The following is a 230,686-nucleotide window of genomic DNA, read 5'->3' on the forward strand; positions in this document are numbered from 1 at the left end:
GAGACACTGATTGTCTCGAGTCTTTTTTGCGATCGTTGATTCGAATGAGGATTATTAATTTAAAAAAACGGACAGTCGATACATAGCGTTTTATTTGTAATGCATGTTCATCGATTTGAATACGTGAAGTGTGCATTGAATGTGAATTGATTTTTATTTAATCCCATGATGAACAAGCTAGTATCGTAAATTATTTAACAATTATATGATTTATGGCTCAGTCTCTTTTATTTCTAGTAAAAGCGAGTATAATGCTAACAGTGTAAGTTTTAATCGGATAGTTAAAACATATGAAAATGTATTTAAGTGCGTATATTCAATCTAATTTAGTTATAAAATGTATTAATGTTAAATCATTAAAATCAATAGGTGGAGCGCATGCATATATTCTGTTAAGTGAAATGTTTATATGTAGCATATTCCGATTAAGATATAAAATTTTAAAACCCGACGCTTTTCGGAGCTCAAATAAACTACAAGAAAAAATTGGAGTGAAAACATTGATATACCTTGATAACGCTGCAACAACGAAGCCTAATCAAGATGTGTTAGATACTTTTATTAAAGTGAATCAATCACTATATTTTAATCCTAATAGTCCACATCAAGCAGGTTTACAAGCAGAACAATTATTACAACAATCAAAACGACAAATTAAAGACTTATTTAATTTAGATAATACATTTGATATTATTTATACAAGTGGTGCTACTGAATCAAATAATATAGCACTTAAAGGTATTGCTTATAAGAAAAAGAATTTCGCCAATGAAATTATCACTTCATTATTAGAACACCCCTCCGTTTTAGAAGTGGTTCGTTCACTAGAGGACGAAGGATTTATTGTGAAGTATGTCGATGTAACAGATGAAGGTCGAATAGATTTGAATCACCTTCAAACATTAATGTCAGATAATGTAGGACTTGTTACATGTATGCATGTCAACAATATAATGGGTCAAATACAACCGATTGCCGATATAGCAGAAATTGTTCATCAATATCCTAAAGCACATTTACATGTTGATGCAGTACAAGCTATTGGGAAAACACCACTCATATTTGAAGGTGTAGATACACTTAGTCTAAGCGGACATAAATTTAATGGTTTGAAAGGCCAAGGCATTTTATTTGTTCGAAATATACATCAGTTAGAACCAATTGTTCATGGTGGTGGACAAGAATTTGGTGTGAGAAGTGGGACGGTTAACTTACCGATGGATATTGCTATCGTTAAAGCGATGAAATCAGCAGTTAATCATACACAGGATTTAAATAGTCGGTTAAGCGAATTTAATAATGAATTACGCCAATATTTGGTTGCATTTCGTGGTGTTGAGGTTAATTCACCTAAGGGTGCTGCTGCTCATATTTTAAATGTTGGGTTGGCAGGTGTTAAAGGTGAAGTATTGGTGAATGCATTCTCTAAAAATGACATCATGTTATCAACGACGAGTGCTTGTTCTTCGAAAAAAGCAAGTCTTAATGAAGTTTTGTTAGCAATGGGTATTCCAACGAAGCAAATTGAAGGTAGTATCCGTATTTCTATGGATAGCTATACTACTGAAGCAGATATTGAAACATTCAAGGAAAAATTCAAATTAGTATATGAAGAAGTGAAGGAGTTGTTAGTATGATTTATGATCACATATTAGTGAGGTACGGTGAGCTTACTTTAAAAGGCGCCAACCGTAAATTATTTGTGAACAAATTACGTTCTAATGTAAAGCGTGCATTAATGCCGTTACAAGGTTATACAGTAAAGGCAAATAGAGACAGAATGTATATTGAATTAGACGAAGGCGCAGATATTGAAGAAATGTGTAATCGACTAAAAAAAGTCTTCGGTATTTATTCTATCAGTCCCGTATTAAAAATTGAAAAAACAGTAGAAGCGGCTAATGAATTAGCGGTGCGCTTTGCTAAGGAATATGCAGATGGTGATACATTTAAAATTGATGTAAAACGTTCAGATAAAAACTTTCCATATGATACGTATGCATTGCAACGCACGGTCGGTGGCGCTGTTTTAGATGCTATGAACCATTTATCAGTCGATGTGCATAACCCAGATCACAACATTAAAGTTGAAGTACGTTTAGATGCAATCTATATGTACGATCAAGTGATTGAAGGTTCAGGTGGATTACCAGTAGGTACGGGTGGTAAGACATTGCTTATGCTATCCGGCGGTATTGATTCACCTGTTGCAGGTATAGAAGTTATGCGCAGAGGTGTTACAGTAGAAGCGATTCATTTTCATAGTCCGCCATTTACAAGTGAAAAAGCGAAAGAAAAGGTTATTGAATTAACACGCATTTTATCTGGACATGTAGGACCCATAAAATTGCATATTGTTCCTTTTACAGATTTACAAAAACAAGTTAATAAAGTTGTACATGAACGCTATACAATGACTTCAACAAGACGCATGATGATGCGCGTTGCGGATAAAGTTGTTCATGATATTGATGCCCATGCGATAGTAAATGGTGAAAATTTAGGTCAAGTGGCAAGTCAAACGCTAAAAAGTATGTATGCTATAAACCATGTCACTTCTACGCCAGTACTTCGCCCGTTATTAACGTTAGATAAAGAAGATATTGTAAAAAAAGCGAAAGAAATTGGAACGTTTGATGTGTCTATTCAACCTTATGAAGATTGTTGCACAATCTTCACGCCAAAAAATCCTATAACTGAACCAGATATTGAAAAAGTAGAAAAATATGAAATTGGTTATGATTTTGAACCATTAGTACAACAAGCTGTAGATGGTATTGAAACATTGCTTATTACTAGTGATTACCAAAGTGAAAAAGATACAGCAACACAAGCACTAGCTGACGATTTATTTTAATATATTAAAGTATCATGGAATATATATTTTTTAATAAATAAAGGGGTTGGTTAAATGTTAGAGTGGGATGTTTCAATTGTAATCATCATTATTCTTCTTGGATTTTTGGCTGCATTTATTGATGCAGTTGTAGGCGGTGGTGGTTTAATATCAATACCTGCATTGCTTGCAGTTGGTATGCCGCCATCCACAGCATTAGGAACAAATAAATTAGCAAGTGCATTCGGTTCTTTGACAAGTGCATTTCGCTTTTTGCGTTCTGGCAATGTGGATTTGAAAATTGTTGGTAAATTATTTCCATTTGTATTTGTATTCGCTATTGGTGGCGCCAGTATCGCCACATTCTTACCTTCAGAGCTCTTAAAACCAGTTGTTATTGTCATATTAACCATTGTGATGATTTACACGATTATGAAAAAAGATTGGGGTAACGTCCGTACTTTTACCAAATTAACTTTTGGGAAAGCAATACTATTTGCTTTACTCATGTGTTTAATAGGCTTTTATGATGGCTTTTTAGGTGGCGGAACGGGTTCTTTTATGCTCTTTATTTTACTAATGTTTGGTTTTGATTTTTTAGGCGCGGCAGGTAATGCGAAAGTGTTAAACTTTGCCTCCAATTTAGGTGCACTCCTCTTATTTATATGCTTAGGCCAAGTGGATTATTTTTATGGCTTGATTATGGCTGTAAGTATGATATGTGGTTCTTATGTAGGTGCTATGTTTGCTATAAAAAAAGGTGTGGGCTACGTCAAAGTATTATTTATAGTCGTGACTGCAATATTAATCTTGAAAAATGCTTATGATTATTTAATTCAAATCATATAGCTATCAATTAGTACAGTATATAAAATCTGTTATAAATACATAAGTCTCATTTTTGTAGTAGTTTTGAGTCAAACTCGTGATTGGATTTTAACAGAAAGTGTTTATCAATAAGAAACAGTATGGTCTAAAGTAAATGATGAATTGTTGAGAGCATAGTAAGAAATCAAAATGGATTGATTTCTTACTATGCTCTCATTATTAATCTTATTTAAGGTATACATTTAGGATTTAATTGTGTTTAAATGAAGAAGGAATCAATAGAAAATATATGGGAGTGACGATGAATGTCGAAAAAGCGTATTATCGCCTTAATACTTGCAGTTGTGATCGTTCTAGGTGGTATAATAATGAGTTCTATTTCAGCTGTTGTTTCATCTTTATTTAGTGAATCAACTACATCTGATACGAATCCTTTTACAGAGAAAGTAGAAAAAGAAGGTAATTCCAGCAAACGTATCGCTCATCTAACATTAAATGGTGAAATTACTGAAGGTACTGGTGGTGGCCTGTTCGGTGGTGAAGGATATAACCATGAAGCATTTTTAAAACAGTTGGATAATGTGAAAAAAGATGATTCTATAAAAGGTGTGCTGTTAACGGTCAATACACCCGGTGGTGGTACATATCCAAGTGATGAAATTTATGAAAAGATAAAAGAAATTAAACAAAAACATAAAAAGATTTATGTCCATATGGATAGCATGGCTGCGTCAGGTGGATATTATATTTCAGCACCTGCAGATAAGATTTATGCAGGTCCACAAACAATGACTGGTTCAATCGGAGTGATTATGTCTAGTATCGATTACTCAGGATTACAAAAGAATTTAGGTATCAAACAAAACGTAATCAAATCAGGTGAACATAAAGATATTTTAAGCAGTTCAAGAGAAATGACAAGCGAAGAAAGAGATATCTTACAATCTGTTTTAGATGATAGCTTCAATAGATTTGTTAATATTGTAAAAGACGGTCGAGATATGCCAGAAAGTAAAGTTAGAAAGCTGGCAGATGGTCGAATTTATAGCGCGCAACAAGCGAAAAGTAATGGTCTGATTGACGAAATTGGTTACGAAGATCAAACTGTCAAAGCATTGAAAAAAGATATTAATGCTAAGGACGCAGAAGTGTTTGAATATAGCACAGACGGTGGTTGGTTCTCATCAATGTATAATGTGAAATCAAGCATTTCTCAGTTTACAAATGAAATCAAAGATGTGAAATCAATCATTACAAATGATACTAAAACTGAACCTATGTATCTTTACGAAGGTTAGGTGAAATTATGGAAAACATACAAGACAGTGTTTCAGAATATACAAAAGATAGTGCACAAAAAATAGATACAGATACACTGTATCATGAACAAATGTTAAAAGCTTTATATGCTGGTTTTGGTATTAGATTTTGTGCTTTCATAATAGATTTGTTAATCATTTTCGGAGTACATAGTTTGATCTTAAAACCGATTTATCATTTCACAAATTTAGATTCAGTAAAACTATGGATTGATTATTTTAGTGTGGGTCATCTGTTGGATGCATTAGTATTTTATTTGTATTTTGTATTAATGACAAAATATTTTAAACAAACACTTGGTAAAATGATTTGCAATATCAGAGTAGAGCGCATGGACAGACAACAGCTAACGTGGACAGATGTACTGTTTAGAGAATGGATTGGACGTATTATTAGCGGTGTATTTGCAAACTTGCCTTATTTAGTGACAATTTTTACTAAAAAGCATAGAGGTATACATGATTATTTCGCAGATACGGTGGTCATAAAAAATAAATTTGAAAAATTGTTTTATTTAAAGTAGATTAACACTTATTACAGGTAGAATAGTATCATTCATAATTCTAAAGCGTTATAATAATTGAAGTACACATTTATAATTTAGGAGGCGTTCTAATGGCGCAAATTACATTCAAACAAGAACCAATTACTTTATTAGGTTCGCAAGTGAAAACAGGTGAAACAGCTCCAGAATTCACTTTGCTAGATAATGATTTAAATGAAGTAAACTTATCAACTTATGATGGTCAAAAGAAATTAATTAGTGTTGTACCATCTATAGATACAGGTGTTTGCGATCAACAAACGCGTAAATTTAACGAAGAAGCTTCACAAGAAGATGGCGTTGTATTAACTGTTTCAGTTGATTTACCATTCGCACAAAAAAGATGGTGTGCATCGAACGGATTAGATAACGTGATTACATTAAGTGACCATAAAGACTTATCTTTTGGTAAAAACTATGGTGTCGTAATGGAAGAATTACGTTTACTTGCACGTTCCGTTTTTGTATTAGATAAAAATAATAAAGTCGTATATTCAGAGATTGTTTCTGAAGGTACAGATTTCCCAGACTTTGAATCAGCATTAGAAGCATATCGTAATATTTAATTACGTTTTGCAATATATATAATAAGTTAAATATATTGTTGCACAAGCAAACAGTATCATTGACATTATAAAAATTACTGTCCATAATTATTTGGTAAAATAAGTTAGTATAAACTGGCTTGATTTCAATTAAATTATGGGCAGTTTTTTTAGAAAGGACTATTAAATGACACAAGAAGAAACAGTAATGGAGCAGTTATTCAAAACATTAGATGAAAAAGCAAAGGATTTAAATGATGGAAACGGACAAAGTTTTATCGAAAATTTAGGTCTTGCTATGGAGCATATTTATACAAATAAGAGAGAGTTATTAGAACAAGCTACATTGCAAGATAGAAGGAAAGCATTCCAGTTTGCATATCTAAGTCTAATGCAAAAAGAAGATATACAAGCAAATCATCAAATTACACCAGATTCTATTGGCTTAATTTTAGGCTTTTTAGCTGAACGATTCTTAAAAAATAACGAGTCAATGCACATTGCAGATATTGCTAGTGGTGCTGGACATTTAAGTGCTTCGGTACACGAGGTGCTTTCAGATCACACTTTAATGCATCACTTAGTAGAAGTAGATCCAGTACTTTCTAGAGTAAGTGTCCATTTGGCTAACTTTTTAGAAATACCGTTTGATGTTTATCCTCAAGATGCAATTATGCCTTTACCTTTCGAAGACGCAGACGTTGTAATCGGGGATTTACCAATTGGATACTATCCTGTTGATGATAGAAGTAAAGAAATGGCACTTGGTTTCGATGAAGGGCACAGTTATTCTCATTTCTTATTGATAGAGCAAGCTATTACAGCTATGAAAGCATCTGGTTATGCATTTTTAGTTGTTCCAAGCAATATTTTTGAAGGTGAAAATGTGAAACAGTTGCAAAATTTCATTGCTACAGAGACAGAAATGCAAGCATTCTTAAATTTACCATCAACCTTATTTAAAAATGAAAAAGCACGTAAATCTATCCTTGTATTACAGAAAAAAGAAACGAATGTGACGAAACCAGTCGAAGTTTTATTAGCAAATATACCAGATTTCAAGAGCCCACAACAGTTCCAAGCATTTTTACAAGATTTAAATGCATGGATGCAAGAAAATCATCCTGAAAATTAAACTGTAATATTCTTGAATTCATACTGTATTAATGATTAAATGGTAATGGATATAAAACTTATTTGAAAATGGAGGCATTATGCTTATGTCAAAATTGATTTTGGCTATAAATGCTGGTAGTTCATCTTTGAAATTTCAACTTATTGAAATGCCGGAAGAAAAAATTGTAACTAAGGGACTTGTTGAACGTATTGGATTAAAAGATTCAGTATTCACTATTGAAGTAAATGGGGATAAAATTAAAGAAACAAATGATATTGCTGATCACGAAGAAGCAGTTAATATCATGTTAGATAGTTTCAAAAAACATGGTGTCATTGATAGTATTTATGACATTAATGGTACTGGACACCGAGTTGTACATGGTGGCGAATTATTCCCAGAGTCAGTTTACATAACTGATGAAGTAGAAAAGCAAATTGAAAGTTTAAGTGAATTAGCACCTTTACACAACCCAGCTAACTTAATGGGTATCCGCGCTTTCCGTAAATTATTACCGGAAATTCCACATGTCGCATTGTTTGATACATCATTCCATCAAACAATGCCTGAAAAATCGTTCTTGTATAGTTTACCTTATCAATATTATAAAGATTATGGTATTCGTAAATATGGTTTCCACGGTACGAGCCATAAATATGTCTCTCAACGTGCAGCAGATATTTTAGGTAAACCAATTGAAGAATTACGTCTTATTTCTTGTCATATTGGTAATGGTGCCTCTATAGCTGCTATCGATGGTGGAAAATCTGTAGATACATCCATGGGCTTCACACCTTTAGCTGGTGTGACAATGGGAACACGTTCAGGTAACATTGACCCTGCATTAATTCCGTTTATCATGGAAAAAACAGGTAAGAATGCTGAAGAAGTCTTAAATACGTTGAATAAGGAATCAGGATTACTTGGTATTTCTGGTACATCTAGTGATTTAAGAGATATTCAAGGAGAAGCTGAAGAGGGCAAAGATAGAGCTCAATTAGCACTCGATGTCTTCGCTTCACGTATTCACAAATATATCGGTTCTTATGCGACACGTATGCATGGTGTAGATGTTATCGTATTTACAGCAGGCGTTGGTGAAAATTCTGATGTTGTAAGAGCTAAAGTGTTAGAAGGATTAGAATTTATGGGAGTATATTGGGATGCTAAGAAAAATGAAAGCATTCATGGTGAAGAAGCATTTATTAACTACCCACACTCACCAGTTAAAGTTATCGTTATTCCAACAAATGAAGAAGTTATGATTGCGCGTGACGTTATCAATTTTGGTGATTTTAAATAAATTATATTTAAATAAGTAAAGGCATTTTCCAAAATCGGAAAATGCCTTTTTTGTTATTTTGGAATAACTTCAAACGCCATAAATTGTTGCTTTTGAGCCTTATTAAAATTATTGTCAGCAACTATAACAATACTGTCGTGTTCATTTGGTAATTGTTTACCAAATGTAATACCTTCGATATTATCTATGTGACCAATATCTTCTTTATTTAAATCAGCGATGAGTTCTTTTTTTACAGGGTGAATCTTAGTTTGCTTTAATGACTCTTGATTTTTAATATCTGTAGCTTGGTCGGTATTTATTTTATAAATGCGTACATAATTGTGATATGAATTATCAGAAGATTGCACACTTGCGCGTTCCAAAGTTAAAAATTCATGATTGTTAATTGCTAATAATTCAGAAACGCCATTTTCAGCTTCCTTACCCTTACCAGGTGATTTCGGTATAGCATCTAAACGATATGCATATTCGTTTAATAAGCGTCCTTGTCTATCATATTGTGTGATGCGAGATAATCCCTCTGTTGTAGGTGTAGGGGATTTACCATCTTGTATTAAAGGCGCTTCTGTTGCTGTCCAAATAGAATGCCCATCTGCTGAAAATGTACTTCCTTCTAATGCGAGATTATTACGGAAACCATGTTTTGCATGTTGATCCATTTTTTGTGTGTGGCTTATAGGTATTTCTGTAATAAAGTCGCCCTGTAACGAAGCTAAACGGATAAAAGGATTTAGGCCTAAACTACGATCACCTTCACTTGTATACATGATTTGTTTGTATAAAGGGTCGAAGCGAATAGATTCTGGATCAGCAACGATATCTTGTGGATTGTCTTTGTAATGGTTCTTGTTAGTATAGTTTGAACCATTCGGCTGTTTTAGTAAGTGCATAGATTGTAGCTTAATTTTATTAAAATGATTTTGGTTATAGTTTAGTTTTGCTTCGTAGCATCTAGAAGGATTTTGTTCTGAACGATCATCACTTATTAATAACCAACGATGAGTTGTTGGTTGATAGGTAATTCCAGAAATACCGCCAACTTTTGTATGATCGAATTGAGTGTTATATGGCACAGTTTGACTACCTATAAATCTAAGGTCATCTACGGATTGTGTTGCGTGTTCGGATACTTTAGCCTTTGCACTAACTTGATTATTATATGTGTGACTCAAAGTAGTTAATGCTAATAAACTTATTGCGAATGATTTATAAATCATTTTCATATTTACATGCTCCTTAATTTAAAAGTATTAAATTAAGTATAAAGGAAGGGTGTGAAATGAAATTAAAATTTCAATGACTATATTGTAAAGTAGTGAGTGAAATGAAGTTTTTTGAAATTTAAAATGAGGAGAGGGGCTTTACAGCTACTGTTTAATTGAAAAAAGCCTGAGACATCTATTAATGTCTCAAGCTCTTTTCGTAATTATCTTGTTCAATCAGCCCTATAAATTAAAAACTATTTAGTGAGCTTGATATTGAGATCTAAACTCATCAGTGGCAACTTGAGGTTGGAAATCTTCAGGAAGTTCTTCTGTACGAACCACTAACACATCACATGGAGAATGGCGAACAATTGCTTCAGATACTGAACCAACGATAAATCTTTCGACGGCATTTAACCCTGAAGTACCGCACATAATTAAGTCAGCATCTACATCTGTTGCTAGCTTTTTAGGTATAATAGCTTTTGGTGAACCAAATTCTAAACGTGTTTCAACGTTTTTCACACCAGCATTTGTAGCAACTTCTTTATAACCTTTTAATAAATCGTCTGAGAAATTTTTTGACTTCTCAGTAAATTGAGCATCATACACTTCATATGAAGAATATGTTCTTGAATCAATGACATTCACCACTGTTAATTTTGCATCATTACGTTTTGCCACATCCACTGCTTTGTTAAAGGCCCATTCAGCTTCATGTGATCCATCGACGGCTATTAAAATATTTTTATAAGTTAGCATCGTAATTACCTCCTTATTTTTCTTACTTATATTATACCACCGTTTACAGAATATTAACATAATTTAGATGTTGTAAAAGTACTCTAAACTTTGATTGCGCTTTCATAAAATACGCGTTACTATAAATTTGGAGGTGGATGAAATGATTATAGGTATTCCGAAAGAGATTAAAAACAATGAAAATAGAGTGAGTTTGTCACCAAGTGGTGTACATGCATTGGTAGAACAAGGTCATACTGTCATTGTTGAAAAATCTGCAGGCTTAGGTTCGTATTTTGAAGATGTAGACTATACTGAAGCTGGTGCAAGCATCGTTAACGAACAAGCTGAAGTATGGAACGTAGATATGGTTATGAAAGTGAAAGAACCATTAGAAGAAGAGTTTCAATATTTCAAAGAAGGTCTAATTCTATTTACTTATTTACATCTAGCGAATGAAGAAAAATTAACTCGAGCTTTACTAGAAAATAAAGTAGTTGGTATTGCTTACGAAACGGTCCAATTGCCTGATCGTACATTACCATTATTAACACCAATGAGTGAGGTTGCAGGTCGTATGTCTGCACAAATTGGTGCTGAATTTTTACAAAAATATAAAGGTGGCATGGGCATTTTACTTGGTGGTGTACCTGGCGTATCAAAAGGTCGCGTGTCTATCATTGGCGGTGGTCAAGCTGGAACAAATGCTGCTAAAATTGCACTTGGTTTAGGTGCTGATGTTACAATTTTAGATGTTAATCCTAAACGTTTACAAGAATTAGAAGATTTGTTTGATGGACGTGTTCACACAATCATGTCTAACCCTTTAAATATAGAACAAAGTGTGAAAGATAGCGATTTAGTTATTGGTGCTGTATTAATTCCAGGCGCTAAGGCACCAAATCTTGTAACTGAAGATATGGTCAAAGAAATGAGAGATGGAGCCGTTATCGTTGATATTGCAATTGACCAAGGTGGTATTTTTGAAACAACGGATCGAATTTCCACACATGATGACCCAACATATAAAAAACATGGCGTCGTACACTATGCTGTTGCGAATATGCCTGGTGCAGTGCCACGCACATCTACAATTGCTCTAAATAATGCAACGTTACCATATGCCCAACAACTAGCAAGTAAAGGCTATTTAAAGGCTGTACAAGATAACCATGCATTGTCATTAGGACTTAATACAATTAATGGCGAGTTGACGAACAAAGGCGTAGCGGAAGCATTGAACCTATCTTATACAGATATCGAAAGTGCACTTAAATAATATAAGTAATGAATTATTAAATAAAAAACTGGCAAGTCTTGGAGTATTTAACTCAAAAAGACTTGCCAGTTTTTTATTTTGCTATGTCAAAATGATAATGTCATTAAGAAAATATGGGAAGTATTTAAACGATTTTAGTACCGTGGACTTCTTGGAACGGAAAGGCTTCAAGAAGTTCAGGAAGATTGTCTTTATTCAGACCGCCGCCAGGCATGATTTCGATGTGACCGTCTGAATTTACTACAAGTTTACCTAATTGATTTAAGTTATCGAACAGATTTGTATCGCTCGGTCCGCCATGTGTTAATAAACGTGTAAACCCTATATCAATTAATTGGTGTAAAGCCTTAATTTGTCCTTCTAGGTAAATTTCATCAAATGCCATATGACATACAACTGGAGTAGGTGAGGCCAAATTTTTCAAGGTCTTCATTTGCCATTCGTTTAAAGTTGAGTCCTCAGTTAAACAACCAAAGACAAAATAATCTACATTTAATTGTTTCAGTGATTTTATGTCACGTTGCATGATTTCGAAATCATACAAGTTATAAACAAAATGACCACCACGTGGACGAATCATAACAGCAATCTCAACGTGGTTAGCTTTGCATATTTCTGTTGCAATTTCTACCATGCCGAAACTAGGTGTAGTACCAGCCACACTTAAATTATCGCAAAGTTCAATTCGATTAGCACCATTGGCAACAGCTTGCTCAACTTGCTGAATTGTTTCTACTACGGCCTCTTTTATCATTTTTTGTAACCAGTTAAACTTTCATTACCATTTTCAGTAACTAAGATGTCATCCTCAATTCTTACACCAGCTACACCTGGTACATAAATACCGGGTTCAACAGTTATAACCATGCCTGCTTTAAATTCATTTGTATTTGTACTTGAAACGTCTTGATATTCATGTTCTTCTAAGCCTAAGCCATGTCCTAGGCGATGAGGAAAGTATTCGCCATAACCCGCTTCAGTAATGATGTTACGTGCAATATCATCTACATCTTTAATCGTTACACCAGGTTTAATAGCTGCTATAGCTTCTTTTTCTGCTTTTAATACAACATCGTAAATTTCTTGTGCTTTAGCATCAGGTGTACCAAATTTAACCGTTCTAGTCATATCACTGCAGTAATTTTCATAAATAACCCCTAAATCAAATAAGACAAACTCGTCTTTTTTCAATTGGCGGTCTCCTGGTGTGCCATGAGGGGAAGCAGCATGGTCTCCAAATAATACCATAGTGTCGAAACTCATTTCATTTACACCATATGCTTTAATTTCATATTCAATATGATTGACAACTTGACGTTCAGTGACACCTTCTTTTAAGAAACTCACACCAATTTCGATACATTTATCGGCAAGTTCACAAGCTTTTTTAATTTTTTCGATTTCCGAGTCACTTTTAATATTACGTAATGTTTTGATTGTTTGATCAATATCCCCAAAGCTTTGTACACCAAAAGCGTCAATAAGTTCACGTTGACGTTGTAATGTTAAATGTGCTGATTCAACAAGTAATTTATTGAATTTAATATCGTATTTATCTAAAGCATTTTCTGTGTCTAAATAACCGATAACTTCACCATTAAATGGAGAGGCGCAAACTTCTTCAACTTCTAATTGCGGGCAAAACAATACTTGTTCACCATTTGATTTAATTAGTAATGCAAGTAAACGTTCATGAGGATCACTTAAATAACCAGTGAAATAAAAAATATTTAAAGGTGTTGTTATCCAAGCAGCATCTGCCTGTTGGGATTTTAATTCTTCGGTAATCTGTTCTAATTTCATTTTAATTCATCCTCCTAAATAGTTAATCATATTTAATTTTATGTTACTTGATGAAGGAATTCAAAAGTTAAATATGATAATAAAACAATATCATAGGAAAATTTTTAAATTTAAGAAGAAAAACACTCAGTAAATTAAATTACCGTGTTATAGCGTGAGGGATTTGTGGTATATAAAGACTAAACATATTTACGGGAGGAATTAATTAATGAAACTTTCATTTCATGGTCAATCAACAATTTATTTTGAAGCAAATGGTAAAAAGGTTATTGTAGATCCGTTTATTACAGGCAATGGACAATCTGATTTAGATGCATCTACACTTAAAGTTGATTATATTATACTAACACATGGTCACGGAGATCATTTTGGAGATACAATAGAATTAGCTAATAGAAATCATGCTACTGTGATTGGTTCAGCAGAATTAGGTGATTATCTCACTACTTATCATAATGTGGAAAATGTTAGACCAATGAATATTGGAGGGAAAGCAGAATTTGATTTTGGTAATGTGAAATTTGTACAAGCATTCCATAGTTCAAGTTTAACTGATGAAAATGGTGTCCCAGTATACCTAGGTATGCCAATGGGTCTTATTTTAGAAATTGAAGGTAAGACGATTTATCACACTGGTGACACAGGATTATTCAGCGATATGAAATTAATTGCAGATCGTCATCCAGTGGATGTATGCTTTATTCCGATTGGTGACAATTTCACTATGGGAATCGATGATGCAAGCTATGCAATTAATTCGTTTATTAAACCGAAAATTTCAGTTCCAATACACTACGATACTTTTGAACTTATTGAACAAGATCCAAATAAGTTTAAAAAAGCAGTATCTGTAGGGGAAGTACAAATATTAAAACCGGGTGAAGACGTTTCATTCTAATCCCTTTATAAACTGTGTATTTAAATATATAATAAAACGCCTGAAGCACTTTAAAGTCCTTCAGGCGTTTTATTATTTTACGATTAATACTGGGATGTGAGCTCTTTTAGCAACTTTATGACTGACACTACCTAAGACAAATTTTTTCTTATCTTCAGCCTTTCGGTTACTGAGGACAACAATTTCATATTTTCCACTATTAGCCTCTTTAACCAATTGTTCTTTCGCATTCCCGCGCACAATAATTTCATCGTATTTAATACCATACTCGTCTAAGCTATTGCGTGTACTTTCTAAACCTTCACTACGTTTTTGTACGAGCTTATCTAAATGAACACCAGATTTGATGGATGCTTGTGCATCTTGCTCGCTAATTGCATTTAATATTGTAACTGTAGTACCTTCACCTGAAAGTTTAGAAACCTCTTCAAGTGCTTTCTCATTTTTAAGTGTTGTATCAACACCAAGTAAAATATTTTTGAACATTGTTCATCCCTCCTTATCTTCATTTTAATAAAATTTTATTCATAAAGCCAATTAAATTTGTCTATTTAACATATTAATTTACTAAAAAGAAAATTTTATATTATTTAATGGAACAAAAACTGTGATTTTAGGAATCGTAAGATAATTTGTTTTGTTACATCGCAATTTTAGTTATAAAAAGTTATAATGTCATAGAAACTGTCAAAACAAACGAGGTTATTGAAATGACAAAGCATGAACAAATTTTATCATATATAGAATCTCTAGCAGTTGGACAAAAGATATCTGTTAGAAAGATTGCAAAAGATTTAAGTGTATCTGAAGGAACGGCATACAGGGCTATTAAGGATGCCGGGCAAATTGGATTGGTAGCTACAATAGATAGAGTAGGCACAGTACGAATAGAAAAGAAATCACGTGAACAGATTGAACAACTAACTTTTGCAGAAATTGTGAAAATTATAGATGGTCAAGTCTTAGGTGGTAGAAATGGTCTGATAAAAACACTTACAAAATTTGCGATTGGTGCAATGGAAATTGAAGATGTCGTAAAATATGTTAGTCCACATACATTATTAATAGTGGGAAATCGTAAGGATGTACAACTAGCAGCGCTTAAAAGAGGAAGTGCGGTATTAATTACTGGAGGATTTAATACATCAGAAGAAATCATTCAATATGCTGATGAGCATGAATTACCAATTCTATCTTCCAATTATGATACATATTTAGTTGCCAATATTATAAACAGGGCGATGTATAACCAAATGATTCGTAAAGAAATTTTGGTTGTAGAAGATATCGTTAAAACCGTGACTGAAGACATGGTTGTATTTGATAATATGAGTCTTAGTGATTATAAAACGAAAGCCCGTGAGACAGGACATTCAAGATTTCCTGTCATAGATGAAAATTGGAGATTAGTAGGTATTGTAACAAGTAAAGAGATTATTAAAATGGAAAACCAAGACACACTTGCACAATTTATGACGAAATCACCTATCAATGTTCAATTGTCAACGACTGTGGCAAACTGTGCGCATATGATGATTTGGGAAGGCATTGAATTGTTACCGGTGACTACTCCGAGTAAAAAGCTCATAGGGGTAATCACTAGAAAAGATGTGTTAACAGCGATGCAATTGTTAAGTAGACAACCACAAGTTGGTGAAACCATAAATGATCAAATTGCAAAACATATTACAATTTCAAATGATGGGATACATGTACAAATCACGCCATTATTAACTAATCAATATGGAACATTAAGTAAATCAGTATTTGTAGCAATTATTGAAGAAACAGTACGTTATGAAATGAGAAAATTAAAGAAATTAGAAGTTATGATAGAAATCTTAAATATTATGTATATTAAAACAGTGCAAATAGAATCCGAAATACATGTACAATATGATATGTTAGATGTAGGACGCAATTTTTCAAAACTAGAAGTAACAATGACAAGTGACGGCCATCGCGTAGCAAAAGCAATGATTATTTGTCAAATGATAGACTAATAAATATATAACGAAAAAGGAAGATAAAGATGACAACAGAATTTAATGAAATCATGAAAGAAATTAATGACTCAGAAACAATTATTATACATCGACATGTAAGACCAGACCCTGATGCATATGGCTCACAATTAGGGTTAAAGAACTATTTGAAACTCAAATTCCCGGATAAAAAGATATTTGCAGTTGGCGAAACAGAACCGTCATTAGATTTTATTGGTACTTTTGATGAAATCTCGGATGATACTTACAATGAAGCGTTAGTTATCGTTTGTGACACAGCTAATTCACCACGTATTAGTGATGAAAGATTTAATCAAGGACGATTATTGGTTAAAATTGATCATCATCCAGCAGTTGATCAATATGGCGATATTAATTATGTAAACGATCAAGCTTCTTCAACAAGTGAAATTATTTTTGATTTCATCAGTCATTTTAATGATATTCCCATCATTGATGCATCTGTGGCGAGGGTACTTTATCTTGGCATTGTGGGAGATACAGGAAGATTCCTATTTAATAACACTACATCACATACAATGGGTGTTGCGGGTCAATTATTGACATTTCCTTTTAATCATAATGAAGAACTTAATAAAATGGGTGAAAAGGATCCAAAATTGTTACCATTCCAAGGTTATGTGCTTCAACATTTTGATTTAAATGAAAAAGGTTTCTGTAAAGTTACCATTACTAAAGAAATTTTAGAACAATTTGACATTGCTGCGAACCAAGCTTCATTATTTGTAAATGCAATTGCTGATATACAAGGGTTGAAGATTTGGGTGTTTGCTGTTGATGAGGGCACAGAAATTAGATGTCGCATTCGTTCTAAAGGTATTGTTATCAACGACATTGCAAGTGATTTTGGTGGCGGCGGTCATCCAAATGCTTCAGGTGTATCGGTAAGAGATTGGGCTCAATTTGAAACGCTCGCTGAAGCATTAAATAATAAACTGTAATAAGATGGGAGGTATTTGCAAATGGTTGCGCATTTAAACATTCATACGACATATGATTTATTAAATTCAAGTATTAGAATTAAGGATGTTGTTGCGAAGGCTGCACAAGAAGGCTATACAGCGCTCGCAATTACTGATACGAATGTTTTGTATGGACTTCCGCAATTCTATGACGCATGTATTGCTGCAAATATTCATCCAATCTTTGGTATGACAATTAATCTTACAGATGGTTTGTCAGAGCTTGAAACAATCGTATTGGCGCAAAATAACTTAGGATTAAAAGATTTATTTAAACTATCATCGGCAATTAAAATGAAAGAGAAAGTGGAAACACCGATAGAATGGTTAAAAAAATATGAAAGTCATTTCGTTATTATTTTTAAAAATGTAACTGAATCTCATGAAGCAATTATTTCAAACTTTTCGGAACATGCGCACGTCTTTGTAAATCATACGAGTAAAGTCACTTTTGACTTACCAATAGTTTGGGCACAAAGCACGCGTTATTTAAATTCCCAAGATTCAGATACGCTTTCTGCCATGGCCGCAATAAAGGAGAATAGTAAATTAGATTTAGTGAGTGAACAAACGGATTACAATGAACATCTATATTCAAATGTTGAATTACAAGGTTTGTCAATCGATGATGCGGTTTGGGAACAAACAAATCAACTCGAAACACTTTGTCAGGCGGAAATGATTTATCATCAATCTTTGTTACCAAAATATAAAACACCAAATCAACAGCAATCGGATGCTTTTTTATGGCAATTACTAGCAGATAATCTTCAGCAATTAAATTTACCACTAAACAAAAAGGAACTTTATCAAACACGTTTAGAGCATGAATATCAAATTATCACTAAAATGGGTTTTGAAGACTACTTTTTAATCGTAAGTGATTTAATTCAGTACGCTAAGAACAATGATGTATTAGTCGGTCCAGGACGTGGATCAGCTGCAGGTTCACTTGTAAGTTATTTATTAAATATAACAACAATCGATCCTATTGAATATAATCTGTTATTTGAACGTTTTTTAAACCCTGAACGTGTAACAATGCCAGATATAGATATTGATTTTGAAGATACACATAGAGATAAAGTCATCCAATATGTTCAAGAGAAATACGGTGAAACCCATGTCGCTGGTATTGTGACTTTTGGTCATTTGCTTGCAAGGGCAGTGGCTAGGGATGTGGGGAGAATTATGGGGTTCGAAGAAATCACACTAAATGAAATTTCTAAATTAATTCCACATAAACTTGGCATAACATTAGACGACGCATATTCACAGGAGCCATTTAAACAGTTTGTTCATCGTAATCATAGGCATGAACGATGGTTTGATATTTGTAAGAAATTAGAAGGGTTACCTAGACATACTTCGACTCATGCAGCAGGTATTATTATTAATGATCATCCATTATATGAATATGCACCATTAACGCTCGGTGATACAGGTCTATTGACTCAATGGACAATGACTGAGTCAGAAAGAATAGGTTTATTAAAAATAGACTTTTTAGGTTTGCGTAATCTCTCAATCATTCATCAAATAGTAAAACAAGTGAAACATGATTTGAATATAGATGTGGATATAGAACAAATTCCATTCGATGACGAAAACGTATTTCACTTGTTGTCACAAGGGGATACAACAGGTATCTTCCAATTAGAATCTGATGGTATTAGAAATGTATTAAAAAAATTACAACCTGAACACTTTGAAGATATAGTCGCTGTCACATCACTTTATAGACCAGGGCCAATGGAAGAAATTCCGACCTATATATCAAGACGACATCATCCAGAGAAGGTGCAATATTTACATCCAGATTTAGAACCTATATTAAAAACGACCTATGGCGTTATTATTTATCAGGAACAAATAATGCAAATTGCGAGTAAATTTGCCAATTTTAGTTATGGTGAAGCGGATATCTTAAGACGTGCAATGAGTAAAAAGAACAGAGCGGTATTAGAAAGTGAAAGGCAACATTTCGTGAATGGTGCTTTGAAAAATGGGTATGACGAGAATTTAAGTAAACAGATTTTTGATTTGATTTTAAAATTTGCGGATTATGGTTTTGCTCGTGCGCATGCCGTGAGTTATTCAAAAATTGCATACATTATGAGTTATTTAAAGGTACATTATGCTAATTATTTTTATGCCAATATTTTAAGTAATGCTATTGGAAGCGAAAAGAAAACAGCGCAAATGATTGATGAGGCTAAACATCAAAAAATTAATATATTACCACCTAATATTAATTACAGTCATTGGTTCTACAAGGCCACAAAAAAAGGTATCTACCTATCTATTGGTGCAATTAAAGGTGTAGGTTATCAAAGTGTTAAATTAATTGTAGAAGAAAGAAAAGCAAATGGTTTCTATAAAGACTTTTTTGATTTCACGCGACGGATACCTAAACGAATTAAAACTAGAAAATTACTTGAATCTCTTATCTTAGTGGGGGCATTTGATACTTTTGGCAAGAATAGAGCGACGCTGTTAAATGCTATAGATCAAGTGCTGGATGATATCTCTGATATTGAACAAGATGGTTTTATTTTTGATGTACTCACACCTAAAGCTTCTTATGAAGAAAAAGAAGAGCTACCAGATCATATGTTAAGTGAATATGAGAAAGAATATTTAGGGTTTTATGTATCTACACATCCAGTAGAAAAAGCATTTGAACAAAAGCAATATTTGGGTATTTATAAGCTTGCTAACGCACAAGATAATAAACCCATTTTTGTTCAAATAGATCAATTTAAGCGTATTAGAACGAAAAATGGGCAAAATATGGCATTTGTAACTTTAAATGATGGTATCAATAATTTGGATGGTGTCGTATTCCCGGATACCTTTAAAAAATATGAAATCGATTTAAATACTTCTAAAATGTTAGTCGTAAGAGGTAAGTTTGAGAATAGAAATAATAAACAACAACTGATATTAAATCAAGTGGATACCATGGATCATTTTGAGCAAACTAAATTTGACGAAGCGCAACAAGTTGTTGTTCGAAAATGGGATAGTGAATCTAAATTGGATCAATTATTAACAAACGATAAAGGGCAAAATCAAATTCCGGTTAACTATTTTGATGAAAGCCAAAACAATATAGAAACAATTGGTTTCATAACACGAGATAATGAAATATTAAGTAAATTAATCCAACGTTTATCACCCCGAGATATTAGAATTATTTAACTTTAACCGCACTATAAACTATGGTATAGTTAACTGATGGTAAAGCATAAACTTGCCATCAGTTTTAATTTTTATAAAAATTAAGAGTGAAAAAATATATAATAGTTTATATATCTATATGTTTTTATTACAAACATTAACGTGCGAATGAAAATAACAATTTGTTAACGATATCATTTGTAATTTGGGTTAGATTGTAATAAAAATGTATATGAATGTTATTTTAAACTAATTGGATGTAAGGGGTGGATTACATGACATTAAGAGACGAAGCATTAGAAATGCATAGAAAAAATCAAGGGAAATTAGAGGTTTCACCTAAAGTAAAGGTGACTAATAAAGAAGAATTGAGCTTGGCATACTCGCCAGGTGTAGCTGAACCTTGTAAAGAAATACATGAGGACCCTCGTAAAGTATTTGAATATACAATGAAAAGCAATACCGTCGCTGTTGTTACTGATGGTACTGCGGTATTAGGACTTGGAAACATAGGGGCTGAGGCAAGTATACCGGTTATGGAAGGTAAAGCAGTGTTGTTTAAAAGTTTTTCCGGTATAGATGGTGTGCCAATTGCACTGAATACGACGGATACCGAAGAAATCATTAATACTGTAAAATTACTTGAACCCAATTATGGTGGTATTAATCTTGAAGATATTTCAGCACCTCGTTGCTTTGAAATTGAAGAAAGATTAAAAAAGGAAACTAAAATCCCTGTGTTTCATGATGATCAACATGGTACTGCCATTGTAACAGTTGCAGGTATGATCAATGCATTGAGAATCGTAGATAAAGACTTATCGGACATTAAAGTCGTATTGAATGGCGCTGGTGCCGCTGGTATTGCGATTATTAAATTACTTTATTCTTATGGTGTAAGAAATATGATTATGTGTGATTCAAAAGGCGCAATTTATGAGGGACGTTCGTTTGGTATGAATGACACGAAAGCTTATGTAGCTAAATGGACGAATAGAGACAAAATAGAGGGCAGTTTGAATGATGTGATTGAAGATGCCGATGTATTTATTGGGGTTTCTGTGGCAGATTTATTGTCTAAAGAAATGGTTGAATCAATGGCTGACGATCCAATTATTTTTGCAATGGCTAATCCAAATCCTGAAATAAAACCGGATGTAGCGAAAGCTGCAGGTGCTAAAGTCATCGGTACAGGACGTTCAGATTTTCCAAACCAAATTAATAATGTCTTAGCATTCCCAGGCATATTTAGAGGGGCATTAGACGTTGAAGCAACACATATCAATGAAGAAATGAAGCAAGCAGCTGTTGAGGCTATTGCTGATTTAATCAAACCAGAAGAGTTAAATCCGGACTATTGTATTCCAGGTCCGTTTGATAAACGTGTTGCACCATCTGTTGCTCGAGAAGTAGCTAAAGCAGCGATGGAATCTGGTGTAGCAAGAGTAGATGTAGATCCAGAAGAGATATATAATAAAACAATGAAATTAACAGACTTAGATAAATAATATTCATTAACGCTGATTACAAAAACCGAATTGGTAGTGAGTAACTAAGCGATGGTTAAGTGGAGGTTTACCAATGTTTAAAGATTTTTTCAATAGAAGCAGTAAAAAGAAAAAGTATGTAACAGTATCTGATTCAAAACAAAGTGATGTACCAGCAGGTATTATGACTAAATGTCCTAAGTGTAAAAAAATTATGTATACAAAAGAACTAGCAGAAAATTTGAATGTTTGCTTTAATTGTGATCATCATATTGCGTTAACTGCACACAATCGTATAGAAGCTATATCAGATGAAGGGACATTTACGGAATTTGATAAAGGAATGACCTCTGCTAATCCATTGGACTTCCCAAGCTATGAAGAAAAAATTCAAAAAGACCAACAAAAAACTGGTTTGAATGAAGCTGTAGTGACTGGCACAGCACAATTAGATGGTATGACATTTGGTGTGGCAGTTATGGATGCGCGATTTAGAATGGGAAGCATGGGCTCTGTATTAGGTGAAAAAATTTGTAGAATCATTGAACACTGTACTGAAAATAGATTGCCATTCATATTGTTTTCAGCAAGTGGTGGTGCAAGAATGCAGGAAGGTATTATCTCTTTAATGCAAATGGGTAAAACAAGTGTGTCTTTAAAAAGACATGCAGATGCTGGATTATTATATATCTCGTATATAACAAATCCTACAACTGGAGGCGTTTCTGCTAGTTTTGCTTCGGTTGGTGATATCAACATAAGTGAACCAAAAGCATTAATTGGTTTTGCAGGTAGACGTGTCATTGAACAAACTATAAATGAAAAATTACCAGATGATTTCCAAACTGCAGAGTTTTTATTAGAACACGGACAATTAGATAAAGTCGTACATAGAAAAGAAATGAAAGCGACATTATCTAATATTCTAAAAATGCACCAAGAGGTGAAAACAAATGCTTGATTTTGAAAAGCCGCTTTTTGAAATAAAAAATAAAATTGAATCTTTGAAAGAATCTCAAGAAAAAAATGATGTAGATTTACAAGAAGAAATTGACATGTTGGAAGCTTCATTAGCAAGAGAAACCGAAAAAGTATATACCAATATGAAACCATGGGATCGTGTGCAATTAGCGCGTTTACAAGAAAGACCAACATCTTTAGACTATATCCCGCACATATTTGATTCATTCATCGAATTACATGGGGATAGAAATTATAGAGATGATCCAGCTATGATTGGTGGTATCGGCTATCTTAATGGACAAGCAGTTACAATAGTGGGTCAACAACGTGGTAAAGATACAAAAGATAACATATATCGCAATTTTGGAATGGCGCATCCAGAAGGTTATAGAAAAGCACTTAGATTGATGAAACAAGCTGAAAAATTCAATAGACCGATTTTTTCATTTATTGATACAAAAGGTGCATATCCGGGTAAAGCGGCAGAAGAACGAGGTCAAAGTGAATCAATAGCCAGAAACTTAGTTGAAATGGCTTCGCTAACTGTACCAGTCATCTCTATTGTTATCGGCGAAGGAGGAAGTGGTGGTGCACTAGGTTTAGGCATTACCAATCGCATCCTAATGTTAGAAAACAGTACATATTCTGTTATTTCTCCAGAAGGTGCATCCGCTTTACTTTGGAAAGATAGTAATCTAGCTAAAATCGCGGCAGAAACAATGAAGATTACTGCCGAAGATTTATATGAATTAAATATAGCGGATGAAGTTATCAAAGAACCTTTAGGTGGCGCACATCATGATGTCGAAACACAAGCACAAAGTATCAAACGCACATTTGAATCGCATTTATCAGAATTGAACCAATTAACGCAAGAAGAATTAGTTGAAGATAGATATCAAAAATTTAGAACAATAGGTTCGTATACAGAATAAAGTGTCTGATGTTTTTGATATTCGTGTTAAATATGTTGAAAGCTAAGATAATAATTTCTATTGTCTAAGCTTTTTTGTTATTTTTACAAAATGAAGCAATTGCTATAGATTTATGATTTGTTTACGATAATTCGAATTAAGGTAAATAGTACATAAGTATTCAAGTAATTTTAGGAACTTATAAGGAAACGCTTACTATATGTACAATTATCGAATACTTATATTTAAAACGTTTACATTTGTCACGAAGCCCTATTTTAATGGCAACAGCTTAGATTTTATGGTATTTTTAGAGTAAGAAATACATGTTAGAAAGGTATGTCGTCATGAAAAAAATTGCAGTGTTGACAAGTGGTGGAGATTCTCCAGGCATGAATGCAGCGGTAAGAGCTGTGGTTAGAAAAGCGATTTACAATAATATTGAAGTCTATGGTGTTTATCAAGGCTATCAAGGATTATTAAACGATGATATCGAGAAACTTGAACTCGGTTCAGTAGGTGACACAATTCAACGAGGTGGAACATTTTTATATTCTGCAAGATGTCCAGAATTTAAAGAAGCAGAAGTCCGTAAAAAAGGTATAGAAAATCTACGTAAGAGAGGCATTGAGGGGCTTGTAGTTATTGGTGGAGATGGTAGCTACAGAGGTGCACAGCGTATAAGTGAAGAATGTCCTGAAATACAGACGATTGGAATACCAGGTACGATTGATAATGATATCAATGGTTCGGACTTTACAATTGGATTTGATACGGCATTAAATACTATAATTGAATGTGTAGATAAAATTCGTGATACAGCATCTAGTCATGCAAGAACTTTCATCATTGAAGTTATGGGACGCGATTGTGGTGATTTAGCGCTTTGGGCTGGTTTGTCCGTTGGTGCTGAAACTATTATTGTTCCAGAGGTTGAGACAGACATCAAAGATATAGCAGAAAAGATTGATAATGGAATCAAACGTGGCAAAAAACACTCGATCGTGATGGTCGCAGAAGGTTGCATGTCAGGTGAAGTATGTGCAGAAGAATTGACTAAATATATCAATGTTGATGCACGTGTGTCAGTGCTAGGCCACATTCAACGTGGTGGTAGCCCAAGTGGTGCAGATAGAGTGCTTGCATCACGATTAGGCGGACATGCAGTTGATTTACTGTTAGATGGAAAATCTGCTATTGGTGTTGGAATTCGTAATAATGAATTAACTGATACACCTTTTGAAGAGATATTTAGATCACATGAACATGAGTTTGATTTTGAAACTTATGCGCTAACGAACGAATTATCTATTTAAAATACTGGGAGGAAATAATAATGAGAAAAACTAAAATTGTTTGTACTATTGGACCTGCGTCCGAATCTGAAGAAATGCTTGAAAAATTAATTAAGGCTGGAATGAATGTCGCGCGCTTAAACTTCTCGCATGGTGACCATGCTGAACATAAAACTAGAATTGACTCAATTCGTAAAGTTTCTAAAAGATTAGGCAAAACAGTTGCAATTTTACTTGATACAAAAGGACCAGAAATACGTACACACAACATGAAAGATGGGCTTATTGAACTTGAAAAAGGTTCTGAAGTTACCGTAAGCATGACTGAAGTTGAAGGTACTCCTGAAAAATTCTCAGTAACGTATGAAAACTTAATCAATGATGTTGAAGAAGGTTCATATATTTTATTAGATGATGGTTTAATTGAATTACAAGTTAAATCAATCGATAAAGCAAACGGTGAAGTATTATGTGATGTACTTAATACTGGAGAATTAAAAAACAAAAAAGGCGTAAACTTACCTGGTGTCAAAGTAAGCTTACCTGGTATTACAGATAAAGATGCTGACGACATTAACTTTGGAATTAGTGAAGGCGTTGATTTCATTGCAGCGAGCTTTGTACGTCGTCCAAGTGATGTATTAGATATTCGTAAATTATTAGAAGCGAAGCAAAATAAAAATATCAGCATTATACCTAAGATTGAAAACCAAGAGGGTATTGATAATATTAAAGAAATATTAGAAGTTTCTGATGGTTTAATGGTTGCTCGTGGTGATATGGGTGTTGAAATTCCACCTGAATCAGTACCAATGGTGCAAAAAGATTTAATTAGACAATGTAATAAATTAGGTAAACCAGTTATAACTGCTACACAAATGTTAGACTCTATGCAACGTAATCCACGTGCGACACGTGCAGAAGCAAGTGACGTAGCGAACGCAATTTATGATGGTACAGATGCGGTTATGCTTTCTGGTGAAACAGCTGCAGGTCAATACCCTGAAGAAGCAGTTAAAACAATGCGTAATATAGCTGTATCAGCAGAAGCAGCACAAGATTATAAAAAATTATTATCTGACCGTACAAAATTAGTTGAAACTTCATTAGTCAATGCTATTGGTGTTTCAGTTGCTCATACTGCTTTAAACTTAAATGTCAAAGCAATCGTAGCTGCTACTGAAAGTGGTTCAACTGCCCGTACAATTTCTAAATATCGTCCACAATCTGACATTATTGCAGTTACACCTAATGCAGAAACTGCGCGTCAGTGTGCTTTAGTATGGGGTATTTTCCCAGTCGTTAAAGAAGGACGTAAAACAACTGATGCATTATTAAATAATGCAGTAGCAACAGCCGTTGAAACTGAAAGAGTTCAAAATGGTGACCTAATTATTATTACTGCTGGTGTACCAACTGGTGAAAAAGGTACAACGAATATGATGAAATTACATTTAGTTGGTGATGAACTAGCTAAAGGACAAGGTATTGGTAGAAGTTCTGTAGTAGGTAAAACACTAGTAGTTAAAGATGCTAGTGAACTAGAAGGCAAAGACTTATCAGAATCTATAATTGTAACAAGTTCTGTAGATGAGACGCTTGTACCATATATTGAAAATGCAATCGGACTCATTACTGAAGAAAATGGCATTACATCTCCAAGTGCAATTATAGGATTAGAAAAAGGTATTCCTACCGTAGTAGGCGTTGAGAACGCTACATCTGAAATTCAAAGTGATGTACTCATTACAGTAGATGCAAACCAAGGAAAAATCTTTGAAGGTTATGCAAACGTACTTTAAAAATATAATTTAATTCATAATATAATATGTAGAAAGCCTCGACGTCATGTCGAGGCTTTCTTTTTGATAACAAACTACTATGAATATAGTTTGAATCTATTACTCATTTAAATATCAACGACAGATCAATATGTGCAATAAAAATAAAGAGTCTGAGACATTTATTTTTGTCCCAGACTCTTATTCATTTAGTCATTCTAACCTAAGACAGGTTACGAATGCTATATTAGAAAATTGGATTTCTGTCCAACTCTCTTAAAATATTTTAATAAAGTTTAAATTTGCTCAGTCATAATCGGTTTTTATTGTTGTGATTTTGATACTTGTTTATAGCGCATATACATTAAACCTAAAATAATAAACCAAATCGGTGTAAGAAATACTGCAATTCTTGTATCCGTATTTACGAATAGTAAGCTAAACACTAATATAAAGAATACTAATATAGCATATCCCATGTATTTACCACCTGGTAATTTAAATGACGCATTTTTGTGTAATTCTGGATTTTTACGGTGATAGTTTATATAAGCCACTGTAATTAACGCCCAAACTACAATGAATAGTACCGTAGAAACAGTGGTAATATATGTGAATACAAGTGTTGCGTTCGGTATAATATAGTTCAATAAAGCAGCAATCATTAGTAATCCACATGAAACGAATATCGCTATATGTGGCACTCCGTTTTTATTTGTTTTATTGAAAAACGGTGGCGCTTGTTTTTGTGACGATAATCCAAAGAGCATTCGGCTGTTTGAAAAAATACCACTATTACAAGATGATGCGGCTGCTGTTAATACTACAAAGTTTATAATACCGGCTGCGAATGGTATGCCAATTAGTGCGAAGAGCCTTACAAAAGGACTTTCGTCTGGATTGATTTGATTCCATGGAATAATTGACATGATGACTGCTAAAGCACCAACATAAAATATTAATATACGTGTCGGTACACTGTTAACTGCTTTTGGTAATGTTTTAGTGGGATCTTTAGTTTCGCCCGCGGTTACACCAATAAGTTCAATTCCTACAAATGAGAATAGTGCCATTTGGAATGACATAACAAAACCACTGATACCTTTAGGGAAAATACCATTATTGTACAAGTTAGTTAAAGATGCTTGCCCAAACTGAGTATTGTAAGCCATGATAATCATAATAGCGCCCACTACGATTAAAGCAATGATTGTAACAATTTTTATTATAGAAAACCAAAATTCTAATTCTCCAAATAATTTAGCACTTAATAGATTAAGTGACATTAAGACAAGTACGCAAAATAGAGCACTCATCCAGTTTGGTATGTTTGGAAACCAAAAGCTAACATACTTTGCAACTGCGGTTACTTCGGCCATACCAGTAATGATCCAACATAACCAGTATGTCCAGCCAGTAACAAAGCCAGCAAATGGACCTATGTAATGGTTGGTAACATCTGCAAAGGATTTAAAATTAGTATTAGTAATTAATATTTCTCCCAAGCCACGCATAAACATAAATAACATAAAACCAATTATGATATACGTAAGTAAAATAGACGGGCCAGTTAATGCAATTGTTTGACCAGCACCTAAGAATAATCCAGTTCCGATTGCACCCCCGATTGCAATGAGCTGAATGTGACGATTACTTAGTTCTCTTTGTAACTGTTGTTTTGCCATATATAAGACTCCTTTATTTAGTTATTTATTATTATGCTATGCAATATAAAATAAAACAACTATTTTCTGAAACGATATCATACAGAACACAGTATAATAGTACATTAATAATTTGTTATTAATCATGATAACCAATTGAAAAGGTATAAAAATTGAAGTGTACGTGCTTACATATTAAAATATATCTATAACAACGTATATAGATAGATGCGTGTTTATGGGCATATAGACAAAAACATATTTCTTATTGAATTGGTAAGGAAATTAAAACCTAAATATTCACAAAAGTTCTAAAATTGGATATAATGGTTTATGAAAGCCATTTCATAACGAATAGAAAAGGGGAATTATATATGGCAGAGTTACAAAAAGGTTTAGAAGGGGTAATTGCAGCTGAAACGAAAGTGAGTTCCATCATCGACAGCCAATTAACTTATGCTGGGTATGATATTGATGACTTAGCACAAAATGCTGAATTTGAAGAAGTTATCTATTTACTTTGGCATTATCGATTACCTAATGAAGAAGAATTGAAAGAACTTAAAGAAAAGCTCTTTGAATATATGATATTAAATCCTAGAGTGTATAGTCATTTTAAAGAATACGCTACAGGTAACGTACATCCAATGACAGCATTAAGAACGTCTGTTTCATATATCGCTCATTTTGATGAACATGCTGAAGACGAAGATGAAAGCAGAACAATGGAAAGAGCTATTCGTATTCAAGCTAAAATAGCTTCGCTTGTTACATCATATGCGCGTGTTAGAGAAGGCAAAGAAGCTGTAAAACCAAATAAAGATTTAAACTATGCAGGTAACTTTTTATATATGTTAAGAGGAGAATTACCTAGTGATATCGAAATTGAAGCTTTTAATAAAGCACTTGTATTACACGCGGATCACGAACTAAACGCATCTACGTTTACAGCAAGATGTGCTGTTTCATCTTTATCTGATATGTATTCAGGTATTGTTGCAGCAGTTGGCTCATTAAAAGGTCCATTACATGGTGGGGCAAATGAACGTGTAATGAGCATGTTATCTGAAGTGAAATCCATTGATGAAGTTGATGATTACATTGATAACAAAATAAAAAATAAAGAAAAAATTATGGGCTTTGGACACCGTGTATATAAAGATGGCGATCCAAGAGCAAAATACTTAAAAGAAATGAGTAGAAAAATCACTGCTGAAACTGGGCAAAGTCAATTGTTTGATATCTCAGTTAAAATTGCAGATAAAATGAAAGCCGAAAAAGGTTTAATTGCAAATGTCGACTTCTTTAGTGCGACTGTTTATCATAGTATGAACATTGAACATGATTTATTTACACCAATTTTTGCAGTAAGCAGAACTTCAGGTTGGATTGCACATATCTTAGAGCAATATAGAGATAATAGAATTATGCGTCCAAGAGCACAATATATTGGTGAAACAAACAGAACATACGAACCGATTGAAGAAAGATAAGTCAGATAGAGGCATCACTACTCATAAATAAGTGAGTTGCTTTATATAAATAAGTATTATTTTAGTTAGCCCAATTAAAATATAATTCAAATACACGGAGGTTTTTATACATGGCAGGCGAAAAAGTAGCAAAAACAAATGAAGGTTTAACAGTACCAAATAATCCAATCATCCCATTTATTATTGGTGATGGTATTGGACCAGATATTTGGAAAGCAGCAAGCAGAGTAATCGATGCTGCAGTAGAGCAAGCTTATAATGGTGAAAAGAAAATTGAATGGAAAGAAGTATTGGCAGGCCAAAAAGCCTATGATGAAACAGGTGAATGGTTACCACAAGCAACGCTTGATACAATTGAAGAATATTTAATTGCTATCAAAGGGCCTTTAACTACACCAATTGGTGGCGGTATTCGTTCACTTAACGTTGCGTTACGACAAGAATTAGATTTATTCACATGCTTACGTCCAGTACGTTGGTTCCAAGGTGTTCCATCACCAGTTAAACGTCCAGAAGATACAGACATGGTTATCTTCCGTGAAAACACTGAAGACATTTATGCTGGTATTGAATTTAAAGAAGGCACACCAGAAGTTAAAAAACTAATCGACTTTTTACAAGATGAAATGGGCGCTAAAAATATTAGATTCCCTGAAACATCAGGTATTGGTGTTAAACCAGTATCAAAAGAAGGTACAGAGCGTTTAGTTCGTGCAGCGATTCAATACGCGTTAGACAATAACCGTAAATCATTAACATTAGTCCACAAAGGTAATATCATGAAATTTACTGAGGGCGCATTTAAACAATGGGGTTATGATGTAGCGCATAACGAATTTGGTGACAAAGTATTTACATGGCAACAATATGATGAAATCGTTGAAAAAGAAGGTAAAGACAAAGCGAATGCGGCTCAAGAACAAGCTGAAAAAGATGGTAAAATTATAGTGAAGGATTCAATTGCTGATATCTTCCTACAACAAATCTTAACGCGTCCGTCAGATCACGATGTTGTTGCTACTATGAATTTAAATGGTGACTATGTATCAGATGCATTAGCAGCACAAGTTGGTGGTATCGGTATAGCTCCAGGAGCAAATATAAATTATGAAACTGGACATGCTATTTTTGAAGCAACACATGGTACTGCGCCTAAATATGCTGACTTAAATAAAGTGAATCCATCATCAGAAATTTTAAGTGCCGTATTAATGTTAGAACATTTAGGATGGCAAGAAGCTGCAGATAAAATTACTGCATCTATCGAAAAAACAATCGCGTCTAAAGTAGTTACTTATGACTTTGCTCGTTTAATGGATGGTGCGAAGGAAGTTTCTACATCTGACTTTGCTGATGAATTAATTAAAAATCTATAATTCAGTTAAAATTAAATCTGAAAGCATACATTTAGCATATATTAAAAAAGACGAAATTCTCACTTATGGAATTTCGTCTTTTTATATCAATTGGCTACTAAAACTCTTTGATAACTAAGGGAGTCTATGTGAGATAGGGTTGGAATAAAATACACAGAGTAAATGAAAACGCTTATTTAGGTGTTCATATTATGTATATAGTGTTAAGATTCTGTTAACGCAATATATTGTTTTCAATAATGACTTCAGTTATAAATAGCGCAATACATTGTTTAAAGCAAAATTACAAAAGTTTCAAAAAATATTTACATAGATTATTATTACTTGCTTTGTAAAGTTTATGTTAAAAAATTTTAAACTATGTTATTTTTATTAAAAATTAAGTTATAATTAATTTGTAAACAAAAATATGGAGGTATACTATGTCACAAAAAGTACTAGTAGTAGATGATGAGCAATCAATTGTAACCTTATTAAAATATAATTTAGAACAAGCTGGATACATAGTAGAAGTAGCCTATGATGGTGAAGAGGCATTAGAAAAAGTAAATGCTACAAACCCAGAATTGATTGTCTTGGATGTAATGCTTCCTAAAAAAGATGGAATTGAAGTTTGTAAATCAATACGTTCTGATAAAAATCTTGTACCTATACTTATGCTAACTGCCAAAGATGATGAGTTTGATCGTGTTCTAGGTCTAGAGTTAGGCGCAGATGATTATATGACTAAACCATTTTCACCAAGAGAAGTTGTTGCCAGAGTAAAGGCAATATTAAGAAGGTCTGCAATCGTAAATGAGGCGGTACCAGTTGAAAATGATGAAGATGACATACTCATTGGTTCGATAAGAATTCGACCTGAATATTTTGAAGTATATAGAGAAGATGAATTGCTTGAATTAACACCAAAAGAATTTGAATTATTATTGTATTTAATTGAGCGTCAAGGCAGAGTTATCACACGTGAGCATATGTTGAACTCTGTTTGGAATTATGAATTCGCTGGTGATTCTAGAATTGTGGATGTACATATAAGTCATTTAAGAGATAAATTAGAAGAAAATCCAAAACAACCCAAACTAATTAAGACAGTTCGTGGGTTAGGCTATAAATTGGAGAGACCTAAAGTCTAATGTTAAAGTTTCATCAACGACTTTTATTTTTATTATGTACCATCGTTATTATAAGTTTTTTAGCTTTAGGTGCAATTATTACACATGCAATATATAATACAGCTTCTTCAGCTCAAGAAGGTGATTTGGAACATCAAGCTGATCATCTAGTCAAACTATATAAGAATGACAAAGAAAATGAGATGACTGATATTGCTAAAAGTGAAAAGCTTACAGTTAAAATAGAGGAAAGTAACGATGTCTTGTTTTCCACAAATCAAGGAACACAAATAAATGAGGATATAAAAAATGAAGCAAATCCATCTCGATTAATCTATGATAAAGAAAATGATGATCGCAGATATACATTTAAAACCACTATTGATGATAAAGATGTATACCTTAGTGGAATAAATAATGAGATATTAGAATTACAGATTCAAATGTGGAAATATATTGCACTGATTGGTTTATTTGTGATTATCATCATATTTTTAGTTGTTAGAAGTATTAACCGGACTTATATTAGACCAATTAATGAAGTGACTTATGCAACGAACCTGTTAGCAGAAGGATATTACCATGTGAGAGTACCTGAAAGTAATGTCAAAGAAACCAAAGAGTTATTTGTAACGACGAATGAACTTGCTCGCAGGTTGCAAAGATTAAATCACAAACAAAAACTTCAATCTAATCGATTAAAAACTACGGTAGAAAATATACCAAGTTCCATATTGATGATTGATAAATATGGTGAAATCGTTGTAGCTAACAAATCATTTTATAATGTTTTTACACCTGAAGAAGCTGTAGAGCATAAAAGTTATGTTGACTTTGTAGATTTGACACTGCAAAAACTTATTATCGAAGCATTTAAAGTAGAAAAGCCAATATATGATCAAATTGAATTAACAATTGATCAAGTTCATCAAAAATATTTTGACACATCTTGTGTACCGATTCTTTCTAAAACAAAGAAAAATTTATATGGTATGGTGATTGTGTTACACGATATTACGAATCTTAAAAAACTAGAAAATTTGAGAAGAGAATTTGTTGCTAATGTGTCACATGAATTAAAAACACCAATTACGTCTATCAAAGGTTTTGCAGAAACATTATTAGATGGTGCAAAAAACGATGAACAGACGTTAAATGAATTTTTAAAAATTATTTCTAAAGAATCAGATCGCATAGAAACATTAGTGTTTGATTTATTAGATCTCTCACATGTTGAGCAACAAACAGAAATTGTAACAGAATATGTGAGTCTTTCGGAAATCGCAGAAAGCACAATTAAGAATATGCAAAATATTGCAGAAGAAAAGCAAATCACAATTGTTAATGAAATTAAACCTGACATAGTCATTGATGCAAATAAAGATAAAGTATCACAAGTGGCCTTGAATTTGTTGTCTAACGCCGTGAGTTACTCTAAAGCATCAAGTGAAGTGATTGTACGTGTATATAAAGATGCAAACAAACGTATCATGGAAGTCCAAGATTTTGGTATTGGTATTAGTGCTGAGGATCAGCAGCATATTTTTGAAAGGTTTTATCGCGTAGATAAAGCGAGAAGTAGAGATTCAGGCGGTACTGGTTTAGGACTTTCAATAACCAAACACATTATGGAAGCACATAATGGACGTATTAATGTCTTTAGTCGCCCTAATGAAGGCTCTACTTTTAGAGTCACATTTTTCGAATAACGTTGTGACACATGTTATAATTTTAAAATCAAAGTAGCTTATATGTATATAACGGTCAGATAACCTAAATGGTATTTGACCGGCTTTTTTATTTCGTTAATATTTATTTGAATATCGCAAATATGACGTATCAATACAGTTACGGGAGTTTTTTATGCTAAAATAAATATAAATATGTGTTGGAGGTTAAAATATTGAATAAATTAATCTTAATTGATGGTAACAGTCTGAGCTTTAGAGCTTTTTATGCTTTACCACTTTTACAAAATAAGGCAGGTATACATACCAATGCTGTTTATGGCTTTGCGATGTTACTTGAGAAAATAATTAAAGAAGAACAGCCTACACATTTTCTTGTTGCATTTGATGCAGGAAAAACAACATTTAGACATGAACAATATAGTGAATATAAAGGTGGACGTCAAAAAACACCACCGGAACTAAGTGAACAATTTCCATATGTCAGACAATTGTTAGATGCGTATCAAATTAAACGATACGAATTAGACAATTATGAAGCTGACGATATTATAGGAACATTAAGTAAACAGGCAAATGCAGAAAAATTTGAAACAATAATTGTTACAGGTGATCGAGATTTGACGCAGTTAGCTACAGATGATGTAACAATCTATTACACAAAAAAAGGCGTAACAGATGTTGATCATTATACGCCTGAATTTATTGCTGAAAAATATGATGGCTTAGTCCCAAATCAAATCATTGATATGAAAGGATTGATGGGCGATGCATCAGATAATATTCCTGGCGTGGCTGGGGTTGGTGAAAAAACAGCAATCAAGTTATTGAAGCAATTTTCTACTGTTGAAAATGTTTATAATCATATTGAAGAAGTGTCTGGTAAAAAATTAAAAGAAAAACTAGAAAATAGTAAATCTGATGCTTTAATGAGTAAAGAACTTGCTACAATCAACTGTGATAGCCCTATAGAAGTCACTTTAGCAGATACGAAGTTACCTGAAAGTCCTGATTCAACAGCAAAAATTGATATCTTTAAAAAACTTGAATTTAAGCAGCTTTTAGATCAAGTCGATGTAGAGGGCACGCATACTTCTGCTGAAGAATTAGAACTTGAAATTACATCGGATTTTAGTAATGTAGATTTTAATGAATTATCAGAAGCCACTATTCATTTTGAATTAGATGGATCGAATTATTTGAAAGATGATATTTTGAAATTTGCTTTATATGATGGATCAAATCATGTTGTCATTGATGCGGATAAGGTTCATGACTATCCGGAATTGATAGCTTGGTTAGAAAATGATAAGACAGAAAAAATCGTCTATGATGCTAAAAAATCATATATTGTTGCACATCGCTTAGACATAGCTATTAAACATATCGTTTTTGATGTTATGCTCGCGAGTTATATTATCGATCCATCTCGCACAATTGATGATGTGAATTCTGTGGTTTCGTATTTTGATCAACATTATGTGAAAGAAAGTATAGAAGTTTTTGGTAAAGGTAAAAAAAGACATGTACCTGAGGATGATATTTTAGATCATCACGTTGGAACGATTATCGAAGCAATTAACAAAACTAAACCAAAAATGGAAGCGCAGTTAGAAGAATATAATCAAACTAACTTATTAGATGATTTAGAATTACCGTTAGCACGTATTTTAAGTGAAATGGAAGAAACTGGCATTTACACAGTAGCAACCGATTTGCAAGAAATGGAAAAAGAAATTCAAGCGAAACTTGATGTACTAATTGATAATATTTATAACGCGGCTGGCGAACCATTTAATATTAACTCACCAAAACAATTAGGCGTGGTACTATTTGAAACATTAGAATTACCTGTTATTAAAAAAACTAAAACAGGTTATTCTACGGCCGTAGATGTACTAGAGCAACTACAAGGACAACATCCTATTATCGACTATATTTTAGAGTACAGAACATTATCAAAACTACAATCTACTTATGTAGAAGGACTGCAAAAAGTGATTAGTGAAGATAATCGCATTCATACGCGTTTTAATCAAACACTTGCACAAACGGGTAGATTGTCATCTGTAGATCCTAACTTGCAAAATATTCCAATTCGCTTAGAAGAAGGTCGAAGAATTAGAAAGGCATTTAAATCTAGTGACGATAACAATGTCATCTTCTCAGCTGACTATTCGCAAATTGAATTACGTGTACTTGCACATATTACTCAAGATGAGAGCATGAAACAAGCATTCATCAATGATGAAGATATTCATACAGCAACTGCTATGAAAGTATTTAATGTACAGCCAGATGAAGTTGATAGTCTAATGCGTAGACAAGCGAAAGCAGTAAATTTCGGTATCGTATATGGCATAAGCGACTATGGGTTAAGTCAAAGTTTAGGTATTACACGTAAACAAGCAAAGCAGTTTATTGATGATTATCTCGATAGTTTCCCTGGTGTGAAACAATATATGGAAGATATTGTTAAAGATTGTAAAGCGCAAGGTTATGTTGAGACACTATTACATCGCCGTCGTTATATTCCGGACATCACTAGTAGAAACTTTAATTTACGTGGTTTTGCGGAAAGAACGGCTATGAATACACCGATACAAGGCAGTGCCGCAGATATTATCAAATTGGCAATGGTTAATTTTGTAAATGAAGTTAAACATACTGATTTTCATGCGCAATTATTATTACAAGTACACGATGAATTAATTTTTGAATTACCTAAAGATGAAGTAGAGGCTTTTAGTGAATTTATAGAAGAAATAATGGATAATGCATTGGCATTAGACGTACCACTCAAAGTTGAAACAAGTTATGGTAAGACATGGTATGACGCAAAATAGAAAGTAGGTGAACAAGTGCCTGAATTACCTGAAGTAGAACATGTAACAAGAGGCATTAAGCCATTTGTAAAAGGGCAAAAAATAGAATCTATTCTCTTTTCTGATAAAGTACAAGAAGGAAAAGCGAATCATAGAGAAACCATTATTAAAGGTATGGAGCTTGATACTTTTAAACGATTCACTAGGCTTTATACGATTGTTGATATTGAGCGAAGAAGTAAGTATATTGTCTTCTATTTAGAAAAAGATGGAGATAAGCGAATTCTAATAAGTCATTTAGGTATGGCTGGTGGATTTTTTGTCGTAGATAAGCTTGAAGATATTAGTGTGCCAAATTATCGCAAACACTGGCATGTCATATTTAAATTAGATAATGACAAATTACTTGTGTATTCAGATATTAGACGCTTTGGTGAAATTAGAAACGTTGCTTCATTTGAAGCTTACCCATCATTTTTAGAAATTGCCCCAGAACCTTTTGAAAAAGAAGCTATGGCACATTATTTGGCTTGGTTTGATAAAAAGTTATATCAAAATAAACCAATCAAACAAATGATTCTAGACCACCGTGTCATATCAGGATGTGGAAATATATATGCTTGCGAGGCATTATTTAGATCAGGTATTCATCCAGCTAGATTACCAAAAGATTTAAATCATCAGGAACGAGAAATGTTATTCTATTATGTTCGAGAAGTACTGGAAGCGGGTATAAAATATGGTGGAACAAGCATTTCAGATTACCGTCATGCTGATGGTAGTACAGGTACAATGCAGCAACACCTAAACGTATATAAACAAAAAGTTTGTAAAGTTTGTGGCGATGACATTGCAACACAAGTAATTGCAACGAGAAATAGTCATTTTTGTCCAACTTGTCAACAATAAAGGAAGAGTGAGAATATGCCGAAAGTTATAGGACTAACTGGTGGTATCGCATCAGGTAAATCTACGGTATCAGAACTATTAAGTGCACATGGTTTTAAAATCGTAGATGCAGATATTGCATCACGTCAAGCAGTAGAAAAAGGTACAAAAGGCCTAGAACGTGTGAAAGAAGCCTTTGGTGAGCAAGCTATTGATGAAAATGGTGAAATGAATAGAGCTTATGTAGGCGAAGTAGTATTTAATCAACCTGAAAAGAGATTAGAATTAAATGAAATCGTACATCCTATTGTGCGAGAAATTATGGAAAAAGAAAAAGCACAATACTTAAGCGAAGGTTATCATGTCATTATGGATATTCCATTATTATTTGAGAATAATTTACAAGATACTGTCGATGAAGTCTGGTTAGTATATACTTCAGAAAGTATACAAATCGATAGATTGATGGAACGAAATAATATTTCAATGGAAGAAGCGAAAGCACGTGTTTATAGTCAAATTTCTATAGATAAAAAACGTAGAATGGCAGACCGTGAAATAGATAATCGTGATACAAAATTAGAACTAAAACAAAATTTAGAAAATTTATTATTAGAAGAAGGCTATATAGAGAGTCATTCTGAAGATGTACTTTAATAAAAGTGATTACAACCACCCAATTATCTTTGATAATTGGGTGGTTTTTATATAAGAGACGTTCTAATAACTTAAGTGTTTTTATTATTAATATTTAAGGAAATACATAAGTGAGAATAGGATATATACGAAAATCTTACTGATTAATATTAGAAAACATAAAAGCCTTAATGCTAAAGTTTTTAAATTTATTATAGAAAACGCTTTCCTAAATAAATATTTATGTTATACTATTTCCATAAAGTATAACACTAAGACGAGGGGTGCTTCGAATGACGACAAATATAGCAATTAACGGAATGGGTAGAATAGGTAGAATGGTGTTGAGAATCGCACTAAAAAATAAAGATTTAAATGTAGTTGCGATAAATGCGAGTTACCCACCGGAAACAATTGCACATCTAATAAATTATGATACAACACATGGCGTTTATGATTTTAAAGTAGAGCCAATAGAATCGGGAATTAAAGTTGATGATCACGAAATTCAATTAGTTTCTGATAGAAATCCTGAAAATTTACCATGGAAGCAATTAGATATAGATGTTGCAATAGAAGCAACAGGTAAATTTAACCATGGAGATAAAGCGATAGCACATATTAAAGCTGGTGCTAAAAAAGTATTGTTAACAGGTCCATCTAAGGGTGGAGATGTACAAATGATTGTCAAAGGCGTTAATAATGACCAATTAGATATTGAGAAATATGATATTTTTAGCAACGCTTCATGTACTACAAACTGTATCGGTCCGGTTGCAAAGGTGTTAAATGATCAATTTGGTATCCAAAATGGCTTGATGACAACTGTACATGCCATTACCAATGACCAAAATAATATTGATAATCCACATAAAGATTTAAGACGTGCACGTTCATGTAATGAAAGTATTATTCCAACTTCAACTGGTGCTGCTAAAGCATTGAAAGAAGTATTGCCAGAATTAGAAGGGAAATTACATGGAATGGCTTTACGCGTACCTACAAAAAATGTATCACTCGTTGATTTAGTAGTTGATTTAAATGAAAATGTAACAGCAGCACAAGTGAACGAAGCTTTTGAAGCGAATGATTTACAAGGTGTCATTTCTACCGAAGATGCACCACTCGTTTCAATGGACTTTAACACGAATCCACATTCGGCCATTATCGATACACAAAGTACAATGGTAATAGGAGATAATAAAGTTAAAGTAATTGCATGGTATGACAATGAATGGGGCTATTCTAATAGAGTAGTTGATGTTGCCACACAAATTGGACAATTACTTAAAAACGATGTTGCAGCTGTAGCAAATTAATTTTCAAAAATAGCGATTACAAATTTTAAAAATAATTATCTAAAACGTTTCGTAACATAGTTGTTAATTTATAAACTATATTACGAGGCGTTTTTAATTTTATTATTATTTCTTCGTTAATATTAGCTTTAAAGTTAATAAATCTTAATTATACGGCGTTTCTTTTGAATTATGCTATACGATATAGATATAGTGTAATAGCGAATCTTTTGTGACTTGCATATTTATAGTATAATGTAAGGTAATCAAAAAGAGAGGGTGATAATTCGATGAAATGCCCGAAATGTAATTCGACTCATTCTCGTGTTGTGGACTCTAGACATGCAGATGAAGTTAATGCGATTCGACGTAGAAGAGAATGTGAAGAGTGTGAAACAAGGTTCACTACTTTTGAACATATAGAAAAAAGACCACTCATCGTAGTTAAAAAAGACGGTACACGTGAGCAATTTTTACGAGAAAAAATATTAAATGGTTTAGTTCGTTCATGTGAGAAAAGACCAGTACGATATGAACAATTAGAAGACATTACAAATAATGTCGAATGGAAATTACGTGATGAGGGTCGTGCTGAAATTTCATCAAGAGAAATTGGTGAACATGTTATGAATTTATTGATGCATGTAGATCAAGTATCGTATGTAAGATTTGCATCTGTATACAAGGAATTTAAGGATGTAGACCAGTTACTACAATCTATGCAAGGTATTTTAGCTGAAAATAAACGGAGTGATTCTTAATGGGGTTACAATCCTACGATTATGGTTTGAGACCACATGATAATTTCAATGTTGTTCGTGATTTTAATTTAAATAATAACCATTTAGAAATATTAAATAGATTGTTTACGCCCATGATTGGTATGAATGCGATTGGTTTATATCATTACTTGAATCAATTTGCGGAAGTTGGTTCTGATACTGTTTTAACTCACTATATTATAATGAGTGAATTAAAAATAAATTTGTTGGAATTCAGAAAAGAAATGGATTTGTTAGAAGGTACAGGCCTTGTTAAATCATATGTTAATCACAGTGCGCAACATTCATCGTTTATTTATGATTTGATTCAACCACCTTCTGCGAAACAATTTTTTAACGACCCTATGTTATCTGTTTATTTATATAGTGAGGTAAGTAAACAACGTTATCAACAACTCAAACGGCATTTCGAGAGTGATCAGCGTATTGATTATTGTCAATATCAAGATGTGACTCGTACGTTCACTGATGTATTTAAAGTGCCAAATAAAACGGTGGAAAATGATGGTATAGAAATAAAAGAAACAGCATATACTGGTTTAAACTTAAGTCAAGTTCAGTTTGATTTTGAGACACTTTACGATTTATTACAAAGCCATTTTATAAGTACAAAAATAATTGATAAAGATGCTAAAATATTAATCACACAAATTGCTACATTATATGGATTGACACCTGAAGCAATGAAACGCATCATATTAAAATCCATCACAAGTGCACAAGAATTGTCATTTGAAGAATTGCGTAAACATGCAAGAACGTATTATTTAATGGAGCATGAACAACAATTGCCTACACTAAACGTTAAAACAGAAGCGGATAGTGAAACTAAACTAGAGAATCAACCAGTGGAAACTGAAAGTGAAAATGATAGTTGGCTTAAACAATTGGAGGAAACAAGTCCTATTGATATGCTTGCATCATGGTCAGAGTCTGAACCAACTACCCAACAAAAATATATGATTGAAGAACTGATTGAACGTGAACATTTATCATTTGGCGTTATTAATATTCTATTGCAGTTTGTAATGTTAAAAGAAGATATGAAGCTGCCTAAATCCTATATATTTGAGATTGCATCTAATTGGAAGAAAAAAGGCATTAAAACAGCAGAACAAGCATATCAATACGCCGTGAAAGTAAATCAGCCTAAGAAAGAAAACCAATCTAATAAACGTAATTATAAACAGAAACAATTAGCTTCCAGAGAAATGACACCAAAATGGTTAGAAGAACGCGACAATAAGCAATCGAATGAACCATCCAAAGATGAAGATGATGAGAAATTAAAAAAAGATAGAGAACAATTTCTTAATCAATTAAAAAATAGATGGAAGGAGGACAATAAATGAAATCTTTCAACCATATTATGGGTGAATCAAATGATTTATCAAAACGCATCGAAAAAATCAAAAAAGATGTCGTCAATGATCCAGACGTCAAACAATTTTTAGAGAAACATAAGTCCGAATTGACCAATGCAATGATTGATGAAGATTTAAATATTTTGCAAGAATATAAAGACCAAGAAAAGCATTATGATGGTCATGCTTATAAAGATTGTCCCAATTTTGTTAAAGGACACATACCTGAATTGTACATTGAAAATAATCATATAAAGATTCGCTATTTACCTTGTCCTTGCAAAATCAAGCATGATGAAGAAAAGTTTAATGCACATTTGATTACATCCCATCACATGCAACGCGACACACTAGATGCTAAGTTGGAAGATATTTATATGGACAGAAGAGATAGATTAGATGTTGCTATGGCTGCAAACCAAATCTGCGACAAAATTACAAATCACGAATCGCAAGTGAAAGGTTTATATCTACACGGGCCATTTGGAACGGGGAAATCTTTTATATTAGGTGCTATAGCGAATCAATTGAAAACTGAAAAAATACCATCGACCATTGTTTATTTACCAGAGTTTATTCGTTCGTTAAAAGGCGGATTTAAAGACGGTAGTTTTGAGTCTAAACTTCAAAGAGTCAGAGAAGCGAATATACTCATGTTGGATGATATTGGTGCTGAAGAAATTACACCATGGGCAAGAGACGAAGTCATTGGCCCGCTCTTACATTATAGAATGGTTCAAGAACTGCCAACTTTCTTCAGTTCAAATTTAAGTTTCGAAGAATTAGAATATCATCTTTCAGTTACGAGAGACGGCACTGAAAAGACAAAAGCTGCCAGAATTATGGAGCGAATTAAAACACTTTCTATACCGTATTATCTAGAAGGAAAAAATTACCGGAATGATTGAAATTTGAAATAAATGTTGTATAATATAATTAAATCTAAATCTTACGAAATAATACGGAGACAAGATGAATAAATGGATACCTCACAGAGAACCAATGTTTGTTGAGAATTGGTAGGTATATTTATTGATTACTACTTCGTCAATGATGTTGTAATAAACATCCGGCTCAAGACCGTTATCTTATGTAGAGTGAAGTTATTATGCAATATTTTTGTTGAATAACTTTAATTTAGGGTGGTACCACGAAGACCTCGTCCCTTTTTTGGGATGAGGTCTTTTTGTGTTTTTGAGTAGTAACATAGGGTGATTCGTAAAGGTTTAAGAGCTTGAAAAAAATAGGAGGAATGTGACATGGATCAAATTAAAATTAAATTTCCAGACGGTAATACAAAGGAATTTGACAAAGGAACAACAACTGAAGATATCGCACAATCCATCAGCCCAGGATTAAGAAAAAAAGCTGTGGCAGGTAAGTTGAATGGACAATTAATTGATTTAACTAGACCTATTGAAAGTGATGGAGATATTGAAATCGTGACACCTGGTTCAGATGAAGCGTTGGAAGTTTTACGTCATTCTACAGCACATTTAATGGCGCAAGCATTAAAACGTTTGTATGGTGAGGTTCATTTTGGTGTTGGACCTGTTATTGAAGGTGGTTTCTACTATGACTTTGATATGGAAGAAAGTATCTCATCGGATGATTTTGAAAAAATTGAAAAAACAATGAAACAAATTGTGAACGAAAATTATCCAATTGAGCGCAAAGTTGTGTCACGTAATGAAGCAAAAGCTTTTTTCTCAGATGATCCGTATAAACAAGAATTAATTGATGCGATTCCAGAAGATGAAAATGTGACATTGTATACACAAGGAGAATTTACTGATTTATGTCGTGGGGTCCATGTACCATCAACTTCAAAAATTAAAGAATTCAAATTGTTATCAACTGCGGGTGCTTATTGGCGTGGCGATAGCAATAATAAAATGTTGCAACGTATCTATGGTACAGCTTTCTTTGATAAAAAAGATTTAAAAGCCCATTTGCAAATGCTTGAAGAAAGAAAAGAACGTGACCATCGTAAAATTGGTAAAGAGTTAGAACTCTTTTCTAATAATCCGTTAGTAGGCGCAGGTTTACCACTATGGTTGCCTAATGGTGCAACAATCCGTCGTGAAATTGAACGTTATATCGTAGATAAAGAAGTGAGTATGGGTTACGATCACGTTTATACACCAGTAATGGCAAACGTTGATTTATATAAAACATCTGGACACTGGGATCATTATCAAGAAGATATGTTCCCGACAATGAAATTAGATGAATATGAAGAAATGGTATTAAGACCGATGAACTGTCCACACCATATGATGATTTATGCTAATAAACCTCATTCATATCGTGAACTACCAATTAGAATTGCTGAACTTGGTACAATGCACCGTTATGAAGCGAGTGGTGCGGTTTCAGGATTGCAACGTGTTCGTGGTATGACTTTAAATGATGCGCATATTTTTGTTCGTCCAGATCAAATCAAAGAAGAGTTTAAACGCGTAGTTAATTTAATTATAGATGTTTATAATGACTTTAATTTTGAGAATTATAGCTTCCGTTTAAGTTATAGAGATCCAGAAGATAAAGAGAAATACTTTGATGACGATGATATGTGGATTAAAGCTGAAAGCATGTTAAAAGAAGCGGTTGATGAACTAGGATTAGACTATGAAGAAGCCATCGGTGAAGCGGCATTCTATGGTCCTAAACTAGATGTACAAGTTCAAACAGCGATGGGTAAAGAAGAAACTTTATCTACAGCGCAACTTGATTTCTTATTACCACAAAAATTTGAATTGACTTATATAGGTAATGACGGCGAACAGCATAGACCAGTAGTTATTCACCGTGGTGTTGTATCAACTATGGAACGTTTCGTAGCGTTCTTAACGGAAGAAACTAAAGGTGCCTTTCCAACTTGGTTAGCACCAAAACAAGTAGAAATTATTCCAGTTAATGTTGACTTACATTATGATTATGCAAGACTTATTCAAGATGAACTAAAATCTCAAGGTGTACGTGTAGAGATTGATGATCGTAATGAAAAGATGGGTTATAAAATTAGAGAAGCACAAATGCAAAAAATCCCATATCAACTAGTCGTTGGTGACAAAGAAGTTGAAAACAAAGAAGTAAATGTTAGAAAATATGGTTCCCAAGATCAAGAAACGCTTGAAAAAGGTGAATTCATTTGGAACTTAGTTGATGAAATCAGATTGAAAAAACAAAGATAGTCTTGAAACTATTGTTAAAATCATGTATATTACAGTTTAGTGAGTAATAAAAAATTAAATTTGAGTTAGAGGTTGCGTTTTTAAAGAGTAATGATTCAGAAGCCAGATGGGGCGTATGTTGAATGCATGAAAGGTGAAAATGCCGAAACCTGTATTGACCATTCACAATACAGGTTGGGACAGTTATCGAAAGAAACTGGACTGTCACATATGTGATGTGCTACCTATATAAATGCTATTATTAAAATGGTTGCATATCTAATGGGTATGCAACCATTTTGTTTTGGTTGAATGATTATTGAAAATACATTAACGGGATAGAGCGAAAATATAAAGTCATGTGTAATGGATGTACTGAACACAGATGACAATGTTTTACTATAAACGTATTGGATTAATCATATAGAAAGTTAGCCTCTAAATTTAAAGAAAGGGAGCTTCTATGGCAAATCAAGAAAATCAAAACACTGGGATTAAAAGAGGGTTGAAAGATCGTCATATTTCCATGATTGCTATTGGGGGTTGTATTGGAACAGGACTATTCATGACTTCCGGTGGTGCGATTCACGATGCTGGTGCACTTGGTGCACTTTTAGCATATGCAATCATTGGAGCAATGGTCTTCTTCCTTATGACTTCATTAGGAGAGATGGCGACATACTTACCTGTATCTGGATCGTTTAGTACATATGCTACACGCTTTGTAGATCCTTCATTAGGATTTGCGTTGGGATGGAACTACTGGTTTAACTGGGTCATTACTGTTGCTGCCGATGTTACAATAGCTGCGCAAGTTATACAATATTGGACGCCGTTATCTGGTATTCCAGCTTGGAGTTGGAGTTGTCTCTTTTTAATTATTATTTTTGGACTTAATGCATTATCTGTAAGAGTTTATGGCGAAAGTGAATATTGGTTCGCGTTAATTAAAGTAGTTACTGTGATTATTTTCATTGCAATTGGTCTATTAACGATTCTAGGTATTATGGGAGGAGAATTTGTAGGCTTTGATACATTTACTAAAGGCGGTGGACCTATTTTAGGTGACGGTCTTGGAGGTAGTTTACTTACTATTTTAGGTGTGTTCTTAGTGGCAGGTTTCTCATTCCAAGGTACAGAATTAATTGGTATTACTGCTGGTGAATCTGAAAATCCAGAACGCGCAGTTCCAAAAGCAATTAAACAAGTATTTTGGAGAATATTAATCTTTTATATACTTGCTATATTTGTAATCGGTATGCTAATACCTTACGATAGTTCAGCGTTAATGGGCGGCGGAGATGATATTTCTACTTCACCATTTACATTAGTATTCCAAAATGCAGGCTTAGCATTTGCTGCATCATTCATGAATGCAGTCATTTTAACTTCAGTGCTTTCTGCAGGTAACTCAGGTATGTATGCTTCAACTAGAATGCTTTATTCAATGAGTAAAGATAAACTGGCATACCCTATATTTGGTAAAACAAATAAAAGCGGTGTTCCTTATGTATCTTTAATCGTTACAGCAATTATAGTTATAGGCATATTTATATTGCAACACTTGAGTGGTGATGCATATGAATATATCGTAGCTGCGAGTGGTATGACTGGTTTCATCGCATGGGTAGGTATAGCTGTGAGTCATTATAGATTTAGAAAAGCATTTGATAAACAAGATTATGATAAATCTAAATTGAAATACAAAGCGAAATTATTCCCATTTGGACCTATATTTGCTGGTATCTTGTGTGTGTTAGTCATTATTGGACAAGATGTAGATTTTATTAAAACAGGTGACTTTGACCTTAACAGGTTTGTTATCACTTATATGGGAATTCCAGTATTCTTGGCGTTCTTCATTTATCATAAAGTGAGATATAAAACGAAAATGGTCCCATTAGAAAAAGTGAACTTACGACAAGATGTTGATATGGAAGAAATTAATAAATAATAAAAAAGCTATTGACTTGTATATGTATTATTGATAAGATAGGTAACGTTGAATACGAAACGAACCAAGTAGAAGCTCCCGCTTCTCACCTGTTGCGACGCTATAGGCAGTTGGCAGGTCTTATATATACATGTTAATTTCATGTGTAGAGAAGAGCGGGTATATTATATACTCGCTCTTTTTGCTTGGGATAATTTCGTAAAAATCTTGGAGGTGTCAACCATAGCAAAAGATCAAACTCAAGTTAACGAAAAGATTCGTGCAAAAGAACTACGCTTAATCGGTCAAGACGGAGAACAAATTGGTGTTAAAACTAAAAATGAAGCTCTAGAAATGGCGGAACGCGTTGGTTTAGATGTAGTCATTATGGCTCCAAACGCTAAACCACCTGTTGCTAGAATTATGGATTACGGTAAATACAAATTTGAACAACAGAAAAAAGAAAAAGAAATGAAAAAGAAACAAAAAACAATCAACCTTAAAGAAATTCGTTTAAGTCCAACAATTGAGGAACACGATTTCCAAACGAAATTGAAAAATGGACGTAAGTTCTTAGAAAAAGGCGATAAATGTAAAGTTTCAATTCGTTTCAGAGGTCGTGCAATTACGCATAAAGAAATTGGTCAACGTGTATTAGAAAAATTTGCAGAACAATGCAAAGACATCGCTACAGTTGAACAAAGACCTAAAATGGATGGACGTCAAATGTTCATCATGTTAAGTCCAATTAACGAAAAATAATAATCGATATTACAGGAGGAAATGAATCATGCCTAAAATGAAAACACACCGTGGAGCAGCTAAACGTGTTAAAAGAACTGGTTCAGGTAAATTAAAACGTTCTAGAGCTTTCACATCTCACTTATTTGCAAACAAGAGTACTAAACAAAAACGTAAATTACGTAAAGCTTCATTAGTAAGCAAATCAGATATGAAACGTGTAAAACAATTATTAGCTTATAAAAAATAATTAACGATATAAAAAAGATAAGATCGAACATATTTAGAGGAGGAATTTATTATGCCACGAGTTAAAGGTGGAACAGTAACAAGAGCGCGTCGTAAAAAGACGATTAAATTAGCTAAAGGTTACTTCGGTTCAAAACGTACATTATATAAAGTAGCAAAACAACAAGTTATGAAATCAGGTCAATATGCATTCCGTGACCGTCGTCAAAGAAAACGTGATTTCCGTAAATTATGGATTACACGTATCAATGCAGCAGCTCGTCAACATGACATGAGCTATTCAAGATTAATGAATGGTTTGAAAAAAGCTGAAATTGATATCAACCGTAAAATGCTTTCTGAAATTGCAATTTCAGATGAAAAAGCTTTTGGTGAATTAGTAGCTAAAGCAAAAGATGCTTTAAAATAATAATCAAGTAGAGTCTGGGACATGAATTATTGTCTCAGACTCTTTGTCATATAGGACAAAAGATGGTTGAAATGCAATCTCTATATTGGAGATCATTTATGTTTATCGATTCGTTTCAATTTAATTCTAGAAAAGTTAAACAATGAAAATTCAACTTTTCTCTTGTTGTCTTAAATTTAATGAATGAGATTAAAATACATAGCAAATTAATTTTTGTAATTTCTAAAGTTATATTAACAATCTACAATATGATTTTGAATAATCATTTTGATAAATAACTACGGTTTGATAAAATAATGAAGAAGTCATATATGAAGGAGAAACTAATGTCTAAATTTGATGAAATGATAACAGTAGTTCCAAGAACAATTTTATTTGATAATGAAAAAAATAAATTTAATGGTTTCTTAGATAAAAATACTACAAAAGGTCAAGATATTTTTGACACACTTTCAAAATATGAGATAAAACTACGCGGTGATATGGAAGAAGACCCATCATACAAACAATTAATTTCATATTGTATATTAGAAAATGAACATGATGAAATTTTAGTTTATGAACGTTTGTCTGGTGGTGGAGAGGCACGTTTACATGGTCAGTCGTCAATCGGTGTTGGTGGTCATATGAATGATGTTAAGGGTGCTGAATCTATAAATGAAGTGTTGAGAGTTAACGCTCAAAGAGAATTAGAAGAAGAAGTTGGTTTATCGGATAGTAAGTCTCAGAATTTAGCTTACATCGGTTTCATCAATGATGACACGAATGAGGTAGGCGAAGTACATCTAGGTGTTGTCTTTAAAATCAATGTAAATAGCAATGATGTAGAATCAAAAGAAACCGACACATTGAGAATAAAATGGGTAGATCAAAGTAAAATTGATAACTATGATGAATTTGAATCATGGAGCGCTTTAATATTACAAGCTAAACAGTAGGGGTGTATAAAGATGTCCGATGTCATTCCTTTTCCTCGATCAAAAGAAAAACTGATTAGAGAAATTAAGCAATCGTTTAATAGCAATGATTTAGAGCAAATGTATCAATTGTTTGAAGACTTTGAAGAACACTTCGAATTAGATGAACAAATGGCTTTATTAAAATGTTCGATGTTATATAATATGCAGCATTTTCTAGAATTACGTGAAGAGGCCATTATTTTACTTAAACAAGGAACGACAAAGTATGATGATTTAATGGTTTATTATGTGAAAAGTTTAAACGGCTTGGGACAGTATTTTGAAGTAGTAGAAGTCATCAATCAAATTATAGATGAAGTTAATGACCATAGAACTAGAATGGAATTGTTCCCGATTAAAGAATATGCAATGAGTCAAATAGATAGTCATAATGAACATGCTACCAAAATGCTACAAAATTTCGACTCAATTTCACTTCGTGATCAAATTAATACGATACTTACATTAATTGATTATAGTCAGTTCAGCTATAAAAATACGGTTGTGAATATTATTGAGCATGTTACTCTCGCACCTAATGTGTTAAGTATCATGCTTGAATATTTACGTTTTGCAGAATATGATCAAGAGATAGATATAATAAAATACAATTTTGACATGTCTGTTATACCTAGCAAATTACCAGGATTAGAGCATACGGAATTTAAACTTAACATCATTCCAAATGTGATTCAGCACATTGAAGAAGATGCTGCGCAATTGATAGAAGAAGCGCTTCATTTAATGAATAATCATGCCATTTTATTTTATCCATTGGATATTGAGCGAATCGCTCATATAGATGTTTGGGTTGAGGCATATACGAATTACTTTAAAGCGATGATAGGTTTAGAATCTTTAGATGAGTCTAATGCGGCCATTCAATTTATTACTGAAATAGATAAATTGAATAATTAATCATTTGTATTTCGGGTAATTGTAAAAAATAGTGTTATAATAAAGCAAATAATTTCAATTTCACAGGAAAATAAAATGTTATAAGCACAGGGTTTGTGTAGTGAATAGTCCTATGCTATAATAGTGTAGTTGAAAAAATAAAATAGGATAATCATGGAGGTTTTTATACATGACAGCAACTTGGGAAAAAAAGGAAGGTAACGAAGGTGTATTAAGCGTTACAGTTCCAGCAGAAAAAGTAGACAAAGCAATTGATCAAGCTTTCAAAAAAGTAGTTAAACAAATCAATGTACCTGGCTTTCGTAAAGGGAAAGTTCCACGTCCAATTTTTGAACAACGCTTTGGTGTAGAAGCTTTATATCAAGATGCAGTTGATATCTTATTACCAGAAGCTTATGGTGAAGCTATTGACGAAACTGGAATTAAACCAGTTGATCAACCAGAAATCAATGTAACATCAATTGAAAAAGGTAAAGAAATGACATTTGAAGCTAATGTTGTTGTAGAACCAGAAGTTCAATTAGGTGACTACAAAGGTTTAGAAGTTGAAAAACAAGATGTTGAATTAACTGATGAAGAATTACAAGAATCAATTGATCATCAATTAGGTCATTTAGCAGAAATGGTTGTTAAAGAAGATGGCGCTATTGAAAATGGCGACACAGTTAACATTGACTTTGATGGCTATGTTGATGGAGAACAATTTGAAGGTGGACAAGCTGAAGGCTACGATCTAGAAATTGGTTCAGGTTCATTTATTCCAGGATTCGAAGAACAATTAGTAGGTGTTAAAACTGGTGAAGAAAAAGATGTTAACGTTACATTCCCAGAAGAATACCATGCTGAAGAATTAGCTGGTAAAGAAGCTACATTCAAAACAAAAGTTAATGAAATTAAATATAAAGATGTTCCAGAATTAACAGATGAAATTGCTAACGAATTAGATTCAGAAGCAAACACTGTTGATGAATATAAAGAAAACTTACGTAAACGTCTAACTGAACAAAAAGAAACAGATGCTGAAAACAATCAAAAAGAAGAAGCAATTAACAAAGCAGCAAACAATGCTTCAATTGATGTTCCAGATGCAATGATTAATACTGAGTTAGATCGTATGGTTCAAGAATTTGGACAACGTATGCAACAACAAGGTCTTAATTTAGAAACTTATTTCCAAATTTCTGGTCAAGATGAATCACAATTAAGAGAACAAATGAAAGACGATGCAGAAGAACGTGTTAAAACAAACTTAACATTAACTGCTATCGCTGATGCAGAAGATATTGAAGTTTCAGATGATGATATCGATAAAGAATTAGAAAAAATGAGTGAACAATTTAATATTTCAGTAGAAGATATTAAACAAACACTAGGTAATACGGATATCGTTAAAAATGATGTACGTATTCAAAAAGTTATCGACTTATTAGTTGATGAAGCTAAATTAGTAGAACCATCTAAAGATGACTCAGAAGCGTAACTAAATATAAATAGAGCAAATTGTTTTGTGAATTATATGTTAGTCGTTTAATATAGTAAACTAGTAGCAGATGCATTCAAATAATGTGTCTGCTACACTATTTTATGCAAATAACTTGTGAAAGGTGCAAGTTGCATATTAAAATACTATCTAGTATAGTCTTTAGGGAATAGGGGTGTAAATAGAATGTTCAAATTCAATGAAGGTGAAGAAAATTTAAAATGCTCTTTCTGTGGTAAAGATCAAGACCAAGTTAAAAAACTAGTAGCAGGAAGTGGCGTGTATATTTGTAATGAGTGTATAGAGCTATGTTCAGAAATAGTTGAAGAAGAATTAGCTCAATCAGAGCCTGAAGGGCTAACTGAATTACCAACACCTAAAGAAATTATGGACAAATTAAATGATTATGTTATTGGACAAGAAAAAGCTAAAAAATCATTAGCTGTTGCTGTTTATAATCATTATAAACGTGTTCAACAATTAGGACCTAACGAAGACGAAGTGGAATTACAAAAAAGTAATGTTGCTTTAATCGGTCCAACTGGTAGTGGTAAAACACTTCTAGCACAAACATTAGCTAAAACATTAAATGTACCATTTGCAATTGCTGATGCTACAAGTTTAACAGAAGCTGGTTATGTCGGTGATGATGTTGAAAATATATTACTACGTTTAATCCAAGCTGCTGATTTTGATATAGATAAAGCTGAAAAAGGTATTATTTATGTCGATGAAATTGATAAAATTGCAAGAAAATCAGAAAACACGTCAATTACACGTGATGTATCTGGTGAAGGTGTCCAACAAGCATTGCTTAAAATTTTAGAGGGCACAACAGCAAGTGTTCCACCACAAGGCGGACGTAAGCATCCAAACCAAGAGTTAATTCAAATTGATACGACTAACATCTTATTTGTACTTGGTGGTGCCTTTGATGGTATTGATGAAGTAATCAAACGTAGATTAGGTGAAAAAGTAATTGGTTTCTCTAGTAGCGAAGCATCTAAGTATGATGAAGATGCGATTCTTGAACAAATTAGACCAGAAGATTTACAATCATATGGTTTAATTCCAGAATTTATTGGACGTGTGCCAATTGTAGCGAACCTTGAGACATTAGATGTAGACGCATTAAAAAACATCTTAACGCAACCGAAAAATGCGTTAGTTAAACAATATACTAAAATGCTTGAACTTGATGATGTCACATTAGAATTTACAGATGAAGCATTGTCAGCAATTAGTAATAAAGCAATAGAACGTAAAACAGGTGCGCGTGGATTACGCTCAATTATCGAAGAAGCATTAATTGATATTATGTACGATGTACCATCTTCTGATGGCGTTGTTAAAGTAGTAATTACTGCAGAAACGATTAATGATGAAAAAGAACCTGAACTTTACGATAAAGATGGAAATCTTGTGAATAAAGAACAAACATCTGCTTAATATATTTTAAGAAGTAAACTGGGAGTGGGACTAAGCAATCAAAGTTAATTGAGATTGCTAACCCACTCCTATTTTTATTCAAAATAACCACTTTATAGTGAGAATACATATTCATTTAATAATTTGTGTAATATAATGAAACAGAGAGTTTAACAGAAAGGAGGGGCGAAAATGAAAGTTAATCCTAACGAAATTGAATTATTGATAAGTGCGGTGAAACCAGAACAATATCCTGAAACAGGTCTAAGTGAAGTCGGTTTAAGTGGAAGATCTAATGTAGGTAAATCTACGTTTATTAATAGCATGATTGGTAGAAAAAATATGGCACGTACGTCACAACAACCTGGGAAAACACAAACACTTAATTTTTATAATATTGATAATCAACTTGTATTTGTCGATGTACCAGGATACGGATACGCTAAAGTGAGCAAAAAACAACGTGAAGCTTTTGGCAAAATGATTGAAAAATATATTTCACAGCGAGAAGAATTAAAATTAGTCATTCAACTTGTAGATTTAAGACATAACCCAACTGAGGATGACATTTTAATGTATAACTACTTAAAATATTATGAAATCCCTACATTTGTGGTAGCAACTAAAGAAGACAAAATTGCAAAAGGTAAAGTACAAAAACACTTAGCAAATATTCAACAAAAATTAGAAATGGAACCGGAAGATGAAATTATAAGTTATTCATCTGTGAAAAATAATAAACAACAACAAATTTGGAATGTTATAGAAGAGTATTTGTAATTATTATAAAGAACAGGCTTTTTATCATTACATATAATAGAAAATTAAGTATAATTATGACAACAATATGACTACAGATTATAATTCTTCTAATTTACAGGACGAGTTACTTAACGCATGTCATAATTGTGTTATAATAAACTTATTGTAATATGTATGGAGGGCGTTATAAATGCATTTAATTGCGGTAAGCATTAATCATCGTACTGCAGATGTAGCACTTAGAGAAAAAGTTGCTTTCAAAGATGATGCCATGCGTTCAGCCAATGTTGATTTATATGAAACGAAATCTATTTTAGAAAACGTTATACTATCAACTTGTAACCGAACAGAAGTATATGCTGTTGCAGATCAAATTCATACGGGTCGCTATTATATACAGAGATTTTTAGCGAGATCATTTGGATTAGATGTTGAGGATATTAAAGATATGACTGAAGTAAAAGTGGGGGACGAAGCAGTAAAACATTTATTGCAAGTCACTTCAGGTTTAGATTCTGTTGTACTAGGTGAGACACAAATTCTAGGGCAAATTAGAAACGCATTCTTTTTAGCTCAAGAAGAAGATACAACAGGCACTATCTTTAATCATCTATTTAAACAAGCAATTACTTTTGCGAAGAAAGCACATAATGAGACTGATATTGCTGATAATGCAGTAAGTGTTTCGTATGCGGCTGTTGAACTAAGTAAAAAAGTGTTTGGCAAAGTCAATAATAAGCAAGCTTTAATTATAGGTGCAGGGGATATGAGTGAATTATCACTCTTAAATTTAATTGGTTCAGGTGTAACTGATATCACAATTGTAAATAGAACATTGAGTAAAGCTCAAGATTTAGCAATGAAACATCATGTTAAATTTGAACCAATGGAATCATTACCAAGACTTTTAGCAGACGTAGATATAGTAATAAGTTCAACAAGTTCAGAAAATTATATTGTGACAAATGAAATGTTGCAATCTATTAGCACTGAACGTAAACACGATTCATTAGTAATGATTGATATTGCGGTTCCTAGGGACATTGAACCGAATATAGATACAATCCACGATATGTTTAGCTATGATGTTGATGATTTGAAAGGTTTAGTAGATGCTAATCTGAGAGAACGACAACTAGCAGCAGAACAAATTATACAAAACATTCCAAATGAAATTGAAGCACATAATGAATGGGTTAATATGTTAGGCGTTGTGCCAGTTATTCGCGCACTTAGAGAAAAAGCCATGTCAATTCAAGAGGATACAATGGATAGTATAGACAGAAAACTACCTGGATTATCTGAAAGAGAACGCAAAATCATTTCAAAACATACAAAAAGCATTATAAACCAAATGTTGAAAGATCCTATAAAACAAGCTAAAGAATTGAGTAGTGATAAGAAAAGTAACGAAAAATTAGAGCTATTTCAAAACATATTTGATATTGAAGCTGAAAATGCATATGAAGCTAAAAAGCAAAAGAACAATATGAAAACAGGTCAAATCTTAAGTTTTGAATAAGCATTAGCAAATGGTGATAATATGCAAGAACTATTATTCATAAGGTTAAATGAACTAATATTATTAATTTATCTATTTAGTATTGCTTGTTATTTTTTTGATTTTATTAAGAGGTTTTATAAGATTAGAAACATTGGATTTGTTACATTGGGGATTGTTTGGGTGTTACAAACAATCTCCTTATCTTTTTATGTAACCGCAACAAATCAAGTGCCATTGGGCAATGTTTTTGATGTATTATTTGCACTTGCGTGGTTGATTATTTCGATATCAATCGTGATTAGTGTGATTAAACAAGTCAATATATCCATTTTCTTATTTAATATAATTGGCTTCGTTTTTATCGCAATTAGTACATTTCAACCTATGCACTATCAAGGTGCTGGTGAAAAATTGAATGTAATCAATGAATTACTTATTGTACACGTAACGTTTGCGATAATAAGTTATGCTGTTTTTGCCTTTGCATTTGTGAATAGCATTTTATACTTAATTCAATTTAAAAATTTGAAACAAAAGCGATTTACTCAAAAATACTTTAGAATTAGTAGTGTAGCTACACTTGAAAAAGTTGTATTTTATAATAGTTTAGTGGGTTTTTTATTTATCATATTAAGCATTATTTTAGGTGCTCAATGGGGCATCAATACGATTGGGATGGATATTTTTGTAGATCCGAAAGTAATTATGTCTGTAATTATTACGATATTGTATGGTTTATACTTATTATTAAGAGTAAGGCAGTCGATATCAAAACATAAGTTGATTTATATTAATATCATTCTATTTTGTTTAAACATGATTAATTTATTATTCACTTCCCATGTCTCTGATTTTCATCAATGGACTGGGATTTAAAGAGATACTAAATATAAATGATGAAACGCTAAATTGCTAGGAGGTTACGCAAAATGCGTAAGTTAGTCGTTGGTTCAAGAAGAAGTAAATTGGCTTTAACACAAAGTCGACAATTTATAGATAAATTAAAAGCTATTGACCCAAGTTTAGAAATAGAAATTAAAGAAATAGTGACAAAGGGTGACCTCATCGTAGATAAACAATTATCGAAAGTAGGCGGAAAAGGCCTTTTTGTGAAAGAAATTCAAAATGAATTATTTAATCATGGCATCGATATGGCGATACATTCTTTGAAAGATGTACCTAGCGTCATTCCTGATGGGTTAACTTTAGGGTGTATCCCTGACCGTGAAAATCCATACGATGCATATATTGCAAAAAATCATGTTCCTTTAAATGAACTTCCTGATAATAGCATTGTGGGAACAAGTTCGTTACGCAGAGGTGCACAAATTCTTGCAAAATATCCTAAGTTACAAATTAAATGGATACGAGGAAATATTGATACTCGTTTAAATAAACTTGAAACAGAAGATTATGATGCAATCATTCTAGCTGCTGCCGGATTAAAACGTATGGGTTGGTCTGATGATATCGTCACGAGCTATTTAGACAAAGAAACATTAATTCCAGCAATAGGTCAAGGTGCATTAGGCATTGAATGTCGTTCAGATGATGAGACCCTTTTATCACTATTGAGCAAAGTTCATAATCAAGATGTTGCTGATTGTGTCACTGCTGAACGTACGTTCTTAACTCGAATGAATGGTAGTTGTCAGGTGCCAATCGGTGGCTATGCAACAAAAGAAGCTGATGGCACAATCGAATTTACAGGGTTAATCATGTCTCCAGATGGTAAAGAACGATATCAGCACACTGTACGTGGCATAGATCCCGTTGCATTAGGTGAAGAAGTGACTAAAGTATTAAATGAACAAGGCGCGTATGAAATAATTAAAGCACTAAACGAAGAACAATAATACTTCGAGGTGAAAATAAATGAGACCAGTTATAGTAATGACTCAAACGAGTGAATTTTATAAATCAGATGTATGTATACTACATAAACCTTTCATAAATGTAGAACCGTTATCATTTAATCTGAATTTACTCGATGTTAATTATGACTGGCTTATTTTTTCGTCCAAAAAAGCTGTGGAATACTTCAAACCCTACTTATCTAAACTGAATTACAAAAAAATTGCTGTGATTGGTGAAAAAACTGCAGATTATTGTACTTCAATTGGATTGAAAGTATCATTTTGTCCTAAAGACTATTCGCAAGAAGGATTTCTGAAAGCATTTAAAACACATGAACAAAGCAATATTTTATTACCTTCTAGCGCAGCTGCTAGGTCCACGCTTGAAGAAGGATTGAAACAACAAAATTATAATGTTCAAAAGATTGATTTATATGAGCCTGTGCCACATACAAAGCATATTAAGCATGTTAAAATGTTGATTGAGCAAGGCAAAGTGGATGCAATTACATTCGCAAGTTCATCCGCAGTGCGTTATTTTTTTGAAGATAATCAAAACGTATCATTTAATAATTATTTTGTGATAGGGCAACAAACGCTAGATACATTGAATCATTATCAAAAACAAGGTATCGTTGCTGATATACAGACATTAGATGCTTTAGTTAATAAAATTTTAGAAAGTTGGGAAGAAAATGCAATTTGATAGACATAGACGTTTACGTAGTAGTAAATCAATGAGAAATTTAGTTAGAGAAACACATGTGAACAAAGAAGATTTAATTTATCCAATCTTTGTAGTAGAACGTGATAATGTTAAAGAAGAAATTAAATCATTGCCTGGCGTTTACCAATTAAGCTTAAATGTATTAGACGAAGAAATTAAAGAAGCATATGATTTAGGCATTAGAGGTGTTATGTTTTTCGGCGTTCCAAATGAAAAAGATGCTATAGGAACAGGTGCATATGATCATAATGGGATTGTTCAAGAAGCTACAAGAAAAGCAAAGGCTATGTATGATGACTTATTAGTTGTTGCAGATACATGCTTATGTGAATATACAGACCACGGTCATTGTGGTGTCATTAATGAACAAACGAAAGATGTAGATAACGATAAATCACTACCATTATTAGTGAAAACAGCTATATCACAAGTTGAAGCTGGTGCGGATATCATTGCACCTAGTAATATGATGGACGGCTTTGTTGCTGAAATCAGAGCAGGTCTAGATGACGCTGGATATTATAATGTCCCAATTATGAGTTACGGAATTAAATATGCATCAAGTTTCTTTGGTCCTTTCCGTGATGCTGCAGAATCAACACCACAGTTTGGAGATCGTAAGACTTATCAAATGGATCCAGCTAATCGTAGAGAAGCATTGAGAGAACTAGATAGTGATTTACGTGAGGGCGCAGATATGATGATTGTTAAGCCAGCCCTTAGCTTCTTAGATATTATTAGAGATGTTAGAAATACTACGAACGTTCCAGTTGTTGCATATAATGTAAGTGGTGAGTACAGTATGACTAAAGCCGCATCATTGAATGGTTGGATAGACGAAAAAGCAGTTGTTATGGAACAAATGACTTCCATGAAACGTGCTGGTGCGGATATGATTATTACGTATTTTTCAAAAGATATTTGTCGTTATTTAGACGAACAATAGTGATTAGGAGGTTATGTGAATGCGTTACAGTAACTCAGAAAAAGCAATGGCTAAAGCCGAAGAATTAATGCCTGGTGGTGTAAACAGTCCAGTAAGAGCATTTAAATCTGTTGATACACCAGCCATATTTATGGATCATGGTGAAGGTTCAAGAATTTATGATATTGATGGTAATGAATACATCGATTATGTATTAAGTTGGGGTCCTTTAATTTTAGGACACAAAAATAAACAAGTCATTGAAAAGATACATGAAGCGGTGGACAAAGGAACAAGTTTTGGTGCTTCAACATTACAGGAGAATAAATTAGCTGAACTTGTTATCGAACGTGTACCATCTATAGAAAAAGTGCGTATGGTATCTTCAGGTACTGAGGCGACGTTAGATACATTACGCTTGGCTCGTGGTTATACAGGTAGAAATAAAATTGTGAAATTTGTAGGTTGTTACCATGGTCATAGTGACTCACTATTAATAAAAGCTGGTTCTGGTGTAGCAACACTTGGATTACCTGATTCACCGGGTGTGCCAGAAGGTATTGCAAAAAACACAATTACAGTACCTTATAATGATTTAGATGCAATCAAAGTTGCGTTTGAAGAATTCGGTGACGATATCGCAGGCGTAATTGTTGAGCCTGTAGCTGGTAACATGGGTGTGGTACCTCCAGTTGAAGGTTTTTTACAAGGCTTAAGAGATATCACAACAGCGTATGGTTCGTTATTGATTTTCGATGAGGTAATGACTGGATTCCGTGTAGGATATAACTGTGCACAAGGATACTTCGATGTCACTCCTGATTTAACTTGCTTAGGTAAAGTAATCGGTGGTGGATTGCCAGTAGGCGCATTCGGAGGTAAAAAAGAAATTATGGATCAAATTGCCCCAACAGGTGATATTTATCAAGCTGGTACATTATCCGGTAATCCATTAGCCATGACGAGCGGCTACGAAACATTAAGTCAATTAACACCTGAAACGTATGACTATTTCAATAAATTAGGTGATTTACTAGAGCAAGGCTTAAAAGATGTTTTTGCCAAACATAATGTGCCAATCACTGTAAATCGTGCTGGTTCTATGATAGGATATTTCTTAAATGCAGGGCCAGTAACGAATTTTGAACAAGCTAACAATAGCGATTTAGAAATGTTTAGCCAAATGTATAGAGAAATGGCAAAAGAGGGCGTATTTTTACCACCTTCACAATTTGAAGGAACGTTCCTTTCTACTTCACATACTGAAGAAGATATTAACAAAACCATACAAGCATTTGATACAGCATTAAGTCGAATTGTATAAAGTTTAAATGATGCCCGAGCAACCAATGTGTTGAGCGGGCATTTTATTTGGATTTACTGTGATTGACGATAATGATGAAAGTTGTGAGAACATGAATAAGCAATTAAGAAATAATATGATCGTATTACTGTTCGCCGTGATATTAAGTTTGATATTAAACGCAGCGCATATATTGTTGCCATTCATGTTTGGTCCTATTATTGCAAGTGTGATTTGTGTGAGGGTCTTTCGTCTAGAGATTGAATGGCCATTTTGGCTTAGTCAGATAGGTTTGGTTTTGCTAGGTGTTCAAATTGGTTCAACTTTCACTAAAAATGTAATATTAGATATTAAAGATGATTGGTTAACGATTATTTTGATTACTGTCATGTTGTTAGCCCTAGCATTAGTGATAGCATTCTTTTTCAAAAAAATTGCCAAAGTTAATACGGAAACTGCTATTCTTAGTGTGATTCCAGGGGCTTTAAGTCAAATGTTAATCATGGCGGAAGAAAATAAAAGAGCAAATATTATGGTAGTCAGTTTGACACAAACTTCAAGGATTATTTTTGTAGTTATTCTAGTACCATTTATTTCTTACTTTTTCAGAGATAATGGTAGTAATGGTAGCCCTGAAAAGGCGACAACGAAGGTACTGACAGATGCAGTATCAATTCCCCAAATATTACTTTTAGCATTAGCAGTTTTTATTGTTTATATCATAATGAGTAAGATTAATTTTCCAACGAAACAGTTACTAGCACCGATTATAGTACTTATTAGTTGGAATTTAATTACAGGTGTAACATTTACTCTAGATAATTATATTATTGCGTCGGCCCAGGTGATCTATATGATTCGCATTGGTCTACAAATAGCTAAGTTGCTAGATCAAATGAAAGGGAGAATTGCAGTTGCGATTGCATTTCAAAATGTACTTTTGATATTACTTGCCTTTATCATGGTGTTGCTAATTTCGATGGTGTCTAATCATTCTGTAAATGAATTGTTCCTTGGTGCTGCACCTGGTGGCATGAGCCAAATCGTATTAGTAGCAATTGAAACAGGTGCCGATGTGGCGCTGATATCGAGTTATCATATTTTTAGGATATTCTTTATTTTATTCTTAATTGCACCTTTATTAGGTCATTTACTCATATATATAGATAGATCACATTCTTAGAGCTATTAGAATTTATTGATTTACTATTGAGTTTGATTAGGTATTTTAAAATGAAATATGTTCACAAATAACCTTCTATGAATAGAAGGTTATTTTTTAATGAAAACAAAATGCATAAAATAATAATCAGACATTTTAAGGGGATTATCATTAATTTCATTCCAATTTTTAAATATGGGTAACTTAATATTCTTATTTATAGGTCTACTAATGATCGGTATCGTATTATCAGTCTACGAAGGCACAATGCCAGGCACACTACCGACACTATTCTTTTCAAATGTTCGTTATAGAACACTGTCTTGGACATTTAACATTTCAGTGTCTGTGTTTGGTGGTACGACACCTTTAGTAGCGACATGGTTGGTACATGAAACTGGAAACAACATTGCCCCAGGCTTTTATTGGTTAATAGTGAGTATTATTGGCCTTATAGTTGTCGTGTTTTTATTTAAAGACACTTCAAAACAGTCTTTAAAAGGCTCTTATCCAACTGTTTCTAATGAAAAAGAATTTAAAATAGCTGTTGAAAACCCTAAAGATTCATTATGGTGGCATTCAGAAAGCCAACAAAATAAATAATCTATTAATTACATTATGAAACAGCGATGTACTTTTTAATGATTTCATTTTACTTATAACAAATGAAATCATTGAAAAGTATTTTTTTATTTAAAAATAAGCATATAGGTTATGAATATATACGAGTCACTTTTACAAGTAATTTAGTTTAACAAATTTTAATCATCTAATTATTTAGTTATGGTTATAAATCGGATTGTTTGGACAAGACTGCAAATGCGCATTATACAATCCAGCAGCCTCTAAAAATGAAAAAACTGTTACTGGACCTAAAAATTTGAACCCATAACTTTTTAAAGATTTTGAAAGTTTTGTTGCACGTTCATCTACAGTAATTCGGTCACTAGGTTGTTTGTAACCACAATTAATGGGTTCATAATCAACAGTTGACCATAAATAATCACTGAAACTACCGTAGTCTTTTTCAATTTCAAAGTAACCTTTTGCTTGACTTACAATTGCTTCTAATTTTTTTCTGTTATGTACGATATTAGGGAAAGTCATTAATTGATCAATATCCTTATCTGTCATTTTTACAATTTGATGAGGATCGAAATCATAAAATGCTTGTTCATAGGATTCTTTTTTCTTTAATATTGTTAACCATGAAAGACCAGCATGTTGAGATTCTAGTGCTAAGAGTTTAAACAATTTGAGACTATCATATAGTGGTTGCCCCCATACTTCGTCATGATATTTTAAATAGATTGGATCTTTGGTACCAAATGCACAGTCGTTCATAAATTTCACTCCATTTTATTGACTTATTTTAACATCCATTATACTATAATTAAGTAAATAAATATTGTCTACTGGGAAGAGTAAATAGGCTTGAATTTAACAGAGAGTACAAGAATGCTGAAAATGTACAATTTAACTTATTGAAGGTAGCCCACATTGAACTTTAACTGAACACTAATCATATGAAGATATCTGTTTAATAGGTTAAAGCGTGCTTGAGCGTTAATCATGTAATTAAGTGCTTGAAATTAGTTTGTAATTTCTTGAATTTAGGTGGTACCACGGAATATCCGTCCTATTTTGATAGGGCGGATATTTTTATTTTTAAGGAGGATTTTAACACATGGAAATGAAACCAAAATATAATCCAAGGGAAGTTGAGTCTGGACGTTATGACCAATGGGTAAACAGTGGATATTTTAAAGCAAAAGATGATCAATCTAAAGAAACATATACAATCGTTATTCCGCCTCCAAATGTAACTGGTAAATTACATCTTGGTCATGCTTGGGATACAACATTACAAGATATATTGACACGTATGAAACGCATGCAGGGTTACGATACCTTATATCTGCCAGGCATGGATCATGCAGGCATTGCGACACAAGCTAAAGTAGAAGCAAAATTAAATGAACAAGGTTTATCTCGACATGATTTAGGAAGAGAAAAATTCTTGGAGCAAGCATGGGACTGGAAAGAGGAATATGCAAACTTTATCAGACAACAATGGGCTAAACTTGGTCTTGGTCTAGATTATAGTAGAGAAAGATTCACATTGGATGAAGGTTTAAGTAAAGCAGTTAAAAAAGTATTCGTTGATATGTACAATAAAGGCTTGATTTATCGTGGCGAATATATTATTAATTGGGATCCTATTGCGCGCACGGCTTTATCTGATATTGAAGTTATACATGAAGATGTGCAAGGCAAATTTTACCATTTTAAATATCCTTATGCAGATGGTAATGGTTATATTGAAATTGCAACGACGCGTCCAGAAACGATGTTAGGTGACACTGCAATTGTGGTTAACCCGAATGATGAACGTTATAAAGACGTAATAGGTAAAACAGTTATTTTACCTATTGTAGGTAGAGAATTACCAATATTGGCTGATGAATATGTAGATATTGAATTTGGTAGTGGTGCGATGAAAGTTACACCTGCGCATGACCCAAATGATTTTGAAATAGGTAATCGACATGATTTAGAGCGTATTATTGTCATGGATGAATCAGGTAAGATGAATGACAAAGCTGATAAATACCAAGGCATGGATCGTTTTGATTGTCGTGAACAATTAGTAAAAGATTTAGAAGCGGAAAACCTAGTCATTAAAATTGAAGAGCATGAACATTCAGTTGGTCATTCTGAGCGTTCTGGTGCAGTCGTAGAACCTTATTTATCTACGCAATGGTTCGTTAAGATGAAACCACTTGCTGAACAAGCATTAAATAACCAAAAAACAGACGACAGAATCGATTTTGTTCCAGCCCGCTTTGAAAAAACATTTAATCGTTGGATGGAAGAAATTCGAGATTGGACAATATCTAGACAACTTTGGTGGGGGCATCAAATTCCAGCATGGTACCATAAGGAAACTGGTGAAATATTTGTAGGTGAGCATGAACCAGAAGATATTGAAAACTGGGTACAAGATGAAGATGTCTTGGATACTTGGTTCTCCAGTGCTTTATGGCCGTTTTCTACACTAGGCTGGCCTGATGTCGAAGCAGATGACTTCCAACGTTATTTCCCAACAAATGCTTTAGTGACTGGTTATGATATTATCTTTTTCTGGGTAGCTAGAATGATTTTCCAAGGATTAGAATTTACTGGAAAACGTCCGTTCAATGATGTATTATTACATGGATTGGTTCGTGCGGAAGATGGCCGTAAGATGAGTAAATCGCTCGGTAATGGTGTTGACCCAATGGATGTTATTGATGAATATGGCGCTGATAGTTTACGCTATTTCTTAGCCACAGGATCGTCACCAGGTCATGATTTACGTTATTCTACTGAAAAAGTGGAGTCTATATGGAATTTTATTAACAAAATTTGGAATGCTGCGAGATTCAGTATTATGAATATTGGTGAAGACTTTACGGTAGAACAAGTTGACTTATCAGGTGATTTATCACTTGCTGACAAGTGGATTTTAACTCGCTTAAACGAAACAATTGAGAATGTAACGGAATTAAGTGATAAATATGAGTTTGGTGAAGTAGGCAGAACGTTATATAATTTCATATGGGATGAATTCTGTGATTGGTATATTGAAATGAGTAAGATACCAATGAATGGTGAAGACGAAGCACAGAAACAAATCACGCGCTCTGTACTTACTTATGTACTAGATAATACGATGAGAATGCTACACCCATTCATGCCATTTGTGACTGAACAAATTTGGCAAAATTTACCTCACGAAGGTGAAACAATTGTTAAAGCTGCTTGGCCAAAAGTAAACGAAGCGCTTGTTTTTGATGACAGTAAAGAAACAATGCAGCAACTCGTTGAAATTATAAAATCTGTGAGACAGTCACGCTTAGAAGTGGATACACCTTTATCTAAGGCGATTCCAATTTTCATTAAAGCAAAAGATGAAAATATTAAAGAAACATTGTTGAATAATTCAAATTATATAGATAGATTTTGTCATCCAAGTGAATTAACGATTGATACAACAATTGAAATTCCTGAAAAAGCAATGACATCTGTAACGACAGCCGGTGAAGTTGTACTTCCATTAGAAGGTTTGATTGATATGGATAAAGAGATTGCACGTTTAGAAAATGAACTTTTAAAATGGGAAAAAGAGCTAGATCGAGTAAATAAAAAATTAGCAAATGAAAACTTCGTCAATAAAGCACCTGAAAAAGTGATTAATGAAGAACGTGAGAAAAAGCAAACCTATCAAGAGAAATATGATGGTGTTAAATTACGAATTAATCAATTAAAAGCATAGGAGTCCTTAAGATGAATTACCTAGATAGCTTATATTGGATACACGAGCGAACTAAGTTTGGTATAAAGCCAGGCGTCAAACGCATGGAATGGATGCTAGAGCGCTTGAATAATCCACAATTTAATATAAATGGTATTCATGTAGGTGGTACAAATGGTAAAGGATCGACCGTTTCATATTTGAGATCAGCACTTGTTGATAACGGATATGAAGTGGGCACATTCACTTCACCATTTATCGAGACCTTCAATGAACGCATTAGTTTAAATGGGAATCCAATAAGTGATGATGAGATTGTTGCACTCGTTCAACACGTCAAACCCGTCAGTGAAGCATTAGAAATAGAAACAGAACTTGGCACTGCTACCGAATTTGAAATTATAACAACAATGATGTTTTTATATTTTGGAGAAATTCATCCAGTAGATTTTGTTATAGTCGAAGCAGGATTAGGTATTAAAAATGATTCGACTAATGTATTTAAACCAATATTATCAATCCTTACAAGTATTGGGTTAGATCATACAGACCTTTTAGGTGATACTTATGTAGATATCGCGAAAGACAAAGGCGCTATCGTTAAACCTAATACACCTGTTATTTATGCCGTGAAAAACGATGAAGCACTTAAAGTGATTAGAGATTATGTTGAGCAACAAGAGGCTGAAGGCATCGAATTAGATCGCGATATTAGTATTATTTCAGAAGATGAAGAATTTACTTATCGCTATAAAGATTATGAATTAGAAACACTACTTCTGAATATGGTCGGTGAACATCAAAAAGAAAATGCAGCTCTAGCGATTACGGCATTAATTGAATTAAATGAAGATGGTATCGTTGATTTAGATTTCAATAAAATGATAGATGGTATAGAATCCGTAAGTTGGACTGGTAGAATTGAACAAGTAAAAGATCAGCCTTTAATGATTATGGATGGAGCGCATAATGTAGAAAGCGTAGAAGCGTTAATTAGCACAATTAAGCAATATTACAACATAGAAAATATAGATATCTTGTTTTCAGCAATTAAAGGAAAGCCCATCAATGCCATGGTAGATCAACTTAAAACGATTGCATCGACATTCTATATTACTGATTTTGATTTCCCGAAAGCCTTAACAAAAGAAGAGATTTTTGAAGACGTCAGATACGATCAAAAAGCACTTGTTGATGATTATGTTAAGTTTATAGAAACTTATGAGGGTGAAGGTTTAATCATTACTGGCAGTTTATACTTTATTAGCGAAGTAAAATCTAAAGTGAATTTTAATGAGAGCAATTAGGACATAAATGATGCATATATTAAAGTATAGCAATATGTCTAGTTATATGAGCTTGAGTTTAATACTACCTAAACTGAAACTTATTCGTAAGTGCTACTAAAATTCTATATGGTTTACTAATGTTAAAGTTCTTTAGTGAAGCGTAACTTTAAGATTAACAGGCTGAGACATCATTGATGTTTCAGCCTGTTGTTGTTTTAGTTTCAATGATATACGTGTGAGGTAATATATTATTATGAAGAAAATATGTATTTATGATAGAAATTCAACGTAGTAAACGGGCGCTAAGCGTATTGAATTTCGTCTAAAAATGAAACATATATTTCCTATTTAAATTTGGTGTTATATGATAGTATTTACAAAGGGGAGGTATGAGAATAAAATGGCAGACAAGAAATTCCCAAAAGATGCAATGCGAGTTTTAAAAGAGACAAGCCGAACTTTTTATATACCGATTACTTTTTTAGAAAAAGAATTAAAGCATACGGTAGCTTCTGCGTATCTCGTATTACGAGCAATAGATGAAATTGAAGACCATGAAGCATTAAGTAACGATATGAAATACAATATGCTCATGCAAATAAGTGAATTATTTAAGGAAACATTCGACGAGGATAAATATTTACAAATTTTAGCGCCTGTTAAAAATGACATGCCTGAAGTTACAATACGATTAGGCGAATGGATAGATGCTTGTCCAGAACATACGAGAGCTGTTGTATTAGAGGCTTCAAGTGAGATGGCGTATGGTATGGCAAAATGGGCGAAAGTCAATTGGGATATCCATACTAAAGCGGATTTAGATGACTATACATATTATGTTGCAGGACTTGTTGGTGTGATGCTTTCACAACTTTGGGATCTTTGCGCTGGCGTTAAAACAGACCGAGATTTAGCTATAGGATATGGTCGAGGTTTACAAGCTGTAAATATTCTGAGAAATCAACATGAAGATTATGAAGAACGAGGCGTAAGTTTTGTTCCAGATGATTGGGACAGAGATGACTTGTTCGAATATGCTGAAGATAATTTAGCTAAAGCTGATGCTTATATGAAAGACATTAATAAAAAGACAATATTATTATTTTGTCGCTTACCATTGGCACTTGCACATAAATCGCTTAAAGCGATGAAAAATGGACGTGAAAAAATATCACGTTCTGAAGTAGAAGAAACAGTTGAAGAAATACAAAAAGATTAATGATGCATTAAAAATGTCTCAGTTAGAATTAATAAAGAAACAGCAATCAAATTTATATTTGATTGCTGTTTCTTTATTTTAGTGAGTATATACAAACTATTGCTAATTATAACTTTCATTTCAGAACAAAAAATAAATTTAAATTTAAGATTATATTAATATTATCTGTTTTTGTTAATTTTGTTATTTAATAAATAAATTATTTTATAATGAGTGATAGGAGGTGCTTAAGTGTTTCTATTGTTTTTAATTTGCCCTATTTTATTTAGTTATTTATATCAGTTAAGTTTTGTAGAGAAGCTTGATTTGACTTACTTTAAATTACGTTCGCATTGCGATTATTGTTATCGACAACTTCGAATTTATGAAATGATCCCGATATTTAGCTTTTTATTTCAAAGAGGTAAAACGACATGTTGTAATAAACAACTCAATCGTTGTTATTTCGTTGGTGAAAGTCTTGCTTTATTACCAGTATTTTTTGTACTACAATATAACACTTTATTAAACATAGATTATTCCACTTTTTTACTCATTTATTTATTCTTACTTGTGCTTGCACTTTATGATATTGCTACCTTTTCAATCCCCTTACATATGCTGTTTATTTTTACATTTTGTATTTGTGTTATAGTACCGATACATTTCATTTCTTTTTTACTCGTAAGTAGTTTACTTCATTTAATATATTTCTTTTGTAATAAATCAATTGGATACGGAGACATTCTTGTCTTCTCTGTATTAGCATTAGCACTGCCGTTTTCTTTATTTAGATACCTTTTTTTATTTACTTTTATTATCGGTGGCGTATTTGCGTTATTTCATTTCATATTTTTTAGAAATACCAAACAGTGTGTACCACTGATTCCTTTTATCTTTCTTGCATTTAATCTCACAATCATATTCCAACAAAGTATAAGCTACGGAGTGAAGTTCTTATGAAAATAAATGATCTTGCAAATCATCAAAAACCCAGGGAGCGTATGTTAAATTATGGTGCCTCTCATCTATCACATGCTGAATTACTAGCAATTTTAATTAATACTGGTAGAAAAGGATATTCTAGTTTAGATATTGCGAATGAATTACTTAAATCTATTGTGAATTTAAAAGAATTAAAGCATCTATCAATTAATGATTTAAATAAAATCAAAGGCGTTGGACTATACAAAGCACTCACTTTAAAAGCTGCTTTTGAATTAGGTGAACGAATGCATTCTGGAAGTGTTGATGATAAAATTCAAATCAATAGCCCTAAAGATGTAGCAGACTTTATGATGGGGAAAATGGAACATTTAACTCAAGAAAAATTTATAGCGTTATTTTTAAATTCTAAGAATATCATTATCAAGCAAAAAACAATTTTTATGGGGACATTGAATAGTGCTATTGTGCATCCTCGAGAAATCTACAGTGAAGCAGTTAAATGTGCAAGTAATGCAATTATTGTCCTCCATAACCATCCTTCAGGCGATACTACACCATCACTAGAGGATATTAAAACTACAGATAGATTACGAGAATGTGGAGATATATTAGGCATACAATTATTAGATCATGTCATTATTGGTGATCATACATATTTAAGTATGGTTGAAGAAGGTTACTTTGACATATAATAGAATGTCTAATTTCAATTTTTTGTTATAAAATAGATGAGGTATAATGAAATAGTTAACTAAGGAGGGAGAATGTTTGGGGATTTTATTTTTAATTGGGCTATTAATTCCAGTTGTATATTTAATGCAACTGACAAAAAAGAAAGTAGCTATTAATTTGAAACGGACAATAAATACAATTGTCATCTCGATCATTAGTGTTTTAATAGTAACCATTTTATTTATTGTCTTTAATCATGCGAAAATTGAGATATGGCATACTGTTATCAGTGCAATCATTGTATCAATCGTATGGGCATTATTATTAAGCGCGTGTTATTATGTTTATCAAATACTTTCTAATAATGTAAAAAAATAAGTTGTTTCTTTTAAATATAGTAATAGTTGATGTACGACTGAATTAAGTATGATTAAATTTTAACCATGAATGCATTATAAAAATAATTTGATGTAGAAAGCTAAAATCAAAATTTCGATTAATCATTTCATGCTCCAATTCAAGAATGGATGACAATGTTACGGTTCATCTATAAACTAAAGCGCATGCAAAACCATCGCTAATTTTGAGTTAAAAACAGTTTTATAACGTAGAGATGTTTATCACTATGCATTAAAAAAGCCTGAGGCATCTATTCATGCCTCAGGCTCAGATTATTCACATGCATCTTACTCAAATGAATCTATTCACTGTTTTCCAATTTCATAAATATTAATTTAATTTATAAAGTTGAAATAGTAGTTAAAATGATCCATGATCCAAAGAATTCCTTGATATCCTAAGTAGATACATAATACAATGATTCCAATATATATTAAAACTCTTAATAAAGATAAACCTACTCTAAATAATAGTATAACCAAGAGGGCAAGCAGGATTATAGATAAAATATTCATTCTATGTTCACTCCCTTTGCTTTTAATTGTACTATGAATTGAATGACTATTCATCAATCTATGGGGAACTTTTTAAATACTACTTCAGACTGATGATTTTTTATGGGTAAAATTTTATAATTTAACATGACTTAATAGGAGGATGGTTCATGCGTTTTATATTTAGCATCATTAAAAATATTGTAGCAATTATAGCAATCGTTATTATTGTATTCTTTGCGCTTAAATATGCACCTTTTTTAAAAGACCAACAATGGAATCCAGTTAGTAACGATGAACCATCTGTAAACCATACGCAAACGAAAAAAGATTTAGCTGGAGGTCAACGTTATACTGTTAAAGATAATGATATATTGAATAACGTGCCACTCAGCCAAACTAAAAATGTTTTTGATTGGATAGATAAAAAAGAATTCATGTCTGTATCTGGCATATACAGGATGGGATACAGTGATGATTATTTAGCTGGTCAGCGCGGAGATGAATTTATTATTTATAAATTTGGCTCAGATTCAATCAGAGTATATAGAACAGAAATAGAGATGGAGCAAGATTTAAACCAACTGGGTGAACATATAGAACTATTACCACCTTCAAGCTACGAGTAAGGCGTTTGAATTCTATGCTAAAATGCGTTAGCCTTATATAAGTAAAAACGTTAAAGGTTGGTGTCTAATTATGAGTGAAGAAAAATCTAATGATAAAAAAGTAGATGAGCAAGCTAAAGCACAAAATCTATTTGCACGTTGGAGAAAAGAAGAAACATTATATAAAGAAGATGAAAAAGAAGCCGAAAAGAACGCTAACACTGAAACTTCAGAAGAAGATAAATCATAATATTTAGTTCATAGGTAATTAAGTCTGAAACCAAAACGTTTCAGGCTTATTTTATTATAATGTAACGACTTTTATTTGTTTGAATTGTAGTTTCAGATTTGAACAATGAGTGGGTAACTATACTATGTTTTATATAGATAATACGTCTTAGCACTTTATTTATTTAATATCGATCATTTTAATACACTATTCACGTTGAAAATTGTTATAATACAATGTATCGTTCTCTTATATATTAATTAAAAGTAGTTTGTTAAAGTTTGTATTAATAGAATACCTAAACAAAAAGAACTGATTTGAAAATTATTGAGGTTCGTGCTTTATTTCAAACTATGAGTAATATAAAATGATAGAAGAACATAAAATAGTCGTGTAATAGAGGTGTTTAGGTTGTCAAAGTTTTTTAAAAACAACAAATTGATTGTTATTTTGTGTGCAATCATTGTGTTTATTGCCTTAATAGGCGTGTCTTTACGTTCGCAATCGCAATCACCGGTAGAACAATACGTAGGGGATTCTGTAGCGTTTGGACAAAAAGCGGTAAGTTATCCTGTGCAATTTGTGACTGGATCAATTAATAATCTATTTTCAAACGATGGTTCAAAAGAGCAATCGAAAAAATTGAAGCAATTAGAAGCTGAAAATGAAAGATTAGAAAGTGAAAATAAAAAGTATAAAAAAGAATTGGATATTGAAGATATATCTAAGTTTGAACCCATCTCTAGTACGGTTTTATCTAGGAATCCAGATCAGTGGATGAATACATTAATCATTAATCAAGGGTCTAAAGATGGCATTCAAGATAATATGGCTGTCATGACATCAGAAGGCTTAGTTGGTCGTATTTCTAAAGTTAATCAATTTTCATCTCAGGTTGATTTGATTTCAACCAATACACGTGCCAATCGATTATCAGTAAATATCCAACACGATAGTAAAAATGTCTTTGGTTTAATTGATCATTATGATTCGAAAAGTGAAGAATTAGTAATTACTGATATTAATAACAAAGATAGCATTAAAAAAGGAGATAAAGTTGTTACGAGTGGTTTAGCGGATCAACTACCTAGCAGTATTTACATAGGAGAAGTATCTAAAGTTGAAAATGATGAGTATGGGCTATCGAAAGAGGTTCGAGTTAAAACGGCAGCTAATTTATCAGACTTAAACCATGTTTATGTAGCTAAAAGAGATCCTAAGACGATACCTGACGATGGAAGTGGGGATAATTAATGCGAGCTTTATACTACTTTCTAATCGGTATAGTTTTATTCTATATTGACACAGTTATTGGGTTAGTCATTCCAATGCAAATAGGGGATAAGGACATTGTTTTTGTACCTCATTTGATGCTTATGTATTTACTATTAATTTGTGTTTACAGAAGCTTTGGTGTTGCTATGATTTTAGCTGCTGTATTTGGAATAGTAACGGACCTTTATTTCGGTAGTTTTTACGGATTATATTTATTTGGCTTCATTTTATTTGTTGTCATCATGGACTTTTTCTTTAAAACGTTTTATAGAGATAACACGATGCTATTTATTACGGTTTGGTTAAGTACGATATTCTTAGAAATATACGTTGCAATCATTTATAGTATATTAGGTTTAATTGCATTTAATTTTATAGACTTTATTGTTTTCAGACTAATACCAACACTAATATTAAATTTCATTTTATTAGTGATACTATATCCAATTATTACTAAATTCTTCAGAAAAGTACAAATGAAGATTGACAGTAAGTAATCGTAATGCTAAAATGCAGTAGTTGAGTAGTTTTTAGCTACATACAACCGCTCGGATTCAGGTTAAAGTACATGTATGTCACCTGAGTTTGGCGTGACTTAAATTATTAGGAGGTGCAAAGTATGTTTGCTATTATTGAAACAGGTGGAAAACAAGTTAAAGTTGAAGAAGGACAAGAAATCTTCGTTGAGAAATTAGATGTTAACGAAGGTGATTCATTTACTTTTGACAAAGTATTATTTGTAGGTGGAGATGCAGTTAAAGTTGGTGTGCCAACAGTTGAAGGTGCTTCAGTTACTGCTACAGTACAAAAACAAGGTCGCGGTAAAAAAATCACTGTATTCACATACAAACGTCGTAAAGACTCAAAACGTAAAAAAGGTCATCGTCAACCTTACACTAAATTAACAATCGACAAAATCAACGCGTAATCATGATTACTGTTGATGTTACATTGAACGATGCCGGTCAAGTAACTGATGTTATCATGGATGGTCATGCAGAACATGGCGAATATGGACATGATATAGTTTGTGCAGGCGCATCCGCAGTTCTCTTCGGAAGTGTTAATGCTATAATGGGATTAACAAGTGAGAAGCCCGACATTGATTACAATGATGACGGTGGACATTTCCACGTTAGAAGTGTAGACACTACAAATGAACAAGCGCAATTAATTCTTCAAGCAATGCTCGTATCATTGCAAACAATTGAAGAGGAATATAAAGAAAATATTAGACTAAATTATAAGTGAGGTGCAAGCATATGTTAAAATTAAACTTACAATTTTTCTCATCTAAAAAAGGACTTGGTTCTACAAAAAACGGTCGTGACTCAGAATCAAAACGTTTAGGAGCTAAACGTGCTGATGGTCAATACGTTACAGGTGGTTCTATTTTATTCCGCCAACGTGGTACTAAAATTTATCCTGGTGAAAATGTAGGTCGTGGTGGCGACGATACATTATTCGCTAAAATCGACGGCGTTGTTAAATTTGAACGCAAAGGTCGCGACAAAAAACAAGTTTCTGTATACGCAGCAGCTGAGTAATTTTTGTCATCGTTAACACCAGAAGTGATCACTTCTGGTGTTTATTTTTTGTCTTTATTTTCTAGTTAATGAGATAATGATATAATAAAAAAGATATAGAAGTTTAAAATTTGAAAAAAAGAGGTGAAATCATGTTTGTTGATCAAGTTAAAATATCGCTTAAAGCAGGCGATGGTGGTAATGGTATTACAGCTTATCGCAGAGAAAAATATGTACCATTTGGTGGGCCAGCCGGTGGTGACGGTGGAGATGGCGCGTCTATTATATTTGAAGTTGATGAAGGCTTACGAACTTTATTAGATTTTAGATACCAAACACATTTCAAAGCTAAAAGAGGGGACGGTGGTCAAAGCAGCAATATGCACGGTAAAAACGCTGAACACCTTGTCTTGAAGGTACCACCAGGCACTATTATTAAAAGTGCAGATTCTGAAGAAGTATTAGCAGATTTAGTTGAAAATGGCCAACGTGCCGTTGTAGCTAAGGGGGGACGTGGAGGACGCGGAAACTCTCGATTTGCGTCACCAAGAAACCCTGCGCCTGATTTTAGTGAAAACGGAGAACCTGGCGAGGAAATTGAAGTAACCTTAGAGTTGAAATTACTTGCGGATGTTGGACTAGTAGGTTTTCCGAGTGTCGGTAAATCAACATTGTTATCTATCGTTTCTAAAGCTAAACCTAAAATTGGAGCATACCACTTTACTACAATTAAACCAAATTTAGGTGTAGTATCTACTAAAGATCAAAGAAGCTTTGTTATGGCTGACTTACCAGGTCTGATTGAAGGTGCTTCCGAAGGTGTTGGATTAGGGCATCAATTTTTAAAACATGTTGAACGTACTAAAGTAATCGTACATATGATAGATATGAGTGGTTCTGAAGGACGAGATCCCTATGAAGATTATAAAGTAATTAACGAAGAATTAAGCGCATATGAACATCGTTTAGAAGAAAGACCACAAATAGTGGTAGCAAATAAGATGGATATGCCGAATGCAGAAGATAATTTAGCTTTATTCAAAGAAGAAATAAACGACGATTCAGTACACATTATACCGCTTTCTACATTTAAGCATGACCACATAGATGAATTACTTTATGCGATTGCTGATAAATTAGAAGCAGTTAAAGACATTGACTTCAGTAAAGATGAGGAAGAAGATTTAGGTGTGAATAGAGTTGTTTATAAACATACGCCTAGTCAAGATAAATTCACTATTACTAGAGATGATGATGCTGCATACGTTGTTAGTGGTAAGGCAATTGAAAGAATGTTCAAGATGACTGATTTCAATAGTGATCCAGCAGTACGTCGTTTCGCACGTCAAATGCGCTCAATGGGTATTGATGATGCTTTAAGAGCACGTGGTTGTAGAAATGGTGATATCGTGAGAATTTTAGGTGGAGAATTTGAATTTGTTGAATAGGAGTGCATAATATGGACAAAAAAGATTACAAAAAGTTTTACTTAATTCGTGAGGATGTATTACCTGAATCTGTTGTGAAAACTTTAAAGATAAAAGAAGTCTTAAAAAATGATCCATCACTGTCCATATTTGAAGCTGTTAAGCAATTTGATTTATCAAGAAGTGCATTCTATAAATACAGAGATACGATATTTTCAATTGATGAAAAAATCGAATCAACAAGAGAGTTTACGTTGATATTATACGTAAATGATATTGTAGGCATGTTAGCAGAAGTACTGAATACATTATCGAATTTAGATTTATCTGTCTTGACAATTCATCAAAGTATACCGATGGAAGGTAGAGCAACCATCACACTTTCATTGGATGCTACAAGTACCGATTTAGAGATTGATGATGTAATGGAAGCATTAAGAATCGTTGATCATGTTTCTAAAGTGGAATTAATTAGTATGACTATATAAGGAAGTGTATTCATGTACGCATATATTAAAGGCACATTAACTGAATTAAACCCTACACACGTAGTTGTTGAGGCTTCAGGTGTTGGTTATGAAATACAAACGCCAAATTCTTATCGTTTTCAGAAATACATGGACCATGAAGTGGTTGTACATACATCACTTATCGTGCGAGAAGATGCACAATTGCTTTACGGTTTTATAAATCAAGAAGAAAAAGATATGTTTTTAAGCCTAATTAAGGTAACTGGCATCGGACCTAAATCAGCATTGGCTATACTCGCAAGTAGTTCACCAAACGATGTCAAAATAGCAATTGAAAATGAAAATGATGCTTACTTAACAAAATTTCCTGGCATAGGCAAAAAAACAGCGAGACAAATTGTATTGGATCTTAAAGGCAAGGTCCAAATTAATGATGTAGACAGTAGCCAAATTTTAAATATGGATACTCAGGACCACGCTAATGCACCGATTATTAAAGAAGCTTTGCTTGCTCTAGAAGCTTTAGGGTACTCTAAGCGAGAATTAACAAAAGTTGAAAAATCATTGAGTAAAGAAACATTTGACTCAGTAGACGATGCGGTTAAACGAGGCTTACAATTACTTATAGCATAAATATACAATTATATTTAAAAAGGGGGTAAAAAAATGGATGATAGAATGGTTGATCAATCTATGCATGATGAAGAATCTTCATTTGAGTTATCTTTAAGACCAACGAAACTACGCCAATATATTGGACAATCTACGATTAAGTCAAATTTAGAAGTGTTTATTAAAGCTGCCAAAATGCGACAAGAACCGTTAGATCATGTTTTATTATTTGGTCCCCCTGGTTTAGGTAAAACAACATTATCAAATATTATAGCCAATGAAATGGAAGTAAATATCAGAATCATTTCAGGCCCTTCTATAGAACGGCCGGGTGATTTGGCTGCAATTCTTTCAAGTTTACAACCTGGAGATGTGCTATTTATAGATGAAATTCATAGATTGAGTAGCGTTGTTGAAGAAGTATTGTATCCGGCGATGGAGGATTTCTTTTTAGATATTGTTATTGGTAAAGGTGAGGAAGCACGGAGTATTAGAATTGACTTACCGCCTTTCACGCTAATTGGTGCCACAACAAGAGCTGGTAGCTTAACTGCACCATTACGAGATAGATTTGGTGTACATTTAAGACTTGAGTATTACCAAGAGCTTGAATTAAAAGAAATCATCGTACGTACGGCAGAAGTTTTAGGCACTTCCATTGACGACGAAAGTGCAATTGAGTTAGCGAAACGTAGTCGTGGTACACCAAGAGTAGCAAATAGGTTGTTGAAACGCGTGCGTGATTTCCAACAAGTCAACGAAGATGAATTAATAAGTATTGCCACAACAAGAGCTTCATTACAATTACTTCAAGTTGATGATGAAGGTTTAGATTATATTGATCATAAAATGATGAATTGTATTTTAGAACAATATAAAGGTGGCCCTGTTGGCTTAGATACGATTGCAGTTTCGATTGGTGAAGAACGTGTAACTATCGAAGATGTTTACGAGCCATTTTTAATTCAAAAAGGATTTATAGAACGTACACCAAGAGGTAGAAAAGCGACACCTTATGCATTTGAACATTTTAGCAAGAAGAATGGAAAGAAGGAATAAGTTTGGATATTGAAGCATTTGATTATCACTTGCCTGAAGCATTAATTGCACAAACACCTCTGAAGAACAGAGATGAAAGTAGATTGCTAATTCTTGGCAGACAATCTGGTAATATTGAACATAAACATTTTAAAGATGTCACAGATTACCTTAATGAAGGGGATACACTTGTATTAAATGATACAAGGGTTATGCCAGCACGTTTATTTGGAATGAAAGAAGAAACAGGTGCTAAGGTAGAAATGTTAATGCTTACTCAAATCGAAGGCAATGATTGGGAAGTATTATTAAAACCAGCTAAAAGAATTAAGGTTGGTAACAAATTGACCTTTGGTGAAGGGAAAATCATAGCCGAATGCATTGAAGAATTGGATCAAGGTGGTCGTATCATGCGATTGCACTATGATGGTATCCTTCAAGAGCGTTTGGATGAGCTAGGTGAAATGCCATTGCCACCATATATTAAAGAACGGTTAGATGATCAAGAACGTTATCAAACTGTATATGCTAAAGCATCAGGGTCGGCAGCAGCACCCACTGCAGGATTGCATTTCACAGATGAATTGTTAGAACGTATTAAAGCTCAAGGTGTAAATATAGCTTTTATTACATTACATGTAGGTCTAGGAACATTTAGACCAGTTAGTGTAGATAATATCGATGATCATGAAATGCATAGTGAATATTATCAAATGGATGAAGCTACAGCAAACCTTTTAAATAGTACAAGAGACAATGGTAATCGAATTATTTCTGTTGGTACGACTTCTACAAGAACTTTAGAAACAATTATGCAATCAAGCGATAGATTTGTCGCTAAAAGTGGATGGACAGATATTTTTATCTTCCCTGGATTCAATTTTAAAGCAATTGACGGATTAATTACCAATTTCCACTTACCAAAATCAACACTCGTTATGCTTGTGTCTGCTTTTAGTTCTAGAGATTATATCATTAATGCTTACAATCAAGCTGTAGCTTCAGAATATAGATTTTTTAGTTTTGGAGATGCAATGTTAATTATTTAGGGAATGAAAGGGGATTTTATATGCCAACGCCAGCTGTTACATATGAGCATATTAAAACTTGTAAACAATCAGGTGCAAGACTAGGTATCGTTCATACACCTCATGGTTCGTTTGAAACACCAATGTTTATGCCTGTTGGAACGAAAGCAACCGTAAAAACAATGAGTCCAGAAGAATTACATCAAATGGAAACTAAGATTATACTAGGTAATACATATCATTTGTGGTTACAACCGGGAAATGATATTATCAGAAAGAGTGGGGGATTACATCAGTTCATGAACTGGAATGGTCCAATACTGACAGATTCTGGTGGTTTCCAAGTATTTAGTTTAAGTAATTTAAGAAAGATTACTGAGGAAGGTGTAGAATTTCGCCATCACACAAATGGATCTAAACTATTTTTAAGTCCTGAAAAATCTATGCAGATTCAAAATGACTTAGGTTCAGATATCATGATGGCATTTGATGAATGTCCACCTATGCCAGCTGAATATAAATATGTGAAAGACTCGATTGAAAGAACAACAAGATGGGCAGAACGCTGTCTTAAAGCACATTCGAGACCAGAGGATCAAGCCTTGTTTGGTATCATACAAGGTGGAGAATATAAAGATCTTAGAAAGCAAAGCGCTGAGGAGTTAGTAGCTTTAGATTTTCCTGGATATGCGATTGGCGGATTGTCTGTAGGAGAACCTAAACCAGTGATGTACGATATGGTACACCATACGGAACAATTCATGCCCAAAGATAAACCACGTTATTTAATGGGTGTTGGCTCGCCTGACGCATTAATTGAATGTAGTATTAGAGGCATGGATATGTTTGACTGTGTATTACCAACACGTATAGCGCGTAATGGTACTTGTATGACTTCTCATGGTCGTGTAATCATTAAAAATGCCAAATACGCTGAAGATTTGGGACCACTTGATGATAATTGCGATTGCTATACTTGTAAAAATTATAGTAGGGCATACATAAGACATTTAATAAAAGCAGAAGAAACTTTTGGAATACGTCTTACTACTTATCATAATTTACATTTCTTGCTGAAATTAATGGAAAATATCCGACAAGCAATTCGTGAAGATCGCCTTCTAGATTTTAAAGAAGAATTCTTTGAACAGTATGGACTTAATGTTGAAAACCCAAAAAACTTTTAAGAGGGAGAAAAAATAATGCAATTTACTTCATTGATATTACCAATATTATTATTAGTATTAATGTGGTTCTTCTTAATTAGACCACAACAAAAAAAGGCTAAAGAGCATCGTGAAATGATTAGTCAAGTAAGCTCAGGTCAACGTGTTACAACAATCGGCGGTATCAAAGGTACGGTTCGTAGTGTTGACGAAACAACAGTTGTATTAACTTTAAATGGTAATGGTACTGAAATCACTTTAGAAAAACCAGCTATTAAACAAGTTGATCCTTCATAATAAATGTTAGAACTGATATGTTTATATCAGTTCTTTTTTATATCTTTTAATCAAATTGATCTAATATATAATAAGATGATGTTGGTTGTTAGGTTACTTTCAGCTAGTTATAATGACAAGTAAGACCTTTAACGCTATAGAGTGTTATAATTTAATGTAATACCATATATTTAACTTTATACGAATGTTAGTCAAAACTGAGCTTTGCTATCGTCACAATGAAATATACAAGGTTAAATTAGTTGAGTTAGTTTTTACACTCGTTGTAATATGTTAAGATATATAAGGTTGTTGAGTAAAATTTTCTAGTTTTATTAAACTTGCATTAATATAATTTAATCGAGTATTCTTAAAACATAAGCTTACAATGAGGTGTTCAAGTGAAGAAAAGTAGTAGAATAGTTGGGTTCATATTACTTGTAGTTCTGTTGTTTGCAGGCATGGGACTTACATATAAGAACGTAGTTAAAGATGTCAATCTTGGATTAGATCTACAAGGTGGATTTGAAGTCTTGTATCAAGTTGATCCTTTACAAAAAGGCGATAAGATAGATGATAAAGCGGTAAAAGCGACAGCTAAGACGCTTGAAAACCGTGTCAATGTCTTAGGGGTTTCAGAGCCTAAAATACAAGTCGAAGATAATAATAGAATTCGTGTGCAGCTAGCAGGTGTGAAAAATCAATCTCAAGCCCGCGATATCTTATCTTCACAAGCGAATTTAACGATTCGTGATGCTGATGACAATGTCAAACTGACAGGTAAAGATATTCAACAAGGGTCGGCTAAACAAGAATTTAAGCAAAATACAAACCAACCAGCAGTTACTTTTAAATTAAAAGATAGCGATAAATTTAAAAAAGTAACTGAAGAAATTTCTAAAAAAGATGAAAATGTCATGGTTGTATGGTTAGATCATGAAAAAGGTGATACTTACCATAAAGAAATGGATAAAAAAGATCCTAAATACGTTTCTGCAGCGTCTGTAGACAAACCGATTAACTCAGATAGTGTGGAAATTTCTGGTGGTTTCAATGGTGAAGAAGGCGTAGAGAAAGCAAAACAAATCGCTGATTTATTAAATTCTGGTTCATTACCAGTAGACCTTAAAGAAATATACTCAAATTCTGTAGGTGCACAATTTGGTCAAGACGCTTTAGATAAAACTGTATTAGCGGCTGCAATTGGTATTGCTGTTATTTACCTATTTATGTTAGGTTTCTATCGTTTACCGGGATTAGTTGCAGTTATCGCTTTAACAACTTACATTTATTTAACATTAGTAGCGTTTAACTTTATTTCTGGTGTATTAACATTGCCAGGATTAGCTGCGTTAGTACTTGGTGTAGGTATGGCAGTCGATGCTAATATTATAATGTATGAGCGGATCAAAGATGAATTGAAGATTGGACGAACGCTTAAACAAGCCTATAAAAAAGCTAATAAGAGCTCTTTCTTAACTATTGTCGATGCACAGCTGACTACAGTCATTGCAGCAGCAGTGTTATTCTTCTTTGGTGAAAGTTCTGTTAAAGGTTTCGCAACGATGTTATTATTAGGTATCCTAATGATTTTCGTAACGGCAGTATTCTTATCAAGATGGTTATTATCGTTATTAATATCATCTAATTTCTTTAAGAAATCCAATTGGCTATTTGGTGTTAGTAAGAAAAATATCCATAACGCTAATGAAGAAAAAGAAATACATGACTTGAAAACACCATACGAGCGCATTGATTTTATGAAATTAGCAAAACCTTTATTAGGTTTAAGCGTGCTTATTATTGTTGTGGGTGCTATCATATTATTTATTTTCAGATTAAATTTAGGTATTGATTTTACAAGTGGTACTCGAGTTGATTTTGAATCTAATAATAAAGTCGACGAGAATAAAGTTACAAATACTTTAGAAAGTAAAGGCTTTAAACCGGATCAAGTTTCTCTTGGTGAAAATGATAAAAACGCAACAGTACAATTTAAGCATGACTTGTCTAAAGACGAAGTTTCTAAAATTCAAGATACGGTAGACCAATCATTTGGTAATAAACCGACTGTGAACACTGTATCACCAGTTATAGGACAGGAATTAGCTAAAAATGCAATGTTAGCACTCATTTACGCAGCAATTGGTATCATCATTTATATTACATTTAGATTCGAATGGCGAATGGGTCTGTCATCTGTACTTGCATTGCTACATGATGCCTTTATGATAGTTGCCGTCTTCAGTCTATTTAGAATAGAAATCGATATTACGTTTATCGCAGCAGTTCTTACAATAATTGGTTATTCTATCAATGATACGATTGTTACATTCGATAGGGTACGGGAAAACTTACACAAAGTAAAAGTGATTACTAAAAATGAACAAATTGATGATATTGTTAATAGATCTATACGTCAAACAATGACACGTTCTATTAATACTGTACTAACTGTAGTTATTGTTGTAATCGCATTGTTGATTTTCGGTGCGCCAAGTATCTTTAACTTCTCATTAGCTTTATTAATTGGATTAATTTCAGGCGTATTCTCATCTGTATTTATTGCAGTACCGCTATGGGGTATTATGAAGAAACGACAGCTTAAGAAATCAGACAATAACAAAATCATTGTTCATAAAGAGAAAAAATCAAATGATGAAAAGATTTTAGTATAAACAATCAGTCATTGAAATTATAGTGAAACGGCTTTCTGCATAAATTGTAGAAGGTCGTTTTTCTTTATCAAAGTAGTAACTATATCTTTGTTCAGGCACTTGATTTTTATTTTTAAATGGAACCACTTTTTATTTTTGGATTTCTTTTGTATAATGACTGGTGGAAATGAGGGAGAATAGTATGATTAAATCAAAATATACTTGGGACGTTAAATCACCAGAAAATGAAATTACAGAGGATGTTTCATTAGATTTAAAACTAACTCCTATTGTAAAAAAAATATTAGAGAGTAAAGAAATTACCGATAAAGCAGCGATAGATCAATTATTAAAAAATAAACAAGTTATGCATGATGCTTGGTTGATGAGCGATATGGAAAAAGCCATAGAACGTATTAATTTAGCCATCGATCAAAATCAAAAAATATTAGTTTATGGTGATTACGATGCAGATGGTGTAACATCAACAACAATATTAGTAAAAACATTAAAAGCGCTAGGTGCGCATGTTGGCTGGTATATACCCAATCGATTTTCAGAAGGGTACGGCCCCAATGAAATGGCTTTTAAAAATGCACATGAGGAAGGTATATCTTTAATAATAACTGTAGATAACGGTATACAAGGACATGATGAAATACAGATGATTCAAGATTTAGGTGTCGATGTTATTGTTACAGATCATCATGAAATTGGTAGAACAATGCCTAGTGCGTTTGCTATAGTCCATCCAATGCATCCGGAGTTTGACTATCCCTTTAAATATTTATGTGGGGCTGGTGTTGCATATAAATTAGCGCAAAATCTATTAGATGAACCGCCAGCTTATTTTCTTGGATTAGTTGCTATTGGAACGGTTGCCGATTTGGTATCATTAACTGATGAAAACAGAGCTTTAGTCCAAAAAGGTTTAGAAATACTAAACGATCATTGTCCAGCATCAATTAAGGCAATACTTAAACAAGCGGGTTATAATGATGTAATTACGGAAGAAACGATCGGATTTATTATTGGCCCAAGATTGAATGCGGTAGGTAGACTCGAAGATGCAGCATTAGCTGCTGAGTTATTGATGACTGATAATGATGAAGAAGCAGAATTTTTAGCAGAACAAGTTGAATTCTTTAATCAAGAACGAAAAGATATCGTTGCCCAAATTACAGAAGAGGCATTAGCTGCTGCTGAGGATCAAGTCAAACAAGGGACAAAGTTTTTACTTTTAGCACAGGCAGATTGGCATGAAGGTGTACTTGGCATTGTTGCATCTAAGATAGTAGAAACATATAGCTTACCAACATTGATTTTAAATATTGATGAAACACAAGATCATGCGAAAGGTTCTGCACGCAGTATAGAACAAGTCTCAATGTTTGAAATTTTAAATGCACATTCAGATTTAATTTCAAAATTTGGTGGGCATCATATGGCTGCTGGAATCACAATGCCAATTGAAAATATCGAAAGTTTAAGACAAGGCTTAAATGATTGGATGGCACAATTAGCATCAACAACATCACTAGAACCGCGTAAAAAAGTGGATGTTAAAGTAGCAGAAACAGATATAACAATCAAGAATATTCAAGATATTCAAAGACTTAGACCATTTGGTACTGACTTTTCAAGCCCATGTTTTGAATTAGAAGGCGTCATAGTCAATCAAGCTAAAGCCATTGGTCAAGATAAAAAACATTTGAAAATGGTATTAGGTGATAGCCAATTGCAAGCTATTTTTTGGCAGAATGGTCATCTTGTGAAAGAACTAGGAGAACAGCAACCTATAAATGTAATAGGTACACTTCAAATAAATGAATGGAACGGATTTCAATCTCCACAATTTATGATTCAAGATTTAGCAAGTAATAATTTACAAATTTTAGATTATAGAAGCAAAAGTAAAGTGAGTGGATTTGAACAAGACTCAAGTAACGTTGCATATCTCATTCATAACAAGAGTGAAAAATTAGATGATAATTATTACTACTATGGTGATACAATTGACCAATCATATGATAAATATGTATTTAGAGATTTACCACCTTCAATTCAAGCTATAAAAACAACACTTAAAACAGTTGATGTTTCTCAAATATACTTGGTGCTTAATCACGAACGCTCAATTTATTTTGAAGGTATGCCCAAAATGGAAACATTTAAAAAATGCTTTAAAGCATTGGCAACTAAAAAAGAAACAGATTTAGCTAAAGAAGGCATGCAATTATGCCAATTTTTAAATATACAACCAAGTATGCTTAAATTCATTCTAAAAGTTTTTCTTGATTTAGAGTTTATAAAAGATGAAAATGGTATAATTAAAATGAATAGTGTTTCAACAAAGAGAGAAATAGAATCTAGTAAATACTATCAAGGCAGACTAGATAGAATAGAAGTTGAAAAAGTGCTTCTCTATGATGATTTCGCTAATTTAAAAAAATGGATTAAAACTGAACTGGTAGATAAATAGGAGGAAGTTTGAATGGATTTAAAACAATATGTATCTGAAGTTGAAGATTGGCCAAAACCGGGTGTGAATTTTAAAGATATAACGACAATTATGGATAATGGAGAAGCGTATGGTTACGCTACTGATCAAATTGTTGAATATGCGAAACTTAGAGACGTAGATATTATTGTTGGACCTGAAGCGCGTGGTTTCATCATTGGATGTCCAGTGGCATATTCAATGGGCATTGGTTTTGCACCAGTGCGTAAAGAAGGCAAACTTCCACGCGAAGTTATCCGTTATGAATATGATTTAGAATATGGCACGAATGTGTTAACAATGCACAAAGATGCTATAAAACCAGGGCAACGTGTATTAATCACGGATGATTTACTTGCTACAGGTGGAACAATTGAAGCTGCTATTAAACTTGTTGAAAAATTAGGTGGCATTGTTGTTGGCATCGCATTCATAATAGAATTAAAATACTTAAACGGTATTGAAAAAATTAAAGACTATGATGTAATGAGTTTAATTTCATATGAAGATTAAATTAATCTAGTAAAAGAAGTCAGATATGCACATTTTAAGGCATGTGCTATCTGGCTTTTTTATTTATTCAAATATAGACTGTTCTAAATGATACTTTGAAATGAAAATTAGAATAATTTTAAACTGGATTTTATTATTCGTATGGCCTACGCATTTATTTATTTAATAACATGTAGTATTATATAACTATTATACAAAATTTGGCCTAATAACGTAAAAAAACGTTATAATCGAAAATAATACAATGAATAGAAGCTATTGAAGCTAACGAAATATAATACTGGGTATCTAATAGCGATTAATATTTAGTATAGGGGTGTCTTAAGTGAATAATGAATATCCATATAGTGCAGATGAAGTACTATCTAAAGCAAAATCATATTTATCAAAAGAGGACTATGAATTTGTATTAAAAAGTTATCATATAGCCTACGAAGCACATGAAGGCCAATTTAGAAAAAATGGATTACCTTATATTATGCATCCAATTCAAGTTGCAGGTATCTTAACGGAAATGCATTTAGATGGTCCAACGATTGTTGCAGGTTTCTTACACGATGTAATTGAAGATACACCTTATACATTTGATGATGTGAAAGGCATGTTCAATGAAGAAATTGCAGTAATTGTTGAAGGCGTAACAAAATTAAAAAAAGTGAAATATCGATCTAAAGAAGAACAACAAGCAGAGAATCATAGAAAATTATTTATTGCTATTGCTAAAGATGTTCGAGTTATCTTAGTTAAATTAGCAGACCGATTACATAATATGAGAACATTAAAAGCAATGCCAAGGGAAAAACAAATTAGAATTTCTAAAGAGACATTAGAAATTTATGCACCATTAGCACATCGATTAGGGATTAATACGATTAAATGGGAATTAGAAGATACGGCTTTAAGATATACAGATTCTGTACAATATTTTAGAATCGTGAATCTCATGAAAAAGAAACGCAGTGAAAGAGAAGAGTATATTCAAAACGCGATTAATCAAATTCAGTCTGATTTAACTAGTATGAATATTGTAGGGGATATTAATGGTCGTCCTAAACATATCTATAGCATTTATAGAAAAATGGTTAAACAGAAGAAACAATTTGATCAAATCTTTGATCTATTAGCAATACGTATCATCGTCAATTCAATTAATGATTGTTATGCTGTGTTAGGTTTAGTGCATACATTATGGAAACCAATGCCAGGCAGATTTAAAGACTATATTGCTATGCCGAAGCAGAATATGTACCAGTCATTACATACTACAGTCGTGGGCCCTAATGGCGATCCATTAGAAATTCAAATAAGAACCTTTGAAATGCATGAAATTGCAGAGCACGGTGTTGCAGCACATTGGGCATACAAAGAAGGTAAGAAAGTAACTGAGAAGTCACAAAATTTTAATAATAAATTGAATTGGATTAAGGAATTAGCTGAAACAAATAATACAACTTCTGATGCTGAAGAGTTTATGGAAACTCTTAAATTTGACTTGCAAAGTGATAAAGTCTATGCATTTACGCCAGAAAGTGATGTAATTGAATTACCATATGGTGCGGTTCCTATCGATTTTGCCTATGCGGTACATAGTGAAGTAGGTAATAAGATGATTGGTTCAAAAGTAAATGGTAAAATTGAGCCGATAGATTATGTGTTACAAACTGGTGATATAGTAGAAATCAGAACGAGTAAACATTCTTATGGTCCTAGTAGAGATTGGTTGAAAATAGTAAAATCATCTAGTGCTAAAAGTAAAATACGTAGTTTCTTTAAAAAGCAAGACCGTTCTTCAAATATTGAAAAGGGTAAATTCATGATTGAAGCGGAAATTAAAGACCAAGGCTTTAGAGTTGATACCGTGCTAACGGATGATAATATCGCTGTCGTTAATGATAAATATAATTTTGCAAATGAAGATGATTTATTTGCAGCTGTAGGCTTTGGTGGCGTAACTGCACTACAAATAGTCAATAAATTAACTGAAAAACAACGTATTATCGATAAACAAAAAGCCTTGAATGAAGCACAAGAAATTACTAAATCTGTACCAATTAAAGATGATATTACAACCGATAGTGGTGTATATGTAGAAGGTATTGAAAATGTATTAATTAGATTATCAAAATGTTGTAATCCTATACCCGGAGATGATATCGTTGGATATATCACTAAAGGTCATGGCATAAAAGTTCACCGAACGGACTGTCCAAATATCAAGAATGAAAAAGAAAGATTGATACATGTTGAATGGGTACGCTCAAAGGATTCAACGCAACGCTATCAAGTGGATTTAGAAGTTTCTGCTTACGATAGAAACGGCCTTTTAAATGAAGTATTACAAGCTGTCAATTCAACACAAAGCAACTTAGTCAAAGTTTCAGGCCGTTCAGATATTGACAAAAATGCAGTGATTAATATTAGTGTTATGGTAAAAAATGTAAATGAAGTTTACCAAGTTGTAGATAAAATTAAACAGCTCGGCGATGTATACACAGTCACTAGAGTATGGAATTAGAGGTGCAACCAAATGAGAATCGTAGTTCAAAGAGTGAAACACGCTTCAGTTACAAATGACTCAGTAGATAATAAAATAAATAAAGGCTACTGTTTATTAGTTGGTGTAGGAAAATCATCAACTGAAGCAGATATTGCTACATTAGCGAAAAAAATTGTTAATGCACGTTTATTTGAGGATGCAGATGGTAAATTAAATTTAAACTTACAACAAGTTGAAGGAGAAATATTGTCTATTTCACAATTCACTTTGTATGCAGATGTTAGAAAAGGAAATAGACCAGGATTCACACAATCGATGTCACCTGATCGCGCTAATGAATTATATGAACAATTCAATGATACTTTACGCTCATATGGTATTAATGTATTAACCGGTGAATTTGGTACAGACATGCTTGTTGATATTGCCAATGATGGTCCTGTAACGATTATTTATGAAAGTCAGGATGGCAAAATCATATGAAGAAGTTCAATGATTGGTTAGAAAAACATAATCTTAGAAACATCCCCACACTTATTGTCGTTGTTGCATTTGTACTCTTTGTTTTTATGGCCATTGCTTTCTTAAATCATAATGACGAAGACAGTAGTACGATTTATATTACTGAAGATGCTGAATTGAGAACAGGACCTAGCGCTGCTTATCCTGAAATACATTCAATTGACAAAGGACAAAATTTCCATAAAATAGGCAAAACTGGTAAATGGATAGAAGTTGTATCCAGTAATAACAAAGAAAAAGGTTGGGTAGCAGGTTGGCATACCAATTTGAATATTCAAGCAGATAAGAATCCCAATGCTAAACCATTAAAAGATAAAACAATTGTACTTGATCCTGGTCACGGTGGTAGTGATCAGGGTGCATCAAGTAATACCCACAAAAAAAGCAAAGAGAAAGTATATACTTTAAAAACGGCTAAAGAATTAAGAGCACTTCTTGAGAAAGAAGGCGCAACAGTAAGTATGACGCGTGAGTCTGATACTTATGTAACACTTGATGACCGTAATATTAAAGGTGATGCTTATATTAGTATACATAATGATTCACTTAAATCTTCCACAGCAAATGGAAGTACAGTCTATTGGTTTAAAGACAATCAAAAAGCATTAGCTGAAACCTTAAGTGCCAGCTTGCAAAAGAAAGCGTTATTAACCAATAAAGGCGCAAGACAAGAAAACTTCCAAGTATTGAGACAAACAAACGTACCTGCTGTCTTATTAGAACTAGGTTATATTAGTAATCCAACAGATGAAGATATGATTACAGAAAAATTACATCGTCATATTGTAGAACAAACAATTGTTGAAGGACTACGGGCGTATTTTTCAGAATAAAAAGGTTGCATATTTTTAACAAAGTCGTTATCATTGAATATGAATTCTATATTAAAACCGATATGATTCTTGAAATTTCTAATTGAAATGGTAGCATTTTACGTGTGTAGAGACATAATTCATGGCTGAAAAATTATGCAAATTAAGTTAGAAATATATAACACAAGAACAGGTGCTTTTTAAAAAGCCGCGTAACGAGCGTTAATCGTAAGAAGTGGGTTATAAATTACAACTTATAACCAATTAGGGTGGCAACACGGAAATTCGTCCCTTGTATGACTTATTAGTCATGCAAGGGTTTTTTTATTGCATAAAAGGAGAGATTCTATGATCAATATACCTAGAGGGACGCAAGATATTTTACCAAATGAAACTAAAAAATGGCGTTTTATAGAAGCAAGATTAGATGAATTAATGGAAGTATATAATTATCAAGAAATTCGTACACCTATTTTTGAGAGTACTGAATTGTTTGCACGTGGTGTAGGAGATTCTACAGATGTTGTACAAAAAGAAATGTATACTTTTAAAGATAAAGGTGATAGAAGCATTACGTTACGTCCAGAAGGGACTGCTGCAGTAGTTCGTTCATACATTGAAAATAAAATGCAAGGTTTACCAAATCAACCTATTAAGCTTTATTATAATGGTCCGATGTTTAGATATGAACGCAAACAAAAAGGACGTTATCGCCAATTTACACAATTTGGAGTTGAAGCAATTGGTGCTGAAAACCCTGGTGTTGATGCTGAAGTATTAGCTATGGCAATGCACATTTATCAATCATTTGGGTTAAAACATTTAAAATTAGTGATTAATAGTATTGGTGATATCGATTCACGTCACGAATATAACGAAGCTTTAGTTAAACATTTCGAACCAGTTATTGGCGACTTTTGTAGTGATTGTCAATCAAGATTGCACACGAATCCAATGAGAATATTGGATTGTAAAATAGATAAAGATAAAGAAGCAGTGAAAACTGCGCCTAGAATTACAGAATTTTTAAATGAAACATCTAAGCAGTATTATGCAGATGTCAAACAACATTTAGATGACTTAGGTGTACCTTATGTTGAAGATCCTAATTTGGTACGAGGCCTAGACTATTATACGCACACTGCATTTGAATTAATGATTGATAATCCTAACTATGATGGTGCGATAACAACTTTATGTGGTGGCGGTCGTTATAATGGATTATTAGAGTTATTAGATGGACCTCACCAAACAGGTATAGGTTTTGCTTTAAGTATTGAAAGGTTACTGTTAGCACTTGATGAAGAAAACATTGAACTAGATACTGAACATGACTTTGATTTATTCATTGTTACGATGGGTGAAGAAGCAAATCGATATGCAGTTAAACTACTTAATGATTTACGTCGAAATGGTGTTAAGGCAGATAAAGATTACTTACAACGTAAAGTTAAGGGTCAAATGAAACAAGCGGATAGATTAAATGCTAATTACACAATTGTTATTGGTGAGCAAGAATTACAAGAAAATAAAATTAATGTTAAAAATATGCAAACAGGTGAAAGTGAAAGCGTTGATTTAGATAAATTAGTTAATTATTTTAAAAAATAAGGAGAAGATAAAATGAGTAAACGTACAACATATTGTGGTTTAGTAACGGAATCTTTATTAGATCAAGAAGTTACATTAAAGGGTTGGGTACACAACCGTAGAGATTTGGGAGGATTAATTTTTGTTGATTTACGTGACCGTGAAGGTTATGTACAAATCGTGTTTAATCCAGATTTTTCTGAAGAAGCATTGAAAACTGCTGAAACCGTAAGATCGGAATATGTTGTAGAGGTTAAAGGTCTAGTTAAAAAACGTGACCCTCAAACAGTCAATCATAAAATTGCAACGGGTCAAGTAGAGGTGCAAGTATCAGAAATCAATATCATTAATAAATCAGAAACGCCACCTTTTGCTATTAATGAAGAAAATCAAAATGTTGATGAAAACATTCGATTGAAATATAGATATCTTGATTTAAGACGACAAGAATTAGCACAAACTTTTAAAATGAGACATCAAACAACACGTTCAATAAGACAATATTTAGATAAAGAAGGCTTTTTTGATATCGAAACGCCAGTATTAACTAAATCAACGCCTGAAGGTGCGCGTGATTATCTTGTACCTTCTCGTGTACATGATGGAGAGTTTTATGCATTACCACAATCACCTCAAATTTTTAAGCAGTTATTAATGATTAGTGGTTTTGATAAATACTATCAAATCGTCAAATGTTTCCGTGACGAAGATTTACGTGCCGACCGTCAACCAGAATTCACTCAAGTCGATATCGAAATGAGCTTTGTTGATCAAGAAGATGTCATGGATATGGGTGAAGAAATGTTGCAAAATGTCGTAAAAGATGTCAAACATGTTGAAATTCCACGTCCATTCCCAAGAATGACATATAATGAAGCAATGGAACGTTATGGGTCAGATAAACCAGATACACGTTTTGAAATGGAGTTAATTAATGTATCTGAACTTGGCGAAGAGATGGACTTCAAAGTATTTAAAGATGCCGTTAATAATGATGGCCAAGTTAAAGCAATCGTTGCAAAAGGGGCAGCTGATCAATATACTAGAAAAGATATTGATGCATTAACTGAATTTGTAAATATTTATGGCGCTAAAGGATTGGCTTGGGTCAAAGTGGTTGATGACGGTTTAAGTGGTCCAATCGCTAGATTCTTTGAAACAACACATATTGAAAAATTACAATCATTAACAAATGCAGAATCTGGAGATTTAGTATTATTTGTTGCTGATAAACCCAATGTTGTTGCTCAAAGTTTAGGTGCACTTAGACTTAAACTTGCAAGAGAGTTAGACTTAATAGACGAATCTAAATTGAATTTCTTGTGGGTAACAGATTGGCCATTATTAGAATATGATGAAGATCTCAAACGCTATACTGCAGCACATCATCCATTCACAGCACCAAAACAAGAAGATATTGAAAAATTAGATAGCGAACCTGAAAATGCACAAGCTAATGCATACGATGTTGTGTTAAATGGTTACGAATTAGGTGGTGGATCAATCAGAATCCATAACGGAGAGCTGCAAGCTAAAATGTTTGAAGTCTTAGGCTTTACTGAAGAACAAGCTCAGGAACAATTTGGTTTCTTACTTGATGCATTCAAATATGGTGCACCACCACATGGTGGTATTGCGTTAGGACTTGACCGTTTAGTTATGCTATTAACAGGTCGTACGAATTTACGTGATACGATTGCATTCCCTAAAACGGCTTCAGCAACGTGTCTATTAACAGATGCACCAAGTGAAGTTTCTGAAAATCAATTAGAAGAACTATCATTACGTATACGTCATTAATATGTTCACGAAGTTTTAATTCTTGCTATATTTTAATATTGTGTTATGATTATTCCATAAGATAGTCATCTGTAGTGTTCGTAAGTTTGCTTCATATTTGGGCCTAACACTCTTTGATCCGGGAGCCCAATGGGTTTTCTTGCAGCGCACACGCCTCATTTAGGAGGACTTGCAAAACAAGAAACAGGGCACCCACCTGTTATAAGCAGGCCGAATGATCAAGCATTTTATAACTACGGCACTAACGGACTCTATCGGTACGCAAGACTTCGGTCTTGCGTATTTTTTTGATATTAAACGATAAACTATACTTTTAAAATACATGAACGACGAAAATATAATTTTGACAATATGATTTTTTAAAATAAATAATTTTTTATGAATAAGGAGTATGACATGAAACACCAATTTTCTAGAAATGAATTAGCATACGGTCAGGAAGGCCTGGCGCTTTTAAAACAAAAGACTGTTGTTATCTTAGGTGTAGGTGGCGTAGGTTCATTCGCAGCTGAGGCACTTGCAAGAACTAATATTGGACATATTATTCTTATAGATAAAGATGATGTTGATATTACTAACGTCAACAGACAACTTCACGCTTTGACAACAACCATTGGGCAAAGTAAAGTAACATTGATGGAGGAACGCATTAAACTTATTAATCCTGATTGTAAGTTGACATCTCTGCATATGTTTTATACTGAGGATACATATGAGGAATTATTTAATAATTATGATATCGATTATTTTGTCGATGCAAGTGATACAATTATGTATAAAGTTCATCTTATGAAAGAGTGTTTGGATAGAGGGATTTCTGTGATTTCGAGCATGGGTGCGGCAAATAAAACAGATCCTACAAAATTCCAAATTGCCGATATCTCAGAAACATATATGGATCCAATGGCTAAAATCATTCGTAGAAAATTAAAAAAATTAGGTATAACCAAAGGGGTACCAGTGGTTTTTTCTGATGAAAGTCCAATCGTCATTAGAGAAGATGTTAAAGAAACTGTTGGAGACGCAAATGCTTCAACAAGAAAGGCACAAATTCCACCTTCATCTAATGCCTTTGTACCGAGTGTAGTGGGTTTAATTAGTGCTAGTTACGTTGTTAATGACATTTTAAAAGATATACCTGTAACTAGAATTAAGGATAAAAAATAATAAGTGCTACAAAAGACTATTTTTGTGCGATATTTAATTCAAACAATTAAAAGTAATAATAAAGCCTAAATTAAAAAGCACTAATCCATCTTCATTGGGTTAGCGCTTTTTATATTTGTAAGGCTTAAAATAGAAAATGATTTCATCGTATTTGAGGTAATGTGGCTTTAGCCTTTATTTTTTTGCTGCGATTGATTAATATGATCGAACACAGCTTTAAATTGTTGCTCACTTTTTGAAGTTGTTTTTGGTTCATAGTATATTCTATTTTTCAATTTATCTGGTAGATATTGTTGTGCGACAAAACCATTTTCATAGTTATGTGGATATTTATAACCGATAGAACGACCAAGTTCTTTTGCACCAGCATAATGACCGTCTTTTAGATGATCTGGTATTTGACCAACATGACCTTTTCTAATATCGGAAAGGGCTGCATCAATCGCACTGATACCTGAATTTGATTTTGGAGATAAACAAAGTTCTATGACTGCTTGACTTAATGGGATTCTAGCTTCAGGAAAACCTAATCTTTCAGCTGATTCAATTGCAGCTAGTGTACGTTGACCTGCACTTGGAGAAGCTAGTCCAACATCTTCAAAACTGATTACCAGTAATCTTCTAACTATTGTGGGTAAATCCCCAGCTTCAATTAAACGGGCAAGATAGTGTAACGCAGCGTTAACATCACTACCGCGGATTGATTTTTGGAATGCACTCATCACATCATAATGCATGTCGCCATCTTTATCACTTACAAAAGCGCCTTTTTGTAGGCAATCTTTTGCATCTTGCAAAGTAATATGTCGTTGTTGATCAATATTTTCCGAACTCAATACGGCTAGTTCCAAGGCATTTAATGCACTCCTAACGTCACCTTGACTTTGGGTTGTAAAATAAGCCATAGCGTCTTCATCGACCATTGGATTGTAGCTAGCTAAACCTCTTTCAGAATCATTTAATGCTCTATCCAATGATACCCTGACATCGTTTTCGTCAAGTGGATATAACTCGAAAATTTGAGCACGAGATCGAATCGCAGGATTTATCGCATGATAGGGATTTGACGTCGTAGCACCGATTAACACAATTTTTCCATTTTCTAAATGTGGTAATAAAAAATCCTGTTTCGCTTTATCTAAACGGTGGATTTCATCTAGTAATAAAATAACTTGTCCAGACATTTTTGCTTCTTCTACAATGAGTTGCATATCTTTTTTAGTATTTGTAACAGCGTTTAACTGTCTGAATTTAAATTGAGTACTTCCTGATATGGCTTTCGCGATACTCGTCTTACCAATACCAGGAGGTCCATAAAATATCATTGAAGAAAGTCTTTTAGTTTCAACCATTCTTCGAATAATTCCTTTTGGTCCAACTAAGTGTTCTTGAGAAATGATTTCATCGATATTATTTGGACGCATTCTTGAAGCTAATGGTTCATTTGTCAAAATCTTTCACACCTTTCTTATTCTATATTAACTTAAAAAATGATAGAATGTTAATATATAGTATTCGAATTAAGTGAGGTAATATAATGAAAATTTCAACAAAAGGAAGATATGGGTTAACATTAATGATATCGCTTGCCAAAAAAGAAGGCCAAGGATGTGTGTCATTAAAATCGATAGCAGAAGAAAACAACTTAAGTGATCTGTATCTAGAGCAATTAGTAGGTACATTAAGAAATGCCGGATTAATTCGAAGTGTTCGTGGTGCAAAAGGTGGCTATCAATTAAGAGTACCAGCGGATGAAATTACTGCTGGTGATATTATACGCTTACTTGAAGGACCAATTACCTTTGTCGAAAGCATAGAGTCTGAACCACCCGCACAGAAACAGCTTTGGATCAGAATGAGAGATGCGGTAAGAGATGTACTTGATAATACATCTTTAAAATATTTAGCTGAGTATAAAGAAACTAATAACTTAGACGGTTATATGTTTTATATTTAATGTGTAAGCTATCATTTTTTATTAGTTTATATATCTATGTTAGTAAAAAACAAAAATTTTTTATTTGTATGTTTAATTAGTTTACTGAGTGGTATGTATATTATATATCGCAAGGAGGTAATTATTATGGCAGATGAAAATAAATTTGAACAAGCAAAAGGTAATGTGAAAGAAACAGTTGGAAACGTTACTGATAATAAAGAATTAGAAAACGAAGGTAAAGAAGATAAAACTTCAGGTAAAGCTAAAGAGTTTGTAGAAAATGCAAAAGATAAAGCTAATGAAGTTATCGATAAATTCAAAAAATAATTTACACTAATTCAATTAATTAAATGGAGCGATTCATATGGCTGAAAATTTCTTTGAAAAAGCAAAAGAAACTGCAAAAACAGTATCAGATAAATTAAAAGATACAGATAATGAAAAAGCTAAACAAGCATCTGAACAAATCGATAAATTCACTGGTGGCAGTGATAACGATAATAAAGATGGTAAAAAAGAAAAAGACGAAAAATAATAGTTTATTCGATTAAATAAAAAGCACAACTTACTTTTATAAAGTAAGTTGTGCTTTTTTATCATTACTTGAGTTGATATTCCAATGTATAGTACACATACGCGCTCTAGTGCATTGAATTTTATCAGTGTTGTATATAACATAATGTTATAGAGATTCAATCACATGTTTTAATTTACGGTAAGATTCTACCTGTGCATCTTGATCGTAAATGTAGCTTATTGCCATTAGTTCGTCTATCTCACCATGTTCTTCAATAAATGAAGTTAATTTAGCTTTTACAGTTTCTTCTGATCCTATTAATGATTGAGCCATTCTCTGTTTCGCTAATTCAAATTCAGTAGGCGTTAATAAACCTCTTAAATCGTCTGTTGGCGGTTGAACTGGTTGCATTCTTCCTCTAGTTATACTGACCATTACTTGTGCTTGTGTCGTTGATAAGTATTCAGCTTGTTCATCTGTATCTGCGACGATTGCATTTAAACAAACGATAACGTAAGGTTCACTTAATACCTCTGATGGTTCAAATAATTCTTTGTATATTTGTATAGCATCTTTCATCTGTTGAGGAGCAAAGTGACCCGCAAATACATAAGGAAGGCCTTTACGCGCAGCTAAATGAGCCGAGTCAGTGGAAGAACCAAGTATATAAAGTGGAACGTTTTTGTTTACTGCAGGATACGCGCGAACATAAGCCTGTTTATTTGCTGGTCCGAAATAAGTTGCCAATTGTTCAACTTCTTCAGGGAATTCATAAACGCCATTATGCTGGTCTCTTCTTAACGCGCTAGCCGTCATCATATCTGTTCCTGGTGCACGACCTAAACCTAAATCTACACGATTTGGAAACACTGTTTCCATTGTACCGAATTGTTCAGCGACAACCAGAGGTGCATGATTAGGTAACATGATTCCTCCAGATCCAACACGTATTTTTGAAGTATGTTCTAGAGTGTGTTGGATCAACAATGCGGTCGCTGAACTGACTAGATTAGGCGCGTTATGATGTTCGGCAATCCAATAACGCTCATAATCTAAGGATTCTAATTGTTGTGCTAACGTCACCATATCTTCTATGGCATTCTGGTCATTTTGACCTTCACGAATTGGCACTAAGTTAAGTGCCGATAACTTTAAGTCTTTCATAATTAACGTAATCCTCCTTTAAATAACTAATATAAAGAAGTATAACAGTGGTTTTTAAACTTGCGTAAGAAATTGCTCACTGTTATAATTAATGAAATTAAAATGAGAGGTGGCTCAAGAAAAATACTATGGATAATGCTCATAAGGTAAATAACAACGATGTACAAGAAAATAAAACTATTATGGGATAGGCATTGTCTGGTTAGTATTTTTATGTGAAAGCACCTTATAATCTTTTACAGTTATAATATTTAAAGATGTGTCATGTCCTTATTGAGAGCGAGGAAGATGATATGTCTTTTTATTTTTCAGAAAAACCATTTGAACAGTTTGGTAAAATATTGATAGAAGACGTAAATATTGATATTGAACTAGGTAAGCATGTTGCAATGATTGGTGATAATGGTGTCGGCAAGTCAACATTGTTAAATGCTTTAAATTTAAAATATGAAACGCAATCATATTTAATGAAGCAAGACTTGACGCAAGTATTTGATTTAACCGCGATGACCTTTATCATTTCAATATTTCCTGAGGTTGCAACTTTGAAAACGCAAATTGTAACCGATTATGACAAGATAAGTGATTATATCGCTTTAAATGGTTATGAGATAGAACAAAAAATAATTACTACCGCAAAGCGGTTTAATATAAGTGAACAAGATTTAGATAAGCCAATACGATTATTAAGTGGCGGACAACAAACAAGCGTTGCATTAATCAGAGCGTTTATATCTGAAAAACCGCTAATTATATTAGATGAACCTACAAATCATCTTGATCAAGCAATGCTAGATAATTTAATTTTAGAAATAAATAAGTCTAAGCAAACGATACTCTACGTTTCACATCACCGTGGTTTTATAAATCAGACTGCGAGTCATGTTTATGAAATCACTAAAAAAACATCGAGAAAATTTCAAGGTGATTATAATCAATACCATTCAGTCAAACAATTAGAATTTCAATCTCATAAAAATGCATATGATAAGCAACAAAAAGAAATCAAAGCGCTGGAAGAATCAATTGCACGCGTGAATGAATGGCATTCAACTGCCAAAGCTACGACAAGTGTGCGTGATCCTAAACAACAAAAGCGTCTTAGCAAACTAGCTAAAAAAGCAAAAGTAAAAAATGCTCAGTTAACACATAAATTAAATGAAAAGCAGTTAGAGTCTCCGGATAAACAGGATAGAAAGTTTCATTTTAATGATGAACAATCAGTGCATAATCGAGAATTAGTGAAATTAGAAGATATATGTATAGGTATTGGACAAAAAATAATTTATAACAAAGCAAATTTTGAAATTAAAAAAGATGAACATATTTTATTAACTGGTCCGAATGGTAGTGGTAAATCATTACTAATTGCGCTTATAAGACAACAAGTGAAACCGGATAAAGGTACAGTTTATGTAACGCCTTCAGTAAAAATTGCGTATTTTGATCAACAAAATAATAATTTGAATTACAGACAAACACCATTAGATATGGTCATGTCAATAGATCATATGACACGTAGTTATGCTCAAACAATCTTGGCTTCGTTCGGTTTTGATAAAGATAAAATACAACAAACGATTCGTTCTTTATCTATGGGTGAAAAAAGTAGATTGCAATTTGTACTATTGTTTTTTTCAAATGCTAATTTACTCATTTTAGATGAACCAACGAATTACTTTGATATTACAACGCAAGACTTAATTTTAAATATGATCAAACAGTTCAAAGGACAAGTTTTGATTGTTACACATGATTTATATTTACAAAAACATTTTGATGCGACACATTGGGTTGTAAAAAACAAACAATTACTTAATGTTACAATGAATAGTGAACAAAAAATTAATACGCAAAATACGTTGAATTTATTAAATGATTTCAGAGATATAGATGAAAATGGCCATTTTGAAACAGACGACTAGAAAAATAAATTATATGGTGCTATTATTGGAACATTGATAAAAATTTAAGGAGTGTCAAACATGGAAGTATATGCAGATTATGCTGCAACAACACCCGTCAAACAAGAAGTTATTGATAAAATGATGGAAGTCTATTCAGTACATTTTGGTAATCCGTCATCAATTCACAGCATGGGTAGGGATGCCAGAAAATACTTAGATGATGCGCGTCGTACAATTGCTAAATCGTTTAATGCTAAGCCAAGTGAAATCATCTTTACTAGTGGCGCAACTGAATCAAATAACACTGCAATTAAAGGTATTGCTTATGAGCACATGCACAAAGGTAAACACATCATTACTACTAAGATTGAGCATCATTCTGTACTTCATGTATTTGAACAACTCGAAAAAGAAGGTTTCGAAGTTACTTATTTAGAAGTGGATAAAGAAGGATTGATTAACCTTAATCAATTAAGAAATGCACTTACTGAAGAAACCATTTTAGTTTCAATTATGTTTGTTAATAATGAAATTGGGACTGTTGAACCTATGTATGATATTGAAGAAATTGTTTCAGAATCGAATGCATTATTCCATGTTGATGCAGTTCAGGCTATTGGACACTTAGAAATTGATTTCCATGATTTTAATATGGATGCTATGAGTATTACTGCACATAAATTTGGTGGTCCAAAAGGTGTCGGCGTACTTTTGCTAAAAGAAGAAACTAAATTGAAGTATCAACAATTAGGTGGAGAACAAGAAGCAAAACGTAGAGCTGGTACTGAAAATGTGCCACAAATTGTAGGTTTAGCTGAAGCAATCAAATTAGCTAATGAGCATAGAGATGAAAATAATGTGCACCTTATGAATTTAAAGAATTTGTTTCTAGTGTCGTTACAAGAGCGCTCAGTTCCTTTTGAACTCAATGGATCCATGACAGATTCAACAGGACATATCATTAATTTATATTTACCGTTTGTAGATGTTGAAACAATGCTCACATTATTAGATTTATCAAATATTTATGTATCATCAGGCTCGGCATGTACAGCAGGAACAACGACGCCATCACACGTGTTACAAGCAATGTATAGTGATGATGAGCGAGCGAAGCACTCAGTTAGATTTAGCTTTAATGAACAGACAACAGAACAAGAAGTTAAATATATAGTTTCAGAAATTCACAAAATATACCATAAATTTAGGGAGGAAATGTAGTTGTCAAATAAAGATACACGCGTAGTAGTTGGCATGTCAGGCGGCGTTGATAGTTCAGTTACAGCACATATTTTAAAAGAACAAGGATATGATGTAATTGGCATTTTTATGAAAAATTGGGATGATACAGATGAAAATGGATTTTGTACTGCAACAGAGGATTATAATGATGTTATCGCTGTATGTAATCAAATAGGTATTCCATATTATGCAGTTAATTTTGAAAAAGAATATTGGGATAAAGTGTTTACTTATTTCTTGGACGAATATAAAAAAGGACGTACACCAAATCCAGATGTTATGTGCAATAAAGAAATTAAATTTAAAGCATTTTTAGAACATGCGTTAAAACTCGGTGCAGATTATGTTGCAACTGGACATTATGCACGTGTGCGTCGTCATGAAGATGGTCATGTTGAAATGCTAAGAGGTGTTGATAATAATAAAGATCAAACATATTTCTTGAATCAGTTATCTCAATCCCAGTTGTCACGTGTGATGTTCCCGATTGGAGATATAGAGAAAAAAGAAGTACGCAGAATAGCAGAAGAACAAGACCTAGCTACAGCTAAAAAGAAAGATTCAACAGGAATCTGTTTTATTGGCGAACGTAATTTCAAAGAATTCTTATCACAATATTTACCAGCACAATCTGGAGAAATGAGAACACTAAAAGGTAAAAAAATCGGCACTCATGCTGGCTTGATGTATTATACAATTGGTCAACGTCACGGATTAGGTATTGGTGGCGATGGTGATCCATGGTTTGTTGTAGGTAAAAATTTAGATGACAATATTTTATATGTGGAACAAGGATTCCATCATGACGCATTATACAGCGATTACCTTATAGCATCTGATATCTCTTTCGTAAATGATGTAAATCTAGAAAATGGTTTCGAATGTACAGCTAAATTTAGATATCGTCAAAAAGATACGAAAGTATTTGTAAAAAAAGAAAACGAAAATGCTATACGCGTGATATTTAATGAACCAGTTCGCGCTATTACACCTGGCCAATCTGTCGTTTTATACGATGGTGATGTATGTTTAGGTGGCGCTACGATAGATGACGTTTATAAAGAATCTGGTCAACTAAGTTACGTTGTATAAATATTAATTTTGAATTTTATTCGAAATCGTTAGAAAGCTATTCAATATAGTAACTAGCGATTTCTTTTTTTGAAATTATCATTTCAAATACCGTGGTAAATGTTATAATAAGTAGTCAGAAATGAGGGTTAGAAATGAATCAAGAACAGATATATAATTTAATTAAACAGGGCAATTTTGAAGAAGCATTAAAAGCATTATTTGAAAACATAGAAGCAAATCCAAAAGAAGTAGAAAATTACATAAATGCAGGGATTTTATTAGCTGAAGCGAACGAAGTAGATAAAGCAGAAAAATTCTTTCAACGTGCAATTACTTTAGATCCGCAAAATGGCGCAATCTATTATAATCTCGGGAATGTATATTACAATGAAGGCCGTTTTAATGAAGCGATTAAATTGTATCAACAAGCGTTGAAATTTAACGTTGATCAAGTCGATACTAACTATATGATTGGCATGTCATTTAATCAATTAGAAGCATTTAAAGAGGCTTTACCTTTTTTAATGACTGCAGCAGAACAAGATGACCGTCATGATGTTGAGGTTCAATTTCAGTATGGACTTGTACTTTGTCATTTAGAAATGTTTGATCAAGCGATAAAGCAACTTAAGTCGGTGTTAGAAATGGATAATAAACATTCAGATGCATTATATAATTTAGGTTTGGCAACTTATATGCAGACTGAAGATACAGCACAAGCAATTGAATATTTTGAAGCTGCTGTAGACGCAAATCCAGAACATGTTATGAGTCAGCATGCTATAAAAACATTTAAATCTATCGCAGAGGAGGAATAACTGATGGGAGACCCTACACTATTTAATAATTCAATGATTAAAGGAACCGTTGATGCGATTTTATTTCAAAATAAAGAAAATTTTTATACGGTTTTAAAAGTTGATACAATTGAGTCAAGTGAAACATTTGATTCAATGCCTACGATTGTAGGGTTTTTCCCAGAAATTGCTGAAGGTGATGTTTATACATTCAAAGGCCAAGTTGTTACACATCCGAAGTATGGTAAACAACTTAAAGCTGAAACGTTTGAAAAAGAATTACCACAAACTAAAGAGGCAATTATTAGTTATTTATCAAGTGATTTATTTAAAGGTATTGGTAAAAAAACTGCGCAAAGTATTGTTAATAAACTAGGTGAAAATGCTATAAGCGATATCTTGAATGACCCGTCGGTATTAGAGCAAGTACCTGGTTTACCTAAGAAAAAGCAAAAACAAATTGCTGAACAAATTGCTAGTAATCAAGAGACGGAGCAAATTATCATACGCTTACATGATTTAGGGTTTGGACCAAAACTAGCTATGGCGATTTACCAAGCGTATTTAGGAGAAACACTTAATGTTGTTGAAAATAAACCCTACCAACTCGTATATGATGTAAAAGGAATTGGATTTAATAAAGCTGATACCTTAGCACGAAATGTTGGAATCCAGTTCAATGATACAGAAAGACTAAAAGCGGGTTTGTTATATGTACTTGAAGAGGAATGTATTAAGCAAGGACATACATATTTACCTACTCAAAATGTATTAGAAATGACTCAAGATATGCTTTCTCAAGCACCTAGTGAAATAATAGAAATGCAACAATTGAATCATGTATTACAAGAATTGGTAAATGATACCAAACTCATTCAACAAGAAAATGAAGTTGCAATTCCGAGTTTATATTATTCAGAATTAAAAAGTGTGCAGAATCTTTATCGCAATTATGCGTATACGAATAAACTCAAACAAATAGAACAGTCTGATCTTTTAATGAAGATTGGAGAAATTGAAGAGCGCAATCAAGTTAATTATGCAAATTCACAAAAAGATGCGTTACAGACTGCTATTAATTCTAAAATTATGTTACTCACAGGTGGTCCTGGTACAGGTAAAACAACTGTGATAAAAGGTATTGTAGAATTATATGCAGAAATTCATGGTCTCTCATTAAATTATGATGATTATCAAAATGATGATTATCCAGTCGTATTAGGTGCGCCTACAGGAAGAGCTTCAAAGCGTTTGGCAGAGTCGACAGGTTTAGAAGCCATGACAATTCATCGCTTAATCGGATGGAATCAGGATACACAACCGGAAGATATTTTAGATAATGAAATATCAGCAAAATTAATTATCATTGATGAGATGTCTATGGTTGATACATGGCTGTTCCACCAATTTTTAAGTGCAGTTCCAATAGATGCACAAATCATTTTAGTAGGTGATGAAGATCAATTGCCTTCTGTAGGTCCTGGTCAAGTATTTAAAGATTTAATTGATTCAAAAGTGATTCCTCGTGTTAATTTAACAGAAGTTTATAGACAACAAGATGGTTCTAGTATTATTGAATTAGCGCATCGGATGAAACTAGGTGAACCGATTGATATAACCCAACGTTTTCATGATCGAAATTTTATAAATTGTAATACAGATCAGATTCCGACAGTTGTGGAAAAAGTTGTTTCAAGCGCTGTGAATAAAGGCTATGATATGAGTGATATTCAAGTGCTTGCACCAATGTATAAAGGGTCAGCAGGCATAAAAAAACTTAATATGGTATTACAAGATATTTTAAATCCTAAGGATAAAGATACACGTGAAATAGAATTTGGTGATGTGCTTTTTAGAAAAGGTGACAAAGTCTTGCAACTTGTAAATAGGCCTAATGATAATATTTTCAACGGTGATATTGGTGTAATCGTGGGTGTTTTTTGGGCAAAAGAAAATGCGTTGAACAAAGATGTATTAGTCGTTGATTTTGAAGGTAATGAAATTACTTTTGTTCGTCAAGATTTAATAGAATTAACTCATGCTTATTGTACGTCGATCCATAAATCACAAGGTTCTGAATTCCCAATAGTCATCATGCCTATGGTAAAACAATACTTTAGAATGCTACAAAAGCCCATATTATATACTGGCTTAACAAGGGCTAAACAATCCCTTGTCTTTTTAGGTGATCCGCAAGCCTTTGATATTGGTTTAAAAACGCATGGACAAGTGAGAATGACACAGTTATGCACATTTTTAAAAGCCTACTTTAATAACGATGCATCTACTGAAGAAGAAATCAGCGACACATTTGATGCTGATATCATTCTAACTGAAGACAATATTTTTAAAATTAACCCAATGATTAATATGGGAGATATTTCCCCATATGACTTCGTTGAAGATTGACATGTGACAAGAAAATAAATACAATATAATTAACTTCACATAAAGATGAGTAAATTATACTGAGCGAAAAGAGATGTACTGGTTGGTGAAAAGTACAGTCGGTATAGTTGAATGCTACTTTGTGTCAGCAAGCATAATAACTAATTAAGTGATAAGTGTATGTTAGGGAATTAAAGTCAGTCGTTTGATTTGTATGATACTTACAATTAAGATTGAATTAATTTGTTAACACTTATAACTAGGGTGGTACCGCGAAACGTTCGTCCCTTTTATGAGGATGGGCGTTTTTTATTTTCTTTTTTAATTATTTAAAGAACTAACATGAGTTGAGATGGAGGAATTTTAAGTATGAAAAACTTAAAAGCAAGTGAAATTAGACAAAATTTTATTGATTATTTCGTAGAAAAAGGCCATATGGTAGAACCTTCTGCACCATTAGTCCCTATTGACGATGATTCACTATTATGGATTAATTCTGGTGTAGCTACATTGAAAAAATATTTTGATGGTAGAGAAACACCTAGAAAACCAAGAATAGTTAATTCTCAAAAGGCAATTCGTACAAATGATATAGAAAATGTTGGCTTCACAGCACGTCATCATACATTTTTTGAAATGTTAGGTAACTTTTCAATTGGGGATTATTTTAAGCAAGAAGCTATAGAATTTGCATGGGAATTTTTAACAAGTGAAAAGTGGATGGCAATGGACCCTAAACTTTTATATGTAACAATACATCCAGAGGATAAAGAAGCGTATAGAATTTGGAATGAAGACATTGGACTTGAGGAAAGTCGTATTATTCGCATTGAAGGCAACTTCTGGGATATTGGTGAAGGTCCATCAGGTCCGAATACGGAAATTTTCTATGATCGTGGAGAAGATTTTGGACAAGATGATCCTGCAGAAGAAATGTATCCAGGGGGAGAAAATGAACGTTTCCTTGAAGTATGGAATTTAGTGTTTAGTGAGTTCAATCACAATAAAGATCACACTTATACACCACTGCCCAATAAAAATATTGATACCGGCATGGGTCTTGAAAGAATGGCATCACTTGCTCAAAATGTGCGTACAAATTATGAAACAGACTTATTTATGCCTATCATTCATGAAGTAGAAAAAGTATCAGGTAAAACATACTTGGAAAATGATAACTATGATGTGGCATTTAAAGTGATTGCCGACCATATTCGTACAATTGCATTTGCCATTGCAGATGGTGCACTACCAGCTAATGAAGGAAGAGGATATGTTTTACGTCGTTTATTACGTAGAGCAGTAAGATTCAGTCAATCATTAGATATTAATGAACCATTTATGTATCGTCTAGTTGATATTGTAGCTGACATTATGGAACCATATTATCCTAATGTTAAAGAAAAAGCAGACTTTATTAAGCGCGTCATTAAATCAGAAGAAGAACGCTTCCATGAAACATTAGAAGAAGGTCTAGCTATTCTAAATAACTTAGTTGCACAAGCGAAAACATCTACCCATGAAATCAGTGGTAAAGACGCTTTTAAATTATATGACACTTACGGCTTTCCAGTTGAGTTAACAGAAGAAATTGCGACACAAGAAAATTTATCAATAGATATGCAAACATTCGAAGAAGAAATGCAACAGCAACGAGACAGAGCAAGACAAGCAAGACAAAATTCACAATCTATGCAAGTTCAAAGTGAAGTATTGAAAAAGATTACCACAGATAGCACATTTGTTGGGTATGATGTTATGGACAAAGCCTCTGTCATCACAGATATTATCCAAAATGGTGAACTTGTAGAATCTGCAGAAGCAGGAGAGACGATTTACTTTATTTTACGTGAGACACCATTTTATGCTGTTAGTGGTGGTCAAGTGGCAGACCAAGGTACAATTAGTAATGAAAACTTTGAAATCGCAGTTACTGAAGTGACTAAAGCACCAAATGGTCAGAATTTGCACAAAGGTGAGATTCAATTTGGTACTGTTAAGAAGAATGCTGAAGTTTCAGCGAGTGTGAATCACAAAGAACGTCGTTCAATCAAGAAAAACCATAGTGCAACACATTTATTACACGCTGCATTAAAAGAAGTCCTTGGAGATCACGTTAATCAAGCAGGTTCACTTGTTGAAGCAGATCGTCTAAGATTTGACTTTTCACACTTTGGCCCAATGACACAAGAGGAAATTGACACGGTTGAGCGTCGTGTTAATGAAGAAATTTGGAACAGTATTGAAGTAGATATTCAAGAAATGCCAATTTCTGAAGCAAAACAACTAGGTGCTATGGCACTTTTCGGTGAAAAATATGGCGAAATTGTAAGAGTTGTAAATATGGCCCCATTTTCAATTGAATTATGTGGTGGTATTCACGTGAACAACACATCAGAAATCGGTTTATTTAAAATAGTAAGTGAGTCTGGTACAGGTGCTGGAGTGCGTCGAATAGAAGCATTGACTGGTAAATCAGCTTTCTTATACTTAGAAACGATTCAATCTCAATTTAACGCAGTTAAATCGCAAGTAAAAGTAAAATCAGATGACCAAGTATTAGAGAAAATCGTTCATATGCAAGACGAAGAAAAAGAGCTTAGAAAACAACTTGAACAAAAGAATAAAGAAGTGACATCATTAAAAATGGGTGACATCACTAATCAAGTAGATGAAATTAATGGATTGAAAGTCTTAGCAACGGAAGTAGAAGTTCCTAATGCTAAAGCAATACGTGAAACTATGGATGATTTTAAATCAAAATTACAAGATACTGTTATTGTACTTATTAGTAATATAGATGGTAAGGTGTCATTAGTAGCTAGCGTACCAAAAGCATTAACTGATAAAGTGAAAGCAGGAGATATCATTAAAAACATGGCTCCTGTAGTAGGCGGTAAAGGTGGCGGACGCCCTGATATGGCTCAAGGCGGCGGTACTGAACCAGAGAACATAACAGAATCATTACGTTTCATTAAAGATTACATTAAATCTCTATAAGTTGATTCGATTCTAATGTAGAATATAAGTAAGAACTTTTTTTACTCGATACAAAGGAGTGTAAGAACAATGGAAAATTTTGATAAAACAATGAAATTTAATTATGATGAAATTCCAAAAGAAGATGTCAAAACAGTATTACAAAATGTCTATCATACCTTAGAAGAAAGAGGATATAATCCTGTGAACCAAATTGTTGGTTACTTATTATCAGGAGATCCTGCGTATATTCCACGCAATAACGAAGCTAGAAATCAAATTCGTCGTATTGATCGCGATGATATCATGGAAGAATTAGTTTCAAACTATTTGCAAGAGAAATCGAATTAGTTTATGTTAAAGCATAAAATTATAGGATTAGATGTAGGAAGTAAGACTGTTGGCATTGCAATAAGTGATCTGATGGGTTGGACAGCCCAAGGATTAGACACACTCCGTATAGACGAAGAGAACAATGAATTAGGTATTGAAGCATTAGTAAAAATTATAAAAAGAGATAACGTTGGTACTGTAGTTATTGGATTACCAAAAAACATGAACAATTCTATTGGATTTCGAGGCGAGGCTTCGTTACAATACAAGGAGCAACTTCAAGAAGCACTGCCATCATTAGAAATAATTATGTGGGATGAACGTCTAAGCACTATGGCTGCGGAGCGTTCATTACTTGAAGCGGATGTTTCTAGACAGAAACGAAAAAAAGTAATAGATAAAATGGCAGCAGTATTTATATTGCAAGGCTATTTAGACTCATTACAATAAAAAGGAGCTTTTAATAATGACGGAGCATAACCATGATTCTCAATTAGAAATTAACAATGAAGAGGAATTACTTACATTATATGATGAAGAAGGTAATGAAGTCTTATATCGTAAAGTATTAGAATTTTTCCACCCAGAATTCAAAAAAGAATACGTTATTCTTGCTGAAGAAGGTGCAGAATCAGATGATGACGATTTAATTGAATTGGTGCCTATGATTAATGAGCCAGATGAAAATGGTGAAGGTGGCAAATTCTTACCAGTGGAGACTGACGAAGAATGGGATATGATTGAAGAAGTCGTTAATACAGAAATGGATGATCATGACCACGATCATGACCACGAATAATTAAAAAATCGTTCTTTAAATATAAGTCACTATGAAGTAAACCATACTGGAAAAGCAGTATGGTTTTTTCTGTAAATAAACGAATAAAAATCGAATGATTAATGATAATTATATATTTAAGAGTTAACTAACTACGGAATTTATGCTTATATTATCGGGGTGTTTATGGTAAAATATATAAAGTTAAATTCAAACACATACGATTTTGAAATTGCATTTATTAATAATGGAATAGACCATATAAATGTTATATGTAAATATATTTTTCATCTTTACTAAAATTAAACTAGCATGAGCACCAATGACTAGTGTGATTGATAGTCTGTGCGGTAACTGATTAAGTTGAAAATACAATGATAATAGATGTTAAAGCATAATTTCTAAAGAAAATATGATGGTCATACATAAATTGACGCATTCTAGCGCAAATCTATAAGTATTTTGAGTTTTTAATTGGCCATTTTTGCCGGGATGGGGCAAGGAACCTTATGTGCAAAAAGCTTCTATACTACTCCCTATTTTATTGTTAAAACTTATGTATTATATTATAACGAAGGAAGTTTTGAAAATGGATAATAATCAATCCTATTTATTAAATTTACATAAACAAACCGATGAAACGATAGAGTCTTTGAGACCATATGCAGAAGCGAATAACGTCCCTATTGTAGACAGACTTACTTTAGAAATGATTAAGCAATTGATTAGGCTGCATAAACCACAAAATATTTTAGAAATTGGTACAGCGATTGGCTATAGTGCAATGCAATTTGCATCTGTATCTAAGGATGTACATATTACGACAATTGAACGTGATTCAGATATGCAACAGCAAGCAAAAGAAAATATTAGGAAATACGATTTTTCAAATCAAGTGACATTGGTTGAGGGTGACGCGTTAGAGCAATTTCATAATGTCGAACAAGAAAGTTTCGATATGATATTTATTGATGCTGCTAAAGCACAGTCTAAAAAATTCTTTGAATTATATACACCTTTATTAAAAGAAGGTGGCGTAGTTATTACGGATAATGTACTCTATCATGGCTTTGTTTCTGATATTTCAGTTGTGCGGACTCGCAATGTGCGCCAAATGGTTAAAAAGGTGATTGAATATAACGAATGGCTTATGAATAACGAAGCTTATACGACTAACTTTTTAAATATTGATGATGGATTAGCCATTTCAATTAAAGGAGAATCTAAATGACAGAATTATTAGTGACACCCAAATCGGTTAAACATATCGAAACATTAATTGAAAAAGGTGCTGATGCCTTTGTCATTGGCGAGCAAAAATTTGGTTTGAGATTATCAGGAGAATTTGATAAAGCAGCAATGATTGAAGCAGTGGATATGATTCATCGTAATGGTAAAAAGGCATATGCTGCAGTAAATGGTATATTCCATAACTATCATTTAAGTGCAGTTGAAGCTTATATTGATTTTCTTCATGAAATAAAAGTTGATCGAATTATCTTTGGAGACCCAGCTGTTGTTATGTATGTTAAACAACACACAGATCCAATTCCTTTACATTGGGATGCAGAAGCACTGGTGACTAATTATTTTCAATGTAATTATTGGGGAGCAAAAGGAGCTGCACGTGCACAACTTGCTAGAGAATTGAGTTTGGACGAAATCCTTAATATCAAAGCCCATGCGAATGTTGAAATTGAAGTTCAAGTTCATGGTATGACTTGCATGTTCCAATCTAAGCGTATGTTGTTAGGTAATTATTACACTTTCCAAGAACGTCAAATGAAGATCTCCCGTAACGATGAAACGAATGATTTATTATTATATGACGAAGAACGTGATAATAAATACCCAGTTTATGAAGATTATAATGGAACACATATTATGTCACCAAACGATATTTGCTTAATAGAAGAATTGGAACCATTACTTGAAGCGGGTATAGATTCACTGAAAATAGACGGCATCTTACAGTCAGAAAGTTATATCAATGTTTGTACTGAACAATACAGAGAAGCAATAGATCTGTATAATGATGACCCAGATGCATATGAAGATGAAAAATTCATGCTTGTCGATCCAATAGAAGCAATACAACCGGAACATCGCCCGTTTGACGAAGGCTTCTTATATAAACAAACAGTATACTAATGGAGGTTAACTCGTGAAAATTTTAGAAGAAATTAATGTTCAAAATAAACCTAAAATGAAAAAGCCTGAACTTCTTGCACCTGCTGGTAATTTAGAGAAACTTAAAATAGCTATACATTATGGTGCAGATGCTGTTTTTCTCGGTGGACAAGAATATGGTTTGAGATCTAATGCAGATAACTTTACAATGCCAGAAATCCAAGAGGGTGTTGCATTTGCAAAGCGTTATGGTGCTAAAATATACGTAACCACTAATATAATTGCTCATGATGAAAATATAGACGGCTTAGACACCTATTTACGCGATTTAGCATTAACAGGTGCAACTGGTATTATCGTTGCTGATCCGCTTATAATTGAAACTTGTAAAAAAGTAGCGCCAGAATTGGAAATCCACCTTTCAACACAGCAATCACTTTCTAATTACAAAGCAGTTGAGTTTTGGAAAGAAGAAGGTTTAGATAGGGTTGTTTTAGCACGTGAGACAGGTGCTATGGAAATGAAAGAGATGAAAGAAAAAGTTGATATTGAAATTGAATCTTTTATACATGGTGCAATGTGTATTGCTTATTCAGGAAGATGTACATTAAGTAATCATATGACTGCGCGTGACTCAAATCGTGGTGGGTGTTGTCAAAGTTGTCGATGGGATTATGATTTATTACATATTGAATCTGATGGGGAATTAGATTTATATTATGGTGATCATGAGGTTGCACCTTTTGCAATGAGCCCTAAAGATTTGAAATTAATAGAATCGATTCCCAATATGATGGATATTGGTGTAGATTCTTTAAAAATTGAAGGACGCATGAAATCCATACATTATATTGCGACAGTAGTCTCAATTTATAGAAAAGTTATAGACGCATATGCAAGTGATCCAGAGAACTTTAAGATTAAGCCAGAATGGTTGATTGAACTAGACAAATGCGCTAATAGAGATACTGCATCTGCATTTATAGAAGGTACACCAGGTTATGAAGAGCAAATGTTTGGTCAACAAAATAAGAAAAATTCTGCTTATGATTTCTGTGGGTTAGTGTTAGATTATGATAAAGCGACTAAAATTGCTACAGTACAACAACGCAATAAATTTGAACCTGGACAGGAAATTGAATTTTTTGGACCAGAAATTGATACTTTTCGACAAGTTGTGGAAACAATTTATGATGAAGAGGGAAATGAACTTGATGCTGCACGCCATCCGTTGCAGATAGTTCAAATTAAAGTCGATCATCCAATTTATGCGAATAACATGATGAGAAAGGAAATTGGATAATGAACAGTACAACAATAATAGGCATTGCCGGTGGTTCAGGATCGGGGAAAACATCCGTTACAAACGAAATAATGAAAAATTTAGAAGGTCATAGTGTTGCACTATTGGCTCAAGACTATTATTATAAAGACCAATCACATTTAACTTTTGATGAACGTTTAGAAACCAATTACGATCATCCATTTGCATTTGATAATGATTTATTAATTGACAATTTGAATGACTTGAGGAATGGTAAGCAGGTTGAAGTGCCAACATATGACTACTCAAATCATACGAGAAGTAAGGAAACGATTGCATTTGAGCCAAAAGATGTTATCATCGTAGAAGGTATATTTGCACTTGAAAACAAAACATTAAGAGATTTAATGGATGTCAAAATTTATGTTGATACAGATGCTGATTTGCGCATATTAAGACGTCTGCTTCGTGATACCGAAGAAAGAGGACGTACAATGGAATCTGTTATTAATCAATATCTGAATGTAGTTCGGCCTATGCATAATCAATTCATAGAACCAACTAAGAGATACGCAGATATTATCATACCAGAAGGCGGAAGTAATAAAGTAGCTATCGATATAATGACGACGAAGATTCAAACTTTAGTTAGTAAACAATAGTATTTATAAGTAAAGGAAGATGACATAATGGAAAACCAAAAGCAATATCCAATGACGCAAGAAGGTTTTGAGAAATTAGAACATGAGCTTGAAGAATTAAAAACTGTTAAACGACCTGAAGTCGTTGAAAAAATTAAAATTGCCCGTTCTTTTGGTGACTTATCAGAGAACTCAGAGTATGATGCGGCAAAAGATGAACAAGGTTTTATTGAGCAAGATATCCAACGTGTAGAAAACATGTTACGTAATGCACTTATTATCGAAGATACAGGTAATAATAACGAAGTACAATTAGGTAAAACAGTTACGATTGTTGAATTACCTGGTGAAGAAGAAGAAGAATATCAAATTGTTGGTTCTGCAGAGTCAGACGCATTTAAAGGTAAAATTTCTAACGAATCACCTATGGCCAAAAGTTTAATTGGCAAAAAATTAGACGATGAAGTACGTGTTCCACTACCAAATGGTGGAGAAATAAATGTTAAAATCGTAAATATCAAATAAGTTTTAGTGCAAATCCCCCCACACATGTTAAATGTCTGGGGGGATTTTACACTTTGCTAAAATATTTCTATACTTGCAGACTATATTCTGATAAATTGATAACAATTATAAAATTATTTAGGCTATCTATATTGATTCTTTTCATATAAGCCGAATTCATTATTTATTATAATCTATGATAATTATTTGCTATTAAACAGAAATTTATAATAAATGATATAATAGAAATGTTAAATGTACAACTTAATTTGTTTTTATAATAAGTTGTGATAATTAACAAAGGGGGCAACGTTTCTGGAATATAAAATCATTAATGAACAAACCATCATGATTTATTTTGATGAACAGATTGATCCTGATACTTTTAAAGAAGTACAGCGAATAGAACAGTATATTAAGGATCAAAGTAATAAAGCTATTTTAGAAATAATACCTTCGTATCGCGCAATTATGTTGACTATCGATATCACTCAAAGCGATGCGACAGAAATCATAAACAGCTTGGACTTAGGCAATGTTGATGTTGATGCAGGACTGACATCAAACTCACAATCTAAAATTTTACATATACCCGTATACTATGGTGGTGACCGTGGCCCAGACATAGAAACAGTCGCGAAACATAATCAATTAACTTCAGAAGAAGTTATTAAATTACATACTGAAAATACCTACCTAATATATATGCTGGGCTTTATGCCAGGTTTCCCATTTTTAGGAGGGTTAAATAAACAATTACATACACCCAGAAGAGAGGAACCGAGGACAAGTATTCCTGCGGGTTCTGTTGGTATTGCAAATAACCAAACAGGATTATATCCAAAATCTTCTCCAGGTGGTTGGCAAATTATCGGACAAACACCTATACAAGTGTTTGATATAAATCGAGATCCAATGTGTTTATACAACTCAGGAGATTATATTAAGTTTTATGCTATTAATGAACAAACCTTAAATCAGATTGAAGAGGAACAAAAAAGTAATCAATTTGATATTGAAAAGTGGGTGACAGTAAGTAATGAGTATTAAAATATTAACGCCCGGTTTGTTTAGTACAATCCAAGACAAAGGGCGAATTGGTTATCAAAATCAAGGGTTTTCAACAGCTGGTGCATTAGACATCTATGCGTATAGACTTGCACAAACATTAATTAATAATGAAGGACCTGCAATAGAAGTTACAATTATCGGCCCGTCCATTCAATTTTTAGCAGATAATACCTTTGTTATAACAGGTGCTCAGTTTGACGCTACTATTAATGATGAACCTATATCTCATCAAACGGTTATTAAAGCACAAAAAGGCGATATATTAAAGTTAAATTCAGCGTTACATGGTGCCAGAGGATACATAGCTTTTGGACAACCTATCAATGTACTTTTGATAGCTAATAGTTATGCCACACACACCCGTAGTCAAATTGGCGGCTATAAAGGACGAGCTTTAAAAAAAGGTGATGTATTGACTATTCAACAAAACGATCACTATTTATCTCAGATAGGTATAAGTGCGCGTATTGAAAATGAAAACGATGAACAACACACGATTCATATTATAGAAGGGCCACAAATAGAGCAGTTTTCAGAAGAAGTAAAAGCAAAATTAACATCTGAATCGTTTAAAATTTCAGAAAAATCTGACCGTATGGGATTCCGCTTACAAGGCGAAAATATTGCGCCAACCAATTCTGCAGATATCATTTCAGAACCAGTAGCACTTGGTAGTATTCAAGTGCCTAACGATGGTAATCCCATTATCTTACTGAATGATAAGCAAACTGTGGGAGGCTATACTAAAATTGCAACAGTTTGTGCAGCTGATTTATCGATACTGGCACAAAAACAGCCAGGTGAAACCATACGATTCCAATGGATATCAGTCGAAGATGCAATCAAGACACTAAAGCAAAAAGAAAAATGTTTTTCTGAAAAAAGAAAAGAAATAATAAAAAATCCAATTTTTAAAATAAAACAACTTCGACCAACAGCGTCACGAATCAAAAATTTATTAAAAGGGGAATTATAATGAATTTTGAAAAAATAGAACAGTTAATTAAATTAGTTAAAGAGAACGACGTTAAAAAATTTAAATATAAAGACTATGAAAACGAAATCGAACTTGATTTTACTGAGAATGATGCAAATCATATTACATCAAACCAAGCAGAAAAAAATGATAGTAATAAAATAGATAATGCTAAAAATGAAGAGAATGATTCAACAAATGAGCATACATATCAACAAATTAAATCTCAAATGGTAGGCACATTTTTCTTACAAGACGAAAAAGAGTTAACAAACCCTATTATACAAGTGGGTGACGAAATTAAAAAAGGAGATACAGTCGGATATATTGAAGCGATGAAAGTGCTTAATGAAGTAACAAGCGATGTTTCAGGCGTTGTAGAAGAAATTTTAGTTGAGCACGGTTCGAGCGTAGAATACAATCAACTGATTGTTAACGTAAAATAAGTCAAATAAAGGGGTGTTTGCATTGTATCGTTGTCTGATAGCAAATAGAGGAGAAATTGCTGTACGTATTATAAGAGCGTGCAGAGAACTAAATATTGAAACTGTTGCAATCTATGCGATAGGTGATGAATCAAGTTTGCATGTAAGTTTAGCAGATCAAGCTGTTTGTATAGGTGAGGCAAATCCAATTGAAAGTTATTTAAACCAAGACAGAATTATTAGCGCAGCCAAAATAACACAAGCTAACGCGATTCATCCAGGGTACGGCTTTTTATCGGAGAGTGCATCGTTTGCCCAAAAAGTTGAAGAGAACGAGATTTATTTTATTGGTCCTACTAAGACAACTATGGAAATGATGGGGGATAAAATCACTGCTAGACAAACAGTTGATAATGTCGGTGTTCCTATTATTCCGGGTTCTACAAGTGCTGTTGATTCGATAAGTGAAGTGAAATCTATTGCTCAAGATACTGGTTATCCACTTGTGTTAAAAGCAGCGAGTGGTGGTGGCGGTAAAGGTATACGTATTGTCAAAGAAGAAGCGTCACTCGAAAAAGCTTTTAAAGAAGCTAAAAGTGAGGGTAAAAAGTATTTTGATGATGACCGTATTTATGTTGAAGCTTTCATCCCTATTGCAAAACATGTGGAAGTTCAAGTTATCGGTGATGGCAAAAATAATTTTATTCACTTAGGTGAAAGAGATTGTTCTGTACAAAGGAAAAATCAAAAGTTAATTGAAGAATCACCATGCGCTGCAATTTCTGAGTCGATGCGAGAAGCAATGTGTAATGATGCTGTTAAAGTGGCGCGTGCATCTCATTATCGCAGTGCAGGCACCATTGAATATTTAGTTACGGATGATGCGTATTACTTTATAGAAATGAATGCACGCATCCAAGTTGAACACACAGTAACAGAGATGAGAGCAAACAGAGACTTATTACAAGCACAATTGTATCTCATGCAACATAATGAACTACCATTCACACAAGAAGACATTACTTTTGATGGTCATGTCATTGAGGCAAGAATCAATGCAGAAAATCCAGAGAAACAATTTCAACCTACACCAGGCACTGTAGAAGCTTTACATCTGCCACAGGGCTTTAATATACGTGTTGATAGTTTGTTATATCACGGATATAAAGTTTCACCATATTATGATTCATTAGTTGCAAAGGTGATTGTGAAGTCTTCCACTAGACAACTTGCTATTAATAAATTAAAAGTAACACTTGATGAAATGGTCATCGATGGTTTTACGACAACTGCTGATTTTCTGTATGCTGTATTATCTTATCCTGAATATGCTGATGGTGATGCAAGCCAAGTAGACATTAAATTTTTAGATAGACATCAAATTTTAAAGGAGGAAGTATAAATGAAAGTAGATTTGAATTGTGATTTAGGAGAAGCGTTTGGTAACTATTCATTTGGTAGTGACAATCAAATTATTCCTTTAATAACATCAGCAAATATTGCATGTGGCTTTCATGCTGGCGATCAACATGTGATGAACGATACCATTAAACTTGCAAAAGACAACGGTATAGGTATCGGCGCACACCCAGGACTTCCTGATTTACAAGGCTTTGGCAGAAGAAATATGGATTTATCTCCTGCAGAAGTTTATGATATTGTTGTTTATCAATTAGGTGCATTGAATGGTTTTTGTAGAATTCATGACGTTAAGATTAATCATGTTAAACCGCATGGTGCACTTTATCAAATGGGAGCAAGAGATAAAGTTATTGCGCATGCTATTGCAAAAGCAGTTTATGACTTTGATCCGACTTTAATCTATGTGGGACTTTCTAATACTTTATTAATTTCAGAAGCACAGGCTTTAGGATTGTCCACAGCTTCTGAGGTTTTTGCCGACAGACGTTATGAAGACGATGGACAGTTAGTAAGCAGAAAAGAAGCTGATGCATTGATTACCAATACAGATGAAGCGATTAAACAAGTGATAAATATGGTTAAATTTCAAAAAGTAATTACAAAAAATAACAATACAATAGATATTAAAGCAGATACTATTTGTGTGCACGGCGATGGGGCACATGCAATTGAATTTGTAACACAAATTAGAGAACAATTAACGAAAGAAGGCATTTCAATTACAAGGCTAGGGGGCTAAGCAATGGGAGAAAAATTAAGGTCAAGCGAGAAAGATTTCCAGTTTACTAAAAATCACAAAAGGTTATTATTAGGTTCTGTGTTTTTAATGGCAACATCCGCGATAGGACCAGCATTTTTAACACAAACTGCTGTATTTACAGCACAATTTACATCTAGTTTTGCATTTGCAATTTTACTATCTATATTAATTGATATTGGTGCACAGATTAATATTTGGCGTGTACTCGTTGTTACAGGTAAACGTGGACAAGAAGTAGCTAATGAGATTTTTAATGGACTGGGTACATTTATATCAATCCTCATTGCAGTTGGTGGTCTAGCTTTTAATATTGGTAACATAGCCGGTGCTGGATTAGGTTTGAATGCGATATTTGGGTTAGATGTTAAAATAGGTGCAGCAATTACTGCTGTTCTTTCAATTGCAATATTTATTAGTAAAAGTGGACAAAAGATAATGGACGTCGTAACAATGTTTTTAGGTGTATTGATGATTATCGTTGTCGCTTTTGTTATGTTTAAAGCCAATCCACCCTATGCTGAGGCTGCAAAACATTTAGTGATGCCAGAGCAACCACTAGCGCTTGTTTTACCAATTATCACATTAGTTGGTGGTACGGTTGGCGGATACATTACTTTTGCTGGCGCACATAGAATATTAGATTCTGGAATTAAAGGTAAAGATTATTTACCATTTGTAAATAAGGCTGCGATTTCAGGTATATTAACAACTGGTGTACTAAGAACATTATTATTCTTAGCTGTATTAGGTGTAGTAGTAACGGGCGTTACATTGAATGCTGATAATCCACCTGCTTCTGTATTTGAACATGTGTTAGGGCCTATAGGACGAAATATTTTCGGTATTGTACTATTTGCGGCTGCAATGTCTTCAGTTATTGGCTCTGCATATACAAGTGCAACATTCTTAAAAACATTACATAAATCTGTTTATAATAAAACGAATATTATTGTAATTAGTTTCATTGTAGTGTCAACGTTAGTATTTTTATTCTTAGGCAAACCTGTCACGCTACTTATTGTAGCAGGTGCACTAAATGGTTTGATTTTACCTATTACATTAGGTACGATATTAATTGCTAGTAAACGTAAATCAATCGTAGGAGATTACAAACACCCGACATGGATGCTTTGGTTCGGGATTGTTGCAGTAGTCGTAACGATTGTAACTGGTATCTTCTCGCTTCAAGGTTTAACTGAATTATTTGGTAGCTAAATGAAAATAGATAATACCCTGACTTATGGTTACAATACATTAAGTTCAGGGTATTTTTCATGTTAAGTTTTTAAAATAAACGAATTTATGATAGTTAATATAATTAAAAAGTTTAAATAATTTCAATAATTATTATTTTATGCAAAAACATTGAACTATTATCGAGCTATGTGTTCAAATATGGTAGAATAACAGAGGCTAGGATTTTAAGATGAGGTGAAATATAATGATAGGTATTATAGGTGCTATGGAAGAAGAAGTAGCTATCTTAAAAGATAAAATTGTTAACTTAGAAATAATTAATGTTGCTCATGTTGTTTTTTATAAAGGGCGTTTACATGATAAAGAAGTTATCTTGACTCAAAGTGGTATTGGAAAAGTAAATGTTGCAATTTCTACTACTTTATTAATAAATCGTTTTCACCCAGATTTAATTATTAATACAGGTTCGGCGGGTGCATTAGACAAATCACTTGGTGTCGGAGATATTGTAGTAAGTGACATGGTAGCTTATCACGATGCAGATGCAAGAGCATTTGGTTATCAATTGGGTCAAATTCCTCAAATGCCTGCACAATTTGTTGCGGATAGCCATTTAATTGAATTAGCAAAAGAAGCAATAAATGATCAAAAATGGGTTGCTAAATCTGGTTTAATTGTAAGTGGAGATAGTTTTATTGGCACTGCAGAACAACGCGCAGATATCAAAACAAACTTTCCACAAGCCATGGCAGCAGAAATGGAAGCAACAGCGATTGCCCAGACATGTTATCAGTTTAACCTACCATTCATAATTACACGTGCTATTTCTGATTTAGCAGATGGTGATGCAGGTATAACATTCGAAGCATTCTTAGAAAAAGCAGCAATTGCTTCAAGTCAAATTGTTGATCGTTTAATTAAAACTATATAAAAAGGTGAAATAAAACATGGGTATGATAAAGCACTATTTTATGCCAAACGAATATGTACAATCTATTTTTCAAATTGATATAGAAAAACTCGCAAATTCAGGCGTAAAAGGTATAATTACAGATTTAGATAACACACTTGTAGGATGGGATGTAGCTGATCCAACAGAAGCAGTAAAAGAATGGTTCGATAGAGCAAAAGAACTCGGCATAACTGTAACAATTGTTTCAAATAACAACGAACAACGCGTAGGCAATTTTTCAAAATCATTAAATGTGGACTATATATTTAAAGCAAAAAAACCCAGAGGTCGCGCCTTTAATCAAGCATCTAAATTAATGAATTTGAATCCAGAAGAAATAGTTGTCATTGGAGACCAAATGCTAACAGATGTGTTTGGCGGAAATAGACGCGGATTATTCACAATTATGGTTGTCCCAGTGAAAAAAACAGATGGATTTATAACGAAGTTTAATCGCATGATTGAACGTAGATTACTACAGCATTTTAGAGAAAAAGGTTATATTAAATGGGAGGAAAATTGATTGGCAGAAACTGAGATATTAAAATGTATCGGTTGTGGCGCACCCTTACAATCTGAAGATTCAGATGCGCCTGGATATGTTCCAGAAAGTAGTCTTTATAAAGAAGACGTTATTTGTAAAAGATGTTTTAGGTTAAAAAATTACAACGAAGTGCAAGATGTAGGCTTGGATAGTGAAGATTTTTTAAATTTACTTAATGGCTTAGCAGACAAAAAAGGTATTGTTGTAAATGTTGTGGATGTTTTTGACTTTGAAGGATCTTTTATTAATGCAATCAAACGCATTGTTGGAAATAAACAAATCATTTTAGTAGGTAATAAACTAGACTTATTACCGAAACAAATTAATAAACGCCGTGTAAAAGAATGGTTGAAGAAAACAGCGAGAAAATACGGCTTAGATGCAGAAGATGTCATTTTAATTTCTGCTGAAAAAAATGAGGGTATCGAAGATTTATTGAATGCTATTAATACTTTGAGAAATAATGACGATGTCTATATTGTAGGGACTACAAATGTAGGTAAATCTACACTGATTAATAAATTGATAGAGCGCAGTGTGGGTGAAAAGAATGTAGTTACCACTTCTCGATTCCCTGGTACAACTTTAGATATGATTGATATACCACTTGATGACACTTCGTTCATGTATGATACACCTGGTGTGATTCAAGAACATCAAATGACGCATTACGTAACGGAAAAAGAATTAAAAACAATCATGCCTAAAAAAGAGGTTAAACAACGTGTATATCAATTAAATGAAGGACAAACATTATTTTTCGGTGGTTTAGCACGTATTGATTATATAAGTGGTGGTAAACGACCATTAGTATGTTATTTTTCAAATGATCTTAATATCCATAGAACTAAAACGGAAAATGCAAATGAATTGTGGCGTAATCAATTAGGGGATGTATTGTCGCCCCCTAATAACCCAGATCATTTTGATTTGCAAAATGTTAAAGCCGTACGTCTAGAAACAGGTAAAGAAAAGCGTGATGTTATGATTTCTGGATTAGGTTTTATTACCATTGATGAAGGTGCTAAAATCATTGTTCGTGTACCTAAAAATGTCGATGTCGTATTACGAAATTCTATAATGTAAGGCGGGTTTAATGTGAAGTACGCAGTGATAGGCAATCCTATTGATCACTCTTTATCACCAGTTATGCATAATGCAAATTTTGCAGCTTTAAATGATTTATCATCTTATGAAGCGATTAATATTAGAAACGAAGACTTTCATCGTATCAAAGAGATAATTAATGACAAAGCACTTTCTGGATTTAACGTTACAATACCACATAAAGAGCGTATTATACCCTATCTGGATGAAATCGATGAACAATCAAAAACAGTTGGAGCAGTTAATACGGTGAAAATTTTGGACGGTAAATGGATTGGTTACAATACGGATGGTATTGGCTATGTAACAGGTTTAAGACAAGTATATCCAGATTTAGAAGATGCATATACATTAATTTTAGGCGCTGGTGGTGCGAGTAAAGGGCTCGCTAATGAACTAAAAAAATTCGTTAGACCCAAACTTACAGTAGCCAATAGATCTATGGATCGATTTGAAAGTTGGCAATTAGAAGTGAATAAAATTAGTTTACAAGAAGCTGAAGCAGCATTATCAGAATTTGATATTATTATCAATACAACGCCAGCAGGTATGAATCAAAATAAAGAGGTTATTATTAACCTTGATAATTTGGATAGTCACACGTTAGTGAGTGATATCGTTTATGTACCATTTAAGACACCTATTTTAGAAATTGCAGAAGCTAAAGGAAATCCTATTCATAATGGATTAGATATGTTCGTATACCAAGGTGCTGAAAGTTATAGAATTTGGACAGGTGAATTACCACAAATTCAAATAATGAAAGACACTGTTTTAAAATATTTATAAAAGGAGATTGAATTATGTTAACAGGTAAACAAAAAAGATTTTTACGAAGTAAAGCTCATAACGTAGATCCAACTTTTCAAATAGGGAAAGCTGGTATTAATGACAATATGGTAGCGCAAATACAAGATATTCTAGAAAATAGAGAGTTAATTAAAATACATGTATTGCAAAACAACTTTGAAGATAAAAATGACTTAGCACAATCATTAAGTGATGCAACACGTAGTGATATTGTACAAGTAATCGGGTCGATGATTGTACTTTACAAAGAATCACAAGATAATAAACAAATTCAGTTACCATAATGGCTAAATCGATTGTCTTATATGGTGGGCAATTTAACCCGATTCATATCGCCCACATGGTCGTAGCTAGTGAAGTTAACGCATTTATAAAACCGGACGTATTTTATTTTATACCTAGTTTTATATCTCCGCTAAAAGAACATACAGATTATTTGGAAGGTCGATATAGAGTTGATATGATTCAATCTGTTATAGATGATCTGGGTTTTGGTCGTATCTGTTTAAATGAAATAGAAAGACGAGGACAAAGTTATACCTATGATACAGTGATGTATATTTTAGATAAGCATCCTGATGCAAAACTTTATCTTGTGATAGGGACAGACCAATATAATCAACTGCATAAGTGGTATAAGATTAATGAATTAAAATCGTACATTACTTTTGTAATCGTCAATAGAGATAAAACGACACAAGAAGTCGAATCAGATATGCTATCGATAACAATTCCACGTATTGATATAAGCTCAACATTAATTAGAAAAAGAGTGAAGAATAAAGAGAATATTCAAGCACTCGTTTCTCCAAGTGTTGAACAATATATACGAGAGGAAGGATTATATGAAAGTTAATGAAGCAATAGAAATTGTCAAAGAGAAATTGCCTGAAAAGCGGTTTAACCATTCATTAAGAGTGGCTGAAACTGCGGTTAAATTAGCAGATATTTATGATGGTGATAAAGATAAAGCAGAACTTGCGGGTGTATTACACGATTATTCTAAATATGATGATTTAGGAACGATGTATCAAGTTGTTACGCAACATGATTTAGATAGCAATTTATTAAGTTATGGTTCGGAAATTTTACACGGACCTGTTTGTGCGGTTATTATGAAAGAGAAGTATGGTATCGATGATGAAGAAGTATTATTAGCGATAAAAAACCATACGACAGGTCGTGCTCAAATGACAAAAACAGAGAAACTTGTCTTTATTGCAGACTATATAGAACCTGGGCGTCAAACCCCAGGCGTTGAAGAAATTAGAGATTTAGCATACAATAAAGGTAGCTTAGATAAAACAATATATGAAATATCTAAGCGTACCGTTTTATATTTAATTAATAAAGATATTAATGTCTATGACGCGACGATTGCATGCTTGAATTATTACAATTACAGTGACGAAAGAGTAAAGGATGATTAAATGAAATCAGATCAATTATTAAAATTAGCTGTGGAAGCAACTGAGAATAAAAAAGCAGAAGATATTATTTCTTTAAATATGCAAGGTATTAGTGATATGACAGACTATTTTGTGGTTTGCCACGGAAATAATGAAAAACAAGTTCAGTCTATCGCACGTGCAGTCAAAGATGCAGCTAATGAAGCGGAAATTGAAGTTAAACGAATGGAAGGCTTTAATGATGCGAGATGGATCCTTATTGATTTGGCAAATGTAGTCGTACACGTATTCCATAAAGATGAAAGAGATTATTATAATATTGAAAAACTATATAGAGATGCACCTCTTGAATCATACAGACAGGCTGTTTATTAAAAATGGCACAATATGAAGAAATGAGCTTGTTTTATGATCAGCTAACCTTAGATCAACCGTATGAAGATTGGCTAAGCATTGTTAATCATTTTGCAGGTAAAAAGCATTCTATTTTAGATATTGGTTGTGGAACCGGTAGTTTAACATCGCTGTTCACTGAATTTGAGCAAGTGACAGGAATGGATCTTAGTGTTGATATGTTAGCCATAGCTGCTCAAAAATCTAATGTTGTTAATTGGATTGAAGCAGATATGACTGATTTTGAGCTTGAACAACATTTTGATGTCATTACAATATTTTGTGATTCTTTGAATTATTTACCTGAAAGAGAAAATGTTTCAGATACATTTAAAAATGTTTATCGACATTTATCTCAAGATGGTGTCTTTATGTTTGATGTTCACACAGCTTATAAAATGAATACATTGTTTAATAATCAAAGTTATATTGACGAATCCGAAGATGTTTTCTTAGGGTGGGAAGCTGTCCAAGGCGAAGAACCTCTGAGTGTTTGGCACGATATGTCGTTTTTTATTAAACAAGATAGTACGCATTATACTAGGTTTGATGAATCACATTATCAGCAAACTTATACTGAAAATGAATATACAGCGATGTTAAAAGAAGTAGGTTTTAACCATATACAGACTTTTGTTGACTTTGACATAAACAATCACACTGAAAATGGTTATAGATTATTTTTCATAGCTAAAAAATAAAAGTAAAATCACTCCCTTATACGTGTTAAGTATAAAGGAGTGATTTTTTGCAATTAGACTGGTCAAAATGGAAAGTAATTTTTGAGAAAAATAAATTAGTAATCATAGTTGGATGCGCGTTAGTACTATTGCTTGTTATTTGTTGTTATAAATTTTTAAATGTCAGCAATACAGATGACAACAGCAATGCAAACTTAAGTACAAATGATGATTCCACATTAATTAATGAACAAAATACCAATAGTAAAACAATTGCTACTAATAATGATAATGCAAGATCAGTAAAAAATGATAAAAAGGGTAGCTTTATTTTTGTTGATATTAAAGGTGCTGTACAGCATCCTGATATTTATAAGATGAAAGATACGGATAGGGTTAAGCAATTAGTGGACAAAGCAATTTTATTAAAAGATGCTGATCTTTCAAGTGTGAATTTAGCTGAAAAATTACAAGACCAGAAGGTCATTTATATTCCGAAAATTGGTGACAAAGATCAAAAAGACATTAATATGAATCATTTTGCTTTAAAGAATAACCACACAGAAGATAGTAAAAAAGGTAATAGTACAATAAACTCAGAACAAATAAATATTAATGATGCAACAGAATCTCAGTTATTAACGATAAATGGGATTGGACCGACTAAAGCTAAGGCTATTATAGAATATAGACAACAACATGGCCCTTTTGAGTCTGTAGAGCAATTAAAAGACGTAAATGGTATTGGAGCTAAGACTTTAGAAAAAATCGGTTCAAAGCTGACTATATAACTTTTAGTTGCATTATGGTTCAATTCAAATTAATCTATAATTAATCAAAAAATATAATACATATATGGAGGTAAATCATCATGGATCGTATCAAATGGGAAGAATACTTTATGGCTCAAAGTCATCTTTTGGCTTTGCGTTCTACGTGTGAACGTTTGTCAGTTGGTGCTACTATAGTGAAAGATAATAGAATCATTGCAGGGGGCTATAACGGTTCGGTTTCAGGTGAAGTTCATTGTATTGATGAAGGGTGTTTATTAGAGGATGGCCATTGTATCAGAACAATACACGCTGAGATGAACGCTTTACTTCAATGTGCTAAACAAGGTGTTTCTACAGATGGCGCTACAATCTATGTTACTCATTTCCCTTGTTTGAACTGTACAAAATCAATCATACAATCTGGTATTGATACAATATATTATGCCGAAGATTATCATAACCATACATATGCATTGGAGTTATTGAAACAAGCAGGTATTGAGTATAAAAAAATTTCATTTGATCAAGAGCATGTAGCACAATACTTATTAAATAAATAGCCACGGTTTATTATGGCATAGCATATTTAGTTGGCATTCTTTGGCTACATCTCAAATTTCTTTCAATACTTCTTTTTATATTCCTTATATTTTTACTTAAAATAAAGCAGTTCAAATGGCAGCAAGTTATTATGATTATAATTGTTCCTTTTATAGCTTTTGGATTATTTTATAGGTATTATCATCAAACGTTAGAATTTCAAAATGATATGTTAAGTAAATCTTTAATTGCTAATGCAAAATTTATCACTAAACCTGTCATTAGCGACAATACTCTAAGTGGTAAACTCCAAATTGATAGCGATTATTATCAATATTATTTTAAGCCGAACAGAAAAGTTAAATCTTCGGATTCGTCTGAATTATACCGACGCGATTGTAAAATCCATGGTGCTTTTAAATTTAATGGGGAAGGAATAAGTAGAAAATTATATATCAATATAAAAAGCGTCGATTTATCAAGTTGTAAGTCAATATCAATGGGTTGGATGTCTCTGGTCGATTTACATAAGCAATATATTTATAAGCGTCTTGTTACAGAACACAACGATGATCCAGGTAAAATAATTGCATTGATTACGGGAGATACTTCCAAGATAAAAGACCATCAATTAGATCAAATTAGAGAAATTGGTATTTATCATTTACTAGCAATAAGTGGGACACATATCACAGCTTTAGTTAGTATTATTTTTTATACTTTGACTAAAGTCAAATGTCCCTTATTTTTGATAAAAGCTATTATTTTTATTTTGTTACCCATTTATACTATTTACACTGGTATGGCTCCAAGTGCTATTCGTGCAGTGTTAGTTGCGCTTATTCTTCTATTACTTCCGAAAAAGTTGTACAAACATTCTATGAATGTTCTTTTTGGTGTTTTTATTTTAATCACACTAATTTCTCCACAATTAATATATAATATTGGATTTCAGTTTTCATTTTTTATAACTTTTTGTATTCTTTTTGCACTCCCGATTTTAAAAGACGCTAATATCGTCAAAAGCATGATTTTTGTCAGTGTTATAGCACAACTTTCATCTTCCATTATTAGTGCAGCCCATTTTAATCAAATCCAATGGATAGGTATCTTAGCTAATTTATTCTTTGTTCCGTTTTACACATTTATTTTATTTCCTGCTTCGTTAATTTATTTTGCTTCGCTTCATTTTCCTATTAAAGTTACAATTTTTACAAAATGCCTAAATATATTGCTCTTGATTCATGATTACTTTGTTTCTATTTTTATGAAATTCTCTACTTTAAAATGGTTCACCCCCGAATTATCTTCATTTTTTATTGCGATTGCTGTGTTTCTTATCATTGTTGCACTTATTTTATTCGTTCATAAGCATTATTTTCTTTTTTTATTGATTCTAATAAGCATATTTTTCATTTTAACCATTTTACCGAAATCAAATGATTACAGATTAACTATGTTAAACGTGAACCAAGGAGATGCTATATTATTTGAAACGGATAAACAGGAATCTATGCTCATAGATACTGGGGGTGTATTGATTAAAAAAGGTATGAAAGACAACCACATGCTATCAAAACGAAAGATTCTGCCCACTTTAAAAAAGCATGGTTTACCTAAAATTAATTATTTGATTATTACACACCCACATGTTGATCATATGGGAGAATTAAGCTATCTAATAGGAAAATATCAAATAGATCATATAATAATAAATGCAAATAGCTTTAGTTTAGAACAATTAAAAGCGCTAACGTTACAATGTAAAAAACATAAGGTTAAATTATTAGATTTTAAAACTTTTAATCATATCGTACTTAGCAAAGCAGATATTCGTTTGTTAGATGCTACAATACAAAATTCAGACGATCTAAATGAACATTCTATTATTACCTACATACAATATAATAAATATAAAATGTTATTTATGGGCGATGCTTCAAAACATAATGAATCTCTTTTACTTAATAAGTACAAACTTAATAATTTGGATGTATTAAAAGTAGGTCATCATGGAAGTAAAACAAGTTCTAGTTCTAACTTTGTCAATATAATGCATCCTAAAATCAGCTTAATTTCAGTTGGACAAAATAATAGATATAAATTACCTAGTACCGAAGTTATTACTAGATTGAAAGCAATAGAATCTAAAATATATATGACGAGTCTCTCTGGGGAAGTTACAATTACTTTATCAAATTCGATACAAATTAAATCACAATTTGGTAAATGATTTGGGTAGAGAGAACAAATACTGCGTGATATAATAATTTAATGGGTAATAGAGATGAAAGGGTGCTATATATGAGCAATAATATAATAACAATTTACGGAGAAGTACCGGAACTTATAGAAAAAAAGTCAGCAGAAGAAATAAATAACTATTTAAATGCACCTAAAGATGATTTTAATTTCGTGAAATATAGTTTATACGAACATGATTTGGCACCCGTAATAGAAGAATCATTGACCATGCCTTTTTTCTCTGATAAAAAAGTAGTACTTGTTCAAAATGCATACCTATTCACTGGTGAAAAACCTCCTAAAGATTTGAATCACAACATAGATCAACTCATTGAATTTATTGAAAAATATGATGGAGGTACGTTGATTATTTTTGAGGTATATCATAGTAAATTAGATGAGCGTAAGAATTTGGTGAAAACATTAAAAAAGAATGCCCAATTAAAAAAAATAGAGCAAATGTCAGAAGAAGAAATTATGCAGTGGATGAAAAAAGAGCTTCATGAAAATTTTAAAGATATCAAACAAGATGCACTTGACCTATTTATAGAATTAACAGGCGTTAATTTTAATATTGTTAAACAAGAACTCGAAAAATTAATCCTTTTCTTAGGTGACAGATCAACAATTAATAAACAAGATGTGTACCAAATTGTTAATAGAAGTTTAGAACAAAATGTGTTTTTACTAACAGATTATATTCAAAAAAATAAAAAATCAAATGCAATTCAATTGGTTAATGATCTGATTGCAATGAAAGAAGAACCAATTAAGTTATTAGCATTAATTACCAGTAATTATCGACTTTTTTATCAGTCTAAAATATTAAGTCAAAAAGGTTATAGTGGTCAACAAATTGCCAAGACAATAAATGTACACCAATACAGAGTAAAATTAGCGCTTAATCAAGCAAGAAACTACCAACTTGAAAGTTTGCTAAATATTATAGATTCGTGTGCTGAAACGGATTATAAATTAAAATCATCTTATATGGATAAACATCTCATATTAGAGTTATTTATTTTATCGCTGTAGTTTTAAACAAAGCAATATTATCCCGTTGTGCATACATTAAATTGGGAGTATTTTAAAAGGATGCTTAATTAAAAAAAGATATAAAAAAAGTTCAAGCAATTGCTTGAACTTTAATATTATTTAGCAGCTGTCATTAATGATGACTTAATACGAGCAGCTTTGTTGTCGTGGATTAAGTTGCGTTGTGCAGCTTTATCTACTTTTTTCAAAGCAAAACTCAATAAGTCAGCTTTGTTATCAGCATTTGATTCTAAAGCTGAATGAGCTCTTTTAACTGCTGTACGCATTTCATTTTTTTGAGAAATATTACGTTCTTCAGCAGTATGTGTTGTATTAACACGTTTAATTGCAGATTTGATGTTTGGCATGTGTGTCACCTCCTAAAAGTGATCTTCGCTATCAAAATGAATTTGATTACAACAAGAAATATTTTATCAAAACAAGCGACTTTCTGCAATCATTTATTTATGAGCCGCCCGTAAATTCAATATAAATGATACAATAATGTATAAAGTTATGAAACACTTATTCTATAAAATATTCTGATAAAGTGTTAACAAGTGAATTAATATTTTGAATTATTATAAACGAATGGCTTTGCAAGTTTGCAATTGACTTGTAAAAACGTTATTATATCAAAGAATGTCATACATACAAACGGGCTAGAATTATGAAAGTGAGAAGGATAATACATGGATAAACAAGATCGTTATAATCGACGCAAAAATATAAGAAACTTTTCTATTATCGCACATATAGACCATGGTAAATCTACTTTAGCTGATAGAATTTTAGAAAATACTAAATCAGTTGAAACAAGAGACATGCAATCACAGTTGCTAGATTCTATGGATTTAGAGAGAGAACGCGGTATTACTATAAAACTAAACGCAGTACGATTGAAATACGAAGCGAAGGATGGAGAAACATACACGTTCCATTTGATTGATACACCGGGACACGTAGATTTTACATATGAAGTATCTAGATCACTTGCGGCGTGTGAGGGTGCTATTTTAGTAGTGGACGCAGCACAAGGTATTGAGGCACAAACACTAGCGAATGTCTATTTAGCACTGGATAATGATTTAGAGCTTCTACCTGTTATCAATAAAATTGATTTGCCTGCAGCTGAGCCAGAACGCGTTAAACAAGAACTTGAAGACGTTATTGGTATTGATAAAGAGGATGTCGTACTTGCAAGTGCAAAATCAAACTTAGGTATTGAAGATATATTGGAAAAAATAGTTGAGGTAGTACCACCACCTGAAGGTGATCCAGAAGCACCTTTAAAAGCTTTAATATTTGATTCTGAGTATGATCCATATAGAGGTGTCATTTCATCCATACGTGTTATGGAAGGCGTTGTTAAAGCTGGAGATCGTATCAAAATGATGGCTACTGGAAAAGAATTTGAAGTAACTGAAGTAGGTATTAACACCCCAAAACAATTATCAGTAGATGAATTAACAGTGGGTGATGTAGGTTATATCATTGCTAGTATTAAAAATGTTGATGATTCCCGTGTAGGTGATACAATCACGCATGCAGAGAGACCTGCTGAAGCGCCACTACAAGGTTATAAAAAAATGAATCCAATGGTATTCTGTGGATTATTCCCTATTGATAACAAAGACTATAACGATTTAAGAGAAGCTTTAGAGAAGCTGCAATTAAACGATGCCTCATTAGAATTTGAACCAGAATCTTCTCAAGCATTAGGTTTTGGCTACCGTACTGGTTTTTTAGGTATGTTACACATGGAAATTATTCAAGAAAGAATTGAACGTGAATTCGGTATTGAATTAATCGCAACTGCGCCATCGGTAATTTACCAATGTATATTAAAATCTGGTGAGGAAGTATCTGTAGATAATCCAGCGAATATGCCAGATCGCGATAAAATAGAAACCATTTATGAGCCGTTTGTACGTGCGACTATGATGGTACCAAATGATTATGTCGGTGCTGTAATGGAATTATGTCAACGTAAACGTGGTCAATTTATTAATATGGAATACATGGATGATATTCGAGTGAATATTATTTATGAAATTCCATTATCAGAAGTAGTATTCGATTTCTTCGATCAATTAAAATCTAATACTAAAGGCTATGCTTCTTTTGATTATGAATTTATTGATAATAAAGAAAGTGACCTGGTTAAGATGGATATTTTATTAAATGGTGAAAAAGTCGATGCTCTTAGCTTTATCGTGCATAAAGAATTTGCATACGAACGTGGTAAAACTCTTGTCGATAAGTTGAAAACATTAATACCAAGACAACAATTTGAAGTACCAGTACAAGCTGCTGTAGGACAAAAAATTGTCGCAAGAACAAACATTAAATCTATGGGGAAAAATGTATTGTCTAAATGTTATGGTGGGGACATTACACGTAAGAGAAAATTATTAGAAAAACAAAAAGCGGGTAAAGCTAAAATGAAAGCAGTGGGAAATGTAGAAATTCCACAAGATGCTTTCCTTGCAGTACTCAAAATGGATGAAGATTAATAATACTTTAAACTTGGGGCCTTAAATCCGAACGATTTATGCCCCAGTTTTTTATGAAACATCATGTTTTTAAATAGGGAAGTAGGTGAACACAATATGGAAGTGAAAAGTGCATATATACATATCCCCTTCTGTGTAAGAATATGTACGTATTGTGATTTCAATAAATATTTTATTCATAACCAACCAGTTGATGAATACTTAGATTGTTTAATTAAAGAAATGCAATATAGTAAAACGAAAGTGTTAGAAACTGTTTTTGTTGGTGGAGGAACGCCAACGGCACTTAGTTATGAACAACTTAAACGTTTACTTAAAGCTATTACTGATATTTTCGAAATCAAAGGAGAATTTAGTTTTGAAGCAAATCCAGATGAATTGACTTTGGAAAAAGTTCAATTATTAAAGGATTTTGGTGTGAATAGATTATCTATGGGCGTTCAAACTTTTAAACCAGAGTTGCTTGAAATATTAGGAAGAACACATAATACATCTGATATATACCAAGCAGTTACAAATGCGAGAGCCGTAGGTATTCCTTCTATTAGTTTAGATTTAATGTATCACTTACCAAAACAGACCATCGATGATTTTAAAGATAGTTTAGAAAAAGCATTGGCGATGGATATTGATCATATTTCTAGTTATGGTCTTATTTTAGAACCTAAAACTCAATTTTATAATATGTATAAAAAAGGCAAATTGAAAATACCTAATGAAGATATCGGGGAAGAAATGTATGAATATCTTTTAGAACGCATGCAAAGGTCTGAGTTACATCAATATGAGATTTCTAATTTTGGAAAAATGGGTCACGAATCAGAGCATAATAAAGTTTATTGGAAAAATGAAGGTTACTATGGCTTTGGCGCAGGTGCAAGCGGCTATGTTGACGGTGAAAGGTACAGTAACGTTAATCCTGTAAATCACTATATAAAGAAAATAAAGAACAATGAAAGACCTTTGTTAGAGTCCACGAGACCAACAAAAAATGAACAAATGGAAGAAGAAATGTTTTTAGGTTTAAGAATGAACCAAGGTGTCAATAAAGCTAGATTTAAAGAAAAGTTTGATTTATCTATAGATGAAGTGTATGGCACAACAATTGAGGATTTACTTAAAAGAGAACTTATTGTAGATAACCAAGGCTTTATTTCAATGACTGAGAGAGGGAAAGTCATCGGAAACCTTGTATTTGAGTCTTTTTTACTAAATGTATAAGTTTTTATTAAAAACCGAGGCTTTAACATTGACTTACTTTGACCAATTTGATAAATTATAATTAGCACTTGAAACAAAAGAGTGCTAATGAGGTGAAAACATGATTAGTGATAGACAATTAAGCATATTAAATGCAATTGTTGAAGATTATGTTGATTTAGGTCAGCCAATTGGTTCTAAAACACTGATTGAACGACATAAATTAAATGTTAGCCCTGCTACTATTAGAAATGAGATGAAACAATTAGAAGATCTCGAACTAATAGAAAAAACACATACTTCATCAGGAAGATATCCATCAGAATCAGGTATCAGATATTATGTGAATCAATTATTACAAGAAACATCTCATCAACAACAAACTAAAATGCAGCGTTTAAAAGATTTGGTAATTGAAAATCATTATGATATTTCCTCTACATTGAGTGATTTTGCTAATGAACTTTCAATTGCATCACAATACACAACGCTGGTAATGCGTCCAAATCATAAACAAGATATAATCAATAATATTCATTTGATTAGAGCAAATGCTTATTTGGTTATTATGGTGGTTGTGTTTACATCAGGTCATGTTGAACATTTACATTTAGCATCTGAAGTACCTTTATCTAATGACGAATTAACCAAAATATCAAATTTTGTTACTGCTAAATATAATGAATGGAATAACCACCGTTTTGAAAATGAATTAAATGCTTTTGTAAAATCTGATACTGAAAAAGATTTTATAAAAGACATGCTAAATATGATTGATATTCATTTTGATAATCAAAGTAATGGCATTTTTATGGGCGGAAAGGTTAAACTCATAGATGCGTTGAATGAATCAAACGTATCATCTATTCAACCGATTCTACAGTATATAGAATCGAACAAAATCACACAACTACTTGATGAAATGTCCAATACTTCCATCAATGTGAAAATTGGACATGAAATTGAATCAAGTTTAAGTGATATTTCTATCGTAACAAGTGAGTATCATATTGATGATAGGCTGAAAGGTCAAATTGCGGTTATCGGACCAACAGCAATGAATTATCAGAACGTAATTCGATTACTAAATACGATTTGGTAATTAAGAATTGTATTGGAGGGCAGACTATGACAGAGCAAAACGAATCAGCTTTCAACGAAAATGAAGAAGTTAATGAAGAAACTTCACAAACCGATTCAGTTGAAAACAATGATGAAACTACAGAAACATCACAAGATAATCTGCAGGAGGACGATTCACAAGAAATTGCAGAAGACGTAGATCCTAAAGATGAAGAAATTCAACAATTAAAAAAAGATGTTCAAGAAAATGAAGAAAAATATTTAAGATTATACGCTGAGTTTGAAAACTATAAACGTAGAATCCAAAAAGAAAATCAAACAATGAAAGCATATAAAGCACAAGATGTACTAAATGATATCTTACCAACAATAGATAACATTGAACGTGCTTTACAAATAGATGGCGAAGATGAACAATTTAAATCACTTAAAAAAGGTGTAGAAATGGTTCATGAAAGTCTATTAAATGCATTAAAAAATAATGGTTTAGAAAAAATTGAGACAGAAGGTCAACAATTTGATCCGAATGTACATCAAGCAGTAGTTCAAGATGACAATCCTGATTTCGAATCAGGTCAAATCACTCAAGAACTACAAAGTGGATACAAATTGAAAGAAAGAGTTTTAAGACCTTCAATGGTTAAAGTAAATCAATAATTCGTTTTATTGTTGAAAACACCAAATTTTTAAATATATCAGGAGGAATTTATTTATGAGTAAAGTAATAGGTATTGACTTAGGTACAACAAATTCATGTATTGCAATTTTAGAAGGCGATGAGCCAAAAGTAATTCAAAACCCTGAAGGCGCTAGAACTACACCATCTGTAGTAGCATTCAAAAATGATGAAACTCAAGTAGGTGAAGTTGCAAAACGCCAAGCAATTACTAACCCAAATACAATACAATCTATCAAACGTCACATGGGTACTGATTATAAAGTTGATGTTGATGGAAAATCATATACACCACAAGAAATTTCAGCAATGGTTTTACAAAATCTTAAAAGTACAGCTGAAGATTATTTAGGTGAAAGTGTAGATAAAGCAGTCATTACTGTTCCAGCTTATTTCAATGATAGTGAACGTCAAGCTACTAAAGATGCTGGTAAAATTGCTGGCTTAGAAGTTGAACGTATTATTAATGAGCCAACAGCAGCTGCTTTAGCATATGGTTTAGACAAAACTGAACAAGATCAAAAAGTACTTGTATTCGACTTAGGTGGCGGTACTTTTGACGTATCAATCCTTGAATTAGGTGACGGTGTATTTGAAGTGCTTTCTACAGCAGGTGACAACAAACTTGGTGGGGATGACTTTGACCAAGTAATTATTGATCACTTAGTTGCAGAATTCAAAAAAGAAAACAGTGTAGATTTATCTAAAGACAAAATGGCGTTACAACGTCTTAAAGACGCTGCAGAAAAAGCTAAAAAAGATTTATCTGGTGTATCTCAAACACAAATTTCATTACCATTTATCTCTGCAGGAGAGAACGGTCCATTACACTTAGAATTAACTTTAACTCGTTCTAAATTTGAAGAGTTAGCAGATTCATTAATCAGAAGAACTATGGAACCTACGCGTCAAGCAATGAAAGATGCTGGTTTATCAAGTTCTGACATTGACGAAGTTATCTTAGTTGGTGGTTCTACTAGAATCCCAGCAGTTCAAGAAGCTGTTAAAAAAGAAGTTGGAAAAGATCCTCATAAAGGTGTGAACCCAGATGAAGTAGTTGCAATGGGCGCAGCAATTCAAGGTGGCGTTATCACTGGTGATGTTAAAGATGTCGTATTATTAGACGTAACACCATTATCATTAGGTATTGAAATTATGGGTGGACGTATGAATACGCTTATCGAAAGAAATACTACAATCCCAACATCTAAATCTCAAGTTTATTCAACAGCAGCAGACAACCAACCTGCAGTTGATATCCATGTATTACAAGGTGAACGCCCAATGGCTGCAGATAACAAAACACTTGGTAGATTCCAATTAACTGATATTCCAGCAGCTCCACGTGGCGTACCTCAAATCGAAGTGACATTTGATATCGACAAAAACGGTATTGTAAACGTTACTGCAAAAGATTTAGGTACAAACAAAGAACAAAATATTACAATACAATCTAGCTCTGCACTTTCAGACGACGAAATTGATCGTATGGTTAAAGACGCTGAAGAAAATGCTGAAGCAGATAAAAAACGTCGCGAAGAAAGTGACTTGAGAAACGAAGCAGATAGCTTAGTATTCCAAGTTGAAAAAACAATCACTGATTTAGGCGAAAACATCAGTGAAGAAGATAAACAAAATGCTGAAGACAAAAAAGAAGCACTTAAATCAGCACTAGAAGGCGAAGATATTGATGATATCAAAGCTAAAAAAGAAGACTTAGAAAAAGTAGTTCAAGACTTGTCTACAAAAGTTTATGAACAAGCAGCTCAAGCTCAACAACAAGCTCAAGGTGAAGATGCAAATGCTTCTCAAGATAGTAATGTTGAAGACGCTGATTTCAAAGAAGTTAAAGATGATGACAACCAAGATAACCAAAAATAAGTCGAGTCATTGACTAAATAATTGTTATTAACAGAAATATATGACACAATTGCTTAGCCAAATTAAGTCAAAGTCAATTGAACATTGGCTTTGACTTTTTCCTTTTTATAATAGATTTAATAAAACCGTGAAAGGAGAGGTATGAGTGGCCAAAAGAGATTATTATGAAGTTTTAGGTGTTAGCAAAAGCGCTTCTAAAGATGAAATTAAAAAGGCTTATCGTAAATTATCAAAACAATACCATCCAGATATAAATAAAGAAGAGGGCGCTGATGAGAAGTTTAAAGAAATCTCAGAAGCATATGAAGTATTAAGTGACGAAAATAAACGTGCAAATTATGACCAATTCGGACACGATGGACCACAAGGTGGCTTTGGCGGCCAAGGATTCGGCGGCCAAGACTTTAGTGGATTCGGCGGTGGCGGATTCGAAGATATCTTTAGTTCATTCTTTGGTGGTGGCAGACAGCAACGAGATCCAAATGCCCCAAGAAAAGGTGACGATTTACAATATACGATGACTGTCACATTTGATGAAGCTGTTTTTGGTAGCGAAAAAGAAATTTCTATTCGCAAAGATGTTGCTTGCCACACATGTGATGGTGAAGGTGCTAAACCTGGAACTAAGAAAAAAACTTGTCATTATTGTAATGGTTCTGGTCATGTTTCAGTTGAACAAAATACTATTCTTGGTAGAGTAAGAACTGAAAAAGTATGTCCAGTATGTAGTGGTTCAGGCCAAGAATTTGAAGAACCTTGTCCAACTTGTCATGGTAAAGGTACTGAAAATAAAAATGTAAAAATTAGTGTGACGATTCCTGAAGGTGTAGACAATGAACAACAAATTAGATTAGCTGGTGAAGGTGCTCCAGGAGAAAACGGTGGACCACAAGGTGATTTATATATTGTGTTTAGAGTCAAACCATCTGAAAAATTTGAAAGAGACGGCGACGATATATACTATTCATTAGATATCAGTATTGCTCAAGCTACTTTAGGTGATGAAGTTAAAGTACCAACGCTTAAAGGTAGTGTCATGCTAACAATTCCTGCCGGTACACAAACTGAAAAACAATTCCGTCTGAAAGAAAAAGGCATTAAAAATGTTCATGGTTACGGTTATGGCGATTTATTTATTAACATCAATGTAGTTACGCCTACAAAAATTAGTGATCGCCAAAAAGAATTACTTAGAGAATTTGCTGAAATAGATGGCGAGGAGCTTTCTGAGCAGCCATCAAATTTTAGAGATAAAGCAAAAAGATTCTTCAAAGGAGAATAACTTATGAACTGGACTGAAGTTGCAATCGTTGCTAACCATGAGGTATCACCAATCATAACCAATTTACTCGAAGATTATGGCTCTAATGGTGTTGTTATAGAAGATTCAGAAGATTTAACACATGATTTCGAAGATAAGTATGGTGAAATATATGCATTAAATGCAGAAGATTATCCTACACAAGGTGTGAGAGTTAAAGCATATTTTAACGAAATTAAGTATACAAAAGATTTTCAAGAAAAATTAATTCAATCATTAAAAGACATTGAAGGTCTTGATTTAGATTTGTTTAGCTTTGATGAGCAAACAATTAGAGAGCTAGATTGGGAGAATGAGTGGAAGCATTACTTTCATCCATTTCGCGCATCTGAAAAATTCACAATTGTTCCGAGTTGGGAAACATACCAACAAGAAGATGATAGTGAATTATGCATTGAGTTAGATCCAGGTATGGCATTTGGAACAGGTGATCATCCGACAACGAGTATGTGTCTAAAAGCAATTGAAGCATATGTTAAGTCTAGTGATTCAGTTATAGATGTCGGCACAGGCTCAGGTATACTGAGCATTGCGGCACATTTGTTAGGCGTTAAACGTATAAAAGCACTTGATGTAGATGAAATGGCTGTTAGAGTAGCTAAAGAAAACTTTCAAAAAAACAACTGTGAATATGCTATTGAAGCAGTCCCAGGTAATTTATTAAAAGAAGAAACTGAAAAATTTGATGTTGTTATCGCTAATATTTTAGCTCATATTATTGAAGAAATGATAGATGATGCTTATAATACACTTAATAAAGACGGTTATTTTATAACTTCTGGTATTATAGAAGAAAAACACGAGGCTATTGTTGAACATATGAAACGCAGTGGATTTGAAATAGTTTCTATTAATCATGACAATAGTTGGGTTTGTATCGTCGGACAGAAAGTGAGCGATTGACATGCAAAGATATTTTATAGATCAAAACGCTGATGTAAATCAGCGTTTTTGTATAACTGATCAAGGTGATATACATCATATTTCAAATGTCATGAGACATCAAGTTGATGATTATATCATTATTACATTTGCTGATCATTATGTTTATAAATGTAAACTGGATAATATTGGTGCAGATGGTATCATGGTTTCGTTAGAAGAACGTATTGATGTGGATACAGAATTACCACAAAATGTAACGATATGTAGCGGACTAATCAAGTCTGATAAATATGAATGGATGCTACAAAAGTCAACGGAATTAGGTGCAAGTGAATTTATTGCTGTAGGTATGAAACGTTCTGTTGTCAAGCTTACAGAAAATAAAATTGCAAAGAAATTAGAACGTTGGCAGAAGATTATCAAGGAAGCTGCAGAACAAAGTTATAGATTAGCTATTCCAACGATTCAATATCAAGCAACATTAAACAATGTACTTAAAAGTGCCAAAGCGTATGATTACATTCTAATTGCCTATGAGGATGCCGCTAAAAGTGGTGAAGTAAGTCAATTTAAATCGTTAGTTCAACAATTCAAACCAAATGATAAAGTATTAATTATATTTGGACCTGAAGGTGGCCTTGATGAGGATGAAGTCTCACTGTTACAAGATGTTGGTTACCAAATTGGCTTAGGTCCTAGAATTTTAAGGGCTGAAACAGCACCTTTATATGTTTTGAGTGCTTTGAGTTTCGAAAAGGATTTACACAATTAGTTTAATGTATTGATGTGTGCTAATAGCGTGTTATATGAATTATAAAGAATAAGGTGATACAACGATAAAAATCCATACCCGGATAAATTTATTCATGTATTAATAGAATTTATTCAAAATAACAAAATCTGAATTTTAGTAATTGACCACATTAATCAGATATATTATACTAGATTATACATGGTTCATACCGTGTATTGATAATAAAGTTTCGTTGATATTTGGAGGGAGGGAAATACACATGTCTAAAACAGTAGTCAAAAAGAACGAATCACTTGAAGATGCGTTACGTCGTTTCAAACGTACAGTTTCTAAAAGCGGTACTATTCAAGAAGTACGTAAACGTGAATTTTACGAAAAACCTAGCGTTAAACGTAAAAAGAAATCAGAAGCTGCACGTAAACGTAAATTCAAATAATTAATAGTTTCGTTGACTCCCTCAACACCAACATTAATTATAAACCATAATAGCCTTAGTTGTTATATACAGCTAAGGCTATTATTTTTTTATAAAAAACCATTGTACTTTTTAAATCAATATATTTTTTATTAAACAAACCATGTAGTACTTAATCATTATTAAAGTAAAAAGTAATAATGAAAATTCCTTTGAAGATAATAGATTTTTATAGTGTAAACGGTATAATCGCATATTAGTTTCATGTATAATCAAATTGAGAGCGAGGTGATAGAGTGATTCTTTCAAGTAGTTTACATACAATTTTTCCTTCCAATTTAGTCGAGGATGGAAATTGGATTGATAATATAGCTAACTTTATAGTACATCCAATTGGCGCTTTGATTTTAACTTGTATTATCTTTCTTGGTTTTCTATATCAATTATATTCTAATAAGATTAATGTTGTTGGTATCATATCAACGATAGCGTTATTGATATTTTTCTTAGGATTTTTTGTGAAAGGCGACGTTAATTTCTATTCTGTGATATTTTTTGGAGTAGGAGTCATATTAGTTATCATTGAATTATTTGTTGTCGGTGCGGTTATTGGCATCATTGGTATGGGGTTTATTATTTTCAGTATTATTACTTTAGGAGACAATTTTATCTTCATGATTGCTAATGTTGTCTTTGCATTAATCTTATCTATTATTGAGTGGGTGATACTTGTGAAAGGATTTAAACGCAAAATTCCATTTTTAGACAAAGTTGTACTGAAAGATTCTACAAATGCAGAGGCAGGTTACACTTCACATGAAGATCGCTCTCATTTAGTTGGAAAAACTGCAACAACATCAACGGACTTAAGACCAGCAGGGATTATTACATTTTATAATGAAAGAATCGATGCTGTTTCAGATGGTTCATTTATTTTAAGGAATAAACAGGTTACCATCTTAGAAGTTGAAGGTACACGAGTTGTTGTAAGAGAAATCGAATCATAAAGGAGAGAAAGTATGATCGGATTAATTATAATCGTCGTTATTGTATTAGTAGCATTGTTGTTACTATTTTCATTTGTTCCAGTAGGATTATGGATTTCAGCAATTGCTGCTGGTGTTAAAGTAGGCATCGGTACTTTAGTAGGTATGAGATTACGTAGAGTATCTCCACGTAAAGTGATTTCACCGCTAATTAAAGCGCACAAAGCTGGATTGCATTTAACTACAAATCAACTTGAATCGCATTATTTAGCTGGAGGTAATGTTGATCGCGTTGTTGATGCTAATATTGCAGCGCAAAGAGCTGATATCAACTTACCATTCGAACGTGGGGCTGCTATAGATTTAGCGGGTCGTGACGTATTAGAAGCTGTACAAATGTCAGTTAATCCTAAAGTCATTGAAACACCATTTATTGCTGGTGTAGCAATGAACGGTATCGAAGTTAAAGCAAAAGCACGTATTACAGTTCGTGCCAACATTGCTCGTTTAGTTGGTGGTGCAGGTGAAGAAACAATTATCGCACGTGTTGGTGAAGGTATTGTTTCAACAATAGGTTCAAGTGAACACCATACACAAGTTCTTGAAAATCCAGATAATATTTCTAAAACTGTTTTAAGTAAAGGATTAGATTCTGGTACAGCATTTGAAATTTTATCAATTGATATTGCTGATGTTGATATTAGCAAAAATATTGGTGCAGATTTACAAACTGAACAAGCGCTTGCAGACAAGAATATTGCACAAGCTAAAGCAGAAGAACGTCGTGCGATGGCTGTAGCTCAAGAACAAGAAATGAAAGCAAAAGTACAAGAAATGCGTTCTAAAGTGGTTGAAGCAGAAGCAGAAGTACCATTGGCTATGGCTGAAGCTTTACGTTCTGGCAACTTAGGCGTAAAAGATTATTACAATTTAAAAAATGTTGAAGCTGACACAGGCATGAGAAATTCTATTAATCAACGTACGAATCAAAAAGATGATGAATCACCGGATAAATAATTAGGGGTGATTAAATGAGTATAGGTATTATTATCTTTGTAATATCTGTGATTGTGACAATAATTGGTGCTATTAGTGATAATAGCCATAAAGAAAGACAAAACCAAAAACCACCAGTCAACAAACGGTCAAATGACCATGGAGGAGAACCACAGAAACGTGGCTTTTTTGATGAAATAGGAAAAACATTTAAAGAAATAGAGAAACAATTAAATGAAGACCCTATGTCGCAAGAACGTGAAAAACCACGCGCTCCTCAACCTACTGAGACACAAGCAGAACCGGTTGAAACACGTGCAGAAAAAATGGAAACACCGAGTCCTGAGCGCTCATCAAGAACGATGAGAACGGATAATGAAACTGAAGCTGAAAAAGCAAAACGTTCACAACAACAGCAAGATGATAAATTACAACAAGAATTAGAATCCGATTTAATAGGACAAATGCAAGATGTACGTAGTGAAATTGATCGCGAAACTGAGAAGAAGTTGCAACGAACTGAACGAAAAGCACGTGCAATTATAGCTGATAAATATTTATCAGAAAGAACAAAGCGTTTTCGTTTAAAACAACTTATGAATGCTCATGCGATACAAGGAACAGCCACAAATGAACAATTCAGGTTTGCTGAGGACGAAGTTGTTAATGGTATTATTTGGTCAGAAGTATTAGAAAGACCGAAACAATTATAATATAATGTTTTAAGTTAACGCCTTATAAATCAATGTAATTTGATGTTATAAGGCGTTTTTAATATTATAATCGTAGTAAGAACTTTTATTTATCTGATTATCACAATCATATTTATACATTATAAAGCTTTCGTTTTATTATAAAATTAGATAGAATGTAAATCTTCTGTTAAAATTAATGAAATTCTGTCCTATTCAATTCACTTTAAAATAATATATTGAGTATTCGTGATATAATAGAGATGTATAATCAATAGTTTTAAACAGTAATTGTATATTTTTATACAAGCTGATTATTTATTTGTTAACAATCATTTTGTAACTTAAAATCTAATAGGATAAAATAAAAGAAACGAATATATTTGTAAAGGAGCACCTATATGCCTGGAATTATTCAAATAAATGACATCAATGAAGCGCAAGCACTCATTGGTAATAATGATGAACACCTTAAATCAATTGAGGAAGGATTTGATGTCATTATACATGCTCGTGGTCAAGAAATTGCTGTAAAAGGAGAGCAAGTTGAGCATGTTGAAAAAGCGGAATCCGTACTAATTAATTTATTAAAAGTCATACAACAAGGTGTAACAATATCGATTAAAGATGTTGAAGCAGCAGTGAAAATGGCACAAAATGGTACGATTCAATACTTATTAGATTTATATGAAGATGAAATTACTAAAGATGCATTTGGCAAGACGATTCGTGCTAAAACAATGGGACAACGTTTATACGTAAATGCGATGCACCATAATGATTTAGTTTTTGGTGTGGGACCAGCTGGTACAGGTAAAACATTTTTAGCTGTAGTCTATGCTGCTAAACAGTTACGTAAAGGGTCAGTAAAACGCATTGTTTTGACAAGACCTGCAGTTGAAGCTGGCGAATCTTTAGGATTTCTACCAGGAGATTTAAAAGAAAAAGTAGATCCTTATCTAAGACCGCTTTATGACGGGTTAAATACTGTTTTAGGTAGAGAACAAACTGCTAGATTTATAGAAAGAGGTATCATTGAAGTTGCCCCATTAGCTTATATGAGAGGTAGAACATTAGATGATGCCTTTGTCATTTTAGATGAAGCTCAAAATACTACACATGCACAAATGAAAATGTTCTTAACTAGATTAGGATTTGGATCAAAAATGGTAGTCACTGGTGACAAAACACAAGTAGATTTACCAAAAGGTGTAAAGAGTGGTTTGAAAGAAGCGATTAAAAAATTAGAAAACGTTAAAGGTTTAAGTATTCATCATTTAGACCAAACAGATGTGGTACGTCATCCATTAGTAAGTAAAATTATTGATCGTTATGAGGGAGATGAATAAATGTTTACGATAGATTTTAGTGACCATACTAATTTAGTGAAAGAGGATTGGTTTACACAAATTGACAAGCTGCTAACGTTTGCAAAGGAACAAGAAAATATCGAAGAAGAGGCTGAATTGTCAGTTACTTTTGTAGATAAAGATGAGATTCAAGAAATTAATAAAATGTATCGAGATAAAGACAAAGTCACAGATGTTATATCTTTTGCATTAGAGGAAGATGAACCTGAAATAACTGGTATAGAAATGCCGAGAGTTTTAGGCGATATTATTATTTGTACTGATGTTGCTCAAGAACAAGCAGACTCGTACGGACATTCATTTGAAAGAGAATTGGGCTTCCTTGCATTACACGGCTTTTTACATTTATTAGGTTATGATCATATGAATGAGCAAGATGAGAAACAAATGTTCGGACGCCAAGATCAAATTCTTAATGCATACGGCTTAACTAGAGATTAGAGGCGCGTATGGATAGATTTAAATATGCATTTCAAGGCATGATAGTTTTATTAAAAAAAGATAAGAATTTCTTACTTCATCTTATTTTTGGTTTGATAGTCATTGTTTGTGGATTTATATTTCATATTACAAAAGTGGAATGGCTTTTTATATTGTTAGCGATTGGACTTGTGCTAGCATTTGAAACGATAAATACAGCTATTGAATATGTAGTCGATTTGGTAACAACGGATTATCATATTTTAGCTAAGAAAGCGAAAGACGTTGCTGCTTTTAGCGTGATTATTGCGTCTATTATAGCTGTCTTAATTGGGCTGATTGTTTTTTTACCGTATATTTTTAAATAATAGTGCAAATTCACAAAAGTTGTTTATACTTAATGAATAAAGCTTTTAATAAAATATAGTTATACACCCATTTCCATGGTGTTGAATATTGAACAGGAGAGATGAAGCAATGGCATACCAACCACATTATTTTTCAGAAGTAAGAAAAGCACAGGCAAATGCGTACGCACCCTACAGTAATTTTAAAGTTGGTGCGTATTTAAGAACGAAAGATGGCAAAGCTTATTACGGTGGTAATGTTGAAAATGCAGCTTATCCAATGGCGATTTGTGCTGAAAGATCAAGTTTAGTTGCGGCAATTGCTGATGGATACCGCCCAGGAGATTTTGAATCAATTACTGTAACTGTAGATGCAGATGAACCGTCCTCACCATGTGGCGCATGTCGACAAGTAATGAAAGAGCTTTGTGATGACGAAATGCCAGTTTATATGACCAATCATAAAGGTGATATGACAGAATTATCAGTAGGCGAGTTATTGCCTTTAGGATTTTCAGGAAAGGATTTAAATTAATGACAGAACACAAATCAGGCTTTATATCTATCATTGGTAGACCCAATGTTGGTAAATCAACCTTTGTAAATCGTGTAATAGGACATAAGATTGCGATAATGTCCGATAAAGCACAAACAACTAGAAACAAAATTCAAGGTGTCATGACACAAGAAGATGCGCAAATTATTTTCCTAGATACACCAGGTATTCATAAACCTAAGCACAAATTAGGAGATTATATGATGCGCGTTGCGACGAATACACTATCTGAAATAGATGCCATTATGTTTATGGTAAACGTCAATGAGGATATTGGTAGAGGCGACGAATATATTATGGATATGCTAAAAACAATCAAAACGCCAGTATTTTTAGTGTTAAATAAGATTGACTTGGTTCATCCCGATGAATTAATGCCTAGAATTGAAAAATATAAAAAATATATGGATTTTACAGAAATCGTACCTATTTCTGCACTTGAAGGCTTAAATGTAGATCATTTTATTAATGTTATAAAATCATATTTACCAGAAGGCCCTAAATATTATCCTGATGATCAAATATCAGATCATCCAGAACAATTTGTTGTTGGAGAACTGATAAGAGAGAAAATTTTACATTTAACAAGTGAAGAAATTCCTCATGCGATTGGTGTTAATGTAGACCGTATGATTAAAGAAGATGAAGATAGAGTGAGAATTGAAGCTACTATTTACGTAGAAAGAGATTCTCAAAAAGGGATTGTCATTGGTAAAGGCGGTAAAAAATTAAAAGAGGTTGGTAAACGTGCGCGTCAAGATATAGAGCGTTTATTAGGCTCGAAAGTTTACTTGGAACTATGGGTTAAAGTACAAAAAGACTGGCGAAATAAAGTTAATTTCATTCGCCAAATGGGTTATTTAGAAGATAGAGATTAAGTTAAAGTTGAAAGTCGGTGAATTCGTGTGTTAATCAAACAAAAAGGGATTATTATAAAAACCATTGATTATGGCGAATCCGATAAAATTATAACTATCTTAAATGAATATGGTGCTAAAGTCCCACTTATGGTAAGAAGAGCCAAGAAAAGTAAGAGCGGCTTGCAGGCTAATACGCAATTATTTGTGTATGGCTTGTTTATTTATTCAAAGTGGAAAGGTATGGGCACCTTAAGTTCAGTTGATGTCATTGACCAAAATTACCATCTGCGACTAGATATATATGAAAGTAGCTATGCAAGTTTGTGTACTGAAACGATCGACCGTTCCATGGAAACAGATGAAATCTCTAAAAATAGTTACGAATTATTGCATTTTGTATTAGATAAGATTAGGCAGGGGATTTCAGCACAACTCATGTCAGTTGTTGTATTGTTAAAATGTATGACAAAATTTGGATTTAATGCAGTATTTGACAGATGTGTGATAACTCAAAGTGAAGATCAATCAAAATTAGTCGGTTATAGTTTTAAATATGATGGTGCAATTTCTGAAAATGTTGCATATAAAGATACACACGCATTTCAGTTATCAAACAAAACGTTGTATTTATTAGATATCCTTCAGAAGTTACCAATTAATCAAATGAGTTCATTGAGCATACACGAAACAATTGTCGATGAAATGTCAGAACTTGTTATCTTATTGTATAAAGAGTATGCGGGTATGTATTTCAAAAGTCAAAAACTAATTAATCAATTATATCGATTAGATAACTTATAATAATTATTTATATTCAAACCTATTGGCCCAGACCATAGGTTTGTTTTTTTTTTTATAAAAAAATGGGACAAGAAAAATTAATCCATTACAATGAAATAATCTTAGTTTCTTGTCCCATAAATATTTAAATTGCTATTTAAGTTTTATTTGATTTTGAATATATCATTCTTAAAATTAAAATTTAACTTTTTCAGCTAAGAATGATTTTAATTCAGTGATTGGCATACGAACTTGCTCCATTGTATCACGGTCACGAACTGTAACTTTTTCATCTTCTAAAGAATCAAAATCAAAAGTGATACAGTATGGTGTTCCAATTTCATCTTGACGACGGTAACGTTTACCAATTGATTGTGATTCATCAAAATCAATTGCAAAATCAGCGCTTAATTCTTCGAACACTTTAATTGCATCGCCTGATAATTTTTTACTTAATGGTAATACAGCTGCTTTATATGGTGCAAGTGCAGGGTGGAAGTGAAGTACTGTTCTTGAATCTTTGCTTCCTTCAACTCCTTCTTCATCATAAGCATCACATAAAAATGCTAAAGTAACACGGTCAGCACCTAATGAAGGCTCTATACAGTAAGGGATATATTTTTCTCCTGTTTCTTGATCGTGATATTGGAAATCTTCACCAGAATGTTCACTATGTTTTTTCAAGTCAAAATCTGTACGACTCGCGATACCCCAAAGTTCACCCCAACCAAATGGGAAACGATATTCGATATCAGTAGTCGCATTTGAATAGTGAGACAATTCATCTGCATCGTGATCACGTAAACGCGTTGCTTCTTCGCTTAAATTTAAATCTTTAAGCCATTGACTCGCGAATGTTTTCCAATAATTTTGCCATTCAATTTCTTCACCAGGTTTACAGAAGAACTCCAATTCCATTTGTTCGAATTCACGTGTTCTAAAGATAAAGTTACCAGGCGTAATTTCATTACGGAATGATTTACCGATTTGTCCTATACCAAAAGGTAATTTTTTACGCATAGTACGTTGTACATTTTTATAGTTAACAAAAATACCTTGTGCAGTTTCAGGGCGTAGGAAAATTTCGTTAGTAGAATCTTCAGTAACCCCTTGGAAAGTCTTAAACATAAGGTTGAATTGACGAATATCAGTCCAATTCGCTGTGCCACTTACAGGACAAACGATACCTTCTTCATCAATAATGCGTTTCATTTCATCAAAGCTTAAACCGTCAGCGACAAAGTTTTCGTCACCTTTTTCATTTAACATGTAGTCTTCAATGATTTTATCTGCACGATAACGAATTTTACTATCTTTGTTATCGATCATCGGATCATTAAAATTACCTAAATGACCTGATGCTTCCCAAGTTTTAGGGTTCATTAAAATTGCAGCATCAATACCAACATTATATGGTGATTGTGTAATGAATTTTTGCCACCATGCTTTTTTAACATTATTTTTTAATTCGACACCAAGTGGGCCGTAGTCCCATGTATTTGATAGACCACCATAAATGTCACTACCAGGGAATACAAAACCTCTATGTTTTGCTAATGAGACGATTGTTTCCATATCTTTTGTCATTAAATATAACTCTCCTTTTTTACATGAAAACGCCCCAAGACACAGAATAAGCCAAAAAGTTTAATCTATATCTTGGGACGAGTTAATCTTTTTAATCACATATGTAATATATGTGTTTATTTACTAGATTCATGTTAACCCGCGGTTCCACCCAAATTAGTGTGTACACTCGCTTTTAACTATCATTTAATTGTAGCCATTGTTACTTGTTAAGCTTTCACCATCCTTAACTCGCTTTAAGTCTAATTTTAATGTATTGATAGTTTATAAGCAAGTAAATATATGTATTTGTAGCAATTAAAAATTCAATGTATAATTAAGAAGAATGAATAAAGGGGTGAGTGTTATAGAACTAAGTAAAAGGCAACAACAAATAATTGAAATAGTAAAGAGTAATGGGCCTATTACAGGAGAACATATTGCTGATCGTCTGAGCTTGACTAGAGCTACATTGCGACCGGATTTAGCCATATTAACAATGTCTGGCATATTAGAAGCTCGACCACGTGTAGGTTATTATTATTCTGGCAAACCTCAGAATAAATTAATTGCGGATGAATTGAAGCAATATGTTGTGAAAGATTATGCGTCTCACCCTGTCGTCGTTAAAAGTGAGACGTCAGTTTATGATGCAATTTGCACCATATTTTTAGAAGATGTCAGCACATTGTTTGTTATTAATAGTGATGGTGACTTTATGGGTGTTTGTTCTCGTAAAGATTTACTGAGAGCTTCTATGATTGGTGATGATATACATACAATGCCAGTTAATATTATTATGACACGAATGCCGAATTTGAGTTTTGTACTTGAAGGTGAGAAAGTCATACATGCAGCAAATCTTATGATCGAAAAAGAAATTGATTCATTACCAATTGTAGTAAAGAAAGATAATGATAAATATGAAGTTAAAGGTCGTATTTCTAAAACTACGATCACTAAAATCTTTGTATCCTTACTAAATGAATAGGTGGTTTTAAGTAAATGAAAAATATTAAAATAATCGTGGCATCCGACTCAGTAGGTGAAACAGCCGAACTTGTAGCAAGAGCTTGCATTTCACAATTTAATCCTAAACAATGTGAAAGTGAAATAAGTAGGTATCCCTATATAGAAGCACTAGAAAATGTGGATGAAGTGATTTCAGTAGCAAAAGATACCGAAGCGATAGTGGTATATACACTAGTTAAACCAGAAATTAGAAAATACATGGAAGCGAAATTAGCAGAATTTAAAATTAAAGCAGTGGATATTATGGGGCCACTAATGAATATTTTATTAGATCAAATAGATGAAAAGCCGTATTTTGAACCAGGTTTAGTCCATCAACTAGATGAAGCTTATTTCAAAAAAATTGATGCAATTGAATTTGCAGTTAAATATGACGATGGTAAAGATCCAAAAGGTTTATTCAAGGCCGACATTGTATTGTTAGGGATTTCAAGAACGTCTAAGACGCCGTTATCACAATATCTAGCACATAAAAGTTACAAAGTTATGAATATTCCAATCGTACCTGAAGTAACACCTCCAGATGATTTATTTAATATAGATTCTTCTAAATGTATCGCTTTAAAAATTAGTGAAGAAAAATTAAATAGAATTCGTAAAGAAAGACTCAGACAACTTGGCTTAGGTGAAAGTGCAAGATATGCTACTGAACAACGCATAGAAGAAGAGCTGAATTATTTCCATGAATTAGTTGATAAAATTGGTTGTCCTGTAATTGATGTTTCAGATAAGGCTATTGAAGAAACAGCAAATGATATTATCAGTCTTATTGAGCAAAATAATTTCAAAAATTAACGAAAACAATTATAATAGTATGACTAATGTTTAATAGGTGATAATATTGAGAATCGATCAATCCACGATAAATCAAATAAAAGATAAAACGGATATACTTGATTTAGTTAGTGAGTATGTGAAGTTAGAGAAGAGAGGACGCAATTATATAGGTTTGTGTCCTTTTCATGATGAAAAAACACCCTCATTTACAGTTTCTGAAGATAAACAAATTTGTCACTGCTTCGGTTGTAAAAAAGGTGGTAATGTTTTTCAATTCACACAAGAAATTAAAGATATCCCATTTACAGAAGCAGTAAAAGAATTAGGTGAACGTGTAAATATTAAAGTTGAAACCGATCAAAGTTATGCTAATCAAGACAATGGGCATCAAGTCGCTTCAGATGATTTAAAAATGATTGAAATGCATGAATTAATGCAAGATTATTACCATTACGCACTGAAGAAAACTGTTGAAGGTGAAGCGGCATTAAATTATTTAAAAGAACGTGGTTTTACAGATGAATTAATAGATGCAAGAAAAATTGGTTATGCACCTAATAATGCGCATTTCTGTCATGATTTTTTAAAGAAAAAAGAATATGACATTGAACTAGCTTATGAATCTGGTTTGTTGTCACGAAATGAAGAGAATTTTAGTTATTATGATCGATTTCGTGATCGTGTCATGTTTCCATTAAATAATGCACAAGGAAGAACTGTTGGTTATTCTGGTAGAACATATACAAATCAAGAACCAAAATATTTAAATAGTCCAGAAACAGCCATATTTCAAAAGCGAAGATTACTTTACAATGTAGATAAAGCAAGAAAATCAATACGTAAAAATGATGAAATTATTTTATTAGAAGGCTTTATGGATGTAATCAAATCAGATCAAGCAGGATTGAAACAAGTTGTTGCTAGTATGGGTACACAGATTTCAAATGAACATATTGCCTTTATAAAGAAATTAACAACAAATGTCACTTTGATGTTCGACGGTGATTTTGCGGGTACTGAAGCTACTTTGAAATCAGGACAGGCTCTATTACAACAAGGCTTTAACGTCTTTGTAGTACAACTTCCTAAAAATATGGACCCTGATGAATATATTGGTAAACATGGCGCAGACGCTTTTAATTATTTTGTTGAACATGAGAAGAAGTCATTCATCATTTACAAAATTCACACGCATCAAGACGAAATAGAAAACAATGATCTAGCATATGAAAGATATTTAAAAGAGATAACTAATGATATTTCATTTATGCAATCAACGATTTTACGCAAAAAAATATTGCAAGAAGTATCTGAATTGTTTAAAGTTAGCTTGGATAGTCTAAATAATGAAGTAGGACAGCAACAAGATTATTATCAGCCACACAATTATCAAATACCCACTGTTCCTGAATTTAATAATTTGAGCAAACATGAAAAAGCAGAACGTGCTTTATTAAAACATTTTATGAACGATAAAGACACTTTCTTGAATTATCATAAATTACTTCAAACAGAGGACTTTACAAATCAATATTTTAAGCGTATATTTAATGTTTTACATGAGTTTTACTCTGAAAATGATACGTTTAATATTAGTGATGTGTTACAGTATATCGATATCAATGAAATCAAAGAAGCATTTATATCATTAGATAATTATATGATAAATGAAGAACCTTATGAATATGAGATTGACGATTATATAAATACACTGATATCTAATAGAAATGAAGAAACGATTGAATCGCTTAATCAAAAGTTGCGGGAAGCTTCCAGGTTAGGTGATTTAGAACTGCAAAAATATTATTTAGAAAAAATTGTAAATCACAATAAAAATAGAATGAATTAATTTTTTATGTATTTGTCTGTATATTTATTTATATGGGGTTGCTAAAATGTATACTAAGTAAATATTTTGAGTAGATTTCACTAATTTTATCTATAAAATATTTTGATATCAATTTGATATTATATTCGGGAGGCCATTTCATGTCTGGAAATAACGTTAAAGTTAAAAAACAAACGATTGATCCATCTCTAACTTTAGAAGATGTAAAAAAACAATTAATTGAAAAAGGTAAAAAAGAAGGGCACCTTAGTCATGAAGAAATTGCAGAAAAACTGCAAAATTTCGAAATGGATTCTGATCAAATGGACGAATTATTTGATCAATTAACTGATAATGACATAAGTTTAGTTAATGAAAAAGATAGTTCAGATAAAGATTTTAAATTAAATCCAAATGATTTAAGTGCACCTCCAGGCGTAAAAATAAATGATCCAGTGCGTATGTATTTAAAAGAAATCGGACGAGTAAATTTATTAAACGCTCAAGAAGAAATTGAATTGGCGAAAAAAATTGAGCAGGGCGATGAAGTTGCGAAATCTCGATTAGCTGAAGCCAATTTACGACTTGTAGTAAGTATTGCTAAAAGATATGTAGGTCGTGGCATGCTTTTCCTTGACCTTATTCAAGAAGGTAATATGGGTTTAATCAAAGCAGTAGAAAAGTTCGATTTTAATAAAGGATTTAAATTTTCAACTTATGCAACTTGGTGGATTCGTCAAGCAATCACTCGTGCGATTGCTGACCAAGCACGTACAATTCGTATACCAGTACACATGGTAGAAACAATTAACAAATTAATTCGTGTTCAAAGACAATTATTACAAGATTTAGGTAGAGATCCTGCACCTGAAGAAATAGGGGAAGAAATGGATTTACCACCAGAAAAAGTAAGAGAAATCTTAAAAATTGCTCAAGAACCTGTATCACTTGAAACACCAATTGGTGAAGAAGATGATAGTCATTTAGGTGATTTTATTGAGGACCAAGAGGCTCAAAGTCCTTCTGATCATGCGGCCTATGAATTGTTAAAAGAACAATTAGAAGATGTCTTAGATACATTGACGGACCGTGAAGAAAATGTACTACGCTTACGTTTTGGTTTGGATGATGGACGTACGCGCACATTAGAAGAAGTAGGTAAAGTATTTGGCGTTACTAGAGAACGTATTCGTCAAATAGAAGCAAAAGCGCTTAGAAAACTAAGACACCCAAGCAGAAGTAAACGTCTAAAAGACTTTATGGACTAACAAGTAATATAAACATAAATTGGAAACCACACGTTATTGTGTATAAATTGTTAAAGCAATGACTGACTGATTTCTAAATTCACTCACGCTAAGTATTTTGAAATCAATTTATCTTTGTAGGGGGCGGGCATACGAAATCTAATTACATTTTTAGATTTCAATCCCGCTCCTTTTTTACATATATCAGAGGAGTAACAATATGATTCCATTAAATCAGAGATTAAAAAAAGTAAGTACTTTTATTCAAGGTAATTGTTTAGCTGACATTGGATCAGATCACGCATACCTACCAATTTATGCCATTGAAAATCATTTAATTGATTTTGCAATTGCTGGGGAAGTGATTAAAGGACCATTTGATGCGTCTATTCGCAATGTACGAGATTATAAACTGAGTCATGAAATTGATGTTAGGCTCGGAGATGGCTTAACTGTTATAAGACCCGAAGACCATGTCACTTCTGTATCAATTTGTGGCATGGGTGGTCCATTAATCGCTAAAATATTAAATGAAGGCACTGAAAAATTAGAAAACAAACCTAGACTGATATTACAAAGTAATATTCAATCTAGCGCAATACGTGAGCAACTATTAAAGTTAAACTACACTATAATCGCAGAAGAAATTTTGGAAGAAAAAGGTCACATCTATGAAATACTTGTTGCTGATTATAATAATCATTGTGAACCTATGACTGAACAAGAAATAAAATTTGGCCCAAAATTACTCCAAAATAAAACCCCATTATTTTATAAAAAATGGAAACGCGAACATGACGCATTGTTAAAAATAAAAAGTAATTTGAATCCAAATGTACATACAGAACGTTTAAGAGAAATTGATGAGGATATTAATTTAATTAATGAGGTGATTTAAATGAACATAGAAAATTTACTGAATATCATTAATAAGCATGTTCCATTTGCTTCTGCTGAATCTTGGGATAATGTAGGATTGTTAATTGGCAATAAAAGCGCAACGATTTCTGGCATTATGACTGCACTTGATTGTACGGAAGAAGTAGTAGATGACGCATTAAAAAATCACTGTAATACCATTATTTGCCACCATCCACTTATTTTCAAAGGAATCAAACAAATAACACAAGATGATGGTTATGGTGCAATTTTAAGAAAATTAATTAAACATGATATAAATGTCATTGCACTACATACAAATTTAGATGTTTACCCTAAAGGTGTTAATGCAATGCTTGCCAATAAACTTAAGTTAAATCATCAACGTATTTTAAATCCTGAGTTACGCTCCTATTATAAAGTTCAAGTCTTTATTCCTAAAGAAAATTTAATAGACTTTAAAAATAAATTAAGTGAAGCAGGATTAGCAGAAGAAGGGGATTATCAATATTGTTTCTTTGAAACCCCAGGAAATGGACAATTCAAACCGATTGAGGGTGCCAATCCGCACATTGGTGAATTAGACCAAATTTCATCTGTTGAAGAATATAAATTAGAATTTATGATTGATTATAATCAGAAACAACTAGCTCAACAACTTATAATGCAACACCATCCATATGAAACACCTGTATTTGATTTTATAGAATTACAAAAAGAAGCAGATTATGGCTTGGGAATGCTTGGTGAATTAGAAGAAACGATGAATACAATGGCATTTGTAAACCATGTGAAAACGAATTTGAAAATGCCTAGTGTTAGATTTACAGGTAATTTAGATGCAGACATTAAAACAGTAGCAATTATTGGTGGTTCAGGTATTGGATTTGAATTTGACGCTATAAATAAAGGTGCAGATATATTTGTAACAGGAGACATAAAACACCATGATGCTTTAGATGCAAAAATCGCAGGTATGAATCTATTAGATATTAATCATTACAGCGAATATGTAATGAAAGAAGGTTTATGTGAGTTATTAGTAGATTGGTTAAATAATGAAACAGAAGATTTTAAAATTATAGCGTCAAAACTTAATACAGATCCCTTCAACTATCTATAATTAAAATTTTAAAAATTTATAGGTTATCTTAAACTAAAATATGCCTAAATCAATAGAAACAACAAATAGTAAAATACTATATGAATTATTAGGGATACTTTTTTATGGTAGATACACTAAATAAGTTAATAAGTGGTTGAGATATAAATAAGTATCTCAACCATTTTAAATGCTGTAGAGTAAAAAGTAAGATTGTTCTGCGAAATTATTTTGATAAGGTGCATATTTCTCTACAAAGACTACTTAAAGGTTCAAAGTCAGATTCCAAATCAATAATTTAGTTCAAAATTATAGTGTTTTGCTTTATAATAGACAAGATGAAGATTTAAGGAGGCCAAGACATGGCAAATCACCCATTTGAAAAATTTAATTTAGAAGCAGGTCTTATAGATGCTGTGAAAGATTTGAATTTTAATCAACCAACTGAAATACAGACACGTGTCATACCAAAGATAATTAAACAAGTGAATTTAATTGGTCAATCACAAACAGGCACAGGAAAATCACATGCGTTTTTATTACCATTATTAAATTCAATCGATACAGACTATAAAGAACCACAAGCAATAGTTGTTGCACCAACACGTGAACTAGCACAACAACTATTTGATGTAGCAAGTCATTTAACAAGATTCAAAGAAGACGTATCTGTAAAACTCTTCATTGGCGGCACAGATATCGAAAAAGATCGTAGCCGAGTTAAGAACCAACCGCAACTTATCATAGGCACACCAACTCGAATTAACGATTTAGCTAAACATGGGGATTTACATGTACACTTAGCTTCTTATTTGGTGATTGATGAAGCAGATTTAATGATTGATTTAGGACTAATAGATGAAGTGGATTACGTAGCAACAAGACTAGATGAAAATGCACATATTGCAGTATTTAGTGCAACTATTCCTAAGTCATTGCACCCATTTTTAAATAAATATCTAGAAAATCCAGAATTTGTAGAAATTGAAAACACAGAAAAAAATAAGAAAAATATCGAATTTTATTTAATACCTACAAAAGGTGAAGCAAAAATAGAAAAAACACTAAAACTGATCGATATATTAAATCCATATTTATGTATTATATTCTGTAACAGTAGAGATAGTGCAGATGAATTAGCAAAACAATTAAATGCTGCTGGTTTAAAATTAGGGATGATTCACGGTGGTCTTACACCTAGAGAACGTAAACAACAAATGAAAAGAATTAGAAATTTAGAATTCCAATTTGTGATTGCAAGTGATTTAGCTTCACGTGGTATAGATATTGACGGTGTAAGCCATGTAATTAACTTCGATGTGCCTAATGATATTGATTTCTTTACACATAGAGTTGGACGTACAGGACGTGGTCAATACAAAGGTGTAGCAATTACATTGTACAGTCCTGATGAAGAGCATAATATTGCATTAATTGAGCAAAGAGGTTATAAATTCGAAAATGTAGATATCAAAGACGATGAATTAAAACCAATAAAAGCGCATAATATGCGACAAACGCGTAAAAATAAAGACGATCACTTAACAAATCAATTGAAATATAAAGTTAAAACGAATAAGAAAAAAGTAAAGCCAGGCTATAAGAAAAAATTCAAAAGAGATTTAGATGATTTAAAACGTAAGGAACGTAAACAATTTAGTAAACAGAAAAGTCGTCAAGATAGAAAAAATAGAAAAGGATAGGTGAATTTTATGTTATTAGGATCACATGTATCTATGAATGGTAAAAAAATGTTAGAAGGTTCAGCTGAAGAAGCACATAAATTTGGCGAATCTACTTTTATGATTTACACGGGTGCACCTCAAAATACTAGAAGAAAACCTATCGAAGAATTAAATATTGAAAAAGGTCATGAGATAATGAAAGCACATGGTCTTTCCAATATTGTTGTTCACGCACCTTATATTATAAATATCGCAAATACTGTTAAACCCCATGTCTTTGAATTGGGGGTAGAGTTTCTTCAAAGTGAAATCGAAAGAACACAAGCACTTGGTGCACAAGATATTGTTTTACACCCAGGCTCTCATGTAGGAGAAGGTACAGATGCTGGTATTAAAAAAATTATAGAAGGTTTAAACGAAGTTTTAACGAACGATAATAATGTAAGAATTGCATTAGAAACGATGGCTGGAAAAGGTTCTGAAGTAGGTAGAAACTTTGAAGAGCTAGCAAGAATTATAGATGGTGTAAACCATAATGATCGTTTATCGGTTTGTTTCGACACATGTCATACACATGATGCTGGCTATAATGTTAAAGAAGATTTTGATGGTGTACTAAATGAATTTGATAAAATTATCGGTGTAGATAGAATTAAAGTAGTACACGTCAATGATAGTAAAAATGATATTGGTGCACATAAAGATAGACACGATAATATCGGTTTTGGATATATTGGCTTTGATGCATTAAATTATGTCGTACATCATGATACATTTAAAGATATACCTAAGATATTAGAAACACCTTATGTAGGTGAAGATAAAAAAAATAAAAAACCACCATATAAATTAGAAATTGAAATGTTAAAACAGCAAAAATTTGATGAAGATTTAAAAAATAAAATATTACAACAATAATGTTTGTTTAAAATTAAATTAATATATTGAATTGAGTAAGCGTAAGTATCCTAGATATAAAATAGGGTACTTGTGCTTACTCTTTTTTTGTTAATTCGGAAACATTACTATTTACATATTGGATTGGACGTTGTATAGTATGGAATGAGGTGAAAACATGACTACACCAGTATTCGAATTAAAAAATATTGATTATTATTTTGATAACAAACAAGTACTTGAAAATATAAATATAAAAATTAATCGAGGAGAGTTTGTTGCAATTGTAGGACCCAATGGTGCTGGAAAATCAACACTATTGAAAATTATCCTAGGGTTATTACCCATCCAAAAAGGTCAAATATATGTGGATGGAAAAGATTATAATGGCAAACAATCATTGTTAAAAATAAGTTACGTCTCACAAAAAGCACAAGCCTTTAAAGCGGGGTTCCCTGCAAGTGTTAAAGAAGTTGTGATAAGTGGTCTAACTAAACGTAAAAGACTGTTTCAATGGTTCAATAAAAAAGATGAGAGAAAAGTAAAAATTGTATTAAAAAGACTGAATATAAAACATTTAATAGATAAAAACATTGCTGAATTATCCGGAGGTCAACAACAACGCGTGTTAATAGCTAGAGCACTTATAAGTGAGCCTTCGGTATTAATTTTAGATGAACCGACAAGTGGTATTGATGCAAAACATGTTAGTGAATTTTATGAAACGTTGGAAAGACTCAAAAATGAAGGCGTAACAATTATACTAGTAACGCATGATATTGGTGTGGTTGCCGATACAGCTACAGAGGTTGCATGTCTCAATAAACATATACATTTCCATGGAACAACAGAAGCATTTAAATCTCTAGACGAAGTAGAAATTTCAAAAATTTATGGTCATCCAATACAATTTGTTGATCATCAACATAGTAGGGAGTGTTGTTCATCATGATAGAAGCCCTACTGAATTTTGATTTTATGAGATATTCACTTATCAGTGGTATATTAATTGGTTTCATTGCACCACTTATTGGTGCTTTTATCGTTGTTAGAAGATTGTCACTCATTGCCGATGCACTCAGTCATGTTACACTGGGAGGTATTTCCTTTGGCATGTTCATTATAACGGTGATACCTGCATTTGTATTTATTAACCCAATGTGGTTTGGTATTTTATTTGCTATTATAGGCGCTTTACTTATAGAGAATTTAAGAACATCTTATAGTAATTATCAGGAAATTGCGATTCCTATCATCATGAGCGCAGGTATTGCATTAAGTGCTATCTTTATATCACTCGCTGATGGATTTAACCAAGAAATAGTTGGGCTATTATTTGGTTCAATCAGTGCTGTTACATTAAGTGATTTATCAACTATTATCGTGATTGTAGTTATCGTACTCATATTTATTTTCTCATTTTATAAAGAACTATTTATATTATCGTTCGATGAGGAATATAGTAAAGTAATTGGAATTCCAAAATGGATACAATTTTTATTTATAATTATCGTTGCAATGGTAATTTCTGCTTCTATGCGTGTTGTAGGCATATTATTGGTAAGTGCTTTAATTACGTTACCAGTAGCAGTTTCAATGCGAATAACTAAAGGATTTAAACAATTAATTATATTGAGCGTGATTATTGGAGAGTTTTCTGTTATCGCTGGACTTGTTCTAGCATTTTATATGAATATATCTCCTGGCGGTGTAATAGTAGTACTACTTGTACTTATTTTAGCAATAACGATGATGTATCAAAGATTAAAAGTAAAATCGATTAAAGGAGTTGCTAAAGATGAAGACTGAAGAAGCTATTGGCATTATTAAAAATCATGGACACAAATATACAAATAAAAGACGTGAAATGATTGATATTTTTGTAGAAGAAGATAAATACATCAATGCAAAAATAATACAACAAAAAATGGACAAAAATTACCCTGGCATTTCATTCGATACAATTTATAGAAACTTACATTTATTTAAAGATTTAGGTATTGTAGAAGGTACTGAACTAGATGGAGAAATGAAATTCAGAATTGCATGTACTGATCATCATCACCATCACTTTATTTGTGAATCCTGTGGCGATACAAAAGTAATAGATTTTTGTCCAATTGATCAAATTAAAGCATTTTTACCAAAAGTAGATATTCACACACATAAATTAGAAGTTTATGGCATATGCGAATCGTGCCAAAAAGCATAATATATGAGTAATTGATTTATTGTAAAACGTGAAAAATTCATTCTTTCTACAAGCTTATCTCTTTTTAAACATAGGTCATTAGTATGAATTAAAGTGAATTTTTAAAATTGTTTGCTAAACATGTTTAAATAAGCTGTTTTTGAGATATACTAATAAAGTAACTAAAGATAACAAATACTATATTATGACATTACAATTAATGTTTAAGCATATTAATTGTTGTCATCATTAATAATTGTTATGCTTTATTTAAAGATTAATTAGGAGGATGATTATTTATGGCTTTTGAATTACCAAATTTACCTTATGGTTTTGATGCATTGGAACCACACATTGATAAACAAACAATGGAAATTCACCATGACAAACACCATAACACTTATGTAACTAAATTAAATGCAGCAGTAGAAGGAACTGATTTAGAATCTAAATCAATCGAAGAAATTGTTGCAAACTTAGACAGTGTTCCAGAAAATATTCAAACAGCTGTTCGAAATAATGGTGGTGGACACTTAAACCACTCACTATTCTGGGAATTATTAACTCCAAACTCAGAAGAAAAAGGTACTGTTGTTGATAAAATTAAAGAACAATGGGGCTCTTTAGATGCATTTAAAGAAGAATTTGCTGACAAAGCAGCAGCTCGTTTCGGTTCAGGTTGGGCATGGCTAGTTGTGAATAACGGTAACTTAGAAATCGTTACAACACCTAACCAAGATAACCCATTAACTGAAGGTAAAACACCAATCTTAGGATTAGATGTTTGGGAACACGCATATTACCTTAAATACCAAAATAAACGTCCAGACTATATTAGTGCTTTCTGGAATGTTGTTAATTGGGAAAAAGTTGACGAATTATATAACGCTGCAAAATAATTGCGCGTACGATTATGACGGCCTTTTCAAAGGTCGTCATTTTTTTTAACTAAAATAATAGAAATATTGACTGATTTCATATATCATTTGTAGTGAGAACTATTGAATAGAGGTATGCTGTTTTGCTAAAAAGATTAAAAGAAAAATCAAATGATGAAAAAATTAGAAATACGATGAATAAAAGAATTAGCTTTATATTTGGAATCATTGTATTCATTTTTGCGATAATTGTTTTAAGATTAGGATATTTACAAATTGCACAAGGTTCTCATTATAAGCAACTTATTAAAAATAGTGAAAACCTGACAGTTAACGAAGCTGTTCCTAGAGGTCGTATTCTAGATAGGAATGGCAAAGTCCTTGTCGACAATGCTTCTAAAAAAGCGATTACATATGCAAGAGGAAGAAAAACTTCACAATCAGAAGTATTGAAAACTGCTGAAAAATTATCAAAACTTATTAAAATGGATACAGATAAAATTACTGATCGTGATAAACAAGATTATTGGATACAACTTCATCCAAATAAAGCTAAAAGTTTAATGAAAAACGAGCAAGTATTGTTAGATGACGGTAATATTACCCAAGATGAATATGATGATGCTTTATATAAAAAAGTAGGTAAAAATCAAATTAACTCACTAAATGATAAAGATTTACAAATCCTTGCTATTTATAGAGAAATGATGTCTGGTTCTGCACTTGATCCACAAACAATTAAAAATGAAGATGTAAGTGATGAAGAGTATGCAGCCGTTTCGCAAAAATTATCTGATATGCCGGGTGTAAATACGACTATGGATTGGGATAGAAAATATCCATATGGTGATACGTTAAGAGGCATTTTCGGTGACGTTTCTACGACTGAAGAAGGTATTCCAAAAGAATTGACTGAGCAGTATTTAGCCAAAGGGTATTCTCGAAACGATCGTGTAGGTAAATCATATTTAGAATATCAATATGATGATATTTTAAAAGGTAAGAAAAAAGAAATGAAATATACCACTGATAAATCAGGTGAAGTTATAGACTCTAAAGTAATTAATCCAGGTTCACGTGGCGATGATCTTGTATTAAGTATTGATGTAGATTTACAGAAGAAAACTGAAGAATATTTAGAAAAGCAAATCTCAAAATTGCGTAGTGAAGGCGCTAAAGATATGGACAATGCATTAATTGTTGTGCAAAACCCAAATAATGGTGATATCTTAGCAATGGCAGGTAAGCAAATAGATAAAAATGGTGATTTAACAGATTATGATATTGGAACATTTACTTCTCAATATGCAGTTGGTTCCTCAGTAAAAGGCGGCACGCTACTTGCTGGCTATCAAAATAATGCAATTAAAGTTGGAGAAGAAATGATTGATGAGCCGCTTAAATTCGCTGGTGGTTTAACAAAACATTCTTATTTCAACCAAGATGGTAAAGTAAGAATTGACGATAAAGAAGCACTCATGCATTCATCAAACGTTTATATGTTCAAAACAGCATTAAAATTAGCCGGATCACCTTATACTCCGAATATGTCATTACCAACCGATATTACGAGTGCTGGACAAAAATTGCGTAAAGGTTTAAATCAGGTTGGTTTAGGAGTGAAAACAGGTATTGATTTACCAAATGAAACAAACGGACAAATTGAGCCATTAACAGACAATCCTGGTAATTACCTTGATTTAGCCATAGGACAATATGATACCTACACTCCTATGCAATTATCTCAATACGTTTCAACAATCGGTAATAATGGTTATAGAGTTCAACCACATGTTGGTTTAGAAATTAGAAAAGCGACTAACAAAGAAACGCTTGGGCCAGTTAAAGAAAAAGTGAAAGGTCAAGTGTTGAATAAAGTTAATAATACACAAAATGAAGTGAATGAAGTACAAGAAGGATTCAAAATGGCATTTAACGAAAAAGATGGAACTGGTTATCAAAGTTTCAAAGATACAGAAGTGCCATCAGCTGGTAAAACTGGAACTGCGGAAGTATTTCAAGATGGCGAACCAAGAGTTAATTCAACTTACATTGGTTATGCGCCAATCAAAAATCCACAGCTTGCATTTTCTATTGTATATACAAACCAACCAGTACCTGAGCCATGGTTAAATGGTGGCGATTTAGGACGAGATGTTATTAATTACTATTTCAAAGAAAAGTCAAAAGATTAATATTTTAGCATCAATTTTATTTAAAATACTGGTATAGTCGCCTTTATTGAAAAATAATACTTTTCAATTTTATAACTAAATGGTATGATTAATTAGTCGTATTTTGAAAAGGTAAGGAGGAATTAGCATGCGCGTAAACGTAACTCTAGCTTGTACAGAATGTGGAGAAAGAAACTACATCACTACAAAAAATAAACGTACTAATCCTGAACGTATAGAAATGAAAAAACACTGTGCACGTGATAATAAGCACACTATGCACCGTGAAACAAAATAATTAATATTATTTAAACCAGATTCTATTAGAATCTGGTTATTTTTATGTGGTTTATTAAAATGAGTGAATAAATCAATTTATAATTAACATTTTAAATTTTCATAACTTAAATCTTATAAAAAAATTGTGATTCAAATTGCAGTTTAATGACATTATGATTCATTAACGTTATAATAATAAAAGTATGAATTACGGGAAGGTGTACAAAATGGATAAAAAATTATTGAGAAAAAAACATATTGAATTAATGAAATCTTTTATGTTAAACAAACAGGAAAAACAACGAGCAGATCAGTTTTTAGCTAATCAATTTTTTAATACCGATGAATACCGCACTGCTTCTCGTATAGGTATTGTATTATCCATGCCGCACGAAGTTAATACATATACTTTGATTCAACAGATGCTAGACGATGGTAAACAAGTATTTGTACCTGAAACAAATTACCAATTGCGTGAAATGTCTTTTAAACATATTGACGATTTAAAGCATATTGGTAAAGATGCTAAAGGGATGAATCATGTAAATACAAAGACTGAAATATCCAATGAATTAGATTTATTAGTTGTTCCTGGGGTAGCTTTTAATGATAGTGGCTATAGAATTGGTTATGGTGGCGGTTACTTTGATAAATTTATCAGTACATATAATCAACCAACGATGAGTTTAATTTATGATTTTCAATTAAGTGACTTTAAAGTTGAAACACATGATCAACCTGTAGAAAAACTAATCATAGCGACAACAAGATAATGGAGGGGAAAATGATTACAGAAAAGCATTATTGGAAGTGTATTTACACTTGGATTAAATATCTAAATTATCATGTTGTACATAAAAATCAAGAAACTAACGAAGTTTGGTTAGCGAATCAACGTAAGCGTAGTATCGTTATTTTCAAATATGGAGCAAATTCAACCCAAGAAGTGAGATTTGATAAAAGCAGAATCCAAGAAAATCAGCAAGATATCAGTACTTTTCTAGGTTTTGAACCTAATAATTATGAATTGTTTATTTTTACTGATAAGCATTTTACAGATGAAAATTTAAATGAAAATCATCCAGTAAAATTTAAGGTCAAGATAATTAGAGAAGTAGATCATATGGAACGCTTGCTCCCTAATGTGTTTATCAGACAATTATATAAAAGAAATACAAAGCAAACAAAAGGGTATTATAAACAGCGTGCTTTAAATACGAATCCAATTGAAAAACACATGTTGAAGTTTTCACCAGTGACCTATGCTTTAATCATATTAAATGTTGTGATTTGGTTATTTATGGTATTGTTTTTAAATCGTTTCTCAGATTTAAAGCTCTTAGATGTTGGTGGATTAGTGCATTTTAATGTTGTTCATGGTGAATGGTATCGTTTAATAATATCTATATTTTTACATTATAATTTTGAACATATATTAATGAATATGTTGAGTTTATTCATATTTGGTAAAATAGTTGAATCAATTGTAGGTCATTGGCGTATGTTCGTTATCTATTTGGTAGCTGGTTTATTTGGTAACTTTGCTTCTTTATCTTTTAATACTGATACCGTTTCGGTAGGTGCTAGCGGTGCGATTTTTGGCCTTATTGGTGCAATTTTCACATTTATGTATATAGGCAAACAATTTAATCGTAAGCTTATCGGTCAATTATTAATTGTACTTGTCATTATGATTGGTTTATCTTTATTTATGCAAAATATAAATATCGTGGCCCATATTGGTGGATTTATTGGCGGATTATTGATTACATTAATGGGATATTATTTCAAAACGAATAAAACACGTTTTTGGATTATTTTAATTACTATTCTTGTTTTATTTTTAGCTGCTCAGGTTAGAATTTTCACCATTAAGGAAGATAATATCTATAACAGCATTATTACTAAAGAAATGAAACAAGGTAATTATGATGAAGCGAAAAATATGGTTCAACGTACAATCAATAAAAGCTATGCAGATGATGAAACATATTATTTAAGTGGATTGATTAAAACAACACAAAATTCTAAAGCTGAGGGCATCGCATCTTGGGAACGTGGCTTACGATATTTCCCTAATTCAGGTATCTTAAATTACCAACTCGCAATTGCAAATAGATCATTGGATAATAATGATAAAGCTAAAAAGTATATCAAAAATGCATTAAAAGCTGATCCAAATAATAGAGACTATATTAATTTAAATAAAGAATTGAGCGATAATAGTGATTCAGAAAATTAATTCATTTTACGATGTTCAGCAACTTTTAAAAAAATTCGGCTTTATTATATACTTTAAAGATAAAGTGGATATGTATGAAATGATGGAACAAGAGATAAAATCTTTATATGATTATAATCTTATATCAAAAGATGAATATTTAAAATGCAGATTAATCATTAGTCAGAGAAGGAGTAAGTAATATATGAATAAAATCATACTAGCAGCAGATATAGGTGGTACAACTTGTAAATTAGGTTGTTTTGATGAAAATTTAAATCGTATTTCAAAATGGTCAATTAACACGGATACATCAGATACAACGGGTTATCAATTGTTGAAAAATATTTATGATACTTTTGTCGCATATATTGATCAATCTGATTATACTTTTTCTGATGTTATCGGTGTTGGTATAGGAGTTCCTGGTCCTGTTAATTTTGAAACGGGTGAAGTTAACGGTGCAGTCAATTTATATTGGACGGAACCAGTAAATGTTAGGAATATTTTCAAACAATTTGTTGATTGTCCAGTTTATGTTGATAATGACGCTAACGTAGCTGCACTAGGAGAGAAACATAAAGGTGCAGGTAATGGTGCTGATGATGTAGTTGCAATTACACTTGGCACAGGACTTGGCGGAGGTATTATTTCGAATGGCGAAATCGTACATGGAAACAATGGTTCAGGAGCTGAAATTGGTCATTTCCGAGTAGACCATGACCAACGTTTTAAATGTAATTGTGGTAAATCGGGTTGTATTGAAACAGTTGCATCTGCTACAGGCGTAGTTAATCTTGTTAACTTTTATTATCCAAAATTAACTTTTAAGTCATCTATACTCCAATTAATAAAAGAAAATAATGTAACTGCAAAAGCTGTTTTTGATGCGGCGAAAGCAGGAGATCAATTCTGCATATTTATCACAGAACGCGTTGCTAATTATATTGCTTATTTATGTAGTATTTTAAGTGTAACGAGTAACCCTAAATACATTGTTTTAGGTGGTGGTATGTCAACTGCGGGACTTATTTTGATTGAAAACATTAAAACGGAATATCATAATTTAGCTTTCACTCCAGCACAGAAAGATACTGAAATCGTACAAGCGCTACTTGGCAATGATGCAGGCATTACAGGTGCTGCAGGTTTAATATATACTTATGTAATTGAAAAGGAAGGTGCAAAATAATGGCAATTGTAGATGTAGTCGTTATACCAGTTGGTACAGAAGGGCCAAGTGTAAGTAAATATATTGCTGAAATACAAACGAAATTAAAAGAGTATAAAAATCAAGGGAAAATAGATTATCAACTGACACCTATGAATACTTTAATTGAAGGTGACTTGAAAGATTTATTCGAAGTTGTGCAAGCAATTCATGAGTTACCTTTTGACAAAGGATTAGATCGTGTTTGTACAAATATTAGAATTGATGATAGAAGAGATAAATCACGTAAAATGAATGATAAACTAAAATCTGTGGAAAACCATTTGAATAATGGAGGGCAAGCATAATGAAAATATCAAGTTTAACTTTAGGATTGGTCGATACAAATGCTTATTTTATAGAAAATGAGACAAATGTACTTTTAGTTGATCCTGCAAGTGATAGCGACTTGATTATTAAAAAATTAAATCAAATTAATAAGCCATTATCTGCAATTTTATTAACGCATGCACATTTTGACCATATAGGTGCATTAGATGCTATTGTAGAAAAGTATCAAGTACCCGTGTACATGCATAAAGCAGAATTTGCTTTTTTAACAGATACTCAAAAAAACGGTTCAGAAAAATTCAAACAATATGGCCTTCCACAAGTTATTAGTTCAGTCACACCACAATCATTAACTGAAGGCCAGACAAATATTGTTAACTTTGATTTCAATGTCCTGCATACGCCAGGTCATTCACCAGGTAGTTTAACTTTTGTATTTAAAGATTTTGCAGTTGTAGGAGACACCTTGTTTAAACAAGGTATCGGTAGAACGGATTTATATAAAGGAGATTATGAAACTTTAGTAGATTCGATACTTGATAAATTATTTACGCTTGAAGAGGACCTACCATTATTCCCTGGACATGGACCATATACAACTGTTGAAGATGAACAACTTAACCCATATTTGCATGGGTGAATAGCTTTCAATTTAACGCAAACTTTATAAGTAGATTAGAAGTAATTTATCCATCTCTTACGTGTATATAAGTAGGAGGTGGATTTTTTGAAACTTTTATTTAATAATATACTTAAAAAAGCGATTAGTACAAAGGCCACTGATGTGCACTTTATTCCTTCAAATGACAAAATATATATTAAATTCAGAGTTCAAGATACGCTTGCACCAATTGAATCCATACAGCAACATATTTATTTGAAATTATTAACCTATATGAAATATCAAGCTGGTTTAGATGTGTCTAAACATAATGTTGCTCAAAGTGGTAGATATACTTACAAATTCAAGCAAATTTACTTTTTAAGAATATCCACGCTACCTTTATCTCTGGGAATAGAAAGTTGTGTTATCAGAATTGTTCCACAGTATTTTCAAAAAGGAAGTGATACAAGTAATTTAGGTACATTATATAAATTAATGAATAAAAAACAGGGGCTTATATTATTAAGTGGACCCACTGGTTCCGGAAAAAGCACTTTAATGTATCAAATGGTCATGCATGCAAAAGAGCAGTTAGATTTAAATATCATAACAGTTGAAGATCCAGTGGAGCAGCTAGTATCTGGAATTACACAAGTATCGATTAATGAAAAAGCAGGTATCAATTATGCAAATACTTTTAAAGCGATTTTAAGATGTGATCCTGACATTATTTTGATTGGTGAAATTAGAGATGCCATAATAGCTAAACAAGTAATGCATGCGAGTCTAAGTGGTCATTTAGTATTAACAACAATTCACGCTAATAACTGTAAAGGCGCATTATTAAGGCTTAAAGAAATGGGACTAACGATGCAAGAAATGAAACAAGCTTTATTAACCGTTTTAAACCAAAGACTAATTACGACTTATAATAATCAAAGAAAACTTGTATATGAACAACTTACTAAAGCACAAATAAATCATTTAATAGACAATGACTATACATTACCTAGTTCATTTTCTAATTTGTCTACTCAATTAACTCAATTAGCCAAAGCAGGTGTTATTTGTGAGGAAACTATGGAGCGCTATATTTAAATTTAAAAATATTTTCAATTTATCAGAAAAAAACAAAATAACGTTATTGATAAAATTAAAAGATTTGTTAGACCGCGGTTATACGCTAAGTGAAGCATTTCTTTTTTTAATTCAATATACAAACATTAAAAATCGCCAATTAAAGTTGCAAATTGAAGCAGAATTAAATAATGGTGCTGGCTGCGCAAAAATATTAAGGTTACTAAATTATCCTAAATCCATCTTAACGTTAATCAATTTTGCAGAAATATTTGGAGATTTAACTATTACTTTGCCACACGCTTATGAATATTTAGTAAAAAACTATAAATCGAAGCAACGCTTTTTAAAAACAATACAATACCCCGCGTTGTTACTTATCGTTTTTTTGATAATGTTAATTATTTTAAACCATACAATCATCCCCGAGTTTCAAAATTTATATAGTAGTATGGATGTAAGTATTTCCCCATTACAACTCTATCTATCTTTATTCATCACAAACCTCCCATCGTATCTCCTATATAGTTCAATAATTTTTATACTAATCATTTTAGGTATTTTCATCATATATAGAAAGTCATCTATAGAAATAAAGCATAAAATCCTCTTATCAATACCCATTATTTCGAAATTTTTCAAGTATTATAAAACATTTTGCTTAGCTTCTGAATTATCTTTATTCTATAAAAATGGTATAACTTTACAAAAGATTGTTGAAATATACGCTAAACAGCAAGATGAATATTTAATATTTTTAGCAAATGAAATTTCAAAAGGGATACAACAAGGATTAAATTTAAGTGAAGTATTAAAGCATTTACAGTGTTTTGAAAAAAATTTGATTATTTTTGTTGAAGAAGGTGAGAAAAAAGGAAGGCTAGAGATAGAAATGAAACTATATAGTGAAATGATACTGTCTCAAATAGAACAGTTGATTCATTTAATCATAAAGTTCATACAACCTATTGTTTTCTCTTTAATTGCTATATTAATAGTGTCATTATATCTAGTTATTATGTTGCCTATGTTTGATTTAATGCAAACGATTAAATAATTACGAATAGAGGAAGTTAAATCAATTATGAAAAAACTAAAAATTAATAGAAAAGCTTTTACATTAATAGAAATGTTACTTGTATTATTGATAATTAGCTTATTATTAATATTAATTATACCCAATATAGCTAAACAATCGTCTCACTTGCAAAATACTGGATGTGAGGCACAACTTAAAATGATTGATAGCCAAATTGAAGCGTATGCTTTAAAGTTTAATAAAAAGCCATCGTCTATAGAAGACTTAGTTACAGAAGGATACATTAAAGAAAATCAAAAGTCATGTAAATCTGGTGCAGCCATCACTATTAACAATGGTGAAGCTGTTGCAAATTAAAAGCGCATTTACTTATATAGAAATGCTTTTTGTGGTCTGTATTATTAGTTTACTCTTATATTTCCAACTATCTAATATCAGTGCTTTCGATACTAATAATAACAAAATAGAACAGCGTAAAATTAATAATTTAATTATGCAATTCAACTATATTAAATCTAAAGCGATTAAAGATAACCAATCAATTACACTGGTCTTTAATGATTACTCTAATAAAATTATTATTAATGAACAATTCCCCTCTAATAAAAGGGCCAAAGCAATAATACTCCCTTTAAATAGCTTTATACATCCAAGAACAAATTTGAAATTTATAACATTTAACAAAAAAGGAGAAACAAACAAATTTGGAAGTGTCTACCTAAAAACGAATAAAAATCTTTATAAAATCATATTTCATATTGAAAAAGGACGTATTAGATATGAGAAAATTTAATGTTAATGCCTCGTTATTGATGGATAGTCTTTTATCTTTTTCAATTATCACACTGATTTGTATCTTATTTATACCTATGATATTGCAATTAAAGTTGGATATTCAACACAAAAGCCATGAAATAGATCTAACTAGAATATTACTTAATTCACTTTACCACTATAAAAGACAGGAATTGAAAAGTGGAATTATGATTGAAGATTATAGCGTTAAAATGAGTAACGACAAAATTTGTATTTTCAAAAAGGGAGAAACATATGAAAAATGTTTCTTCAAATAAATTTAGAGCTTTTACATATATAGAAGTCTTGTTTGCACTTTTTATAACTATACTCATTTTTTCAATATTACCCACATTAATTAGAACGACAGGCACCATCAATGAGCAAATTATGAATGCTCAAGAAGTAGACTTGGCATTTTTCTCAAGAGATTTGACACAAGATTTAATTAAAGAAAATGCTTATGTTCTTAAAAATCAATCCGATGAACACCATATTGTAATTAGAAATAAACAGAGAAACATCATTTATGAATTTAAAAATAACAAATTAATTAAAACGTTAGATGGAAAAGGAAACATTACTACATTACATAATGTTGTTAGTGCAAAGTTCAAAATTATTAATGATAAATCTGTAGTAATTAATTTTAAAATTTTTGAGAAAGGTATTTATTATGAAAAGAAAATTGTTTTCTAATCATCCTGCTTATATGTATCCTTTTATGCTAGTCATATTTATGCTATATTTATCTTTAATTACGATTTATACATTTCAAATTGGATTACAATTAAAAACATTAGATAATATTGAATCGTATTATAAAGATCAAATAAACACATACATAAAAAAGGAAGTTAGTTTTGAATAATAAAATAGAACCACTCATACTTATTGGATTTATGGGAACAGGTAAGACAACTTTGGGTCAATTTCTAGCAAGTAATAATCAACTCTCCTATATTGACTTAGATGAACATATAGCAATACAGGAAAATAAATCTATCCCTGAAATTTTCGAAGCCATTGGTGAGCAAGGATTTAGAAAATTAGAAAATGAATATCTACAAGAATGTGTTCAACGTTATGATATCATTTCAACCGGTGGTGGTATAATAGAAGGCGATGAATCATTCCGAATATTAAAAGAACAGCCAAAAGTAATCTGGTTAGATTGTGATATAGAAATTCTTTACAAAAGAATTAAAAATGACAGCAATAGACCAAATGCAAATAATAAATCGTTATTTGAATTAAAAAGCTTGTATTCATCTAGGGTTTCAAGATATAATGAAATCGCATTCATAAAAGTAAATAGTAGTCAATCTCTTTCAGATTTACAAAATGATATCATGGAAGCGATTGTTTGCGAATGATCAGTATTAGAGAGAATGGTAGTTATACTTAATATAACTTAACTTTAGTCCATCGCCGAAGGTGCAAGTTTTTACGAAACTCTCAGGCAAAAGGATAATACTGTAACGCATTCCTGGAATATTACAACAGGGTAGTTTAGGCTACCCTGTTTTTTTATTATATAATTTTTAGGAGGTTTCTTCATGTCCAATGAACTTAAAAAAACACCACTATATCAAACTTTTGTAGATAGTGGGGCTAAAATAGTAGAATTTGGTGGATGGGCAATGCCAGTCCAATTTTCTAGTATTAAAGAAGAACATAATGCAGTTAGAACTGAAATAGGTTTATTTGACGTAAGTCATATGGGAGAAATTATCATAAAAGGTTCAGATGCTTCTAATTTAGTACAATATTTGCTTTCAAATGATACAGACAATGTAACAACGCATAAAGCGCAGTATACAGCTTTATGTAATGAACAAGGTGGCATCATTGATGATTTAATTACTTATAAATTAGAAGAAAATGTTTATCTTTTAGTTGTTAACGCTGGAAATACTGAAAAAGATTTTGAGTGGATGTGCGAAAAAGCTAAAGTATTTGATGCTGAAGTTATTAATGTATCAACTGAATATGGCCAACTAGCTATACAAGGACCAAAAGCACGTGATTTAGTCCAACAACATGTAAATATTGATGTATCTGAAATGAAACCATTTGAATTTGAACAAAACGTTGAATTCTTTGGTAAAAATGTAATACTGTCACAGTCTGGATATACAGGTGAAGATGGATTTGAAATATACTGTAATGCAGACGATGCACCATATTTGTGGGATGAAATTCTAAAAAATGATGTGACACCATGCGGTTTAGGTGCTAGAGACACATTAAGATTAGAAGCTGGACTGCCATTACACGGTCAAGATTTAAGCGAAAAAATCACACCATATGAAGCGGGTATAGCATTTGCTGCAAAACCATTAATAGAAGCCGATTTTATTGGTAAATCAGTACTAAAAGATCAAAAAGAGAATGGTTCTAAACGAAGAACAGTAGGATTAGAAATGATCGACAAAGGTATTCCAAGAACAGGGTATGAAGTATATGATTTAGACGGTAATCAAATTGGAGAAATTACTTCAGGTACGCAATCACCTTTAACTGGTAAATCAATTGGACTAGCCCTAATCAATCGAGATGCTTTTGAAATGGGAAAAGAAGTTGTTGTACAGGTTAGAAAAAGACAAGTTAAAGCTAAAATTGTTAAAAAAAATCAGATTAGTAAATAAATCAAAGGGGTGTTACTGTGAGTCATCGTTATATTCCATTAACTGAACAAGATAAAAAAGAAATGTTGGATACAATCGGAGCAAGCTCTATAAGTGAATTATTTGGAGATGTTCCAAAAGATATTTTATTAAATAGAGAGTTGGCCATACCAGATGGTGAAGCTGAAACGACATTGACAAAACGCTTAAGCAGAATTGCAAGCAAAAATGTAACTAAAGAAACGCATAGTTCATTTTTAGGCGCAGGTGTTTATGATCATTACGCACCAGCAGTTGTAGATGCAATGATTTCTCGTTCTGAATTTTATACTGCTTATACTCCATACCAACCAGAAATTTCGCAAGGTGAATTACAAGCTATCTTTGAATTCCAAACATTAATTTGCGAATTAACAGATATGGATATTGCAAACTCATCTATGTATGATGGTATTACAAGTTTCGCAGAAGCATGTATTTTAGCATTTAATCAAACGCGTAAAAATAAAATAGTTGTTTCAAAAGGACTACATTATCAAGCTTTGCAAGTATTAAAAACTTACGTTAAAACTCGAGAAGAATTTGAAGTTGTAGAAGTAGACCTTGATGGTACAATTACAGATTTAGAAAAATTAGAAAATGCAATTGACGATGATACAGCGGCAGTTGCTGTGCAGTATCCAAACTTTTATGGATCTATTGAGGATTTAGAAAAAATACATTCATTTATTGAAGACAAAAAGGCACTGTTTATTGTTTATGCCAATCCACTTGCTTTAGGTTTATTGACACCGCCAGGTAGTTTTGGAGCGGATATTGTTGTAGGAGACACACAACCATTTGGTATACCAGCGCAATTTGGTGGTCCGCATTGTGGTTTCTTTGCAACAACGAAAAAATTAATGAGAAAAATACCGGGACGTTTGGTTGGACAGACTGAAGATGGAGATGGAAATCGTGGTTTCGTTTTAACGCTACAGGCACGTGAACAACATATTCGTCGAGATAAAGCCACTTCAAACATTTGTTCAAACCAAGCGTTAAATGCATTAGCTTCTTCAATTTGCATGTCTGCATTAGGTAAACAAGGTATTTATGACATTTCAGTACAAAACTTTGAAAATGCTAATTATGCAAAAGCACAATTTAAAGAAGCTGGTTTAGAAGTTTCAAATGGCACATCATTTAATGAATTTGTCGTGAAGTTTAATAAACCTGTAAAAGATATTAATGATGCATTACTACAACAAGATATTATTGGCGGTTTTGATTTAAGTGAAGTCTCAAAGGATTATGAAAATCAAATGTTAGTAGCAGTGACAGAATTAAGAACTAAAGATGAGATAGATACATTTGTTAAGAAAGCAGGTGAATTAAATGGTAGTAAGTAAATCTAGTCCATTAATATTTGAACGTTCTAAAAAAGGTCGTTATGCATATTCGTTACCCAAAAAAGAAATAGATAACGGTGCAGTAGAAAAATTATTAGACGACAAATTTATAAGAAAAAATAAAGCAGAACTACCTGAAGTCGCTGAATTAGATTTAGTACGTCATTATACTGAGCTTTCAAATAAAAACTTCGGTGTTGATTCAGGATTTTATCCTTTAGGTTCATGTACAATGAAATACAATCCAAAAATCAATGAAAAAATAGCAAGAATACCAGGATTCGCCGAGTCACATCCACTGCAAGATGAATCACAAGTTCAAGGTTCTTTAGAAATAATTCATAGTTTACAGGAAGAACTTAAAGAAATAACCGGTATGGATGAAGTAACGTTGCAACCAGCTGCCGGTGCGCATGGTGAATGGACTGCATTGATGATATTCAAGGCATTCCATCAAAAAAATGGTGAAGGACATCGTGATGAAGTTATTGTACCTGACTCCGCACATGGTACTAACCCAGCTTCTGCAGCATTTGCTGGTTTCAAAGCGGTTACAGTTAAATCGAACGAACGCGGTGAAGTTGATATTGACGACTTAAAAAGAGTTGTAAATGAAAACACTGCAGCAATTATGCTTACAAATCCTAATACATTAGGTATATTTGAAAAAAATATTATGGATATAAGAAATATTGTTCATGAAGCTGGCGGATTATTATATTATGATGGTGCGAATTTAAATGCCATTATGGACAAAGTAAGACCAGGAGACATGGGGTTTGATGCGGTACATCTTAACTTGCACAAAACATTTACTGGGCCTCATGGTGGCGGTGGACCAGGTTCTGGACCAGTCGGTGTGAAAAAAGAATTAGCTAGTTTCTTACCAAAACCAATGGTAGTCAAAGAAGACGATGTATATAAATATGATAATGATATCGAAAATTCTATAGGACGCGTAAAACCTTTTTACGGTAATTTTGGTATCTATCTAAGAGCTTATACTTATATTCGTACGATGGGGAATAAAGGACTTGAAGAAGTTTCTGAGGCAGCTGTATTAAATGCAAATTATATTAAAGCTCGATTGAAGGATCATTTCGAAATCCCTTATCCACAATTTTGTAAACATGAATTTGTATTAAGTGGTTCAAAACAAAAAGAACACGGTGTCAGAACGTTAGATATGGCTAAACGATTACTTGATTTCGGTGTTCATCCACCAACAATTTACTTCCCACTTAATGTTGAGGAAGGTATGATGATTGAACCAACTGAAACAGAATCTAAAGAAACCCTTGATTATTTCTGTGATAAAATGATTGAAATTGCAAATGAAGCAAAAGAAGATCCAGATAAAGTCTTAGAAGCACCACATACAACAATCATTGATAGATTAGATGAAACTAAAGCAGCTAGACAACCTGTTTTAAAATTTGAAAATCTTCGTTCTGAAAAAGAATAAGTATTATATTAAATAAATCCGGATAATTAATTATCCGGATTTATTTTTGTCTATTTTAATAAAAAACGAGTAACTATATATGAAATATAGTTACTCGCTTATTATTAAGTGAAATATTTAAACTACTTTTTAGATTTGATTTTACCAGTCCATTTTTTGTATCCGCCTTTAAGCATATAAACATCTTTATACCCATTTTTCTTTAAAGTTCTAGCGGCACGATAACTGGCAATGCCATTAGCATCGCACAGATAAATAGGTTGATCTGTTCTCAAACCTTGATATCTTTGTTTAAACATAGTAATTGGTATGTTACGCGCACCATTGATGTGGCCGTAATCATAATCTACTTTTTCTCTTACATCAATAACTTGAGCTTTACGCAAACCATTATGGAATTCATTTTGGTTTAATTCTGTGACTGCTCTTTTATTAAGAAGATAATTGATTAGCATGTAAGCGATAATAATTATTAAAACTGCTAACGCTATAAACCAAAAATTACTCATCTTGCATCCTCCCTAATTAACCGATATTATATATTATAAGACTGTTAGCCCAATTTATCAAAATATTTTTGCTTTTGATTAATAAGAAAGACTGACAAACTTATACAATTATTGAAAACGATAACACAAAATATATGTTATCACAATTTAATTTAGCGATTGGAGTTTTGAATGTGACAGAAACATGGAATTTTATCAATACTGGGAGTAAAGATCCTTATTTTAATATGGCGATGGATGAAGCCTTACTGAATTTTGTTTCCAGAGGGGAAATAGATCCTGTCATTAGATTTTATACTTGGGATCCTGCAACATTATCTATTGGTTACTTTCAAAGGCTTACAAAAGAAATTGATATCGATAAAGTTGAAGAAAAAGGATATGGACTTGTCAGACGTCAAACAGGCGGTAGAGGTGTGCTACATGACAAAGAATTAACTTATAGTGTCATTGTTCCAGAATCACATCCAGACATGCCCTCGACGGTTACAGAGGCTTATAGAGTAATTTCTGAGGGATTGTTAGAAGGGTTTAAGCATTTAGGTTTTGATGCTTCATTTGCCATTCCTCGCTCGAAAGAAGAAAGAGCTAAACTCAAACAACCAAGAAGTGCTGTATGTTTCGATGCTCCGAGCTGGTATGAATTAGTAGTAGAAGGTAGAAAAATAGCAGGTAGCGCCCAAGTTAGACAAAAAGGCGTTATTTTACAACACGGTTCGTTATTGCAAGATGTGGACATTGACGATCTATTTGACATGTTTATATTCAAAAATGAGCGTTTAAAAGATAAAATGAAACAAGCCTTTGTAGACAAAGCAGTCGCCATTAATGATATTTCAGATCGATATATTACACTAGAAGAGATGGAAGAAGCTTTTGAAATTGGATTTAAAAAAGGCTTAGACATCAATTTCAAACCACTAGAGCTTAATCAAAACCAAAAAGAAGAAATAAATACCTTAATTGAAAAGTATAAATCGGATGAATGGAATTATAGAAAATAAATGAAAAAGTATTAAAAAGCGCAACGACATTCAATGTCGTTGCGCTTTTAAAATAGCACTTATTTTTTCTTTCTATTTTGTCTTTTATATTTACGTTGCGCACGCTTATATTTACGTTGGTCTTCTGTCAAAAAGAAGAAATAATAAATTGCGTAAATAATTCCAGCAAATATCGCTAAGCTAATTGCCATTCTTACAAAACTAAAAATAAATGCATCTAAATTAAGAATTAATCCAACTACTGCCACAGCGATGACAATATAAAATATCGCTTGTTTCACTTAAAACACTCCTATGTGATTCTAACTTTGACTATTATTGATACTTATAGTTGATAAAGCATTTTGTCCCTTTTGAATTTTTTTCTTATCTTTGCCATTGTAACCTTCTCTAATATCACTCATTGCATCACTTAATTTTTTATTAAGTTTAGTAATGTCTTTATTTTTTTCCTTGTCATCACTACTCATTTTTTCTTTATTTATATCGTTTTTGTACGTAGTAAAGGCTGTATCAATTTTATTAGTGATATCGGTAAGTTTTTCTTGAATTTTTTTATCACCTTTATTTTTCGTGACATCACTTTCAATTTCATCGTACTGTTTAATAGATTTAGCAATGTCTTGATAATATGTAGAAGATGCTTTTAAGTTTGTAACTTTCTTATTGTTATTTTTAGCTGTAGCTATGTTTTTTTTATCTTTTTCCAAAGCTGTGATGTTACTTTTTTCTTTACTAATTTGTTGTTTTAAATCCTGAATGTTACTTTTCAACTTATGATTTTCATCGCGAAGTTGCGTGGTCTTTTCTTCTAGTGGCCCTAAATTTTGACTACCACAACCAACTAACAAACATGAAGCACCTAAAATAGCTACAATTTTTTTCTTCATAATACGCTCCTAATTCAAAAACTATAAATTTATATAATAATTATGCTATCATTTTAATGTATAAATGGAAAATGTACAAATTTATTGAATAGGAGGAAGAAAGATGACTAGAATTGAAAAATTAAATTCTGCATTAGAAACAAAACATTTAGAAGCAGCAGTCATATTATCAGATTTTAACAGAAGATATTTATCCGGTTTCACAGGTACAAGTGGTGCATTAATAATAACGAAAGAACAAAATTTATTAATTACTGACTTTAGATACATAGAGCAAGCCACTGCGCAAGCACCAGATTTTAAAATCATCAAACAACAAGGTTTCTTAATTGATGAAATAAAGCAACAACTTGAAAACTTAAGTGTGCAAAATGTCGGATTTGAAGGTAATCTAGTTAGTTATGATACTTACTTACAATTGAGTAAAGCCTACATTAGTTTAATTAGTATTAGTGGTGTAATTGAAAAAATTCGTGAAGTAAAAGATGAAGCAGAAATTCAGCTAATACAAAAAGCTTCAGACATTGTTGATGAAACATTTGAGTATATATTAACTGTTGCAAAAGCTGGTATGACGGAACAGCAACTAAAAGCAAAGTTAGAAAGTAAAATGTTAGAATTAGGCGCAGAAGGGACATCGTTTGATACCATAGTTGCTTCAGGCGTAAGAGGAGCTTTACCACATGGTGTAGCTAGCGATAAAGTAATTAATCATGGTGAAATGATCACCTTAGATTTTGGTGCTTATTACAAGGGCTATAGTTCGGACATTACACGAACATTTGCAATCGGTGAGCCAGACCCACAACTTAAAGAAATCTACAATATTGTTTTAGAAGCGAACTTAAAAGGAATAGAAGCAGCTAAAAAAGGCATTACAGGTAAAGCTCTAGATGCAGTAGCAAGAGATTACATTACGGAAAAAGGGTATGGAGATGCCTTTGGACATTCGTTAGGTCACGGTATAGGGTTAGATGTTCACGAAGGTCCCAATCTTTCTAGAAAATCTGAAACTGAATTAGACGTCAATAATTGTGTTACAATTGAACCTGGCATTTATATAGATGGTCTAGGTGGCGTTCGTATAGAAGATGACATTTTAATTAAAGAAAATGGCTGTGAACGCTTTACTAAATGCACTAAAAACCTTATTATTTTATAGAAGACCTTATAATCGAGGAGGAAACTGAATGATTTCGGTTAATGATTTTAAAACAGGCTTAACAATATCAGTAGATAATGGTATTTGGAAAGTATTAGATTTCCAACACGTAAAACCAGGCAAAGGTTCTGCTTTTGTACGTTCTAAGTTACGTAATCTAAGAACGGGTGCAATCCAGGAGAAAACATTTAGAGGCGGAGAGAAAGTAGAAACTGCTTTAATTGAAAACCGTCGTATGCAGTATTTATATGCAGATGGTGATACACATGTTTTCATGGATAATCAAACGTTTGAACAAACAGAATTACCAGCTGACTATTTAGAATATGAACTTAACTTCTTAAAAGCTAACATGGAAGTTCAAATTCAGTCTTATGAAAATGAAACATTAGGTGTTGAATTACCTAAAACAGTTGAACTTACTGTAACTGAAACAGAACCTGGTATCAAAGGTGATACTGCAAATGGTGCAACTAAATCAGCAACAGTAGAAACAGGGTATACGTTAAATGTACCTTTATTTGTAAATGAAGGCGATGTACTTGTGATTAATACTGGTGACGGTAGTTACATCTCAAGAGCATAATAGTTTAATTTTGTATTTACTTATCGAAATTACATTTAAAAAAACCTTTCCAATGCGCTATACTTTGGAAAGGTTTTTATTGTGTTAAAATAGATAGAATCAAATAATATTATTTAAAATTGCACTAATAGTTTACTTTTGAAATAAGGTATAGTTATATGGAACACTACAAAAGTGAATCAGTTTAATATAGAGAGTATGTATATGCTTGAATTGAGCATATCTCTAAAGTAAAATAAACTAGGTAAATGAAAACAATCTGAAGGAGTCAGTATTTATGAATTTTAAAGAAATTAAAGAATTAATTGAAATTCTTGATCAATCAAGTTTGACTGAAATTAATATAGAAGACAAGGGCAATGTTGTTAATTTAAAAAAAGAAAAAGAAACTGAAATCATTACACCACAAATTTCACAACAACCGATGCAACAATTAGCGCCGCAACAAGGTGTAGCATCAAATCCAGTAGCTACAGGTAGTACAGAAGAAACTACTAGCGATGCAAGTACAACTGACGATAACCTACAAACTATTAATGCGCCAATGGTAGGTACATTTTATAAATCGCCATCACCAGAAGAAAGTGCTTACGTACAAGTTGGTGATTCTGTTACAAACGAATCAACTGTCTGTATATTAGAAGCGATGAAATTGTTTAATGAAATTCAAGCCGAAGTAACTGGGGAAATTGCAGAAATTTTAGTAGAAGACGGTCAAATGGTAGAGTATGGCCAACCGTTATTTAAGGTGAAATAATGAATAAAATTTTAATAGCAAATAGAGGAGAAATTGCAGTAAGAATCATTCGTGCATGTCATGAACTTGGATTGCAAACAGTGGCAATATACTCTGAAGGAGATAAAGACGCACTACATACTCAAATTGCTGATGAAGCATATTGCGTTGGCCCAACTCAATCTAAAGATTCTTACTTAAACATCCCAAACATTTTATCAATAGCAACTTCTACTGGATGCGACGGTGTTCATCCAGGGTACGGGTTTTTAGCAGAAAATGGAGATTTCGCAGAATTATGTGAAGCATGCCAGTTAAAATTTATTGGACCTAGCTATGAATCAATTCAAAAAATGGGGATTAAAGATGTAGCTAAAGAAGAAATGAAACGTGCAGAAGTACCTGTAGTTCCTGGTAGCGAGGGGTTAGTTCAAGATATCAATGAAGCTAAAAAAATCGCTACTGAAATTGGCTATCCAGTAATCATTAAAGCAACTGCTGGTGGCGGTGGTAAAGGGATTAGAGTGGCACGTGACGAAAAAGAACTTGAAACTGGTTTTAAAATGACACAACAAGAAGCAGAAACTGCATTTGGCAATAATGGCTTATATCTAGAAAAATTCATTGAAAATTTCCGTCATATTGAAATACAAATTATGGGTGATAGCTTTGGTAATGTTGTACATTTAGGTGAGCGTGACTGTACAATTCAACGAAGAATGCAAAAATTAGTTGAGGAAGCTCCTTCACCGATACTTACCGAAGAAAAACGCCAAGAAATGGGAAATGCAGCAGTCAGAGCAGCAAAAGCCGTAAATTATGAAAATGCTGGGACGATAGAATTCATTTATGACTTAGATACGAATGACTTTTATTTTATGGAAATGAACACGCGAATTCAAGTTGAACATCCAGTTACAGAGATGGTTACGGGTGTAGACTTAGTTAAACTACAATTGAAGGTTGCAATGGGTGAAAAACTTCCTTTCAAACAAAAAGATATTAAAATCGAGGGACATGCAATGGAATTCAGAATCAATGCTGAAAATCCATATAAAAATTTCATGCCTTCTCCAGGTCAAATCACTCAATATTTAGCTCCAGGCGGTTTTGGTGTGAGAATTGAATCAGCTTGTTATACTAATTATACGATTCCACCTTATTATGATTCTATGGTAGCGAAACTCATTGTTCATGAACCAACACGAGAAGAAGCAATTATGACAGGTTTACGCGCACTAGGTGAGTATCTTGTTCTTGGCATTGATACAACAATCCCATTCCATATTCGTTTACTAAATAATGATATTTTTAGAAGCGGCGTATTTAATACGAAGTTTTTAGAAACACATAATATTATGGATGATCAATCTAAATAGGAGGTAATTGACATGGTCAAAGTTTCAGAAACCTCACATTCCCAATTAGGTAAAATAGAAATAGCACCCGAGGTATTAACAGTCATAGCTAGTATTGCCACTTCAGAAGTAAAAGGTATACAAGGGCATTTTAAAGAATTAAAAAAAGGCAGCATTGAAAACATTAGCAAAAAACAGCTTAGTCGCGGTGTTAAAGTAGATACAAATGATGAAGGCATCTATATCGATGTATATTGTTCATTAGCGTATGGTATCAATATATCGGAAACTGCTAAAAAAATTCAACAAGCTATTTATAATTCGTTAACGACGATGACAACAATTGAACCTAGTCAAATCAATATTCATATTACACATATAGAACCAATAAATTAAAATTATAAAAGCAAATTTACTTTAAATTCATTTTGCGAAAAGCGATTGCTTCTATTTTAAGCATCTCTTTTCGTTAATGGTTTACTATAATACTATGCTTGAAGGAGTTTATAATGAGTCGAAAAGAATCCAGAACGCAAGCCTTTCAAACTCTATTTCAACTTGAAATGAAAAATAGCGATTTAACAATTGAAGAAGCAATCAGTTTTATTAAAGATGATAATCCAGATTTAGAATTCGAATTCATCAGTTGGTTAGTAACTGGCGTTAAAGATCACGAAGTTGTGCTAGATGAAAAAATCCAACCTCATTTAAAGGACTGGACTTTAGCACGATTGTTAAAATCTGATCGAATTATCTTAAGAATGTCTACATTTGAAATGTTACATAGTTCAACACCACAAAAAGTAATTATCAATGAAGCTGTTGAATTAGCAAAACAATTCAGTGATGATGATCATTACAAATTTATAAACGGTGTATTGAGCAATATTGAATAGAAGAGTGATATAACATGTCAGAATATTTAAGTGTAACTTCGTTAACTAAATATATTAAATATAAATTTGATCAAGATCCTCATTTACAATCCGTATTGATTAAAGGCGAATTATCTAATTTTAAAAAGCATAGTAGTGGACATCTGTATTTTAATGTAAAAGATAAAAACAGTGTCATCAGTGCAATGATGTTTAAAGGAAATGCATCAAAAATTGATTTTGAACCTAAAGAAGGGGACGAAGTGCTATTAGAAGCACGTGTTTCTGTCTATGAACGTCGTGGTAATTATCAAATATACGTTAATAAAATGCATATGGATGGAATAGGTAATCTTTATCAAAAATTAGAGCAGTTAAAAAAGAAATTAACTAAAGAAGGCTTTTTTGATCAAAGTCATAAGAAAGTGATACCTAAATTCCCCCAAAAAATAGCTGTGCTAACAGCCGGAACTGGCGCTGCAATACGAGATATTCATACGACTATTAATAGTAGGTATCCATTAGCAGAACAAGTTCAGATCAATACACTTGTTCAAGGAGAACAAGCTAAAAGCGACATTATTGAAAAAATTAATCAAGCTGATGCTTTGAATGTTGATACAATTATTATCGGTCGTGGCGGAGGCTCTATCGAGGATTTATGGAATTTCAATGAAGAAGATGTCGTTAAAGCCATCTATAATTGTCAAACACCGATTATTTCCGCAGTAGGACATGAAACTGATTTTACATTAAGTGATTTTGTGGCAGATGTAAGAGCAGCAACACCAACTCAAGCAGCAGTAATGGCTACGCCGGACCAATATGAATTACGTCAATATTTACAGCAAGCTAATTTATCATTGACTCGATTTATCAAACAATATATGCAGCAACAACGAAAACATTTGGAACATGTTGCATCTTATTATAAATTCCAAACGCCTTCACTACTTTATGATCAACAAATACAAAAACGTGATGATCTTGAGAAACAACTTAAGTTGTCTTTGAATTTGAAAATTAAAAATCAGCAACAACAATTACAGTTACTCTTTAACAATTTCAATTTAAAAACGTTTAAACAACGTATTAAAAGAGACCAATTAACAAATAATCAAAAACGTGTTGAATTAAGTAAAGTCATGCATAATTTACTTGATAATCAAAAAAACAATCTTGCTAGAAAACTAGAAAATCTTAATAATTTAAGTCCTACTAATACTATGTTGCGTGGTTATACAATCGTAAATAAGGATGATAAAGTTATTACCAGTACGAAAGACTTGGCTGAAAATGATAATATTGTGTTAACAATGAAAGATGGCGTTGTTGATGCACAAGTAAAGAAAGTAAGGTGTAATGATGAGTAATAGTAATACACAAAGTTTTGAAGAAATGATGAAAGAACTAGAAACAATCGTTCAAAAATTAGACAATGAAAATGTTTCTTTAGAAGAATCTTTAAACCTATATCAACGTGGTATGAAATTATCGGCTACTTGTGATGAAACATTAAAAGATGCTGAGAAAAAAGTAAATGAATTGATGTCTGATGAAAATACTGACAATAATGACGATACTGAGAAGGTAGATAGTGATGATAAATAAAAAAATGGAACATTTAACTGAAGAAGTTAATCAATTGTTATCTGAAACAATTCCAAATTCAAAACTAAATACTAATCTAGAAGAAAGTATGCGTTATTCACTAGAAGCAGGTGGTAAACGCATAAGACCTGTATTATTACTGTTAACTTTAGAAATGTTAACAGATCAGTATAAAAAAGGATTTTCATCAGCACTTGCACTAGAAATGATACACACATATTCATTAATACATGATGATTTACCACCAATGGATAATGATGATTATCGTAGAGGTAAATTAACAAATCATAAAGTATTTGGAGAGTGGAAAGCGATACTAGCAGGTGATGCGTTACTAACTAAAGCATTTGATATGATTGTAAACGATGATTCACTTAATGATGTTGCTAAAGTTAAATTAATCAAACGTTTATCCTTTGCTAGCGGCCATCTGGGTATGGTAGGTGGCCAAACGCTTGATATGCAAAGCGAAGGTGCAGAAACAAATATTGATCTAGACACTTTAGAGAAAATTCATAATGCAAAAACAGGTGCACTATTAAAATTTGCAGTCATGGCAGCAGTCGATATTGCTGAACCAGAAAATGAAGTTTCCAATGCTTTAGAATCATATAGTGAACATTTGGGATTAATGTTCCAAATCAAAGATGATTTATTAGATATTTATGGTGATGAAGCAAAACTTGGTAAAGCTGTCGGTAGTGATATTGAAAATGATAAAAGTACCTATGTTTCACTTTTAGGCCAACAAGGGGCTGAAGACAAATTGAAACATCATACTGACAAAGCTTACAAATGTTTAAATCAATTACCAAAACAATATAATACTGACAATTTAGTTTATATTATAGAACTTTTTAATAATCGTGAATCATAAAATCAAATGTGTTTATTTAAGAGTCTGGGACAAAAATGGATGTTTCGGACTCTTTCCTACGATTAGTCAACTGGTTATATAGTAAATTAAGTATACTAAATAAACCTTATGATTTAATATTTTTAAATAAGGTGTTAATCTATATTTGTAATTATGATTATTTTAATGTGGGGACATTTGATAGTCATATTGCTTATTATTGGTAACTAAATAATGAATTGTTTTTAACAAGCGATTCATACAAGCTACCATGGCAGTCTTATGAGTTTTCTCATGAGGCTGCTTTTTAATTTATAGTAATAATCAATAATGTGATTATCGTAATGTCGCTGACTCCGAATTATATTGATCACAATGAAAAATAACGGTCTCCGTTTTTTTATTTCCTTGTTTTATTTAGTTTTGTACTATTCAATAAATATTCAGCATACGCATAATATGATATAAGTCATGATTGAAATGCTTCATATTTAGAATCACTGAAAAAGTATTGTCAAGACTATAATTACAACGGAATATCCATTTAAGTAAGTAAAATTATAAACCGTCTTTAGTAGTCGAATGCTATGGCTTGTGGTAAAATCAATGTATAAATATTCGTTTATAGAGGTGCTATATATGGCTAAAAAATCGGTAAGACATATAAAAATAAGAGAAATAATTTCAAATGAAAAAATTGAAACACAAGATGAATTAGTAAAGCGATTAAATGAATATGAATTAAATGTTACCCAAGCGACCGTTTCTAGAGACATTAAAGAACTACAACTTATAAAAGTTCCCACGCCAGCGGGGCAATATGTTTATAGTTTACCAAATGATAGAAAATATCATCCTTTAGAAAAATTGGGTCGTTATTTAATTGACTCATTTGTAAATATTGATGGAACCGGTAATTTATTAGTATTAAAAACACTACCAGGTAATGCGCAATCTATTGGTGCAATATTAGACCAAATCGATTGGGAAGAGGTATTAGGTACAATTTGTGGTGACGATACTTGTTTAATTATTTGTCGAGATGATGCTGCAAGCGAGAAGATTAAAAAACGCATCTTTAATTTATTATAAGTATAAGGAAGTGTTAAAAGGATGCTCCAAACGCTATCTATAAAACAATTTGCAATTATTGATGAACTCGAAGTTCATTTTGGTGATGGATTAACTGTCCTAAGTGGTGAAACAGGTGCTGGTAAATCAATTATAATTGATGCAATTGGTCAATTAATTGGCATGCGTGCTTCATCTAACTATGTACGACATGGTGAAAAAAAAGCTATTATTGAAGGTATTTTTGATATTGATGAGAGCAAGGAAGCAATTTCTATATTAGAAGCTCTAGATATTGATATCGACGAAGATTTTCTTCTAGTAAAAAGAGAAATTTTCAGTACTGGCAAGAGTATGTGCAGAGTTAATAATCAAATCGTAACTCTACAAGATTTACGTAAGATTATGCAAGAATTACTAGATATTCACGGTCAGCACGAAACACAGACACTATTAAAACAAAAATATCATCTGCAACTTCTTGATAATTATGCTGAAGACAAATATAAGAAATTACTAAATTCGTATGTGGCTACTTTTGACCAGTACAAAGCCAAAAAGAAAGAACTAGAAGATTTAGAGTCTGCGGACCAGGCTTTATTACAACGTTTAGATTTGTTGAAATTTCAACATGAAGAATTACAAGAAGCAAATTTGGTTGAAGGTGAAGTTAAGCAACTCGAAACTGATATTAAACGTATACAAAATTCTGAAAACCTAAACTTAGCATTAAATAATGCACACCTCACATTAACTGATGAACATGCAATAACAGATCGATTATATGAATTAAGTAATCAATTACAATCAATTAGTCATATATTACCTGAAAAATATGATTCATTGAAAGAAGAGGTGGATCAATTTTATTACACCTTAGAAGACGCTAAACATCAGTTATATGATGAATTAACGAATACAGAGTTTGATGAACAATATTTAAATGAACTAGAGTCTAGAATGAATGTACTCAACGATTTGAAAAGAAAATATGGCAAGGATATTAGTGAACTTATTACTTATCAAAGTAAACTGGCTAATGAAATTGATAAAATTGAGAATTATGAAGAAAGTACCTCTCAATTAAGACAAGAAATTGATACGTTATACGATAAAGTAATTAATTTAGGTGAACAATTATCTAAAGAGCGACGTAGTGTTGCACAAACATTAAGAAATCATATTGTAGAAGAAATTCAAAACTTACAAATGAAAGATGCTAACTTAGAAATTTCATTCAAACCACTAGATGTTCCTAATCGTGAAGGTATTGAATTTGTTGAATTTTTAATTAGTCCTAATAAAGGTGAGCCACTTAAAAGTTTAAACAAAATCGCATCTGGAGGCGAATTATCTAGAATTATGTTGGCGCTTAAAACCATTTTTGTCAAAACAAGAGGTCAAACAGCAATATTATTTGATGAGGTTGATTCTGGCGTTTCTGGTCAAGCTGCACAAAAAATGGCAGAAAAAATGAAAGACTTAGCTACTTATATTCAAGTTATATGTATTTCACATTTACCACAAGTAGCAACGATGAGCGACCACCATCTATTTATAAGCAAAGACACTACAGATGACCGTACAACTACACATGTACAAGAATTATCTGGCGATGAACGTGTAACGGAAATAGCAAGGATGATATCTGGCGCAAGCGTTACAGAACTCACACGTCAAAATGCGAAAGAAATGATTGAGCAAAACCAACGTTTACGTGAATAAGCAAAGTGTAATTTCTTAATTTATTATAAAAATTATTTTTATAAAATAAGAAAGGTGTTGATTTTCATGCAATATCAACATTTAATTGAGCCTAAAAAAGTGTTAAAAGGTGATGTTGCCATTTTATTTGCCAACGATGAAAAAATGTTATCTGTCGTTATAGATGCATTATCGCTAACAGATATTGATGTTTATCTCTATGATACGCAAGACCCTACCGAAATTATCCGATCATTTGACGTCGAAGTACAAATATTAAATAGAATTCATATCCTAACATTTGAGGATGAGAACAAATTATTTCAACAGTGTGCACATGATTTAGCTACTGGTAAAGCGTCTTTATTGATGAAGGGAAATATTGCGTCTTCAATTTTATTAACATTTGTATTAGGCAACAAAAATTTTGTTGATTATCATGGTTTTTTAAATCACGTAGCATGTTTTCACATCCCTAATTATCACAAAACGCTTATGCTGAGCGATTCAGCTTTTAATATTAGTCCTACAGTTGAAGAGAAGAAACAAATAATTAATAATTTATCAAAATTTGCAATGTCACTGGGTTATGTAAAATTTAAAATTGCCTTGCTTTCGTCTGTAGAAAAACCAATTAAAAAAATACAATCTTCTTTGGATGCTGTGAAATTAAAGCAAATTTTCAGTCGGAAACAATCGGAATTTTTATTCGTTGATGGTCCTTTTGTATTTGAAAATGCAATTAGTATGCAAAACGTGATTAAGAAAAATATTAAATCGTCGGTTGCAGGGGACGCCGACGCATTACTCGTTTCACATATTGATGTTGGTGATGCATTGTATAAATCATTCACTTATTTCGGAGAAGCACGCGTTGCAAGTTTAATATTAGGGGCAAAATTTCCAATCGTATTAACATCTCGTTCAGATACAAAGCAAAATAAATTAGACTCCTTACTTTTAGCGCTAAAAGTGTTAAACTAACGTAATTTTTCTATTGAAGTGTCATATTATATTTTTCGGGATAGGTTATTAATTTTATAATGCCTTTAATTGATGTAAAATATAAATGGATATCATAAATTGGTTAATATTACCGTAGTTTTGAAAACTTAAAACTTGAATTCATGTAGCATCAATCAATATTTTCACTTTAAATGAACCAAGGTATTCCGTATAACATTAAAAATTAAATTACAGTTGTGTTTATGATATGGGGACGTCCTGACATTCTATTTAACGCAAGATGATCATTCGCCTAAAATTTTTAAATATGGTGTACATGTAGCGAAACTGAGTGGTATTATTGTTTATGGTTTTAGATGTTCATTAATGATGTTTTTTACCGATGCGCTTATAGTCATTGAGGCATTAATGATTATAACGATAGGAAGATATCTTAGGGAAAAGAATGCCGACATTTTCACGTATTAATTTCAAAAGTGTTTGCTTGATTAAAAGGTAATGTTTATTTAAAGATTTAATCTTGATATCACTGTTATTGACATACTTTTTTGAAATTGTATTACAGTTGGTTCATAAAAAATTGAAAATATATTCGATAACGATGATTAATTATCTAGTACATGACTTTTAAATGTATGTAGCGGGAATGTTCAAAAACCAGATGATACAATTACAATTTTACACTTAAAGAAATGAATCACTTTTTAAGTAAAAAGGTGGTTTCATTAGTGTGTACTAAACAATTGATTGAATACTACTAATCAACTGAATAATTATCTAAGCCATATAATTAATATATTTTCGATATATGAGTGAGTCAAAAAGTGAAAATCGTTACATGGAGCTACATAGGCGTATTAAGCTGAAACGAGTCGAATGGTTTACATGAGGCATTAAAATTTAAAGAACAGGGTTTAGAAAAATTAAAAATCTTAGTTTCTTGGATTACAATAGAACCTATTTATCCAGGTTACAGCGCAAAGGCAACTATGGCAATAGGTACATGAATAGTATTAACAATAGCTGAAATTGCTGAGGTTTATAGTTAGGAGCAAAAAAATGTCAGAAGAAAAATATGATTTAGTGATACTAGGTGGAGGCACTGCAGGTTATGTATCTGCAATTAGAGCATCACAGCTAGGAAAAAAAGTGGCACTTGTAGAGCAATCGCTTTTAGGTGGAACTTGTTTACATAAAGGATGCATACCGACAAAAGCATTATTAAAATCCGCAGAAGTTATGAGGACAATATCCAATGCTACTGATTATGGTGTGGATGTGGATAACTTTAAAGTTAACTTTTCTCAGATGCAATCAAGAAAAAATGATATCGTCAATCAGATGTTTAATGGTGTAACACATTTGATGGAACATAATAAAATTGATGTGTTTAATGGCGTTGGCCGTATATTAGGCCCTTCTATATTTTCACCTCAAAGTGGTACAGTATCTGTAGAATTTGAAAATGGTGAATCAGAATTAATACCTAATAACAATGTACTTATCGCTACTGGATCACAACCAATGAACTTACCATTTTTGCCGTTTGATCATAAAATCGTCTTATCTAGTGATGACATCTTAAAATTAGAAGCGTTACCTAAATCACTAGCCATTATTGGCGGGGGTGTTATAGGTTTAGAATTTGCGTCTTTAATGACTGATTTGGGGGTAGACATAACGGTCATCGAAGCAGGAGAACGTATTTTACCAACTGAAAGTAAATCAATTGCCAATACATTAAAGAAAGAATTAACACAACGCGGTGTTTCGTTTTATGAAAATACACAACTTACTGAATCGCAAATTACAATTGAAGCAACAGGTATTGATATTAAATTAAATGAAGAAGTCACTCATTTTGAAAAAGCTTTAGTGGCAATTGGTCGCAAACCAAATACTGAAGATATTGGTTTAAATAACACAAAAATAAAATTGTCTAATAGCAATCATATTATCGTCAATGAATTCCAACAAACAGAGGACAAACATATATATGCAGCAGGTGATTGCATTGGAAAGTTACAACTTGCTCATGTAGGTTCTAAAGAAGGTACTACAGCAATTGAACATATGTTTGATAAATCACCTTTACCATTGGATTATAATAAGATGCCAAAATGTGTGTACACACAACCTGAAGTAGCGAGTATTGGACAAAATCTAGAACAAGCAAAAGCGAATAACTTAAATGCAAAAGCTTTTAAAGTGCCGTTTAAAGCGATTGGTAAGGCAGTTATTGAAAATGTTACAAATCAAAATGGCTTTTGCGAAATCGTAATCGATCAAGATAATGATACTGTACTTGGCTTAAATATGATTGGGCCTCATGTAACAGAATTAATTAACGAAGTATCATTGTTGCAATTTATGAATGGATCAACTTTAGAACTTGGATTAACAACACATGCCCATCCATCACTTTCAGAAGTGTTAATGGAACTAGGCTTAAAAGTTGAAAACAGATCGATTCACGTTTAATTAAGGAGGAAATAAGATGTTTGATTATAAATCGGTTGGACTTGAAGCGTCCGACTTACAAACGATGTATAAATGGATGGACTTAGGTCGTAAAATAGATGAGCGCATGTGGTTATTAAATCGCGCAGGGAAGATTCCATTTGTCATTAGTTGTCAAGGACAAGAAGCTACTCAAATTGGGATGGCATATGCTATGCGTGAAGGTGATATATCTTCACCTTATTACAGAGACTTAGCATTTGTAACTTATATGGGTATGACAGCATTAGACTCAATGTTGGCTGCATTTGGTAAACGTGATGATATAAACTCTGGTGGTAAACAAATGCCTTCTCATTTTGGGAAAAGAGAAAAAGGTATATTATCACAGAGTTCACCTGTCGGGACACAAATTGTACATGCTGTAGGTGCAGCGTTAGCTTTAAAAATGGATAAAAAACCAAATATTGCAATGGCAACGGTTGGTGAAGGAAGTTCGAACCAAGGTGATTTTCATGAAGGCCTTAACTTTGCTGGCGTCCACAATCTTCCTTTTATTTGTGTAATAGAAAATAATAAATATGCCATATCTGTTCCTGATTCTTTGCAATATGGTGCTGAAAAATTATCTGACCGTGCCATTGGTTATGGTATGCACGGGGAACATGTTGACGGTAATGATCCCATTGCAATGTACAAAGTGATGAAAGAAGCGCGTGAACGTGCATTGAATGGTGAAGGTTCAACACTTATTGAAGCTATGTGTACTAGAATGACTGCGCACTCATCAGATGATGATGACAAGTATCGTACTCAAGAAGAACGAGATGGTTTAAAATCCTTAGACTGTAACCTCAAATTTAAAACATTTCTGCTTGAAGAAGGTATTATCGATGAAACATGGTTAGAAAAAATCGAAACGGAACATAAAGAAATCGTAAACCAAGCAACAAAAGAAGCTGAAAAAGCACCTTATCCATCTCCGGAAGAAACTTACACACACGTTTACGAAGAAGGGAGCTCAATCAATGCCTAAATTAAGCTATTTAGAAGCAATTCAACAAGGATTAGATCAAGCCATGGCTAAGGATGATGACGTATTCGTCTTAGGTGAAGATGTTGGTAAAAAAGGCGGTGTATTTGGTGTTACTTTAGGTTTACAACAAAAATATGGTGAAGCACGTGTTTTAGATACACCACTTGCAGAATCTAATATTGTTGGTACTAGTATTGGCGCGGCGATGTTAGGTAAACGACCAGTTGCAGAGATTCAATTCGCTGAATATATTTTACCAGCCACAAATCAAATTATGAGTGAAGCTGCAAAAATGAGATACCGTTCAAATAATGATTGGCATTGTCCGATTACGATTCGCTCTCCATTTGGTGGTGGCATACACGGTGCGCTTTATCATTCACAAAGTGTCGAATCTATTTTTGCTAACACACCTGGTCTAACAATCGTAATTCCTTCTACACCTTACGATGCAAAAGGGCTTTTACTGTCATCAATAGAGTCTAATGACCCAGTGTTATATTTCGAACACAAAAAAGCTTATCGGTTATTAAAAGAGGAAGTACCTGAATCTTATTATACGGTGCCAATTGGTAAAGCTGATGTTAAGCGTGAAGGTGATGATATTACAGTATTCACTTATGGACTTTGTGTGAATTATTGTATTCAAGCAGCTGATATGCTTGCTGAAGATGATATCAATGTTGAAGTAGTTGATTTACGTACAGTGTATCCATTAGATAAAGAAACGATTATTGAAAGAGCCAAATTAACTGGTAAAGTGTTGTTAGTTACTGAAGATAATCTTGAAGGTAGTGTCATTTCTGAAGTTGCTGCCATTATTGCAGAAAATTGTTTATTCGATTTAGACGCACCAATTATGAGACTTGCTGGACCTGATGTTCCTTCTATGCCATTCGCACCACCACTTGAAGATGAGTTTATGATTAATCCAGATAAGATAAAAATTAAAATGCGTGAACTCGCAGAATTCTAAGGAGGCACTATAATGGAAATAAAAATGCCTAAACTCGGTGAAAGTGTGCATGAAGGCACAATAGAACAGTGGTTAGTTTCAGTAGGCGATAAAGTTGAAGAATATGATCCACTATGCGAAGTTATTACTGATAAAGTAACTGCAGAAGTACCTTCATCATACGCCGGCACAATTCGTGAAATAATCGTAAATGAAGGTACTACTGTTGCTGTTGACGAAGTCATTTGCATATTAGATGCAGACGACCAAACACTTGAAACTGCCACTGAAAATGAGACAGAATCAGAAACGCAAGATAATACATCAAATGAAGATATTGAAAAAGATCATCAGGATAGTGAATTAACAAATCAATCTGCTAATGCTCAAAGTAGTGAAGCTAAAAATAATGGTCGTTATTCTCCAGTTGTATTTAAATTAGCTTCTGAAAATGATATCGATTTATCACAAGTTGTTGGTACTGGTTTCGAAGGTCGTGTAACTAAAAAAGATATTGAAAAAGCAATCAAAGAAGGTACAAGTAAAACGTCTTCTAATATCATTTCACCTAAAGATTCGCCTAAAGTTTCTAAACAAGCAGTATATAATGAACCATCACCTGGTTCATCTATACCTGTAAATGGCGTTCGTAAACAAATCGCGCAAAATATGGTCAATAGTGTAAATGAAATACCACATGCATGGATGATGGTAGAAGCAGATGCCACTAACTTAGTAAAAACGCGAAATTATCATAAGCAAAGTTTTAAAGAAAGTGAAGGTTACAACTTAACATTTTTCGCATTCTTCGTTAAAGCTGTGGCTGAAGGATTAAAAGCATATCCATTACTTAATAGTAGTTGGCAAGATTCAGAAATCGTTATGCATAAAGATGTGAATATCTCGATTGCTGTGGCAGATGAAGATAAATTATATGTGCCAGTGATTAAAAATGCTGATGAAAAATCAATTAAAGGTATTGCTAGAGAAATAAATGAGTTAGCACAAAAAGCTAGAAATAAAAAATTACGCTCAGAAGATATGCAAGGTGGAACATTCACTGTAAATAATACTGGAACATTTGGTTCAGTTTCATCAATGGGTATCATCAATCACCCTCAAGCGGCGATACTACAAATTGAATCAGTTATTAAAAAACCAATTGTTATTGATGATATGATAGCTATTCGTAATATGGTCAATTTATGTATTTCAATTGATCACCGTATCTTAGATGGCTTACAAGCTGGTAGATTTATGAATTTCGTTAAAACACGTATTGAACAATATTCAATAGAACATACGAGCATTTATTAATATAAAAAAAATTGACCAATGTTAGATAAGAGTATAATCATGTGATATCAAACTTAATGTTATATATCATGTGATTGTGCTTTTTTTATATCATTAATTAAATGAACAGGTTTGATTTAAAATGATTATTTAAATATTAGGAAATGATACAATATAACGCACACCTGTTGAAGTATTCTATATATATTAGTAGAATAAAAGTATTAATCTAGAAATGAAGGGTGAAGTTGATTATGGACTTAAATTTTGATTTATATATGACAGACGTTGTTAATCAAGCTAGAAATGAAATTGAAGAAGCTGGTTATGAACAATTAACTAGTGCAGATGAAGTGGATAATGTATTAAAACAAGAAGGCACTTCTTTAGTAATGGTCAATTCTGTATGTGGTTGCGCAGGCGGTATTGCTAGACCAGCAGCAACACATGCTTTACATTATGATAAATTACCTGATCGTTTAGTAACAGTATTTGCGGGTCAAGATAAGGAAGCAACTCAACGTGCTAGAGATTACTTTGAAGGTTATGCACCATCAAGTCCTTCATTCGCATTGATTAAAGATGGTAAAGTAACTGAAATGATAGAAAGACATCAAATAGAAGGTCATGACGTAATGAACGTCATCACACAATTACAAAATTTATTCGATAATTATTGTGTCGAAAAATAGAGGCGTAAAAAATGATTAGTTTAAATCCCTATAGAATTGGATTTAGAACAATTAAAACTGCTGTTGGAATGGCGCTTGGTATCATTATTGCCAAATTAATTGGCCTTGATAATTTTGCTTCAAGCGCTATTTTAGTTGTTTTATGCATTAAGCATACGAAAGTACATTCACTACAAGCCATTGTATCACGCTTTGTATCTTGCTTTATGATTTTAATATTTGGCTCTATTGCTTTCAGCCTTTTAGGGCAACATGCAATCGTATTAGGCATCATCGTATTGTTTTTTATACCACTAACTGTGGTATTTAAAGTTCAAGAAGGCGTGGTAACAAGTTGTGTTATTTTATTACATGTGTTTAATGCTCAAACAATCGATTTACATTTATTTATAAATGAAATTTTATTGCTCGTTGTCGGATTAGGAATAGCTTTTTTAATGAATAGTATTATGCCTAGTTTAGATAGCAATTTAAAGCATTATAAACAACAAATTGAACAACAGTTCACAGCAATTTTTGAAACATTTAGCAAAACATGTCAAAAACCTAATATATCGATTGATATTTCTTTCAAACAATTAAAATTCACGATTCGTAAAGCAAAATCTATTGCGTTTAGAGATGTTAAAAACCATTTTGTTAGAAACGAAAACTCTTATTATCATTATTTTGATATGAGAGAAGAACAATTAGAATTATTGCATCGTATGGCTTTAATTATAGAAAATATTGAAACAAAGGACTGTATGTTAACTAAGATTTCTAATTTATTTGCCGAAGTAGCTACGAATGTAAATAGCAATGACTATACTGCATTACGTTTACATTCTTTATATGAAATAAGATTAGAACTGAATGAGGCAGAGTTACCCACAACACACGAATCATTTAGAACGAGAGCAAGTTTATTACAATTATTAAATGAATTAGAAGCCTATTTGGCTGTTAAATCACAATTCGGTTCATTAAGGTTACATAGCGATCAAAAAGTTACCATTTAAACAAATCAATGAAACAGGCCGGGACAACAATTTGTCTCGGCCTGTTTCATTGATTTGAGGTATAAGTAACTAAATTGATGATATTTTTAATATGCTTTTCTAATAGCAAATTACTACACTCATATAATTCAAATGAGATTTGAGTAAAGATCATACTCATGTTTCAGTCATTTTAAATGCGATTATTAAATTATATTACTTACACACATTTATTAATACATTAACGATTAATTTACTAATGGCACGACGCTCGTCAAGATTAATGCAAGAACGACAGCTATTAACATAACTACGATAATAACTCTTAATACTTTATTATTATTCAAAATTATTCCTCCAACTTATCTAATTTCATCAATATCATGCACATAATTAAATACGCATCAATATATATTTATATACATATTATATCACATAGCATCTACATACGTTGAATCATATTAGTTTTACTGCTCTATATAATTCGTTAAACTGAACTATAAGACATATAAATATTAGAATGGGGAATTATAGATGATTAACGAACAACGACTTTTAGACACATTCTTAGAATTAGTCCAAATAAATTCTGAGAGTGGTAATGAACAAATGATTCAATCACATCTCAAATCACAATTTGAATCATTAGGATTATTAGTTCAAGAAGATAATGCTAGTAAAAATGAAAATTTAGGTGCTAACAATTTGATTTGCACTTTACCTGCTACATCAAATTTAGATCATATAGATAAAATTTATTTTACTAGTCATATGGATACTGTTGTCCCCGGTTTAAATGTAAAACCTCAAATTAAAGATGATGGATACATATATTCTGATGGAACTACAATTTTAGGTGCTGATGATAAAGCAGGGTTAGCTGCTATTTTAGAATGTATAAACGTTTTAAAAGAACAAAACATACCTCATGGTCAAATCCAATTCGTTATTACTGTTAGTGAAGAATCAGGACTTGAGGGTGCAAAAGCATTAGATCAAACCTTATTAGATGCCAATTATGGATATGCTATTGATGCCAGTGTTGGCGTAGGTACAACTGTGACACATGCCCCCACTCAAATGAAAGTAAATGCTACAATCTATGGAAAGACCGCACATGCGAGTACCCCAAGTAAAGGCGTAAGCGCGATTAATATAGCAGCTAAAGCAGTAAGTGAAATGAAATTAGGACAAATAGACGACTATACTACTGCAAATATTGGACGATTTGAAGGTGGCTCTGCTACAAATATTGTTGCAGATAAAGTTACACTTAAAGCTGAAGCACGCTCTCATTCAGATAAAAGTATTGAATCTCAAGTACAGCATATGAAAACAGTGTTTGAAGAAACGACAGAAAAATATGGATGTACTTCTGAAGTTGAAATCATTAAGAGCTATCCTGGTTTTAAAATTCATGACGAAGCTACAGTAACTCAAGTAGCAAAGGCAAGTGCAACTGCATTAGGCTTAAAACCTAACACTGTGATGGCAGGTGGAGGATCAGATGGTAATATCATTAATCAATTGGGAATTCCTACTGTTATTTTAGGCGTAGGTTATGAAAACATTCACACAACTGAAGAACGCATGCCAATAAATGCTTTAAATTTATTAACAAAACAATTACTTAAAATTGTAGAAATAATTACTCAACAATCTACGAACTGATTAAGTGATTATTATTATCGCTTTGTGATATAATATACTAGAAAACTTTAATAAGAGAGGTTAGTTAAATGACACAACAAATTGGTGTAGTAGGTTTAGCCGTAATGGGTAAAAACCTTGCTTGGAATATTGAATCTCGTGGATATAGTGTTTCAGTATTTAATCGTTCTTCAGAAAAAACTGATGAAATGGTTAAGGAATCTGAAGGAAAAAACATACATCCAACATACTCTATAGAAGAATTTGTTAATTCTCTAGAAAAACCACGTAAAATTTTATTAATGGTTAAAGCTGGTCCAGCAACAGATGCAACAATTGATAGCTTATTACCATTATTAGACAATGATGATATATTAATTGATGGTGGTAATACAAACTATCAAGATACAATCAGACGAAATAAAGCACTTGCTGAAAGTGGCGTTAACTTTATCGGCATGGGTGTATCAGGCGGAGAAGTTGGCGCGTTAACTGGTCCTTCATTAATGCCTGGTGGTCAAGAGGCTGCTTTTGATAAAGTAAGTGACATATTAGAATCTATCTCTGCCAAAGCAGATGATGGTGCTGCTTGTGTAGCTTACATTGGACCAAATGGCGCTGGACACTACGTCAAAATGGTTCACAATGGTATTGAATATGCAGACATGCAATTAATTGCTGAAAGTTATGCAATGATGAAAGATTTACTTGGTATGTCTCATGAAGAAATTTCTCAAACATTTAAAGATTGGAACGCTGGCGAATTATCAAGTTATCTAATTGAAATCACTGGTGATATCTTTACAAAATTAGACGATAACGCTGATGATGCTTTAGTTGAAAAAATACTAGATACAGCTGGTCAAAAAGGTACTGGTAAATGGACTTCAATTAACGCTTTAGAATTAGGTATTCCATTAACAATTATTACTGAATCAGTATTTGCGCGTTTCATTTCATCAATTAAAGAAGAACGTGTAAATGCTTCAAAACAATTAAATGGACCTAATGCTAAATTCGAAGGTAATAAAGATGAATTCTTAGAAAAAATACGTAGAGCACTATATATGAGTAAAATTTGTTCATATGCACAAGGTTTTGCTCAAATGAGAAAAGCAAGTGAAGATAACGAATGGAACCTAAAATTAGGCGAATTAGCCATGATTTGGCGTGAAGGTTGTATTATTCGTGCGCAATTCTTACAAAAAATTAAAGAAGCTTATGATAATGATACTGAGTTACAAAACTTATTATTAGATCCATATTTCAAAGATATTGTAACTAATTATCAAGACGCATTACGTGATGTTGTTGCAACTGGTGTACAAAATGGTGTTCCAACACCTGGTTTCTCTGCAAGTATTAACTATTATGACAGTTATCGTTCAGAAAACTTACCAGCTAACTTAATTCAAGCACAACGTGATTATTTTGGAGCACATACTTATGAACGTAAAGACCGTGAGGGTGTCTTCCATACACAATGGATTGAAGAATAATACGATTTTAAAATTCTAATTGTATTTGTATCATAGAGGAGTCCAAGACATTATTGTTTAAATAATAATGTCTTGGCTCTTTTTTATATGCTAGTAGATTTTAGAGAAAGAAAAAATATTTTTGCGCAAACGTTTGCACAAATCTTTTGACTTTGGTTTATATTTTCTTTATTATTTATTTTAGCAAGAGAAAGCGCTTTATTAGTTAATTAAAGGATGTCGTTATATTGGTAACTATAAAGGATATTGCAAATGTAGCAAATGTGTCTCCTTCTACTGTTTCCCGTGTGATTAGTGGTAATAGTCGCATAAGTGTAGCCACACAGGAAAAAGTGAAAAAAATAATGGCTGATTTTAATTACCAGCCAAACCATGCTGCAAGAACGCTCATAACAAAAAAATCAAAAACAATTGGTATTATTCAAAAGCAAGGTGACAAAGCAACAAGACAAAATCCATTTATTATAGAAGTATTGTCTGGTGTTTATATTGAATGTAAATACTATGATTATGCAACCATATCTACAACAGGTGAGCAAACTAGTGAAATCATAGCTGAAGTAAAACATATGATTCAGTCTCATGCAGTTGAAGGATTTATATTGCTTTATTCAAAAGAAAACGACGAGATTGCTAATTTATTAAAACAACATGCCATACCTTATGTTGTTATAGGTAAACCAATCAACAATGAAAATGTGGTACATATAGATAATGATAATATTTTGGCATCACAATTATTAACGCGCTATTTAATAGATTTAGGACATAAAACGTTTCTATTTTTAGCGGAGATGGGTGATTATGAGGTAGTGAAAGATCGCATTAAAGGTTATAAACAAACATTGAAGGTTGCTAATTTAAAACCGAGTATAATGTTTACAGATTTGAGTCGCCAACAAATTATAAATCACTTAAAGGCGCTTGTTACTGAAAACGCTTTACCAACTATCATTATTACCTCCGACACTATGCTTAATCAACTCGTTTTAAGTGCACTATATGAATTGAATATTACTATTCCTGAAGACATACAAACTGCAACTTTTAATGACTCATATATATCAGCATACGCAGCACCACCACAAACTGCTGTAGATATTCAACCTCAATTACTAGGTAAAGCTGCAGGTGAAAGTATTATTAAATTAGTAAAAGATAGCCACATTGAATATATGAATAAAATCATACCAACGCATATCATTAATCGTTGCTCAACCAAAAAATATTAGGAGGAAACATTATGAATAAACAATGGTGGAAAGAAGCTGTCGCATATCAAGTTTATCCAAGAAGCTTTAATGACTCAAACAATGATGGTATCGGTGACTTACCGGGTGTTATAGAAAAGTTGGATTATTTAAAGGACTTAGGTATCGATGTTATTTGGTTAAGCCCAATGTATAAATCACCAAATGATGATAACGGATATGATATTAGTGATTATAAAGATATTATGGATGAATTTGGTACGATGCATGATTTTAATCAATTACTAGAAGGTGTACATAAACGTGGCATGAAATTAATCCTTGATCTTGTTGTTAATCATACTTCAGATGAACATCCTTGGTTCATTGAATCAAAATCAAGCAAAGACAACCCCAAGCGAGATTGGTACATCTGGAAAAAGCCAAAATCAGATGGTTCTGAACCAAATAATTGGGAAAGCATATTTAATGGTTCAACTTGGGAATTTGATGAGCAAACTCAAGAATATTATTTCCATTTGTTTAGTAAAAAACAACCTGATTTAAACTGGGATAATCCAGCAGTTCGTAATGAAATATTTGATATGATGAATTGGTGGTTTGAAAAAGGAATTGATGGTTTTAGAGTAGATGCAATTACACATATAAAAAAATCATTCGAGTCTGGAGATTTATCCGTACCTGAAGGTAAAACATATGCACCGGCATTTGATGTTGATATGAATCAACCTGGCATTCAAACATGGTTACAGGAAATGAAAGATAAATCACTAAGTCAGTATAATATTATGACTGTAGGCGAAGCCAATGGTGTTAATCCAGATAATGCAGAGGATTGGGTAGGGGAAGATAAAGGCAAATTTAACATGATATTCCAATTCGAACATTTAGGTTTATGGAACACCGGTGACGTAAAATTTGATGTAAAATCATACAAAACTATATTAAATAGATGGCAAAAGAAACTAGAAAATGTAGGTTGGAATGCGTTATTTATAGAAAATCATGATCAACCTAGACGTGTATCTACATGGGGAGATGACAAAACGTATTGGTATGAATCTGCAACAAGCCATGCAATTGTTTATTTCTTACAACAAGGCACCCCATTTATTTATCAAGGACAGGAAATAGGTATGACAAATTATCCATTTGAAAGCATCGAGACTTTTAATGATGTCGCCGTAGTTAATGAATACAATATTGTAAAAGCGCAAAATGGTGATACGTCTGCATTATTAGAAAAACATAAAATGGAAAATAGAGATAATTCAAGAACGCCTATGCAATGGAACCAAAATAAAAATGCTGGATTTTCTGATCATCAACCGTGGTTCCCAGTAAATCCTAATTATCAACAAATCAATGTTGCTGAACAACAAGATAATCCAAATTCAATACTCCATTTTTATAAAGCAATGATTCAATTGAAAAAATCTGATGATGTCTACACATATGGTAAATTTGATCTTGTTGATACAAATAATGAACAAGTATTCGCATATACAAGAACATTAGATGATAAGCAGGTCTTAATTGTCGGTAATCTTACTGATCAAATAACATCTTTAAATATGCCTGATTATATGTCCAATCATAGCAATCATATTTTACTTCATAACTATAAAGACCGCGCTATTAACATGAATGCATTACGACCTTTTGAAGCATTTGTCCTTGATTTAACAAACAAATAAAAATAAACCGAGCCTACAAACGTCTCAGCTTAGCCAATAGATAGACCCACCACAATAATGAGTGGTGGGTCTATCTATTTATATTTTATCGGTTTGTTTCATCATAATCTAAGTATTGTTCTTGATCTACAGGCATCCATAATTGAATTTTACAAAATGGATCATCAAATGAGATATCAAATGGATATACTTCAACGTAAAGACTATTGTGTTCATAAGGTAAAGTCATTTGTAAGCTTGTTTCTATATAATACCATGCCTCATTCACAACATAGTCTAACTCACCTTGTAGATTAAATTTTGCATATTGCCTTTCTGGAAGATATCTACTTTCTAAATGAGACGGATACCTTTCACTAGGCACACCAACAAATATTTCCATACCTTCATCTAGCGGACAATTTACTACAAACAATTCATGTGGACTAATATCATTGTAACGTTGTAGCTCCTTGATTTTTCCATCTTTCATTAAGTCCTCAAGAAAATCTGGTACCTTAAAAGGATTCTCTAAATGTTCTGAATCGATAAATTGTGCATAACCAACTAAAGCTATGCCCGCTGTATCCTCTAAACGATATGCATTGGGCGGTTTATCTGTTGTTGTTAATTTAATATATAAACGTGGTTGCATCTTTAGCTCTTCACGTTTTGTGTTGACTTGAATAGGTGAAACCCCGTGAAAGTCACTAAAATCATTTGCAAAAGCATTTGTGTCACTGTAATGATATTTTTTAGCAATATCCATTAATCGACTAGATCCACTTATAATTTCATTCGCTGCTAATGTCATTCTACGAGACCTAGCATATTCTGTCGGAGATTGACCAACAATCATTTTAAACGATTGATCAAGGTGATATGGTGAAAGACCAACGTAATCACTGAGTGCTTGCAAATGAAAAGGCACTAATAAATGATCTTCTATATAAACAATTGCCTGTTGTATTTGCTTGATAACGTCCAAAACTTTCACTCCTAAACTAGATTTTCCATTCAAATAACAAACCATAAACTATCTACTGATAGAGCACGAATCAAATTCACAACGAATCACTTTTCTCACGAAGTAACCCTCTATATTTATCAGCCGATGTATCAACTGAATAACACAAAAAACATATGATCCGTGTTTTACTACTCTTAAAAAATGACTACATAATATAATATGTTTTTAACTGATTAAGTATATTCTACATCATTTTCATTCCGCTTACATCTTAAAAATATTAAATAGGGTAAAATGTAAATAAGTTATTTGGCATTCACTTTTTTTACTCAATAGCTTAAATCATAACATAAAAAATAGTTAACAAAAAAGCATCAACATTGTAAAGTTACAAATGTTGATGCTCGTATGATTAGCAATATATTATTTAATGAATATCGTCCCACCATTTGAAACCATCTCTACTTAATAATAAATCACTATCAAGCGGACCATTAGAACCTGACTCATAATTAGGGAACTCTGGTTCATTTTGATTCCATTCTTCTTGAATTGCATCTACAAACTTCCATGTAGATTTTAATTCTTCCCAATGTGTAAAGTTTGTAGCATCACCATTTAAACAATCAAACAATAAGTTTTCATATGCATCGACTGTGTTCATTTTATCTTGTGCACTCATTGCATATGATAATTGAACAGGTTCTGTCTCTATGCCTTGTACATTTTTCTTAGCATTTAAGTGTAATGACACACCTTCATTAGGCTGAATATTGATTACAAGTAAGTTTGAGTCTAATTTTTTATCAGTTTCATAATACAAGTTCATTGGCACTTCTTTAAATTCAACAACAACTTGTATTGTTTTACTCTTCATACGTTTACCAGTTCTAATATAAAAAGGTACGCCTGCCCATCTAAAGTTATCGATCGTTAATTTACCTGCTACGAAAGTAGGGGTAGTTGAATTTTCAGCAACACGATCTTCATCTCTATATTTTGGTACTTTTTGACCTTGGATTACACCTTCATCATATTGACCACGGACAAAGTTCTGTCTCACTTCTTCTGGTTCTAATTTTCGTAATGATTTAAGCGCTTTTACTTTTTCTGCTCTAATATCTTCACTGTGTAAACTGATAGGCGCTTCCATAGCAAGTAGGGCAACCATTTGTAGCATATGGTTTTGTACCATATCTTTTAATGCACCACTTGATTCATAATAACCACCTCTATCTTCTACACCTAATACTTCAGAAGAGGTTACTTGGATATTGGAAATATATTTGTTATTCCATAGTGGTTCGAACATTGCATTTGCAAAACGTAACACTTCGATATTTTGTACCATATCTTTACCTAAGTAATGATCAATACGATAAATTTCTTCTTCTTTAAATGAACGACGTAATTGTTCATTTAAATCTTCAGCAGAGGCTAAATCAGAGCCAAATGGTTTTTCGATGACTAAACGTTTGAAACCAGTCGTTTCTGTTAATCCAGATGATTTTAAATAATCAGAAATTACACCAAAGAATTTTGGCGCCATAGCTAAATAGAACAATCTATTACCATTTAAATTAAATTCAGTGTCTAGTTTATTACTAACTTCTAGTAATGATTGATAGCTTGCTTCGTCACTTACATCGTGTTTATGATAAAATACATGTTCCATAAATTTATCAAGATGCTTCGTGTCTTTAACATGTTCTTGAATAGATGATTTCACTTGACTACGAAAATCATCATTTGTTAACTCTCTTCGACCTATACCAATTATAGCAACTTGTTCATTTAAATTTTCTTGTTGATATAGATGGAACAATGATGGGAATAATTTTCTGTGACTTAAATCACCCGTTGCTCCGAATATTGTTATTAAGCATGGAATGTCTTTATTTTTAGTATTCAAGATCAAAACCTCAATTCTTTTTATAAATCTCTTTATATTATAGAACAATAATCTGTTTAGTTCATACCTTTTTGCTTGAGAGAAGAAAATTTTAATATATTTTTTATTCTTTTCTATGATAAAATGTGAACAAGAAGAGGAGGCATATGCATGGAAATCACATTTTTTGGTACGAGTGCTGGTCTACCAACAAAAGAACGAAATACACAAGCAATTGCATTAAACTTGGAACCATATTCTAATAATATCTGGCTATTTGATGTCGGTGAAGGTACACAACACCAAATATTGCATCATTCTATTAAATTAGGAAAGGTAGATCACATTTTTATAACGCATATGCATGGCGACCATATTTTTGGGTTACCAGGATTATTAACGAGTAGGTCGTTTCAAGGTGGTGAAGGTAAGCCACTAACACTCATTGGACCTAAAGGAATTAAAGCATATATAGAAACGACTTTACGTTTATCTGAATCTAAATTAAATTATCCAATTACATATATAGAAATCGAAAACCACTTATCCTATCAAAATAATGGTTTTAATGTAGAAGCGCATATGTTAAATCACGGTATACCTTCTTTCGGATATCGTATCGAAGCACCCTATACATCTGGAAAAATAGATGTATCGGCGCTTAAAGAAATTGGGTTAGAGCCTGGGCCTAAATATCAAGATGTAAAAAATAATGAAACATTTGAATATAATGGCATTATTTATAATTCCAAAGATTTTAAAGGGGATGCTGTGAAAGGACCTGTTATCGCTATATTTGGTGATACAATGCCGTGTCAAAATGAAGAAATCATCGCCGATCATGCTAATGTTATGGTTCATGAAAGTACTTATATAGAAGGTGATAAATCATTAGCAAACAATTATCATCATAGCCATATTGAGGATGTATTTACACTAATAGAAAATGCCCACGTAGATTATAGCTTGATTACACACATGAGTAATCGTTACACAATTGAAGAAGTTGAAACGATTAGTAAATCACTCAAATCACTTCCCACTACACCTCCATTTAAATTTGTGAAAGATTTTGATTCGTGGTCTTTTTAAAACTTGCTTATAATAATGAATATAGTGGAAATTAAAATCCCATATATAAAATACCCTTTAAAGTGAAATTTTTAGAACTTCTACTTTAAAGGGTATTTATAATTTTATGAAAAAACATGTTTCTATTTATTATTGTTGTAAAATGTCAGTCCTTAATCTTCATCCTGGCTTGAAAGTTCAACGCTACGATCCACTGCAGCTCTCAAACAATCCTCAAAAACACTTTCTAAGTCATGTTGTGAAAGGGCATTTAACCCTGCTTGAGTAGTGCCACCTTTAGATGTGATGTTTTTTCTAAGTTGTTCCATGCTTAATTCAGAACGTTCAATCATTTTACTTGTTCCAATAATTAAGTTGCGAATCGATTCTTCGACTTGTGCTTTTTCCAAACCTAAGCGTGTACCAGCTGTAACATATTGTTCGAATACATGGTATAAAAATGCTGGACCACTTCCTGTAATGGCTGTCACTTGATGTAAATTGTCCTCTGGAACCTCTATTGCTGAACCAAAGGCATTAATTAATTCATCGACTTCATCTTTAGAATTTGGACCAAAATTACTTGAAAAACTAATTCCAGTAACTGAATGACCTACATGTGCATTGGTATTTGGCATAATACGTGCAATTGGATTGTCCGCTTCCAATTTTTCTCTTATATAACTAATAGGTAAACCAGCCATGATAGAGATAAATTTATTTTTGTCTGTTATAAATGGTTTAATTCTTTCTGCTAATGATTCGAAATCATAAGGTTTAGTTCCTAAAAATACATAATCTGCCGCTTTTAATAACGCTTCATCATCATAACTATAATTGACACCTAACTTTTCAGCATATTCTTTAAGTGCAACTTCATTAGAACGATTTGTTAAATAAATATCATTGGAATCTATAACTTTAGAATTAACGATACCTGTAAAAATTGCATGTGCCATATTACCAGCACCATAAAATACTAGTTTCATGTGAACATTTCACTTCCTCTGAGTTTTTATGTTTCATTTATGTATCTATAGTAACATAGTTTCACAATATGCCTAATATTTCCATAATAAATGGCATAACGTAATGACTTCATATATACTATCCATATACTAACAAAGGGTAGGGATACATATGATAGGTAGACATTATGTCTTAACAGGCGCATCAGGTGGATTAGGTAAATCTATCTTACACATTCTATTACAAAAACAGGTCTATGTGACTGCACTGGTACGTGACGTTAATAAGCTAAAGCCGCTTCAATTAAAATATGGCTCCTCACATTTAAAGATTATCCAATGTGATTTACAGTCCACATCGCAAATCGTCCAACTTAGCAACCATTTTAAAGGACAATCCATCGATGGTATCATCTATAGTTCTGGGTTAGGTTATTTCAAATCAATTGATCAACACACAATAGAAGAAATGCAAGAAACATATATGTTAAATGTAATTAGCTTTAATTCATTATTAACTACATTACAACCACATTTCAGTCGCATGCCTACAATCGTAGGCATTGGAAGTCAGTCTGCATTTTTGACACAAGCTTCTGCTGCCCATTACGGTGCTAGTAAAGCTGCATTTAATCAAGTACTAAATGCACTCCGTATTGAAAAACCCAATTACCATGTACTAACAGTTAATACAGGACCGATAGCAACACCATTCCATGAAAAAGCAGATCCTTCATTAACATATTCAAAAAAATATAAAAAAATCATGCTAAACTCCGATAAATTAGCTCAACGTATTGTTAATGCGATAATCACTCAAAAAGAAGAAATTAATGCACCCAGTTGGATGCATCATCTCTTACGTATTTATCAGTTAGCACCTCGATTTATTGAAAAACACTTCACTTTTTTATTTAATAACAAATCTTAATCAATATGAGTAGTTATACAATATTAAAAGCGTATGAGTAAGATTAAATAGGATACAGTTTAGTTCACTTTCCTATCTAAAATAACTCATACGCTTTAATTGGTTAACTTATTTTAAATGTTGCGTGTATTCTAAATTTTTAACGCGATCACGTGCTGCTTTCAATTTTTCTAAGCTGATATCTTTAGACAGTTTATAATTTTCAACATTTTCATCCAGTTGATTCACACTACTTGCCCCTACAATGATTGAACCTAACGCATCATGAGAGGTTAAGTAATTAAATGTTAAACTGGAGAGATTGCTTTCGATTTCTTTAATAGATGCAACAGTTTCGCCTAATTCAGGATATGTGTAATCAAAAATACCTTCTGAAAACTTACGATCTAAGGCTTGATTACTGTTAGAAGTTAACAATCCTTTAAAAACTGGACCACGAGCTAAAACTTTTACTTTTTTAGCATGTACATCATCTAATAAAGCTTCCGGTCTGTTATCTATTAAATTAAATTGAGACATGAGTGTTTCAATATCACTATGTTTTAAATAATAATTGATAACATTGGGTCTAATTGAAGAAATACCATATGCTCGGATGATGCCTTCTTGTTTCAATTCATCGAATGCAGCAATCGTTTCATCTAGGGGATCATCTATCGTTCCACCATGTAATTGATACAAGTCTAAATGGTCAAGTCCTAAGCGACTTAATGAACCTTTTACTGCTTCTTTAATGTATGCTTTCGAAGGGTCCCAAAATGTAGAACCATCATCAGCTAAATGATTTCCTACTTTAGAACCAATGACGATGTCACTTCTATCTTGATATTTTTTAAGTGTTTTACCTACAATATCTTCATTTACACCTTTATCATATATATCTGCTGTATCAAAGTAAGTAATACCATGTTCTATTGCACGTTCTATAATTGGTTCAGCTTGGTTAATATCTGTGCCTAAACTCATACAACCTAATCCTAATTCTGAGAGTTCAATACCACTTTTTAAAACATTTTTTTGCATGTCGTTTCTCCTTTCGATACACTCAAATCATAGGGATTAAAAATAAATTTACTAAATACGATTTATTTGTCATTTGAAATACTTATTTTAATTGCTCCCTATATACTAACGTATTTATCTTAACAGTAACTTAAATCAAATTAAAGGAACGTGATTAAAATGAATTTATATGAGAAAACAATACATAAAGAATCCATTTATAAAGGCGCAATTATTGATTTAGAAGTCCACGATGTTGAATTACCCGATGGCAACACATCTAAACGTGAATTAGTTTATCATAATGGGGCAGTCGCAGTTTGTCCGGTGACACCTGATAACAAAGTCATCTTAGTAAAACAATTTCGTAAACCAGCTGAAAAGCCATTATTAGAAATTCCAGCAGGCAAATTAGAAAAAGGCGAAGAACGACTTTCTGCAGCTAAGCGTGAATTAGAAGAAGAAACAGGTTATATAGCTGAAGATTTAGAACTAATTACAGAAATGTACGGTTCTCCTGGTTTTTCAAATGAGAAAATTTCCATATATATGGCTAATAGTTTAAAAGTTGGAGAAATGCATCTCGATGATGATGAATTTATTGAATTAGTATATTACGATGTAGACGACATTAAAGATATGTTAAAAAATAAGTATTTCGAAGATGCTAAAACGATTATTGCATTACAACATTTACTCCTTAATTATAATGATTATAAATAAGAAGCAAGTTGACTTGCGTATTTTATCAATTACTGGTATTTTATATATAAATCATTATGTAAATTAAAATGATTATAATTATTAGTAGGGGAGTGAGGCTTCCGTGGAAGAACGTTTAAATCGCGTGAAGCAACAATTACAACAATCTTCATATAAATTGACACCTCAACGTGAAGCTACGTTGCGTGTTTTAATTGAAAATGAAAAAGATCATTTAAGTGCTGAAGATGTTTATTTAAAAGTGAAGGACAAAGCACCTGAAATAGGTCTAGCAACAGTATATCGTACGTTAGAGCTATTATCAGAATTAAAAGTTGTTGATAAAATTAATTTCGGAGATGGCGTCGCTCGTTTTGATTTACGTAAAGAAGGCGCAAAACATTTTCACCACCACCTTGTTTGTATGGAATGTGGCAAAGTAGAAGAAATTGAAGAAGACTTATTGCCACAAGTTGAAGAACGTGTCGAAAATGATTTTAATTTTAGAATTTCTGATCATCGTTTGACATTCCATGGTGTATGTTCTGATTGCCAGGCATTGGGTAAATAACTCAGCTACGTACACCATTTTAAAGATAGAGGTGGTATCTTGGATACGATTATTGAAGAATATTTGAAATTCATTCAATTAGAAAAAGGATTAAGCTCGAATACAATAGGAGCTTATCGGAGAGATTTAAAAAAATATAATACGTTTTTAGAGTTACAAAAGATTAGTCATATTGATTTTATTGATAGAGCATCCATTCAACAATGTCTGGGGTATTTACATGATAATGGCGCTTCTGCTAAATCGTTAGCACGGTTTATTTCAACAATTAGAAGCTTTCATCAATTTGCGTTGAGAGAAAAGTATGCTGCAAAAGATCCAACTGTACTTATCGAGACACCCAAATATGATCGCAAATTACCTGATGTATTAGAAATAAATGAAGTGTTAGCACTATTGGAAACGCCCAATTTGGCTAAAATAAATGGCTATCGAGATCGCACAATGCTAGAGTTATTATATGCGACAGGCATGCGTGTTTCTGAGCTCATCCAAATTGAGTTAGAAGATGTAAATTTAATTATGGGCTTTGTCAAAGTATTTGGAAAAGGTAATAAAGAGCGTATTGTACCTTTAGGTGACACAGTAATAGAATATTTAAAGACGTACATAGAAACCATTCGTCCTCAATTGTTGAAGAAAACAGTGACGAATACCTTATTTCTAAATATGCATGGCAAACCTTTATCAAGACAAGCTATATGGAAAATGATTAAACAAAACGCTATCAAAGCTAATATCACAAAATCATTAACACCACATACATTGAGACATTCATTTGCCACGCATTTACTAGAAAATGGGGCGGATTTACGTGCAGTTCAAGAAATGTTAGGACATTCTGATATATCTACCACACAATTGTATACACATGTATCCAAATCACAAATTAGAAAAATGTATAATGAATTTCATCCACGTGCATAAACACAGACAAGTTGATTCGTTGAATAACTCGCCTGTGTTTTTATATGCAAACAATTGGTTTAGTACTTTTATTTTCTATCTTGTTGTTTTTGATATAATGCGTTTAAACGAGCCTCATTCACTTCTGTTCTATCTCTTTCTAAATGATGATTAACAATGTAACTATCTCTAATAACATATTCCGTCATGATATAGTTTGGATACGTTGTTAAAATTTTTTGTTGCATTTGTGAAGTGATTGGTAACTGTACTGGTGCAAATTGTTGACCATTTTCAATAGCATGTACTAATTCAGCAATCACTTTTTGGTATGCTTTGATATCAATACCTAGATTGATTTCTTCTTTGTAAGGTTCAATAACTTTTAATGCTTTTCTAAAAGATTTGATAGCACCTTTATCATTTTCTCTACGAAAGTGATAACATCCAGTTGCAAATAAAATTAAACTGACGACAGCGTCATCCTTACTGAAAGATTTATTTTCCTTCCAAGCTTCCTCTAAAATGTCATGACATAAAAAGTAATGTTGATTCGTATGAAATTGAAAATAAAATTCCTTTAATGCATTTTCCATAAAAAACCGCTCCAAATTTAAATGTTTTCATTAAACATGCTATAATACTTTAGTGAATTACGCACTTAACTTGCGATATGAGGTAGATAAAATGTACGAAGTAAAACTAGATGCCTTTAATGGACCATTAGATTTATTATTGCATCTTATACAAAAAATTGAAATTGATATTTATGATATTCCTATGAAAGCATTAACTGAGCAGTATATGCAATATATACATACGATGAATCAATTAGAAATTAATATTGCTAGTGAATACTTAGTCATGGCTTCAGAATTATTGATGATAAAAAGTAAAATGCTTCTACCTCAAACGAATGAAGTGGAAGATTTAGATGATGATCCACGAGACGAATTGGTGGGTCGTTTAATCGAATATCAAAATTATAAAGCCTACACTGAATTTTTAAATGAACGTAAAGTCGAACGTGCTTTATATTTTTCTAAACATCCAACGGATTTATCCCATTTAGAATCCAATGAAACATGGAGCCCAGATAATACAATTGATTTAACAGAATTAATCATTGCCTATCAAAAAGTAAAAAACAGAGTTGAGTTCCATACACCTAAAACAGTAGATATACGTAAAGAAACATTCACAATACAACAAGCAACTTCACAAGTCACTGATAAATTAAAGCAGCATGAGTCCTTTAACTTCTTTAGCTTATTTAATTTTACAGAACCGATAGAAATGGTAGTGACACATTTCTTAGCTATACTTGAAATGTCGAAATCCGGTATAGTAAATATTGAACAAGCAAAAAGTTTTGATGATATTAATATTTTAAGAGGAGTAAACTATGGCGTTGCAAGATAAAGGCATATTAGAAGCACTACTATACACAGCCGGAGACGAAGGTTTGGATCAACAGCAACTACTAGAAATTTTAGAAATTGAACCAACAACATTAACAGAATTAATTGAAGCGTATGATTCACCCGGTTTAACGATTCAACACTACGGTAATACTTATGTATTAACTACCAAGAAAGAAGCATCTGATTATATCGAACAATTAATTGAACAAAAATCAAAAATGAAATTATCACAAGCTGCAATGGAATCTTTATCCATCATTGCATATAATCAGCCCTTATCACGCAGTGATATTGAACTAATTAGAGGTATTAATTCAGACGGCGCTGTTAAAACATTAATCGCTCGCGGTTTAGTAGAAGCTAAAGAGGAAGCCGATTCTAGAAGTCATCAACTTTATACCACTGAACTATTTTTAAACGTATTTGGTATTGAACATTTAGACGATTTACCTACTACAGACGAAGAAGATGAAGAAATCGAAGCGTTCTTTAGTAACTTAGTTAATCAAAAAGGAGATAATCATGAATAAAGATACAGAAAGACTTCAAAAACGTATTGCCAACAGTGGCTATACTTCACGTAGAAAAGCAGAAACTTTAATTACTGAAGGCAAAGTAAAAGTGAATGGCACAGTTGAAACTGAATTAGGCACTAAAGTTAAACCTTCTGATAGCATCGAAGTAGAGGGTATCAAATTAGAACAAGAAGACAAATTATATATACTATTTTATAAACCTGCACAAGTCATCACCAGTGTTTCAGATGACAGAGGGCGTAAAGTTGTAACTGACTACTTTAAACAAATTAAAACAAGAATTTATCCAGTTGGCCGTTTAGATTATGATACATCTGGTTTATTATTACTGACAAATGACGGCGAATTCACTAATCTTATGACACATCCACGTTATAAAATAAAGAAAAAATATGTAGTAAAATTAAAAGGTTATCTCATGCGTGAAGAAGTGAAATCGCTTGAACAAGGTGTCCAACTAGAAGATGGTGTTACTCAACCTGCTATAATTAAAGTGAAAAATCAAGATAAAGATAAAAACACAACATTAGTTGAAATCACTATTACTGAAGGACGTAATCGACAAGTGCGTCGCATGTTTGAACATTTTGGACATCAAGTAACCAAATTGCAACGCATTGAATTTGGACCATTAAACTTGAAAGGTTTAAATGCTGGTGAAGGTAGAGTACTTACGCCACACGAAGTTAAAATGATACGCCAAATTGCAGAACACGGTAATTAATCTGAATTTAAATTATCAACTATGATAATTTTTTCACAAACTTTTTCTTCATAACCACTTTTAACCTTAAAGCTATGATATAATATGGTTGAATTAGAAAGTTAGTCGTGTGGGAGGTATATACGTATGTCAAACGAAATACTAATTGTAGACGATGAAGATCGTATTAGAAGATTATTGAAACTATATCTCGAAAGAGAATCTTTTGAAATACATGAAGCAAATGATGGAAATGAAGCATATAGAATGGCAATGGAACATGACTATGCTTGCATTTTATTAGATTTGATGCTACCTGAAATGGATGGCATTACCGTTGCGTCTAAATTAAGAGAGCATAAGGAAACACCCATTATCATGTTAACTGCTAAAGGTGAGGAAACAAATCGTGTAGAAGGATTTGAATCTGGTGCGGATGACTACATCGTAAAACCATTCTCTCCAAGAGAAGTGGTCCTACGTGTTAAAGCATTATTAAGACGTACACAAGTGGCAACTGCCGAACAAAGCGAACCACATGCACGTGATTTAATAGAATTTGATCACTTAGTGATTGATAACGATGCACACAGAGTGTTGGCAGATGGTAGTCAAGTGAATTTAACACCTAAAGAATATGAATTATTGATTTTCCTAGCAAAAACACCTAATAAAGTATTTGATAGAGAACAATTACTAAAAGAAGTATGGCATTATGAGTTCTATGGTGACTTGCGAACTGTAGATACTCACGTTAAACGTTTAAGAGAGAAATTAAATCGTGTATCAGAGGACGCTGCACATATGATACAAACTGTATGGGGTGTTGGTTATAAATTTGAAATCAAATCAAATAATGAATCAACTCAATAGCGTCGTCATTAAACTGTGGTTAACTATTATTTTTATAGTGACTACAGTTTTAATTTTATTAAGTGCAGCGCTTATAACGTTTATACAATCTTATTTCACGCAAGAAACAGAAGACTCATTATTAAAAGATGCAAAACGAATTAGTCAACTTTTAGAAAGCGCAGATAATAGAGAAACTGCAATTCAACATAGTAGAAAATTAATCGAAGGACCAGTTGGACTTATCATAATGAATGATAAGCATATAGATAGACAGGATAAAGATAAAACGAAAAACAAAATGGTCAAAGAAATTAAAAAAAGCAATGATTACAATCAAGTATTTAATAATGGTAAACAAGTTTCTGAACATGTCACCTTAAATATGAATGGAAATCAACGAACTTATGTATTAATCGGTTATCCTACAAAAGCCATTTCATCAGCGGATAATCACACAAATAAGTTTAGTGGTGTATTCATTTATCAAGACTTAAAAACGATTGAAGACACAAACAATGTCATTACCGTTATCATTTTAATTATTGCGATTATCTTTTTAGCGATAACAACTATCTTTGCCTTCTTCTTATCTTCTAGAATTACAAAGCCTTTAAGAAATTTAAGAACACAAGCGTTAAAAGTATCTAAAGGTGATTATGCGCAAGTTGTCCCAGTCAATTCGCGAGATGAAATAGGGGAATTATCACGCGCATTTAATACAATGAGTTCCGAAATACAGCAACACATTGACGCGTTATCTTCATCTAAAAATATCCGCGATAGTCTAATCAATTCAATGGTAGAAGGCGTATTAGGCTTTAATGATAAAAAAGAAATTATCATTTCAAACAAAATGGCTAATACTACATTGCAAATGTTAGATGATTTTGCTTTAGAAAAACTTGATGAACAAAATGAACTTACATTTAAAAATAAAAAAACGCAATTTGAAGTTTATGAAATTAACACGCGCTATTTTGTAATTATTACAAGTTATATCGAACAAATTCAACCTGATGGTCGTAGTGGTATTGTAGCTATCATTCGTGACATGACTAACGAACATAATATGGACCAAATGAAAAAAGACTTTATTGCGAATGTATCACATGAATTACGCACGCCTATATCTTTACTGCAAGGGTATACAGAATCCATCGTTGATGGTATCGTCACCGAACCTGCAGAAATTCATGAGTCACTTTCAATTGTGTTAGATGAAACAAAACGCTTGAACAGATTAGTGAATGAGTTATTAAATGTTGCTCGTATGGACGCAGAAGGATTAACTGTAGAAAAAGTTGTTCAACCCATTGATCATTTGCTTGATAAGGTGCAACAAAAGTATCAAAAACATGCTAAAGATTTAGGTTTAAATATGAATTTAAGTCCAAATACTCACAATCAGATGTGGTATTATGATTCTGATAGAATTGAACAAGTATTAACCAATCTTATAGACAATGCTTCAAGATATACTGAACCAGGTGACGAAATAAAGATTGAGTATGGAGAAACGCAAACTGAAAATATCCTTTATATTAGTGACACTGGATCAGGCATAGCACCTGAACATTTACAACAAGTATTTGATAGATTCTATAAAGTAGACACTGCTCGTAAAAGAGGTAAACAAGGAACAGGATTAGGATTGTTCATATGTCGCATGATTATACACGAGCATGGTGGTACTATCGATGTTAAAAGTACGCTTGGTAAAGGGACTACATTTATCATCACTTTACCAAAACCTAAAACAAACTGATTTATCTTTAATAATTCTAATCTATTACAAATCCGTTACAAGCGTGGTACTACTACGGCTTGTGACGGATTATTTTCGTTGGTAGCTTGAATTTAATTTTATTTTTAATCATTTTATCACATGTGTAGTACACACAATGGCTAGGCAATGAGTTATTTTAAGCAATTCTATTGTTTTTATCTGACTAATAAGCTATGATAAATTTATAAAATTTAAGAAATTCATCTTCGGGGTAGGGTGCAATTCCCAACCGGCAGTAAATAAAGCCTGCGACCCATTTTATTATATATAATAAAATGGCTGATCTAGTGAAAATCTAGAGCCGACAGTAAAGTCTGGATGGGAGAAGATGGAGGACATGATTTGTTGTGCAATTTATTCCTCCTATTCTATGTAAGATGAATGGAAGGAGACAATTAAATATGCATCAACAAACAAAAAGACTCATTACCATAAGTATGTTGAGTGCGGTGGCTTTCATTTTAATGTTTATAAAATTTCCAATACCATTTTTGCCACCTTATTTAACGTTAGATTTTGGTGATGTTCCCGCGTTATTAGCAACATTTATTTTAGGACCTGTAGCAGGTCTTATTGTAGAATTCATAAAAAATTTACTCAACTTTTTATTTAACATAGGTGATCCAGTTGGACCAGTTGCAAATTTTTTAGCAGCATCTAGCTTTTTATTAACAGCTTATTTTGTAACGAAATATAAAGATAAAATTAAGTCACAAATTGTTGGACTAAGTATTGCGACAGTAGTTATGACAATTGTATTAAGTATACTGAACTATTTCGTTTTACTCCCACTGTATGGCATGATTATGAATCTATCTGACGTTGTTGAAAATGTAAAAATCGTCATCGTATCTGGTGTGATTCCCTTTAATATCATTAAAGGTATTGTCATCTCTATCATATTTATTTTGTTATACAACAGACTAAAAAATGTCTTACCTAAATAAAATTTAATAAAAGAAAGATAGATAAAACGAGCCATTATATATTGATATCACGGCTCGTTTTATCTATCGCTTTAAAAAAATAAAAAGTTAGCAAATGTCACAGTGATGACGTTACTAACATGGTTGTATATAAATACTATTTTGCAATAATAGCATTATTCAAATTTTAATGCATCGCCATCAAATGATTCCTCTTCAATTTTAATTGAATCCGTAGGACAACCATCTAATGCATCTTCCATGTCTTCATATAGTTCTTCTGGCACTTCCGCAGTACCTTGATTATCATCTAGAATAACATATGCAATACCTTCGTCATCATAGTCATAAATATCAGGGGCAGCGGCACCACAAGCACCACATGCAATGCATGTATCCATATCTACAATTGTATATTTAGCCAATTTCTTCGCCTCCTTTGACAAAAATGCTACAATAATTACACAAATATTATTGTAATCACAGTTTATCGTTTTTTCAAATGTTTTCGATTTATAAGATGAGGGAGCGTCTATGTATAATATAATTCATTTTGCATACACAAATGCACATAATTACAAAACCGAAAAAAGTATATTTAATATTATCACAGGGAAAAAGTCTCATCAAACGTTTTTTGACGCCTGTAGTCAACAACTATTGTCATTGTATCATAGCTTACCTAATTTAAAATATCCGTCGTTTGAGCGATATTCTAATAATTTTAACATTGAAACAGCGCAATATCAAAGTATCATTAATCATCCTCGACACACATACGACAGTCTTGTGAACACGTTTAATGCAATTCAATTGTTAACTCAGACACTTTCCAATACTGGCCATGCTATTTATGAATTTATACCGATCACACAACATCGTACTGTGCAAAAACAAGTTAAACAACTATATAAAAAAATAACTGATGAAGATTTAAAATCTCGATTCATCGAAGAACTTACAAACTTATTTCATACGTTATCAGAAAAAAACAATCATGTTTATCTCCATTACTATTTACAAGGTTTTGAAGAAAGCATGTACACTAGACAACAAGTAAGTTTAATTGAATCTGTATCTCAAGAACACTTATATGAATTGGAAATAAGAGATTTAGTTACTTTAATGTATGAAATAGAAGATGATTCACAATATCCTTTATTAAATCAACTTATTATATTACCTGCTTTATTACATAAGACAACATTAACTTATGAAGGTATAAAACAAGGCATGCATTTTGATAAATTAGCAGCTCAACAAAATGTTAAACAAAATACGATACAAGATCATATCTTAGAATTATTTATCAAAGGTTATTTAACAGATTATCATTCATTTTTAATACATAAAACTTATGAACAATTTATTCCACATTACTTGTCAAACCGCAGTGAACGTTTAAGAAACTATAAAACTATATTTCCAGATCTTAGTTATTTTGAAATTAAATTAATCATTGTTGGCATTGAAAGAGGTGATTTGCATGCTTAATGAAGCGTTAAAAAAACACTTTGGTTTTGATACTTTTAAACCTGGACAAAAAGAAATCATAACGCATGTACTTGAAAAGAAAGATACATTAGGTATTTTACCAACTGGAAGTGGCAAAAGCCTATGCTATCAATTGCCAACATATATAAATCAACAACCAACACTAATCATCTCTCCATTAATCTCATTAATGGATGATCAAGTCATGCAACTTAAACTACATGGTGAGCATCATGTAGCTTGCATTCACTCAGGAATGGATGAACATGAAAGGGCTCAAAACATTAAACAATTGACGAAAAGTCGCTTTATTTTCTTAAGTCCTGAATTTCTACTACAACCTCATAACTTTAAATTAATAAAACATATAAATCTAGGAATCATCGTATTAGATGAGGCACACTGTCTCTCAGAATGGGGTTATGATTTCCGACCGCATTACGCCTTAGTTGGCAAAATCGTCAACCATTTTCATAACGCTACTGTATTAGCTTTAACAGCAACAGCACCATCCTATTTAACATTTGATTTAGAGCAAATATTAAATAAATCTTTTCATATCGTAAAGACAACCATGAATAGAGATAATATTTCGTTATCGCATAAAAACTTTGCTGATGATGATGAGAAGTTGAAATGGTTACTACCTTCATTAGAACACGCTGGTCCAACAATTATCTATGTATCATCTAAAAAAATGTGTCTATTATTAGCGCAACAAATATACAACTATGGCTTTTTAACTGGTATTTATCATGGTGACTTATCTTATCAGGAGCGTCATACGGTACAACATCAATTTTTAAATAATGAAATCCCAATCATTGTTGCTACAAGTGCATTTGGTATGGGCATTAATAAAAAAGACATCCGAACAATTATCCATTTTCATTTATCTACAAGTCCTTCTAATTATATGCAAGAAATAGGTCGTGCTGGTCGTGACGGGGGACAAAGTCAAGCCATTAGTCTTTATCAACCAGATGATCGCTTTTTATTAGAAACACTATTATTTACCGATATGATAACGATGGAGGATGTTGAAACATTCGAACTCGGTCAATTTTTGCCTCCTGAAAAATCAGAAGTTCTACAAATACTTTATAGCTATTATACATATCAACAATTACGTAATATATTCGAGATTTCATACAAACGTAAACATTTAGGATATATGCGCATGTTAGGCTATAAGCATCTTGATCAATGTCGACGTGCTTATATGATAGAATTCTTTAACGAACAATTGAGCGAAAAACCAAACCAGTGCTGTGATAATGATTCTAAAATTAATGCAATAAATATATTAAATAGAAAAAAAGTTAAAAGAAAAATGGATTTTAATGAAAAAATACAAAATTTATTTAAATAATAGACAATCACTTTACTTCATATTTTCAATCAAGCTATAATACGGTGTATACACTTGTTTAATAGTAATTTTTCTTCAAAAAGTTATACATATTTACAATCTTTCAGGGTAAAACAGTATATACTTAAATAAAAAAAGGAAGGATGATGAATTTGTCTAACAACAATTTTAAAGATGATTTTGAAAAAAATCGTCAATCCATTGATCCAAAAGAACACCAAGAAAATACTCAAGACTCGGTTAACGATTCAGTTGACAATGTAAAAGAGGAAGTGTCTAATAAATCAGATGAACAATTTCCTCCTAGAAATGCTCAACGCAGACAACGTCGAAGAGACACAGCAACAAATCAAAGAGAAGATGAGCAGTCTAACCAAGAACATCACAACGAAAATAATGATGTTGGTGATCGTGATAATGGTTTACAACACGAAGACAATTCTTCAAGAGATTCAAATGCAGACAAAGAATCTAATGATCCTTCACAAAATAACAATTTGATTCACGAATCATCAAACAATCAGCAATCTGAAAATCGTCATGATATAAATAATGAAAAAGTTCAATCTGACGAAGATAGCAATAATAAAAAAGGTGCTGCTATCGCCAGTAGTGGTGCTGCAGGCGCTGGTGCTTATGCTGCTAGTAAACATAACGATGCAGCTTCAAGTTCTAAAGACCATAACGATAAAGCGCATCAACAAAATCAAGATTGGGAACAATCCAATCAAACGAATGATTCGACAGAAACGCAAGATGAAAATACAAACAATCATGATTCTAAGAAAAAAGGTGCTGCTGTAGCAGGTGGCGCTGCCGCTGCTGGAGCTGGTGCTTATGCAGCTGGCAAGCATAAAGGCAAAAAAGATAAAAATGATAATGAACCAGAACAAAATGAATCCAAATCTGACGTTAAAAACGAAGAAAAACATGGTTCTAAGAAAAAAGGTGCTGCTGTAGCAGGCGGTGCAGCAGCTGCTGGTACTGGCGCTGCCGCTGCTTCACATTCTAAATCAAGTACTGGCAATGGTGGTAATGGTAATGGTGGCAACGGCGGAAATGGTAATAATGGTGACAATAACCATGATTCTGAAGATAACAACAAGAAAAAAGGTGGTTTACTTGGTAAACTCCTCCCAATTATAGCAGCTATTTTAATCTTAGCCGCTATAGGTATCTTTGGTGGTATGGCGTTAACAGGTAACAACGATGATAAAGGCAGCGACGATGACAAAAAAGTAGCTGACAACAAAGATAAAGATTCTGATAAAGCTAAAGATGCTGATTCTGATAAAGACAGTAAATCAGCTAAAGATAAAGACAAAGCTAAAGATGATGACAATAATCAAGCTACAACAGATTCTGATAGTAGTGATAGCTCTGATAATGCCAATTCTGATTCTGACCAAGGTAACAACGATTCACAAGATCAAGCTAACAGCGATCAAAACCAAGGCACACAAGATGAACAAAATAGTCAAAACAATCAAGATCAACAAAGCGATCAATCACAACAAAATGATCAAGCTAATAGCAATCAAAATGGTTCATCAGACCAGTCACAAAATGCATCAAACGATAGCAACCAACAAAATAATCAATCTTCAAATAGCAATTCTGGACAACGCACTCACGTTGTAAATGGACAAAATTTATATAGAATTGCGATCCAATACTATGGTGAAGGTACTCCAGAAAATGTAGAAAAAATCAGGGAAGCAAATAATATTCAAGGCAACGACATTCATAATGGTCAACGTCTTGTGATACCACAATAATTTTCTTTACTACTGATAATTTTTATGGATAACTATTAAATAGAGTAGCTATCAAATTATAGATAAACCCTGCGCACATATTTGCGTAGGGTTTATCTATGTTTATTTATCGAGTTAAATATTAAATAATATAATTTTCTTTCAAGCATAAACCTTATGAATTCAATTGTTATAAAGTTTTCAAATTCTTTAATTTGGAATTTTTAAAACTATTGGTATAATGTATGGGTGGTAAAAGGAGGACGAATAAAGTATGCAAACAGTTGAAAGTATCATAATAGGTGGCGGTCCTTGTGGATTAAGTGCTGCCATTGAGCAAAAGAAAAAAGGAATAGATACATTAGTTATTGAAAAAGGTAATGTTGTAGACGCGATTTATAATTATCCTACACACCAAACATTCTTTTCTTCTAGTGACAAATTAAGTATTGGGGACATACCTTTTATAGTTGAAGAAAGCAAGCCACATAGAAATCAAGCACTGGTTTATTATAGAGCTGTAGTTAAACACCATCAGTTACGAATCAATGCTTTCGAAGAAGTCCTCACTGTAAAAAAAATCAATAACCGTTTCACAATTACAACTACGAAAGATGTTTATCAATGTAGATTTCTCACTGTAGCAACAGGATACTATGGACATCACAATCAACTTGAAGTCGAAGGTGCAGAACTTTCAAAAGTAATGCATTATTTTAAAGAGGCGCATCCTTACTTCGATCAAAATGTTGTCATCTTAGGCGGTAAAAACTCAGCAGTCGATGCTGCTTTAGAACTTGAAAAAGCAGGCGCAAATGTCACAGTTATTTATCGTGGCAATGAATATCCAAAAGCGATCAAACCATGGATACTTCCTAATTTCGAATCGCTTGTACGACATGAAAAAATCGATATGGCATTTAATGCAAATGTCACTAAAATTACTGAGGATAGTGTTTTCTATGAACAGGGTGGCCAAACATTTGAGATAGCCAATGACTATGTGTTTGCCATGATTGGTTATCACCCAGATTACGAATTCTTACAATCTATCGGCATTGAAATTAATCAAAATGAATATGGTACTGCACCTGTATATAATAAAGAAACATATGAAACTAATGTTGAAAATTGCTATATAGCTGGTGTCATAGCTGCTGGTAATGATGCAAATACAATTTTTATTGAAAATGGCAAATACCATGGCGGTATTATTACACAAAGTATCTTATCAAAAAAACAAACACCTTTAGAATCTTAAATTCCTAAGATATAAAAAGCTGAGACAACTAAAAATTGTCTCAGCTTTTTATAATTCAAATAGTATACTTAATCATTTTAAAGTTGTGATTCAAAGTATCGTTTTAATTGTTTAAATGTTAAATCATTACTTAATCCAACTAGAAGTTTTAACCTAGCTTTAGGACCATTTAAACCATTTGAGAAAATAACACCTTTATCTGCTAAGGTTGCACCGCCACCTTCATAAGCATAAATTGGTCCTACAATACCGTTAAATGATCTAGATACTAAAATTATAGGTATGTTTTTATCTAAACATTTGTCTAGTCCTTCCAAACTTGTTGGTGGTAAATTACCTTGTCCAAGCGCTTCAATGATGATGCCATCAACATTATTATCACTATGAAACGTTAACACATCACTATTCATTCCCATATATGCCTTAACTAATGGAATATTTAAAGTATGGTCTATTTCATTTAAGATAAGATGCTCATATGGTTTATGGTGAAATTGAACGCTATTTTTAGTGACAACACCTAGTGGGCCATGATTAGGGCTTTGAAAAGTATTTGTATTTGATGTATGTGTTTTCGTAACGTTACGCGCAGTATGAATTTCATCATTAAACACTACCATGACACCCATATCTGAAGACTCGTCACTTGTTGCAACACGAATCGCAGATATGAAATTATATAAACCATCTGAACCTATTTCATTTGAAGAACGCATAGCACCAGTAATCGTAATAGGTTTTGAAATATCTGTTGTTAAATCCAGTAAATAAGCTGTTTCTTCTAGCGTATCTGTACCGTGAGTAATAACAAATCCATCATAAGATTCATTTTTAGTTGCTTCCTCAATAATTTCTTTCAACTTTTCCACATATTCAATATTCATATGCGGTGAAGGTACATTGAACGGTGTTATTTCTGTCACATTTGCATATTGCGCAATCACATCTTGATGATTAGATATAGGATTATCTTTATTTGTCACCACTTTGTTAGCTTCATCTTGTGACATGCTTATCGTTCCACCGGTATGTATAACAAGAACATTTTTCATGCTAGCATTCCTCCTATTTATAATATACATATTTATGATAAAATATTATTCATAAAACAACAAGGAAGGGTTACAAAAATGAAATTATTAAATATCGCACTAGATGGACCTGCTGCGGCTGGAAAAAGTACCATCGCTAAATTATTAGCAGCTAAATTATCTATGATTTATGTAGATACAGGCGCAATGTACCGCGCAATAACTTACAAATACTTACAACAAAACAAACCTGAAGATTTTGATCAACTTATAGAAACTACTGAATTGTCTTTAACTTATGATAAAGACAAAGGTCAAAGAGTTATTTTAGATAATCAAGATGTCACTGACTATTTAAGAGAAAACGATGTAACCAATCATGTTTCTTATGTTGCATCTAAAGAAGCGGTTAGAACATTTTCTGTAAACAAACAACAAGAATTAGCAGCTAAAAAAGGCATCGTAATGGATGGAAGAGATATTGGTACCGTTGTATTACCTGATGCAGATTTGAAAGTATATATGATTGCTTCAGTGGAAGAACGTGCAGTTCGAAGACAAAAAGATAATGAAGAACGCGGTATTGTTTCCAATGTTGAACAACTTAAGCAAGAAATTGCTGATCGAGATCAATATGATATGAACCGTGACATATCACCTTTGAAAAAAGCAGATGATGCGATTACAGTTGATACAACAGGAAAGAGCATAGAAATTGTTACACAAGAAATATTAGCACTTGTTCATAAAATTAGTTAATCTCAAATAATAGCTAGATATATAAAGCCCTTTCTTTCCAAATTGTGTAAAAAGGTTATATAATACAATTATCGGGTATAAAACTTACATGAATTTTTATACTAATACGAGCTGCATATAAAGTGAAATTGTAAAAAATAGGTAAACTTATTTAAAATTTAGTTAGCTAAATGACCCTATTTTACAGCATTTTAACAATTAATATTTGAATTCCTTAATTAAAGTGGAATTTCTTGACAATTTTGTCAGATTATAAGATGTTATAAATATGTAGTGTAATAAGGAGGCAGACAAGATGACTGAAGAGTTTAACGAATCAATGATTAATGACATTAAAGAAGGGGATAAAGTTACAGGCGAAGTTCAAGAAATTGAAGAAAAGCAAGTAATTGTTGCTGTTAATGGTGCAAAATTTAACGGTATTATCCCAATAAGTCAACTTTCAACACATCATATTGATAATCCTAGTGATGCTGTCAAAGTTGGTGATGAAATTGGTGCATATGTTACTAAAGTAGAATATGACGAAGAGAATGAAACGGGTGCTTACATCCTTTCGAAACGTCAACTTGAAACTGAAAAATCATATGAATTTTTACAAGAACAACTAGACAATAACCAAACAATTGAAGCTAAAGTCACTGAAGTTGTTAAAGGTGGTTTAGTGGTTGATGTTGGTCAAAGAGGATTTGTTCCGGCTTCATTAATTTCTACAGATTTCATTGAAGATTTCTCTGATTTTGAAGGTCAAGTTCTTAAATTAAAAGTAGAAGAATTAGACCCTGCAAATAATCGTGTCATTCTTAGTCGTAAAGCAGTAGAGGCATTGGAAAATGCAGAGAAAAAAGATGAATTATTGGAATCACTTAATGAAGGTGACGTTATAGAAGGTAAAGTTGCTCGACTTACAAACTTTGGTGCATTCGTAGATATAGGTGGCGTTGATGGACTTGTTCACGTTTCTGAATTATCACATGAACATGTAAAATCTCCTGAAGATGTGGTTTCAATTGGTGAAACGGTAAATGTGAAAATTAAATCTGTAGACAAAGATTCTGAACGCATTTCTTTATCTATTAAAGATACGTTACCTAGCCCATTTGAAACAATTAAAGGTGAATTCAACGAAGGCGATGTAATCGAAGGCACTGTCGTAAGATTAGCTAACTTTGGTGCATTTGTAGAAATTAAACCTGGTGTACAAGGTTTAGTGCATATTTCTGAAATTAGTCATTCACATATTGGTTCTCCAAGTGAAGCGTTAGAACCTGGCCAAGTCGTAAGTGTTAAAGTGCTTGGTGTAGATGTAGAGAATGAGCGTATTTCGTTATCTATAAAAGCTACGTTACCAAATGAAAATGTTATCGAAAGTGATAGTGAAACAACACAATCCTATTTAGATAATGGTTCTGATGACGAAGATAATCCAACATTGGGTGATGTATTCGGTGATAAATTAAAAGACTTTAAGTTTTAATACAAAGTATGATGCCAATTTTAAATCTTGTCCTAATGATAACTAGGGCAAGATTTCTTTTTTTGCCATAAAATTACAATGTAATAATTATAACAGTCATATTGTTTTAATATTTCTTTTTATTTATCTAACCCGTATGATAGAATTATAGAGATTAAAAAAGAGAGGAAGTTAGTTATGACTAAACCTATAGTAGCAATTGTTGGTAGGCCAAACGTTGGTAAATCGACAATTTTTAATAGAGTCGTAGGCGAGCGTGTATCGATTGTAGAAGATACGCCAGGAGTGACTCGTGATAGAATTTATTCATCAGGTGAATGGTTAACGCACGATTTTAATATCATTGACACGGGTGGTATTGAAATTGGAGATGCACCATTTCAAACTCAAATAAGAGCTCAAGCAGAAGTTGCAATTGATGAAGCTGATGTTATCATTTTCATGGTTAATGTAAGAGAAGGCTTAACTCAAAGTGATGAAATGGTTGCACAAATGTTATATAAATCAAAAAAACCTGTCGTGTTAGCCGTTAATAAAGTCGATAATCCAGAAATGAGAAATGAAATTTATGATTTTTATTCTCTTGGCTTTGGAGATCCATACCCAATATCCGGTTCACATGGACTTGGTCTAGGTGATTTATTAGATGCAGTTGTTAAACATTTTAAAGAAGAAGAACCTGAGCCATATGATGATGATACAATTAGATTATCAATTATAGGACGTCCAAATGTAGGTAAATCAAGTTTAGTGAACGCTATCTTAGGTGAAGACCGCGTCATTGTTTCCAACGTAGCAGGCACAACACGTGATGCTGTAGATACTGAATATAGCTATGATGATCAAGACTATGTATTAATTGATACTGCCGGCATGCGTAAAAAGGGTAAAGTATATGAAAATACTGAAAAATACTCCGTTTTACGTGCACTAAAAGCAATAGAAAGATCGAACGTCATACTTATTGTCATAGATGCTGAACAAGGTATCATAGAACAAGACAAACGTGTTGCAGGATATGCGCATGAAGAAGGAAAAGCCATCGTTATCGTAGTTAATAAATGGGACACGGTAGATAAGGAAACAAATACAATGAAAAAATTCAAGGATGAAGTACGTAAAGAGTTTCAATTCTTGGACTATGCAGAAATAGCATTTGTTTCAGCTAAAGAAAAACAACGTCTTAGAACGTTATTCCCATATATTAAAGAAGCCAGTGAGAATCATAAAAAGCGTGTTCAAAGTTCTACACTTAATGAAGTTGTCACTGATGCTATATCAATGAACCCGACACCGACAGACAAAGGACGTCGTTTAAACGTATTTTATGCTACACAAGTTGCAATTGAACCACCAACATTTATCGTTTTTGTCAACGATGTAGAATTGATGCATTTTTCTTATAAACGTTATTTAGAGAATCAAATCAGGGCTGCATTTGGATTTGAAGGTACACCAGTGCATATTATAGCAAGAAAAAGAAATTAATCATCGGAGGGGATAGCATGTCTAAAGTTACCGTTTTTGGTACTGGAAGTTTCGGTACAGCATTAGCAAATGTCTTAGCCGAAAATGGACATCAAGTATTGATGTGGGGGAAAAACGAAACCACTATAAAAGAAATTAATGAACAACACATTAATAGTAAATATTTAAAAACCGCTGAGTTAAATAAAACTATTGAAGCAACACTTGATATTGAAACCGCTGTTGCTTTTGCTGATATTTATTTAATGGCACTACCTACCAAAGCGATGAGAGAAGTAGCTCAAACAATTGATTCGTTATTATCTAGTAAGAAAACGTTTATACACGTT

Annotated in this window: 223 protein-coding genes, 1 other RNA gene, 2 pseudogenes, 3 riboswitches and 4 other annotated features (1 of these 233 running past the window's edge); of the genes and pseudogenes, 202 read left to right on the forward strand and 24 right to left on the reverse strand. The window is 32.6% G+C overall.

The window, feature by feature from the left end:
* The first annotated feature begins 500 nt into the window (after positions 1 to 500).
* The 8 genes from M1D64_RS05465 (at position 501) to M1D64_RS05500 (ending at position 8,493) form a co-directional block, all read left to right on the forward strand.
* Positions 501 to 1,637, forward strand: a complete 1,137-nt coding sequence (locus M1D64_RS05465; RefSeq protein WP_041080011.1) for a cysteine desulfurase family protein — start codon at positions 501 to 503, stop codon at positions 1,635 to 1,637.
* A complete protein-coding gene (thiI, locus tag M1D64_RS05470) occupies positions 1,634 to 2,857 on the forward strand; it encodes a tRNA uracil 4-sulfurtransferase ThiI (protein WP_041080010.1) in 1,224 nt (407 codons plus the stop codon). The genes M1D64_RS05465 and thiI overlap by 4 nt, the downstream gene beginning before the upstream one ends.
* A gap of 54 nt (positions 2,858 to 2,911) precedes the next feature.
* A complete protein-coding gene (locus M1D64_RS05475; protein WP_011302893.1) occupies positions 2,912 to 3,685 on the forward strand; it encodes a sulfite exporter TauE/SafE family protein in 774 nt (257 codons plus the stop codon).
* Between the two features lie 284 nt (positions 3,686 to 3,969).
* Positions 3,970 to 4,962 carry a signal peptide peptidase SppA gene (gene sppA, locus M1D64_RS05480; RefSeq protein WP_011302894.1) on the forward strand — a complete coding sequence of 331 codons (993 nt, stop codon included), beginning with the start codon at positions 3,970 to 3,972 and terminating at the stop codon, positions 4,960 to 4,962.
* 8 nt (positions 4,963 to 4,970) lie between these two features.
* Positions 4,971 to 5,507, forward strand: coding sequence for an RDD family protein (locus M1D64_RS05485; protein WP_069822059.1), 537 nt, complete (start codon positions 4,971 to 4,973; stop codon positions 5,505 to 5,507).
* Positions 5,508 to 5,599: 92 nt separating this feature from the next.
* The gene (gene tpx / locus M1D64_RS05490; protein ID WP_002483031.1) at positions 5,600 to 6,094 is read left to right on the forward strand and encodes a thiol peroxidase; all 495 of its coding nucleotides are present in this window, start codon (positions 5,600 to 5,602) and stop codon (positions 6,092 to 6,094) included.
* Positions 6,095 to 6,260: 166 nt separating this feature from the next.
* Positions 6,261 to 7,208: a class I SAM-dependent methyltransferase gene (locus tag M1D64_RS05495; RefSeq protein ID WP_041080007.1), complete on the forward strand. Its 948-nt coding sequence runs from the start codon at positions 6,261 to 6,263 to the stop codon at positions 7,206 to 7,208.
* Positions 7,209 to 7,293: 85 nt separating this feature from the next.
* Positions 7,294 to 8,493, forward strand: a complete 1,200-nt coding sequence (locus M1D64_RS05500; RefSeq protein ID WP_069825912.1) for an acetate kinase — start codon at positions 7,294 to 7,296, stop codon at positions 8,491 to 8,493.
* A gap of 53 nt (positions 8,494 to 8,546) precedes the next feature.
* Here M1D64_RS05500 and M1D64_RS05505 read toward each other — a convergent pair whose 3' ends face one another.
* Both M1D64_RS05505 and M1D64_RS05510 read right to left on the reverse strand, forming a co-directional pair.
* On the reverse strand, positions 8,547 to 9,719 hold the full coding sequence (locus M1D64_RS05505) for an esterase-like activity of phytase family protein (RefSeq protein WP_069822057.1): 1,173 nt from the start codon (positions 9,717 to 9,719) through the stop codon (positions 8,547 to 8,549).
* A 240-nt stretch (positions 9,720 to 9,959) separates the two neighbouring features.
* Positions 9,960 to 10,463: a universal stress protein gene (locus tag M1D64_RS05510; RefSeq protein WP_002483035.1), complete on the reverse strand. Its 504-nt coding sequence runs from the start codon at positions 10,461 to 10,463 to the stop codon at positions 9,960 to 9,962.
* 142 nt (positions 10,464 to 10,605) lie between these two features.
* On the opposite strand from M1D64_RS05510, the gene ald reads away from it, so the two are divergent.
* Complete coding sequence (gene ald / locus M1D64_RS05515; RefSeq protein WP_041080003.1) at positions 10,606 to 11,721, forward strand: alanine dehydrogenase; 1,116 nt, start codon at positions 10,606 to 10,608, stop codon at positions 11,719 to 11,721.
* Positions 11,722 to 11,845: 124 nt separating this feature from the next.
* On the opposite strand, the gene M1D64_RS05520 is transcribed toward ald, so the two are convergent.
* Positions 11,846 to 12,475, reverse strand: coding sequence for a copper homeostasis protein CutC (locus M1D64_RS05520; RefSeq protein WP_369079874.1), 630 nt, complete (start codon positions 12,473 to 12,475; stop codon positions 11,846 to 11,848).
* Positions 12,472 to 13,524 carry a M24 family metallopeptidase gene (locus M1D64_RS05525; RefSeq protein WP_369079875.1) on the reverse strand — a complete coding sequence of 351 codons (1,053 nt, stop codon included), beginning with the start codon at positions 13,522 to 13,524 and terminating at the stop codon, positions 12,472 to 12,474. The genes M1D64_RS05520 and M1D64_RS05525 overlap by 4 nt, the downstream gene beginning before the upstream one ends.
* 208 nt (positions 13,525 to 13,732) lie before the next feature.
* Here M1D64_RS05525 and M1D64_RS05530 point away from each other — a divergent pair, with 208 nt between their 5' ends.
* On the forward strand, positions 13,733 to 14,422 hold the full coding sequence (locus M1D64_RS05530) for a metal-dependent hydrolase (RefSeq protein WP_041079998.1): 690 nt from the start codon (positions 13,733 to 13,735) through the stop codon (positions 14,420 to 14,422).
* A gap of 72 nt (positions 14,423 to 14,494) precedes the next feature.
* On the opposite strand, the gene M1D64_RS05535 is transcribed toward M1D64_RS05530, so the two are convergent.
* On the reverse strand, positions 14,495 to 14,908 hold the full coding sequence (locus M1D64_RS05535) for a universal stress protein (RefSeq protein WP_002483040.1): 414 nt from the start codon (positions 14,906 to 14,908) through the stop codon (positions 14,495 to 14,497).
* A gap of 224 nt (positions 14,909 to 15,132) precedes the next feature.
* Between M1D64_RS05535 and M1D64_RS05540 the strand changes: the two genes are divergently transcribed.
* From M1D64_RS05540 to pyk, 8 genes are all read left to right on the forward strand, one after another.
* The gene (locus tag M1D64_RS05540; protein WP_002483041.1) at positions 15,133 to 16,425 is read left to right on the forward strand and encodes a DRTGG domain-containing protein; all 1,293 of its coding nucleotides are present in this window, start codon (positions 15,133 to 15,135) and stop codon (positions 16,423 to 16,425) included.
* Positions 16,426 to 16,454: 29 nt separating this feature from the next.
* Positions 16,455 to 17,390 (forward strand): DHH family phosphoesterase, encoded by a 936-nt coding sequence (locus tag M1D64_RS05545; protein ID WP_002483042.1) that lies wholly within the window; start codon positions 16,455 to 16,457, stop codon positions 17,388 to 17,390.
* A gap of 21 nt (positions 17,391 to 17,411) precedes the next feature.
* A complete protein-coding gene (locus M1D64_RS05550; protein WP_041079997.1) occupies positions 17,412 to 20,615 on the forward strand; it encodes a DNA polymerase III subunit alpha in 3,204 nt (1,067 codons plus the stop codon).
* 254 nt (positions 20,616 to 20,869) lie between these two features.
* Positions 20,870 to 22,102, forward strand: a complete 1,233-nt coding sequence (gene ystJ, locus M1D64_RS05555) for an NADP-dependent malic enzyme (protein ID WP_002483044.1) — start codon at positions 20,870 to 20,872, stop codon at positions 22,100 to 22,102.
* 73 nt (positions 22,103 to 22,175) lie between these two features.
* Positions 22,176 to 23,042, forward strand: a complete 867-nt coding sequence (accD, locus tag M1D64_RS05560; RefSeq protein WP_011302908.1) for an acetyl-CoA carboxylase, carboxyltransferase subunit beta — start codon at positions 22,176 to 22,178, stop codon at positions 23,040 to 23,042.
* Positions 23,035 to 23,979: an acetyl-CoA carboxylase carboxyltransferase subunit alpha gene (locus tag M1D64_RS05565; protein WP_037538295.1), complete on the forward strand. Its 945-nt coding sequence runs from the start codon at positions 23,035 to 23,037 to the stop codon at positions 23,977 to 23,979. The genes accD and M1D64_RS05565 overlap by 8 nt, the downstream gene beginning before the upstream one ends.
* 326 nt (positions 23,980 to 24,305) lie before the next feature.
* A complete protein-coding gene (gene pfkA / locus M1D64_RS05570; protein WP_037538353.1) occupies positions 24,306 to 25,274 on the forward strand; it encodes a 6-phosphofructokinase in 969 nt (322 codons plus the stop codon).
* A 20-nt stretch (positions 25,275 to 25,294) separates the two neighbouring features.
* Positions 25,295 to 27,055, forward strand: a complete 1,761-nt coding sequence (pyk, locus tag M1D64_RS05575; protein WP_041079996.1) for a pyruvate kinase — start codon at positions 25,295 to 25,297, stop codon at positions 27,053 to 27,055.
* A gap of 302 nt (positions 27,056 to 27,357) precedes the next feature.
* Here pyk and M1D64_RS05580 read toward each other — a convergent pair whose 3' ends face one another.
* Positions 27,358 to 28,719: an amino acid permease gene (locus M1D64_RS05580; RefSeq protein ID WP_002483049.1), complete on the reverse strand. Its 1,362-nt coding sequence runs from the start codon at positions 28,717 to 28,719 to the stop codon at positions 27,358 to 27,360.
* Positions 28,720 to 29,072: 353 nt separating this feature from the next.
* Between M1D64_RS05580 and M1D64_RS05585 the strand changes: the two genes are divergently transcribed.
* The 29 genes and pseudogenes from M1D64_RS05585 to M1D64_RS05725 form a co-directional block, all read left to right on the forward strand.
* On the forward strand, positions 29,073 to 30,191 hold the full coding sequence (locus M1D64_RS05585; RefSeq protein WP_002483050.1) for a citrate synthase: 1,119 nt from the start codon (positions 29,073 to 29,075) through the stop codon (positions 30,189 to 30,191).
* A 110-nt stretch (positions 30,192 to 30,301) separates the two neighbouring features.
* Positions 30,302 to 31,567: an NADP-dependent isocitrate dehydrogenase gene (gene icd, locus M1D64_RS05590; protein ID WP_041079995.1), complete on the forward strand. Its 1,266-nt coding sequence runs from the start codon at positions 30,302 to 30,304 to the stop codon at positions 31,565 to 31,567.
* A gap of 422 nt (positions 31,568 to 31,989) precedes the next feature.
* On the forward strand, positions 31,990 to 32,700 hold the full coding sequence (locus tag M1D64_RS05595) for a response regulator transcription factor (RefSeq protein ID WP_011302915.1): 711 nt from the start codon (positions 31,990 to 31,992) through the stop codon (positions 32,698 to 32,700).
* Complete coding sequence (gene pnpS, locus M1D64_RS05600; protein ID WP_041079994.1) at positions 32,700 to 34,388, forward strand: two-component system histidine kinase PnpS; 1,689 nt, start codon at positions 32,700 to 32,702, stop codon at positions 34,386 to 34,388. The genes M1D64_RS05595 and pnpS overlap by 1 nt, the downstream gene beginning before the upstream one ends.
* A gap of 194 nt (positions 34,389 to 34,582) precedes the next feature.
* Entirely contained in the window at positions 34,583 to 37,213 is a 2,631-nt protein-coding gene (gene polA, locus M1D64_RS05605) for a DNA polymerase I (RefSeq protein WP_002483054.1), read from the forward strand.
* 15 nt (positions 37,214 to 37,228) lie between these two features.
* Positions 37,229 to 38,101: a bifunctional DNA-formamidopyrimidine glycosylase/DNA-(apurinic or apyrimidinic site) lyase gene (mutM, locus tag M1D64_RS05610; RefSeq protein ID WP_002483055.1), complete on the forward strand. Its 873-nt coding sequence runs from the start codon at positions 37,229 to 37,231 to the stop codon at positions 38,099 to 38,101.
* A 15-nt stretch (positions 38,102 to 38,116) separates the two neighbouring features.
* On the forward strand, positions 38,117 to 38,737 hold the full coding sequence (gene coaE / locus M1D64_RS05615; RefSeq protein WP_069822051.1) for a dephospho-CoA kinase: 621 nt from the start codon (positions 38,117 to 38,119) through the stop codon (positions 38,735 to 38,737).
* Positions 38,738 to 39,009: 272 nt separating this feature from the next.
* Positions 39,010 to 40,035, forward strand: a complete 1,026-nt coding sequence (gene gap, locus M1D64_RS05620; protein WP_069825908.1) for a type I glyceraldehyde-3-phosphate dehydrogenase — start codon at positions 39,010 to 39,012, stop codon at positions 40,033 to 40,035.
* Positions 40,036 to 40,304: 269 nt separating this feature from the next.
* Complete coding sequence (nrdR, locus tag M1D64_RS05625; RefSeq protein ID WP_011302921.1) at positions 40,305 to 40,775, forward strand: transcriptional regulator NrdR; 471 nt, start codon at positions 40,305 to 40,307, stop codon at positions 40,773 to 40,775.
* A complete protein-coding gene (locus M1D64_RS05630; protein WP_002483059.1) occupies positions 40,775 to 42,148 on the forward strand; it encodes a replication initiation and membrane attachment family protein in 1,374 nt (457 codons plus the stop codon). Before nrdR ends, M1D64_RS05630 begins: the two co-directional genes overlap by 1 nt.
* Positions 42,145 to 43,068, forward strand: a complete 924-nt coding sequence (gene dnaI, locus M1D64_RS05635) for a primosomal protein DnaI (protein ID WP_002483060.1) — start codon at positions 42,145 to 42,147, stop codon at positions 43,066 to 43,068. Before M1D64_RS05630 ends, dnaI begins: the two co-directional genes overlap by 4 nt.
* A 47-nt stretch (positions 43,069 to 43,115) precedes the next feature.
* Positions 43,116 to 43,330, forward strand: a binding site (T-box leader).
* An 89-nt stretch (positions 43,331 to 43,419) separates the two neighbouring features.
* Complete coding sequence (gene thrS / locus M1D64_RS05640) at positions 43,420 to 45,357, forward strand: threonine--tRNA ligase (RefSeq protein ID WP_194379308.1); 1,938 nt, start codon at positions 43,420 to 43,422, stop codon at positions 45,355 to 45,357.
* A 58-nt stretch (positions 45,358 to 45,415) separates the two neighbouring features.
* A riboswitch (Lysine riboswitch) is annotated at positions 45,416 to 45,588 on the forward strand.
* Positions 45,589 to 45,799: 211 nt separating this feature from the next.
* Positions 45,800 to 47,290 (forward strand): amino acid permease, encoded by a 1,491-nt coding sequence (locus M1D64_RS05645; RefSeq protein WP_002483062.1) that lies wholly within the window; start codon positions 45,800 to 45,802, stop codon positions 47,288 to 47,290.
* A gap of 60 nt (positions 47,291 to 47,350) precedes the next feature.
* Positions 47,351 to 47,480, forward strand: a sequence feature (ribosomal protein L20 leader region).
* Positions 47,481 to 47,503: 23 nt separating this feature from the next.
* Entirely contained in the window at positions 47,504 to 48,031 is a 528-nt protein-coding gene (gene infC, locus M1D64_RS05650; RefSeq protein WP_002483063.1) for a translation initiation factor IF-3, read from the forward strand.
* Between the two features lie 28 nt (positions 48,032 to 48,059).
* Positions 48,060 to 48,260: a 50S ribosomal protein L35 gene (rpmI, locus tag M1D64_RS05655; RefSeq protein WP_002483064.1), complete on the forward strand. Its 201-nt coding sequence runs from the start codon at positions 48,060 to 48,062 to the stop codon at positions 48,258 to 48,260.
* 51 nt (positions 48,261 to 48,311) lie between these two features.
* Positions 48,312 to 48,668 carry a 50S ribosomal protein L20 gene (gene rplT, locus M1D64_RS05660; protein WP_002483065.1) on the forward strand — a complete coding sequence of 119 codons (357 nt, stop codon included), beginning with the start codon at positions 48,312 to 48,314 and terminating at the stop codon, positions 48,666 to 48,668.
* Between the two features lie 326 nt (positions 48,669 to 48,994).
* The gene (locus tag M1D64_RS05665; RefSeq protein ID WP_075339797.1) at positions 48,995 to 49,606 is read left to right on the forward strand and encodes an NUDIX domain-containing protein; all 612 of its coding nucleotides are present in this window, start codon (positions 48,995 to 48,997) and stop codon (positions 49,604 to 49,606) included.
* Positions 49,607 to 49,618: 12 nt separating this feature from the next.
* The gene (locus M1D64_RS05670) at positions 49,619 to 50,545 is read left to right on the forward strand and encodes a hypothetical protein (protein WP_041079991.1); all 927 of its coding nucleotides are present in this window, start codon (positions 49,619 to 49,621) and stop codon (positions 50,543 to 50,545) included.
* Between the two features lie 169 nt (positions 50,546 to 50,714).
* On the forward strand, positions 50,715 to 52,025 hold the full coding sequence (tig, locus tag M1D64_RS05675) for a trigger factor (RefSeq protein ID WP_002483068.1): 1,311 nt from the start codon (positions 50,715 to 50,717) through the stop codon (positions 52,023 to 52,025).
* 186 nt (positions 52,026 to 52,211) lie between these two features.
* Positions 52,212 to 53,474: an ATP-dependent Clp protease ATP-binding subunit ClpX gene (gene clpX, locus M1D64_RS05680; RefSeq protein WP_002483069.1), complete on the forward strand. Its 1,263-nt coding sequence runs from the start codon at positions 52,212 to 52,214 to the stop codon at positions 53,472 to 53,474.
* A gap of 171 nt (positions 53,475 to 53,645) precedes the next feature.
* Positions 53,646 to 54,233, forward strand: coding sequence for a ribosome biogenesis GTP-binding protein YihA/YsxC (gene yihA, locus M1D64_RS05685; protein ID WP_041079989.1), 588 nt, complete (start codon positions 53,646 to 53,648; stop codon positions 54,231 to 54,233).
* Between the two features lie 172 nt (positions 54,234 to 54,405).
* Positions 54,406 to 55,737 carry a glutamyl-tRNA reductase gene (hemA, locus tag M1D64_RS05690; protein WP_002483071.1) on the forward strand — a complete coding sequence of 444 codons (1,332 nt, stop codon included), beginning with the start codon at positions 54,406 to 54,408 and terminating at the stop codon, positions 55,735 to 55,737.
* 21 nt (positions 55,738 to 55,758) lie between these two features.
* The gene (gene ccsA, locus M1D64_RS05695) at positions 55,759 to 56,595 is read left to right on the forward strand and encodes a cytochrome c biogenesis protein CcsA (protein ID WP_041079988.1); all 837 of its coding nucleotides are present in this window, start codon (positions 55,759 to 55,761) and stop codon (positions 56,593 to 56,595) included.
* Between the two features lie 53 nt (positions 56,596 to 56,648).
* Positions 56,649 to 57,575: a hydroxymethylbilane synthase gene (hemC, locus tag M1D64_RS05700; RefSeq protein ID WP_002483073.1), complete on the forward strand. Its 927-nt coding sequence runs from the start codon at positions 56,649 to 56,651 to the stop codon at positions 57,573 to 57,575.
* Between the two features lie 19 nt (positions 57,576 to 57,594).
* Complete coding sequence (locus M1D64_RS05705; protein WP_011302931.1) at positions 57,595 to 58,281, forward strand: uroporphyrinogen-III synthase; 687 nt, start codon at positions 57,595 to 57,597, stop codon at positions 58,279 to 58,281.
* A complete protein-coding gene (hemB, locus tag M1D64_RS05710) occupies positions 58,271 to 59,248 on the forward strand; it encodes a porphobilinogen synthase (protein WP_002483075.1) in 978 nt (325 codons plus the stop codon). Before M1D64_RS05705 ends, hemB begins: the two co-directional genes overlap by 11 nt.
* Positions 59,249 to 59,267: 19 nt before the next feature.
* Positions 59,268 to 60,551: a glutamate-1-semialdehyde 2,1-aminomutase gene (gene hemL, locus M1D64_RS05715; protein ID WP_002483076.1), complete on the forward strand. Its 1,284-nt coding sequence runs from the start codon at positions 59,268 to 59,270 to the stop codon at positions 60,549 to 60,551.
* Positions 60,552 to 60,642: 91 nt separating this feature from the next.
* Positions 60,643 to 61,713 (forward strand): AbrB family transcriptional regulator, encoded by a 1,071-nt coding sequence (locus M1D64_RS05720; protein ID WP_129334894.1) that lies wholly within the window; start codon positions 60,643 to 60,645, stop codon positions 61,711 to 61,713.
* A gap of 147 nt (positions 61,714 to 61,860) precedes the next feature.
* A pseudogene (locus tag M1D64_RS05725) lies at positions 61,861 to 62,295 on the forward strand (MFS transporter); the annotation flags it as partial.
* A gap of 174 nt (positions 62,296 to 62,469) precedes the next feature.
* Here M1D64_RS05725 and M1D64_RS05730 read toward each other — a convergent pair.
* Complete coding sequence (locus M1D64_RS05730) at positions 62,470 to 63,036, reverse strand: DNA-3-methyladenine glycosylase I (protein WP_002483079.1); 567 nt, start codon at positions 63,034 to 63,036, stop codon at positions 62,470 to 62,472.
* Between the two features lie 58 nt (positions 63,037 to 63,094).
* Positions 63,095 to 63,337 (forward strand) — a binding site (T-box leader).
* A gap of 42 nt (positions 63,338 to 63,379) precedes the next feature.
* Between M1D64_RS05730 and M1D64_RS05735 the strand changes: the two genes are divergently transcribed.
* From M1D64_RS05735 to M1D64_RS05760, 6 genes are all read left to right on the forward strand, one after another.
* Positions 63,380 to 66,010: a valine--tRNA ligase gene (locus M1D64_RS05735; protein WP_002483080.1), complete on the forward strand. Its 2,631-nt coding sequence runs from the start codon at positions 63,380 to 63,382 to the stop codon at positions 66,008 to 66,010.
* An 11-nt stretch (positions 66,011 to 66,021) separates the two neighbouring features.
* Positions 66,022 to 67,296, forward strand: a complete 1,275-nt coding sequence (locus tag M1D64_RS05740; protein WP_011302935.1) for a bifunctional folylpolyglutamate synthase/dihydrofolate synthase — start codon at positions 66,022 to 66,024, stop codon at positions 67,294 to 67,296.
* Positions 67,297 to 67,678: 382 nt separating this feature from the next.
* A complete protein-coding gene (locus tag M1D64_RS05745; RefSeq protein ID WP_041079985.1) occupies positions 67,679 to 68,497 on the forward strand; it encodes a squalene/phytoene synthase family protein in 819 nt (272 codons plus the stop codon).
* 231 nt (positions 68,498 to 68,728) lie between these two features.
* Positions 68,729 to 69,439, forward strand: a complete 711-nt coding sequence (locus tag M1D64_RS05750; RefSeq protein ID WP_075339795.1) for a prepilin peptidase — start codon at positions 68,729 to 68,731, stop codon at positions 69,437 to 69,439.
* Complete coding sequence (gene radC / locus M1D64_RS05755; protein WP_041080563.1) at positions 69,436 to 70,116, forward strand: RadC family protein; 681 nt, start codon at positions 69,436 to 69,438, stop codon at positions 70,114 to 70,116. The genes M1D64_RS05750 and radC overlap by 4 nt, the downstream gene beginning before the upstream one ends.
* 76 nt (positions 70,117 to 70,192) lie before the next feature.
* Positions 70,193 to 70,474 (forward strand): hypothetical protein, encoded by a 282-nt coding sequence (locus tag M1D64_RS05760; protein WP_011302939.1) that lies wholly within the window; start codon positions 70,193 to 70,195, stop codon positions 70,472 to 70,474.
* Positions 70,475 to 70,830: 356 nt separating this feature from the next.
* On the opposite strand, the gene M1D64_RS05765 is transcribed toward M1D64_RS05760, so the two are convergent.
* A complete protein-coding gene (locus M1D64_RS05765; protein WP_011302940.1) occupies positions 70,831 to 71,010 on the reverse strand; it encodes a hypothetical protein in 180 nt (59 codons plus the stop codon).
* A 149-nt stretch (positions 71,011 to 71,159) separates the two neighbouring features.
* On the opposite strand from M1D64_RS05765, the gene M1D64_RS05770 reads away from it, so the two are divergent.
* The 24 genes from M1D64_RS05770 (at position 71,160) to M1D64_RS05885 (ending at position 94,702) form a co-directional block, all read left to right on the forward strand.
* The gene (locus M1D64_RS05770; RefSeq protein ID WP_011302941.1) at positions 71,160 to 71,618 is read left to right on the forward strand and encodes a DUF4930 family protein; all 459 of its coding nucleotides are present in this window, start codon (positions 71,160 to 71,162) and stop codon (positions 71,616 to 71,618) included.
* A gap of 70 nt (positions 71,619 to 71,688) precedes the next feature.
* On the forward strand, positions 71,689 to 71,847 hold the full coding sequence (locus M1D64_RS05775) for a hypothetical protein (RefSeq protein WP_002483086.1): 159 nt from the start codon (positions 71,689 to 71,691) through the stop codon (positions 71,845 to 71,847).
* A gap of 390 nt (positions 71,848 to 72,237) precedes the next feature.
* Positions 72,238 to 73,080, forward strand: coding sequence for a rod shape-determining protein MreC (gene mreC, locus M1D64_RS05780; protein WP_037538318.1), 843 nt, complete (start codon positions 72,238 to 72,240; stop codon positions 73,078 to 73,080).
* The gene (gene mreD, locus M1D64_RS05785; protein WP_002483088.1) at positions 73,080 to 73,598 is read left to right on the forward strand and encodes a rod shape-determining protein MreD; all 519 of its coding nucleotides are present in this window, start codon (positions 73,080 to 73,082) and stop codon (positions 73,596 to 73,598) included. The genes mreC and mreD overlap by 1 nt, the downstream gene beginning before the upstream one ends.
* 35 nt (positions 73,599 to 73,633) lie before the next feature.
* Positions 73,634 to 73,707 (forward strand) — a sequence feature (ribosomal protein L21 leader region).
* Between the two features lie 13 nt (positions 73,708 to 73,720).
* Positions 73,721 to 74,029, forward strand: coding sequence for a 50S ribosomal protein L21 (rplU, locus tag M1D64_RS05790; RefSeq protein WP_075339794.1), 309 nt, complete (start codon positions 73,721 to 73,723; stop codon positions 74,027 to 74,029).
* A 2-nt stretch (positions 74,030 to 74,031) separates the two neighbouring features.
* Positions 74,032 to 74,352 carry a ribosomal-processing cysteine protease Prp gene (locus tag M1D64_RS05795; protein ID WP_002483090.1) on the forward strand — a complete coding sequence of 107 codons (321 nt, stop codon included), beginning with the start codon at positions 74,032 to 74,034 and terminating at the stop codon, positions 74,350 to 74,352.
* Positions 74,353 to 74,363: 11 nt separating this feature from the next.
* On the forward strand, positions 74,364 to 74,648 hold the full coding sequence (gene rpmA, locus M1D64_RS05800; RefSeq protein ID WP_002483091.1) for a 50S ribosomal protein L27: 285 nt from the start codon (positions 74,364 to 74,366) through the stop codon (positions 74,646 to 74,648).
* A 131-nt stretch (positions 74,649 to 74,779) separates the two neighbouring features.
* Positions 74,780 to 76,075, forward strand: a complete 1,296-nt coding sequence (gene obgE, locus M1D64_RS05805; RefSeq protein WP_037538322.1) for a GTPase ObgE — start codon at positions 74,780 to 74,782, stop codon at positions 76,073 to 76,075.
* Positions 76,076 to 76,086: 11 nt separating this feature from the next.
* Positions 76,087 to 76,542, forward strand: a complete 456-nt coding sequence (locus M1D64_RS05810; RefSeq protein WP_002483093.1) for an ACT domain-containing protein — start codon at positions 76,087 to 76,089, stop codon at positions 76,540 to 76,542.
* A gap of 12 nt (positions 76,543 to 76,554) precedes the next feature.
* A complete protein-coding gene (ruvA, locus tag M1D64_RS05815; RefSeq protein WP_041080565.1) occupies positions 76,555 to 77,157 on the forward strand; it encodes a Holliday junction branch migration protein RuvA in 603 nt (200 codons plus the stop codon).
* A gap of 33 nt (positions 77,158 to 77,190) precedes the next feature.
* Positions 77,191 to 78,195: a Holliday junction branch migration DNA helicase RuvB gene (gene ruvB, locus M1D64_RS05820; protein ID WP_002483095.1), complete on the forward strand. Its 1,005-nt coding sequence runs from the start codon at positions 77,191 to 77,193 to the stop codon at positions 78,193 to 78,195.
* A gap of 2 nt (positions 78,196 to 78,197) precedes the next feature.
* Positions 78,198 to 79,223, forward strand: a complete 1,026-nt coding sequence (queA, locus tag M1D64_RS05825) for a tRNA preQ1(34) S-adenosylmethionine ribosyltransferase-isomerase QueA (protein ID WP_041080566.1) — start codon at positions 78,198 to 78,200, stop codon at positions 79,221 to 79,223.
* Positions 79,224 to 79,243: 20 nt separating this feature from the next.
* On the forward strand, positions 79,244 to 80,389 hold the full coding sequence (gene tgt, locus M1D64_RS05830; protein ID WP_011302950.1) for a tRNA guanosine(34) transglycosylase Tgt: 1,146 nt from the start codon (positions 79,244 to 79,246) through the stop codon (positions 80,387 to 80,389).
* A 15-nt stretch (positions 80,390 to 80,404) separates the two neighbouring features.
* Complete coding sequence (gene yajC / locus M1D64_RS05835) at positions 80,405 to 80,665, forward strand: preprotein translocase subunit YajC (RefSeq protein WP_011302951.1); 261 nt, start codon at positions 80,405 to 80,407, stop codon at positions 80,663 to 80,665.
* Between the two features lie 380 nt (positions 80,666 to 81,045).
* Entirely contained in the window at positions 81,046 to 83,322 is a 2,277-nt protein-coding gene (secDF, locus tag M1D64_RS05840) for a protein translocase subunit SecDF (protein WP_075339792.1), read from the forward strand.
* Between the two features lie 181 nt (positions 83,323 to 83,503).
* Entirely contained in the window at positions 83,504 to 85,783 is a 2,280-nt protein-coding gene (gene recJ, locus M1D64_RS05845) for a single-stranded-DNA-specific exonuclease RecJ (protein WP_069837975.1), read from the forward strand.
* 12 nt (positions 85,784 to 85,795) lie between these two features.
* A complete protein-coding gene (locus M1D64_RS05850) occupies positions 85,796 to 86,314 on the forward strand; it encodes an adenine phosphoribosyltransferase (RefSeq protein ID WP_002483102.1) in 519 nt (172 codons plus the stop codon).
* Positions 86,315 to 86,639: 325 nt separating this feature from the next.
* Positions 86,640 to 88,829 (forward strand): RelA/SpoT family protein, encoded by a 2,190-nt coding sequence (locus tag M1D64_RS05855; protein WP_002483103.1) that lies wholly within the window; start codon positions 86,640 to 86,642, stop codon positions 88,827 to 88,829.
* Positions 88,830 to 88,841: 12 nt separating this feature from the next.
* Complete coding sequence (gene dtd, locus M1D64_RS05860) at positions 88,842 to 89,294, forward strand: D-aminoacyl-tRNA deacylase (RefSeq protein ID WP_037538327.1); 453 nt, start codon at positions 88,842 to 88,844, stop codon at positions 89,292 to 89,294.
* A complete protein-coding gene (locus M1D64_RS05865; protein WP_075339790.1) occupies positions 89,291 to 90,166 on the forward strand; it encodes an N-acetylmuramoyl-L-alanine amidase family protein in 876 nt (291 codons plus the stop codon). Before dtd ends, M1D64_RS05865 begins: the two co-directional genes overlap by 4 nt.
* Before the next feature lie 327 nt (positions 90,167 to 90,493).
* A complete protein-coding gene (hisS, locus tag M1D64_RS05870) occupies positions 90,494 to 91,756 on the forward strand; it encodes a histidine--tRNA ligase (protein WP_075339789.1) in 1,263 nt (420 codons plus the stop codon).
* 12 nt (positions 91,757 to 91,768) lie between these two features.
* Positions 91,769 to 93,535, forward strand: coding sequence for an aspartate--tRNA ligase (aspS, locus tag M1D64_RS05875; protein ID WP_069822037.1), 1,767 nt, complete (start codon positions 91,769 to 91,771; stop codon positions 93,533 to 93,535).
* A 63-nt stretch (positions 93,536 to 93,598) separates the two neighbouring features.
* Positions 93,599 to 93,790: non-coding RNA, 6S RNA (gene ssrS, locus M1D64_RS05880), on the forward strand.
* A gap of 141 nt (positions 93,791 to 93,931) precedes the next feature.
* The gene (locus M1D64_RS05885) at positions 93,932 to 94,702 is read left to right on the forward strand and encodes a tRNA threonylcarbamoyladenosine dehydratase (protein ID WP_002483108.1); all 771 of its coding nucleotides are present in this window, start codon (positions 93,932 to 93,934) and stop codon (positions 94,700 to 94,702) included.
* A gap of 167 nt (positions 94,703 to 94,869) precedes the next feature.
* Here M1D64_RS05885 and M1D64_RS05890 read toward each other — a convergent pair whose 3' ends face one another.
* Entirely contained in the window at positions 94,870 to 96,153 is a 1,284-nt protein-coding gene (locus M1D64_RS05890) for a replication-associated recombination protein A (RefSeq protein WP_041080570.1), read from the reverse strand.
* 86 nt (positions 96,154 to 96,239) lie between these two features.
* On the opposite strand from M1D64_RS05890, the gene cymR reads away from it, so the two are divergent.
* The 3 genes from cymR to M1D64_RS05905 all read left to right on the forward strand — a co-directional run bounded on the left by cymR (position 96,240) and on the right by M1D64_RS05905 (position 97,176).
* Positions 96,240 to 96,659, forward strand: coding sequence for a cysteine metabolism transcriptional regulator CymR (cymR, locus tag M1D64_RS05895; protein ID WP_002483110.1), 420 nt, complete (start codon positions 96,240 to 96,242; stop codon positions 96,657 to 96,659).
* A gap of 126 nt (positions 96,660 to 96,785) precedes the next feature.
* The gene (locus tag M1D64_RS05900; RefSeq protein WP_002483111.1) at positions 96,786 to 96,968 is read left to right on the forward strand and encodes a CsbD family protein; all 183 of its coding nucleotides are present in this window, start codon (positions 96,786 to 96,788) and stop codon (positions 96,966 to 96,968) included.
* Between the two features lie 37 nt (positions 96,969 to 97,005).
* A complete protein-coding gene (locus M1D64_RS05905; RefSeq protein ID WP_162835595.1) occupies positions 97,006 to 97,176 on the forward strand; it encodes a hypothetical protein in 171 nt (56 codons plus the stop codon).
* Positions 97,177 to 97,323: 147 nt separating this feature from the next.
* On the opposite strand, the gene M1D64_RS05910 is transcribed toward M1D64_RS05905, so the two are convergent.
* Complete coding sequence (locus tag M1D64_RS05910; protein WP_069822035.1) at positions 97,324 to 98,322, reverse strand: LLM class flavin-dependent oxidoreductase; 999 nt, start codon at positions 98,320 to 98,322, stop codon at positions 97,324 to 97,326.
* A 293-nt stretch (positions 98,323 to 98,615) separates the two neighbouring features.
* Between M1D64_RS05910 and sal the strand changes: the two genes are divergently transcribed.
* From sal to holA, 33 genes are all read left to right on the forward strand, one after another.
* Positions 98,616 to 100,247, forward strand: a complete 1,632-nt coding sequence (gene sal / locus M1D64_RS05915) for a Sal family ABC-F type ribosomal protection protein (protein WP_075339788.1) — start codon at positions 98,616 to 98,618, stop codon at positions 100,245 to 100,247.
* A gap of 60 nt (positions 100,248 to 100,307) precedes the next feature.
* Complete coding sequence (locus M1D64_RS05920) at positions 100,308 to 101,450, forward strand: cysteine desulfurase family protein (protein ID WP_002483116.1); 1,143 nt, start codon at positions 100,308 to 100,310, stop codon at positions 101,448 to 101,450.
* Positions 101,451 to 102,563, forward strand: a complete 1,113-nt coding sequence (gene mnmA / locus M1D64_RS05925; protein ID WP_002483117.1) for a tRNA 2-thiouridine(34) synthase MnmA — start codon at positions 101,451 to 101,453, stop codon at positions 102,561 to 102,563.
* 134 nt (positions 102,564 to 102,697) lie between these two features.
* Positions 102,698 to 103,363, forward strand: coding sequence for a tetratricopeptide repeat protein (locus tag M1D64_RS05930; RefSeq protein WP_069822034.1), 666 nt, complete (start codon positions 102,698 to 102,700; stop codon positions 103,361 to 103,363).
* Positions 103,364 to 103,366: 3 nt separating this feature from the next.
* Positions 103,367 to 105,751, forward strand: coding sequence for an SF1B family DNA helicase RecD2 (gene recD2, locus M1D64_RS05935; protein ID WP_129530968.1), 2,385 nt, complete (start codon positions 103,367 to 103,369; stop codon positions 105,749 to 105,751).
* A 348-nt stretch (positions 105,752 to 106,099) separates the two neighbouring features.
* Positions 106,100 to 108,730, forward strand: a complete 2,631-nt coding sequence (alaS, locus tag M1D64_RS05940) for an alanine--tRNA ligase (RefSeq protein ID WP_069825897.1) — start codon at positions 106,100 to 106,102, stop codon at positions 108,728 to 108,730.
* 69 nt (positions 108,731 to 108,799) lie between these two features.
* The gene (locus M1D64_RS05945) at positions 108,800 to 109,060 is read left to right on the forward strand and encodes an IreB family regulatory phosphoprotein (RefSeq protein ID WP_002483121.1); all 261 of its coding nucleotides are present in this window, start codon (positions 108,800 to 108,802) and stop codon (positions 109,058 to 109,060) included.
* A gap of 3 nt (positions 109,061 to 109,063) precedes the next feature.
* Positions 109,064 to 109,492 carry a Holliday junction resolvase RuvX gene (ruvX, locus tag M1D64_RS05950; protein WP_011302969.1) on the forward strand — a complete coding sequence of 143 codons (429 nt, stop codon included), beginning with the start codon at positions 109,064 to 109,066 and terminating at the stop codon, positions 109,490 to 109,492.
* A gap of 16 nt (positions 109,493 to 109,508) precedes the next feature.
* The gene (locus tag M1D64_RS05955) at positions 109,509 to 109,841 is read left to right on the forward strand and encodes a DUF1292 domain-containing protein (protein WP_002483123.1); all 333 of its coding nucleotides are present in this window, start codon (positions 109,509 to 109,511) and stop codon (positions 109,839 to 109,841) included.
* 568 nt (positions 109,842 to 110,409) lie between these two features.
* Complete coding sequence (locus M1D64_RS05960) at positions 110,410 to 111,051, forward strand: O-methyltransferase (protein ID WP_002483124.1); 642 nt, start codon at positions 110,410 to 110,412, stop codon at positions 111,049 to 111,051.
* Positions 111,048 to 111,971, forward strand: coding sequence for a peptidase U32 family protein (locus M1D64_RS05965; RefSeq protein WP_069825896.1), 924 nt, complete (start codon positions 111,048 to 111,050; stop codon positions 111,969 to 111,971). Before M1D64_RS05960 ends, M1D64_RS05965 begins: the two co-directional genes overlap by 4 nt.
* A 13-nt stretch (positions 111,972 to 111,984) precedes the next feature.
* Positions 111,985 to 113,253 carry a peptidase U32 family protein gene (locus M1D64_RS05970; protein WP_011302971.1) on the forward strand — a complete coding sequence of 423 codons (1,269 nt, stop codon included), beginning with the start codon at positions 111,985 to 111,987 and terminating at the stop codon, positions 113,251 to 113,253.
* Positions 113,253 to 113,876 (forward strand): uridine kinase, encoded by a 624-nt coding sequence (gene udk, locus M1D64_RS05975; RefSeq protein WP_069822031.1) that lies wholly within the window; start codon positions 113,253 to 113,255, stop codon positions 113,874 to 113,876. Before M1D64_RS05970 ends, udk begins: the two co-directional genes overlap by 1 nt.
* Before the next feature lie 27 nt (positions 113,877 to 113,903).
* Positions 113,904 to 114,380, forward strand: a complete 477-nt coding sequence (gene greA, locus M1D64_RS05980; protein ID WP_002483128.1) for a transcription elongation factor GreA — start codon at positions 113,904 to 113,906, stop codon at positions 114,378 to 114,380.
* A gap of 294 nt (positions 114,381 to 114,674) precedes the next feature.
* Positions 114,675 to 115,409 (forward strand): 5-oxoprolinase subunit PxpB, encoded by a 735-nt coding sequence (gene pxpB / locus M1D64_RS05985; protein WP_075339786.1) that lies wholly within the window; start codon positions 114,675 to 114,677, stop codon positions 115,407 to 115,409.
* Positions 115,399 to 116,406: a 5-oxoprolinase subunit C family protein gene (locus tag M1D64_RS05990; protein ID WP_480977562.1), complete on the forward strand. Its 1,008-nt coding sequence runs from the start codon at positions 115,399 to 115,401 to the stop codon at positions 116,404 to 116,406. The genes pxpB and M1D64_RS05990 overlap by 11 nt, the downstream gene beginning before the upstream one ends.
* The gene (locus M1D64_RS05995) at positions 116,406 to 116,852 is read left to right on the forward strand and encodes an acetyl-CoA carboxylase biotin carboxyl carrier protein (protein WP_041080579.1); all 447 of its coding nucleotides are present in this window, start codon (positions 116,406 to 116,408) and stop codon (positions 116,850 to 116,852) included. The genes M1D64_RS05990 and M1D64_RS05995 overlap by 1 nt, the downstream gene beginning before the upstream one ends.
* A 22-nt stretch (positions 116,853 to 116,874) precedes the next feature.
* Positions 116,875 to 118,233, forward strand: a complete 1,359-nt coding sequence (locus M1D64_RS06000; RefSeq protein ID WP_069822029.1) for an acetyl-CoA carboxylase biotin carboxylase subunit — start codon at positions 116,875 to 116,877, stop codon at positions 118,231 to 118,233.
* Positions 118,234 to 118,992: a 5-oxoprolinase subunit PxpA gene (gene pxpA, locus M1D64_RS06005; protein ID WP_041080581.1), complete on the forward strand. Its 759-nt coding sequence runs from the start codon at positions 118,234 to 118,236 to the stop codon at positions 118,990 to 118,992. It abuts the gene before it with no gap.
* A gap of 3 nt (positions 118,993 to 118,995) precedes the next feature.
* The gene (locus M1D64_RS06010; protein WP_069822028.1) at positions 118,996 to 120,228 is read left to right on the forward strand and encodes an NRAMP family divalent metal transporter; all 1,233 of its coding nucleotides are present in this window, start codon (positions 118,996 to 118,998) and stop codon (positions 120,226 to 120,228) included.
* 226 nt (positions 120,229 to 120,454) lie between these two features.
* On the forward strand, positions 120,455 to 121,141 hold the full coding sequence (gene mtnN, locus M1D64_RS06015) for a 5'-methylthioadenosine/S-adenosylhomocysteine nucleosidase (protein ID WP_002483135.1): 687 nt from the start codon (positions 120,455 to 120,457) through the stop codon (positions 121,139 to 121,141).
* Positions 121,142 to 121,157: 16 nt separating this feature from the next.
* Positions 121,158 to 121,685, forward strand: a complete 528-nt coding sequence (locus M1D64_RS06020) for a YqeG family HAD IIIA-type phosphatase (RefSeq protein WP_041080583.1) — start codon at positions 121,158 to 121,160, stop codon at positions 121,683 to 121,685.
* Positions 121,686 to 122,792: a ribosome biogenesis GTPase YqeH gene (gene yqeH, locus M1D64_RS06025; protein ID WP_002483137.1), complete on the forward strand. Its 1,107-nt coding sequence runs from the start codon at positions 121,686 to 121,688 to the stop codon at positions 122,790 to 122,792.
* 12 nt (positions 122,793 to 122,804) lie between these two features.
* Complete coding sequence (aroE, locus tag M1D64_RS06030) at positions 122,805 to 123,602, forward strand: shikimate dehydrogenase (protein ID WP_069822027.1); 798 nt, start codon at positions 122,805 to 122,807, stop codon at positions 123,600 to 123,602.
* 14 nt (positions 123,603 to 123,616) lie between these two features.
* The gene (gene yhbY / locus M1D64_RS06035; protein ID WP_002483139.1) at positions 123,617 to 123,907 is read left to right on the forward strand and encodes a ribosome assembly RNA-binding protein YhbY; all 291 of its coding nucleotides are present in this window, start codon (positions 123,617 to 123,619) and stop codon (positions 123,905 to 123,907) included.
* Positions 123,907 to 124,479, forward strand: a complete 573-nt coding sequence (gene nadD, locus M1D64_RS06040) for a nicotinate (nicotinamide) nucleotide adenylyltransferase (RefSeq protein WP_041080586.1) — start codon at positions 123,907 to 123,909, stop codon at positions 124,477 to 124,479. Before yhbY ends, nadD begins: the two co-directional genes overlap by 1 nt.
* Positions 124,469 to 125,053 (forward strand): bis(5'-nucleosyl)-tetraphosphatase (symmetrical) YqeK, encoded by a 585-nt coding sequence (yqeK, locus tag M1D64_RS06045; protein ID WP_041080588.1) that lies wholly within the window; start codon positions 124,469 to 124,471, stop codon positions 125,051 to 125,053. Before nadD ends, yqeK begins: the two co-directional genes overlap by 11 nt.
* The gene (rsfS, locus tag M1D64_RS06050) at positions 125,054 to 125,407 is read left to right on the forward strand and encodes a ribosome silencing factor (protein ID WP_011302986.1); all 354 of its coding nucleotides are present in this window, start codon (positions 125,054 to 125,056) and stop codon (positions 125,405 to 125,407) included. It begins immediately after the preceding gene.
* Between the two features lie 2 nt (positions 125,408 to 125,409).
* Positions 125,410 to 126,126 (forward strand): class I SAM-dependent DNA methyltransferase, encoded by a 717-nt coding sequence (locus M1D64_RS06055; RefSeq protein ID WP_002483143.1) that lies wholly within the window; start codon positions 125,410 to 125,412, stop codon positions 126,124 to 126,126.
* Positions 126,127 to 126,173: 47 nt separating this feature from the next.
* Positions 126,174 to 126,896: a helix-hairpin-helix domain-containing protein gene (locus M1D64_RS06060; RefSeq protein WP_069822026.1), complete on the forward strand. Its 723-nt coding sequence runs from the start codon at positions 126,174 to 126,176 to the stop codon at positions 126,894 to 126,896.
* Positions 126,897 to 126,976: 80 nt separating this feature from the next.
* Positions 126,977 to 127,438, forward strand: a complete 462-nt coding sequence (locus M1D64_RS06065; protein ID WP_002483145.1) for a ComE operon protein 2 — start codon at positions 126,977 to 126,979, stop codon at positions 127,436 to 127,438.
* A 131-nt stretch (positions 127,439 to 127,569) separates the two neighbouring features.
* The gene (locus tag M1D64_RS06070) at positions 127,570 to 129,651 is read left to right on the forward strand and encodes a DNA internalization-related competence protein ComEC/Rec2 (RefSeq protein WP_480977563.1); all 2,082 of its coding nucleotides are present in this window, start codon (positions 127,570 to 127,572) and stop codon (positions 129,649 to 129,651) included.
* 71 nt (positions 129,652 to 129,722) lie between these two features.
* Positions 129,723 to 130,697: a DNA polymerase III subunit delta gene (gene holA / locus M1D64_RS06075; RefSeq protein ID WP_069822024.1), complete on the forward strand. Its 975-nt coding sequence runs from the start codon at positions 129,723 to 129,725 to the stop codon at positions 130,695 to 130,697.
* Positions 130,698 to 130,813: 116 nt separating this feature from the next.
* Here holA and rpsT read toward each other — a convergent pair whose 3' ends face one another.
* Positions 130,814 to 131,065, reverse strand: a complete 252-nt coding sequence (gene rpsT / locus M1D64_RS06080) for a 30S ribosomal protein S20 (RefSeq protein ID WP_002483148.1) — start codon at positions 131,063 to 131,065, stop codon at positions 130,814 to 130,816.
* Between the two features lie 324 nt (positions 131,066 to 131,389).
* Here rpsT and lepA point away from each other — a divergent pair, with 324 nt between their 5' ends.
* The 18 genes from lepA (at position 131,390) to recO (ending at position 148,456) form a co-directional block, all read left to right on the forward strand.
* Positions 131,390 to 133,213, forward strand: a complete 1,824-nt coding sequence (gene lepA, locus M1D64_RS06085; protein ID WP_002483149.1) for a translation elongation factor 4 — start codon at positions 131,390 to 131,392, stop codon at positions 133,211 to 133,213.
* 96 nt (positions 133,214 to 133,309) lie between these two features.
* On the forward strand, positions 133,310 to 134,434 hold the full coding sequence (gene hemW, locus M1D64_RS06090; protein ID WP_011302991.1) for a radical SAM family heme chaperone HemW: 1,125 nt from the start codon (positions 133,310 to 133,312) through the stop codon (positions 134,432 to 134,434).
* A gap of 100 nt (positions 134,435 to 134,534) precedes the next feature.
* Positions 134,535 to 135,515, forward strand: coding sequence for a heat-inducible transcriptional repressor HrcA (hrcA, locus tag M1D64_RS06095; protein WP_069820175.1), 981 nt, complete (start codon positions 134,535 to 134,537; stop codon positions 135,513 to 135,515).
* A 26-nt stretch (positions 135,516 to 135,541) separates the two neighbouring features.
* Positions 135,542 to 136,153: a nucleotide exchange factor GrpE gene (grpE, locus tag M1D64_RS06100; protein WP_002483152.1), complete on the forward strand. Its 612-nt coding sequence runs from the start codon at positions 135,542 to 135,544 to the stop codon at positions 136,151 to 136,153.
* A 55-nt stretch (positions 136,154 to 136,208) separates the two neighbouring features.
* On the forward strand, positions 136,209 to 138,053 hold the full coding sequence (gene dnaK, locus M1D64_RS06105) for a molecular chaperone DnaK (protein ID WP_002483153.1): 1,845 nt from the start codon (positions 136,209 to 136,211) through the stop codon (positions 138,051 to 138,053).
* A 145-nt stretch (positions 138,054 to 138,198) separates the two neighbouring features.
* Positions 138,199 to 139,335 carry a molecular chaperone DnaJ gene (dnaJ, locus tag M1D64_RS06110; RefSeq protein WP_011302993.1) on the forward strand — a complete coding sequence of 379 codons (1,137 nt, stop codon included), beginning with the start codon at positions 138,199 to 138,201 and terminating at the stop codon, positions 139,333 to 139,335.
* Positions 139,336 to 139,338: 3 nt separating this feature from the next.
* A complete protein-coding gene (gene prmA, locus M1D64_RS06115; protein ID WP_069822022.1) occupies positions 139,339 to 140,277 on the forward strand; it encodes a 50S ribosomal protein L11 methyltransferase in 939 nt (312 codons plus the stop codon).
* 1 nt (position 140,278) lies between these two features.
* The gene (locus M1D64_RS06120; RefSeq protein ID WP_069822021.1) at positions 140,279 to 141,031 is read left to right on the forward strand and encodes a 16S rRNA (uracil(1498)-N(3))-methyltransferase; all 753 of its coding nucleotides are present in this window, start codon (positions 140,279 to 140,281) and stop codon (positions 141,029 to 141,031) included.
* Positions 141,032 to 141,272: 241 nt separating this feature from the next.
* A complete protein-coding gene (rpsU, locus tag M1D64_RS06125; RefSeq protein ID WP_002483157.1) occupies positions 141,273 to 141,449 on the forward strand; it encodes a 30S ribosomal protein S21 in 177 nt (58 codons plus the stop codon).
* Between the two features lie 275 nt (positions 141,450 to 141,724).
* Complete coding sequence (locus M1D64_RS06130; protein ID WP_069822020.1) at positions 141,725 to 142,435, forward strand: NfeD family protein; 711 nt, start codon at positions 141,725 to 141,727, stop codon at positions 142,433 to 142,435.
* Positions 142,436 to 142,447: 12 nt separating this feature from the next.
* Entirely contained in the window at positions 142,448 to 143,431 is a 984-nt protein-coding gene (gene floA / locus M1D64_RS06135; protein WP_011302997.1) for a flotillin-like protein FloA, read from the forward strand.
* 14 nt (positions 143,432 to 143,445) lie between these two features.
* Positions 143,446 to 144,123, forward strand: coding sequence for a hypothetical protein (locus tag M1D64_RS06140; protein ID WP_069822019.1), 678 nt, complete (start codon positions 143,446 to 143,448; stop codon positions 144,121 to 144,123).
* A 380-nt stretch (positions 144,124 to 144,503) separates the two neighbouring features.
* A complete protein-coding gene (locus M1D64_RS06145; RefSeq protein WP_002483161.1) occupies positions 144,504 to 145,451 on the forward strand; it encodes a PhoH family protein in 948 nt (315 codons plus the stop codon).
* On the forward strand, positions 145,452 to 145,913 hold the full coding sequence (ybeY, locus tag M1D64_RS06150) for an rRNA maturation RNase YbeY (RefSeq protein ID WP_011302999.1): 462 nt from the start codon (positions 145,452 to 145,454) through the stop codon (positions 145,911 to 145,913).
* An 8-nt stretch (positions 145,914 to 145,921) separates the two neighbouring features.
* Positions 145,922 to 146,260: a diacylglycerol kinase family protein gene (locus tag M1D64_RS06155; RefSeq protein ID WP_011303000.1), complete on the forward strand. Its 339-nt coding sequence runs from the start codon at positions 145,922 to 145,924 to the stop codon at positions 146,258 to 146,260.
* 109 nt (positions 146,261 to 146,369) lie between these two features.
* A complete protein-coding gene (gene cdd / locus M1D64_RS06160) occupies positions 146,370 to 146,774 on the forward strand; it encodes a cytidine deaminase (protein WP_002483164.1) in 405 nt (134 codons plus the stop codon).
* Positions 146,774 to 147,673 carry a GTPase Era gene (era, locus tag M1D64_RS06165; RefSeq protein WP_041080602.1) on the forward strand — a complete coding sequence of 300 codons (900 nt, stop codon included), beginning with the start codon at positions 146,774 to 146,776 and terminating at the stop codon, positions 147,671 to 147,673. Before cdd ends, era begins: the two co-directional genes overlap by 1 nt.
* A gap of 27 nt (positions 147,674 to 147,700) precedes the next feature.
* Positions 147,701 to 148,456, forward strand: coding sequence for a DNA repair protein RecO (gene recO / locus M1D64_RS06170; protein ID WP_002483166.1), 756 nt, complete (start codon positions 147,701 to 147,703; stop codon positions 148,454 to 148,456).
* Between the two features lie 174 nt (positions 148,457 to 148,630).
* Here recO and M1D64_RS06175 read toward each other — a convergent pair whose 3' ends face one another.
* A complete protein-coding gene (locus M1D64_RS06175; RefSeq protein ID WP_002483167.1) occupies positions 148,631 to 150,022 on the reverse strand; it encodes a glycine--tRNA ligase in 1,392 nt (463 codons plus the stop codon).
* Positions 150,023 to 150,347: 325 nt separating this feature from the next.
* Here M1D64_RS06175 and ccpN point away from each other — a divergent pair, with 325 nt between their 5' ends.
* The 29 genes from ccpN to gcvPB all read left to right on the forward strand — a co-directional run bounded on the left by ccpN (position 150,348) and on the right by gcvPB (position 177,693).
* Positions 150,348 to 150,992 (forward strand): transcriptional regulator CcpN, encoded by a 645-nt coding sequence (gene ccpN, locus M1D64_RS06180; protein WP_075345136.1) that lies wholly within the window; start codon positions 150,348 to 150,350, stop codon positions 150,990 to 150,992.
* A 14-nt stretch (positions 150,993 to 151,006) separates the two neighbouring features.
* Positions 151,007 to 151,828 (forward strand): pyruvate, water dikinase regulatory protein, encoded by an 822-nt coding sequence (locus M1D64_RS06185; protein ID WP_069825891.1) that lies wholly within the window; start codon positions 151,007 to 151,009, stop codon positions 151,826 to 151,828.
* A gap of 46 nt (positions 151,829 to 151,874) precedes the next feature.
* Positions 151,875 to 153,659, forward strand: a complete 1,785-nt coding sequence (gene dnaG, locus M1D64_RS06190; protein ID WP_480977564.1) for a DNA primase — start codon at positions 151,875 to 151,877, stop codon at positions 153,657 to 153,659.
* A 140-nt stretch (positions 153,660 to 153,799) separates the two neighbouring features.
* Entirely contained in the window at positions 153,800 to 154,906 is a 1,107-nt protein-coding gene (rpoD, locus tag M1D64_RS06195; protein WP_002483171.1) for an RNA polymerase sigma factor RpoD, read from the forward strand.
* 199 nt (positions 154,907 to 155,105) lie between these two features.
* Positions 155,106 to 155,783 carry a tRNA (adenine(22)-N(1))-methyltransferase gene (locus M1D64_RS06200; protein ID WP_326005829.1) on the forward strand — a complete coding sequence of 226 codons (678 nt, stop codon included), beginning with the start codon at positions 155,106 to 155,108 and terminating at the stop codon, positions 155,781 to 155,783.
* Complete coding sequence (locus M1D64_RS06205) at positions 155,784 to 156,887, forward strand: Nif3-like dinuclear metal center hexameric protein (RefSeq protein ID WP_011303009.1); 1,104 nt, start codon at positions 155,784 to 155,786, stop codon at positions 156,885 to 156,887.
* 341 nt (positions 156,888 to 157,228) lie between these two features.
* Positions 157,229 to 158,569, forward strand: coding sequence for a DEAD/DEAH box helicase (locus M1D64_RS06210; protein ID WP_011303010.1), 1,341 nt, complete (start codon positions 157,229 to 157,231; stop codon positions 158,567 to 158,569).
* A 9-nt stretch (positions 158,570 to 158,578) separates the two neighbouring features.
* Positions 158,579 to 159,469 (forward strand): deoxyribonuclease IV, encoded by an 891-nt coding sequence (locus M1D64_RS06215; protein WP_480977565.1) that lies wholly within the window; start codon positions 158,579 to 158,581, stop codon positions 159,467 to 159,469.
* Positions 159,470 to 159,626: 157 nt separating this feature from the next.
* Entirely contained in the window at positions 159,627 to 160,400 is a 774-nt protein-coding gene (locus tag M1D64_RS06220; RefSeq protein WP_126424465.1) for a metal ABC transporter ATP-binding protein, read from the forward strand.
* Positions 160,397 to 161,257 carry a metal ABC transporter permease gene (locus M1D64_RS06225; RefSeq protein WP_041080610.1) on the forward strand — a complete coding sequence of 287 codons (861 nt, stop codon included), beginning with the start codon at positions 160,397 to 160,399 and terminating at the stop codon, positions 161,255 to 161,257. Before M1D64_RS06220 ends, M1D64_RS06225 begins: the two co-directional genes overlap by 4 nt.
* Positions 161,247 to 161,660, forward strand: a complete 414-nt coding sequence (locus tag M1D64_RS06230) for a Fur family transcriptional regulator (protein WP_002483178.1) — start codon at positions 161,247 to 161,249, stop codon at positions 161,658 to 161,660. Before M1D64_RS06225 ends, M1D64_RS06230 begins: the two co-directional genes overlap by 11 nt.
* 278 nt (positions 161,661 to 161,938) lie before the next feature.
* Positions 161,939 to 162,538, forward strand: coding sequence for a superoxide dismutase (locus M1D64_RS06235; RefSeq protein ID WP_011303014.1), 600 nt, complete (start codon positions 161,939 to 161,941; stop codon positions 162,536 to 162,538).
* Positions 162,539 to 162,660: 122 nt separating this feature from the next.
* Positions 162,661 to 164,712 carry a peptidoglycan D,D-transpeptidase FtsI family protein gene (locus tag M1D64_RS06240; protein ID WP_041080611.1) on the forward strand — a complete coding sequence of 684 codons (2,052 nt, stop codon included), beginning with the start codon at positions 162,661 to 162,663 and terminating at the stop codon, positions 164,710 to 164,712.
* Positions 164,713 to 164,839: 127 nt separating this feature from the next.
* The gene (rpmG, locus tag M1D64_RS06245) at positions 164,840 to 164,989 is read left to right on the forward strand and encodes a 50S ribosomal protein L33 (protein ID WP_002483181.1); all 150 of its coding nucleotides are present in this window, start codon (positions 164,840 to 164,842) and stop codon (positions 164,987 to 164,989) included.
* Between the two features lie 208 nt (positions 164,990 to 165,197).
* Positions 165,198 to 165,743, forward strand: coding sequence for a 5-formyltetrahydrofolate cyclo-ligase (locus M1D64_RS06250; RefSeq protein ID WP_041080616.1), 546 nt, complete (start codon positions 165,198 to 165,200; stop codon positions 165,741 to 165,743).
* 11 nt (positions 165,744 to 165,754) lie between these two features.
* Entirely contained in the window at positions 165,755 to 167,212 is a 1,458-nt protein-coding gene (locus M1D64_RS06255; protein WP_069822015.1) for a rhomboid family intramembrane serine protease, read from the forward strand.
* The gene (locus tag M1D64_RS06260) at positions 167,196 to 167,393 is read left to right on the forward strand and encodes a YqgQ family protein (RefSeq protein WP_041080619.1); all 198 of its coding nucleotides are present in this window, start codon (positions 167,196 to 167,198) and stop codon (positions 167,391 to 167,393) included. The genes M1D64_RS06255 and M1D64_RS06260 overlap by 17 nt, the downstream gene beginning before the upstream one ends.
* Before the next feature lie 3 nt (positions 167,394 to 167,396).
* Positions 167,397 to 168,383 (forward strand): glucokinase, encoded by a 987-nt coding sequence (locus M1D64_RS06265; protein WP_480977566.1) that lies wholly within the window; start codon positions 167,397 to 167,399, stop codon positions 168,381 to 168,383.
* A complete protein-coding gene (locus tag M1D64_RS06270; RefSeq protein ID WP_002483185.1) occupies positions 168,383 to 168,709 on the forward strand; it encodes an MTH1187 family thiamine-binding protein in 327 nt (108 codons plus the stop codon). The genes M1D64_RS06265 and M1D64_RS06270 overlap by 1 nt, the downstream gene beginning before the upstream one ends.
* Positions 168,709 to 169,332: an MBL fold metallo-hydrolase gene (locus M1D64_RS06275; protein ID WP_145437538.1), complete on the forward strand. Its 624-nt coding sequence runs from the start codon at positions 168,709 to 168,711 to the stop codon at positions 169,330 to 169,332. The genes M1D64_RS06270 and M1D64_RS06275 overlap by 1 nt, the downstream gene beginning before the upstream one ends.
* Positions 169,333 to 169,419: 87 nt before the next feature.
* Positions 169,420 to 170,394 (forward strand): competence type IV pilus ATPase ComGA, encoded by a 975-nt coding sequence (gene comGA / locus M1D64_RS06280; protein ID WP_011303021.1) that lies wholly within the window; start codon positions 169,420 to 169,422, stop codon positions 170,392 to 170,394.
* Entirely contained in the window at positions 170,366 to 171,430 is a 1,065-nt protein-coding gene (gene comGB / locus M1D64_RS06285; RefSeq protein WP_041080625.1) for a competence type IV pilus assembly protein ComGB, read from the forward strand. Before comGA ends, comGB begins: the two co-directional genes overlap by 29 nt.
* Before the next feature lie 27 nt (positions 171,431 to 171,457).
* On the forward strand, positions 171,458 to 171,769 hold the full coding sequence (gene comGC / locus M1D64_RS06290) for a competence type IV pilus major pilin ComGC (RefSeq protein WP_037538386.1): 312 nt from the start codon (positions 171,458 to 171,460) through the stop codon (positions 171,767 to 171,769).
* Positions 171,747 to 172,205, forward strand: coding sequence for a competence type IV pilus minor pilin ComGD (comGD, locus tag M1D64_RS06295; protein ID WP_228482879.1), 459 nt, complete (start codon positions 171,747 to 171,749; stop codon positions 172,203 to 172,205). The genes comGC and comGD overlap by 23 nt, the downstream gene beginning before the upstream one ends.
* A gap of 257 nt (positions 172,206 to 172,462) precedes the next feature.
* Positions 172,463 to 172,906 (forward strand): competence type IV pilus minor pilin ComGF, encoded by a 444-nt coding sequence (gene comGF / locus M1D64_RS06300; RefSeq protein ID WP_002483191.1) that lies wholly within the window; start codon positions 172,463 to 172,465, stop codon positions 172,904 to 172,906.
* A gap of 203 nt (positions 172,907 to 173,109) precedes the next feature.
* Complete coding sequence (locus M1D64_RS06305; protein ID WP_002483192.1) at positions 173,110 to 173,583, forward strand: shikimate kinase; 474 nt, start codon at positions 173,110 to 173,112, stop codon at positions 173,581 to 173,583.
* A riboswitch (glycine riboswitch) is annotated at positions 173,580 to 173,691 on the forward strand. (Overlaps the previous gene by 4 nt.)
* Before the next feature lie 75 nt (positions 173,692 to 173,766).
* Positions 173,767 to 174,858 carry a glycine cleavage system aminomethyltransferase GcvT gene (gcvT, locus tag M1D64_RS06310; RefSeq protein WP_041080630.1) on the forward strand — a complete coding sequence of 364 codons (1,092 nt, stop codon included), beginning with the start codon at positions 173,767 to 173,769 and terminating at the stop codon, positions 174,856 to 174,858.
* 17 nt (positions 174,859 to 174,875) lie between these two features.
* Positions 174,876 to 176,228, forward strand: coding sequence for an aminomethyl-transferring glycine dehydrogenase subunit GcvPA (gcvPA, locus tag M1D64_RS06315; protein ID WP_011303028.1), 1,353 nt, complete (start codon positions 174,876 to 174,878; stop codon positions 176,226 to 176,228).
* Entirely contained in the window at positions 176,215 to 177,693 is a 1,479-nt protein-coding gene (gcvPB, locus tag M1D64_RS06320; protein ID WP_041080631.1) for an aminomethyl-transferring glycine dehydrogenase subunit GcvPB, read from the forward strand. Before gcvPA ends, gcvPB begins: the two co-directional genes overlap by 14 nt.
* Positions 177,694 to 177,815: 122 nt before the next feature.
* On the opposite strand, the gene M1D64_RS06325 is transcribed toward gcvPB, so the two are convergent.
* Positions 177,816 to 178,202 (reverse strand): rhodanese-like domain-containing protein, encoded by a 387-nt coding sequence (locus tag M1D64_RS06325; protein WP_011303030.1) that lies wholly within the window; start codon positions 178,200 to 178,202, stop codon positions 177,816 to 177,818.
* Between the two features lie 173 nt (positions 178,203 to 178,375).
* On the opposite strand from M1D64_RS06325, the gene M1D64_RS06330 reads away from it, so the two are divergent.
* The gene (locus M1D64_RS06330; RefSeq protein ID WP_011303031.1) at positions 178,376 to 179,206 is read left to right on the forward strand and encodes a lipoate--protein ligase family protein; all 831 of its coding nucleotides are present in this window, start codon (positions 178,376 to 178,378) and stop codon (positions 179,204 to 179,206) included.
* Positions 179,207 to 179,265: 59 nt separating this feature from the next.
* Here the strand turns inward: M1D64_RS06330 and M1D64_RS06335 are convergent, their stop codons facing one another.
* Positions 179,266 to 179,487, reverse strand: coding sequence for an SA1362 family protein (locus M1D64_RS06335; protein WP_002483198.1), 222 nt, complete (start codon positions 179,485 to 179,487; stop codon positions 179,266 to 179,268).
* Between the two features lie 21 nt (positions 179,488 to 179,508).
* Complete coding sequence (locus tag M1D64_RS06340; RefSeq protein WP_002483199.1) at positions 179,509 to 180,096, reverse strand: hypothetical protein; 588 nt, start codon at positions 180,094 to 180,096, stop codon at positions 179,509 to 179,511.
* Between the two features lie 103 nt (positions 180,097 to 180,199).
* Here M1D64_RS06340 and M1D64_RS06345 point away from each other — a divergent pair, with 103 nt between their 5' ends.
* The 9 genes from M1D64_RS06345 (at position 180,200) to M1D64_RS06385 (ending at position 187,301) form a co-directional block, all read left to right on the forward strand.
* Positions 180,200 to 181,258 carry a M24 family metallopeptidase gene (locus M1D64_RS06345; RefSeq protein WP_069822008.1) on the forward strand — a complete coding sequence of 353 codons (1,059 nt, stop codon included), beginning with the start codon at positions 180,200 to 180,202 and terminating at the stop codon, positions 181,256 to 181,258.
* Positions 181,259 to 181,286: 28 nt separating this feature from the next.
* Positions 181,287 to 181,844: an elongation factor P gene (gene efp / locus M1D64_RS06350; protein ID WP_002483201.1), complete on the forward strand. Its 558-nt coding sequence runs from the start codon at positions 181,287 to 181,289 to the stop codon at positions 181,842 to 181,844.
* Between the two features lie 277 nt (positions 181,845 to 182,121).
* Positions 182,122 to 182,601 carry an acetyl-CoA carboxylase biotin carboxyl carrier protein gene (gene accB, locus M1D64_RS06355; RefSeq protein ID WP_002483202.1) on the forward strand — a complete coding sequence of 160 codons (480 nt, stop codon included), beginning with the start codon at positions 182,122 to 182,124 and terminating at the stop codon, positions 182,599 to 182,601.
* On the forward strand, positions 182,601 to 183,959 hold the full coding sequence (accC, locus tag M1D64_RS06360) for an acetyl-CoA carboxylase biotin carboxylase subunit (protein WP_002483203.1): 1,359 nt from the start codon (positions 182,601 to 182,603) through the stop codon (positions 183,957 to 183,959). Before accB ends, accC begins: the two co-directional genes overlap by 1 nt.
* Positions 183,960 to 183,971: 12 nt before the next feature.
* Entirely contained in the window at positions 183,972 to 184,334 is a 363-nt protein-coding gene (locus M1D64_RS06365; RefSeq protein WP_002483204.1) for an Asp23/Gls24 family envelope stress response protein, read from the forward strand.
* A gap of 113 nt (positions 184,335 to 184,447) precedes the next feature.
* Positions 184,448 to 184,834, forward strand: a complete 387-nt coding sequence (gene nusB / locus M1D64_RS06370; protein WP_011303036.1) for a transcription antitermination factor NusB — start codon at positions 184,448 to 184,450, stop codon at positions 184,832 to 184,834.
* Between the two features lie 14 nt (positions 184,835 to 184,848).
* Entirely contained in the window at positions 184,849 to 186,186 is a 1,338-nt protein-coding gene (gene xseA / locus M1D64_RS06375) for an exodeoxyribonuclease VII large subunit (RefSeq protein ID WP_069822006.1), read from the forward strand.
* Positions 186,179 to 186,424, forward strand: coding sequence for an exodeoxyribonuclease VII small subunit (locus M1D64_RS06380; RefSeq protein ID WP_041080639.1), 246 nt, complete (start codon positions 186,179 to 186,181; stop codon positions 186,422 to 186,424). The genes xseA and M1D64_RS06380 overlap by 8 nt, the downstream gene beginning before the upstream one ends.
* Entirely contained in the window at positions 186,414 to 187,301 is an 888-nt protein-coding gene (locus tag M1D64_RS06385; protein WP_041080640.1) for a polyprenyl synthetase family protein, read from the forward strand. The genes M1D64_RS06380 and M1D64_RS06385 overlap by 11 nt, the downstream gene beginning before the upstream one ends.
* 162 nt (positions 187,302 to 187,463) lie before the next feature.
* On the opposite strand, the pseudogene M1D64_RS06390 reads toward M1D64_RS06385, so the two are convergent.
* Positions 187,464 to 187,694 (reverse strand): annotated as a pseudogene (locus M1D64_RS06390) (IS110 family transposase); the annotation flags it as partial.
* Positions 187,695 to 187,919: 225 nt separating this feature from the next.
* Here M1D64_RS06390 and ahrC point away from each other — a divergent pair.
* From ahrC to M1D64_RS06435, 9 genes are all read left to right on the forward strand, one after another.
* Complete coding sequence (gene ahrC, locus M1D64_RS06395) at positions 187,920 to 188,372, forward strand: transcriptional regulator AhrC/ArgR (RefSeq protein ID WP_037538396.1); 453 nt, start codon at positions 187,920 to 187,922, stop codon at positions 188,370 to 188,372.
* A gap of 21 nt (positions 188,373 to 188,393) precedes the next feature.
* Positions 188,394 to 190,076 (forward strand): DNA repair protein RecN, encoded by a 1,683-nt coding sequence (gene recN / locus M1D64_RS06400; protein WP_069822005.1) that lies wholly within the window; start codon positions 188,394 to 188,396, stop codon positions 190,074 to 190,076.
* Positions 190,077 to 190,142: 66 nt separating this feature from the next.
* Complete coding sequence (locus M1D64_RS06405; RefSeq protein ID WP_115340595.1) at positions 190,143 to 191,039, forward strand: phosphate acyltransferase; 897 nt, start codon at positions 190,143 to 190,145, stop codon at positions 191,037 to 191,039.
* A gap of 1,041 nt (positions 191,040 to 192,080) precedes the next feature.
* Positions 192,081 to 193,502: a dihydrolipoyl dehydrogenase gene (lpdA, locus tag M1D64_RS06410; protein ID WP_002483212.1), complete on the forward strand. Its 1,422-nt coding sequence runs from the start codon at positions 192,081 to 192,083 to the stop codon at positions 193,500 to 193,502.
* A gap of 16 nt (positions 193,503 to 193,518) precedes the next feature.
* Positions 193,519 to 194,517: a thiamine pyrophosphate-dependent dehydrogenase E1 component subunit alpha gene (locus M1D64_RS06415; protein ID WP_069822003.1), complete on the forward strand. Its 999-nt coding sequence runs from the start codon at positions 193,519 to 193,521 to the stop codon at positions 194,515 to 194,517.
* Entirely contained in the window at positions 194,510 to 195,493 is a 984-nt protein-coding gene (locus M1D64_RS06420; RefSeq protein WP_002483214.1) for an alpha-ketoacid dehydrogenase subunit beta, read from the forward strand. Before M1D64_RS06415 ends, M1D64_RS06420 begins: the two co-directional genes overlap by 8 nt.
* Before the next feature lie 12 nt (positions 195,494 to 195,505).
* A complete protein-coding gene (locus M1D64_RS06425) occupies positions 195,506 to 196,789 on the forward strand; it encodes a dihydrolipoamide acetyltransferase family protein (protein ID WP_069822002.1) in 1,284 nt (427 codons plus the stop codon).
* A 233-nt stretch (positions 196,790 to 197,022) separates the two neighbouring features.
* Positions 197,023 to 197,460 carry a bacilliredoxin BrxB gene (brxB, locus tag M1D64_RS06430; protein ID WP_002483216.1) on the forward strand — a complete coding sequence of 146 codons (438 nt, stop codon included), beginning with the start codon at positions 197,023 to 197,025 and terminating at the stop codon, positions 197,458 to 197,460.
* A gap of 11 nt (positions 197,461 to 197,471) precedes the next feature.
* Positions 197,472 to 198,461: an aromatic acid exporter family protein gene (locus M1D64_RS06435; protein WP_002483217.1), complete on the forward strand. Its 990-nt coding sequence runs from the start codon at positions 197,472 to 197,474 to the stop codon at positions 198,459 to 198,461.
* Between the two features lie 227 nt (positions 198,462 to 198,688).
* Here the strand turns inward: M1D64_RS06435 and prli42 are convergent, their stop codons facing one another.
* Complete coding sequence (prli42, locus tag M1D64_RS06440; RefSeq protein WP_150873476.1) at positions 198,689 to 198,787, reverse strand: stressosome-associated protein Prli42; 99 nt, start codon at positions 198,785 to 198,787, stop codon at positions 198,689 to 198,691.
* Between the two features lie 187 nt (positions 198,788 to 198,974).
* On the opposite strand from prli42, the gene M1D64_RS06445 reads away from it, so the two are divergent.
* The 4 genes from M1D64_RS06445 (at position 198,975) to M1D64_RS06460 (ending at position 204,497) form a co-directional block, all read left to right on the forward strand.
* Positions 198,975 to 200,111: a M20/M25/M40 family metallo-hydrolase gene (locus M1D64_RS06445; RefSeq protein ID WP_002483218.1), complete on the forward strand. Its 1,137-nt coding sequence runs from the start codon at positions 198,975 to 198,977 to the stop codon at positions 200,109 to 200,111.
* Positions 200,112 to 200,179: 68 nt separating this feature from the next.
* A complete protein-coding gene (gene gndA, locus M1D64_RS06450) occupies positions 200,180 to 201,589 on the forward strand; it encodes an NADP-dependent phosphogluconate dehydrogenase (RefSeq protein ID WP_002483219.1) in 1,410 nt (469 codons plus the stop codon).
* Positions 201,590 to 201,816: 227 nt separating this feature from the next.
* Positions 201,817 to 202,821, forward strand: a complete 1,005-nt coding sequence (locus tag M1D64_RS06455) for a LacI family DNA-binding transcriptional regulator (RefSeq protein WP_041080651.1) — start codon at positions 201,817 to 201,819, stop codon at positions 202,819 to 202,821.
* An 11-nt stretch (positions 202,822 to 202,832) separates the two neighbouring features.
* Complete coding sequence (locus M1D64_RS06460; RefSeq protein ID WP_069822001.1) at positions 202,833 to 204,497, forward strand: glycoside hydrolase family 13 protein; 1,665 nt, start codon at positions 202,833 to 202,835, stop codon at positions 204,495 to 204,497.
* 85 nt (positions 204,498 to 204,582) lie between these two features.
* Here the strand turns inward: M1D64_RS06460 and M1D64_RS06465 are convergent, their stop codons facing one another.
* Both M1D64_RS06465 and zwf read right to left on the reverse strand, forming a co-directional pair.
* Positions 204,583 to 205,464: an AraC family transcriptional regulator gene (locus M1D64_RS06465; RefSeq protein ID WP_037538401.1), complete on the reverse strand. Its 882-nt coding sequence runs from the start codon at positions 205,462 to 205,464 to the stop codon at positions 204,583 to 204,585.
* A gap of 409 nt (positions 205,465 to 205,873) precedes the next feature.
* Positions 205,874 to 207,358: a glucose-6-phosphate dehydrogenase gene (zwf, locus tag M1D64_RS06470; protein ID WP_037538404.1), complete on the reverse strand. Its 1,485-nt coding sequence runs from the start codon at positions 207,356 to 207,358 to the stop codon at positions 205,874 to 205,876.
* Between the two features lie 150 nt (positions 207,359 to 207,508).
* Between zwf and rnz the strand changes: the two genes are divergently transcribed.
* Positions 207,509 to 208,429 carry a ribonuclease Z gene (gene rnz, locus M1D64_RS06475; RefSeq protein ID WP_002483224.1) on the forward strand — a complete coding sequence of 307 codons (921 nt, stop codon included), beginning with the start codon at positions 207,509 to 207,511 and terminating at the stop codon, positions 208,427 to 208,429.
* Between the two features lie 152 nt (positions 208,430 to 208,581).
* Here the strand turns inward: rnz and proC are convergent, their stop codons facing one another.
* Entirely contained in the window at positions 208,582 to 209,397 is an 816-nt protein-coding gene (proC, locus tag M1D64_RS06480; protein ID WP_011303054.1) for a pyrroline-5-carboxylate reductase, read from the reverse strand.
* A 151-nt stretch (positions 209,398 to 209,548) separates the two neighbouring features.
* Between proC and M1D64_RS06485 the strand changes: the two genes are divergently transcribed.
* Positions 209,549 to 210,307 carry an SDR family NAD(P)-dependent oxidoreductase gene (locus M1D64_RS06485; protein WP_002483226.1) on the forward strand — a complete coding sequence of 253 codons (759 nt, stop codon included), beginning with the start codon at positions 209,549 to 209,551 and terminating at the stop codon, positions 210,305 to 210,307.
* A gap of 108 nt (positions 210,308 to 210,415) precedes the next feature.
* Here the strand turns inward: M1D64_RS06485 and M1D64_RS06490 are convergent, their stop codons facing one another.
* Positions 210,416 to 211,330 (reverse strand): aldo/keto reductase, encoded by a 915-nt coding sequence (locus M1D64_RS06490; protein ID WP_002483227.1) that lies wholly within the window; start codon positions 211,328 to 211,330, stop codon positions 210,416 to 210,418.
* Positions 211,331 to 211,489: 159 nt separating this feature from the next.
* Here M1D64_RS06490 and M1D64_RS06495 point away from each other — a divergent pair, with 159 nt between their 5' ends.
* The 3 genes from M1D64_RS06495 (at position 211,490) to xerD (ending at position 213,509) form a co-directional block, all read left to right on the forward strand.
* Entirely contained in the window at positions 211,490 to 212,032 is a 543-nt protein-coding gene (locus tag M1D64_RS06495; RefSeq protein WP_037538405.1) for an NUDIX hydrolase, read from the forward strand.
* A 103-nt stretch (positions 212,033 to 212,135) separates the two neighbouring features.
* Positions 212,136 to 212,582, forward strand: a complete 447-nt coding sequence (fur, locus tag M1D64_RS06500; protein ID WP_002483229.1) for a ferric iron uptake transcriptional regulator — start codon at positions 212,136 to 212,138, stop codon at positions 212,580 to 212,582.
* A gap of 39 nt (positions 212,583 to 212,621) precedes the next feature.
* Positions 212,622 to 213,509 (forward strand): site-specific tyrosine recombinase XerD, encoded by an 888-nt coding sequence (gene xerD / locus M1D64_RS06505; RefSeq protein WP_002483230.1) that lies wholly within the window; start codon positions 212,622 to 212,624, stop codon positions 213,507 to 213,509.
* Between the two features lie 68 nt (positions 213,510 to 213,577).
* Here xerD and M1D64_RS06510 read toward each other — a convergent pair whose 3' ends face one another.
* Entirely contained in the window at positions 213,578 to 214,084 is a 507-nt protein-coding gene (locus M1D64_RS06510; protein WP_002483231.1) for a DUF309 domain-containing protein, read from the reverse strand.
* A 91-nt stretch (positions 214,085 to 214,175) separates the two neighbouring features.
* Between M1D64_RS06510 and M1D64_RS06515 the strand changes: the two genes are divergently transcribed.
* From M1D64_RS06515 to M1D64_RS06540, 6 genes are all read left to right on the forward strand, one after another.
* Positions 214,176 to 214,910: a segregation and condensation protein A gene (locus M1D64_RS06515; protein WP_041080657.1), complete on the forward strand. Its 735-nt coding sequence runs from the start codon at positions 214,176 to 214,178 to the stop codon at positions 214,908 to 214,910.
* A complete protein-coding gene (scpB, locus tag M1D64_RS06520; RefSeq protein ID WP_002483233.1) occupies positions 214,894 to 215,442 on the forward strand; it encodes an SMC-Scp complex subunit ScpB in 549 nt (182 codons plus the stop codon). Before M1D64_RS06515 ends, scpB begins: the two co-directional genes overlap by 17 nt.
* Complete coding sequence (locus M1D64_RS06525; protein WP_002483234.1) at positions 215,435 to 216,172, forward strand: pseudouridine synthase; 738 nt, start codon at positions 215,435 to 215,437, stop codon at positions 216,170 to 216,172. Before scpB ends, M1D64_RS06525 begins: the two co-directional genes overlap by 8 nt.
* 126 nt (positions 216,173 to 216,298) lie before the next feature.
* On the forward strand, positions 216,299 to 217,024 hold the full coding sequence (locus M1D64_RS06530; protein ID WP_011303060.1) for a response regulator: 726 nt from the start codon (positions 216,299 to 216,301) through the stop codon (positions 217,022 to 217,024).
* Positions 217,008 to 218,771, forward strand: a complete 1,764-nt coding sequence (locus M1D64_RS06535) for an ATP-binding protein (protein WP_037538600.1) — start codon at positions 217,008 to 217,010, stop codon at positions 218,769 to 218,771. The genes M1D64_RS06530 and M1D64_RS06535 overlap by 17 nt, the downstream gene beginning before the upstream one ends.
* 219 nt (positions 218,772 to 218,990) lie before the next feature.
* A riboswitch (FMN riboswitch) is annotated at positions 218,991 to 219,126 on the forward strand.
* Between the two features lie 67 nt (positions 219,127 to 219,193).
* Positions 219,194 to 219,739 (forward strand): ECF transporter S component, encoded by a 546-nt coding sequence (locus M1D64_RS06540; protein ID WP_037538408.1) that lies wholly within the window; start codon positions 219,194 to 219,196, stop codon positions 219,737 to 219,739.
* 155 nt (positions 219,740 to 219,894) lie between these two features.
* Here the strand turns inward: M1D64_RS06540 and M1D64_RS06545 are convergent, their stop codons facing one another.
* On the reverse strand, positions 219,895 to 220,143 hold the full coding sequence (locus tag M1D64_RS06545; RefSeq protein WP_002483238.1) for a ferredoxin: 249 nt from the start codon (positions 220,141 to 220,143) through the stop codon (positions 219,895 to 219,897).
* Positions 220,144 to 220,252: 109 nt separating this feature from the next.
* Between M1D64_RS06545 and M1D64_RS06550 the strand changes: the two genes are divergently transcribed.
* The 4 genes from M1D64_RS06550 to ypdA all read left to right on the forward strand — a co-directional run bounded on the left by M1D64_RS06550 (position 220,253) and on the right by ypdA (position 225,602).
* On the forward strand, positions 220,253 to 221,212 hold the full coding sequence (locus tag M1D64_RS06550) for a helix-turn-helix domain-containing protein (RefSeq protein WP_002483239.1): 960 nt from the start codon (positions 220,253 to 220,255) through the stop codon (positions 221,210 to 221,212).
* Positions 221,205 to 222,584, forward strand: a complete 1,380-nt coding sequence (locus tag M1D64_RS06555) for a RecQ family ATP-dependent DNA helicase (protein WP_041080659.1) — start codon at positions 221,205 to 221,207, stop codon at positions 222,582 to 222,584. The genes M1D64_RS06550 and M1D64_RS06555 overlap by 8 nt, the downstream gene beginning before the upstream one ends.
* 143 nt (positions 222,585 to 222,727) lie before the next feature.
* The gene (gene ebpS, locus M1D64_RS06560; protein ID WP_069821999.1) at positions 222,728 to 224,362 is read left to right on the forward strand and encodes an elastin-binding protein EbpS; all 1,635 of its coding nucleotides are present in this window, start codon (positions 222,728 to 222,730) and stop codon (positions 224,360 to 224,362) included.
* A 253-nt stretch (positions 224,363 to 224,615) separates the two neighbouring features.
* Entirely contained in the window at positions 224,616 to 225,602 is a 987-nt protein-coding gene (gene ypdA / locus M1D64_RS06565; RefSeq protein WP_115340598.1) for a bacillithiol disulfide reductase YpdA, read from the forward strand.
* A 77-nt stretch (positions 225,603 to 225,679) separates the two neighbouring features.
* Here ypdA and M1D64_RS06570 read toward each other — a convergent pair whose 3' ends face one another.
* Positions 225,680 to 226,654, reverse strand: coding sequence for an asparaginase (locus tag M1D64_RS06570; protein ID WP_041080660.1), 975 nt, complete (start codon positions 226,652 to 226,654; stop codon positions 225,680 to 225,682).
* Positions 226,655 to 226,732: 78 nt separating this feature from the next.
* Between M1D64_RS06570 and cmk the strand changes: the two genes are divergently transcribed.
* The 4 genes from cmk to M1D64_RS06590 all read left to right on the forward strand — a co-directional run.
* Positions 226,733 to 227,392 carry a (d)CMP kinase gene (gene cmk / locus M1D64_RS06575; RefSeq protein WP_002483244.1) on the forward strand — a complete coding sequence of 220 codons (660 nt, stop codon included), beginning with the start codon at positions 226,733 to 226,735 and terminating at the stop codon, positions 227,390 to 227,392.
* Between the two features lie 295 nt (positions 227,393 to 227,687).
* Positions 227,688 to 228,869 carry a 30S ribosomal protein S1 gene (rpsA, locus tag M1D64_RS06580; protein ID WP_069821998.1) on the forward strand — a complete coding sequence of 394 codons (1,182 nt, stop codon included), beginning with the start codon at positions 227,688 to 227,690 and terminating at the stop codon, positions 228,867 to 228,869.
* Between the two features lie 177 nt (positions 228,870 to 229,046).
* Positions 229,047 to 230,357 carry a ribosome biogenesis GTPase Der gene (gene der / locus M1D64_RS06585; RefSeq protein ID WP_041080661.1) on the forward strand — a complete coding sequence of 437 codons (1,311 nt, stop codon included), beginning with the start codon at positions 229,047 to 229,049 and terminating at the stop codon, positions 230,355 to 230,357.
* A gap of 17 nt (positions 230,358 to 230,374) precedes the next feature.
* Positions 230,375 to 230,686, forward strand: the beginning of a protein-coding gene (locus tag M1D64_RS06590) for an NAD(P)H-dependent glycerol-3-phosphate dehydrogenase (RefSeq protein ID WP_002483247.1). It continues 687 nt past the right edge of the window; 312 of the gene's 999 nt are visible here — the first part of the coding sequence; it begins with the start codon at positions 230,375 to 230,377; its stop codon lies off the right edge, out of view.

This window comes from Staphylococcus sp. Z5-21 (genome assembly GCF_056529615.1).

Bases quoted from the DNA above. Each gene is read 5' to 3' on its own strand.
- thiI (WP_041080010.1), top strand. From the start codon at position 1,634: ATGATTTATGATCACATATTAGTGAGGTACGGTGAGCTTACTTTAAAA.
- M1D64_RS05475 (WP_011302893.1), top strand. From the start codon at position 2,912: ATGTTAGAGTGGGATGTTTCAATTGTAATCATCATTATTCTTCTTGGA.
- sppA (WP_011302894.1), top strand. From the start codon at position 3,970: ATGTCGAAAAAGCGTATTATCGCCTTAATACTTGCAGTTGTGATCGTT.
- M1D64_RS05485 (WP_069822059.1), top strand. From the start codon at position 4,971: ATGGAAAACATACAAGACAGTGTTTCAGAATATACAAAAGATAGTGCA.
- tpx (WP_002483031.1), top strand. From the start codon at position 5,600: ATGGCGCAAATTACATTCAAACAAGAACCAATTACTTTATTAGGTTCG.
- M1D64_RS05495 (WP_041080007.1), top strand. From the start codon at position 6,261: ATGACACAAGAAGAAACAGTAATGGAGCAGTTATTCAAAACATTAGAT.
- M1D64_RS05500 (WP_069825912.1), top strand. From the start codon at position 7,294: ATGTCAAAATTGATTTTGGCTATAAATGCTGGTAGTTCATCTTTGAAA.
- M1D64_RS05505 (WP_069822057.1), bottom strand. From the start codon at position 9,719: ATGAAAATGATTTATAAATCATTCGCAATAAGTTTATTAGCATTAACT.
- M1D64_RS05510 (WP_002483035.1), bottom strand. From the start codon at position 10,463: ATGCTAACTTATAAAAATATTTTAATAGCCGTCGATGGATCACATGAA.
- ald (WP_041080003.1), top strand. From the start codon at position 10,606: ATGATTATAGGTATTCCGAAAGAGATTAAAAACAATGAAAATAGAGTG.
- M1D64_RS05520 (WP_369079874.1), bottom strand. From the start codon at position 12,475: ATGATAAAAGAGGCCGTAGTAGAAACAATTCAGCAAGTTGAGCAAGCT.
- M1D64_RS05525 (WP_369079875.1), bottom strand. From the start codon at position 13,524: ATGAAATTAGAACAGATTACCGAAGAATTAAAATCCCAACAGGCAGAT.
- M1D64_RS05530 (WP_041079998.1), top strand. From the start codon at position 13,733: ATGAAACTTTCATTTCATGGTCAATCAACAATTTATTTTGAAGCAAAT.
- M1D64_RS05535 (WP_002483040.1), bottom strand. From the start codon at position 14,908: ATGTTCAAAAATATTTTACTTGGTGTTGATACAACACTTAAAAATGAG.
- M1D64_RS05540 (WP_002483041.1), top strand. From the start codon at position 15,133: ATGACAAAGCATGAACAAATTTTATCATATATAGAATCTCTAGCAGTT.
- M1D64_RS05545 (WP_002483042.1), top strand. From the start codon at position 16,455: ATGACAACAGAATTTAATGAAATCATGAAAGAAATTAATGACTCAGAA.
- M1D64_RS05550 (WP_041079997.1), top strand. From the start codon at position 17,412: ATGGTTGCGCATTTAAACATTCATACGACATATGATTTATTAAATTCA.
- ystJ (WP_002483044.1), top strand. From the start codon at position 20,870: ATGACATTAAGAGACGAAGCATTAGAAATGCATAGAAAAAATCAAGGG.
- accD (WP_011302908.1), top strand. From the start codon at position 22,176: ATGTTTAAAGATTTTTTCAATAGAAGCAGTAAAAAGAAAAAGTATGTA.
- M1D64_RS05565 (WP_037538295.1), top strand. From the start codon at position 23,035: ATGCTTGATTTTGAAAAGCCGCTTTTTGAAATAAAAAATAAAATTGAA.
- pfkA (WP_037538353.1), top strand. From the start codon at position 24,306: ATGAAAAAAATTGCAGTGTTGACAAGTGGTGGAGATTCTCCAGGCATG.
- pyk (WP_041079996.1), top strand. From the start codon at position 25,295: ATGAGAAAAACTAAAATTGTTTGTACTATTGGACCTGCGTCCGAATCT.
- M1D64_RS05580 (WP_002483049.1), bottom strand. From the start codon at position 28,719: ATGGCAAAACAACAGTTACAAAGAGAACTAAGTAATCGTCACATTCAG.
- M1D64_RS05585 (WP_002483050.1), top strand. From the start codon at position 29,073: ATGGCAGAGTTACAAAAAGGTTTAGAAGGGGTAATTGCAGCTGAAACG.
- icd (WP_041079995.1), top strand. From the start codon at position 30,302: ATGGCAGGCGAAAAAGTAGCAAAAACAAATGAAGGTTTAACAGTACCA.
- M1D64_RS05595 (WP_011302915.1), top strand. From the start codon at position 31,990: ATGTCACAAAAAGTACTAGTAGTAGATGATGAGCAATCAATTGTAACC.
- pnpS (WP_041079994.1), top strand. From the start codon at position 32,700: ATGTTAAAGTTTCATCAACGACTTTTATTTTTATTATGTACCATCGTT.
- coaE (WP_069822051.1), top strand. From the start codon at position 38,117: ATGCCGAAAGTTATAGGACTAACTGGTGGTATCGCATCAGGTAAATCT.
- gap (WP_069825908.1), top strand. From the start codon at position 39,010: ATGACGACAAATATAGCAATTAACGGAATGGGTAGAATAGGTAGAATG.
- nrdR (WP_011302921.1), top strand. From the start codon at position 40,305: ATGAAATGCCCGAAATGTAATTCGACTCATTCTCGTGTTGTGGACTCT.
- M1D64_RS05630 (WP_002483059.1), top strand. From the start codon at position 40,775: ATGGGGTTACAATCCTACGATTATGGTTTGAGACCACATGATAATTTC.
- dnaI (WP_002483060.1), top strand. From the start codon at position 42,145: ATGAAATCTTTCAACCATATTATGGGTGAATCAAATGATTTATCAAAA.
- thrS (WP_194379308.1), top strand. From the start codon at position 43,420: ATGGATCAAATTAAAATTAAATTTCCAGACGGTAATACAAAGGAATTT.
- M1D64_RS05645 (WP_002483062.1), top strand. From the start codon at position 45,800: ATGGCAAATCAAGAAAATCAAAACACTGGGATTAAAAGAGGGTTGAAA.
- rpmI (WP_002483064.1), top strand. From the start codon at position 48,060: ATGCCTAAAATGAAAACACACCGTGGAGCAGCTAAACGTGTTAAAAGA.
- rplT (WP_002483065.1), top strand. From the start codon at position 48,312: ATGCCACGAGTTAAAGGTGGAACAGTAACAAGAGCGCGTCGTAAAAAG.
- M1D64_RS05665 (WP_075339797.1), top strand. From the start codon at position 48,995: ATGTCTAAATTTGATGAAATGATAACAGTAGTTCCAAGAACAATTTTA.
- M1D64_RS05670 (WP_041079991.1), top strand. From the start codon at position 49,619: ATGTCCGATGTCATTCCTTTTCCTCGATCAAAAGAAAAACTGATTAGA.
- tig (WP_002483068.1), top strand. From the start codon at position 50,715: ATGACAGCAACTTGGGAAAAAAAGGAAGGTAACGAAGGTGTATTAAGC.
- clpX (WP_002483069.1), top strand. From the start codon at position 52,212: ATGTTCAAATTCAATGAAGGTGAAGAAAATTTAAAATGCTCTTTCTGT.
- yihA (WP_041079989.1), top strand. From the start codon at position 53,646: ATGAAAGTTAATCCTAACGAAATTGAATTATTGATAAGTGCGGTGAAA.
- hemA (WP_002483071.1), top strand. From the start codon at position 54,406: ATGCATTTAATTGCGGTAAGCATTAATCATCGTACTGCAGATGTAGCA.
- ccsA (WP_041079988.1), top strand. From the start codon at position 55,759: ATGCAAGAACTATTATTCATAAGGTTAAATGAACTAATATTATTAATT.
- hemC (WP_002483073.1), top strand. From the start codon at position 56,649: ATGCGTAAGTTAGTCGTTGGTTCAAGAAGAAGTAAATTGGCTTTAACA.
- M1D64_RS05705 (WP_011302931.1), top strand. From the start codon at position 57,595: ATGAGACCAGTTATAGTAATGACTCAAACGAGTGAATTTTATAAATCA.
- hemB (WP_002483075.1), top strand. From the start codon at position 58,271: ATGCAATTTGATAGACATAGACGTTTACGTAGTAGTAAATCAATGAGA.
- hemL (WP_002483076.1), top strand. From the start codon at position 59,268: ATGCGTTACAGTAACTCAGAAAAAGCAATGGCTAAAGCCGAAGAATTA.
- M1D64_RS05720 (WP_129334894.1), top strand. From the start codon at position 60,643: ATGAATAAGCAATTAAGAAATAATATGATCGTATTACTGTTCGCCGTG.
- M1D64_RS05730 (WP_002483079.1), bottom strand. From the start codon at position 63,036: ATGAACGACTGTGCATTTGGTACCAAAGATCCAATCTATTTAAAATAT.
- M1D64_RS05735 (WP_002483080.1), top strand. From the start codon at position 63,380: ATGGAAATGAAACCAAAATATAATCCAAGGGAAGTTGAGTCTGGACGT.
- M1D64_RS05740 (WP_011302935.1), top strand. From the start codon at position 66,022: ATGAATTACCTAGATAGCTTATATTGGATACACGAGCGAACTAAGTTT.
- M1D64_RS05745 (WP_041079985.1), top strand. From the start codon at position 67,679: ATGGCAGACAAGAAATTCCCAAAAGATGCAATGCGAGTTTTAAAAGAG.
- radC (WP_041080563.1), top strand. From the start codon at position 69,436: ATGAAAATAAATGATCTTGCAAATCATCAAAAACCCAGGGAGCGTATG.
- M1D64_RS05765 (WP_011302940.1), bottom strand. From the start codon at position 71,010: ATGAATATTTTATCTATAATCCTGCTTGCCCTCTTGGTTATACTATTA.
- M1D64_RS05770 (WP_011302941.1), top strand. From the start codon at position 71,160: ATGCGTTTTATATTTAGCATCATTAAAAATATTGTAGCAATTATAGCA.
- M1D64_RS05775 (WP_002483086.1), top strand. From the start codon at position 71,689: ATGAGTGAAGAAAAATCTAATGATAAAAAAGTAGATGAGCAAGCTAAA.
- mreD (WP_002483088.1), top strand. From the start codon at position 73,080: ATGCGAGCTTTATACTACTTTCTAATCGGTATAGTTTTATTCTATATT.
- rplU (WP_075339794.1), top strand. From the start codon at position 73,721: ATGTTTGCTATTATTGAAACAGGTGGAAAACAAGTTAAAGTTGAAGAA.
- M1D64_RS05795 (WP_002483090.1), top strand. From the start codon at position 74,032: ATGATTACTGTTGATGTTACATTGAACGATGCCGGTCAAGTAACTGAT.
- rpmA (WP_002483091.1), top strand. From the start codon at position 74,364: ATGTTAAAATTAAACTTACAATTTTTCTCATCTAAAAAAGGACTTGGT.
- obgE (WP_037538322.1), top strand. From the start codon at position 74,780: ATGTTTGTTGATCAAGTTAAAATATCGCTTAAAGCAGGCGATGGTGGT.
- M1D64_RS05810 (WP_002483093.1), top strand. From the start codon at position 76,087: ATGGACAAAAAAGATTACAAAAAGTTTTACTTAATTCGTGAGGATGTA.
- ruvA (WP_041080565.1), top strand. From the start codon at position 76,555: ATGTACGCATATATTAAAGGCACATTAACTGAATTAAACCCTACACAC.
- ruvB (WP_002483095.1), top strand. From the start codon at position 77,191: ATGGATGATAGAATGGTTGATCAATCTATGCATGATGAAGAATCTTCA.
- tgt (WP_011302950.1), top strand. From the start codon at position 79,244: ATGCCAACGCCAGCTGTTACATATGAGCATATTAAAACTTGTAAACAA.
- yajC (WP_011302951.1), top strand. From the start codon at position 80,405: ATGCAATTTACTTCATTGATATTACCAATATTATTATTAGTATTAATG.
- recJ (WP_069837975.1), top strand. From the start codon at position 83,504: ATGATTAAATCAAAATATACTTGGGACGTTAAATCACCAGAAAATGAA.
- M1D64_RS05850 (WP_002483102.1), top strand. From the start codon at position 85,796: ATGGATTTAAAACAATATGTATCTGAAGTTGAAGATTGGCCAAAACCG.
- dtd (WP_037538327.1), top strand. From the start codon at position 88,842: ATGAGAATCGTAGTTCAAAGAGTGAAACACGCTTCAGTTACAAATGAC.
- M1D64_RS05865 (WP_075339790.1), top strand. From the start codon at position 89,291: ATGAAGAAGTTCAATGATTGGTTAGAAAAACATAATCTTAGAAACATC.
- hisS (WP_075339789.1), top strand. From the start codon at position 90,494: ATGATCAATATACCTAGAGGGACGCAAGATATTTTACCAAATGAAACT.
- aspS (WP_069822037.1), top strand. From the start codon at position 91,769: ATGAGTAAACGTACAACATATTGTGGTTTAGTAACGGAATCTTTATTA.
- M1D64_RS05885 (WP_002483108.1), top strand. From the start codon at position 93,932: ATGAAACACCAATTTTCTAGAAATGAATTAGCATACGGTCAGGAAGGC.
- cymR (WP_002483110.1), top strand. From the start codon at position 96,240: ATGAAAATTTCAACAAAAGGAAGATATGGGTTAACATTAATGATATCG.
- M1D64_RS05900 (WP_002483111.1), top strand. From the start codon at position 96,786: ATGGCAGATGAAAATAAATTTGAACAAGCAAAAGGTAATGTGAAAGAA.
- M1D64_RS05905 (WP_162835595.1), top strand. From the start codon at position 97,006: ATGGCTGAAAATTTCTTTGAAAAAGCAAAAGAAACTGCAAAAACAGTA.
- M1D64_RS05910 (WP_069822035.1), bottom strand. From the start codon at position 98,322: ATGAAAGACTTAAAGTTATCGGCACTTAACTTAGTGCCAATTCGTGAA.
- sal (WP_075339788.1), top strand. From the start codon at position 98,616: ATGTCTTTTTATTTTTCAGAAAAACCATTTGAACAGTTTGGTAAAATA.
- M1D64_RS05920 (WP_002483116.1), top strand. From the start codon at position 100,308: ATGGAAGTATATGCAGATTATGCTGCAACAACACCCGTCAAACAAGAA.
- M1D64_RS05930 (WP_069822034.1), top strand. From the start codon at position 102,698: ATGAATCAAGAACAGATATATAATTTAATTAAACAGGGCAATTTTGAA.
- recD2 (WP_129530968.1), top strand. From the start codon at position 103,367: ATGGGAGACCCTACACTATTTAATAATTCAATGATTAAAGGAACCGTT.
- alaS (WP_069825897.1), top strand. From the start codon at position 106,100: ATGAAAAACTTAAAAGCAAGTGAAATTAGACAAAATTTTATTGATTAT.
- M1D64_RS05945 (WP_002483121.1), top strand. From the start codon at position 108,800: ATGGAAAATTTTGATAAAACAATGAAATTTAATTATGATGAAATTCCA.
- ruvX (WP_011302969.1), top strand. From the start codon at position 109,064: ATGTTAAAGCATAAAATTATAGGATTAGATGTAGGAAGTAAGACTGTT.
- M1D64_RS05955 (WP_002483123.1), top strand. From the start codon at position 109,509: ATGACGGAGCATAACCATGATTCTCAATTAGAAATTAACAATGAAGAG.
- M1D64_RS05960 (WP_002483124.1), top strand. From the start codon at position 110,410: ATGGATAATAATCAATCCTATTTATTAAATTTACATAAACAAACCGAT.
- M1D64_RS05965 (WP_069825896.1), top strand. From the start codon at position 111,048: ATGACAGAATTATTAGTGACACCCAAATCGGTTAAACATATCGAAACA.
- udk (WP_069822031.1), top strand. From the start codon at position 113,253: ATGAACAGTACAACAATAATAGGCATTGCCGGTGGTTCAGGATCGGGG.
- greA (WP_002483128.1), top strand. From the start codon at position 113,904: ATGGAAAACCAAAAGCAATATCCAATGACGCAAGAAGGTTTTGAGAAA.
- M1D64_RS05990 (WP_480977562.1), top strand. From the start codon at position 115,399: ATGAGTATTAAAATATTAACGCCCGGTTTGTTTAGTACAATCCAAGAC.
- M1D64_RS05995 (WP_041080579.1), top strand. From the start codon at position 116,406: ATGAATTTTGAAAAAATAGAACAGTTAATTAAATTAGTTAAAGAGAAC.
- pxpA (WP_041080581.1), top strand. From the start codon at position 118,234: ATGAAAGTAGATTTGAATTGTGATTTAGGAGAAGCGTTTGGTAACTAT.
- M1D64_RS06010 (WP_069822028.1), top strand. From the start codon at position 118,996: ATGGGAGAAAAATTAAGGTCAAGCGAGAAAGATTTCCAGTTTACTAAA.
- mtnN (WP_002483135.1), top strand. From the start codon at position 120,455: ATGATAGGTATTATAGGTGCTATGGAAGAAGAAGTAGCTATCTTAAAA.
- M1D64_RS06020 (WP_041080583.1), top strand. From the start codon at position 121,158: ATGGGTATGATAAAGCACTATTTTATGCCAAACGAATATGTACAATCT.
- yhbY (WP_002483139.1), top strand. From the start codon at position 123,617: ATGTTAACAGGTAAACAAAAAAGATTTTTACGAAGTAAAGCTCATAAC.
- nadD (WP_041080586.1), top strand. From the start codon at position 123,907: ATGGCTAAATCGATTGTCTTATATGGTGGGCAATTTAACCCGATTCAT.
- yqeK (WP_041080588.1), top strand. From the start codon at position 124,469: ATGAAAGTTAATGAAGCAATAGAAATTGTCAAAGAGAAATTGCCTGAA.
- rsfS (WP_011302986.1), top strand. From the start codon at position 125,054: ATGAAATCAGATCAATTATTAAAATTAGCTGTGGAAGCAACTGAGAAT.
- M1D64_RS06055 (WP_002483143.1), top strand. From the start codon at position 125,410: ATGGCACAATATGAAGAAATGAGCTTGTTTTATGATCAGCTAACCTTA.
- M1D64_RS06065 (WP_002483145.1), top strand. From the start codon at position 126,977: ATGGATCGTATCAAATGGGAAGAATACTTTATGGCTCAAAGTCATCTT.
- M1D64_RS06070 (WP_480977563.1), top strand. From the start codon at position 127,570: ATGATTATAATTGTTCCTTTTATAGCTTTTGGATTATTTTATAGGTAT.
- holA (WP_069822024.1), top strand. From the start codon at position 129,723: ATGAGCAATAATATAATAACAATTTACGGAGAAGTACCGGAACTTATA.
- rpsT (WP_002483148.1), bottom strand. From the start codon at position 131,065: ATGCCAAACATCAAATCTGCAATTAAACGTGTTAATACAACACATACT.
- lepA (WP_002483149.1), top strand. From the start codon at position 131,390: ATGGATAAACAAGATCGTTATAATCGACGCAAAAATATAAGAAACTTT.
- hemW (WP_011302991.1), top strand. From the start codon at position 133,310: ATGGAAGTGAAAAGTGCATATATACATATCCCCTTCTGTGTAAGAATA.
- hrcA (WP_069820175.1), top strand. From the start codon at position 134,535: ATGATTAGTGATAGACAATTAAGCATATTAAATGCAATTGTTGAAGAT.
- grpE (WP_002483152.1), top strand. From the start codon at position 135,542: ATGACAGAGCAAAACGAATCAGCTTTCAACGAAAATGAAGAAGTTAAT.
- dnaK (WP_002483153.1), top strand. From the start codon at position 136,209: ATGAGTAAAGTAATAGGTATTGACTTAGGTACAACAAATTCATGTATT.
- prmA (WP_069822022.1), top strand. From the start codon at position 139,339: ATGAACTGGACTGAAGTTGCAATCGTTGCTAACCATGAGGTATCACCA.
- M1D64_RS06120 (WP_069822021.1), top strand. From the start codon at position 140,279: ATGCAAAGATATTTTATAGATCAAAACGCTGATGTAAATCAGCGTTTT.
- rpsU (WP_002483157.1), top strand. From the start codon at position 141,273: ATGTCTAAAACAGTAGTCAAAAAGAACGAATCACTTGAAGATGCGTTA.
- floA (WP_011302997.1), top strand. From the start codon at position 142,448: ATGATCGGATTAATTATAATCGTCGTTATTGTATTAGTAGCATTGTTG.
- M1D64_RS06140 (WP_069822019.1), top strand. From the start codon at position 143,446: ATGAGTATAGGTATTATTATCTTTGTAATATCTGTGATTGTGACAATA.
- M1D64_RS06145 (WP_002483161.1), top strand. From the start codon at position 144,504: ATGCCTGGAATTATTCAAATAAATGACATCAATGAAGCGCAAGCACTC.
- ybeY (WP_011302999.1), top strand. From the start codon at position 145,452: ATGTTTACGATAGATTTTAGTGACCATACTAATTTAGTGAAAGAGGAT.
- M1D64_RS06155 (WP_011303000.1), top strand. From the start codon at position 145,922: ATGGATAGATTTAAATATGCATTTCAAGGCATGATAGTTTTATTAAAA.
- cdd (WP_002483164.1), top strand. From the start codon at position 146,370: ATGGCATACCAACCACATTATTTTTCAGAAGTAAGAAAAGCACAGGCA.
- era (WP_041080602.1), top strand. From the start codon at position 146,774: ATGACAGAACACAAATCAGGCTTTATATCTATCATTGGTAGACCCAAT.
- M1D64_RS06175 (WP_002483167.1), bottom strand. From the start codon at position 150,022: ATGACAAAAGATATGGAAACAATCGTCTCATTAGCAAAACATAGAGGT.
- ccpN (WP_075345136.1), top strand. From the start codon at position 150,348: ATGAATAAAGGGGTGAGTGTTATAGAACTAAGTAAAAGGCAACAACAA.
- M1D64_RS06185 (WP_069825891.1), top strand. From the start codon at position 151,007: ATGAAAAATATTAAAATAATCGTGGCATCCGACTCAGTAGGTGAAACA.
- rpoD (WP_002483171.1), top strand. From the start codon at position 153,800: ATGTCTGGAAATAACGTTAAAGTTAAAAAACAAACGATTGATCCATCT.
- M1D64_RS06200 (WP_326005829.1), top strand. From the start codon at position 155,106: ATGATTCCATTAAATCAGAGATTAAAAAAAGTAAGTACTTTTATTCAA.
- M1D64_RS06205 (WP_011303009.1), top strand. From the start codon at position 155,784: ATGAACATAGAAAATTTACTGAATATCATTAATAAGCATGTTCCATTT.
- M1D64_RS06210 (WP_011303010.1), top strand. From the start codon at position 157,229: ATGGCAAATCACCCATTTGAAAAATTTAATTTAGAAGCAGGTCTTATA.
- M1D64_RS06215 (WP_480977565.1), top strand. From the start codon at position 158,579: ATGTTATTAGGATCACATGTATCTATGAATGGTAAAAAAATGTTAGAA.
- M1D64_RS06220 (WP_126424465.1), top strand. From the start codon at position 159,627: ATGACTACACCAGTATTCGAATTAAAAAATATTGATTATTATTTTGAT.
- M1D64_RS06225 (WP_041080610.1), top strand. From the start codon at position 160,397: ATGATAGAAGCCCTACTGAATTTTGATTTTATGAGATATTCACTTATC.
- M1D64_RS06230 (WP_002483178.1), top strand. From the start codon at position 161,247: ATGAAGACTGAAGAAGCTATTGGCATTATTAAAAATCATGGACACAAA.
- M1D64_RS06235 (WP_011303014.1), top strand. From the start codon at position 161,939: ATGGCTTTTGAATTACCAAATTTACCTTATGGTTTTGATGCATTGGAA.
- rpmG (WP_002483181.1), top strand. From the start codon at position 164,840: ATGCGCGTAAACGTAACTCTAGCTTGTACAGAATGTGGAGAAAGAAAC.
- M1D64_RS06250 (WP_041080616.1), top strand. From the start codon at position 165,198: ATGGATAAAAAATTATTGAGAAAAAAACATATTGAATTAATGAAATCT.
- M1D64_RS06255 (WP_069822015.1), top strand. From the start codon at position 165,755: ATGATTACAGAAAAGCATTATTGGAAGTGTATTTACACTTGGATTAAA.
- M1D64_RS06265 (WP_480977566.1), top strand. From the start codon at position 167,397: ATGAATAAAATCATACTAGCAGCAGATATAGGTGGTACAACTTGTAAA.
- M1D64_RS06270 (WP_002483185.1), top strand. From the start codon at position 168,383: ATGGCAATTGTAGATGTAGTCGTTATACCAGTTGGTACAGAAGGGCCA.
- M1D64_RS06275 (WP_145437538.1), top strand. From the start codon at position 168,709: ATGAAAATATCAAGTTTAACTTTAGGATTGGTCGATACAAATGCTTAT.
- comGC (WP_037538386.1), top strand. From the start codon at position 171,458: ATGAAAAAACTAAAAATTAATAGAAAAGCTTTTACATTAATAGAAATG.
- comGD (WP_228482879.1), top strand. From the start codon at position 171,747: ATGGTGAAGCTGTTGCAAATTAAAAGCGCATTTACTTATATAGAAATG.
- comGF (WP_002483191.1), top strand. From the start codon at position 172,463: ATGAAAAATGTTTCTTCAAATAAATTTAGAGCTTTTACATATATAGAA.
- M1D64_RS06305 (WP_002483192.1), top strand. From the start codon at position 173,110: ATGGGAACAGGTAAGACAACTTTGGGTCAATTTCTAGCAAGTAATAAT.
- gcvT (WP_041080630.1), top strand. From the start codon at position 173,767: ATGTCCAATGAACTTAAAAAAACACCACTATATCAAACTTTTGTAGAT.
- gcvPB (WP_041080631.1), top strand. From the start codon at position 176,215: ATGGTAGTAAGTAAATCTAGTCCATTAATATTTGAACGTTCTAAAAAA.
- M1D64_RS06325 (WP_011303030.1), bottom strand. From the start codon at position 178,202: ATGAGTAATTTTTGGTTTATAGCGTTAGCAGTTTTAATAATTATTATC.
- M1D64_RS06340 (WP_002483199.1), bottom strand. From the start codon at position 180,096: ATGAAGAAAAAAATTGTAGCTATTTTAGGTGCTTCATGTTTGTTAGTT.
- M1D64_RS06345 (WP_069822008.1), top strand. From the start codon at position 180,200: ATGACTAGAATTGAAAAATTAAATTCTGCATTAGAAACAAAACATTTA.
- efp (WP_002483201.1), top strand. From the start codon at position 181,287: ATGATTTCGGTTAATGATTTTAAAACAGGCTTAACAATATCAGTAGAT.
- accB (WP_002483202.1), top strand. From the start codon at position 182,122: ATGAATTTTAAAGAAATTAAAGAATTAATTGAAATTCTTGATCAATCA.
- accC (WP_002483203.1), top strand. From the start codon at position 182,601: ATGAATAAAATTTTAATAGCAAATAGAGGAGAAATTGCAGTAAGAATC.
- M1D64_RS06365 (WP_002483204.1), top strand. From the start codon at position 183,972: ATGGTCAAAGTTTCAGAAACCTCACATTCCCAATTAGGTAAAATAGAA.
- nusB (WP_011303036.1), top strand. From the start codon at position 184,448: ATGAGTCGAAAAGAATCCAGAACGCAAGCCTTTCAAACTCTATTTCAA.
- xseA (WP_069822006.1), top strand. From the start codon at position 184,849: ATGTCAGAATATTTAAGTGTAACTTCGTTAACTAAATATATTAAATAT.
- M1D64_RS06380 (WP_041080639.1), top strand. From the start codon at position 186,179: ATGAGTAATAGTAATACACAAAGTTTTGAAGAAATGATGAAAGAACTA.
- M1D64_RS06385 (WP_041080640.1), top strand. From the start codon at position 186,414: ATGATAAATAAAAAAATGGAACATTTAACTGAAGAAGTTAATCAATTG.
- ahrC (WP_037538396.1), top strand. From the start codon at position 187,920: ATGGCTAAAAAATCGGTAAGACATATAAAAATAAGAGAAATAATTTCA.
- recN (WP_069822005.1), top strand. From the start codon at position 188,394: ATGCTCCAAACGCTATCTATAAAACAATTTGCAATTATTGATGAACTC.
- M1D64_RS06405 (WP_115340595.1), top strand. From the start codon at position 190,143: ATGCAATATCAACATTTAATTGAGCCTAAAAAAGTGTTAAAAGGTGAT.
- lpdA (WP_002483212.1), top strand. From the start codon at position 192,081: ATGTCAGAAGAAAAATATGATTTAGTGATACTAGGTGGAGGCACTGCA.
- M1D64_RS06415 (WP_069822003.1), top strand. From the start codon at position 193,519: ATGTTTGATTATAAATCGGTTGGACTTGAAGCGTCCGACTTACAAACG.
- M1D64_RS06420 (WP_002483214.1), top strand. From the start codon at position 194,510: ATGCCTAAATTAAGCTATTTAGAAGCAATTCAACAAGGATTAGATCAA.
- M1D64_RS06425 (WP_069822002.1), top strand. From the start codon at position 195,506: ATGGAAATAAAAATGCCTAAACTCGGTGAAAGTGTGCATGAAGGCACA.
- brxB (WP_002483216.1), top strand. From the start codon at position 197,023: ATGGACTTAAATTTTGATTTATATATGACAGACGTTGTTAATCAAGCT.
- M1D64_RS06435 (WP_002483217.1), top strand. From the start codon at position 197,472: ATGATTAGTTTAAATCCCTATAGAATTGGATTTAGAACAATTAAAACT.
- M1D64_RS06445 (WP_002483218.1), top strand. From the start codon at position 198,975: ATGATTAACGAACAACGACTTTTAGACACATTCTTAGAATTAGTCCAA.
- gndA (WP_002483219.1), top strand. From the start codon at position 200,180: ATGACACAACAAATTGGTGTAGTAGGTTTAGCCGTAATGGGTAAAAAC.
- M1D64_RS06460 (WP_069822001.1), top strand. From the start codon at position 202,833: ATGAATAAACAATGGTGGAAAGAAGCTGTCGCATATCAAGTTTATCCA.
- rnz (WP_002483224.1), top strand. From the start codon at position 207,509: ATGGAAATCACATTTTTTGGTACGAGTGCTGGTCTACCAACAAAAGAA.
- proC (WP_011303054.1), bottom strand. From the start codon at position 209,397: ATGAAACTAGTATTTTATGGTGCTGGTAATATGGCACATGCAATTTTT.
- M1D64_RS06485 (WP_002483226.1), top strand. From the start codon at position 209,549: ATGATAGGTAGACATTATGTCTTAACAGGCGCATCAGGTGGATTAGGT.
- M1D64_RS06490 (WP_002483227.1), bottom strand. From the start codon at position 211,330: ATGCAAAAAAATGTTTTAAAAAGTGGTATTGAACTCTCAGAATTAGGA.
- M1D64_RS06495 (WP_037538405.1), top strand. From the start codon at position 211,490: ATGAATTTATATGAGAAAACAATACATAAAGAATCCATTTATAAAGGC.
- M1D64_RS06510 (WP_002483231.1), bottom strand. From the start codon at position 214,084: ATGGAAAATGCATTAAAGGAATTTTATTTTCAATTTCATACGAATCAA.
- M1D64_RS06515 (WP_041080657.1), top strand. From the start codon at position 214,176: ATGTACGAAGTAAAACTAGATGCCTTTAATGGACCATTAGATTTATTA.
- scpB (WP_002483233.1), top strand. From the start codon at position 214,894: ATGGCGTTGCAAGATAAAGGCATATTAGAAGCACTACTATACACAGCC.
- M1D64_RS06525 (WP_002483234.1), top strand. From the start codon at position 215,435: ATGAATAAAGATACAGAAAGACTTCAAAAACGTATTGCCAACAGTGGC.
- M1D64_RS06530 (WP_011303060.1), top strand. From the start codon at position 216,299: ATGTCAAACGAAATACTAATTGTAGACGATGAAGATCGTATTAGAAGA.
- M1D64_RS06535 (WP_037538600.1), top strand. From the start codon at position 217,008: ATGAATCAACTCAATAGCGTCGTCATTAAACTGTGGTTAACTATTATT.
- M1D64_RS06540 (WP_037538408.1), top strand. From the start codon at position 219,194: ATGCATCAACAAACAAAAAGACTCATTACCATAAGTATGTTGAGTGCG.
- M1D64_RS06550 (WP_002483239.1), top strand. From the start codon at position 220,253: ATGTATAATATAATTCATTTTGCATACACAAATGCACATAATTACAAA.
- M1D64_RS06555 (WP_041080659.1), top strand. From the start codon at position 221,205: ATGCTTAATGAAGCGTTAAAAAAACACTTTGGTTTTGATACTTTTAAA.
- ebpS (WP_069821999.1), top strand. From the start codon at position 222,728: ATGATGAATTTGTCTAACAACAATTTTAAAGATGATTTTGAAAAAAAT.
- ypdA (WP_115340598.1), top strand. From the start codon at position 224,616: ATGCAAACAGTTGAAAGTATCATAATAGGTGGCGGTCCTTGTGGATTA.
- M1D64_RS06570 (WP_041080660.1), bottom strand. From the start codon at position 226,654: ATGAAAAATGTTCTTGTTATACATACCGGTGGAACGATAAGCATGTCA.
- cmk (WP_002483244.1), top strand. From the start codon at position 226,733: ATGAAATTATTAAATATCGCACTAGATGGACCTGCTGCGGCTGGAAAA.
- rpsA (WP_069821998.1), top strand. From the start codon at position 227,688: ATGACTGAAGAGTTTAACGAATCAATGATTAATGACATTAAAGAAGGG.
- der (WP_041080661.1), top strand. From the start codon at position 229,047: ATGACTAAACCTATAGTAGCAATTGTTGGTAGGCCAAACGTTGGTAAA.